A 230,686-nucleotide genomic window follows, 5' to 3' on the forward strand; every position below is an offset into this window, starting at 1 on the left:
CGCTCTGGAAAGTGCGGCCATAGTGGGTGATAGCCCTGTACGCGAAAATCTCTTAGTCATGAAATCGAGTAGGACGGAGCACGAGAAACTTTGTCTGAATATGGGGGGACCATCCTCCAAGGCTAAATACTACTGACTGACCGATAGTGAACTAGTACCGTGAGGGAAAGGCGAAAAGAACCCCGGAGAGGGGAGTGAAATAGATCCTGAAACCGTATGCGTACAAGCAGTGGGAGCAGACTTTGTTCTGTGACTGCGTACCTTTTGTATAATGGGTCAGCGACTTATTTTCAGTGGCGAGCTTAACCGAATAGGGGAGGCGTAGCGAAAGCGAGTCTTAATAGGGCGTCTAGTCGCTGGGAATAGACCCGAAACCGGGCGATCTATCCATGGGCAGGTTGAAGGTTGGGTAACACTAACTGGAGGACCGAACCGACTACCGTTGAAAAGTTAGCGGATGACCTGTGGATCGGAGTGAAAGGCTAATCAAGCTCGGAGATAGCTGGTTCTCCTCGAAAGCTATTTAGGTAGCGCCTCATGTATCACTGTAGGGGGTAGAGCACTGTTTCGGCTAGGGGGTCATCCCGACTTACCAAACCGATGCAAACTCCGAATACCTACAAGTGCCGAGCATGGGAGACACACGGCGGGTGCTAACGTCCGTCGTGAAAAGGGAAACAACCCAGACCGTCAGCTAAGGTCCCAAAGTTATGGTTAAGTGGGAAACGATGTGGGAAGGCTTAGACAGCTAGGAGGTTGGCTTAGAAGCAGCCACCCTTTAAAGAAAGCGTAATAGCTCACTAGTCGAGTCGGCCTGCGCGGAAGATGTAACGGGGCTCAAACCATACACCGAAGCTACGGGTATCACCTTCGGGTGATGCGGTAGAGGAGCGTTCTGTAAGCCTGTGAAGGTGAGTTGAGAAGCTTGCTGGAGGTATCAGAAGTGCGAATGCTGACATGAGTAACGACAATGGGTGTGAAAAACACCCACGCCGAAAGACCAAGGTTTCCTGCGCAACGTTAATCGACGCAGGGTTAGTCGGTCCCTAAGGCGAGGCTGAAAAGCGTAGTCGATGGAAAACAGGTTAATATTCCTGTACTTCTGGTTATTGCGATGGAGGGACGGAGAAGGCTAGGCCAGCTTGGCGTTGGTTGTCCAAGTTTAAGGTGGTAGGCTGAGATCTTAGGTAAATCCGGGATCTTAAGGCCGAGAGCTGATGACGAGTGTTCTTTTAGAACACGAAGTGGTTGATGCCATGCTTCCAAGAAAAGCTTCTAAGCTTCAGGTAACCAGGAACCGTACCCCAAACCGACACAGGTGGTTGGGTAGAGAATACCAAGGCGCTTGAGAGAACTCGGGTGAAGGAACTAGGCAAAATGGCACCGTAACTTCGGGAGAAGGTGCGCCGGTGAGGGTGAAGGACTTGCTCCGTAAGCTCATGCCGGTCGAAGATACCAGGCCGCTGCGACTGTTTATTAAAAACACAGCACTCTGCAAACACGAAAGTGGACGTATAGGGTGTGACGCCTGCCCGGTGCCGGAAGGTTAATTGATGGGGTTAGCTAACGCGAAGCTCTTGATCGAAGCCCCGGTAAACGGCGGCCGTAACTATAACGGTCCTAAGGTAGCGAAATTCCTTGTCGGGTAAGTTCCGACCTGCACGAATGGCGTAACGATGGCGGCGCTGTCTCCACCCGAGACTCAGTGAAATTGAAATCGCTGTGAAGATGCAGTGTATCCGCGGCTAGACGGAAAGACCCCGTGAACCTTTACTATAGCTTTGCACTGGACTTTGAATTTGCTTGTGTAGGATAGGTGGGAGGCTTTGAAGCGTGGACGCCAGTTCGCGTGGAGCCATCCTTGAAATACCACCCTGGCAACTTTGAGGTTCTAACTCAGGTCCGTTATCCGGATCGAGGACAGTGTATGGTGGGTAGTTTGACTGGGGCGGTCTCCTCCTAAAGAGTAACGGAGGAGTACGAAGGTGCGCTCAGACCGGTCGGAAATCGGTCGTAGAGTATAAAGGCAAAAGCGCGCTTGACTGCGAGACAGACACGTCGAGCAGGTACGAAAGTAGGTCTTAGTGATCCGGTGGTTCTGTATGGAAGGGCCATCGCTCAACGGATAAAAGGTACTCCGGGGATAACAGGCTGATACCGCCCAAGAGTTCATATCGACGGCGGTGTTTGGCACCTCGATGTCGGCTCATCACATCCTGGGGCTGAAGCCGGTCCCAAGGGTATGGCTGTTCGCCATTTAAAGTGGTACGCGAGCTGGGTTTAGAACGTCGTGAGACAGTTCGGTCCCTATCTGCCGTGGACGTTTGAGATTTGAGAGGGGCTGCTCCTAGTACGAGAGGACCGGAGTGGACGAACCTCTGGTGTTCCGGTTGTCACGCCAGTGGCATTGCCGGGTAGCTATGTTCGGGAAAGATAACCGCTGAAAGCATCTAAGCGGGAAACTTGCCTCAAGATGAGATCTCACTGGAACCTTGAGTTCCCTGAAGGGCCGTCGAAGACTACGACGTTGATAGGTTGGGTGTGTAAGCGCTGTGAGGCGTTGAGCTAACCAATACTAATTGCCCGTGAGGCTTGACCATATAACACCCAAGCAATTTGCGTCGAAGAGACCAGATTGCGGTGTGTGAAGACGAAACGAACCGAAAGTTCGATGTTCACAAACACCGAAAGCTGTCACATACCCAATTTGCTGAAGCGAGGCCACAAGGTCACGAGTCAGTACCCGAATTTCTTGACGACCATAGAGCGTTGGAACCACCTGATCCCATCCCGAACTCAGCAGTGAAACGATGCATCGCCGATGGTAGTGTGGGGTTTCCCCATGTGAGAGTAGGTCATCGTCAAGATTAAATTCCGAAACCCCAATTGCGAAAGCAGTTGGGGTTTTGTTTTAGTAGAAGTAACTGTTTTTGCTGGCTCGTTACCGTGTTGACGGGCCAGATACAGAATTTCTTGACGACCATAGAGCGTTGGAACCACCTGATCCCATCCCGAACTCAGAAGTGAAACGATGCATCGCCGATGGTAGTGTGGGGTTTCCCCATGTGAGAGTAGGTCATCGTCAAGATTGAATTCCGAAACCCCTGTCTGCTAACGCGGACGGGGGTTTTGTCATTTCAGGATCAGATAAAGAAACGACAAAGCCAGCCCCTGAGACATCAGGGGCTGGCTTTTTTATGCACAGGAAAAAGGGTTGCAGGATTTGAAACTGCCGCCGGAACGTTGCTCCGGAAACACCGTGACGAACGCTCTGGCACGCCGTTGGGCGGGAATCTGGCAGAAATACCATCCATTTCCTGTATGGCCCTAAGATTTCTCCGACACGTGCCGACAGACTGGTGAGACATGCGTGCACCAAAGTAGAGCGGCTAGTAGAACGCTGCCTGCACTGTACATGGAATGTTGCATCCGGAACGCATCCCCACTTTTGGCATAAGAAGTCCCATGAAATGAATCTCAAGTTCAGCCATAAAATCCTGTTGGCCGCCTCGGGCGTCGTGGTCCTGGCGTTCGCGCTGTTCACCCTCTACAACGACTATCTGCAGCGAAACACCATTCGCCAGAACCTCCAGTCTTCCGTGCAGCAGGCCGGTGATCTGACCGCCAGCAGCGTGCAGAACTGGATGAGCGGGCGGATCCTGGTGCTGGAAAACCTCGCGCAGAACGTTGCCCATCAGGGTAAGGACGCGGACTTCCCGGGCCTGGTCGATCAACCGGCCTTCACCTCGAACTTCCAGTTCACCTACGTCGGTCAGGCCAACGGTGTGTTCACCCAGCGTCCTGACGCGAAGATGCCGGACGGCTATGACCCGCGTCAGCGCCCTTGGTACAAGCAGGCCGTGGTAGCTGACAAAACCATGCTGACGCCGCCGTACATGGCTGCTGTCGGCGGGCTGGTGGTGACCATCGCCATGCCGGTGAAAAAGAACGGTGAACTGCTCGGCGTCGTCGGGGGTGACCTGAGCCTGGAAACCCTGGTGAAGATCATCAACTCGGTGGACTTCGGTGGCCTCGGCCATGCATTCCTGGTTAGCGCCGACGGTCAGGTGATCGTTAGCCCGGACAAGGATCAGGTCATGAAAAACCTGAAAGACATCTACCCAAACACCAGCGTACGCATCGAGAAGGGCAACCAGAACGTGGTGCTCAACGGTCAGGAACGTATTCTGTCGTTTACCCCGGTCAGCGATCTGCCGAATGCGCAGTGGTACATCGGTCTGTCGATCGACCGCGACAAGGCCTACGCAGCACTCAGCCAATTCCGCACCTCGGCACTGATTGCGATGTTCGTGGCCGTGGCGGCCATTGCCTTGCTGCTGAGCCTGTTGATCAATGTGTTGATGCGTCCGCTGACCACCATGGGCCGTGCGATGCAGGATATCGCTCAGGGCGAAGGCGACCTGACCCGCCGCCTGGTGGTCGAGAGCAAAGACGAGTTCGGTGAATTGGGCAGCGCGTTCAACCAGTTCGTTGAGCGTATTCACGCGTCGATTTCCGAAGTGTCTTCCGCCACCCGTCATGTGCATGACTTGTCGCAACGGGTGATGGCATCGTCCAACGCCTCGATCGTCGGTTCTGACGAGCAAAGCGCGCGCACCAACAGCGTCGCTGCGGCGATCAACGAACTGGGTGCCGCCACACAGGAAATTGCGCGCAACGCCGCCGATGCTTCGCAGCACGCCAGCGGCGCCAGCGAGCAGGCCGATGACGGGCGTCAGGTGGTCGAGCAGACGATTCAAGCGATGACCGAGTTGTCGCAGAAGATCAGCCTGTCGTGCACGCAGATCGAAACCCTGAACGCCAGCACCGACAACATCGGCCACATCCTCGATGTGATCAAAGGGATTTCGCAACAGACCAACCTGTTGGCACTTAACGCCGCGATCGAAGCGGCGCGTGCCGGTGAAGCCGGACGTGGTTTTGCCGTGGTGGCGGACGAGGTGCGAAACCTTGCCCATCGCACCCAGGAGTCGGCGGAAGAGATCCACAAAATGATCACGTCGTTGCAGATCGGTTCGCGGGAAGCGGTGACCACGATGAACGCCAGTCAGGTGTCCAGCGAGCAGAGCGTGGAAGTGGCCAATCAGGCCGGTTTGCGTCTGGTCAGCGTGACTCAACGCATCGGTGAAATCGACGGCATGAACCAATCGGTGGCAGCGGCCACTGAAGAGCAGACCGCGGTTGTGGAAACCCTCAACGTCGACGTTAACCAGATCAATCTGCTGAACCAGCAGAGCGTCGCCAACCTCAATGAAACGTTGAAGGATTGTGATGCGTTGTCGCAGCAGGCCAATCGTCTGAAGCAGTTGGTCGACAGCTTCAAGATCTGACCTGAAGTCAGACCGCGTTATCGTTCATCGCGAGCAGGCTCACTCCTACAAATTAACCGGGCTCCATCTGAAGGAACCCGATCAACTGTAGGAGTGAGCCTGCTCGCGATAGCGGTCTAGAACTCCCCGCCAAGCTCAAGCCTTAAACAAACAGCTTCAGCACATTCCCCATCGCATCATCCGCAAACCCCTGCACAAAATCCTTGAACCCTGGCAGTGCCTCTTCACCGCCCGCAGCCGGCTCGGCAATGATCGTCCACGTCGCCCGAGACTTACCCGCGCCCAGCGATTCGACATTCATCGCCGCCCACAGATTCGCCACCCCCAACGTGTTGTAAATCGTCGTCCAGGTCATGCTCCGCGCGTGCTCATCGCGGGAGTTGAGTTGCTCGACTACCACGTTGCCATCCTTGAAGCATTTCTTGCGCAGCGAGGACACGCCCTCGCCGATTGTTTCGATGTGCGACAGCGCCGGAATGAAACGGTCGAATCCGCCGAAATCGCCGACCACCGCCCAGACCTGCGCCGCGTCTGCCGGCACTTCTACCGAAGACACTACGTGGCAGCCATGCGGGTTTTTGATCAGGGTATCGGGTTGCAAAGTGCTCATGGTGTTGCTCCTTTTGTTGGATCAGATGAAGTTGATTTCTTTCAGGTAATCGCAGCCACGACGCAGCAGTGCCGGGGATTTCTGCGGGTAGTGCGCGCCCATCAGATGCACGCCGGCCTCAGCGTTGGCATGACCAATCAGGGAGATGTCGCCGATGTCTTCTTCGAAGCCGTTGAGGTAGAAACCGAGTACGCCGAACAGCGCGTTGTCGGCATCGACGCGGTTTAGTTGCTGCTGCCAGTCGGCGACGCTGACCAGCGCGAACTCGCTGCCGGTTTCGCGGAACGAAGTGACGTAGGCGTCCCAGCTCAAAGGCTCGGGGTTATGCAGGTTGAACACCGCGCGGTCGGACGAATAACGGCTGGCGTGGAAAGCAATGAAGCGGGCAAGAAAGTCCACTGGCATCAGGTCGAAATTCAGCGCGAAGGCCGGCACCTGGCCGAGCTGGATCGAGCCTTTGAGCATCAGCATCAAACGGTTTTTGTGCGGCTGACAAACGCCGCTCAAGCTGTTGAAACTAATGTTGCCAGGGCGATACAGATTGACCCGTACACCGCGTTCCCGCGCCCGTTCGAGGATGCGTTCGCCGACCCATTTCGACAGGTTGTAGCCGTTGCGAATATAGATCGGTGGGGTCGTGGCGGCTGGCAGTTCCAGCACCCGTCCAGCATCGTCCACCGTGCTGGAAGCCGACAGCGTCGAGACGAAGTTGAAAACCTTTTTGCTCTGCCCTTCGCACAAGCGCAGCAGGGCGAAAATCGGTTCGACGTTGTCCGCCGCCAGCGACTCGTAATCGAGTACGTGATTGACGTTAGCGGCGTTGTGCACCAGTGCGCCGAACTCGCGATCCAGGCGCTGATAGTCGTCGTCATTCAGGCCCAACTGCGGACGCGTAATATCCGCCGCGTAAACCCGCACGCGACTCAGGTCCAGATGCTCCAGGCGGTTTTCACGCAGTGACTCGGCAAAGCGTTGCGCCGCCGTTTTGCCGCCGCCGTCGCGCACCAGACACGCTACTTCGGTGGCACCCCAACCGAGCAGCGCCTCGACGATGTGCACGCCGACAAAGCTATTGGCGCCGGTGACGATGACTTTATGCACATCACCCATGCGGCTGATCGGCAGTGGCTCGATTTCCAGTGCACGCTCGGCGTCGGCCATGGCCTGGGCGCTGAGTACGGCGCTGTCATCGGTGCCGCGTACCAGCGTTGCCAGTTTGATGATGGTCGGCAGTTCGATGAAGCGATTGATCGAAATGCTACGCCCGAACTCCTCACGCAAACGCAGCAACATGCGCGAGAGCAGAATCGAGTGGCCACCGAGATTGAAGAAGCTTTCGTCGGTGGAAATGTCGCTGCTCGGCAGCTCCAGCAACTCCGCCCAGATCTCCAGCAACAGCGCTTCATCGGCATTCACCGGCAGGCATTTCGGCGCGTTGCCCTGCACGCTCACTGGCAGTTCCAGCAGTGCTTTGCGATCGACTTTGCCGTTGCTGGCGAACGGCATGCTCGCCAGCTCGGTCCACGCCACCGGTTGCATGTAGTCCGGCAAAAACTGTCTGGCGTGGGCTTTCAGCGCGTCGCGTGCGGTGTCCGATTGCGCTTGTGCGAGGAACGCGAGAATGCGCCGCTGACTGTCGATCACCACCGCCATTTGCCGGTACAACTGGCTCTCGCGCAGGCAGCGCTCGATCTCTTCCGGCTCGACCCGGAAGCCACGGATTTTTACCTGATTGTCGCGCCGCCCGCACAGTTCGATACCGTGCTCGCCCCACCTGGCCATGTCGCCGCTGCGGTAGGCGCGCAGCGTTTGGCCGTCCGGTAATTGCAGGGTCAGATAACGCTCGGCGGTCTGCTGCGGATTGTTCAGATAACCGAGGCAAACACCGGGGCCGACGATGAACAATTCGCCGACGGTGTGCTCCGCCACCGGTTGCAAATCGTCATCGAGAATCAGCACTTGGCTGTTGGCGATTGGTGCCCCGAGGGTACGGTTACTGTCGCCCGGTTTGAGCTGGCGCGCGGTGATCAGTACGGTGGCTTCGGTCGGGCCGTAAAGGTTGTGCAGTGTGCCTTGGCGGGTGAGTTGCTCAATGACAAACGGCTCGCACACGTCGCCGCCGGTCATCACTTGCACGCCTTCCAGTTGCTCCAGCGGCAGGATGCTCAACAGTGCCGGTGGCAGGAATGCGTGGGTCAGGTGTCGGCGGCGGATCAACGCGACCAGTTGCAATGGATCTCGTCGTTGCGTGTCGTCCGGCACCACCAGTTCGGCACCTTCCAGCAGGGTCGGGAAGATGTCGATCAGTGACGAATCGAAGCTCAGCGACGAGAACTGCAAGACCCGACTCTCGGCCTGCAATTGCACGTAATCGGCGTACCACGCGGTGAAGTGCGCGAGGTTGGCCTGACTGAGTAACACGCCTTTCGGATGCCCGGTGGTGCCCGAGGTGTAGAGCGCCATGCACGGTGCATCAAGTTCGGGGCGGCGGCGCATCAACGGTTGGCTGAGATCTGCCTCTGAGTTGTCGATGCGGCTGACGTTCAGCCCCGCCATGGATGCGCTGAGCGGATGCTCGCCATCATGCAGCAACAGCAGCGCGCCAGCGTTTTGCAGAATGTATTGCTGACGCTGCAGCGGGTGGCTCGGCTCCAGCGGCAGATACACCGCGCCGCTGCCGAGGATCGCCAGAATCGAGGCAAACAACGCCGGGCTTTTTGGCAGGCAGATGCCGACCACCCACGGTTTTGGCTGTTGCTCGAGCAACGGCAGCAAGCGCTGTTGAATCGCACGGCTGTGAGCGTGCAGTTGGCGATAGCTGATCGACTGTTCGGCGATGTGCAGAGCCGGGCGTTCAGCGTGGTGGATCAAGCTTCGTTGCAGGCGCTCGATCACCGGGATCTGCGCCTCTTCCAGCAATGCGGGATTGGCCGTGTCGTTGCGGTGATGGACGTAAGCCAGGCTGTCGAGGAACAGCAGGTTTTCCATTCTCTCGAAATCCGGCGCAGTCACTGACGCGGCCAGCTGCAGATAGTCAGCATCACGGGAGAAGCGGCTGACCAGCAACGCCACTTCATCGACCACCTGCGTCAGCACCCGTTGCCGCAGCGCCTGCCCATTGCCGGACGGCTCATCGCCAATCGGTACGCGGCTGATCAGTGACGAGCCAAGGAAACACAGCAAGTCGAGTGTCGGCAAACCGGCAGGGCTCTGCACGCCGACACCCAAACGCAGATGCAGGTGCGGGATCGAGCAGAAATCGCCGGCGCCGATAAAACCATCGTCGATGATCAGATCCACCGTCGATGCACCGGCAGCGCTGCGCTGCAAGGAGTGACCGTGTTGTTCCAGTTCCTGCGCCAGGTCGGTCATCGCCTGGCTGGTGCCAATCAGCAAAATGTCGAGACGTTTCATATCGGCCTCCTCATCAAACCAGATAGTCGCGCAGCGCGTGCTGCACGCAGGGCGCATCGAGCAGCGAGCTGTTGTGGAAGAACTTGACGATGTTGCCCACCAGCGGGTGATGGCGATTGATCGGGAATGCCAGCCCGGCCATCTCGTCCCTGAGCGAACGGCGCGTGGTCTCGCTGACCGGCAGTGCGTCGATCAGGCGCAGGTCGAAGGATTTCTGGATGTCGTTGGTCAGGTAATGGCCGATGAACACCGGCAGAATCTGCGCGATGGTTTCGCGATCCGCCGCGTTGGCGGTGTGCCAATAGATGCGCACCATCCGCGCCCAGAAACTCGAATGGCGACCTTCATCGAGCAAGTGATCGGCCATCAGGCCTTTGATCGACGGCTTGACCGTGTCGTCGCGTGCGAACGCCGCGACATCACCGGTCACGGTGTTTTCGGCGATGGCCACGCAGATCAATTCGACCGCGCTGCGCAGGTGCTCTGGCGCCAGCGCTACTGCCGCAGGAATCGCCCGGCTCAGTTCGATTTCATCGGGGAGCTGAATCGGTTCGATGCCGGTCATCGCCACCGTTTGCTGCATGAAATCCATCGCCACGAGGGCGTGGTAATCCTCGTCGACCACCACGGTCATCGCGTCGTAACGACAGGCAAACGGGAAGGCCACGGCGAAGCGATTCTTGGCGATGCTGCGCGCGGTCTTGTCGACGATCTCGGTCTCGAAAATCACCACGTCGTTGATGAATTTGTACAGCGTCTGCACCAAGACGAAATCACGCTGCTGCGGGCACTCGCGCAGGAAAGTTTCGCTGAGCACCAGCGGCTGGCGGCTGAGCGGATAGATCAGCCGTTCATCGTCTTCGAGTACGCGTCGCGGACGGGTGCGGACGGTCGCGCGGTTCTCCCAGGCGTCGGCAAAGGATTGATAGTCAGCAGCGTTCATTGGGTCACCTCTGCCAACGGCTCGCGCATGCTTACGCGCAGGCCGTCCCACAAGGCGATACGGCTTTCCACGGCGGCAATGGCGCTGGCGTAGACCTCGGCTTCACGTTGCGGGTCGCCGTTGACCAGGCGCTCGAGCAGGTGTTCGGCCGCCGGGCCGTGGTCTTCGGAGTCGACCTCGATGTGCCGTTCCAGGTAATAGCGAAAGGTCGGCGCCTGTTCGATACCGATGCCCCAGTCGTCAAGAATGCGCTGGAACATGGTCGGGATCACGCTCTCGCGACCATGCAGAAACGCCGCCGCCACGCTGTGTCCCGGTGCATGCAGGGCGGTGCGCAAGGTGTCGCGGACAAACTGCGCGGCGGCCGGATCAACCTCGACGCTTTGCAGCGCGACGTCATAGCTCACGCCTTCCTGTTGCAGGGCGACAAAGCGCTCCACGGCTTGGGTACTCGCGCCGATTTCGCGCATTGCGTCCAGGTACAGCTCAAAATGGCTGTAATGCCCTTCGGCCAGGCGATTATCCGACTCTTCGCCGAGAACGATCTCGTTGATCAGTCGGGCGGCGAGAGGATCGCGCGGCGGCAACCACGGTAGTCGGGTGCAGGTCAGCTCCTGCTGCAGGCGTTTGGTCAGCGACATGAAGTCCCACACGGCAAATACATGGGTTTCCATGAAGCGACGCAACACCGATAACGACGTGATCTCGGCAAAGATCGGGTGAATGCTAAGTTCGGCTTTCTTCAGGGCGAGTTGGTGCTTAGTGGGCATCATGATGTCCTTTATCGTTGATATTAAATGGACCTGCTCTGCAACTGCGCAATCAATGAAACTACGACTTACTTGTTTCCTGTCGACGGACGACAGCCTTCCTTCCTGATAGGTAAGTGCGGATCGATATACCTTTGACATGGCTTCATGTCTGCCCATCAAGCGCTGCTGCTGTACCGCAGGCATTGGGCTGCTGCCGAAGTGAAGGGTGAAGTTCAAACTTGGCGAAGAAAAGCTAATACACCGACAAAGTGTTTAACAAGTATATTTTTAATTATTTTAAGTTTGCTGTTTTTTGAAGTTGAGTTGTTCCAATAAAACTTTCAGGTAAAGTTTTATTTGGGCGTAGTTGCTCCTTTCGGCGAATAACGGCCAAAATTGCTCAAGAAGAGTGAATGCCTCACTCGAAGCAACTTTCCAGTAATAAGAATTGAATGATTTAAAAGGGGCGGAAGTTGGCCGTGACCCCGCGCCATGACTTCCTTTTTCCCGTGGCAAGGCTCCTTCCGTAGGTTCCTGGTGCGGGGACTGCGCCGGCAGGGCGGCGCGTCGCCCGTTCTTTATGGGGTGGCGGCTCAAGAGTGCGGGTAAATTTGCGCCACGGCTATGACCGATTCATCAGCGGCAACGTGCAAATATCGGACTGAACGGCGCAAGGAGGTTAGAGCGGACATGTGGATCCGCCCAGCAGAGGGCTGGCGGATCGCTTGGGGATTTGTAAGCGGGTGATTCGCGGGGCAGTGCGCGCTCAGCGCGCAGCTTGGCGGTTTTGCGCGGCAGGGGTAGCGAGATAACGGGTAATCACTTCGACACCGCGATTGAGGTGCTGCTCGAGGAGTTTGATCGACAGCTCAGTGTCGCGATCCTGCACGGCTTGCAACATCGCCCGGTGATCGTCCTGGGACAATTTGCCCAGGCCCATGGCCTCAAGGTTGAAGCGCAGAAAACGCTCTTCTTCGTTGAGCCCGTCTTCAACCAGTCGCAGTAAGCGTTGGTTGGGCGCCTTGCTGTACAGGGCCATGTGGAACAAACGGTTGAGCCGGCCGATTTCCGTGTAGTCGTGTTGCGCCTCAAGCTCTTCGATGTACCCGGCTGCGCGTGCGTGGTCGGCAGCGGTCAGCAGCGGAATCGATTGCCGCATGGCTTCGGATTCGAGCAGGATGCGCAACTCGTAGGTTTCGGTCGCGTCACCCTGAATCAATGGCGCAACCACTGCACCTTTATGCGTAGTAACGCTCAGCAGTTCTTGGGCTTCGAGCTGGCGCAACGCTTCGCGCACCGGCATGCGGCTGACACCGAAAAGGTCGGCCAGATCCTGCTGGCGCAGCGCCGTGCCACAGGGCAGACGACCGTCGAGGATTGCCGAGCGCAGGGTTTCTTCGATCACCGAACGGGCCAGATGAGCAGGAATCGGTCCATCGACTTTAATGCTGTGCAACGGTTTGGGCTTCTGTGTCACGACTACGCACCCTGTATGTCGGCCTGGTTTGGATCCAAATGACACTAGTGATTGCTCTACAGGTTGTCAAACCTTGTAAAACATCGCTGTGCCAACTGAAGTTTAGCGTGCCGAGTATGATCTCATGGTGCCATTGTTTTTTGTCGGGCTAAGCTTCACCATCAAACGCTTTCCTTCCTGCCCCCTGGAAACCTGCTGTGGCGGTACGTTTCGCGATCCCCCGGACTCTGCGCTGGCTAGGCTGCGCACTGCTGCTGGCCGGCGTCATGCTGGGCGGTCTGCATGCCGATTGGGATTTTTCCACGATCAGCCGCAAAGCCACGGCACTCTACGGGCCGCTGGGTGCCGGGCAGCAGCGCATTGATGCCTGGCAGAATCTGTTGGCCACGCAGAAACAAGTCAGCGAGATGGAAAAGCTCAAAGTGGTGAACCTGTTCTTCAACAAACAGGTGCGCTACGTCGAGGACATCGATCTGTGGCACGAGGTCGATTACTGGGAAACGCCGATCGAGGCGCTGTGGAAGGGCGCCGGCGACTGCGAAGACTATGCGATCGCCAAGTATTTCAGCTTGCGTCATCTTGGGGTTTCCAGTGACAAGCTGCGTATCACCTACGTCAAGGCGTTGCGTCAGAACCGCGCGCACATGGTCCTGACTTACTATGCCACCCCCGATGCCATGCCTCTGGTGCTCGACAGCCTGATCGATCCGATCCAGCCGGCGTCGCAGCGAACCGATTTGCTGCCGGTCTACTCTTTTAATGCTGAAGGGTTGTACCTGCCGGGCGCCAAGGGCAACAAGAAGGTCGGTGACACCAAACGCCTGTCACGCTGGCAGGATGTGTTGAAGAAAATGCAGGCCGAAGGTTTCCCGGTCGAAACGACTAACTAGGAGCATGCGCTCAGATGTCTTTGTTCAAACAGCTGTTGATCGCTATCTGTCTGTTCCTGGTGGTCGCCTTCACCGGCAGCTTCATGGTCAGTCTGGAAAGCTCGCGCACCCAGTACGTCAACCAGTTGCGTTCCCACGCCCAGGACGCCGCGACGGCGCTGGCGTTGTCGCTGACGCCGAATATCGACGATCCGGCCATGGTCGAGTTGCTGGTCAGCTCGATTTTCGACAGCGGTTATTACGCGAGCATCCGCGTGGTCGATCTGAAGACTGACCAGACGATTGTTGAGCGCAACGGCATTCCGGCCGTCACCAATGTGCCGGACTGGTTCGTCAAGCTGATCGGCCTGGAGCCGGCCGGTGGCGACGCGCTGGTCAGCCGTGGCTGGGAGCAGGCGGCGCGAGTCGAGGTGGTCAGCCATCCGATGTTTGCTGTGGCCAAATTGTGGCAGAGCGCGTTGGGCAGCCTTGGCTGGCTGCTGATCTGCGGGGCGATCAGTGCCGTGCTCGGCGCGCTGCTGCTGCGCCGGCAGTTGAAGCCGCTGGATTACATGGTCAAGCAGTCCCACGCCATCGCCCGTCGCGAATTCCTCAGCCTGCCGGAACTGCCGCGCACACCTGAGTTGCGCCGTGTGGTGCAGGCGATGAACCAGATGGTCGAGAAGCTCAAGGCGCTGTTCCAGGAGCAGGCCGAACGCAGTGAAAAGCTGCGCGCCGAGTCCTATCAGGACAATCTCACGGGGCTTGCCAACCGGCGCTATTTCGAAATGCAGTTGCACAACCGGGTGAGCAACCCGGAGCAGGCCAGTTCCGGTTATCTGCTGCTATTGCGGGTCAAGGATCTGGCCGGGCTCAACCAGCGTCTCGGTGGCCAGCGCACCGATGAATTGTTGAAAGCAGTTGGCGAGCAACTGTCCCGCGAATGCGCCAAATACCCGGAAACCCAAAACCTCGTCACCCGTATTCGTGGCGGAGAGTTTGCCGTGCTGGCGCCGGGGCTGGTTCGTGAGGAAGCGCTGCAACTGGCGCAGAACCTCGACAGCGCTTTGAGCAGTCTGCACGCCACCGGGGCGACCGATGTGGCTGCCGTGGCGTCGATCGGCCTGGCGCCGTTCACCCACGGTGATTCACCGCAACAAGTACTGACGCTCGGCGATCAGGCGCTGGCGCAAGCTGAAGGTCAGGGCGAGCAGAATTGGGCGTGCATCGATCAGAGCCTGACGGCGGATGTCGGCGACGATCACCATGCTTGGCATCGCTTGCTCGATCAGGCCTTGAATCAGCAGCGTTTCGAGCTGTATTTCCAGCCGGTGGTCGCCGCCGCAGACACGCAGCTGGTGCTGCATTACAAAGTGCTCTCGCGCCTGCTCGATGATCAGGGCCAGACCATCCCGGCCGGGCGCTTCCTGCCGTGGCTGGAACGCTTCGGCTGGACTGCACGGCTTGACCGCCTGATGCTCGAACGCGTGCTGGAGCAAATGAAAGAGCACGAAGATTCGCTGGCGCTGAATTTGTCCTCGGCGACTCTGGCTGACCCGCAGGCGTTGAACAAAGTCTTCGAGATTCTGCGCGCGCATTCCAACCTCGGCGAGCGCTTGACCCTGGAAATCGGCGAGGAGCAATTGCCCGAACAAGCGGTGCTGGAGCAGTTGACCCGGCGCCTGCGCGAACTCGGTTTCTCTCTGAGCCTGCAACGCTTTGGTGGGCGCTTCAGCATGATCGGCAACCTGGCGCGGCTGGGGCTGGCGTACTTGAAGATCGATGGCAGTTACATTCGTGCGATTGATCAGGAGAGTGACAAGCGTCTGTTTATCGAGGCGATTCAGCGTGCGGCGCACAGCATTGATCTGCCGCTGATTGCCGAGCGGGTCGAGACGGAAGGGGAGTTGTCGGTGATTCGCGAGATGGGCTTGTATGGGGTTCAGGGGCGGTTGTTTGGTGAGCCTCGGCCTTGGCGGTGAGATTGCAAAAGCCACCCTCACCCTAGCCCTCTCCCAGAGGGAGAGGGGACTGATCGTGGGATATTGATGTAATACGCCGACGTGAAAGAGCTCCGCTGAATCCATAAACGACTCGATTTCTCAGGTCGATGTATGGCGCCAGACACCTCGGTCAGCCCCTCTCCCTCACGGGGACTGATTGGGGGATATTCGGGAAGTACGCCGACGTGAAAGATGTCCGCTGAATCCATAATCGACTCGAATTCTCAGGTCGATGTATAGCGCCAGACACCTCGGTCGGCCCCTCTCCCTCACGGGGACTGATTGGGGGATATTCGGGAAGTACGCCGACGTGAAAGATGTCCGCTGAATCCATAAACGACTCGATTTCTCAGGTCGATGTATGGCGCCAGACACCTCGGTCGGCCCCTCTCCCTCGCGGGGACTGATTGGGGGATATTCGGGAAGTACGCCGACGTGAACGATTTGCGCTGAATCCATAAACGACTCGATTTCTCAGGTCGATGTATGGCGCCAGACACCTCGGTCGGCCCCTCTCCCTCACGGGGACTGATTGGGGGATATTCGGGAAGTACGCCGACGTGAACGATTTGCGCTGAATCCATAATCGACTCGATTTCTCAGGTCGATGTATGGCGCCAGACACCTCGGTCGGCCCCTCTCCCTCACGGGGACTGATTGGGGGATGTTCGGGAAGTACGCTGACGTGAACGATTTGCGCTGAATCCATAATCGACTCGATTTCTCAGGTCGATGTATGGCGCCAGACACCTCGGTCAGCTCCCTCTCCCACCGGGAGAGGGCTGGGGTGAGGGTAGGCTTTTGATACTGGGTGGATCAGATCAACCCGCCCTCATCCTCATCGATCAACTGGCTCAACCCGCCCAACGCCTCACGCGCCTGGGTCCGGTCCATCAGTTTGGCCTGGGCCGCCGGCGGCAGGTCGGTGACGCGGATCACGCCCTTCTGGGTCAGCACCTGAATCAGGTCGTCGAGTACCCGAATCATTTCGAAGTCGCTCTGCTTGAGCTGCTTCAGGCTGGTTTCCACCACTTCATTGGCGAACCAGGCCTGGATTTCATGGCTGTCGGCCGGCAGCGTTTCCGTGGCCTCGGCGTAGGCCGCGGCTTCCACGCGAATCAACAGACCTTGCGCATCGCGTTGCACGTAAAACATTGAGCATCCCTCAGAAATGAACCAGCGTCATGCTGTCAGCAGCATAGCCAACTGTGCGCGAGTATGCGGTGCGGCGACGCGATCGTCACCGGTCCGGTCAGCACAAACGTGACGGCCGCCCCATCGGGGCGGCCGTTTTGTTCACGATCAGCTGTTGTTGTGGTCGACCTTGATGGTCGGGTCGCTGCCGGCAATCAGGTTGTGAATGTTGGCGCTCGACCAGTTGTTGCCTTCCAGTTTGATCGTCACGTCCGGGGTTGCCGCCGCAGCGTCGCCGGAGTTGAACTTGCCCGCCGAGCTGACTTGCAGCGACGACGTGCCGTCGACCGTAGTGATCTTCAGGAAGTTGTCGATGGTGCTGCCGGTCTCGCCCTGCAACAGATCACGCAAGTCGATGCGGTCACCTTCGCTGGCGTTGAAATCCTTGATCACGTCGTTGCCGGTGTCGCCCGCCTTCCAGACGAAGGTGTCGGCACCCGAACCACCGATGAGAATGTCATTACCCTGACCGCCAATCAGCGTGTCGTTGCCGGTGCCGCCGAGCAGGATGTCATTGCCTTTGCCGCCATCGAGCAGGTCGTTGCCGCCCGAGCCGAACAGGATGTCATTGCCCGCGCCGCCCAGCAGTGTGTCGTTGCCGTCATGCGCACCGGAGACATCGAACGCCTGATAGTGCTCGGTGATGTACTGGTGCACGTTGCTGGTGGTGACTTTGCTGACATCGACCCCGGTTTCCTTGGCAACGAACGCCTGCATCGCCTGATAACCTTCGCCGGCAATGCCGTTGAAGCTGACCAGATCGCCGAACAGGATGTCGTTGCCGTCGCCACCGCTGACGGTGTCGTTGCCCGGCAGCGTCGCTTCTGTGTGGCCGATGATCGAGTTGGCCAGATCCTTCGGATCGATGTTGGTCTGCGGCGTTTTATCCGAATCGTACGGCTTCAGATCGTTGAGGCTGACGCCGCTGTTGAGGCCGATGGCTTCGACGTTCGACAGGCCGCTGAGCAAGGTGAAGCTGCTGTTGGAGTTGGTAGTGGTGTAGTAATCGGTGCTGCTACCGCTGCCCGCCAGGCCGGAGAACTCATAGGTGCCGTCGCCCTGGGCGTGCAGCGTACCGAAGTTCTGATACGACCAATTGCCGCCCGATTTGGTCCAGACCGTCACCGAGCCGTTCGCGCTGATATCAATCTGGTGCGAGCTGTCCGGGTACAGGCTGACCGCTGTCCCCAACTTATAGTTGGTGGTGGTTATCAGGCTATCGAGGGTTTTGTTGCCGTACAGGTACGGGTTGGTCGACTCGCCGGTCTGGTAGTAGGTCGGCTGGCCGTCGGTGATGAAGTACGTGAGGTTTTTCGCCCCGGTGTTGGCCACGGCTTCCGCGCTCTGGAAGAAGTTGGCCGTGGTCTTGAACACGTCTTCATAGTTGGTGCCGCCGCCGGACGCCATCGAGTCCAGTACCGCTTTGAGCTTGGTCAGCGCGTTCGGGTCATTGAGGTTCACCGACACCGACTTGTTGACCTGGGTATCGAAGTCCACCAGGAAGATGTTCACCGTACCTGAGTTGCTGCCGCCCAGGCTCTGCTTGAGGGTGTTGAACACCGATGTCAGCGAGTCTTTGGCCGCGTTGAGCGACGACGCGGTCATGCTGCCAGAGCTGTCGACCATGAACGCGATGTTGTAGTTGGTGCCCGGCACCACGGTCAGACCACCGATGTCGGCGACCATGATGTCGTTGCCATCGGTGCCGGTGACGGTGTCATCGGCTGAGGTGGCGACAATGGCGTTGTAGACCGCCGGCACCACGGTGACCGGAATGGTCGCGGTGCTGCTGGCCGAGCCGCCGACCATCTCGGTGGAGGTCGAGGTCACGGTCAGGTTGAACTGGCCGTTGTAGTACGGCGGCGGGGTCACGGTCAGGCTGCCGAGGTTCCAGCCGGTGACGTTGGCGTCGCCGCTGCTGGCGGTGACGGTGAAGGTATGGCCCGCGCCATCGCTGAGCACCGAGCCGACTGGCGCGCCGCTGATCTTCACGCTCAGGGTTTCCGAGCCGTCGGTATCAGTCAGTGCGGTGGTGATTGCCGACAGTTTCACCGTGGTGCCTTCGGCGCCGGTGTTGAGTTTATAGCCGTCGTAATAGCCTTCGCCGTTGCTGCCGTGCAGATCGGAGACGGTCACGCCCGAATTCACCAGATCCTGCACGCCGGTGTAGATCGGTACGCCAGCGCTGCTCAGGTCGATCGGCGTGCTGCCGTTGACCGACAGGTTGACGTCGTAGCTGCCCGGGCCGCTCTGATTGTGGTGGTAGATATCCAGTGTGTAGTAGCCGCTGGTGGTCGGGGTGAACGAACCGCTGATCGCACCGCCCGCGCCCCAGGTACCCGAAGCCACGCTCTTGCCGCCAATGGTGATCAGCAGGCTGTCGTCGGCCACACCACTGAAGGAATAGGTTTTGCCGGCTTCCAGGTAGATCAGGCCCGAAGTTTTCGAGGCGGTGCCGGCGGCCACGCTGCCGTCCGACTGCACGTTAGTCACGTTGCCGCTGCTGTTCGGGGTGCCGGCGCCGTCGACCACGTTTTTCAGGGTGGTCGAGTTCGCACCGCTACCGTCGGTACCCAGACCTGACAGACCGGTCCAGACTTCTTTGATCAAACCGGTCGACTTCACGCTGTTGTCGGCCACGCTCACGGTCGGCGCATCCGCTACCGGGGTGATGTCGATCTTCACGGTGCCGGTGTTGCCCAGCAGTTGGCCGTCGGTTGGCTGGAACTTGATCTGCGCGTAATCCGCCTGATTGTTGCCCAGGCCGCTGCCGCCGTAACCGTTGACGCCCGACTCGTTGGCATCCGGCAGGAAGCGCAGCTTGCCCGCGTCGATGTCAGCCTTGCTGAAGGTCTGGTTGTTGGCGACGTCCTTCCAGGTCGAGCCGTCCAGGTACTGCAGTTTGCCTTCGCCCGGCAGTTGGGTAATTTTGATGCCGAGGCTGTTGGCCGGGCTGTCGACGTCAGTTACGCCGAAAGTCGACCAGCCGAGTACCAGCGGCGTGTCTTCGGTGCCGGTGACATTGCTCGGTGCAGCAACCGGAGCGTCGTTGACCGCCACCACGTTGACCGTGGTGGTAGCGGTGTTGGAGTAATTGCCGCCATCGGTCACGGTCACCGTGATGATACGCGGCACGGTGCTCGGGTTTTCACTGTTATTGGTGAAGCTGATGTTCTTGATGGCCTGCATGTAATCAGCCAGCGTCGCGTTGCCCGACAAGGTCAGGGTCACGGTGCCGTTGGTGCTGTTGGCATTGATGGTGATGCCGTTGACGCTGTTGCCCAGGTTCAGCGCATCGCCGTCCTGACGGTTGGTCAGGACTACAGTGGCGCCGGTGAGCATGGTGCTGTCCGGGTCGGTGATGCTGATGTCAGTGTCGGCAATCGACACACCCGCGCCCGGGGTGTTTTCGGTGAAAGTCACCTTGTAGTCGGCACCGGTGGCGCCGCTGGAGTTGTTGGCATCCAGGTCGAGCACGGGCGGCGCATCGTTGTCGATGATCGACGTGCTGACGCTGCCATTGGTGCTGCTGACCGCGAGGTTCTCGAAGTTGCCGCCGGTGGCCGAATCGATCTTGACCACGAAGTTCTCGGTGCCTTCGGTGATCTTGTCATCGATGGTCGCGACGTTGAACTGCGCGCTGCTCGCACCTGCCGGGATCTTCACGGTGTAAACGCCAGTGAAGTCCGAACCGTCGGCGGCGGTGCCGCTGTAGACGATTTTCAGGGTCACTTCGGTTTGCGCCGGGTGGTTCAGGCTGACCGTGTAGCTGGCGGTCTGGCCTTCGGTCACCGAGCTGCTGCCAGTGATGCTGACCGTGGTGGTATCGACCGTGTCGGTGACGTTGGTCACGGCTGGCGTGTTGCTGGTCACCAGATTTTCGAAGCTGCCGCCGCTGGTGCCGGTGATGGTCGCCTGCACGGTGCCGGCGTCTTTGTAGACGTCATCGGCCGGAGCCGGAACGGTCACGGTGCCAGTGGTTTTGCCGGCGTCGATGGTGATCACCGAACCGTTGCTGAGGGTCACGGTGACTGGCGAGCCAGCGGCGTTGGTCAGGGTCGCGGTGTAGGTGATCTGGCCACCTTCGGCCACGGTGCCGGTCGCGGACAGCGTCAGGTTGGTGGTGTCGACGGTGTCGGTGACGGTAGTGCTGACCGGGGTTTTGTCGGCGACCAGATTTTCGTAGTTGCCGCCCGTGACGTTGCTGATCGAGTTGGTCAGCGGGGCGTGGCCGGTCAGCGCATCGTTCGGTGCGGTGGTGGTCACGGTGCCGGTGGTTTTGCCGATGTCGATGGTGATGGTCTGACCGTTGGCCAGGGTCACCACGACCGGCGAACCGGTCACGGCTGCACCGACAGTGGCGGTGTAGACGACGTTGCCACCTTCCGCCGCAGAGCCGGTCGCAGTCAGCTTCACGGTAGTCGTGTCGATGGTGTCGGTGACGCTGGTCACGGCCGGAGCCGTGCTGGTGACGAGGTTTTCGAAGCTGCCACCGGTGGCGGTTTTGATCGTGGCCTGGACGTTGCCGGCGTCTTTGTAGACGTCATCGGCTGGCGCTGGAACGGTCACGGTGCCAGTGGTTTTGCCAGCGTCGATGGTGATCACCGAACCGTTGCTCAGGGTCACGGTGACCGGCGAACCGGCAGCATTGGTCAGGGTCGCGGTGTAAGTGATCTGGCCACCTTCGGCCACGGTGCCGGTCGCGGACAGCGACAGGTTGGTGGTGTCGACGGTGTCAGTGACGGTAGTCGAAACCGGAGTCTTGTCGGCGACGAGGTTCTCGTAGTTGCCGCCCGTGACGTTGGTGATCGAGTTGGTCAGCGGTGCGTGACCAGTCAGTGCGTCGTTTGGCGCGGTAGTGGTCGCGGTGCCAGTGGTCTGGCCGACGCCGATGGTAATGGTCTGACCGTTGGCCAGCGTTACAACCACAGGCGAACCGGTCACCGGAGCACCGACGGTCGCGGTGTAGACGACGTTGCCGCCCTCTGCCGCTGTGCTGGTAGCTGTCAGTTTCACAGTGGTGGTGTCGATGGTGTCGGTGACGCTGGTGATTGCCGGCGTGGTACTTGGCACGAGGTTTTCGAAGTTGCCACCGGTGGCGGTGCTGATGGTCGCCTGCACGGTGCCGGCATCTTTGTAGACGTCGTCAGCCGGGGCTGGAACGGTCACGGTGCCGGTGGTTTTACCGGCGTCGATGGTGATCACGGCGCCGTTGCTCAGCGTCACGGTCACTGGCGAGCCAGCGGCGTTGGTCAGGGTCGCGGTGTAAACAATCGAACCGCCTTCAGCGACCGAATTGGTAGCACTGAGCGACAGATTGGTCGTGTCGACAGTGTCGGTCACGTTGGTGCTGACTGGCGTCTTGTCGGCCACGAGATTTTCGTAGTTTCCGCCGGTCACGTTGGTGATCGAGTTGGTCAGCGGCGCATGACCGGTCAATGCATCGTTTGGCGCTGCGGTGGTCGCGGTGCCGGTGGTCTGTCCCACGCCGATGGTAATGGTCTGACCGTTGGCCAGGGTCACCACAACTGGCGAACCAGTGACCGGAGCACCAACAGTGGCGGTGTACGTGACGTTGCCACCCTCAGCTGTCGACTCTATTGCTGTCAGTTTGACAGTGGTGGTGTCGATCGTGTCGGTAACGCTGGTCACGGCCGGCGTAGTGCTAGGCACCAGATTTTCGAAGTTGCCACCGGTGGCGGTGCTGATGGTCGCCTGCACGGTGCCGGCATCTTTGTAGACGTCGTCAGCCGGGGCTGGAACGGTCACGGTGCCAGTGGTTTTACCGGCGTCGATGGTGATCACGGCGCCGTTGCTCAGTGTCACGGTGACTGGCGAACCAGCCGCATTGGTCAAGGTCGCGGTGTAAACAATCGAACCGCCTTCAGCGACCGAATTGGTCGCGCTGAGCGACAGATTGGTGGTGTCGACGGTGTCGGTCACGTTGGTGCTGACTGGCGTCTTGTCGGCCACGAGATTTTCGTAGTTTCCGCCGGTCACGTTGGTGATCGAGTTGGTCAGTGGCGCATGACCGGTCAATGCATCGTTTGGCGCAGCGGTGGTTGCGGTGCCCGTAGTCTGGCCAACACCGATGGTGATGGTTTGACCATTGGCCAAAGTCACGACAACTGGCGAGCCGGTAACCGGTGCGCCGACAGTCGCGGTGTAGACAACATTGCCGCCTTCAGCCGCCGACTCGGTGGCCGTGAGTTTGACGGTGGTGGTGTCGATCGTGTCGGTAACGCTGGTCACGGCCGGCGTAGTGCTAGGCACCAGATTTTCGAAGTTGCCACCGGTGGCGGTGCTGATGGTCGCCTGCACGGTGCCCGCATCTTTGTAGACGTCGTCGGCCGGGGCTGGAACGGTCACGGTGCCGGTGGTTTTACCGGCGTCGATGGTGATCACGGCGCCGTTGCTCAGCGTCACGGTCACTGGCGAGCCAGCGGCGTTGGTCAGGGTTGCGGTGTAAACAATCGAACCACCCTCGGCCACGGTACCGGTCGCGCTCAGCGACAGGTTGGTGGTGTCGACGGTATCGGTCACGTTGGTGCTGACTGGCGTCTTGTCGGCCACGAGATTTTCGTAGTTTCCGCCGGTCACGTCAGTGATCGCGTTGGTCAGTGGAGCATGACCAGTCAATGCATCGTTTGGCGCAGCGGTGGTTGCGGTGCCCGTAGTCTGGCCAACACCGATGGTGATGGTTTGACCATTGGCCAACGTCACGACAACTGGCGAGCCGGTAACCGGTGCGCCGACAGTCGCGGTGTAGACAACATTGCCGCCTTCAGCCGCCGACTCGGTGGCCGTCAGTTTGACGGTGGTGGTGTCGATGGTGTCGGTGACGTTGGTCACGGCCGGCGTCGTGCTCGGCACCAGGTTTTCGAAGTTGCCACCGGTAGCGGTGGAGATCGTCGCTTCAACCTTGCCGGCGTCTTTGTAGACGTCGTCGGCCGGGGCTGGAACGGTCACGGTGCCAGTGGTTTTGCCGGCGTCGATGGTGATCACGGCGCCGTTGGACAGGGTCACGGTCACTGGCGAGCCAGCCGCGTTGGTCAGCGTTGCGGTGTAAACAATCGAACCACCCTCGGCCACTGTCCCTGTGGCGCTGAGCGACAGGTTAGTGGTGTCGACGGTGTCGGTCACGGTGGTGCTGACCGGAGTTTTGTCGGCAACAAGGTTTTCGTAGTTGCCGCCGGTCACGTTGGTGATCGAGTTGGTCAGTGGCGCATGGCCGGTCAACGCATCATTTGGTGCGGTGAAGGTCACGGTGCCGGTGGTTTTGCCAACTTCGATGGTGATGTTCTGGCCGTTGGCCAGGGTCACGGTGACCGGCGAACCGGTTACTGGAGCGCCCACAGTGGCGGTGTAAGTGACGGTGCCGCCTTCAGCCACGGACGTATCGGCGGTCAGTTTGACGGTCGAGGTGTCGATGGTGTCGGTGACTTCGGTCACGGCCGGCGTCGTGCTCGGCACCAGGTTTTCGAAGTTGCCACCGGTAGCGGTGGAGATCGTCGCTTCAACCTTGCCTGCGTCTTTGTAGACGTCGTCGGCTGGCGCTGGAACGGACACGGTGCCGCTGGTTTTGCCGGCGTCGATGGTAATCACCGCGCCGTTCGACAGGGTCACGGTCACTGGCGAGCCAGCAGCGTTGGTCAATGTCGCGGTATAGATGATCGAACCGCCTTCGGCCACAGAACCGGTCGCACTGAGCGACAGGTTGGTGGTGTCGACGGTGTCGGTGACCGTGGTCGAAACCGGGGTCTTGTCGGCAACCAGATTTTCGTAGTTGCCGCCAGTGACACCCGTGATCGCGTTGGTGATCGGCGCGTGGCCGGTCAGGGCATCGTTCGGTGCGGTGAAGGTTACGGTGCCGGTGGTTTTGCCGACTTCGATAGTGATGTTCTGACCGTTGGCCAGGGTCACCACAACCGGCGAGCCTGTCACAGGCGCCCCGACTGTCGCGGTGTAAGTGACGGTGCCCCCTTCAGCGGCGGTCTCGGTCGCCGTCAGTTTCACGGTCGAGGTGTCGATGGTATCAGTCACTTCGGTGACGGCTGGAACAGTGCTCGGCACCAGGTTTTCGAAGTTGCCACCGGTAGCGGTCGAAATCGTCGCTTCGACTTTGCCGGCATCTTTGTAGACGTCATCGGCCGGAGCTGGAACGGTCACGGTGCCAGTGGTTTTGCCGGCTTCGATGGTGATTACCGCGCCGTTCGACAGGGTCACCGTGACTGGCGAGCCTGCAGCGTTGGTCAGGGTTGCGGTGTAAACAATCGAACCACCCTCGGCCACAGAACCCGTGGCGCTGAGCGACAGGTTAGTGGTGTCGACAGTGTCGGTGACATTGGTCGAAACCGGTGTCTTGTCGGCAACCAGATTTTCGAAGTTACCACCGCTCACCTCAGTGATCGCATTGGTCAGCGGCGTGTGGCCGGTCAATGCATCGTTCGGTGCGGTGGTGGTCGCGGTGCCGGTGGTCTGGCCAACACCAATGGTGATGGTCTGACCGTTAGCCAGGGTCACGACCACAGGGGAACCGGTCACTGGCGCGCCGACGGTTGCGGTGTAAGTCACGCTGCCACCCTCAGCCGCCGACTCGGTCGCGGTGAGCTTGACGGTGGTGGTGTCGATGGTATCGGTGACGTTGGTCACGGCCGGCACAGTGCTCGGCACCAGATTTTCGAAGTTACCGCCCGTTGCATCCTTGATCGTCACTTCGACCTTGCCGGCGTCTTTGTAGACGTCATCGGCAGGCGCTGGAACGGTTACGGTGCCGGTGGTTTTGCCGGCTTCGATAGTGATCACCGAACCGTTCGACAGGGTCACGGTCACCGGGGTGCCGGCCGGGTTGGTCAGCGTCGCGGTGTAAACGATCGAACCGCCTTCAGCCACCGAATCGGTCGCGGTCAGGTTCAGGTTGGTGGTGTCGGTGGTGTCCGAAACCGCGGTGTCGGCGGACTTGCCGTCGACCGCGAGTTTTTCGTAGTTGCCACCGGTAGCGCCGTCGATGGTTACGCTCAGCGAGCTGCCACCAGCCAGTGGGCTGTTCGGTGCAACGAAGTTCACCGAACCGGTGGTTTCACCGACAGCGATGGTAATGGTCTGGCCGTTGGACAGGGTCAGGACAACCGGTGAACCAGTCACTGGCGCGGTCACGGTCGCGGTGTAGACCACGGTTTCGCCTTCAGCGACGTTCGCCGTGGCGGTCAGCGACACGGTGGAGGTGTCGATGGTGTCGTTGACGGTGGTGACGGCCGGAGTAGTGCTGGTGACGAGGTTTTCGAAGTCGCCACCGGTCGCTCCCTTGATGGTCGCTTCAACGGTGCCGGCATCTTTGTAGACGTCATCTTTCGGCGCGTCGACGGTGACGGTGCCGGTGGTTTTGCCGGCGTCGATGGTGATCACAGCACCGTTCGACAGAGTCACGGTGACCGGCGAACCAGCGGCGTTGGTCAGGGTCGCGGTGTAGGTGATCTGGCCGCCTTCGTTCACCGAACCGGTCGCGGTCAGCGATAGGTTGGTGGTGTCGACGGTGTCGGTGACGGTGGTGCTGACCGGGGTTTTGTCAGCCACGAGGTTTTCGTAATTGCCGCCGGAAACGTCGGTGATCGCGTTGGTCAGTGGAGCGTGGCCAGTCAACGCATCGTTTGGCGCGGTGGTGGTCACGGTGCCGATGGTTTTACCCACTTCGATGGTGATGTTCTGACCGTTGGCCAGGGTCACCACAACCGGCGAACCGGTCACCGGTGCACCGACCGTGGCGGTGTAGGTGACGGTGCCACCTTCAGCCGCCGACTCGGTGGCGGTCAGTTTGACCGTCGAAGTGTCGATGGTGTCAGAGACGTCGGTAACGGCTGGGTTGGTGCTCGGAACGAGGTTCTCGAAGTTGCCGCCAGTGGCGTCCTTGATCGTGACTTCAACTTTGCCGGCGTCTTTATAGACGTCATCGGCGGGCGCAGCGACGGTGACGGTGCCAGTGGTTTTACCCGCCTCAATGGTGATCACGGCGCCGTTGGACAGGGTAACGGTGACTGGCGTGCCGGCCGGATTGGTCAGTGTTGCGGTGTAAACGATCGAACCGCCTTCAGCCACGGTGTCGGTCGCAGTCAGCGACAGGTTGGTGGTGTCGACAGTGTCAGTAACAGTGGTCGAAACCGGAGTCTTGTCGGCAACCAGATTCTCGTAGTTACCGCCGCTTACGTCAGTGATCGCATTGGTCAGCGGGGTGTGGCCGTTCAACGCATCGTTCGGCGCAGTGGTGGTCACGGTGCCGGTGGTTTTGCCGATTTCGATGGTGATGTTCTGGCCGTTGGCCAAGGTCACGACGACCGGCGAACCGGTGACTGGAGCGCCTACGGTGGCGGTGTAAGTAACGGTGCCACCTTCAGCCGCTGACTCGGTGGCGGTCAGTTTGACGGTGGTAGTGTCGATGGTATCAGTCACTTCGGTAACGGCTGGCGTGGTGCTCGGGACCAGGTTCTCGAAATTACCGCCAGACACATCCTTGATGGTGACTTCGACTTTGCCGGCGTCTTTGTAGACGTCATCGGCTGGCGCAGCGACAGTCACGGTGCCGGTGGTTTTACCGGCCTCGATGGTAATGACCGAGCCGTTCGACAGGTTCACAGTCACCGGCGAGCCAGCCGGGTTGGTCAGCGTCGCGGTGTAGATGATCGAACCGCCCTCGGCGACCGAGTTGGTGGCGCTGAGCGAGAGGTCAGTGGTGTCGACGGTGTCAGTGACCGTGGTCGAAACCGGGGTCTTGTCGGCCACCAGGTTTTCGTAGTTACCGCCGCTTACACCCGTGATCGAATTACCCAGCGACGCCTGACCGGTCAGTGCATCGTTCGGCGCGGTGAAGGTCACGGTGCCGGTGGTCTTGCCGACTTCGATGGTGATGTTCTGGCCGTTGGCCAAGGTGACTACAACCGGAGAACCGGTCACTGGAGCACCGACAGTGGCGGTGTAGGTGACGGTGCCACCTTCAGCGGCAGTCTCGGTGGCGGTCAGTTTGACCGTCGAGGTGTCGATGGTATCGGTTACGTCAGTGACAGCCGGAACGGTGCTTGGCACCAGGTTCTCGAAGTTGCCGCCAGTGGCGTCCTTGATCGTGACTTCGACTTTGCCGGCGTCTTTGTAGACGTCATCGACGGGCGCTGCAACGGTCACGGTGCCAGTGGTTTTGCCGGCCTCGATGGTGATCACCGAGCCGTTCGACAGGGTCACGGTAACAGGCGAACCTGCGGCATTCGTCAGGGTCGCGGTGTAAGTGATCTGGCCGCCTTCAGCCACGGTGCCCGTCGCGCTCAGGGTCAGGTTGGTGGTGTCAGTGGTGTCGGTGACCGTGGTGCTGACCGGGGTTTTGTCAGCCACCAGATCTTCGTAGTTGCCGCCGCTCACGCCTGTGATCGCGTTGGTGATCGGCGCGTGGCCAGTCAGCGCATCGTTTGGTGCAGTGGTGGTCACGGTGCCGGTGGTTTTGCCGACTTCAATGATGATGTTCTGACCATTGGCCAGAGTCACGACCACAGGCGAACCGGTGACTGGCGCGCCGACAGTGGCGGTATAGGTGACGGTGCCACCTTCAGCGGCCGTCTCGGTGGCGGTCAGTTTCACCGTCGAGGTATCAACGGTATCGGTCACGTCGGTGACGGCAGGAACGGTGCTCGGCACCAGGTTTTCGAAGTTGCCGCCAGTGGCGTCCTTGATCGTGACTTCGACTTTGCCGGCGTCTTTGTAGACGTCATCGGCGGGCGCCGGAACGGTCACTGTGCCAGTGGTTTTCCCTGCCTCGATGATGATCACCGAACCGTTCGACAGGGTTACGGTAACAGGCGAACCTGCGGCATTGCTCAGGGTCGCGGTGTAAGTGATCTGGCCGCCTTCAGCCACGGTGCCCGTCGCGCTCAGCGTCAGGTCGGTGGTGTCAGTGGTGTCGGTGACGGTGGTGCTGACGGGGGTTTTGTCGGCCACGAGGTTTTCGTAATTGCCGCCGGAAACGTCGGTGATCGCGTTGGTCAGCGGAGCCTGGCCAGTCAGTGCATCGTTTGGCGCAGTGGTGGTCACGGTGCCGCTGGTTTTGCCGACTTCAATGGTGATGTTCTGGCCGTTGGCCAGGGTCACGACCACGGGCGAGCCGGTCACCGGCGCGCCGACAGTGGCGGTATAAGTGACGGTGCCGCCTTCAGCCACCGAGGTGTCAGCTGTCAGCTTTACGGTCGACGTGTCGATGGTATCAGTCACTTCGGTAACGGCTGGCGTGGTGCTCGGGACCAGGTTCTCGAAATTACCGCCAGACACACCCTTGATGGTGACTTCGACTTTGCCGGCGTCTTTGTAAACGTCATCAGCTGGCGCCGGAACAGTCACGGTGCCAGTGGTTTTACCCGCGTCGATGGTGATCACCGAGCCGTTGCTCAGGGTCACGGTAACGGGCGTGCCGGCCGGATTGGTCAGCGTCGCGGTGTAAACGATCGAACCACCCTCGGCCACGGAACCGGTGGCGCTCAGCGACAGGTTGGTGGTGTCGGCGACATCGGTAACAGTGGTCGATACCGGGGTCTTGTCGGCAACCAGATCTTCGTAATTACCACCGGAAACACCGGTGATCGAGTTGGTCAGCGGCGCATTGCCGGTCAACGCATCGTTAGGAGCGGTGGTGGTCACGGTGCCGCTGGTTTTGCCGACTTCGATGGTGATGTTCTGACCGTTGGCCAGGGTCACGATCACTGGCGAGCCAGTCACCGGCGCGCCAACGGTCGCGGTGTAAGTGACGGTGCCGCCTTCAGCCACCGAGGTGTCAGCCGTCAGTTTCACGGTCGACGTGTCGATGGTGTCGGTCACTTCGGTCACGGCTGGAGCGGTGCTTGGCACCAGATTCTCGAAGTTGCCGCCGGAAGCGTCCTTGATGGTCACTTCAACTTTGCCGGCGTCTTTATAGACGTCATCGGCTGGCGCCGGAACGGTCACGGTGCCAGTGGTTTTGCCTGCCTCGATGGTGATCACCGAGCCATTGCTCAGGGTCACGGTGACTGGGGTGCCGGCAGGATTGGTCAGGGTCGCGGTGTAAACAATCGAACCACCTTCGGCCACGGTCCCGGTTGCCGTCAGCGACAGGTTGGTGTCGTCGATCGAGTCGGTAATGGTGGTGGTCGCTGGCGTCGTGTTCGGCACCAGATTTTCGAAGTTGCCGCCGGTAGTACCGGTGATGGTGGTGCTGACGGTGCTGCCATTGTTGTAAACGTCGTTGGCCGCAGTCGGCACGTTGACGGTGCCGGTGGTCTGGCCGGCGTCAATGGTGATGGTCGAGCCGTTCGACAGGGTGATCGTCACCGGAGTCTGCGCAGCATTGGTCAGCGTCGCGGTGTAAGTGATCTGGCCACCTTCGACGACCGTACCGGTGGCGGTAAGGCTCACGCTTGTGGTGTCGATCGAATCGGTAACGGTGGTGGTCGCAGGCGTAGTGTTCGGCACCAGGTTTTCAAAATTGCCGCCAGTGGCGCCGGTAATGGTGGTGCTGACGGTGCCGCCATTGTTGTAGACGTCATTGGCCGCCGTCGGCACGTTGACGGTGCCGGTGGTCTGTCCAGCCTCAATGGTGATGGTCGAACCGTTCGACAGGGTGACCGTTACCGGGGTTTGCGCCGGGTTGGTCAGAGTCGCGGTGTAGGTGATCTGGCCGCCTTCGACCACTGTGCCGGTGGCGGTCAGGGTCAGATTAGTGGTGTCGATCGAATCGGTGATGGTGGTCACCGCTGGCGTCGGGTTCGGCACCAGGTTTTCGAAGTTGCCGCCAGTCGCACCGGTAATCGTCGTGGTGACAGTGCTGCCGTTGTTATAGACGTCGTTGGCCGGGGTCGGCACGTTGACGGTGCCGGTGGTCTGGCCGGCGCCGATGGTGATGGTCGAGCCGTTCGACAGGGTGACGGTCACCGGGGTTTGCGCCGGGTTGGTCAGGGTCGCGGTGTAAGTGATCTGCCCGCCTTCAGTGACACTCGGCCCAGCCGTCAGGGTGACGGTGGTGGTGTCGATGGTGTCAGTGACCTGGGTCGTGGCCGGAGTGGTCGGCGTGGTCACGGTGATGCCATTGCCGCCGGTGGTGCCGGTGACGGTCACGTCGATCTGTGTCGGGTCGTTGTAAACGGTGTCGTTCGGCGCCAGCGGCACATTGACGGTGCCAGTGGTTGCGCCTGCCGGAATCACAATCACCGCGCCGTTGGACAGGGTGATGGTCAGGTCGGTCAGCGGCGCCTGGGTCAGGGTCGCGGTGTACACCAGCACGCCGCCGGCTTCGGTGATGGATGGCGTGGCGCTGAGGCTCAGGGTCGAATCACGCAAGGCGTTGGTGGTGGTGTCGGTGGTCTGGCCGCCGGTGATGTTTTGCGCGGCTTGTCCGCCAGCGTTGATGCCTGCAGTCGGGAAACCAATGGTCGGGTCAACGCGGCCAGCGGTGGCGTCGAGCATGACGAAGCTGTGACCACCACCGGCGGCACCGCCCGTGCCTGCGGCACTCGGGCCGGCAGCAGTGGCGTCCAGCGCGGTGGTCGGGTCGACACCGGCGGCGATGGCTTGCTGCAGTTCGGCTACCGACGGCGCTGCCTGCGCAGTGGCCTCGGCCAGGTCAGTGCTGGAGTCAGGCGCGTTTGCGCTCCACTGAGTCTCACGGCCCAGATCGAGGGTGCGGCCATCAGCCAACTCAAGCGACACGGCGCCGGAGAGGCCGGTGTCGATCTGGTCACCCACGAACAGGCGATCGCCTTCAACGAGTACGCGACGTACACCCTCAGGGGAGACTACAAATACCTGACCGACAATGCTTTTGACGATGGCAACAACACTGCTCATTGAAGACTCTCCGGGGTGTCACGTTCAGTTGACTTCCATAGACCTGATGGCTTTTGGCGCCGACTCAGTCTGGACGTACTTTTAAAATTTGCGAATCAAGTTTGACGCATCTAATCGTCAATAATTTGGCTATATTCTTTCGCTATTAACTTTATGCCAAACTATTGACCTTCTGGGTGCCATCCTAAACAATCGCCCCACTAATGTCACATTGATATTTCCGCGGCGACCTGTCCTTTAGCGTGTGATCCAGTTCCTGTTTTGAACTTTCCGACATACGGTCAATCTGGTTGCCATCATCCGACGCAGCGCCACGTTTTGCTGTGATTCAAGACAAGAAGTTCTGGGAAATTCCTATCATGCGTTCGCCCCTGCTTTTCGCCGTACCCTTCGCCCTCGCCGCCTCTTTTGTACAAGCACAATCCTTACCAGAAGCCATGCAGCAGGCACTGGATGTCCATCCGGAAATCCAGGCAGGGGTCAACAGTCGTTTGGCTGCGGATTATCAATTAAGAGCGGCGAAAGGGGGATACCTGCCGAAGGTCGATCTGCTCGGCGGTTATGGCCGTGAAGGCACCGACAGCGTCACCACCCGCGCCAATGGCGGCGGCAACCACTGGGAAACCCTGAACCGCAGCGAGTCAAGTTTACGTCTCTCGCAAATGGTCTTTGACGGTTTTGCGACGTCCAGCGAAGTCGGGCGTCAACAAGCCACCGTCAACTCCCGCGCCTACTCGTTGCTCGGCACTTCCGAGCGCACCGCGCTGACCGTCGCCCAGGTCTACCTGGATGTGCTGACCCGCCGCGAATTCGTGCGCTTGGCCGAGGACAACCTCAAGAGCCATCAGCGCATCTACGACCAGATCCAGTTGCGCACCCAGCGCGGCGTCGGCAGCGGTGCCGACCTCGATCAAGCCGAAGCGCGGATGGCCCAGGCTCGCAACAACCTGATCACCGAGCAAACCAATCTGGCCGACTCGGAAACCAACTTCCTCAGCGCCGTCGGCCAGATGCCTGATCAACTGGAGCGGCCGGCACCGTTCATGGCGATGATGCCGGCCAACCTCAATGAAGCGCGCCAGCAGATGCTGGAAAATAGCCCGATCCTGCGTTCGGCCGAGTCCGATATCGCCGCTGCCGAGAAACAGTACGAAACCGCCAAGTCGACCTTCTACCCGCGTTTCGACGCCGAACTGGGCCGTACCGCCGACAACGATCTCGATGGTCAGAACGGTCACAACAACGAATGGCAAGCGATGCTGCGCATGCGCTTCAACCTGTATTCCGGTGGCAGCAACAAGGCTGATCTGGAATCCAAGTCGTACCTGTCGAACCAAGCGCTGGACATCCGCAACAACGCCCTGCGCCAGTTGAACGAAGAACTCGGTCTGGCCTGGAACGCCTTGAACAACGCCAACGCGCAGGTGCCGATCGCGCAGCAATATGTCGACCACAGCACCTCGGTGCGCACCGCCTACCAGCGTCAGTTCAGCCTCGGCGAACGCACCCTGCTCGATTTGCTCGACAGCGAAAACGAGTTGTTCACCGCTTCGCGGCGTCTGGCGGAAATCAAAAACATTCAGTTATTTACTCAGTACCGAATCAAGGCGACCATGGGCGAGTTGCTCAGAAGCCAGGGAGTGGTCGCACCGTTGGCATCCGTTGTGCAGAACGACGTGAAGCCCAAGGTCCAGCTGCCTGGGATGAATTGAGTTATCCCTTTTCAACTGTCAAAGAGTGTCGAGCGTGGAATCAGAAGTCAGTCGAGTTCAACTCAGTCATGATCCACGCGCGTTGCACGACGATCCTTTACTGGACGGTCTGCTCGCCCTTTGCATGCTGCACCAGAAGCCCGCCAGCGCGGCGATGCTGACCACCGGCCTGCCGCTGCCCAAACAACGCCTGAGTGTCGAGTTGCTGCCCCGCGCGGCGGCTCGCGCCGGCCTGCAAGGTCGGGTGCTGCAGCGCAAACTGGAAGAAATTCCGGCGATCGCCATGCCGGCCTTGCTGCTGCTCAAGGATGGCCGCAGCGCCGTCCTGCTCGGCTGGCAGGGTGACCACGAAGCGCGGGTGTTGCTCAGCGAAACCGACGGTGGCGAGTCCATCGTCAGTCGCGAATTGCTCGCTGACGATTACACCGGCAAAGTCTTCTTCGCCCAGCCGCAACACAAATTCGACGTCAACCACGGCACGCTGATTCCACGTGCCCGCTCGTGGTTCCGCGACACCCTCAAGCGCTCGCGCTGGCTGTACGCCGATGCCATCGCCGCGAGCTTCCTGATCAACATCATCGCCATGGCCGCGCCGCTGTTCGTGATGAACGTCTACGACCGCGTGGTGCCGAACCAGGCCGAAGCGACCCTGTGGGTGCTGGCGCTGGGTATCACCGGCGCCTATATCTTCGACCTGGTCCTCAAAAGCCTGCGCAGCCTGTGCCTGGACCTGGCCGGGAAGAAAACCGACCTGATCATCTCCGCGACGCTGTTCGAGCGCATTGTTGGCATGGCGATGAAATACCGCCCGGCGCGGGTCGGCAGTTTTGCGCAGAACATCCATGAGTTTCAGAGCCTGCGCGACTTCCTCGCCTCGCTGACCCTGACCAGCCTGATCGACCTGCCGTTCACCATCCTCATCTTTATTGTCATCGCCATTCTCGGCGGGCACCTGGTGTGGATTCCGGTGTTGGCCTTCCCGATTGCCTTGCTGATCGGCTACGCGTTGCAGAAACCGCTGGTGGCGACCATGGAGCGCACCATGGCCCTCGGTGCCGAGCGCCAGTCGAGCCTGATCGAAACCCTCGCCGGCCTCGACGCGGTGAAGGTCAACAACGCCGAGAGCGAGCGCCAGTACCAGTGGGAACAGACCATCGGCACCCTCAGCCGCCTCGAGTTGCGAGTGAAAATGCTCTCCGGTCTGGCGATGAACATCACCCTGCTGATCCAGCAACTGGCCGGGGTGATCATGATCGTTTTCGGCGTCTACCAGATCATCGCCGGCAACTTGAGCATGGGCGGTCTGATTGCCTGCTACATGCTTAGCGGCCGCGCCCTCAGCCCGTTGGCCTCGCTGTCGGGTCTGTTGACGCGTTACCAGCAGGCGCGAGTGACCATGACCTCGGTCGACCAGATGATGGAGCTGCCGCAAGAGCGCAATTTCGAGGAGCGCCCGCTGAGCCGCAAGGTCCTGCAAGGCGCGATCGAGTGCCGCCAGCTCAGCTTCACCTACCCGGAACAACAGAACCCGGCGCTGAAAAACATCAACCTGGTGATTCGCCCCGGCGAGAAAATTGGCATCATCGGCCGCAGCGGCTCGGGCAAAAGCTCTTTGGCGAAACTGCTGGTCGGCCTTTACCAACCGGATGACGGCGCCTTGTTGGTCGACGGTGTGGATATCCGCCAGATCGATGTCAGCGAACTGCGCTACAACATCGGTTACGTGCCGCAAGACATCCAACTGCTGGCCGGCACTCTGCGTGACAACCTCGTCTCCGGCGCGCGTTATGTCGAAGATGAGCTTGTCCTGCAGGCGGCCGAACTGGCCGGCGTCCACGAATTCGCGCGTTTGCATCCACAAGGTTACGAGCTGCAAGTCGGCGAGCGCGGGCAGAACCTCTCCGGCGGTCAACGGCAGAACGTTGCACTGGCCCGGGCGCTGTTGCTCAATCCACCGATCCTGTTAATGGACGAGCCGACCAGCGCCATGGACAACACTGGTGAAGAACGACTCAAGCAACGCCTCGCGGCAGTCATAGAAAACAAGACCGTGGTGCTGGTGACGCACCGGGCGTCGCTGCTGTCGCTGGTCGATCGCCTGCTGGTGGTTGACCGTGGACAGATTCTCGCCGATGGCCCGAAAGCCGCCGTGATGGAAGCGTTGAAGAAGGGGCAGATCAGTGTTGCTTAAGTCGGGTTTCAAGGATTCGATCCGTCGCTACTTCAAAGGCTCGGCATCACTGCAGGGCCAGCCCCTCCCAGAGGTCAACAAAGCGCTGATCGAAGACGCCCCGCGCGTCGTGCGTCTGACCATCTGGGCGATCATCGGCTTCTTTATCTTCCTGCTGCTGTGGGCCAACTTCGCCGTGATCGACGAAGTGACCAAGGGCGACGGCAAGGCGATTCCGTCGTCGAAGATCCAGAAAATCCAGAACCTCGAAGGCGGGATCATCTCCGAGCTGTTCGTCAAGGAAGGCCAGATCGTCGAAGCCGGTGCACCACTGATTCGCCTCGACGACACACGATTTGCTTCCAACGTCGGCGAAACCGAAGCCGATCGCCTGTCGATGCTGCTGCGCGTAGAACGCCTCAGCGCCGAAGTGGATGACCGTCCGCTGAATTTCCCCGAGGACGTGCTCAAGGCTGTGCCGGGACAGGCGAAAAGCGAAGAGTCGCTGTACATCAGCCGTCGTCAGCAACTGCACGACGAGATTGGCGGTTTGCAGGAGCAGTTGATTCAGCGTCAGCAAGAGCTGCGCGAATTCGCCTCCAAGCAAGCGCAGTATCGTCAGCAACTCGGCTTGCAGCGTCAGGAAATCAACATGTCCGAGCCGCTGGTGGCGCAGGGCGCGGTGTCCCCGGTGGAAGTGCTACGTCTGAAGCGTGCCGAGGTGGAAACCCGTGGTCAGCTGGATGCAACGACGCTGGCCATCCCGCGTGCCGAATCGGCGATCAAGGAAGTGCAGCGCAAGATCGACGAGACGCGCGGCAAATTCCGCAGCGAAGCGCTGACCCAACTCAATGAGGCGCGCACCGACCTGAACAAGGCCAGCGCGACCGGCAAGGCCCTGGAAGACCGCGTCAGCCGTACGCTGGTGACATCGCCAGTGCGCGGCATCGTCAACAAATTGCTGGTCAACACCATCGGCGGCGTGATCCAACCGGGCAGCGACATGGTCGAAATCGTCCCGCTGGACGATACCTTGCTGGTCGAAGCCAAGATTCGTCCGCAAGACATCGCGTTCCTGCACCCGGGGCAGGAAGCGATCGTGAAATTCACCGCGTACGACTACACCATTTACGGCGGGCTGAAAGCCAAGCTTGAGCAGATCGGCGCTGACACCATCACCGACGAAGACAAGAAAACCACTTACTACATCATCAAGGTGCGCACCGAGCGCAGCCACTTGGGTACCGATGAAAAGCCGTTGCTGATCATTCCGGGGATGGTGGCGTCGGTGGACATCATTACCGGCAAGAAGTCGGTGTTGAGTTATCTGCTCAAGCCGATCATTCGTGCGCGGGCAGAGGCGTTGCACGAGCGCTAGATCTTCAGCGCGGCTGCCGGCCTCTTCGTCGGATCGCCGCCCGGAGCAAGCTCGCTCCCACATTGGTTCTTTACCGAACACAAAATTTTCGGTCACTGGAGATCAACTGTGGGAGCGAGCTTGCTCGCGAAGGCGTCAGTCGGATCGCTGCATCTGTCAGGAAGTGACAAAAACCGTCACTCACCATCCAGTCCATTCCGCCATATCGTTATTCAATAACGGTATTTAATTTCCAATTCTTATAGCTATAAAGTCATCCACCTGCGTACCTGCCGACCAATCGGCGCGCCGCACGACCTGAACCAACACGCAATCCAGCGTGAGTGTCTGATCGACGAGCGCGCCCGTGAGCGTGCCGTGCGTGGGAGATGGAAAGATGTCCGCAGCTACTGCTTCCCCAAGCGCCGCGACCGCCGCGCCGCAATCCTTTGAAATCCGCCCTTTCAGCGGTGCCGTCGGCGCAGAGATCATTGGCCTCGACCTCACCCGGCCGATCAATGATCAGGACTTTGCGCGCATTCATCGCGCGCACCTGGATCACCACGTCGTGGTATTTCGCGACCAGCAAATCACCCCGCAACAACAGATCGACTTCAGCCGCCGTTTCGGTGTGTTGCAGATCCATGTGCTCAAGCAGTTCCTGCTGGCCAACCACCCGGAAATCCTCATCGTTTCCAACATCATCGAAAACGGCCAGAACATCGGCCTCGGTGATGCTGGCAAGTTCTGGCACTCCGACCTTTCCTATAAAGAGCTGCCAAGTCTCGGCTCGATGCTGCATGCGCAAGAGCTGCCTTCCGAGGGCGGCGATACGTTGTTCGCCGACATGCACAAAGCCTGGGACAGCTTGCCCGAGGCCTTGCGCAAAGCTGTTGAAGGTCGTTCGGCCGCGCATTCCTACACCGCCCGCTATAGCGAAACCAAATTCGAAGGCAACTGGCGCCCGACCCTGACCCCGGAGCAACTGGCTCAGGTCGCGGAAGTGGTGCACCCGGTGGTGCGCATGCATCCGGAGAACGGTCGCAAGGCGCTGTTCGTCAGCGAAGGGTTCACCACGCGCATCGTCGGCCTGCCCGAAGACGAGAGCCAGCAGCTGCTGACCGAGCTCTACGCCCACAGCGTGCTGCCGCAAAACATCTACCGCCATCAGTGGCAGCCCCACGATCTGGTGTTCTGGGACAACCGTTCGCTGATCCATCTCGCCGCCGGCTGCCCCGCGCACCTGCGCCGCAAGCTTTATCGCACGACCATTCAGGGCGACGCGCCTTTCTGATTCGCCGGAGATTGATCAAACCATGAACGCTCCCTTGCCAGGCCACGCGGCCAGCAACCTGATCGCCCGCAGCGACGCGTTGCTGGCGGTCGATCATGTCAGCCTCGAATACCGCACGCCGCAACGCGTGGTGCGCGCCACCCATCAGGTCAGTTTTGAAATCGACCCGGCCGATCGTTACGTGCTGCTCGGCCCGTCCGGTTGCGGCAAATCGACGTTGCTCAAAGCGGTAGCCGGGTTCATACAGCCGTGCGAAGGCGAGATCCGTCTGCAAGGCCAGCGCGTCGATGCGCCGGGGCCGGACCGGATCGTGGTGTTTCAGGAGTTCGACCAACTGCCACCGTGGAAAACTGTCAAACAGAACGTGATGTTTCCGCTGCTTGCCTCGCGCACCCTGAAGAAAAAAGAAGCCGAAGAACGTGCGCTGCACTATCTGGAAAAGGTCGGTCTGGCGGCGTTCGCCGATGCCTATCCGCACACGTTGTCCGGCGGCATGAAGGCGCGCGTGGCGATTGCCCGGGCGCTGGCGATGCAGCCGAAAATCCTGCTGATGGACGAACCATTCGCCGCACTCGATGCGCTGACTAGACGCAAGATGCAGGAAGAATTGCTGCTGCTCTGGGAAGAGGTGCGCTTCACCCTGCTGTTCGTCACCCACTCGATTGAAGAAGCATTGGTGGTCGGCAATCGCATCCTGCTGCTGTCGCCGCATCCGGGTCGAGTGCGCGCCGAAGTGCACAGCCATCAATACGATCTGCACAGCCTCGGCGGCGTGGCGTTTCAGGAATCGGCGCGGCGCATTCATCGGTTGTTGTTCGATGAAGGCCAGTCGCCGGAAACCGAGCGTGACCACGACTTCAACGACATTCGCATCGCTTATTGAGCGGCCAGGAGGACTACCCGATGAGCCATTCATCATCTGTGCGTGAAGAGTTCGAAATTGTGCTGGAACCGTTGACGCAGGTGCCGGTCGAGCGAGAGCTGTCTCTCGGCACGCGGCTGTGGCAACAGGGCTGGTTGCGTAAAAGCCTGATCCTGATTGTGCTGGCGGTGCTGTGGGAAGTGGTCGCGCGGATTCAGAACAACGACCTGATGCTGCCGAGTTTCCTGCAGACCAGCCATGCGTTGTTCGACGGGCTGCTCAGTGGTGAGTTATTGGCCAAAGTGTGGATATCGCTGGTGGTGCTGATCAAGGGTTATCTGATCGGCATCGTTCTGGCATTTGCCCTGACTACCCTTGCGGTGTCGACGCAATTGGGCCGTGATCTGCTGAGCACGATGACCTCGATGTTCAATCCGCTGCCGGCGATTGCCCTGTTGCCGTTGGCGCTGCTGTGGTTTGGTCTGGGGCAGAACAGCCTGATTTTCGTCCTGGTGCATTCGGTGTTGTGGGCGCTGGCGCTGAATACCTATGCCGGGTTTCTCGGTGTCTCGGAAACCTTGCGTATGGCCGGGCGCAATTATGGTTTGAAGGGCTTGCGACTGGTGCTGTTCATCCTGATTCCGGCAGCGCTGCCGTCGATTCTCGCCGGGCTGAAGATTGGCTGGGCGTTTGCCTGGCGCACGTTGATCGCGGCGGAACTGGTGTTTGGCGCGACCAGTGGCAAGGGCGGTCTGGGTTGGTACATTTTTCAGAATCGTAATGAGCTGTACACCGACAAGGTGTTTGCCGGGTTGGCGGTGGTGATCCTGATCGGGTTGCTGGTGGAGAACCTGGTGTTCGATACGCTGGAGCGGGTGACCGTTAAGCGGTGGGGGATGCAGCGGTAACTCTGTGGCGTTGCGTCTGGCCCCTTCGCGAGCAAGCTCGCTCCCACAGGAGAATGCATTCCAAATGTGGGAGCGAGCTTGCTCGCGAAGGCGTCAGTAAGATCAACGCCTACTCTGAAAGATGTTTGCTAGCATTGCGCCCAGATCAATCCTGATCGGCCAAGAGTGCTCAGCATGCAACTTCCGGACATGAACCTTCTGGTCGCCCTCGACGCCTTGCTCGACGAGGGCAGTGTGGTCGGCGCGGCGCGGCGGATGAATCTCAGCCCGGCCGCCATGAGCCGTACCCTGACGCGGATCCGCGAAGCCATCGGTGACCCGATCCTTGTGCGCGCCGGTCGTGGCCTAGTGCCAACCCCCAAGGCGCTGGAGTTGCGCGAACAGGTGCGCGATGTGGTCGAGCAGGCCGCGCTGTTGTTCCGTTCCGCCGACACCGTGGAACTGGGCACGTTACGCCGTCGTTTCAACATCCGCGCCAATGACTTTTTCATCGGTGTTTACGGCGGCAAGCTGTTCGACACCCTCGATCAATTGGCGCCGCACTGCGAATTGCGTTTCGTCCCGGAAGGCGATGGCGACGATGAGGCACTGCGCGAGGGCCGCATCGATCTGAGCGTCAGCAACACCCGACCCGTCACCCCGGAAGTCAAAGTGCAGAACCTGTTCTCGACGCATTTTGTCGGCTTGGTGCGAGAAGACCATCCACTGCTCGACGGTGAAATCACCGCCGAGCGCTACGCCGGGTTTTCCCATATCAGCATGTCGCGCCGTGGCATCGCGCGCGGCCCGATCGATACGGCGCTGAATGCGCTAGGCCTGGAGCGGCGCGTGGCGGTGATCGCGCCGAGTTTCCATGCGGCGATGTTTGCCTTGCCGGATTCCGATCTGATCTTGCCGGTGCCCAAAGAAGCGCTGCTCAGCGTACGCCGGCTGGGTTTGAAACTGCGCTCATTCGACCTGCCAATCCCGTTGCCGACGCTGATGCTGACCCAGGCCTGGCACCCGCGTTTCGACAAGGATCCGGCACATCGCTGGCTGCGTGAAACCCTCAAGACTTGCTGCGACGAAACCTGGCTGGCGGCCCAGCCTTAACCTGCGAACCCACACAAAACCCTTGTAGGAGTGAGCCTGCTCGCGATAGCGGTGTGTCAGTCAACACATACATTGGCTGACCCAACGCTATCGCGAGCAGGCTCACTCCTACAGAGGTTAATTGTTGCGTCTGGCGCACTTATAACCTGCCAATAAGTCAATTTTAGTCATTGCCAAGCCCGACTAAGATGCTCCGGTATTTTTCCCTCCGGAGTGTGTACTCATGACATCCCTGACGGCCGCGATGCCCATCGCTGCGGCCAGCCCGGCGAAGGCGGCGACGCCACCGGTGTTCGGGGCGCGGATCATCATTGGCCTGGTCGGCGTGCTGCTGGCGGTGCTGGTGTCGGGTCTCAACGAGATGGTCACCAAGGTGGCCCTGGCCGACATCCGTGGCGCGCTGAGCATCGGTTACGACGAAGGCACCTGGCTGGTGGCCAGTTACACCGCCACTTCGGTCGCGGCCATGGCCTTCGCGCCGTGGTGTTCGGTGACCTTCTCGTTGCGCCGCTTCACCCTTTGCGCGATCGGTCTGTTCACGTTGCTCGGCGTGCTGTGTCCATTCGCGCCGAACTACGAAAGTCTGCTGCTGATGCGCATCCTGCAAGGGCTGGCAGGCGGTGCGCTGCCACCGATGCTGATGACCGTCGCCCTGCGCTTTTTGCCGGCGAACATCAAGCTTTACGGTCTGGCCGGATACGCACTGACGGCGACATTCGGCCCCGGCCTCGGCACGCCGCTGGCCGGTTTGTGGACCGAATACGTCGGCTGGCAATGGACGTTCTGGCAAATCATCGTGCCTTGTCTGATCGCCATGGCGATGGTCGCGTGGGGTATTCCGCAGGACCCGCTGCGCCTGGAGCGCCTCAAATCGTTCAACTGGAAAGGCCTGCTGCTGGGCTTTCCGGCGATCTGCATGTTGGTGATCGGTTTGCTGCAGGGCAATCGGCTGGACTGGTTCGAGTCGAGCCTGATCTGTGGATTGCTCGGCGCCGGCTCGCTGCTGCTGGTGGCGTTCCTGATCAACGAGTGGTCGCAGCCGATCCCGTTTTTCAAATTGCAGATGCTCGGTATTCGTAACCTGTCGTTCGCCTTGATGACCCTGGCCGGTGTGCTGATAGTTCTGCAGGCGGTGGTGTTGATTCCGTCGAGTTATCTGGCGCAGGTGCAGGGTTATCGCCCGGCGCAGACCGCACCGATCATGCTGATCGCCGCATTGCCGCAACTGATTGCGCTGCCGTTGGTGGCAGCGTTGTGCAACCTGCGCTGGGTCGATTGCCGCTGGGTGCTTGGCATGGGTTTGAGCATGTTGACGCTGTCCTGCCTGGGCGGATCGCTGCTGACTTCAGAATGGATTCGCGACAACTTCTACGTTCTGCAATGGCTGCAGATCTTCGGCCAGCCGATGTCGGTGCTGCCGCTGTTGATGCTCTCGACCGGCAGCATCCAGCCAACGGACGGTCCGTTTGCCTCGGCGTGGTTCAACACCGTGAAAGGTCTGGCGGCGGTGGTCGCCACCGGGGTGCTTGAGGCGCTGACTACGGCGCGTCTGCATTTCCACTCGACCATGTTGGTCGACAGCCTCGGCAATTCGCCGCTTGCCGATCGCAGCGATCCGGGCCTTGCCCATCGCCTGCACGAACAAGCCGTGGTGCTGACTTCTTCCGATCTCTATGTGTGCATGGCCGGCGTCGCGGTGGCGTTGATCCTGCTGATTTTCTGGCTGCCGACGCGGATCTTTCCGCCCCGCGCGTCGACCTGATTGCTGCACTGAACAATGAAGGTTTTTATGACGACTCAAGCAAAGCAAAAACTCGCGGTGGCCATCGCGGCCGCGCTGGCCTTCGGCGTGCTGGTGTATCTGGCGCTGCCCGGCGTGTTTGGCAAACGCACCCAGCAAAACACCAACGACGCCTTTGTCTCTGCCGACTACACCTTGGTGGTGCCGCGTGTGGCCGGCTTCATCAAAGAAGTGCTGGTGGAAGACAACCAGCAAGTGAAGGCCGGGCAATTGCTGGCGCTGATCGATGATCGCGATTTGCGCGCGTCGGCCGAAGCGGCGGACGCGCAGACCCTGGTCGCGCGGGCGCAATTGCAGAACGCCAAAGCGACGCTGGAACGCCAGACTTCGGTGATCGCCCAGGCGCAGGCCTCGGTGGTGTCGGCCAAAGCTGAAATGGCTTTCGCCCAGCAGGAGTTGAATCGCTACAACCATTTGGCCGGCGTTGGTGCCGGTACGGTGCAGAACGCGCAACAGGCGCGTACTCGCATCGATCAAGCCACGGCGCATCTCGACACCGCCACGGCGAAACTGGCGGCAGAGCACAAGCAGGTCGACATTCTCACGGCTCAGCGGGATGCCGCCGAAGGCAGTTTGAAGCACGCACAAGCGGCGCTGGAAATCGCCAGTTTTGAACTCTCTTACACGCGTATCACTGCACCGCAGGACGGCATGATCGGTGAGCGCGCCGTGCGTGTTGGTGCCTATGTGACGCCGGGCAGCAAGCTGCTGGCGGTGGTTCCTTTGAAGCAGGCATATGTCGTGGCGAACTTTCAGGAGACGCAACTGACTGACGTGCAGCCAGGGCAAGAGGTGCAAGTACGCGTCGACAGCCTGGGTGGTGAAGCGCTGACCGGTCGTGTCGAGAGTATCGCTCCGGCGACGGGCGTGACCTTTGCGGCGGTGAAACCGGACAACGCCACCGGTAACTTCACCAAGGTGGTGCAGCGGATTCCGGTGAAGATCATGCTGGAACCGGGGCAGCCGTTGGCCGAACGGTTGCGGGTGGGCATGTCGGTGGAGGCGAGCATTGATACCAGAAGCTCGGCGACGTCGGTGCGTGAGGTGACTCAGCGATGAGCCGTGTTGATCGAACCGACGCCTTCGCGAGCAGGCTCGCTCCCACATTGGACCTCGGCAACACCGCAGCCCCCCTGTGGGAGCGAGCTTGCTCGCGAAGAGGCCAGTGGCAGCCACTCACTTTAAGTATCTTGCTTGCAGTAAGCCTCAGCGCCTGCACCGTAGGCCCTGATTTCCAGAAACCCGAAGCCACACAAATCGCCGACTGGGCCAAACCTGCCAAATCCGCCCCCAGCCAAGCCAACAGCGAACCCCTGAACGAACGTTGGTGGGAAGTCTTCCACGATCCGCAACTCTCCGCGCTCACTCAACGTGCGGTGCAGAGCAACCTCGACCTGCAACTGGCCAGCAGCCGTCTGCAACAAAGCCGCGCCGCTCGCCAGGTGATCACCGCTGATCGTTATCCGAACACCGCCGCCACTGGCAGTTACGCGCGCAAACGCAACAGCGGCGAGGGCCTGAACGATCCGTCCGGGCACAACGGTGATTCTGCCTTCAACCTGTGGGACGCCGGTTTCTCCGCCTCGTGGGAACTGGATTTCTGGGGTCGCGTGCGCCGCGAAACCGAAGCCGCCGACGCCAACCTCGAAGTCGCCGAAAACGACCGTCGTGGGGTGTTGCTGGCGGTGCTTGCCGACACCGCACAAAACTACATTCAACTGCGCGGCGTGCAAAACACCCGCGCCGTCACCGAGCAGAACCTCGACGTCGCCCGGCATAGCCTGAAACTTTCGCAACTGCGCCTGGCCGACGGCGTGGCGACTGACCTCGACGTCGCCGAAGCCGCCGCGCAAGTCGCGGCCATCGAATCGCGATTGCCGGCGCTGGAGCAACGTCAATCGCAACTGATCAATGCGATCAGCCTGTTGATGGGCGAACCGCCACAGGCATTGGCCAAGGAGTTATCCACTGACGCCGCCGTGCCGCAGTCGCCGCTGCAAGTCGCCATCGGTCTGCCGTCGCAACTGGCCGAACGCCGACCGGATATCCGCCAGGCCGAAGCGCGTCTGCATGCGGCCACCGCCAATATCGGCGTGGCCAAGGGTGATTTCTATCCGCGTATCACCTTGTCCGGCAACCTCGGCTCGCAAGCCATGCAACTCAGCGACTTTGGCTCGTGGGGCTCACGCGCGTTCGGCATCGGCCCGCAATTCAGCCTGCCGCTGTTCGACGGCGGACGCCTGCGCGGCATGCTGCAACTGCGCGAAGCCCAGCAGCAGGAAGCGGCCGTCGCCTACCAGCAAACCGTACTGCGCGCATGGCACGAAATCGATGATCAACTGACCGCCTACAACGCCAGTCAACGCCGCCGTGACAGCCTCGCCGAAGCCGTCCGCCAGAACCAGATCGCCCTGCGCACCGCGCAACAGCAATACGTCGAAGGCGTGGTCGATTTCGTCAACGTCCTCACCGTGCAAAGCGCGCTGCTGGCGACGCAGGAGCAGTGGGTTGAGAGTTCGACCGGTGTTTCGTTGGCGATGGTGGGTTTGTACAAGGCGTTGGGTGGGGGATGGGAGTCGGTGTATCCGGCAGAAGTACCTACCAATAATCCGGTTTGAACGCTGGTTTTTTGTGCGTGGCTACTCGGCCTGGAAACTGATTAATGAGCAATTCTTCCTCTGTGATCACGCGGCGCAGCCAGTGAGAGTGATCTTTCAGAGAGCCCGGGGTGGGCCGATTCAAACCTGCCCTGTGAGGAAGAATGACGCCGATGGTTAGGTGAGGAAAGTCCGCACGTATTGCTCTCAATGCGGGGGTGATATCAGTGTCACTCGAAACCAGTACGAGTTGTTCGACGCGATCTTGCGTTGCGAACATTGCCTGCTGGCAGGCAGTGCGATACATGCTGATCGCGATATGAACGTCGGTTTCCTTTTCTTCAAGCTTCCAGATGTCGACCTTGTCCTGACGTGAGGCCTTGGTGTTTTTGTCGATGAATCGAGGCGCTTTAGCCTGCTCAAGATGATGCCGACCAAAATGCACTCTGACATTGGTCGTGCGCAGTGCCCTTATGTAAGTGTCTTGGGCCTCTTTTGAAATTCGGCCCAGCGTCGCGAGTTCTGGTTTTATTGATGAGGTGAAATAGTCAATCGAGACAACGGCGTTCTGCGGGTTTTCGATGTGTGCGACATGAATCAGCAAACCTTCGAGATTGAGCCATTTATAGGGGGTGCCCGCGAGCAGCCCATAGAACAAGTTGTAGCCATCAACAAAGAAAGCAGTACGCACAAATTATTCCTCAGAAACGAAAAAACCGGCCTAGGCCGGTTTCTTCACCCCAACTGCCAGCGAACTGAATCGCTACGTACGGGGTTGAGTAAGGCAATCCTAGATTGAGCGCGTCATGCAGGTCAACCACCAAATAATTGCACGCTCACTTCGCTGGTTTAGCTCCAGCACCGGCTTGTCAGTTTTGGTTGCTGGTATCCGCCATGGTCAAGCCATTTAAGGGCTTGTGTATTAGAGGTTGTTGCAGAGAGAGGTAAATTCGCTCCGCGCCTATTTGCATAGGTAGCCTGTCTATCGCCATTTTCGCAGTGAGCAATCAGCAGTATCCCCAACTCGTGTAGGACGCCGGAATTTGCCTACATCTCTTAAACGGTCATTGAGCGGCTTTCTCTTTTGAAACATTACATTTCCGAAGAGTGATGGCCTTTCGCTTGACGCTAACCCCCGCTGTCGTAGACTCCGCACATCCGTCAGGGAGTAGCGGTTATGCAGCGTTTTCGCGGTTGGGTTATCGGATTGACCTTAGTTACGTGTGCAGTTCAGGCGCAAACGCCCGGGCCAGACGATCCGCTGCTGGATAATCCGGGGACGGCGGCGGCCACCGCGAGCAGTGAGGCGCGGGGGGTGTTGCGGGCGCGCGATCAGGCGACGCTGGCCAGTGAGCTTTCCGGGCGGATTGTCGAACTGCCGTTCAGTGAGGGCGAGTCGTTCAAGAAGGGCGATACGTTGGCCCGTTTCGATTGCTCGGCCTATCAAGCGCAGCTGAATGCCGCACAAGCGGCCAGCCGGGGTGCCGGTGAAGAGCTGGCGCACAACAAACAGTTGGCTGCACTCAACTCTGTCGGGCGTTTCGAAGTGGCGCGGGCCGAGGCCAAGGTCAGCGAAACTCAGGCGCAATCCCAGGTGTATCAAGTGCAGGTCAAGCGCTGCAGCGTCGTCGCGCCGTTCGACGGGCAAGTGGTCGAGCGCAAGGTGCAGCGCTATGAAAGCGTGCCGGCCGGTGCACCGCTGCTCGATGTCGTCGATAACCGTACCCTCGAGATTCATTTGCTGGTGCCGTCGCGCTGGATGGCCAGACTCAAGCCCGGCCAGACCTTCAGCTTCGTTCCCGATGAAACCGGCCAGGCCATCGACGCCACGGTCAAACGCCTCGGCGCGCGAATCGATGAGGGCAGTCAGACCCTGTTGCTGGTCGCAACACTTCCCGAAGCCAAAGGTTTGCTCGCCGGCATGAGCGGCACCGCGCGTTTCCCGGAGCTGAAGTGAACGCGCCGGTGAGCGGCGCCGCTGAACAGGTGTTCGCGCGGTTTCTCGACCTTGAACGGCAGACTCGCGCTGCCCGCGATGCCGCGCAACTGGTCTACAGCCTGGTCAATGACGGCCAGTCGTTGTTTGGCTTTCGTCATGCCGCGTTGTTGATCGCCGGCAAGGTGCAAGCCGTGACCGGCGTCAGTGCGGTCGAACCGAATGCGCCGTTCGTGGCGTTCGTTGAGCAGGCCGTGGCGCAGTTGTTCAAGCAGGGTGTGCTGAAGCAAGCGCGGGTGATCGCGCCGGAACTGCTCAGCGAATCGATCCAGGCCGACTGGCGCAGTCTGTCCGCTGCGCAGGTGTTCTGGTTACCGCTGGTGGATCGCGACGCGCAGGTGTTCGGCGGCTTGTGGCTGGCGCGCGATGTGCCGTGGAATCCTTCCGAACAAGTCTTGCTGTCGCAACTCGGTGACACCTACAGCCACGCCTGGCTGGCGCTGCAACCGCGCAAACCGTGGCGGCTGCGCTGGACCCGCAAGCGTCAGGTGGCGTTGCTCGCGGTGCTGTTGCTCGGGCTGTTGCTTCCGGTGCGTCAATCGGTGCTGGCCCCGGCCGAAGTGGTACCGCTGGGTGGCCGCGTGGTGGCGGCGCCGCTGGACGGAGTAATCGCCGAGTTTCTGGTCAAACCCAATCAAACTGTAAAAAACGGCGATGTGCTGGTGCGTTTCGAAAGCACCACGCTCAAGGCGCAGGCCGACGTCGCTGAGCGTGCGCTGGGTGTGGCCGAAGCTGAACTGAAATCCAATTCCCAGCGCTCGTTTGCCGATGCCGAGTCGAGCGCAAAAGTCGACTTGCTCGCCGCTCGGGTTGAGCAGAAGCGCGCCGAACGTGACTACGCCCGTGAGCTGCTCAAGCGCAGCGAAGTGCGTGCCGAACGTGATGGCATCGCGGTGTTCGCCGACGCCGAGCGCTTGACCGGCAAACCGGTGCAGACCGGCGAACGCCTGATGGAAATTGCCGACCCCAATCAGGCTGAACTACGTATCGAACTGGCGGTGGGCGACGCGATCTCGTTGGAGCCTGGTGCCGAAGTGGCGTTGTTTCTCGACAGCGATCCGCTGAAGCGCCATCTCGCCACACTGGAACGCTCGGCGTACGAGGCGCAGCCGACGGCGGGCGGGCAACTGGCCTATCGGCTCGACGCCAATTTTACCGAGGCACCGCCACGCATCGGCCTGCGCGGCACGGCGAAAATCTTCGGCGACCGCGCGCCGCTGGCGCTGTACTTGCTGCGCCGGCCACTGGCCGGTTTGCGCCAGAGTGTGGGTCTGTAGATGAATCTGCCGAGCCTGCGTGCCGACCTGCAACTGTCGCCCGCGGCGCCGGCCTTGGACGGTTCGCCGCGCTGGACCCTCGCCGATCCGGTGCGCGGGCGTTATTTCAAACTGGGCACGGCGGCGATGCGCTTGTTGCGCCATTGGTCGTTGGGCGACGCCGAGCAAGTCTTGCGCGCGGCCAATCGCGAGCCGGGTTTACCGTTGGCCGGCACCGAGCTTGAGCAGTTGCTGGAGTTCTTGCGCGGACACGATTTGATCAGTGCGCTCGACGATCAACAGCGCGCCAGCTACCGCCTCAAGGCCTTGGCGCAGAAGCAAAGCCTGTGGCAAATCCTCCTGCATCAATATCTGTTTTTCCGTATTCCGCTGTGGCGCCCGGACGCGTTTCTCAATCGCGCGTGGCCGTGGCTTGCGCGCTTCGGCCCGCGCCTGCTGCGTTACGGTTTACCGGCGACGCTGGCGTTGGGTGTGTTTCTGGTGGCGCGCGACTGGCAGCGTTTTATCGGCACGTTTCCACACCTGTTCAGCCTCGGCGGCGCATTGGCGTTTGGCGTGGCGTTGTTCTTTGCCAAGCTCTGTCACGAATTCGGCCATGCGTTCATGGCCAAGCGCGCCGGGTGTCGAGTGCAGAGCATGGGCGTGGCGTTCATGGTCTTGCTGCCGATGTTCTACACCGATGTCAGCGACGCCTGGCGGGTCAATGATCGCCGTGCGCGATTGCTGATCGGTGCCGGCGGTGTGCTCGCGGAATTGCTGTTGGCGTGTATTGCGCTACTCGCATGGTCGTTGCTGCCGGATGGACCGGGGCGCACAGCGGCGTTCATGCTCGCCAGCGCCACGTGGATCACCACGCTGGTGGTCAACCTCAATCCGTTCATGCGTTTTGATGGTTATTTTCTGATCAGTGATTTCTGGGAAGTCGACAACTTGCAGGGGCGCGCATTTGCCCTGTGCCGTTGGCGCCTGCGCGAGTTTTTGTTCGGTTATGGCGCCCCGGCGCCGGAGCCGTGGTCGCCGAAGATGCAACGGCGTTTGCTGATCTGGGGGTATGGCTCATGGTTGTGGCGTGCAGCGTTGTTTTTCGGGATCGCACTGGCGGTCTATCACCTGTTTTTCAAGGTGTTGGGGATCTTCCTGATGCTGGTGGAACTGGTGTGGTTCATTTTTCTGCCGATCATGCGTGAGTGGCGCCAGTGGTGGAGCCGCCGCGAAAAGGCGCACGGCCCGCGCGTGCTGCTCAGTGGGTTGGCGCTGCTCGGATTGTTGCTGGTGCTGATCGTGCCGTGGCGCAGTTCGGTGGAGTTGCCGACCATGCTCGAGGCCGGGCGCGCCAGTGCCCTGCACGCGCCGACGGCGGCGCGGGTCAAAGCGGTGAAGGTGACGGACGGGCAGAAAGTCGCGCAGGGCGATGTGCTGATCGAACTGGAGTCACCGGATCTAGAATCGCGGCTGGCGATCGTGCGCCGGGAAATCCAGATCCAGCAGCTGTTGATGCGTCGTCAGGCCAGTCGCAGCGAAACCGCCGCCGACGCTGGCATTGTCGAGCAGCGATTGGCCGAAGCGGTCGCCGAATACCGCGGGCTGACGGCGCAACGCGAACGCTTGCTGCTGCGCGCACCGCAGGCCGGCAACGTGCGTGATCTGCTGCCGAACATGACGGTCGGGCGCTGGCTGTCGAGCAAGGATGCACTGGCACGGGTCGTCGAAGACGGCGCGCGCCTGCGCGGTTATCTCGCCGAAGCCGAATTGTGGCGAGTCAAGCCCGGGGCCAGTGGCCGCTTCATCGCCGATGACCCGATGCACCCGGCGCTCGCCGTGCAATTGAATGAAATCGACACCAATGGCGTGGCCTACGTCGATCAGGAGGCGCTGACCTCCGATCACCACGGGCCGATTGCCGTGCGCCGCGATCAACAGCAGCGGGCCGAACCGGTGCAGGCGCAATACGGCGCACGGCTCAGCGTGCTCGATACCGCGCCGACACCGCCGCAACCGTTGCGCGGTGTTGTGATTTTGCAGGGTAGCGGTGAATCGTTGCTCGGCGTAGCCTGGCGGCGAATGGCGGCGCTGGGGGTCAGGGAAAGCGGTTTCTAACGGAGAGCACGATGGCGGACAACGCAGCAGTGGCGGCAGACGGATTGGTGGTGCGACCTTCGCGGGCAACCGACGCGCCATTTTTGCAGGGCCTGTATCAGACGGCGCGGCCGGACCTGCAATGGGTCGACGGCGAGCAGGAACAGGTGCAGCAACTGGTCGCGCAGCAGTTTCAGGTGCAGGAGCAGGGCATGGCCGACAACTACCCCAACGCCATGCACTACGTGGTAGAAAAACTCGGCACGGCGATTGGCGCGTTGAGTACTGATTTCGGCGCCAACGAGATTCGCGTGTTGTACCTGGCGTTCATTCCGCAGGCGCGTGGCCAGGGTTTTGGGCGGGCGGTGCTGCAAGGCGTGCAGAAAGCCGCGCAGCAGATTCGCTGCCCGGTGGCGACGGTGGTCTGGACCAGCAATCCCCATGCGCGACGGCATTACCTCGCGCTCGGGTTTGCGGTTGAAGAAAGCAACCCGGCGGCGGAGCGACTGGTCTGGTATCCCCAGTAATCTCCGTGCAGGAGCCGCCGAAGGCTGCTCCTTGGGTTCGGGTCAGTTGAAGGTGATGTGGAAGTAAGCCAGCTCTGGCGGCCGCCCCATCGGTGGTACGCGCGACACGAAGATGCCGTCCACTCGCCCCAGTTCAGGCAACTCCAGTGTACATAAACCATCGACGAATTCAGTCGCTTCCAGGCTGCTCAGTTCGACGCTGAATGGCATGCGCTCGCTGTAACGCATTTGCGCCAGCGGTTTCTCTGCGAGTTCGCCGATATGGATTTGCAATGCGCTGCCATCGGGCAGATACAGGGTGCCGATCCGCCCGAGAAGGGCCTGGAAATGTTGGCTTTTAACCGATTGCAGCATGGTCTCGCTCCGGCAAAGAGGGGAGCCGGGGGAGGGTGATCCCCCGGTGGTCGATCAGTTACGCGAAGGGAAAATACCGTTCAGCGCGATGCTGAAGTTCATCACCAGATACGGGTTCATGATGGGCAGCGGCAAGCCGTTGCCAGTTGGCGAGATTGTGCCGCTGATAGTGGTGGCCGCGCCTTTGAGCGGAACGGGTGATGCGCCCTGAGCATCGGAAAAGATATTCGCCAGACCTGGTCCGGTCCCCGAAGCACCAATGTAGGCGTTGGTCGCGGTCGGCGCGCCCGCCGGATTGCTGGCCGGGTTGGCCAGTTGCACGGTGGTGGTGGCGGTGAGGCCGGCGAGGGTGTGAGTGTGGTTCGGCAGGTTGTTGAGGGTGGCGGTGACTTGTTCGGCGCCGGAGATTTCGCCCATGACTCTCGGCGTCAGGCCCCCGCCATTGCCTTGGCAGATCGGCATGCGGCTCTGCAGGTTGGGCAGGCCGAAGTTGACGGTACCGTTGCCGCCGTAGGTGGTGCCGAGCAATGCAAACAACGCCTGGTTCTGGTTGATGCCGATGATCTGACCGTTGCACAAGGCCCAGCCGCTGGGCGCGTAGTTGAAGGCAAACGTCAGAACAGTGCCCATGTAAACGTCCATAAAGTCCTTATCCTTCTGATTGGTTGTCGGCGGGCCGCTAGTGGGATCAGGCTGGTGCTATTGCCTTGGCACTCCGTGGCCAGGTCACGCCACGCCAGAGCGTAGACGCGGATTGGCAAGGTTGCCGGGTGTCGTGAAGTCGCAAATCGGCATCGACGGTTCTCCTGCGCCTGACCTAGAGTGACTGGCAGGTTCGGGCTCATACAGGCGTGGTGTCGTGGCACGGCAAGAGGAAGCGATGGCGGTCAACAGAGTGACACCGGTGGGCGACACACAGGATCCGCATGCGACGCCGGGTTCGTGGTTTGTCCGCTTGCCCTTGATCCGTTGGGCGAGGGAGCACTGGCTGCTGCCGATCCTGCTCTTGGCCGCCGCTGTGCGTTTTTACGACCTGACTGCGGCGGCGATCTGGGGCGACGAAGGTTCCAGCCTGCTACTGGCGCGCTACTCGCTGGGCGATATCTGGCGCCACGCGGCGTTCGATGTGCATCCGCCGCTGTACTTCATGCTGCTGCATGGCTGGATCGAACTGTTCGGCGACGGGATTTTTGCCATTCGCTGTCTTAGCGCTCTGGCCGGCCTCGCCGTAGTCGGAATGGGTATCTGGCTGGTGGATCGCTTGGCCACGCGCCGCGCTGCGATCCTCGCCGGCCTGCTGCTGGCGCTGTTGCCGACGGCGGTGCGCTACAGCCAGGAAGTGCGCATGTATTCGCTGCTCGGCCTGTTGTTGATCGCCGCGACGCTGGCGTTGGTCTACTGGATCCGCCGGCCGCAGCGTCATCGCTATCTGGCGGTTTATGCGCTGTTGATGACGGCGGCGTTCTACACCCATTACTTCGCGGTGCTGGCGGCGCTGTGTCACTGGGTTTATCTGGGAGTAATCCGGTTCCAGCGCGGCTATCGCTTGCGGCAAATCCAGCGCCCGGGCTGGTGGCTGGCGAATCTGGCCATCGCGGCGTTGTACCTGCCGTGGCTGCCCAACCTGCTCGATCTGACGCAGCACATGGAACAACTCAAGGTCGGTGGCGATGTCGGCTGGGAAGACCCGGTGACGCTGGCGTCGTTGCCGTCGATGATCTGGACATGGCTGATCCAGGATGACGGCGAACATCTGCCGTTGCTGGTGTTCGGCGCGTTGCCGCTGGCATTGCTGCTGCTGACGGCGGTGGCGGTCATTCGTGATCGCAGCGTGTCGCGCGGCAGTGTCCTGCTGGCGTTGTACACCGGCTTACCGCTGTTGCTGGTGTTTGCGGTGTCGTTCATCACGCCGGTATTCATCGAGCGCTATCTGACCGCCTACGCCTTGGGTTTGCCGCTGCTGGCGGCGCTGGCCATCGACCGTTTGTACAGCCGCGTGCGGGTCCTCGCGTTGGCGGTGCTGGTGGTATTGCTCGGGGTGGAAATGGTTGGTCTGAACAACAACGCCGCGGTCGACAGCAGTGATCAGTTCGATCGCGTGGTGAACTACGTCAATCAGCATTTCCAGCCCGGAGATCGCATCATCACCAGCGACATGCTCTGGTACTTGAGTTACGTCTACTACGATCGCACCGACGCACAGGTGCGGCTGTACACGCCGCCGGCTGCAGACGGCCGCTCGACGCGGCCGAATCAATATGGTTTCGGTACGCTGGTCAGCGACGATGTCTACCTCGACAGCCTTGCCGAGGTTTCTGGCAACGCGCGGATATGGCTGGTCGGCACCCAGGATGACCCGACAGAGTTTGCAGCGCTGCCCGCCACTTGGCAGATCAGCGCGCAAGTCCATGCGGGCGGGGCACAAGTGCGCTTGATCACGCCGAAATCCGCAGCCGAATAGCGACTGTTCAGACTAAAACGTTTCACCTTTAAATCCGCGATAAAAAATTAACTGGTTAGTTTTTTTTGCTCTGAATTGATATCAAAACACTACTAGTCGCAGGGGGGTTGTTGGACTACGCTTTGTCGGACAAAGGGACTTTTGATCAGGGTGAAGGGATTGCAGCAGTTCCACTTTATCTCCGGCTTGCCGCGCTCAGGCTCCACCCTGCTTTCTGCGATTCTTTTGCAGAACCCGCGCTTTCACGCCGGCATGACCAGCCCGGTCGGATCGCTGTTCGCCAGTGTCCTCGAGCAATGCAGCGCCGGCAGTGAATACGGCGCGGTAATTGACACCGACATGCGCCGTCGTCTGTTGCGTGGTCTGTTCGACTCCTACTATGCCGACAAGGCCGACAAACCGGTGGTGTTCGACACCAATCGGCAGTGGAGCTCGCGCCTTCCGGCGCTCAACGATCTGTTTCCGCAAGCCAAAGTCATCGCCTGCGTACGCAACGTCGCTTGGGTCATGGACAGTCTTGAACGCTTATACCGCGCCAATCCCTTTGAAAACACCAAGCTGTTTGGCGATGCCGTCGAGCGCAACACGGTGTACAGCCGTTGCGAAACCCTGGCTCAGCGCAATCGCCTGGTAGGTTTTGCCTGGGCTGCGCTCAAGGAAGCCTATTACGGCGAACACGCTGACTCACTGCTGATCATCGATTACGACTTGTTGACCCAGGCGCCGGAGCGCGTGCTGCGGCTGGTCTATGAATTTATCGGTGAGCCCTGGTTCGAGCACGATTTCGAACATCTGGCCTATGACGCGCCGGCGTTCGACCAAGGCCTTGGCCTGGCTGGCCTGCACAAGGTCAAACCCAAGGTGGCCTTGCAGTCACGGCGCACCATTCTGCCGCCCGACCTGTTCAAGCAATACGCTGATTTGTCCTTTTGGCTCGATGGCTCAGCCAGCGCCGCCAATGTCATTCGTATGAAATCCGACGCCGCGATCAGTTGATCGCGGCGTTTTTCATTGATGCCTTACGTACCTTCGTTCGAGTTCGGGTGAGCAACATGTGGTGGAGCATTTTTGGCGGTGCAAAAGTCAGGTCTCGGGCAACCGCAGGTCAGCGTTCGCTGGCCTCGCCGATGATCATGTCGCTGGAGCCGCGCATGCTGTTCGACGGCGCGGTGGCCGCCACCGTGGCCGATACCGCTGCGCAAGCCGACAACCATGCACCCACCGCTGCCGATGCGGCCAAGGCGCCGGCAGCCGATCATCCCGTAGCGAGTAAAGACACCCACGGCCAGGCTGATGCCACGCCGGCGGCCAGCCCGGTCGCGGTGCCCGGTCAGAGTGTGGTGTTCGTCGATTCGCGGGTGAAGGATGCCGACAGCCTGCTGCAAGGCATTGCTCCCGGCACGCAAGTGGTGAAACTCGACGCCAGCAAGGATGGTTTGCAACAGATCGCCGACTTCCTTGATCAGCATCACGGCGTCAGCTCGGTGCAGATCATTGCCCACGGCAACGCCGGTGACTTGTGGCTGGGCAACAGTTATCTCTCGGCAGACAACGTCGCCCAGCGCAGCGCGGTTCTCGCGGAAATCGGCAAGGACATGAATGCTGGCGGCGACATCCTGATTTACGGCTGCTACACCGCCGAAGGTGATCGTGGCTTGAGTTTCGTCGATTCGCTGGCGCAGTTGACCGGACGTGATGTGGCCGCTTCGAACAATCGCACCGGTGTCGGCGGCGACTGGGATCTGGAGATCGCCACCGGCACCATCGAAAGCGCCAACGTGCTGTCGAGCAAAGCCATGAGCGAGTACCAGTGGGGCCTGGCCACCTGGACGGCGACCAACAACCTCAACTCGGGTGTCGGCTCCCTGCGCGCGGCGCTGGCTTCGGCGCAGAACGGCGACATTGTCACGTTCAGTTCCGGCATGACCGTTCAGCTCACGTCGGAATTGCTGATCAACAAGAACATCACCGTCGATGGCGACCTGAACAACGACGGCGTCGCCGACGTGACCCTCGATGGTCAGTACAAAACCCGCGTGGTGGAAGTCACCTCCGGCAGCACCGTGACTCTCGACGGCCTGGTGATCACCAAAGGTCTGGTGGCGGGCAACGGCGGTAATGGCGGCTCGGCGGCGGCGGGCGCCATGGGCGGCGGCATTTTCAACGCCGGCACTCTTACCCTGAACAACGTCACCGTGACCGCGAACGCCGCTTCCGGCGGTGGTGGCGGCGGGGGGGTGACCGGCGGTTATGTCGGCGGTGGCGGTGGCGGTGGCGCGGGTATCGGTGGCCAGACCGGTGGCCATGGTGGTTCGTCCGGCCCAGCCACCGGCACTTATGCCGGCGGCGCAGGCAGTGCCAATGCCGGCGGTTATGGCGGTGGTTACAGCCCGACCGACATGGGCGGCCGAGGCGGCACCAGCACCGGTGGCGTGGGCGGCAATGGCGGCAACGCCGGTGCCGGTTACAGTCATGGCGGCAATGGCGGTTCGGCGAGCAACGGCAGCCTGTCGATTGGCGGCGGCGGCGGTGGTTCCGGCTGGGACAAAGTCGGCGGCGTCGGCGGCAATGCGGCGGGCGGTATCTACAACGCTTCGAGCGGCACCCTGAAAGTCATCGGCACCTCGGTCATCAGCAACAACATTGCTGCCGGCGGCGGCGGTGGTGGTGGCGGTGGGGTCGGCAGCAACGGTGCCGATGGCGGTGCCGGCGGTCGCGGCGTCGGGGCGATCTGGAACAACGGCGGTGTGGTGCTGATCACCGCGAGTAACTTCGCGGCGATCAGCGGCAACGGCGCCGCCAGCGGTGGCGGGGGTCTTTCCAACGGCGGTTCGACCGGCACGACGCCGAGCGCACTGGTGGGAATCTACAACAACGGCGGTACGCTCAACACCGCTTACGTGGAACCACCCACCGCCACCGTCGTGGTCGCCGATACCGCGCTGAGAATCGGCGAAACGTCGCTGGTGACCATCACCTTCAGTCGTGCGGTCAGCGGTTTCACCAACGCCGACCTGACCATTGCCAACGGCACGCTGACCAGTGTTTCCAGCGCCGACGGCGGAATTACCTGGACAGCGACCTTCACGCCGACCAACAACATTACCGACACCACCAACCTCATCACCCTCGACAACACCGGGGTCACGGCCGTGTCCGACAGCGTGGCCGGTGTTGGTACCACCAACTCGAACAATTACGCGATCGATACTCAGCGCCCGACCGTGACCATCGTCATGGCCGACACCGCGCTGAAAATTGGCGATACATCTCTGGTGACCATTACCTTCAGCGAAGCGGTATCCGGTTTCACCAACGCCGACCTGACCATTGCCAACGGTACGCTGACCAACGTCAGCAGCGCCGACGGCGGCATCACCTGGACGGCGACGTTCACCCCGAACGCGAGCATTACCGATGCCACCAACCTGATTACCCTGGACAACACCGGGGTGGCGGATCTGGCCGGCAACGCCGGCAGCGGCACCACCGATTCAGCCAATTACGCGATCGACACCGTGCGTCCGACAGCGACCATTGTCGTTGCCGACACCAATCTCGCGGCAGGCGAAACCTCTGTGGTGACCATCACCTTCAGCGAAGCGGTGAGCGGCTTCACCGCCGCCGACCTGACGGTGGCCAACGGCACCTTGAGCGGACTGAGCAGCAGCGACGGCGGCATCACCTGGACCGCCACGCTGACGCCAACCACGAGCGTCACCGACACCACCAACCTGATCACTCTGGACAATACCGGTGTCAATGACCTGTCCGGCAACGCCGGTACCGGCACCACCGATTCCAACAACTATGCGATCGATACGCTACGACCGACGGCAACCATCGTGGTCGCCGACACTGCGCTGAAAATCGGCGAAACGTCGCTGGTGACCATCACCTTCAGTGAGGCGGTCAGCGGTTTCACCAACGCCGATCTGAGCATTGCCAACGGTACGTTGAGCGCAGTCAGCAGCGCTGATGGCGGCATCACCTGGACGGCCACTTTCACGCCGACCAGCAGCATCACTGACGCTACCAACCTGATCACCCTGAATAACAGCGGGGTCGCGGATCTGTCGGGCAACGCTGGCACTGGCACCACCGACTCGAACAATTACGCGATCGACACCGTGCGGCCGACCGCCACCGTGGTGTTCGCGCAAAACACTTTGAAAATCGGCGATACCTCGCTGGTGACTATCACCTTCAGTGAAGCGGTGAGCGGTTTCACCAACGCCGACCTGACCATCGCCAACGGCACCCTGACGGCGGTCAGCAGTGCGGACGGCGGGATTACCTGGACGGCGACGTTTACGCCGAGCGCGAACATCACCGATGCCACCAACCTGGTGACGCTGGACAACACCGGTGTCGCCGACCTGGCCGGTAACGCTGGCAGCGGCACCACCGATTCGAACAATTACAGCATCGACACCCAGCGGCCGACCGCGACCATCGTGATCGCCGATCCTGCCCTGAGCGCCGGCGAAACCTCACTGGTGACCATCACCTTCAGCGAAGCGATCAGCGGTTTCAGCAACGCCGACCTGACCGTGCCCAACGGCACGCTCACGGCGGTCAGTAGCGCGGATGGCGGCATCACCTGGACAGCGACGTTCACGCCGACCGTGGGGGTCAACGACACCAGCAATATCATCACCCTGGCCAACACCGGGATCGCTGACCTGGCCGGGAACGCCGGCACGGGCACGACTAACTCGGGCAACTTCACCATCAACACCGTGGCACCGACCGCGACCATCGTCGTCGCTGACAACAGCCTGACGATTGGTGAGACGACGACGGTGACCATCACCTTCAGCGAAGCCGTCAGCGGTTTCAACAATGCCGACCTGACGATTGCCAACGGTACGCTGACGGCGGTGAGCAGCAGCGATGGCGGCATCACCTGGACGGCGACGTTCACGCCAACCAGCAACATCACCGACGCCTCCAACCTGATCAGCCTCGACAACAGCGGCGTGCAAAACGCCTCCGGCAACGCGGGCAATGGCACCACCAACTCCAACAACTACGCCATCGACACCCAACGTCCAACGGCAACCATTGCACTCGCCGACTCGGCACTGGGCGTCGGCCAGACCACCACCGTGACCATCACTTTCAGCGAGGCGGTCAGCGGTTTGACTCTGGCCGATCTGACTGTGGCCAACGGCACGCTCTCCGGATTGAGTACGTCGGACAACATCACCTACACGGCGACGTTTACGCCGTCGGCGGGCATCACGGACACCAGCAACATCATCACCCTGGACAACACCGGCATCACTGACGTGGCGGGCAACACCGGCAGCGGCACCACCGACTCGGGCAACTATGTGATCGACAGCCAGCGCCCTACCGCCACCATCGTTATCAGTGATACCGACTTGCGCCCAGGCGAAACCGCGCTCGTCACAATTACCTTCAGCGAGGCGGTCACGGGCTTCGACAATTCCGACCTGAGCGTCGCCAACGGCACGCTGAGCAACGTCTCGTCGAGCGACGGCGGCATCACCTGGACCGCCACGTTTACCCCGACCATTGGCCTCAGCGATGCGACTAACCTGATCGTGCTGAATAACGCTGGCATCAGCGATCTGGCGGGCAATGCCGGCACCGGCACCACCAACTCGGCCAACTACGCGGTGCAAACCGAAGTGCCGACGGCGACCATCGTCGTTGCGGACACCTCGCTCAAGGCCGGCGAAAGCTCGACGGTGACCATCACCTTCAGTGAAGCGGTCAGCGGTTTCAGCAACGCTGACCTGACCATCGCCAACGGCACCTTGAGCAATGTGGCCTCCAGCGACGGCGGCATTACCTGGACCGCTACGCTGACGCCGACCGCCAACATCACCGACACCAGCAACCTGATCACCCTCGACAACAGTGGGGTGACCAACGCTTCTGGCAACAGTGGCGTCGGCACCACCGATTCGAACAATTTCGCCATCGACACGGCGTTGCCGACTGCAACCATCGTGGTCGCCGACAATCGCCTGGGCATCGGTGAAACCACCACAGTGACCATCACGTTCAGTGAAGCAGTCAGCGGTTTTGACCTGTCGGACATCAGTGTCGCCAACGGCACATTGGCGAACCTGACCAGCAGCGATGGCGGCGTCACCTGGACCGCCACGCTGACGCCAACCGCCAACGTCAACGATGCGACCAACCTGATCATCGTCGACACCGCCGGCGTGCAGGATCTGGCCGGCAACCTTGGCGCCAGCATCGCCATTTCCAACAATTACGCGCTGGATGCGACCCGGCCAACGGTGGACATCGTGGTCGCCAATTCGCACTTGGGCATCGGCCAGACCACCACGGTGACCTTCACTTTCAGCGAGGCGGTGAGCAATTTCGACTTATCCGACCTGAGCGTGACCAACGGTGATCTGAGCAACCTCAGCAGCAGTGATGGCGGCAAGACCTGGACCGCGACCTTCACGCCGACCGCCAACGTCAGCGATCCGAGCAACTTCATCGCGCTGGACACCAGCAACGTCACGGATCTGGCCGGTAACGTCGGCAGCACGGTGGCGGTGTCGAACAACTACGCACTCGACAGCGAACGGCCCACGGCGACGGTGGTGATTGCCAATCCGAATCTCGGTCTCGGCCAGACCTCCCAGGTAACCATCACCTTCAATGAGGCGGTCAGTGGTTTTGATCTGGCGGACATCAATGTTGGCAATGGCACCTTGTCCAACCTGAGCAGCAGCGACGGCGGCAAAACCTGGACCGCGACCCTGACGCCGAATGCCAACGTCAACAGCGCCAGCAATGCCATCAGCGTCAACAGCGCCGGGGTCAGTGATCTGTCCGGCAATAGCGGCAGCGGTGTCAGCAGCTCGAACAATTACGCGATCAACACCGTGCCGGCGGTCGTTCCTCCCACTACGCCAACCAGTGTGGTGATTCCCGATCCACTGATTCGCAGCAGCGATCCGGTGGCGCCGCCACCGCCGCCGAACGTGCGGTTACAACCGATCATTTTCACCGCGCCGACCGGCGATCTCGGCTCCCCGCTGACCTTCGCGCCGCTGTTCGAGCAACGGGTGATCGGCAATGGCATCCGTCCGCTGGGCGATATTTTCATGAATCACGGAGCCCTCAGCCCGAGCTTCATCGCGCAAGTGTTCAGCAGCAGCGACAGCGGCGCTGATGGATCCGGTCACGGCTTCCTTGGTTTTGGCGGGGGTGACGGCGGCGTGTTCGGCAGCAGCACACTGGCGAGCCTGTTCAATCAGGACAGTGCCGCCGAGCGCGATTCATTGAATGCGTTCGGCAGTCAGTCACTCAAGGCGGGTGATGTTTCTCAAGGCCTGCGCGGCGTGTTTGGCGCGCCGACGCTGGGCCAGCAACTGCAACAACTCAAGGACAACGAACAGCACCGGGTCGACAACCTGGCGGTAGCACTGCAACAGGTCGGCATCAGCGAAATATCGGCCTGAAAAAACCATAACTCAACACTGTGCGGGACCTAGGGGCGATCCAGGGATGAAGAGAAGTCAGAAGTTGTTCGGCGCCAGCCTGCTGGCGCTGGCGATCAGCGGATGTGCAGTGACCAGTGAACCGATTGAGCGCAGCGTCAGTGAACAGCGTGCCAAAAGCGATCTGCAAGGCATGTACAAGGATCAGGAACCGCTGCGCGGTCCGTTGACCCTGCACCAAGCCATGGCCCGCGCCGTGAAGTACAACCTCGAAGGCCGCTTGAAGATCATGGAGGAAGCGCTGGCCAAGCGGCAGCTCGACCTCGCCAGTTTCGACATGCTACCGCGCATGGCGCTGGATGCCGGCTACGTCGGGCGCAACAACGTCAACGCCTCCAGCAGCCAGAGCGTACGCACCGGCACCCAGTCTCTGGAACCGTCGACCTCGCAGGATCGTGACCGCGAAGTCGCCGACCTGACCATGGTCTGGAACGTCCTCGACTTCGGCGTCAGCTACATCAGCGCCAAGCAGCAGGGCGATCAGCGCCTGATCGTCCAGGAACGGCGCCGCAAGGTGATCAACACCATCGTTCAGGACGTGCGCTCGGCCTATTGGCGGGCGATGGCCGCTGAACGTCTGCTCAAGCAGATCGACAGCCTGATGGCACGAGTGCAGACCGCCCGCGACAACAGTCAGACCCTGAGCGATCAACGCATTGGTGATCCGGTGCAGTCGCTCGGTTACCAGCGCTCGCTGATCGAAGCGACCCGGCAACTGGAAGAACAACGCCGCGCCTTGTCGCTGGCGAAAACCGAACTGGCGACGCTGATCAACTTGCCGCTGGGCACCCCTTTAACTTTGGCCACCGATGACGGTTATCAGATTCCCGAACTCAAGGTCGATCTGGCCAAACTCGAACAGGAAGCCCTGACCAGCCGCCCGGAACTGCGCGAGCAGGATTACCAGACGCGCATCAGCGCCGCTGAAACCCGCAAGGCCATGCTGCGCTTGCTGCCGGGCCTGGAGTTTTCTGCTGGCGGGCATTACGACAGCAACTCCTTCCTTGTCGAGCAGGGCTGGGCCGACTATGGCGTGAAAGTCACCTGGAACCTGTTCAACGTGATCTCCGCTCCGGCGGCGATCAACGTCGCCAAGGCCGGCGAAGAAGTGGCCACTGCGCGGCGACAAGCAATGTCGATAGCGGTGCTCGCGCAACTGTATGTGGCGAATGCCAACTATCAAGAAGCCTTGCGCCAGTTCAAGACCAACCAACAGTTGTCGGACATCGACGGGCAAATCGTTGGCCAGTTACGCAACCGTCATCAGGCTGCCGGGATTGGTGAGCTGGAGTTGATTCAGGGCGAGTTGAACAACCTGCAAGCCGACTTGCGCCGTGATTTGTCGTACGCCGATTTGCGCAATGCCTACGGCCAGATCTTCGCCAGTGCCGGCCTCGATCCGCTGCCGGATCAGGTGCAGTCGACCGAAGTGCAGTCGATCGCTACCGCGCTGGCCAACCGCGAGTCGGCGTGGGCGTCGGGGGATATCTCGGTGCCGGTGGTGGCGCATGCCCCAGCGCAGTGATGTGCTGGCGCCCGTTGCCAGCGTCAGCCGCACGCAACGCGAGGTTCGTAATGGGCATCGCGGTGCAGCGATTCTGTTGACCGGTTTGCCGGCGGCGGGCAAGTCGACACTTGCCCAGGCGCTGCACGCCGAGTTGTTCGGGCGAGGTTTGCAAAGCGTGGTACTGGATGGCGACGGTTTGCGCACCGGGCTCAATCGGGATCTGCGATTCACCGACGCTGATCGCCAGGAAAATATTCGTCGCGCCAGCGAGCTCGCCGCGTTGCTGGTGGAAAACGGGCAAATCGTGATTTTGGCGATGATTGCGCCACTGGTTGAGCTACGTGAGGTGTTCGCGCAACGGTTAGGTGAGGACTATCGCGACGTTTGGTGCAGCGCCTCTCTGGCTGTTTGCGAACAGCGCGACCCGAAAGGACACTACGCACGGGCGCGACGCGGTGACCTCGCTGGATTTACCGGAGTGTCGGCACCGTATGAGCCGCCAACGCAGGCGTCGCTGGTGCTCGACACCGGTGCGCAAACGGTCGAAGCCTGCCTTGATCGATTGCTGACCTGGCTCGGCGAGTGCGCGGTGTTGCCCAGGACATGAGCCGGCCGGCGTTCTCGCGTTTGCCGGTGACGGTGGATTTGCCGCTGTTGCTGCAAGCGCTGGCGGCGATTGCCGACGACGCTTGGCGCAGTCACTTCAACGCCGAGTATTTCTCGGGTGACTGGAGTGGCGTCGCGCTGATTTCGGCAGCCGATGCGTTGACCGAACTGTCGCCCGGTCGCGGTGAGCCGTTGCTACGCGAACCGTGGTTGCGTGATGAGCGCTGGCGCCACGGCTTGCGCAATCTGTCGCTGGATATCGTCAGCGCTCGACTGCTGCGCCTGGGCCCTGGCGCGCGCATTCACGAACATCGCGATTACGATCTGAATGGCCCGGACGCCGATCGCCGTTTGCACATTCCGTTGCTCAGTCCGCCCAATGTCGACTTCTGGCTCGACGGCCAACGCGTGCCGATGGCTGCTGGGGAATGCTGGTTTCTCGATCTCGCCCGTCCGCACCGAGTGGATAACCGCGATACCTCAGCGCGTATTCATCTGGTCATCGATTGCAAACCCGATGCCTGGCTTGAACAGATGATCGTCGAAGGATTGCCCGACACACCTGCGCCGGGTTTGGCCGATACCGACTTGCAGCGCTTTCAGCGGCTGGTGACTGAGGATGGCTCGCTGTCACTGGTCTTGCGCACGCTGCATGACCCTGAGGTATTTATCGCCCGAACGCTGGAACTCGCGACGGAACGCGGCTTGGTATTTTCTCGCGAAGAACTGCGTACCGCGATGCGCAATGGTCGGCGGCAATGGAACGAACAATGGAGCTGTTGAGTTTCGACGGTTGGCTGCCCATTCGTGTCTGGCCGGTCGACGGGCAGTGGCGGGTCGATTGGTGCTGGTTCGGTGAGACACCGCTGCATCAGCCGTTTTTCCGTGAGGCGGTGGACGATGCACTGCGGCTGCCCTTCAATCAGGCGTTTCGACGGCAGACGCCGCTGTCGGCGCTGACCGAATGGCAAGCGCAAAGCCCCGGCCTCGCACCAAGCGCTTTTATTCTGCACGCCTCGCGCTGTGGCTCGACGTTGATCAGTCAGATGCTCGCGCAACTCGACGATCACATCGTTGTGTCCGAACCGCCACCGCTGGACGCACTGTTGCGCAACGAATTGCCTGCCATCGAACGCCGGGCGGTGATCACTGGATTGCTCTCGGCTTATGGTCAGCGCCGGCGCGGTATTGAACAGCGTTTAGTGATCAAACTCGACGCTTGGAACATCGGTGAATGGCCGCTGCTGCAGGACTGTTTCGCAGATACGCCGTGGCTGTTTCTCTATCGCGATCCTTTGGAAATTGCCGTTTCTCATCTGCGCCGGCCGGGGATGCACATGGTGCCGGGGATGCTCGGTGATTGCGTATTGGAGGATGGTTTGCCGTTTGAAGGACGTGAAGATTTTATCGCGCGGCGTTTGGGGCGCTTGCTTGAAGCCGGGTGGCTGCATTGCCGTGATTCCGGCGGTTTGGCGGTGAATTACAGTGAGTTGCCTGATGCGATGGCAGGGCGTTTGGCGCGGTTCTTTCGATTGAATGATGTGCAGCGTCAGCAGGTGTTTGCCGCTGCCGCGCAGCATGCGAAACAGCCTTCGCAAGTGTTTGTTGCCGATAGTGAAGACAAGCGCCGCGAGGCTTCGGCGCTGTTGCAGGAACGTGTGCGCACTTTTGCGCTAGCACCATTTGAAGCCCTGGAAGAATTGCGCGGCATTCAAAAGATCGCAGCCTTCGGCGGCTCCTACATTGAAATGTGATCCCCTGTAGATGCCGCAGGCTGCGATCTTTTGCTCTTCAGGACTTGCCGGACAAATCCGCCATGCCCTTGAGCAATTCGATCGGCAACGGAAAGACAATCGTCGAACTCTTGTCTCCGGCAATCGAACTCAAGGTCTGCATATAGCGCAACTGCATCGCCCCGGGCTGGCGTCCGAGCATTTCCGCCGCTTGCATGAGTTTTTCCGAGGCCTGCAATTCGCCTTCGGCGTGAATCACTTTCGCGCGCCGCTCGCGTTCGGCTTCTGCCTGTTTGGCGATGGCGCGGACCATCGATTCGTTGAGATCGACATGCTTGATCTCGACGTTGGCGACCTTGATCCCCCAGGCATCGGTCTGCGCATCGAGCACCTGCTGAATGTCGATGTTCAACTGCTCGCGCTCGGCCAGCAGCTCATCCAGTTCATGCTTGCCAAGCACCGCGCGCAGGGTGGTTTGCGCCAGTTGGCTGGTGGCAGAAAGATAATCCTCAACCTGAATAATCGCCTTCTGCGGATCGAGCACGCGGAAATACAGCACGGCGTTGACCTTGACCGAGACGTTGTCGCGGGTGATCACGTCCTGCGGCGGCACGTCGAGGACGACCGTGCGCAGGTCGACCCTGACCATTTGCTGGACCACCGGGATCAGCAGGATCAAACCGGGGCCTTTGACCTGCCAAAAACGGCCGAGCTGAAACACCACGCCGCGTTCGTATTCGCGCAGGATGCGAAACGTCGAGCCGGCCAGGGCAATGACCAGTAACAGCAGCGCAACAAAACCGATTTGCAGACCCATGATCACTCTCCGAGCGGTGCCGCGTCAGTCGCGGCCACTTGCAGCAACAATCCCTTGCGCGCCACCACGCGCACCGGTTGCCCGGTGTGCAGTGGTGTGGCGCTGAGCACTTGCCAGCGTTCACCTTGCAGTTGCACCCAGCCGTTGCGGGCATCGCCCGGTTGCACCGTGGTGATCTCGGTCACACTGCCGAGCAGGCCGGCGTCGCCACTGACGGCATGGCGCGGGCGGGTTTTCAGGGCGCGAATCAGCAGCGCGAGCAACAGCAGCGCGCTGATCAGACCGAGGCCGATCATCATCGGCGCCGGCAATTCGGCGTTGCTCAGAATCAGCGCGCCGATGACGAACATGATGATTCCGGCCAAGCCGATCACCCCGTAATTGGGCAGCGCCGCTTCGGCGATCAGAAACACGATGCCCAAGGTAATCAGCCACAAACCGGCCGGACTCATGGCCGGTAACGGGCTGTCGGCAGCCAGGGCTGATCCGCTGATCAGCAGGAGCAAGGCAAACGCACAACATCGGCTGTTCACGTGACCCTCCGCGAGCGTCATGTCTGGTTTTTACAGTCTAGTTGAGGGTTGTCCTGTATGAATTTTGATCAATGTGCAGACATGTCCGGTGAGCGGATTTCCCTGCGCCAGACACCCGCCGAACTAGACTCAAAGACACGGCAATCACCGTTCAGCGCAACACCGAGGTGCATCATGCGTATGGCAAGAAAGGTGCAGAGCAGCCTGAACCGGGCGCACTGCGAATACGACATCGTCGCCCATCGACACTCGTCCAGCAGCCTGGAAACCGCACGGGTCGCCGGGGTACCCGCCGAGCGCGTGGCCAAATCGATCATTCTCGACGACCACCACGGGCATTACCTGATGGCCGTATTGCCGGCCAGTCGTCACCTGGACCTGAGCAAGGTACGCACCAGCGGCGAATGGCAACTGACTCGCGAAAGCAATCTGGCGCACATCTTTGACGACTGTGAACGCGGCGCGGTGCCGCCGCTGGGTGATTCCTACGGGCTGGACATGGTTATCGACCCGTTGCTGACGCGGCAGAAGGATATTTATCTGGAGGCGGGCAACCACAACTACCTGCTGCACATGAGCATGCCCGAATTTCTGAAAATGGTGCCGCATGCCGAGGTGCGGGAGTTGAGTGATTAGGATTTGTGGCGCCGGCACTTACGCCTTCGCGAGCAGGCTCGCTCCCACAGGTTGATCGCATTCCCCTGTGGGAGCGAGCCTGCTCGCGAATAATCTTCCAAACACCCCATTCATCAAGGAATTGCTCAATGGAAAGCCCAACGCACAGCTTGCCATCCCTGTTCAAACAACTCGGCCTTCCCGACGATCCGATCAACATCGACAAATTCATCGCCACCCATTCCCCGCTCGAACCTGAGCTGCATTTGGCTGATGCGTTTTTCTGGACGAAGAGCCAAGCGGAGTTTTTACGGGACGAGATTCTGGATGACGCCGACTGGGCGGAGGTGGTGGATCAGTTGGATGTGTTGTTGAGAAAGGGCAGAAGTGTGTAAAAAAAATTGTAGGAAAAGGCTGAAATGTAAAAAAAACATGCGCGATGTAAAAAAAAATGGGCTTTAATCGTCGCAGTGAATTTTTATGTGGACGATGACGATGCCAACTGTTGGATATGCCCACCTGCGTGATGCGCTGAAGCTTAATGCATTTGCCCCCAAGCGCATTGCGATGATCAAACCGGTTACCCGGATTACCTTGATCGGTGAGTGTCTAGCGGTTCCAAACGGCGTCGCGCCGGCACAGGGTTCGACACTTGAGCACATCTTGTTTGCTCTGAAGCATGAGGGAATAAACCTGTGCATTCTTGCTCAGGCGCTTGAAACCGTTGAAGCGGACGAGTTGCTAGGTGAGTTGAGCCGATCACCTAACGGGGTATTTATCCGCAAGGCCTGTTTTCTTTGGGAAAGTTTCACGGGCAAACAGCTGGAATATTCCGTACCGGTTCGGGGCAACGTTGTCGCTTTGTTTGATCCCAAGCGTTATGTCACCGGGCCTGCAATTCGAAATAGTCGTTGGCGGGTAGATTTTAACGGGTTGGGGTCAATGCGTTACTGCGCCACAGTCGAGCGTACGACGGAGCTGCAGGCGCTGCTTGATCTGGACATCCTTGGTCGAGCCCAGGCTTTTATGGCGACGTTGCCGCCGGAAATGATGGATCGGGCAATCAATTGGGCCTATCTGCATGAGACCCGCGATTCTTTCGCCATTGAGAAAGAAGAGCCCAACGAAGAAAAGTCGCGCCGTTTTGTTCGGCTTCTGCGCCAAGCCCATGAGCGAACAGAGTTGAGCGAAGACTATTTGGTCGAGTTGCAGAACAGTACGGTTTCCAATCCTTTCGATAAAGCTGTGCTTTTCCGTCATGAACAGAACCATTTACACAACGGCTTGAGAGGCGCAGCTGGCGTCAGCTATGTCCCGCCTCCGCCGCAATTGTGCAGGGAGTTGATGGACGAGTTGATGAGTTTTGCCAATCACTCAGCCAAGCAGGTTGATCCGTTGATAGCTGCAGCGGTTGTGGCTTTCGGGTTTGTCTTTCTTCACCCGTTCATGGATGGCAATGGTCGACTTTCACGTTTCCTGATTCACCAGACGCTTTGCCACTCTGACGCTCTAAAAAATGGTTTGTTGTTACCGGTTTCCGTAGCGATGAAACACGAAGAGTCTGGCTATCTCGAAGCGTTAAAGGAGTTCTCGAAACCAGCAAGAGAGTTCTGGAATGTCACTTGGCTGGACGCTGATCAGATGGCTTTCGATTTTATTGGGCACGACTCAATCTATCGATTCTGGGACGGGACTCAATGTGCAGAATTTACCTTGCAGATGGCCTTGCGAGCATTGGAAGTGGAGCTGCGCGAGGAGACCGAGTTTCTTGAAAAATACGACTACGTCATCAAAGAGGTGAATGGGCGTTTTGACGTACGGGGGAGCGACCTCTCGAAACTGGTAATGATGTGTCTGGATAACGGTAACAAAGTTTCAAAGCATCGACGTAAGCAGTTCCAGTTCAGCGTGCCGGAGGAGGTTTTCGATTTCATTGAGCAGATAGCGGGTGATTTCGATTCGGTAGGCTAACCCTGAACAGGCAATTTGTTTCAAAACTTGACTGAAATTCCCCTCCAATGCGATATTGATAGTTAGCAAACTAACAGTGTGCATTTCCTCGTGCCGAACGAACTCGACGCTCTCCAGATGAACATCAGCAGTGCCATGGTGGTGGCCGCCAGGCATTGGCGGAAGATCTGCCAGACCACGCTGGTCAACTACGGAATCTCCGAAGCCTGCGCCGTGCCGCTGTTGATGATCGGCCGCTTGGGCGAGGGCGTGCGCCAGGTGCGGGTGGCGCAGGCCGCCGGGATGGAGAGTCCGTCGCTGGTGCGTCTGCTCGATCAGTTGTGCCATTCCGGCTACGTCTGCCGCACCGAAGATGCCCAGGATCGCCGGGCCAAATGCCTGAGCCTGACCGACACCGGTCGTGAACTGGTGCAAGCGGTGGAGATCGAACTGGTGCGCTTGCGTCACGAGGTGCTCGAAGGCATCGAGCAAAGCGATCTGGAAGCTACGCTTCGGGTACTCAGAGCTTTTGAGGCGGCCAGTCCGCCTTTGGTGGTCAATTCTTGAACGGTTTTTTCTCCGGCATTCCGCCGGCCCGTGACTGGTTCTACGGGGTCCGTACGTTTGCAGCGTCGATGATCGCGCTGTACATCGCCTTGCTCATGCAAATGCCGCGTCCGTATTGGGCGATGGCCACGGTGTATATCGTCTCCAGCCCGTTTCTCGGGCCGACCAGTTCCAAGGCCTTGTACCGTGCCATCGGGACTTTTCTCGGTGCCGCGGCGGCGGTTTTTTTCGTGCCGATGTTCGTGCAGAGTCCGTTTGTGCTGGTGGTGGTCATCGCGCTGTGGACGGGTATTTTGCTGTTCCTGTCCCTGCAACTGCGCACGGCCAACAACTATGCATTGATGCTCGCCGGTTACACCCTGCCGCTGATTGCCTTGCCGGTGGTGGATAACCCGCTGGCGGTGTGGGACGTAGCAGAGGCGCGCACCGAAGAGATTTTCCTCGGCATCGCCGTTGCCGCCGTGGTCGGCGCGATGTTCTGGCCGCGTCGTCTGGCGCCGGTGTTCAACGATGCCGTGAGCAAGTGGTTCGCCGACGCAACGACCTACAGCCTGAAATTCCTCAGCCGCGACGTGCAGCCCGAAGAAGTCACTGCGCTGCGCATGGCCATGGTTGCCAACTTCAACAGCCTCGAATTAATGATTGGCCAGTTGCCTCACGAAGGTGCGCGACCGCAAACCGTGCGCAACACCAAAGAATTGCGCGGGCGGATGATTCATCTATTACCGGTGATTGATGCGCTGGAAGATTCGCTCTACGCCCTCGAACGGCGCACGCCGGAACTGGTGGAAAAATTCGCACCGCTGCTTACCGCGACCCGTGAATGGCTCGGTCACCCGGACGCCGATCTCGACCGTTGGCAAACGCTGAAAGATCAGCTCGAAGCCCTGCAGCCGAGCGTCGAGGCGCTTGAGGATCGTAGGCAATTGCTGTTCTCAAATTCGATTTATCGTCTCGGCGAATTCATCGATCTGTGGCAAGACTGCCGCAGTCTGCAGGACGCGATTGTTTGCGAACGCCAGGACAGCTGGCGCGCGGTGTATCGCCACTGGCGACTGGGTCGACTGACACCGTTTATTGATCGTGGACTGATGCTCTACTCGGTGGCCTCGACCGTTCTGGCGATCATCACCGCCTCGGTGCTGTGGATTCTGCTCGGCTGGCCGGACGGCGGCAGCGCGGTGATTCTCGCCGCGGTGGCCTGTAGCTTTTTCGCCTCGATGGACGACCCGGCACCGCAGATTTACCGGTTCTTTTTCTGGACCGGGATGTCGGTGCTGTTCGCCAGCCTTTATCTGTTTCTGATTCTGCCCAACCTGCATGACTTCCCGATGCTGGTGCTGGCGTTTTCCATCCCGTTCATCTGCGTCGGCACGTTGACGGTACAGCCGCGGTTCTTCCTCGGCATGCTGCTGACGCTGGTTAACACCTCGTCGTTCATCAGCATTCAGGGCGCTTACGATGCGGATTTTTTCGCCTTCGTGAACTCCAACCTCGCTGGACCGATCGGCCTGCTTTTCGCTTTCATCTGGACGCTGGTCGCACGCCCATTCGGCGCCGAACTGGCAGCCAAACGCCTGACCCGTTTCAGCTGGAAAGACATCGTCCACATGACCGAGCCGGCCAACCTTGCCGAACACCGCAAATTGGGCGTGCAGTTGCTCGATCGACTGATGCAGCACCTGCCGCGTCTGGCCCTCACCGGCCAAGACACCGGCATCGCCATGCGCGAAGTCCGCGTCGGCCTGAACCTGCTCGATTTACTCGCCTATACGCCACGGGTGACGGGCGCGCCGAACGCGCTGTTGCAGCAAGTGGTCAGTGAAGTCGGCGAGTATTTCCGCGCCTGCCTCAAGGCCGGCGAACGCCTGCCGGCACCGGCGGCGTTGCTGATGACCATGGACCGCACGCGCCGCGCACTCAATGGCCACGGCGACGATGAAACCCGGCTAAACCTGTTGCACGCCTTGAGCGGTTTGCGTCTGGCGTTGTTGCCCGGCGTCGAATTCGTCGCCAGTGCCGACTCCGAAGAACCGCTGCCCGATGGAGCGCCCCTATGATCGGTGATCTGGACATCAGCGGCATTTTCCTGCCGACCCTGCTGGTGTTGATGGGCATTACTTATGTGCTGTTTTTGTTGGTGCATGGCGTACTTCAGCGCGTGCACTTTTACCGTCTGGTCTGGCACCGGGCATTGTTCAACGTGGCTCTCTACGCGGTACTGCTGTACGGCGTGGACTCACTCAGTCGATACCTGATGACATGAAAAAACCGTTTTTGACCATCGGTCGCGTGGTACTGACCCTGCTGATCGTGACTTTTGCCGTTGTCCTCGTCTGGCGCATGGTGATGTATTACATGTTCGCGCCGTGGACCCGTGACGGCCACATTCGCGCCGACATCATCCAGATCGCCCCGGACGTTTCCGGGTTGATCCAGCAGGTTGAAGTGAAAGACAACCAGTTGATCAAGCGTGGCCAGGTGCTGTTCAGCATCGACCAGGATCGCTTCAAACTGGCCCTGCGTCAGGCCAAGGCGGCCGTCGCTGATCGCGAAGAAACCCTCGCTCAAGCCCAGCGCGAGGCCAAGCGTAACCGTGGCCTCGGTAACCTGGTGCCGGCCGAGCAACTGGAAGAAAGCCAGTCGAAGGTCGCCCGCGCGCAATCGGCACTGGCCGAAGCCATGGTCACCGTGGACAGCGCTCAGCTCAACCTCGACCGCTCAGTGATCCGCAGCCCGGTGGACGGCTACGTCAACGACCGTGCGCCGCGTCCGCAGGAATTCGTTACCGCCGGGCGTCCGGTGTTGTCGGTGGTCGACAGCAATTCGTTTCACATCGACGGCTATTTCGAAGAGACCAAACTCGACGGCATTCATGTTGGCCAGTCGGTGGATATTCGTGTGATCGGCGACCGCGCCAAACTGCGCGGGCATGTTGAAAGCATCGTCGCCGGTATCGAAGACCGCGACCGTACCAGCGGCAGCAATCTGTTGCCGAACGTCAACCCGGCGTTCAGCTGGGTGCGGCTGGCGCAGCGGATTCCGGTGCGGATTGCCTTTGATGACGTGTCGGCAGATTTCCGCATGATCGCCGGACGCACTGCCACCGTTTCGATCATCGACGATCAGCCACGCGACGAGCGGAAACAGGAGCCTGCGCAATGAGCAGGGCGCTGATGATCGCCGGGTTGGGCGTGATGCTCTCGGCCTGTCAGATGGTCGGGCCGGACTATCAGGTGCCTGAGGATGCAGCGGTGCAGCGCAAGGATTTTCAGGGCGAACTGGCGGTGGCCGGCAAACCGGTAGTTTCGGCGCCGGTGCCGGCGGATTGGTGGCGTCTTTATAAGGATGCGCGACTGGATCAACTGGTGCAGCAGGCCATGGCCTCCAACACCGACCTGCGCGTTGCTGCTGCCAACTTGCAGCGGGCTCGCGCTCAGGTCGATGAGGCCGAAGCAGCGGGCGGCTGGAGCGCAGGTGTGAAGATGGGTGCGCAGCGTTTGCAAGAGTCTGGTCAGGCATTCTTGCTGCCGGAAAAAGTCCCGGTCGATAACGTCGGCGACATCGGCATCAGCGCTTCTTATCAGTTCGATCTGTGGGGCACTTTGCAACGCGGCATCGAAGGCGCAAAGGCCAATGCCGACGCGACCCAGGCAGCGGCAGACACGGCGCGGATCACCTTGGTGGCAGACGTCGTGCGTGCTTACACCCAAGTCTGCGCGGCCAACGAAGAACGGGAGATCGCCCAGCACTCTCTCGACCTGCAATCGCAAGGCACCACGCTGATTCAACGTCTGCGCGATGCCGGCCGTGGCGACGAAACTCAGGTGACTCGCTCGCAAACCCAATTCAAATCCCTGCGCGCCGAACTGCCGCGCTATGAAGCGGCCCGTCAAGCTGGGTTGTACCGTCTGTCGATGCTGCTGGCCAAACCGGTCGATCAATTGCCGGCCGGCACCGCCACCTGCGCCGAACTGCCGAAAATCGCCCAACTGGTGCCGGTCGGCGATGGCGCTGCGCTGCTCAAACGTCGCCCGGACATTCGTCAGGCCGAACGTCGTCTGGCCGCTTCGACCGCCGGCATCGGCGTCGCCACTGGCGAGTTGTATCCGGACATCAGTATCGGCGCGACCATCGGCACTGTTGGTCTCATCGATGACTTGGGTGATCCGTCGACCAACCGCTGGGGTTTCGGCCCATCGCTGAGCTGGAAAGTGCCGACCAACGGCGCTCGTGCGCGAATCCGCGAGGCAGAAGCGGCGACCCAAGGCGCACTGGCGCACTTTGACGGCGTGGTGCTCAACGCCATTCGCGAAACCCAGACCGGTCTGGCTCAGTACAGCGCCTTGCTGCAACGCCGCGATGCGCTGGCCGATGCCGAGCAGTCAGCGAAACTGGCCGCCGACCAGACCCACCGCTTCTTCCAGGCCGGCCGCGAGTCGTTCCTCGCCGACCTGCAAGCAACGCGCACCTACACCGATGTCACCGCGCAACTGGCCGCCGCCAACACCCAGGTTGCGATGAGTCAGATCGATTTGTTCCTCGCCTTGGGCGGCGGTTGGGAAAGCGGACGAACGCACGCTGCAAGCCCCAGCAAACCCTGAGGCCGTTGCTATGCTTTGAAGTGTTGGAAGGGTGACCCGAGCAAGGCGCCCTTTCAGCGCACATTGCTAGCGCTGGTCTAGGGGAAACCAATAATGAAAAACCCTTACGCTCTCGGCTTCTGGTGCGCCCTCGCAGCGCTGGTGCTGCTCTCGGCGACCTATTTCTACGGCATCATGCTGGCCCATCAGATCGACAAGGCCATGGTTTTCCTCGACAGCGCCGTCGCGCTGATTGCGGTCATGGCCATCGTCGTGGTCGCCTGGGCGTCGGTTCAGGTGCAGCGCGTGAAGAAGCGGCAGCTTGAACAGGGCAAGACCCTGGTGCTGATCTGGGACACCAAAGTCGCCCTGCGCCGGGTCGAAACCGTGTTCGACCGGTATTTCTGGGGCAGTTACTGGCAACCGGGGCGGACCTTCGCCGAAGTCATGGGCGAACTCACCGGTACGCCGCTGGAAAAAAGCCTTGAAGCGCTGAAAAAGCAGTGCCTGGAACTCGACAAGCAGATCGATGACGAGGGCTGGCATTGGTTGAACAACGCCCGCGAATTGTCCGATGTCGCCACGGCCATGGCCCGCGAGCGCTATCAGTTGGATTTCTGCGACCCGCGCGCCGAGGGGCCGGGCGGGGCGGTGATCGATCGGGACTTTGAAGTGCTGGTGTACACCTGGACCGCGCGGCTCAAAAGCTTTGATCATCAACTGGATGAGATTGAGGTTCAGTATTCCTGATTTTTGCCTGAATCATCTGGCCCCTTCGCGAGCAGGCTCGCTCCCACAGGTACAGTATTGTCCTTGTGGGAGCGAGCCTGCTCGCGAAGGCGGACTGAAAAACACCGAAACTCTTCCAACCTGTCGACTGTCCATTCCCCCCATAGACACTCTTTAACCTTTAAACATTGGGCCAGCTCACGCGCCCGGTGCTAATCTCCACCGCTGAATTCAGCGCAGTCGAGCCGCGACCCGGTCACGGGTTCAGGGAAGACGACCACACTCACAGCCACGGAAATCGATCAGGTCATTCATGAATAAATCAGCAGGCGTGCTTCTCGGAATTGTTGTTGCCATCGGCGCGATCAGCGCGGGCGGGGCCTGGTACACCGGGACCAAGATCGAAGGCGTGTTGAACAACGCCGTCAGCAATGCCAACAAAGAGCTGCAAACCGCCATGGCCGGCTCCAACGGCACCGCGTCGCTGGAACTGGTGTCGCTGGAACGCCACACTTTCACCAGTACCGCGCACTATCGCCTCAAGGGTGAAGGCGAGATGTTTGGCGACAAGCCGGTCGAACTGTTGTTTGTCGACCACATCGAACACGGTCCGCTGCCGTTCTCGCGTCTGGTTTCGCTGAAATGGCTGCCGGTCATGGCCACCAGCAACTACGAACTGGAAAAGAATCCGGCCACCGAGAAATGGTTCGCCGCCACCAAGGGCGCCGCGCCGCTCAAAGGCGTAACCAGCATCGGCTACGACGAGTCCACCACCAGCACTCTCGACCTGCTGCCGTTCGAAACTGCGCTGGATGAGCAATCGAGTCTGAAATTTTCCGGCCTGACCATGAACATCTCCGCTAACGCCAAAGCGCAGAAGGTCAAGGCAGACGGTTACATGGATAACCTGAAGCTGGTCACCGTGGCTGAAGATCAGGCGCCGGTGCAGGTCGAACTCAACGGTCTGACCCTGGCCAGCAACCTCGCCAAAAGCAGCTACGGCTACTACACCGGGGAAAACACCCTGGAGCTGACCAACAGCAAAACCACCTTCGGCACCAAGCAATCGGTGCTCGGTGTGAAGAACTTCGAAATGAAGAACCTCACCGAAGAAAACGGCAGCAATGCCTCGGGTCGTGCTGATTACAAGATTGGCGAAGTCAGCATCAACGACAAGAAAGTCGGTTCGGCGAACATGGCCATGAGCCTGAAAAACCTCGACATCCCGTCGACCCTGTCGCTGATGCAGATCTACCAGACCAAATTGCAGCCGTATGAAAAAGCCGCGGCCGAGGCTGCAGCCCAGGGCTTGCCAGCGCCGGAGCTGAACCTCACCGAAGCTGAAAACGCCCAGGTCAAAGCCGACCTGCAGAAATTGCTGGCCGCCGGCCCACAGATTGCGCTGGAAAACCTCTCGTTCAACACCGCCAACGGCGAGAGCAAGGCCAATCTGGTGATCGACCTGACCAAGCCGCAATCGATGGATTTGCCGCCGGATCAACTGGGCAAACAACTGATTGCGTTGCTTGATCTGAATATCCAGGTGTCCAAGCCGATGCTGGTCGATCTGCTTAGCGTACAGGCGCAACTGGATGGTCAGACCGATGCCAAAGCCATCGTCGATCAGTCCAAGGAAGCGGCTGACATGTTCGCCGGCATGGCGGTCGGTTCGCAGTTGGCCGTCGTCGACGGCACCAACGTCGTGACCAAGCTGCACTACGCCGCCAATCAGGTCGAATTCAACGGCCAGAAGATGACCGTTGAGCAGTTCGTCGGCTTCCTGATGAGCAAGTTCGCAGGCGTCACGCAAGTGCAGTAATTCTGCGTTCTTAATAGCAGCGCCCGGCCTCTGTATCGCACAGACGCCGGGCGTTTTGCTGTCTGGCGTTCGGGTTTCGGCTGAACCGCCAGCACGATTCTGAACAATTATTGTGTTCTGGATGTTGCTCTACGCTTGCGTGCAAAACTGCCTGACTAAGCTTGGCCGTTGCATGTGCATTGGCGGCCACCGTTACGAATGGGCAAGGAGGGCATTGCGACCCGGCTGGCCATGTAAGGATGCTGACGAATGCCGCGTATTGATGTTCCTGTATTACATCGTGGTTTACGCCCTTTGTTCCGAGTCGCGCTGTGCAGCCAGTTGCTCTGGCCGGCGCTGGCGTTTGCCGACACACCCTACGATCAGATGGTGCGCGACGCTCGCGCCGGGCAGTACACGCCGGCGCTGACGGTTTTGCGTCAGGTGCCACCCGGTCAGTCGACGACCGGGCAGATCAGCGATCACCTGCAAATCGCCAGTTGGGCCGGCCTCGATGCCGAAGTGGTGCAGGTTTATGAAACCCAGGGCCGCGACCGCGTCCTGCCGGTTCAGGCGCTGACCGCCACCGCCCGTGCCTATCGCAACCTCAAGCGCTGGGACCAGGCGACTCAGGTCTACAACAAGGCCCTGGCGCTGGAGCCGGATAACGCCGATCTGCAACTGGGCCTGGCCCTGACCCAGGCTGACGCCGGTAAACCCGACGAAGCGGTGACCCGCGCCAAAGCGCTGGTGGCGGCCAAGCCCGATGATCCGTCGCGCCGTCTCGCCTTGGGCTATGCCCTGACCCGTGACAACAAACCTTACGATGCCCTGTTCGAATACGATCAGGCCTTCAAGCGCGCCGGCAGCAAGCCGGAAGTCGCTCGCGAATACGTGGTTGCTCTGCAAAAGGCGCGTTTGCCGGAACCGGCGCTGCGTCTGGCCAATCAGCGTCCGGGGTTGATCGATCCGGTCACGTTGCGTCGCCTCGAAGGTGATCTGGCCGCCGAGCGCGTGCGTCTCGCCGAACTCGCCACCCGCAGCGAAAAAGAACGCTACGTCATCGCCGACCGTGCGCTGGTCGATTACGACAAACTGCTCGCCACCTGGACACCTGACGCCACAGCTCACGACGACGTCATTCGCTGGCGCATCGACCGCATGGGCGCACTCAAGGCCAGGGTACGCACGGCCGACGTCATCACTGAGTACCAGAAGCTGCAAGCCGAAGGTGTGAAGATTCCGACTTACGCCTTGCGCTGGGTAGCGGCGTCGTATCTGGATCAACGTGAACCGGAAATCGCCGCGGACTTGTATCGCCAGGTGCTGTCGGCGCCGGACGCTGATGTCGGTGATCGCCTCGAAGACACCACCGCGCTGTATTACGCATTGCTGGAAAGCGACCGTGCCGATGAAGCGCGCAAAGTCGCCGAGGACGCTGCCAAGTCCCAGCGTCCGCGTGTCGAACTCAAAGGTTTGCCCATCGGCAATCCCAACCATGAATGGATGGACGCCCAGCAGTTGGCCGCGCAGGCCGGGACCTATGGTTCCGACTTGCCCCACAGCGAAGAACGCTTGCAGACGCTGGTCGATCAGGCCCCCGGCAATGTCGGCCTGCGTCTGGCCCAGGCTGACCTGTATCTGGCGCGGCAATGGCCGCGCCGTGCGGAAATCCAGCTCAAGGAAACCGAGAGCATGGTGCCGCGCGGCATGGGCCTGGAAGTCGCGCAGGCGCGCACGGCGATGACGCTGCAGGAATGGCGGCAGATGGATGCGCTGACCGATGACGTGGTCGCGCGTTTCCCTGATAACCGTCAGGTCCAGCGTGCAGCGCGCGAGCGCGAAGTGCATGACATGTCCGAACTGCGCGTTGAAGCCTACGGCGGCAAGGCCAATGGCGGCGGCAGTGGCGATGCCGGAGCCGTCAGCGGCAGCCGCGATTTTGGTATCCAGACCACCCTGTACAGCCCGCCCATTGATGAAGACTGGCGCGTGTTCGCCGGGGCCGGGTATGCCACCGGCGACTTCGCCGAAGGCACCGGGCACCACCGCTTTCAGCGTGTCGGCCTGGAGCGCCGCACTCGTGACATGACCCTTGAAGCCGAGGTGTCCAATCACGATTACGGTTTCGGCGACAAACAGGGCGCACGGCTGGCGATTGCCCGCGACATCAATGACCACTGGCAGTACGGCGGCAGCCTCGAATACCTGTCGGCCGAGACGCCATTGCGCGCGCTCAACAGTGACATCAAGGCCAATGGCGGCAGCGGTTTCATTCGCTGGCGTGCCAACGAAAGCCGCGAGTGGCGCCTGTCGGTAAGCCCGTCGCACTTCAGCGACGGCAACAACCGCGTTGAAGCCTTGCTCACTGGCCGCGAGGGCGTCTACAGCGCGCCGAACGTGCAGGTCGACGCCGGTCTGGAAGTCGGTACCAGCCACAACTCCAAGTCCGATGACGTGCCGTACTTCAACCCCAAATCCGACTTCAGCGTGATGCCGCTGGTCAACGTCAATCACGTGCTCTACCACCGCTACGAAACCTCCTGGAGCCAACAATTCCAGGCCGGTGCAGGCACGTACAGCCAGCGTGAGCACGGCACAGGCGGCATGGCCCTGCTCGGTTACGGCCAGCGTTATGCCTGGAACGACGTGTTCGAGGTGGGCGGTTTGTTCAGTGTGATCAACCGGCCTTACGACGGTGATCGTGAGACCGATCTGCGTCTGCTCGTCGACCTCACTTTCCGCTTCTAGAAGAGTTTGAAGATGCCTTTGATTTCGCGTTTCATCCTTCTGCTGGGAGCGCTGCTGGTCAGCGCCTGCGCCCAGCAAGCTCCGGCCTTTGCGCCGCCGTCCGAGCGTCCGCTGGCGGCCAGCGAAAAACCGTGGCCGAAAAATCACGTGCTCGGCATCGCCTATCACGATGTTGAAGACCGCGATCCCGATCAGGCCGTGGTGGCGGTGCGCACCGAGCGCATGATCGAGCAGCTCGCGTGGCTGCGCGAGAACGGCTACAAACCGGTGACGGTCGACCAGATCATGGCCGCGCGCAAGGGCGGCCCGGAGCTGCCGGCGAAAGCGATCCTGCTCAGTTTCGACGACGGTTATGCGAGTTTCTACACCCGCGTGCTGCCGGTGCTGCGTGCCTACAACTGGCACGCCTTGCTGGCCCCGGTCGGCGTCTGGATCGACACGCCGCTCAATCAACCGGTGGATTTTGCCGGTGCGCCGCGTGCGCGTTCCGACTTCCTGACCTGGGAACAGGTGCGCGAAATCTCGCAATCCGGCCTGGTGGAAATTGCCGCGCACACCGACGCGAACCACAAAGGGATCCTGGCCAACCCGCAGGGCAACCTGCAGCCTGCTGCTGCGACCCGGCGTTATGATCCGCTGACCAAACGTTATGAGTCCGAGGCCGATTTCCAGGCGCGGATTCGCACCGACGTGAACAACATCTCGGAAAAAATCCGCAAGGTCACCGGCAAGAAACCACGCGTCTGGGTCTGGCCGTATGGTGCGGCGGATGGCACATCGCTGACCGTGGTCGGCGAGGAGGGCTACGAAATGGCCCTGACGCTGGACGACGGTCTCGACGCCCTCGACAACCTGATGAGCAGTCCGCGCTTCCTGGTTTCCTCCGATCCCGACGGCGAGGTTTTCTCCAATAGCATCGTCGACGTGCAGTCGGATTTCGTCATGCGTGTGGTGCACGTTGATCTGGACAACGTCTACGACCCGGATCCGGCACAACAGGACATCAACCTCGGCAAACTGGTGCAGCGCATGGCCGACATGGGCGCCAACACGGTGTTCCTGCAAGCCTTTGCCGATCCGCAGGGCGATGGTCTGGTGCACTCGCTGTACTTTCCCAACCGTCACTTGCCGGTACGTGCCGACATTTTCGACCGCGTGGCCTGGCAACTGCGTACTCGCGCCAACGTGAAGGTGTTTGCGTGGATGCCGGTGCTGAGTTTCGGCCTTGATGCGAAGCTGCCGCGTGTCACGCGCTGGGATCCGAAAACCGGCACCACCGCAATCGATCCGGATCAGTACCAACGCCTGTCACCGTTCGATCCGGAGGTGCGGCGGATCATCGGCGAAATCTACGAGGACGTGGCGCGGCTGACCTCGGTCGACGGCATCCTCTATCACGACGATGCGATTCTGTCGGACTTCGAGGACGCCGGCCCCGAAGCGTTGAAAGCCTACGTCGCCCACGGTTTGCCAGGTTCAATTGCCGCCCTGCGCGATGATCCGGCGGCCCTGCAGCGATGGACGCGGTTCAAGAGCCGCTACCTGATCGACTTCACCAACGAGCTGACCGCTAAAGTCCGCGCCATTCGGGGCCCGCAGGTGCTGACCGCACGCAATATTTTCGCCGAGCCGATGCTCAATCCCGGCAGCGAAGCCTGGTACGCACAGAACCTCGACGATTTCCTGCAGACCTATGACTGGACCGCGCCGATGGCCATGCCGCTCATGGAAAAACAGACCCAGGCCGAGTCCGGCCCGTGGCTGGAAACCCTGGTGAAAACCGTCAGCAAGCGCCCCGGAGCCCTGAACCGCACGGTGTTCGAATTGCAGGCCCGCGACTGGACGAAAAAGGATCAGGCCGACATCGACGGCGCACATCTGGCGGACTGGATGGGCCGTCTCAAGCGTCAGGGCGCGACCAGTTTCGGTTACTACCCGGACAACTTCCTCGACAACCTGCCGGACCTGAAAACCGTAAGGCCTGCACTCTCCAACAAATGGAATCCATAACATGCTGGATAGACTGTTAGCCCTGCTTGTTCTGGCGCTCGTCCTCGGCGTGCCGCTGGGGCTGATCTTCCTGGTCACCGGGCAGTTCCTGATGGACTTCGTGTTCTTCTACCCGTTGTTCATGTCCGGGTTGTGGATTGCCGGCGGCCTGTACTTCTGGCTGCACTGGGAACGCCACTGGCCGTGGCAGGACGACACCCTGCCACCGCCACTGGAAGGCGAGCCGCTGATCTCGATCCTGATCCCTTGCTACAACGAAGGCGACAATGCCGCCGATACGATCCACGCGGCGCTGGCCCAGCATTATCCGAACATCGAAGTTATCGCGATCAACGACGGCTCGAAGGACAACACCGCGCAAGTGCTGGATGCGCTGGCCAAGGAAGATCCGCGCCTGCGCGTGCTGCACCTGGCGGAAAACCAGGGCAAAGCCGTCGCCTTGCGCATGGGCGCTATCGCAGCGCGCAGTGAGTATCTGGTATGCATCGACGGTGATGCGCTGCTGGCGCCGAACACCGCAGCCTATCTGGTCGCACCGATGCTGGATAACGCACGCCTTGGCGCGGTGACCGGTAACCCGCGGATCCGAACGCGCTCGACGCTGGTCGGGCGGGTGCAGGTCGGTGAGTTCTCATCCATCATCGGCTTGATCAAGCGCACGCAACGGGTATTCGGGCGGATTTTTACCGTCTCCGGGGTGATCGTCGCGTTCCGCCGTACCGCGTTGAACCGCGTCGGTTACTGGAGCCCGGACATGATCACCGAAGACATCGATATCAGCTGGAAGCTGCAACTCGACCACTGGAGCATCTTCTACGAGCCGCGCGCGCTGTGCTGGATCCTCATGCCGGAAACCCTCGGCGGTCTGTGGAAGCAACGACTGCGCTGGGCGCAGGGCGGTGCCGAAGTGCTGTTCAAAAACATTCGTGGTATCTGGCAGTACCGTCACCGTTACCTGTGGCCGCTGCTGTTCGAATACTGCCTGTCGACCGGTTGGGCGTTCACCTTCTTGTTGTCGGTAATCTTCTGGGGCGTCGGCAAGTTTGTGGTCATGCCCGAGGCGATCGCAGTGGATCACCTGATGCCACCGGCATTTACCGGTTTGTTGCTGGCGTTCGTCTGTCTGGTGCAGTTCGCGGTAAGCATCGTCATCGATCGGCGCTATGAGCCGGGATTGGGCCGCACGATGTTCTGGGTGGTCTGGTATCCGTTGGTGTTCTGGCTTATCAGCCTGCTGACCACGTTGGTCAGCTTCCCCAAAGTGCTGTTCGGTCAACATCAGAAACGTGCGCGTTGGGTCAGTCCTGATCGGGGCATCAAACCGATCGGCGACGACGAAGAGGAGGTCATCAAATGAAAATCATCCGGACTCGCCAGCGGCCCTTTCTGGTAGTGATCGATGTGATCCTCACCGTTGTGGCCTGGGTTGGCCTGCTGTTTCTGCTGATCCGTGGCTTATGGCCGCTGATCGAAACTCACGCGGGCGGGCCGCTGCTCGATAAGTCGGCGTTCGACGCGCTGGGCACCCTGCAGATCTATCTGTGGGTGGCCTTGGTCAATGCGGTGATTCTGATCGGTTGGGCGCGTTATCAGCAGCGCAAAAGCCGCAGCTTCGCCCAGCGCCGCTTGCCATCGCCGGTGATTGACGATGAAGGGCTGAGCAAGAGTTTCAAACTCTGCGATGACCGCTTTCAGAAACTGCGCACGCCTGGGGTGATGACCATTCATAACGATCAGGAGGGTGACATCAGCCATGTGGTGACACATTTCTGGCCGGTTCATCCGCAGGAATTGCCACCGCCGCTGGCACCACTGGAGCATCCGCGGGTGATCTTTCTGCATGCTGAAGATGACGATAATCGCGAACCCCTTCCCCGTTAATTAATCGTTCCCACGCTCTGCGTGGAAATGCCTCTAGGGACGCTCTGCGTCCAGTGACGCGGAGCGTCACGGGCTGCATTCCCACGCAGAGCGTGGGAACGATCAAGCGTAATCGCGGATCAATGTCCAGGCCTCTTCCATTGCCAGCGGTTGCTTCATCCGTTCGGCCAACAGCGCCATTGCACGTTCCTTTTCGCAGGCGACTGCAGCGACCAGCACACCGTTTCTGCCGAACAGACCGATAAAGGGCGGATTTTCGGGTTCGCCGAGAAACTCCACCTCATCCCAGTGTTCGGCGTGGCCGAGGTAGTCGTAATTCTTGCCGAAGTGCCAGGTCCAGAAAAACGGCACGTCGAGGTAATGTTCTTCGCCACCGAGCATATTGGCCGCGGCGATGCGTGCGTGTTGCTGGGCCAGGCGCCAGTGTTCGATACGCTGCAACTGGCCGTTCAGCGGGAAGGTGGCGATGTCGCCGATCGCCCACAGGCCGTCCGTAACGCGCATGCCGTCATCGACGCGCAGTGACTGATCTTTTTCCCTCGGCAGTGACGCGAAGGCCTCGGTGGCCGGGTGCACGCCGACCCCGGCCAGCACCAGATCCGCCGAAAGACGCAGGCCATTGTCCAGCAATACGGCCTCGACTTTGCCTTCGCCGATGATCTCGGTGGTTGCGTGTTCGGTGATGAACTTCACCCCGTTCTGTTCGTGCAGCGCGCGAATCGCTTTGCCCACGGCTTCACCGAATTGCGCAGCGAAGGGAATCGCGTGGCGAGCCAGCACCGTGACATCGAGACCATACTGGCGCAGGGCCGACGCACATTCGAGGGCGATGAAGCTGTCGCCGATGATTACCGCACGTTGCTCCTCTCTGGCAGCGTGCATGATCCGTTCTGCCTGAGCTTTTGAGCGCAGCACGAATACCTGCGGAAGATCTGCGCCAGGTAAATCCAGCGGATTGGGCTCGCCGCCAGTGGCGAGCACCGCCGCGTCATAGCGCTGCGTCTGGCCATTGTTGAGGTGAAGGATTTTGTTCAGTGCGTCGATTGCGCTGATTTCGCCTTGTTGGCGTTCAATGCGCTGGTCTTTATAGAAGTCATCTTCACGCAGCGGCGGTATTTCTTGCGGGGGCATCTCCCCGGCAAGGACAAATTTGCTCAGCACCGTACGGTCGTAACCCGCCCCCGGCTCGTGATCGATCATCACGATCCGGCCACCGAAACCCTTTTCCCGCAACGCCGCCGCGCACGCTGTACCTGCCGCGCCGGCACCGACAATCACGAAAGTGCGCGAATCGTCCGCCGGCGGCGTATGCGGGTCGGGCAACGGCTGATCATCGACCCAAACCTCGTCGCCACGCAGCTCCAGCGGATAGCGCTTGAGGCTGTCGAGCGCCGGGGGCTCGCACAACGCACCATCCTCGGCGCGAAACGCAGCCTTGTGCCAAGGGCAAATCAGCCGTCCGTGACACAACGCACCGTCAGCCAGCGGTGCGCCGGCATGTGGGCATTCGCCCTGATAGGCACGTAATTGCCCACCGGCGCGCAGCAGCACGATCTTGCACGCGCCGATTTCAACTTGCAGGCCACGGTCTTCTGGGACATCGGCGATACGGGCGACACGGTGCACTGGCATGATCGGCTTCCTCACGGGCATTTCTCTTGTGAGTTTGCGCGGTAGTGCGAGGTTCAGCCATTTGCTACTGCCACGGCGCGAACGGTACAGCTATAGTTTGCAAGCCGACGACGGCCCAACTGCACAAGGTGCTCCCGGAATGACCCGATTGACCTCTCTCAACCCATGGCTGGCGGCTCTCGCCGTCACCCTTTGCGTGCAGTTTCCGGCGCAGGCCCAGGAGCGTTTCACCCTGAACATCCCGGGTGTTTCCGATAACCGCCTGTTTACCTCGGCCGCGGCCAGCGATGCACCCGGTTGCGGCGGCAAGAACCAGTCGCCGGCGCTGAGCTGGAACGCTGGACCCGTCGGCACCCAGAGCTACGCGATCGTCATGCACGACCCGGATGGCCAGAAAGGCCTGGGCGTCGATCACTGGATTCATTACGGCATCAAAGCCACTACGCACCAGATTGCAGCGGGCGTCGGTGCCAAATCCGCGCTCGAAGGTCTCGGCGGCACCAACAGCAAGGGCAACACCCATTACATGGGGCCGTGCCCGCCAGTGGGCGACAGTGCGCACCACTACATCATCCAGATCTACGCGCTGGATCTGGCCCCGGACGCCTTGCCCGCCGGTCTGACCCGCGCCGAGCTGATGGAAAAAATCAAAGGCCATGTGCTGCGCAACAGCAGTGCGGTGCGGCGTTATCACCGCTGAAAATATTTTTAGCGGCGTTTAACCCGAACTGAAAGGGCTGCCCGTCTCAGTGGATGAATGATCAATTTCATCCCGAGGTCAGCCCCCATGTCTCATTCTCTTTTGCGTCCTGTTGCGGTTGGTGTGCTGCTGGCGCTCGCCGGTTGCGGTGCTTCGTCCACACCCGATTCCGCTGCTGTGCCAGCGCCGGCGCAGCCTGAGGTGCTGGTTCAACAGGAAGCCGTGATGGCTGACAGCTCAATGGCCAAACGCGCGCTGTACAGGATGCCCAATGCGGGCAGCGCGCCGATGCCGTTGAGTGAAAGTTATCCACAGAGCTATCGCGACGAGCAGCGCGAGCAGTATCAGACGTTGGCCGATAACCCGATCCACAGCGTCGCCGAGACGCCGGTTTCGACTTTCAGTGCCGACGTCGATACGGGCGCTTATGCCAACGTCCGCCGCTTGCTCAATCAAGGTCGACTGCCACCGGAAGGTGCGGTGCGGCTGGAGGAACTGGTCAATTACTTCCCCTACGACTACGCGCTGCCCAGTGATGGCTCGCCCTTCGGCGTGACCACCGAGCTGGCCGCTTCACCGTGGAACCCGCACACGCGCTTGCTGCGTATCGGCATCAAGGCCTCCGACCGCGCCTTGGCGGAACTGGCCCCGGCCAATCTGGTATTTCTGGTCGACGTGTCCGGCTCGATGGATCGCCGCGAAGGCCTGCCGATGGTCAAAAGCACGCTGAAATTACTGGTCGATCAGTTGCGTGATCAGGATCGCGTTTCGTTGGTGGTGTATGCCGGCGAATCGAGAGTGGTACTGGAGCCGACCTCCGGACGCGAGAAAGCGAAAATTCGTACAGCCATCGAGCAATTGACCGCCGGTGGCTCGACCGCTGGCGCCTCGGGTATCGAACTGGCCTACCAAATGGCGCAGCAGGCCTTCATCCCCAAAGGCATCAACCGCATCCTCCTGGCCACTGATGGTGACTTCAATGTCGGCGTCAGCGACTTCGACAGCCTCAAACAAATGGCTGTGGATAAACGCAAAAGCGGGATTTCGCTGACGACCCTGGGTTTCGGTGTGGATAACTACAATGAGCACTTGATGGAACAACTGGCCGACGCAGGCGACGGTAACTACGCCTATATCGACAACCTGCGCGAGGCACGCAAAGTATTGGTGGATCAGTTGAGTTCGACCCTCGCCGTGGTGGCGCAAAACGTCAAACTGCAGGTGGAATTCAACCCGGCGCAGGTCAGCGAATATCGCCTGCTCGGCTACGAGAACCGTGCGTTGAAGCGTGAGGATTTCAGCAATGACAAAGTCGATGCCGGCGAAATCGGCGCAGGACACACGGTGACCGCGTTGTACGAAATTGTTCCGGCGGGCGAGCAGGGCTGGCTGGAGCCGTTGCGTTACGGCAAATCCGACGCTGTTGTTTCGGCAAAGAGCGGAGAATTAGCAATGCTGCGTGTGCGTTATCAACAGCCTGAAGGTGGGAAAAGTTTGCTGATCGAGCGGCCGATTGCCAATCGGGTCACGCCTGCCAGCGAAGACCTGCGCTTTGCCGCTGCAGTTGCCGCGTTTTCCCAGCAGCTCAAGGATGGTCGTTACACCGGCGACTTCAGCCTGAAAGATACGGAGACACTGGCCCGTGGCGCGCGTGGCGATGATCGCTTTGGCCTGCGTAACGAGTTCGTGCAACTGGTCGAGCTGGCGCAGAGCTTGCGCAACTCAACTGTAGCGAGCGCACAGCCCACTGAACGACGGATTGAATAAGTGAGTCGTCTGAAAAGCTTCATCAGTCAGCTGTTTGCCTCGGCAGACAGCTCAACTGCCAGCAGCGACGAATCGCTGCTGGCGCGTTATCGCGAGGGCGACGGCGCGGCGTTCGAGATCTTGTACGCGCGCCATCGTCAGGGTTTGTACCGGTTTCTGCTCGGTTTGAGCGGCAAACCGGAACTGGCCGATGAGGTGTTTCAGGAAACCTGGTTGAGCCTGATCCGCAGCATCAGTCAGCCACAAGGGCGGGCGACATTTCGTACGTGGTTGTTCCAGATTGCCCGTAATCGCCTGATCGACCACTGGCGCAAACACGGCGCCCGGCAACCGCTGCATGACAGCTATGACGAGCAAAATCACGCTGTCACCGATGAGGCGAACGATCCCGAACAACTGCTCAGCCTCAGTCGTGATAGCCAGCGTCTGGAAAGCGCCCTGCAAACCCTGCCCGCCGACCAGCGCGAGGTGTTCTTGCTGCGCGCCCACGGCGACCTCGACCTGGCACAAATCGCCAGCCTCACCGAAACACCGCTGGAAACCGTCAAAAGCCGCTTGCGCTATGCCCAGCAAAAACTGCGTCGGCTGCTGGCCGAGGAGGTACTGACATGACTGACGCCCGCCAGACACCCGAAGATTCGCTGATCAAGCATGTGCGCGAACAGCACAATGCCGAACCGCCAGCGCACCTTGATGCGTTCATCCTCAACGCTGCGCAGCGTCAAACCCCTGCGCCGAAACCAAGCCTGTGGCAACGCTGGGCGGATTTATGTCGCAAACCACGCTGGCAAGTTGCGTTCGCCAGTCTCTTCGGCGTGGCTTTGATGTTATCACTGGTACAGCGCGCCCCTGAACCGCTGCGCCAGTATGACTACGCGCCAGCCCCCGAGCTTGCCGTACCGATGACCGACACGGACTCAGCGCAGCTGCACCGATTGTCCGCTCCGGCCGGCGCCATGCCGGCACCTGCGCCGATGATGGAAATGGCGGCGCCGATGCAAGATCAAGCCATCAGCGCCGATGAAGCCAAATTCAGCAAACGCGCCACCGCCCCGGCCAACGGCCTCGACGCACAACTGCGCGAAGTCCTGCGCCTGCGCGAATCCGGCCAGTCGCAAGCCGCCGACAGCCTGTTCAACAACCTGCACAAACGCTACCCGAACACCGATCTCGACGCCCGACTCCAACAGTTGCAGAAAAAATGACCGCCTGACCCCTCAGCCATTTGGCATTGCCCCGCAAAAACGCGCACTATCGGGGCATTGCCGATGCGCTGGAGGACAACGTGGCAGCAAAAATTGACCGCATCGCCCAACTGCTCAACTGCCCGGAGAAGGGCGAAGAGATGCGGCGAGCGATTACCGAGACGCGTAAGGAATTTCTGCTGAATCAGCCGGAAGAGGATGTCGTTGATGAAGACGACGTTTTTGAGGAGGTTGAGGAGGAAGAGGATGACGATGATGATTACGACGAGTTCGACTGGACGACAGAGTAACGTCGTTCCTGTCCATTTGCGTCACCCACAAAAAAGCCCCGGACCATCACAGTCCGGGGCTTTCTCGTTTAAATCAATGGTGCACCAGGCGGGATTCGAACCCACGACCCCTGCCTTCGGAGGGCAGTACTCTATCCAGCTGAGCTACTGGTGCAGCGGGCGACATCATACCTAGGTCGACTCGGGGCGTCCATGCTGGGTTTCGGCGCGGATTGTCAGTATGCGTGTCGGCGCAAATCGCTGCATTCCATAAAGCTGTAACGTCCTGCAAAACCCTCGCTTGGCGCTTTGGCGTGGTTGATCTAAGGTTTTCCTGCGGCGGGGGCTTTTGGCTCGTTGATCTGAAAAATTCCACAAATACGCCGTTTTTGTTCTTTTTTTCGAACGACCTATTGTCCTTTAACCCCTTTGATCCTACGATCCGTTTGAGATTTCAAACGCTCGTTGACCGGGCGTTGAAGCGCCGGTGTTTCGAATCGTGCACTGTCGATGCGCCACGCCCGGTCACTGATTTCCCTGACGGCAGCCTTGCGAGGCGCCTTTCTACAATCATAATTTGCTCCGCGCAGGCCGCGGTGCTGTTAAGGAAAGCCGACATGCAGCTTAAAGACACCCTGTTGTTCCGCCAGCAAGCCTTCATTGATGGCGCTTGGGTCGATGCGGACAACGGTCAGACGATCAAGGTCAACAACCCGGCCACCGGCGAAATCCTCGGTACCGTGCCAAAAATGGGCGCTGCCGAAACCCGCCGTGCCATCGAAGCCGCCGACAAGGCGCTGCCAGCCTGGCGTGCCCTGACTGCCAAAGAACGTGCCGGCAAGCTGCGTCGCTGGTTCGAACTGATGATCGAGAACCAAGACGACCTCGCACGCCTGATGACCCTCGAACAGGGCAAGCCGCTGGCTGAAGCCAAGGGCGAAATCGTTTACGCCGCTTCGTTCATCGAGTGGTTCGCCGAAGAAGCCAAGCGCATCTACGGTGACGTGATTCCGGGCCACCAGCCAGACAAACGCCTGATCGTGATCAAGCAGCCAATCGGCGTGACCGCCGCGATCACCCCGTGGAACTTCCCGGCGGCGATGATCACCCGTAAGGCCGGTCCAGCACTGGCTGCCGGTTGCACCATGGTGCTCAAGCCAGCTTCGCAAACTCCGTTTTCCGCTTTCGCGTTGGCCGAACTGGCCCAGCGCGCGGGTATTCCTGCAGGCGTGTTCAGCGTGGTCTCCGGCAGCGCTGGCGACATCGGCAGCGAGCTGACCAGCAACCCGATCGTGCGCAAACTGTCCTTCACCGGTTCGACCGAAATCGGTCGTCAACTGATGTCGGAATGCGCCAAGGACATCAAGAAAGTCTCGCTGGAACTGGGCGGCAACGCACCGTTCATCGTGTTCGACGACGCGGACCTGGATAAGGCTGTCGAAGGCGCGATCATTTCCAAGTACCGCAACAACGGCCAGACCTGCGTCTGCGCCAACCGTCTGTACATTCAGGATTCGGTCTACGACGCGTTCGCCGAGAAGCTGAAAGTGGCGGTGGCGAAACTGAAGATCGGCAATGGTCTGGAAGACGGCACCACCACGGGTCCGCTGATTGACGAAAAAGCCGTGGCCAAGGTGCAAGAACACATCGCTGACGCCGTAGCCAAAGGCGCCACCGTGCTGGCTGGCGGCAAGCCAATGGAAGGTAACTTCTTCGAACCGACCATCCTCACCAACGTGCCGAAAAACGCCGCTGTGGCCAAGGAAGAAACCTTCGGTCCGCTGGCGCCGCTGTTCCGCTTCAAAGATGAAGCCGAAGTGATCGCGATGTCCAACGACACCGAGTTCGGTCTGGCCTCTTACTTCTACGCTCGCGATCTCGGTCGTGTGTTCCGCGTCGCGGAAGCGCTGGAATACGGCATGGTTGGCGTCAACACCGGGCTGATCTCCAACGAAGTCGCGCCGTTCGGCGGCATCAAGGCCTCGGGCCTGGGCCGTGAAGGCTCCAAGTACGGCATCGAAGATTACCTGGAAATCAAATACCTCTGCCTGGGCATCTAAGCCCTGTAAGAGACCGCTGCAAACGCAAAGGGCACGAGAGCGCTGTCCCTTTGCGTCGTTTCAAACCGGAATTTTCTCTGCGGCCAGGAACGCCGTGGCAGTCGATCATCGCATGCTGCCACCGTCGATTTCTCCCGCTAATCCTTGAACCACGCCGCCCGATGAGCGGCGAATGAGGACTGTAATGAGCAAGACTAACGCTGAACTGATGGCCCGTCGTACCGCAGCTGTTCCACGTGGTGTCGGCCAGATTCACCCGATCTTCGCTGAATCGGCGAAGAACGCCACCGTGACTGACGTTGAAGGTCGTGAATTCATCGACTTCGCCGGCGGTATTGCGGTACTGAACACCGGCCACGTGCACCCGAAAATCATCGCCGCCGTGACCGAACAGCTGAACAAGCTGACTCACACTTGCTTCCAGGTACTGGCTTACGAGCCGTACGTTGAGCTGTGCGAGAAAATCAACGCCAAGGTGCCAGGTGATTTCGCCAAGAAAACCCTGCTGGTCACCACCGGTTCCGAAGCCGTTGAAAACGCCGTGAAAATCGCCCGTGCCGCCACTGGCCGCGCTGGCGTGATCGCCTTCACCGGCGCTTACCACGGTCGCACCATGATGACCCTGGGCCTGACCGGTAAAGTCGTGCCGTACTCGGCCGGCATGGGCCTGATGCCAGGCGGCATCTTCCGCGCGCTGTACCCGAACGAACTGCACGGCGTGAGCATCGATGATTCGATCGCTTCCATCGAACGCATCTTCAAGAACGACGCTGAGCCGAAAGACATCGCCGCGATCATCATCGAACCTGTGCAGGGTGAAGGTGGTTTCTACGTTGCGCCGAAAGAGTTCATGAAGCGTCTGCGTGCCCTGTGCGACCAGCACGGCATCCTGCTGATCGCTGACGAAGTACAGACTGGCGCTGGCCGTACCGGCACCTTCTTCGCCATGGAGCAGATGGGCGTTGCTGCCGACCTGACCACCTTCGCCAAATCCATCGCAGGCGGCTTCCCGCTGGCCGGTGTGTGCGGCAAGGCCGAATACATGGACGCCATCGCCCCGGGTGGCCTGGGCGGCACTTACGCCGGTAGCCCGATCGCTTGCGCCGCTGCGCTGGCGGTGATGGAAGTGTTCGAAGAAGAACAACTGCTGGACCGCTGCAAGGCTGTCGGCGAGCGTCTGGTTACTGGCCTGAAAGCTATCCAGGCCAAGTATCCGGTGATCGGCGAAGTCCGTGCCTTGGGCGCGATGATCGCGGTCGAGCTGTTCGAAAACGGCGACAGCCACAAGCCGAACGCCGCCGCTGTAGCGTCCGTTGTGGCCAAGGCGCGCGACAAGGGCCTGATCCTGCTGTCCTGCGGCACCTACGGCAACGTTCTGCGCGTCCTCGTACCGCTGACCTCGCCGGACGAGCAACTGGACAAAGGTCTGGCGATCATCGAAGAGTGCTTCTCGGAGCTGTAAGCCGCGCACTGTGTGATCGGATAGACAAAAAAACCCGCTTCGGCGGGTTTTTTTTCGCCCCGTGAACCTATCAATTGCTTTAGCGCTGTATCGAATGGCCAGCATTGGCTAAGGTTCAGGCATTGCAAGGGAGAGCGCGCATGACTGCCGTTGATTTACCCGCCGTACCCCGAGTGCTGATTGCCGAGGCCGATCCGTGGTCCCGGGACCTGCTCAAACAAGTGCTCCTGAACGTGCGTTGCGATGCGCGGATAGACTTGTGCGCCGACGGGCAGCAAGCCCTGTCATTGCTCAGTGAAGTGCCGTATGACCTGGCGATCGTTGATTGGGAGTTGCCCGGCATCGATGGTTTGAGCGTGCTGCGCAGCGTGCGCCAGCGCAAACGCAATCCGCCGCTGCCGTTCATCCTGATGAGCAGCCGCAACGACAGCGCCAGCGTGCGCGAAGCGATTCCGTTGGCACCAACGGCCTATCTGACCAAACCACTGAACATGGAAAGCCTGACCGAGCGTTTGCAGGGCTTGCTGCTGAATGCCGGTGAAGAGGTTTTCTGTGAAGTACCGGCATTGGCGCCGGGCATGACCTTGTCGGTGTTTCTCGAGCGACGTCGTGAGCAGGCTGACGGTGCGCCGTTGATGACCGATGTGCAGGTGGCGGTGAAGCGCAGCCTCAACCCCAATGGCCTCGATCTGAAGCTGTTGGAAGATGAGATCAAGACCGACCCACAAATCACGGCGGTGCTGATCGCTGCGGCCAACAGCGCGGCGCAGCACCATGGCGCGCCGGTGCAGACACTGGCGCAGGCCCTGCATCGGCTGGGCACCGGGCAGAGCATGAACCTGATTCTGGGGCTGGCACTCAAGCGCAGCGCCAGGCTCAGCGATCCATGTCTGGCGGACTATGCCGAACGTTACTGGGGGTTGTCGCTGCACACCGCTGAATATGCGCGCACCCTCGCGCGGCTGCTCGATCTCGATCAGGAACGCTGTTACTGCGCGGGCATGCTGCATCGCCTGGGTGATCTGGCGTTGTTGCGTTGTCTGCAGGAGTGGAAACAAGCCGGTGGAGAGCTGGATGAGTGGGAGGAGGTGGGCGAGGCGCTGGCCGAGTTTGGTGCGGCTTATGGTTCGGCGTTGCGTACCCGATGGCGCCTGCCGCTGGAATTGCGGGAGCTGATTGCGTCGGTCTACCAGCTCGGCGGCGGGGTGTATTCCCGTGAGGCGTTGGTGATGAACATGGCAGCGCAGATGGCGCATCTGACCGAGCATGAAGGCGTTGAGGAACTGGCGAAGAGTCGCACGGCGCGGTTGCTGAAGATTGGCTTGCCGGAATTGATGCGGATGCGCAAATAACCTGACTTACGCAAACCCCTGTAGGAGTGAGCCTGCTCGCGATACTGAGTGTCAGACACCAACGATTCGTTTGACACTCCGCTATCGCGAGCAGGCTCACTCCTACAATGGATCTCTGTGTAGCTGAGATACGGGTCAGGCAGAAATGATGCGGTTCTTGCCCTGTCGCTTGGCCTCATACATCGCCGCATCCGCGCGGGCGAACAGGCTGTCGAGGCTGTCGTCGGTCTCGGTCAGACTGGTCAACCCCTGGCTGACGGTGATACCGAACGTCTGGCCATCATGGCTGAAACTCAACCGTTGAATCTCCTGCTGCAGCCGCTCCGCCACTTGCATGGCCATGTCCGGTGCACAACCGGGAAATACCGCTGCAAACTCTTCGCCGCCAATCCGCCCGAACAGATCCCCTCGACGTAATGACCCGCGCCCGCACTCGGCAATCCGCTGCAACACGTTGTCGCCTTCGGGATGACCGTAGGTGTCGTTGATCATTTTGAAATCATCGATATCCAGCAGCAGAAAGGCCATTTGCGCGCCCTGCACCCGCGCTACTTCGAACTCGCGATTGGCGCACTCGAAGAAGTGCCGGCGATTGCTGCTTTGTGTCAGCACGTCGGTAGTCGCCAAACGGTGCAGCTCGGTTTCCATCTGCTTCTTGTCAGTAATGTCTTCGGCGATGCCGACGATGATCACCGGCTGACCGGGTTCGTCCTGACGGTTGATGAAGCATTTGTCGCTGAGCCAGCGCACCTGGCCGTCGGCGGCGATGATCCGGTATTCGCGATCTTCCACCGCGCCTTTATGCAGCACTTCGGCGAGGCTGCGTTCGGCGTAGTCGAGATCGTCGGGGTAGATGCTGTCGCGCCACTGGTTGTAGTCGGCGAGCAGCAGGCCAGCAGAACGGCCGAAAATCCGTTCATAGGCGGGGCTGACGTACAGCACCTGCCGGGTTTCCCAGTTGAAGGCCCAGAGCACGGCGTTGACGCTGACCAGCAAGGAGCTGAACAGCTGCTCGCGTTCGCTCAGACGAGCGACTTCACCTTGGGCGTGCATCAACGCCATAAGGGTTTGCGCGGCTTCGGGCCACTGCGGGAAGGATGAGTCTTTTTGATTGTTGTTGACCATCGGCACAGATCTCAAAGGACGTGCCGCAATTCGACAACGGCCACAATACAGCCCGCCGGGATGGCGAAGTGTCTTTGAGATAGGCGATTTTTGGCGAAGTTCCGAAGGGTGCACCCGGGAGCCGGGTGCACCGATCAACGGTCTCAGACCGCTGCAGGACGCAACGAGTAGGTTTTCAACTGATCAGCAAATTCGCGCAGGGACTGGATGCCGCTGGCTTCCGCCTCGTGAATCCACTCTTTGATGGCCGCGAGCATGTCGTGGCCATTTGCACTGGTCTTGACCCAGATCTGCTGCAGGGCCAAGCGTTTTTCGTAGATTACCTTCAGCGCCTGGCTGTGCTCGAGCATGGTCTGGATGCGCAAGTGATGACGATCTTCCAGCAGGCTGGTTTCCCGCGACAGCAGACGTTTGGCGCGGTGGAACTGATGACGCACCGAATGATCGACCTTGGCCAGCTCTTGCTTGACCAGCGGGCCGATTACCAGCTTTCGGTACTGGGCCATGATCTGGAAGCGGTTGTTGAGGATGGCCATCGCGGTGTCCATGTCCAGATTGCCCTTGCCTTCGACACGGTGGGCAATTGGCGCGACACGCTGGACCTTGGCCAGACGCAGGAAGCAGAAGACTTTGATCCATGCCCAGCCGAGGTCGAACTCCCACTTTTTCACCGACAGCTTGGCCGAGTTAGGGTAGGTGTGGTGGTTGTTGTGCAGTTCTTCACCGCCGATCAGGATGCCCCAAGGCACCAGATTGGTCGCCGCGTCGCGGCATTCGAAGTTGCGATAGCCGACGGCATGGCCCAGGCCATTGATCACGCCAGCGGCCCACACCGGGATCCACATCATCTGGATCGCCCAGATGGTGATGCCGATGGTGCCGAACAGTAGCAGGTCGATAACGCCCATGATCGCCACGCCCAACAGCGGGTAGCGGCTGTAGACGTTGCGTTCGATCCAGTCTTCGGGGCAGTTCTTGCCGTAGATGCGCAGGGTTTCCGGGTTCTGCGCTTCGGCACGATACAGCTCGGCGCCGGTGCGCAGCACGGTGGAAAGGCCTTTGATGACCGGACTGTGCGGGTCATCTTCGGTTTCGCACTTGGCGTGATGCTTACGGTGGATGGCGGTCCACTCGCGGGTGTTCTGCGCCGTGGTCAGCCACAGCCAGAAACGGAAAAAGTGCTTCAGGCCGGCATTCAGCTCCAGCGAGCGATGGGCCGAGTAGCGGTGCAGATAGACCGTGACGGCGACAATCGTCACGTGGGTCATCAGCAGGGTGACCGCGACCAGAGACCAGGCCGACAAGCCAAGAAAACCTTCGTACCACATAGGCTATAGGGCCCTCGATAAAGATAAAAACAGCCGTTGCATTATCACCAAGCACACAGATAAAACCAGTCGCCCTTTCAGATAAGAGTCGCTGGATGTTTCTTGACCTATAATTCCAACCTTTTTGTAGGGACATGGACAGCCGAATGCGTGCCACTTACCGCGATGCTTTGCGTGCAGCGCTGCTCTATCTCGTACTTGCGGTTGTCTGGCTGCAGGGAACTGATCATTTATTAAACAATTTCTTCGATAACTCCGTCGATCTTGCCCGATGGCAACTGATCAACGGTTACGTGTTTGCGGCGCTCAGCGCCGGGCTGATCTTTCTGGCGCGGGCGCGCTTGTGCGAGTTTCTCGGCATCGGTGCGCGGTTGCGCGAGCGCCACGCTGATCGCGAACGCCTGCGTCAAGCGGCGGCCGTGTTCGATTGCACCCGCGAAGGGGTATTGGTCACCAATCACCAAGGGCTGATCGTGCACGTCAATCGGGCGTTTATCGAGATCACCGGTTATCAGCGTGAAGAAGTCCTCGGGCAGCAGCCGAGCCTGTTCAAGTCCGGTCACCATCCGCCGGGGTTCTACCAAGCGATGTTCGCCACCCTGGAGTCGCAGGGCGAGTGGAGTGGCGAGATCTGGAATCGGCGTAAGAGCGGCGAGATTTATCCACAGTGGCAAACCATCCGGGTCATTCACGATGATCAGGGCCGGCTCAGCCATTACGTTGCGGTGTTTTCCGATATCAGCGCCATCAAGGATTCCGAGCATGAACTCAAACACCTGGCGCACCACGATCCGCTGACCGATCTGCCCAATCGCCTGCTGTTCAGCGACCGCGCCGAGCAGGCGCTGGCTTCGGCGCAGATCCACAAGCGCGGCTGCGCGTTACTGATGCTCGATCTCGATCATTTCAAAATGATCAACGACAGCCTTGGCCATAACGTCGGCGATCGCTTGCTCAAGGCAGTCGCGGCGCGCCTGCAAGAACTGTTTGGCCCCGGTATCACCCTGGCGCGCCTGGGCGGCGACGAGTTCGCGGTGTTGGCAGAGAGTTGTCCACAGCCGGTGCAGGCAGCGGCGCTGGCACAACGGATTCTCGATGCGCTGAAGGAGCCGTTCAGCATTGATGGCAATCAGTTGTTCATCAACGCCAGCCTCGGCATCAGCCTGTTCCCCAGCGACGCGCTAAGCGCCGAGCAACTGTTGCGCAATGCCGATGCGGCGCTGTTCAAGGCCAAGAGCAGCGGCCGCAACGGTTATGCCTTGTATACCGAAGAACTCACCGCCCACGCCCAGCAACGTGTGGAGATCGCATTCGAGTTGCGCCGGGCGCTGGAGCAGCAGGAACTGCGGGTTTATTACCAACCGGTGCATGACTTGAAAACCAGTCGCTTGATTGGCGTTGAAGCGTTGGTGCGCTGGCAGCATCCGCAACGCGGTCTGGTCTCGCCTGCGGAGTTCATCCCGATTGCCGAACGCACCGGTTTGATCGCTGAAATCGACGCCTGGGTCATGCAGCAGGCGTGTCGGCAAATGTGCCAATGGCGGCAGGCCGGAGTGGTGTTGTCGTTTGTCGCAGTGAATGTCTCGTCGCGGCTGTTTGCCCGGCGCGAGTTGTACCAGCAGGTGGCGCAGGTGCTGCACGACACCGGACTGGATCCGGCATATCTGGAGCTGGAAGTCACTGAAAGTGCAGTGATGGATGATCCGGAAGTCGCGCTGGAGCAGATGCACCGTTTGCGCGAATTGGGTATTCGCCTGGCCATCGATGATTTCGGCACGGGTTACTCGTCACTGCTGCGACTCAAGCGCTTGCCGGTGCAGAAGCTGAAGATCGATCAGGGTTTTGTTGCCGGGTTGCCGTGGGATGAGGATGACGTGGCGATTGTCCGGGTGATCATCGCGCTGGCCCGAAGCATGGGCATGCAGGTGCATGCCGAGGGCATCGAGCAGGTTGAGCAGGCGGCGTTTCTGCTTGAGCAGGAATGTGATCTGGGGCAGGGCTATTGGTTTGGGCGGCCGAGTCCGGCAAAGGAGATTGATTGGGCAAGGGCGCCGTTGATTAGCTAAGACAGGGGCAAACTTGTTCCTGCGCTCAGCAAAGGGGCGCTCTGCGTCGGCCCAAAATCGCGGCGCAGAGCGCCGCTGGCTGCATTCCCACGCGGAGCGTGGGAACGATCAGTTTTTCAGTTATATAAAAATTCTTAAATAGTCTTTTTAAGAATATCTGCGCCTCTCTTATATTGCTCCCACGCCGAACGCAGTGCCGCCCACTGCCAGGCAAATCCCATTCAAAGGAGCAGCACCATGAGCGCATCCCTTCGCAGCGTTGACGGTCAGGACGAAACCACCATCTTGCGTGAAATCCAGAGCGCTCTGCGCGATCTGCGTTTCGGCGCGGTGGAGATCACTGTGCACAACGCCCAGGTCGTGCAGATCGAACGCAAAGAGAAATTCCGTTTGCAGCAACCGGGCAAACAACCGGGCTAAAAGATCGCAGCCTGCGGCAGCTCTTACAGGGGGCTGTGCGTAGGAGCTGTCGAAGGCTGCGATCTTTGAACCGACAACACGATTCCCGAAATACATAAGAAAAAGCCACCACCCAGAATTCCAGGAGCTTTCACCATGTCGTCGATTCGCCGTTACGCTTTGGCCGCGCTGGCCAGTGCCGTGTTTGCCGGTTCCGCGGTTGCCAAGGATTACGAACTGCTCAACGTGTCGTATGACCCGACGCGCGAGTTGTATCAGGACTACAACGCTGAATTCATCAAGTTCTGGCAGAAAGATCACGCCGGCGACACCGTGAAAATCCAGCAATCCCACGGCGGTTCGGGCAAGCAGGGCCGTGCGGTGATCGACGGTCTGCGTGCCGACGTAGTGACCCTGGCGCTGGCCGGCGACATCGACGAAATCGCCAAACTCGGCAAGACCCTGCCCGCCGACTGGCAGAAGCGTCTGCCGGAAGCGAGCACGCCGTACACCTCGACCATCGTCTTCCTGGTGCGCAAGGGCAACCCGAAAGGCATCAAGGACTGGGGCGATCTGGTCAAGAACGACGTCTCGGTGATCACCCCGAACCCGAAAACCTCCGGCGGTGCGCGCTGGAACTTCCTCGCCGCATGGGCCTACGGCCTGAAAGCCAACGGCGGTGACGAAGCCAAAGCCAAAGAATATGTGCAGACCCTGTTCAAGCACGTGCCGATTCTCGACACCGGTGCACGCGGTTCGACCATTACCTTCGTCAACAACGGTCAGGGTGACGTGTTGCTGGCGTGGGAAAACGAAGCGTTCCTGGCACTGAAAGAAGATGGCGGCGCCGACAAGTTCGACATCGTCGTGCCTTCGCTGTCGATCCTCGCCGAGCCGCCGGTTGCCGTGGTCGACAAGAACGCCGAGAAAAAAGGCAACGAGCAGATCGCCGAAGCCTACCTGAAGCACCTGTACAGCCCGGCCGGTCAGGAAATTGCCGCGAAGAACTTCTACCGTCCGCGTGATAAGGACGTGGCTGCCAAGTACGCTCAGCAGTTCCCGAAACTGGAACTGGTGACCATCGACAAAGACTTCGGCGGCTGGAAAACCGCACAGCCGAAATTCTTCAACGACGGTGGCGTGTTCGACCAGATTTATCAGGCGCAGTAATCTGACTTCAGCCACACATCAAGCCTGAAGCCAGGCGCAGAAAATGTGGGAGCGAGCTTGCTCGCGAAAGCGCAGTGTCAGACGACGTGGAGTTGGCTGATACTCCTTCTTCGCGAGCAAGCTCGCTCCCACATGGGTGCGTTCAGCGGATCGCTTTTTAACCAAGGACTTTTATGTCGCGTCGTATCTCCCCCGTCATACCCGGCTTCGGGCTGACGCTGGGCTACACCTTGGTGTACCTCAGTCTGATTGTGCTTATCCCGCTGGCGGCGATGTTCGTCCACGCCGCGCAACTCACCTGGGATCAGTTCTGGACGATCATCTCCGCACCGCGCGTGCTGGCCGCCCTGAAGCTGAGCTTCGGCACCGCGCTGTGTGCCGCGATCATCAACGGCATCATTGGCACGCTGCTCGCTTGGGTGCTGGTGCGCTACACCTTCCCGGGGCGCAAGGTGATCGACGCGATGATCGATCTGCCGTTCGCCCTGCCGACAGCGGTGGCCGGTATCGCGCTGACCGCGCTGTATGCGCCGGCCGGTCTGGTCGGGCAATTCGCCGCTGACCTCGGTTTCAAGATTGCCTATACCCCGCTGGGTATCACGTTGGCGCTGACCTTCGTCACTCTGCCGTTTGTGGTGCGTACCGTGCAGCCGGTGCTGGCCGACATTCCCCGTGAAGTCGAGGAAGCCGCCGCGTGCCTAGGTGCGAAGCCATGGCAGGTGTTCCGCCACATTCTTGTACCGGCATTGTTGCCCGCGTGGCTGACCGGTTTTGCCCTGGCCTTCGCCCGTGGCGTCGGTGAGTACGGTTCGGTGATTTTCATTGCCGGCAACATGCCGATGAAAACCGAAATCCTGCCGCTGCTGATCATGGTCAAACTCGACCAATACGATTACACCGGCGCTACCGCCATCGGCGTTTTGATGCTGGTGGTTTCCTTCGTCCTGTTGCTGCTGATCAACTTGCTGCAGCGGCGCATCGAAACCCCATAAGGAGGCGCGAACCATGTCCCAATCGTCTATTGCGGCCGCCTCTTCGGCCAATGCGGCACGCCGTGGCAGCGCCACTTCGCGCAGGGTCCTGATCGGCCTTGGCTGGCTGGTTTTTTTCCTGTTTCTGCTGCTGCCGTTGTTTATCGTCGTATCGCAGGGTTTGAAGAATGGCCTCGGTGCATTCTTCACCGCGATCTTTGAACCGGATGCTCTGTCGGCATTGAAACTCACCGTGTTCGCCGTGCTGATTTCGGTGCCGTTGAACCTGGTGTTCGGGGTCAGCGCCGCGTGGTGCGTGAGTAAATACTCGTTCCGCGGCAAGAGCATGCTGGTGACGCTGATCGACCTTCCGTTCTCGGTGTCGCCGGTGATCGCCGGTCTGGTCTACGTGTTGATGTTCGGCGCGCAGGGTCTGTTCGGCCCGTGGTTGCAGGATCACGACATTCAGATCGTCTTCGCCCTGCCGGGCATCGTCCTGGCGACGATTTTCGTCACCGTGCCGTTCGTCGCTCGTGAACTGATTCCGCTGATGCAGGAACAAGGCACGCAGGAAGAAGAAGCCGCGCGTCTGCTCGGCGCCAATGGCTGGCAGATGTTCTGGCATGTCACCGTGCCGAACATCAAGTGGGGCCTGATCTATGGCGTGGTGCTGTGTACCGCGCGGGCCATGGGTGAATTCGGTGCGGTGTCGGTGGTCTCCGGGCACATTCGCGGGGTGACCAACACCTTGCCGCTGCACGTCGAGATCCTCTACAACGAATACAACCACGTGGCCGCGTTCGCCGTGGCGAGCCTGTTGCTGATCCTGGCGCTCTTCATCCTGCTGGCCAAGCAGTGGAGCGAAAACCGTATCAACCGCCTGCGCGCCAGCGCCGCGGAGGAATAATTCATGTCGATCGAAGTGCGTAACGTCAGCAAGAATTTCAATGCGTTCAAGGCGCTGGACAACATCAGCCTGGATATCCACAGCGGCGAACTGGTCGCGCTGCTCGGCCCCTCGGGCTGCGGCAAGACCACCCTGCTGCGGATTATCGCCGGCCTGGAAACCCCGGATAACGGCAATATCGTTTTCCACGGTGAAGACGTCTCCGGCCACGACGTGCGTGATCGCAACGTCGGCTTCGTGTTCCAGCACTACGCTTTGTTCCGCCACATGACAGTGTTCGATAACGTCGCGTTCGGTTTGCGCATGAAACCGAAAAACCAGCGTCCGAACGAAAGCCAGATCGCGGTCAAGGTGCATGAGTTGCTGAACATGGTGCAGCTGGACTGGCTGTCGGATCGTTATCCGGAGCAGTTGTCCGGTGGTCAGCGCCAGCGTATCGCTCTGGCACGCGCCTTGGCGGTCGAGCCGAAAGTACTGCTGCTCGACGAACCGTTTGGGGCCCTGGATGCCAAGGTGCGTAAAGAACTGCGCCGCTGGCTGGCGCGTCTGCACGAAGATATCAACCTGACGTCGGTGTTCGTGACCCACGATCAGGAAGAAGCGATGGAAGTGGCCGACCGTATCGTGGTGATGAACAAAGGCGTGATCGAGCAGATCGGCTCACCGGGCGACGTCTACGAAAACCCGGCCAGCGATTTCGTTTATCACTTCCTCGGCGACTCGAACCGCTTGCTGTTGAGCGACGACAACCACGTGCTGTTCCGCCCGCATGAGGTGTCGCTGTCCAAACATGAGCTGGAAGATCACCACGCTGCTGAGGTGCGTGACATTCGGCCGTTGGGCGCGACTACGCGAGTGACGTTGAAGGTTGAGGGGCAGACGGATCTGATCGAGGCCGAAGTGGTGAAAGACCACGACAGCCTGATCGGCTTGGCCAAGGGTGAAACCCTGTTCTTCAAGCCGAAGGTCTGGCAGAAAGTCGCCAGCCTTTAAGATCAAAAGCTTCGCGAGCAAGCTCGCTCACACAGGGAATTCGGTCAGACATGAAGTTTGTGTTCAGCACCAGTCCACTGTGGGAGCGAGCCTGCTCGCGAAAGCGGTCTAAACAGCCGCACGATTCGGATTGACCCGCACCACGCCCGCCCGCACCTCGATCTGCTCTTTCAACTCACGCCGCATCCCGAGCATGAACGCCACCTCGGCCACGACAAACAACGGCCCGACAATCAGCCCCGAGACATCATCGACAAACGCCGGTTTGCGCCCTTCATAGTGATGCCCGACAAACTGGATCACCCAGCCGACCACAAACATCGCCAGACCACTGCTCAGCCAGACCAGGGTGCTCTGCTGCGCCAGCACATGCCCGGCCCAGACTGACAGCCCCATCAGCAGCGTCATCAGCACCCCGAACTTCACCTCCAGACGCAGATAAAACCACGCCGAGGCCAGCGCCACGACAACGGCTGGAGATATCCACAAGCCGCCCAGCGACCATTCTGGCCGCGACAACAAAACCGCCACCGCCACCACGATCAGCGGAATGCCGATAAAGTGGCTGGCGATGTTGCGCGGGTCACGGTGGTAGGCGGCGTATTGACTGAGATGGTCGACGAGGTTTTTCATTGTTGTACCTCCGGTAGGGTTGATCGCATCATCCCTCGGGATCAGGGTTCGCTCTGTCAGGCAGGCGACAGTCCAGGAGTGTTTATGCAAATACGTTCACGGTTGATGAGCGGCCAATGGTTCAGTCATCTGCCGGCGTCCTTTCAGGATAGTCTGTTGGCTACGGCCCGGGAGCGGCGGTTGACGGCAGGGCAGCGGCTGTTCCAGCGCGGTGATCCACCTTGCGGTTTATACGCGGTGCTCGATGGCGCCGTGCGTATAGGCGCGGTGAGCGAGCAGGGCAAAGAGGCGTTGTTGAGTCTGGTCGAGGCGCCGCACTGGTTCGGCGAAATCTGCCTGTTCGATGGCCAGCCGCGCACTCATGACGCCTATGCAGTCGGGCCGTGCACCTTGCTCAATATCCCTCAGGCGACGTTGCTCAAACTGCTCGACGAACACCCGGTGTACTGGCGGCACCTGGCGCTGCTGATGAGCCATAAACTGCGCCTGACCTTTATCAACCTCGAACAACTGAGCCTGCTGCCAGCGCCGGCGCGTCTGGCTCATCGCTTGCTGATGATCGCCGAAGGCTACGGCGAGCTCGATGCGCCACGCCGCGTTCTGCAACTGCCGCAGGAGCAGTTGGCATCGATGCTGTCGCTGTCGCGGCAGACCACCAACCAGATCCTCAAGGATTTGCAGGGGCAGGGGATTATCGGACTCGGGTATGGAGAGATCGAAATCCTTGATGCCATGCGATTGCGCGCTCTCGCCACGATCTAGGATCTAACACCGAACCATGTAGGAGTGAGCCTGCTCGCGATAGCGGTCTGTCAGTCACAGATTGATCAACTGACAGATTGCTATCGCGAGCAGGCTCACTCCTACAGGGGCATTTGTGTAGGGCTCAGGAACCGCGATAGGTCGAGAAACCGTACGGGCTGAGCAGCAGCGGGATGTGGTAATGCTGATCGGTCTGCTTCACTTCGAAGATCACCGGAATCTCCGGGAAGAACGTGTCGTGCTTGACCTTCTTGAAGTACTCGCCGGTCTTGAACACCACGCGGTATTCACCCGCTTCAAAAGGCTGTTTGGCCGGGAACAATTCGGCAATTCGCCCCTGTTCATTGGTCGTGCCTTGAGCCAGTGGCTGCCAGTTCTGGCCGACGTGTTTCTCCAGCGTCACGTTGATACCTGGCGAAGGCAGGCCGTTTTCCAGATTGAGCACGTGCACGCTCAGGGGATTGCCGGCAGCCAGAGCCAGACTGGAAAAAGCGCTCAGGCCGAGCGCGGCGAAGGTCATGCGCAAAGTGCTCATGGATGCATCTCCTTATTGGGAACGGGTAGTGGCCAGACCGGTTTTCCCGGCAGCCTTGATCGCACAGTTTTCGTCTTGCTCGCCGCCGCCGGAACCGGCTACACCCATCGCGCCGACCAACTCATTAGCAGCGAACAAAGGGATGCCGCCGCCGAGCAACAGCAACTCGTCGAGGGTGTTGAGGTTGGCGGTCTGCGGATTGCTGCGGGCGCGCTCGGCGAACAATTGTGTGGCGGTTTTGGTCGACAGCGCGGTGTACGCCTTGCGCTGGCTGGCGGCGGTGTTGTGCGGGCCGACACCGTCGCCGCGCAGGGTTACCAGTAGATTGCCGCCCCGATCGAGCACCGACACCGTGCCGGTGCAGTTGGCCATTGCCGTGTCGGCGAGCAGCCGTGCAGTTTTCAGGTCGAGATCAGCGTGACGCGGCAGCTCAGGACTGGCGACAGCGGCACAACTGAGGCCGATCATCAGGCTTGCAACGAAGTATTTGAAAGTCATGAACAGGCTCCAAAAGCGAAGGTGGTCACCTTAATCGCCGGTCTTCGTCAGAACCTCGTCAGTCTGATTACAAGTTTGTAATGGGCAACGCCACCGAAGGCGCCTAGCCTGTACGCCTGATCAATCGAGGTGTGCCATGCGTTTGCTGGTCGTAGAAGATGAAGCCAAAACCGCGAATTTCCTCGCCAAAGGCCTGGGCGAGTCGGGTTTTGCCGTAGACGTGGCGCTCAATGGCCTCGATGGGCGCTATTTTATCGAGCAGCAGGAGTACGACCTGATCATCCTCGACGTGATGCTGCCGGGCCTCAACGGTTGGCAATTGTTGCAACTGATCCGCCAGCGCGGCGCCACGCCGGTGCTGTTCCTGACCGCCAAGGACGCCATTGAAGATCGCGTGCGCGGCCTCGAGCTGGGCGCCGATGATTACCTGCTCAAGCCCTTCGCCTTCGCCGAACTGCTCGCGCGGGTGCGCACGTTGTTGCGGCGCGGGCCGATGCGCGAAGCCGAGTCGTACACCATCGCCGATCTGGAAATCGACGTCCTGCGCCGCCGCGTCAGCCGTGGTGGCCAGCGCATTGCCCTGACCAACAAGGAATTCGCCCTGCTGCAATTGCTCGCCAGTCGCCAGGGCGAAGTGCTGTCGCGCACGCTGATTGCCTCGCAGGTGTGGAACCTGAATTTTGATAGCGACACCAACATGGTCGAAGTGGCGGTGCGGCGTTTGCGCGCGAAAGTCGATGACCCGTACATGCCGAAACTGATCCACACCGTGCGCGGCGTCGGCTATCAACTGGAAGCTCCGGACGATGCGCTCTAGGTCGATCGCCTGGCGCCTGGCGCTGGCGTTCGCATTGGTTTGCGCCTTGGTGTTGAGTGCTATCGGTGTGTTTCTCTACCGTTCGCTGGCCTCGGAAATCGCCTACCGCGACGACCTCGCGTTGCTCGGTCGACTGGAGCAAGTGCGCGCGTTGCTCGCTGACAGCGACAGCCTCGATGCCTTGCAGGCGCGGCCACGGCTGTATCAGAACATGCTCGGTAATCTCGACAGCCTGTTGCTGGTGCGCCGCGCCGATGGCTCCAGTGTGATCGCTATCAACCCACGGCAACGCGAGTTGCCCGCGCTGAACGCGATCCCCCGCGAGCAAACGCCGCAGCGCCGTGATGTGTTGACGTGGCAAGCGCCGGACGGTGCCGAACTCGCGCTGTTGTCCGGCGAAGCGCAGGGGCCGAACGGCGAACCGCTGACCGTGATCGCCGGCAAAGTGCTTAGCGAGCGCGAACAGATGCTCGGCAGCTATCGCTTGCGCCTGTACTTATCGGTTGGACTGGGTGCTTTGCTGGCCTTTGCCTTGGGCTTGCTGTTGCTGCGCCGGGGTCTGCAACCGTTGCGGCAGTTGAGCGAAGCGGTACGCGGTATCGATCTGCGCAGCCTCGACCAACGCTTGCCCGCCACCGGCACGCCCGCAGAACTGCTTGAGCCGGTGCAGGCGCTCAACGGCATGCTGGCGCGGCTGGACGACAGCGTGCAGCGCCTCTCGCAGTTTTCCGCCGATCTCGCCCACGAGATACGTACGCCGCTGCACACCTTGTTGGCGAGCAACGGGCAGGCGCTGAATCATCCGCGCAACACCGAGGAGTATCAGGAAGTTCTCGCCTCGAACATGGAAGAGTTCGAACGGCTCAAGCGCATGGCGGAAAACCTGATGTTCCTTGCCCGCGCCGAGCAGGCCGAGCGCGCGCTCAATCTGCAAACCCTGGATTTGCACAGCGTTGGCAGTGAACTGTGTGATTACTTTGAAGCCTTGGCCGATGACCGCGACCTGCGGCTGGACAATCAACTGCATGGCGAATTGCTCGCCGATCAGCAGTTGCTGCAACGGGCGCTGGGCAACTTGCTGGCGAATGCCGTGCGCCACGCTGACTCCGGAACCGTGATCAGCCTGCGCCGCCGTGACGAGTCGGGCTGGTGCTGGTTACAAGTGCACAACCATGGCCCGGCCATTGCGGCGGAGCATCTGGGCAAACTGTTCGACCGTTTCTACCGCGTCGATCCTGCACGGGCAGAGCCGGGGGATTCCGGTGGGTTGGGGTTGGCGATTGTGCAGTCGATCATGCAGTTGCATGGTGGGCAGGTGCGGGTGAACAGTGATGTTGGCGGCACCATTTTTGAGCTGGGCTTTGCGTTGAATTAAAGGGCGCTATCGCGAGCAGGCTCACTCCTACAATTGGAATGCGTTCCCCCTGTAGGAGTGAGCCTGCTCGCGATGGCGCCAGATCAGACAAACTGATTCTGGATCAGCGCAACCCATCACGAAACTGCCCCGGCGTCATCCCCGTCCAGCGCTTGAACGCGCGGCTGAAGCTGCTGGTGTCGGCAAAACCCAGCAAATAACTCACCTCACTCAACGAGCACTGCGGATCGCGCAGGTGCAGCAGCGCCAGATTCTCGCGGCTCTCGTTGAGCAACGTATCAAAGCGACAACCTTCATCCGCCAGATGCCTTTGCAAACTGCGCAAACTCAGGTGCAACGCCTGAGCAATGCGTTCTGCACTTGGCTCACCTTCCGGCAATTGTTCTTCAATCGCATCGCGCACCTTGCGCTCCCAAGTCAGCGGTTGAAGCTGGGCCATCGTGCGTTTGAGCACCGCTTCATTGTGTTCAGCGAGTTCCGGATTGGCGTCGTCGAGGTGGCTGTCGAAGTCGGCGAGGGCGAATTCCAGACGATCCTCGACACAACCGAAATGCACCGGAGCGCGGAAGACTTTGTGCCACTGGTGCGCATCGCTCGGCTCCGGGCGGCGCAGATAAACCGCCAGCGGTGCGTAATCACGGCCGAGACGATTGCGGCAGGTGCGCACGTAGATCGCGGTGAACGCGTCGATGGCTTCGAAGGCTGGTGCGGGATTGCCTGACGGAATTTTCAGACGAAATTGATAGCGGTCGTCGCCACGACTCAGCTCCAGTTCCAGCGCATCGCTGACCACCGGGTGATAGCGCACGATGCGCTCGAACACCTCGCGCAAACTGCCGCTGGCGACCAGCGCATAACCGAGGGCATGGAACGTGGTCGGGCTGACGAAGCGCGACACGCGCAGACCAATCGCCGGGTCGCCACTGACCTGCACGGCAATTTCCCACAGACGCGTGGTGCCGGACAGTGGATAGCGCGCGTTGGGATCATCCATCAAGCTCGGATCGAGCCCGGCCTGTTGACACAGGGCAATGCTGTCCAGTCCCAGCGCATCGAGTTGCTTGCGCAAGGCACGGGTCCAGCTGGCGAGGGAGGTAGGTTCCTTCATGCTGATTGGCGCTTCCGGTCAACAGGTTGGCGTTCTCGGCTACCGCAATTGAAGCGTTGGCGAGGCACGATGCGAACATCATAAACCCGAGGATGGAAGCATGGACGGTACTTCTGCAAGTCCCCAGCGGCACAATGCGGCCCAGCGATCAGCGCATATTCGTGAAGTGGTGCTGGCCAAAGGCGTCGAATTGCGCGAGCGCTACCCGATTCTCCAGCATCAGGATGCGCTGGGCGCGGGGATTCTGGCCTTTGCCCTGATCGGGATGATCGGCTCGGCGACGCTGTACATCACCGGCCATATGGCGTGGTGGGTTTGTCTGTTGCTCAACGCGTTTTTTGCTTCGTTGACCCATGAGCTTGAGCACGACCTGATCCACAGCATGTATTTCCGCAAGCAGCGCGTGCCGCACAACCTGATGATGGGCCTGGTGTGGCTGGCGCGGCCGAGCACGATCAACCCGTGGATCCGTCGGCACCTGCACCTCAATCACCACAAGGTCTCCGGCACTGAAACCGATATGGAAGAGCGCGCGATCACCAACGGCGAGCCGTGGGGTTTTGCACGTTTGCTGATGGTTGGCGACAACGTCATGTCGGCGTTCATCCGCATGCTGCGAGCCAAGACCTGGGCGCACAAGTTCAGCATCATCAAGCGCACGCTGAAGGTGTACGCGCCGCTGGCGCTGGTGCATTGGGGTGCGTGGTATGTGTTTCTCGGCTTTCATGCGGCCAATGGCATTGCTTACCTGCTGGGCGCGCCGATCGACTGGTCAGCAACCACGTTGTCGGTGATGCAGGTGATCGATATCGCCGCCGTGGTGATCATCGGCCCGAACGTGTTGCGCACCTTTTGCCTGCACTTCATCAGCTCGAACATGCATTACTACGGCGATGTCGAGCTGGGCAATGTGCTGCAGCAATGCCAGGTGCTGAACCCTTGGTGGTTGTGGCCGTTGCAGGCGTTTTGCTTCAACTTTGGCAGCAGCCACGGGATTCATCATTTTGTCGTGAAGGAGCCGTTTTATATTCGCCAAATGACGGTGCCGGTGGCGCATAAGGTGATGCGTGAGATGGGGGTTCGGTTTAATGATTTTGGGACGTTTGGGCGGGCGAACCGGTTTGTTCGTCGGGATGAAGTTGCGGTGTCTGGTGAGGCGGTGGAGGCCTGACAAGCGGCCCTCACCCTAACCCTCTCCCGGAGGGAGAGGGGACCGACCCGGGGATATTGAGGAGTTACACCGAAGTGAAAGAGCTTTGTCGAATCCATAATCGACCCGATTTTTCAGGTCGATGTTTGACGAAAGACACCTCGGTCGGCCCCCTCTCCCTCCGGGAGAGGGCTGGGGTGAGGGTGTTTTTGATCTTGCCCTCAGTCCGGCTGAAACGGCGACTCACTGAGAATCACCCCGGTCTCCTCGACATACTGCTGCCAATGCCCGATCAACGCGCTGAGCTTCTCCGGCCGGCTCAATGCCAGATCATGAATCTCCCCCGGATCACTGCTCAAATCATACAGCTGCCAGGTCGCCGGCCCGACCGGCCCGGGGATCCACACCGCTTTCCACGACCCCTGGCGAATCGCCCGACGCCCGAACAATTCCCACCCTGTCACCGTGTGCTCGTCATGCACCTGCGCAGTCTCACCCGACAAGAACCCCAGCCACGATTTGCCACGTAACGGTGCGACCGGTTTTCCGTGCCACAACTTGCCCGGATGCCGCACACCCGCCAGATCGAGAATCGTCGGTGTGACGTCCATCACCGTGCCGAAACCATGGCTGATCTGCCCTTTGATCGCCAATTGCGGATAGTGCAACAGCGCCGGCACCCGGATCCCGCCTTCAGTGGTAAACGCCTTGAACAACCGTGATGGTGCGGTCGCCACCTGCGCCCAGTTCGGCCCGTACCAGACGTAGGAGTTGGCCCGGCCAATGTTGTCGAGGCTGTTGTCGTAATGCTGGCTGAGGTACGTCACCAGTTCCGGGCCGAATTTCGGAAATGCTTCAAGCAGCGCGCCTTCGGCACCGTTGTCGGACATGAACAGGATGAACGTGTTGTCGAGCTGCCCCTGCTGGCGCAGATAATCGACAACCCGACCGATGTTCCAGTCCATGCGCTCGACCATCGCCGCGTAAACCTCCATGGCCCGCGCGGAAATCTGCTTTTGCTCCTCGCTCAACGCGTCCCACTGCTGGGTCAACTGAATCAGTGGATGTGGCTCGACGTCCGGCTCGATCAGGCCGAGTTCTTTGAGCTTTTCCAGGCGTTCCAGGCGCAGCACTTCAGGGCCGGCGTCATAGCGGCCACGGTATTTCTCGACGATCTCGGCGGGCGCCTGCAACGGCCAGTGCGGTGCGGAGAATGGCAGGTAAGCGAAGAACGGCCGGGTCTGGTCACGTTCCTTGAGGTACTGCAGTAACTTGTCGCCGAAGGCATCGGAGGAATAGAAATCCTTCGGCAACTCATCGAGAAACGTATCGTCTTCAATGTACAGCGCCGGCGTGGATTTCAGCAGGCCTGGCGTTTGCTCATCGTAGGTCGGTTCGAAACCGTAATGGTTCGCCGCGCCGGGCAGCAGCGAAAACGAGCGCTCGAAACCTCGTGCATGGGGCGCCAGTTCAGCCTTCAAACCCAAGTGCCATTTGCCACTCATCAAGGTTTGATAACCGGCCTCGCGTAACAGTTCGGGCAGTGCGACGACGCGGTCATTGAGATAACCCTCGTAACCCGGTTTGCCGATCAGGTCCGGCGTCAGTGTCTCGGCCATGGTGCCGATCCCGGCGATGTGGTGGTCGGTGCCGGTCAGCAACATTGATCGGGTTGGCGAGCAGGTCGGCGCAGTATGAAAATCGGTCAGACGCAGACCATTGTTGGCCAAGGCATCAAGGTGCGGCGTGGCGATTTCGCCGCCGAACGCGCCGATATCGGAGAAGCCTAAATCGTCGGCCAGAATCACCAGAAAATTGGGACGTTGCGGCATCGCAAAACTCCTGTTCAGCAGGCAATGAACGTCAGCGGCAGATCGCGGATCTGCACCGGCACGCTCGGTTGGTAATGGTCGTCACTGGTCAGCTCGTGCAGCAGCTCTTCACGCAACTGATGGAAGTCGAAACTGCTGCGCTGGCGCGGATGGGGCAGGGCGATGTCGACCACCTGCTTGATGCGGCCCGGGCGCGGCTCCATCACCACCACGCGGTCGGCGAGGAAGATCGCTTCTTCGACGTCATGGGTGACGAGGATCGTGGTGATTTTTGCGCGCTCGCGGATCGCCAGCAGCTCGTCCTGCATCTGCTGGCGGGTGAGTGCATCAAGGGCACCGAAGGGTTCATCAAGCAGCAGAATGCGTGGGCTGGCGACCAGACCGCGAGCGATCGCCACACGCTGGGCCATGCCGCCGGACAGCTGATGCGGGTAGGCACGGGTGAAATCGCGCAGGCCGACCAGGTCGATGAAATCGTTGATTCGCTTTTGTTTCTGCGCAGCAGTCAGCGGTTCGTTGACCAAGCCCAGACCGATGTTGTCGGCAACGGTCAGCCACGGGAACAAACGGTGTTCCTGAAAGACAATGCCACGCTCGCCACCGATGCCGCTGACGGCTTTGCCATCCACGGTAATCTGCCCGCGAAACTGCGTATCAAGGCCCACCAATAACCGCAGCAATGTCGATTTGCCGCAGCCGCTAGAGCCGACAATGGCGACGAACTCGCCCTCGGCGATGTCCAGGTTGAATTCGCGAATCGCCTCCAGTTCGAAACCGTCGACGTCGAAGGATTTGCCTACGTGATTGAAGCTGACAATCGGTGCGTTCATGCGTGTCTCCAGCGGGTCGCGCGAATTTCCAGGCGTTGGCCAATGAGGTTGAGCAGGGCGCCGGTGATTCCGACGAAAAGCATGCCGGCCATGATCAGGTCCATGCGCAGCAGTTGTTGCGCGCCGATCATCTGGCTGCCGATGCCGCCGTTCGACGGCATGAAGTATTCGGCGCCGATGGTGCCGAGCCAGGCGTAGATCAGGCTCAGTCTGAGCCCGGCGAAAATCCCCGGCGCGGCGCCCGGCAGTACCAGTCGACGCAGACGCTGGCCGAGGCTCAGGCGCAGCACTTGTGCGGCTTCGTTGAGTTGCGGTGAGAGATTGGCGACGCTGCGTTGCGTGGCGATAAACAGCGGGAAGAAAGCGGCAAGGGCGACGAACACCCACTTGGCCAATTCGCCGAGACCGAACCATGCGGTGAGCAGCGGCACCCAGGCGAAAATGGCGATCTGGCGGATGGCCGCGAGGGTCGGGCCGAGCAGGCGTTCGCTGATGTTCGACAGGCCCAGCAGCAGGCCCAAGGCAAATCCGAGTCCGCCGCCGAGCAACAGGCCACCGAGTGTGCGACCAAGACTGAGGGCCATGCCGCTGATCAACGTGCCGTCGAGCACGCCAGCCCATGCCGTGCTCAAAACGGCCAACGGGCTGACCAGAACATTGGCGTCGACCCACTGTTGGTCACTTGCCAATTGCCACAGTGCCAACAAGCCCAGCGGTAGCAGCCACGGTTGCAGCCGCTGCCAGCCGTCATAACGCGGGCCGCGACGAATTTCGGCGGTGGCTGGATGCGGCCAGTGCACCAGTTTCTTGTCCAGCAGACCGATGCCGCGATCCATCGCCACGCCGATCAAACCGATGACGACGATGCAGACGAAAACGATGTCGAGCATGAACAGTTGCCGCGCCCAGACCATCAGGTAACCGATGCCTTCGCTCGAGGCGAGTAGTTCGACGGCCAGCAACGACGTCCATCCGGCGGCCAGCGCCAGACGCACGCCAGCCATGAACGCGGGGAGGGCGGCGGGCAATACCAAGCGCCGAATCAGCAGGCGCGGCGGCAGGCGCAGAACAGCGGCGGCTTCACGCAGTTTCGGCTGGGCATCTCTTACGCCGACCAAGGTGTGCAGGGTCACCGGCACCACGATGGCCTTGATCAGCACCACCAGTTTCAGCACTTCGCCGATGCCGAAAAACACCATGAACAATGGAATCCACGCCAGCGTCGGTATTTGCGACAGGCCGGCGAAGGTCGGGAAGATCAAACGTTCAAGACGCCGGCTGAAGCCCAGTGCTGCGCCGAGCAATGCACCGGCCGAAACCCCGGCAAGCAGGCCCCAGAACAAACGCTGCAGGCTGATCCACAAATGGCTCCATAACTCGCCTTGAGACAGCTCGACAGCGCTGTTCCACACCAGCGACGGCGCCGGCAAGATCTGCTCGCTCATCCATTCATTGCGTGCGGCCAGCCACCATAGGGCGAACAGGCTGAGGGGCAGCAGCCACGACAACAGGCGCTGGTTCAGGCTGGGCCAGGTACGGCGGCTTTTCAGCGGCGGCGCGGAGAGTGGAAGACTGAGCAAGGATTGGCGGGCCATGGGTGACCTCCGTTGTCGGGTTGGCTCAAGATCTTTAGCGGTATTAGCTAAAAACAAAAAGTTATAAAAACATCGATATAGATTCTTTTAAGGGATAAGCGAGGCCATTTAAGGCTTCCAACCCAAACGCATCCAATGCATTCGAAGAATATTTTCGATGCTGTTAATGCATACGCCGCTACGAGCCCCGGCGCTGCTCGCTTAGCGTTAAAAGCTATAAAAATGTGCATTTATAGTATTTAAGCGTAGGTAGTCATTCGGCCTACTTTCGGCTCCTCAACGCCCGTCGTGATCAAGGAGCAGCACCCATGAACCTCCCCTTCAAACGTGTTTTCAGCCTGTTTGCCGTTCCTGCTCTGGTGGGCTTGCTGGCGTTTACCGCGCATGCCGACGAACTCAAGGAAATCAGAATCGCCGTGCCCGACCTGAGCGCGGGGACTCAACACAGCGGCGGCGGTGTGGTCGACGTGCTGCGCGATCAGCAGATCTTCGAAAAGGCCTTTGCCGATCAGGGCATCAAGATTCAGTGGAGTTTCTTCAAGGGTGCGGGACCGGTGATCAATGAAGCGTTTGCCAACGGTCAGGTTGATCTGGCGTATCTCGGCGATCTGGCGGCAATCATCGGTAAGTCCAATGGCCTGGATACTCGCTTGCTCAGCGCCAGTGCGCGTGGGGTGAAGCAGTATCTGGGGGTGGTACCGGGTTCGGGGATCAAGACGTTGCAGGATCTCAAGGGCAAGCGCGTGGCGATCTTCCGTGGCACCGCGACGCAGTTGTCGTTTGATGCGGCGCTGGCAAGTCAGGGCCTGAGCGAGAAGGATCTGAAAGTGATCAATCTGGATTTCAATGCAGCGGTCGCGGCGTTGGCAGCCAAGCAGATCGATGCGTCATGGGGCAGCTCCGGGTTGAGCGCATTGCAGGCCAAGGGGCTGGCCGAGTTGCCGCTGAACACCAAAGATCTCGGTGGCGCAGGCAGCGTGCAGTCGGTATTGGTCGGCACGGGCAAGTTTGTCGACGCGCACCCGGAGGCGGTGGCCAAGTTGCTCAAGGCGCAACAACAGGCCGTGGAGTGGTTGACGCAGGACGGCAACAAGGCCGCATACGTGCAACTGGTCTCGGGTTTGGCCAGCTATCCGCCGGTGATCCTGACCCAGGATCTGCAGGATCAGAAGTTGAGCGAAGTGTTCCCGTCGACGCTGGATCCGGTGTTCCTTGGCAGCTTGCAGGACAAAGTTGATCTGGCGGCGCAGCAGAAGCTGATTCGCAAGCCGTTCAAGGTGAATGATTGGGTGGCGCCTGAGTTGGCAGCGGCCAAGCTCTGAATCTTTAGCGCCTGCTCTGGCCTCTTCGCGAGCAGGCTCGCTCCCAAAGGGTTCTTCGGTGAACACAGATTCTGCATTCACCACCGAACCACTGTGGGAGCGAGCCTGCTCGCGAAAGGGCCCTAAACAGCGACGCTGATCTCCTGCCGATCCACCGCCACCAACGTCTCGATCATCGCCCGTGCCGCCGGCGACAGGCGAAACCCGGTACGACTGACAATCCCGCAACGCGCATTCATGCTCTCCAGGTTCTGCGGCAGATTGCGCCAGTGCAGCAACACCAGCGAACCCTTGGCAATGTCCTCGACAAACGCCTCTTCCGTACCGACGCCAATCGCATTCGATTGCAGCACCACCTTCACCAGCGCCGGAAAATGCTCGGTCTCGATGGTCGGGGAAAAATCGATGCGGCCGCTGAGGTTCGCCAATAATTTGCGAATCCCCGGGGGGATCAGCGTCGTCGCCAGCGGATAGTCGAACATGTCGTTGGTCGACAGACTTTCCTTTGCCAGCAACGGGTGTCCCGGGCGGCAGAAAAATGCCCCGCGTTTGGGCGTCAGTGCCTGGGTCTGGAAGTTTGGATCGGACTCGAAATGGCGGATGTCGGCGATAAAGAATTCGATCTCTTCACGGCTCAACGCGCGGCTGAGTTTTTCCCAGTTATCCACCTGAAAACAGGTGCGCACTTTCGGGTGCGCGTTGATGAATTGCGCCACGGCGTCCGGCACCAGTTTCACTGCTGGCGCCGGGCCGCAACCGAAGTGCACTTCGCCGGCATCGAGCTTGGTCATCTGCGTCACTTCGGCACTGAGCAGCGCGGCACCCTGCACCAGGCTCAGGGCGTGTTGCAGCACCACTTGGCCTTCGGGCGTGGGGCGCAGATCCTTGTTGCCGCGATCCACCAGCACGCAGCCGAACTCCTGCTCGAGCCCTTGAATACTGCGGCTGAACGCCGGTTGAGTGATGCCCATCGCGTCCGCCGCGCGGACAAAACTGCGGTGTTCGTTGAGGGCGATGAAGTAACGCAACTGGCGAAGATCCATATGCTTTTCCGGCATCCTAAAAATAGCTCGAAGGCATTTGCGACGAGGGTTGCTAGAGGTTTTAAATGCAAGCTCTTATTCCGTCAACGAAGCACGTGAATATCTATTAGATGTAAATGGAATATAGATAGAGCGTTGTTTCGCTGCCGTCCAACCGTAAGCAGTCGATGAGGGTCTACCCATGAGCAATGCCGCACTCGCAGTAAAACCCGCTGTCCACGCGCTGGAGATTCATCCGGTCGCCGGTCGTATCGGCGCCGAGATCCGTGGCGTGCACCTGTCCGGTGAGCTGGACGCCGCCACCGTCGAAGCCATTCAACAGGCGCTGGTTCAGTACAAAGTCGTGTTCTTCCGTGAGCAGACCCAACTCGACGATCAGCGTCAGGAAGCCTTCGCCCATCTGCTCGGCGAGCCAGTGGCGCACCCGACCGTACCGTCCCGTGAGGGCACCCGTTATCTGCTCGAGCTGGACGGCGCTGAAGGCCAGCGCGCCAACTCCTGGCACACCGACGTGACCTTCGTCGACGCCTACCCGAAAGCGTCGATCCTGCGCTCGGTGGTAGCCCCGGCCTTCGGTGGCGACACGCTGTGGGCCAACACCGCAACGGCGTACAACGGCTTGCCGACCGAATTGCGTGAACTGGCCGACAAACTGGTCGCCGTGCACAGCAACGAATACGACTACGCCAGCGCCAAGCCGGACGTCTCGGCGGAGAAGCTTGAGCGTTATCGCAAGGTCTTCACCTCGACCGTTTACGAGACTGAGCATCCGGTGGTGCGCGTGCACCCGATCAGCGGCGAGAAGAGCTTGCTGCTGGGGCATTTCGTCAAACGCATCAAGGGTTACTCGCAAGCGGATTCAGCGCATCTGTTCGGGCTGTTGCAGAGTCATGTGATCCGTCAGGAAAATACCGTGCGCTGGCGCTGGAAGGCCGGTGATGTGGCGATCTGGGATAACCGTTCGACGCAGCATTATGCGATTGATGATTACGGTACGCAGGATCGGGGGGTGCGTCGGGTGACGCTCAAGGGGGAAGTGCCGGTTGGGGCTTCAGGGCAGCGCAGTCAGACAATTTAGGGGCGTGATTGAAGATCAAAAGCCCCTCATCGGAACGCCGCCCGCCCAGCCCTCTCCCCGAGGGAGAGGGAGCTGACCGAGTTGTCTTTCGGGATGCATCGACCTGAACCACCTTATTGATTATGGATTCGGTGAAGCTGGATCAGGTCGGTGTATCTCTGCAATATCCCCCATTCAGTCCCCTCTCCCTCCGGGAGAGGGTTAGGGTGAGGGGCTCTTCAAGCTACCAAACCCCAATCTGCACAACCTTCTCGATCTCCGGCTCTCCGTAGCGAAACCGCTGCCCCCGCAAATCAATTTCCTGATGACTGATCGTCGTCCGCCGCTTCAACCCCCGCACCCACTCAAACAAATACCCCGCATGCTCCTCGCGCACCGCCGCAAATTCAGGGTCATCACCCAAATCCCGCAACTCCTGCGGATCATTCAGCAGGTCAAACAACTGCGGTCGAAAGCCGTCGTACGCTAGGTACTTCCAGCGCTCGCTACGCACCATGGTCATCCGGCAGCGATCGATCGGCTGGCCCAGACGCTCACGCGCCGGCGCCTGGAAGGCGTAGTCGTATTCGCTGATTGCATAGTGGCGCCAGTGCGGATTTTCGCCGTGCAGAAGCGGGATCAACGAACGCCCTTCAAGCCGATGCTCTGCCCCCGGCAATCCCAGTGCTTCAAGAAAGGTCGGCAACGCATCGATGGTTTCCGCGAGTCGATCATCCACCGTGCCGCGCGTGACATCCGCCGCCGCTCGAGGATCACGCACGATCAACGGCACGCCCACCGCCTGCTCCAGCAAAAACTCCTTCTCACCGAGCCAGTGATCGCCCAAAAAGTCGCCGTGATCGCTGGTGAACACGATCAACGTGTCGTCCCAGCGGCCATTGCTCTGCAGAAAATCGAACAGCCGCCCGAGTTGATCATCCACCTGCTTGATCAGACCCATGTACGTATGGATTACAGTCAATCGTACTGAGTCACGGGAGAAGTTGAGGCTTTCCTCATGCTGGCGAAAGGCAGTGTATACGGGGTGTTTGCTGGCTTCGGAGGGCGTCGCGCGGATCGCTTCGAGAATCGATTTCGTACTGTACAAGGCGTGGTACGGCGCTGGTACGATGTAGGGCCAGTGCGGTTTGATATAGGAAAGGTGTAAACACCACGATTTCTCGCCTTGCTCGGTGATGAAGTCGATGGCTCGATTTGTAGTGTAGACAGTCTCTGAGTGTTGCTCGGGAATTCGTGCTGGCAAATTCGCATGACGCATTTGCCAGCCGCTGAGGATTTCACCGTGCTCGCCTTCGGCGGCGTTGGCCCAGTCGTGCCAGGGGTTTTTGCCGTCGAACCCCTGCTCGCGCAGATAATGGGTGTAGGGCGCGGATTCGCGTTTGTCGTCGAACAGCGGGTCGTCGGGGTAGATGCCGTCGTGGCGCATGTAAGGTTCGAAACCGACTTCGTTGAGGATTTCGGCCTGTTCGCTTTCGGGATTGATTGCCAGGCGTTGCAAGGCATCGACATTCGCCGTCGCGTGGGTCTTGCCGACCAGCGCAGTACGAATGCCGTGCGGGCGCAGGTAATCGCCGATGGTCAGTTCTTCCAGCGGCAACGGCACGGCGTTCCACGCCACTTGATGGCTGCTGACATAGCGTCCGGTGTAGGCCGACATCCGCGACGGGCCACAAATCGTGCCTTGGGTGTAGGCGCGGCTGAAACGCACGCCGGCTGCAGCCAGGCGATCGATATTCGGCGTGTGCAGATGCGGATGGCCGTAGCAGGACAGGTAATCGCGGCGCAGTTGATCGCACATGATGTACAGCACGTTGCGCACGGGGTTTGGCGAGTTGGACATGGTTTCACCGGTCAGAGAGACAGGTGGGGTTTTTCGCTTTCAGTGGGGGTGTTCGGCAAGTGCATTTGGGGAATGGGTTTTATGCAGGAAATGCATCGGTGCCTGTGCCGGCCTCTTCGCGAGCAGGCTCGCTCCCACAGGGTTGGTGGCGATCACACATTCTGTATTCACCACAATCCATTGTGGGAGCGAGCTTGCTCGCGAAGAGGCCCGATCAAACGGCGAGATTCTGTAGTGAGCAAACCTCTTCATCCTGCTGATCAATCGCCTTGATCTGCTCAATCATCGCCTCCGCCAACGGCGACAACCGATACCCTGCGCGGCTGACAATCCCGTAGCGGGTGTACAGCTCCTCAAGATCATCCGCCAGTCCTTCGATGCGCAAGCACACCAACTCACCTTTGGCCTGATGCAGCGCGTCGGAATACGCCCCGACAATCCCGATCGCATCCGAACGCAGCACCACGCTGAGCAGGCTCGAGCTGTTTTCACACTCCACATTGGGTGTGAAATCCGGCCGCCCACTGAGGTCGACTATGACTTTGCGCAGGTTCGGCGGACGAATACTTACCGCCAAGGGATAGCTCATCAATTGCTCGGCGGTGACCCGCTCAAACCCGGCCAAAGGGTGGCCGGCACGGCAGCAGAAATGCCATTTGCGCGGTCGCAACCGGTAGGTCAGGTAATCCGGATCTGCCTCGAAGTGCCGAGTGTCCGCGACGAAAAATTCAAACTCTTCGCTGAGTAACCGCTTGCTCAGACTCTGCCAGTCATCGACCTGAAACTGCACCCGCGCTTTCGGATAGCGGCCGATGAAGCTGCCAATCGCCCGAGGGATCAAACCCGCCGCCGGCGCCGGCCCACAACCGAAGCGTAATTCCCCCGCTTCCAGCCCATTGAACTGACTGATCTCGTTGGCCATCTGCTGCGCGCCACTGACCAGTCGCCGCGCGTGCTCAAGCAGGACCTGGCCCTGTTTGGTCGGCGGTAATTCCTTGCGCCCGCGATCGACCAACTGGCAGCCGACGCTGTGCTCCAGCGCCTGAATGCTGCGGCTGAACGCCGACTGCGACAGGTTCACCGCCTGCGCGCCGGCGACGAAGCTGCGTTGTTCAGCCAGGGCGATGAAGTGACGAAGTTGGCGCAAGTCGATATGCATTTTTCACATAAAAAATATCCGGGAAATGCATTGGATATGCATTAGGTCGACTCCTTATAAAGGCAATCTCTTATGCAGTAAATATTTGTAAATCCATAAATAAATAACTTAAAAGAATATACAGCGCTGATGATGTCTGTGTATTTTTTGACCAGGAGCCGCGCCATGAGTCCGTTGAACCTTGCGTCACCCCTAACGCCACGACGGCTCAAACGCCTGCCTCTGGCCCTGTTGCTGGCAGGGAGCGCGAGCTGGACTCACGGTTACGCCGCCGACTCCGAAACCCCGGCGCCGGTGCTGGCCGGCAAGCCTGCCGCCAACAGTTCGCAACTGGAAACCGTGACCGTCACCACCCGCCGCCGCGAAGAAAGTTCGCAAGATGTACCAACGCCAATGAGCGTGGTCAGCGGGCAGAATCTGGAGACGCAGAGGGTCTACCGGATTCAGGATTTGCAACAGCTGGTGCCCAGCGTCAACGTCGCCTACATGCACGCGCGGCAGTCCAGCGTATCGATCCGCGGCCTCGGTAATAACCCGGCCAGCGATGGCCTGGAAGGCAGCGTTGGCCTGTACATCGACAACGTCTATCTGGGCCGCCCGGGGATGGCGGTGTTTGACCTGATGGACATCGAACAGCTCGAAGTCTTGCGTGGGCCGCAGGGCACGTTGTTCGGCAAAAACACCACTGCCGGGGTGATCAACATCAGCACCCGCGCGCCAACCTTCACCCCTGAGCGCAGCATCGAAACCTCGGTGGGTGAGGACGGTTACTTCCAGACCAAGGGCACCATTTCCGGCCCGCTCAACGATCAACTGGCCGGACGCTTTTCGGCTTATCGAACCCGTAGCGACGGTGACATCAAAAACGAATACGACGGCCATGATCTCAACGGCGGCTCGCGCGAGGGCTTCCGCGCGCAACTGCTGTTCAAGCCCAATGAAGATTTCAACCTACGCTGGATTGGCGACTACAACGAAGAGGATTCCAGCGCCGGCACCCGCGTGTTGTACAACACCGGGCCGACCATCAATGGCGTCAATCTTTACCAGTCGCGCGCCAATGCCGCCGGCGCAACGCTGGTCAACGGCTCGCACCGCAAGGTCAATCTGGACAACGATCAGCATGTCACCGTGCATCAGGGCGGCACCTCGGTGGAGGCCAACTGGACGCTGCCAAGCGACTTCACGCTGACCTCGATCAGCTCCTATCGCTTCTGGAATTTTACCCCGCGCAACGACGACGGCCTCAACGTGCCGGCGAGCTACAACGCCGGGGTGTCGGTGGAAGACAAACAGTACTCGCAGGAATTTCGCCTGGCCTCGCCCAAGGGCGAGTTCTTCGATTACGTCGTAGGCGCGTACTACTTCGGCTCGGATCTGGACAATAAATCCTTCGCTTATTACGGCCCGCAAGCGGATATCTGGAATGGTACGGCGCCCGGTGCGCTGGCCAACGTCACCAGTGTCGGCAACGGTCATATCAAGACCGACAGTTTTGCATTGTTCGCCCAAGGCACCTGGCACCTCACCGAGCGACTGGACTTCACCGCCGGGGTGCGTGGCACGTATGAAGAGAAATCAGCCTGGGTCACTCGCGATGCGCCGCTCGGTGGTGCCGCCGTTACGGGCGCTGCGGCCACGGCGCGGCGCGGTCGTGCCGGCGCTTACGATTCCGGCGATCTGAATCAGTACAGCTCGAGTCCTTCCGGGCTGCTCAACCTCAGCTATCGCATCACTGATGATGTGCTCGGTTACGCCACGTTATCCCACGGCGAGAAGTCCGGCGGGGTCAACCTCGCCGTCGGTTCCGCACCGGTAGCGGGTTCCGATTCGCTGCTGATCGGCACCGAGCGCGCGAACAACGCCGAACTCGGCTTCAAGAGCACGCTGTGGGATCACCGTCTGCAACTCAACGCCAACGTCTTCTGGACTCAGGTCAACGCTTACCAGACCAACGCCTACGACGCGGAAAACCGTGTGCAGTACCTGACCAACGCCGGTTCCGTACGTTCACGCGGGGTCGAGTTCGAAAGCACGGTGATCCCGCTGCGCGGCCTGACCCTGAACATCAACGGCTCCTACAACGACGTCAGTTACCTCTCGTACAAAGATGCCCCGTGCCCGCCGGAAGTCAGTCAGGCGCCAGGTGCTCCAGCGTCCTGCGACCTCAGCGGCCATCAAGTGGTCGGCGCTTCGAAATGGATCGGCAACGCCAACGGTGAATACAAATGGAATCTGGATAACGGTTTCGAACCTTACGTCACTGCCAGCTACGCGTTTCGCTCGAAAGCCGTCGGTACCGTCGAGGATTCCGACTACGGGCAGATCCCGAGTTACGCCGTGGTCAACTTTTCCACCGGCCTGCGCGGCGATTTCAATCAGGGCCAGTGGGACGTGTCGCTGTGGCTGAAAAACGCTTTCGACAAAACCTACTACACGACCCTGTGGACGGGCGGCAACGGCGGCTATGAAGGCTTGCTCGGCACACCTCGCACCCTCGGCGTCACCGGTCGCTACGACTTCTGATTCGTCACTCAAGGAACTGCATCATGTTGCGTATCAAAACCGCTTTGCCGGTGTTGCTGTCCGGCGCAGTGCTCAGTGCCGGCGCATTCGCCGCACCGAGTGTTTACCCGACCGGCGTGACCCGTTATGACCCGAACCAGGCTTTCAATCAGTACGTGATTTTCAGCGGCGCCGACAAGCAGACGCACCTGATCGACATGAACGGCAACGAGGTGAAAACCTGGCCACAGGCAGGTTTCCCGTCAGCGATCATCGACCCGAAACTGGTCGGCGGCGAGCGCGGCCATGTGCTGTTGCAACTGAGTGAAAAGGATCCCGGTAAACTCGGTTCGGCCGGCAACGGGTTGGGCAATCAGAGCGTCGGCGAGCTGGACTGGAATGGCAAAGTCGTCTGGCAGTGGGGCGACAAGGCGCCCGGTGGCGCAGCGCAACAACACCATGATCAGCGCCGTTTGAGCAACGGCAACACCGTGGTGCTGGCGAACAAGGTGCACAAGGTCAAAGGCTTTAAAGTGCCCGAGGTGATTGACGATGCGATCTATGAAGTCAGCCCCGACGGCGCGCTGAAATGGCAGTGGCTGGCCTCGGAGCATCTGAATGAATTCGGCTTCACCGCCGAGCAGTTGAAGCTGGTGCGCGCCAGTGAAAATCCGGACTACCTGCACATCAACAACCTCAGTCTGGTGGGGCCGAACAAGTGGTTCGATGCCGGTGACAAGCGCTTCAATCCGGACAACCTGCTGATCGATTCACGCAACGCCAACTTCATCGCGATCATCGACAAGAACAGCGGCAAAGTGGTCTGGCGTCTCGGCCCGAACCTGCCGCTGATCAACCCGAAAACTGCGCAAAAATTGCCGCGCCCGGTGGATCAGTTCGTCGGTCAGCATGATGCACACATCATTCCGGCCGGATTGCCAGGTGCCGGCAATTTGCTGGTGTTCGATAACCAGGGATCGGCGGGTTATCCGAACGTTACCCTCGGGCTGATTTCCGGCTCGCGGGTACTGGAAATCGATCCGGTGAAAAGTGAGATCGTCTGGCAGTACAGCGCGGCCAATTCGAAGCAACCGGGGTGGGCGTTCTACAGCTCGTTTATCAGCAGCGCGCGGCGCTTGCCCAACGGCAACACGCTGATCGACGAAGGCATGAACGGACGGTTTTTGCAGGTGACGGCCAGTGGTGAAAATGTCTGGGAATACGTCAGCCCGTATCTCGGTAAGGCGCCGGGCAGCGACGCGATCAGCAATTGGGTCTATCGGGCGTTGCCTGTGAGTTATGACTGGGTGCCAACCGGTACGCCACGCTCCGAGACGGCGGTTAATGCCCCGGTTGTAGGCGCGCAACAAACCAATGCCAGTCGTTAGTTGAATTGGAATTAGTGTTCGAACGAACGGCGATAAGTTATGAGCGGGTTGAAGGGTGCTTATTGCAAATTCGTTAGTAAGTCGCGTGGACAATAATTGAATGTGCAACCATCCTGACTGTCGTGAGTTTCCAGGAGGAAACTTGCTCTCATCGGAAGATACTTATCCCAACGATAAAGGAAATCGAATCATGTCGAGCATTAATGGCACTTATGTGAACGCTAACGCTGGCGCCAAACTGACGATTACCGATGGCAACGATTCCAACGGTACATTCAGTGGCACGTTCAGCCAGGGCGGCGTTAACTATGACGTCAGCTACGGGCATTACCATTTCCAGAACAGCACCGGACAACCTACCACCATCACATTTGTCGGTCTGAATGGTAATAGCGGATTTCAAGCGTGGTCATTGTTTTCTCCTGATCACAATTACGCAAAAGTTCGTGCGGCCGGTTCCCGTACTAATTTTGACGGTGAAGTAGTGACCCTGGCAGGTGAATTCGTCAAACAATAATCCGCGCGCAATTGATAAAGGCCGACGCACGAAAGTGCGTCGGCCTTTTTATTGTTCCAGCAAAATAATAATCAACTATCTACTTGGTATTAGTTGTCCCGCAAAACCGGGTCAGGCGAATTTGATGCGTTGCGTGAATACTTTCAATGCCTGAAAAGCATGCGAATTTTCCCGTATCGCTACAGCCCACGTGGCACGTGGCTTTGGCGGAATTGATCAATTCATATATTCCATAAAGACCTATGCATAACGTTAAAGATTACTTTCGGAGATAAGCGACAAGCCCAATGATTCATCCATCGATTCGCCGTGGGGGATTCAACAAACGGTTGATCGGCAGTTTTTGTAGAGAACGCAAAAAGACCGCAGGGAGTGAATCAATGGGCAATGTCCAGACCGCCGCCAGCGCAGAGGAATTGCTGTGGCGTCAGACGCCGGGTGGCGAGTTGGTCGATCTCGGCCGGCCGCATCGTGTGCCGTTGGGACAGCTGCGTTTGCAGCGTGCGCCCAAAGGAATTTTGAGTCGGCGCGAAACCCTTCTGCTCGGCGTGCTCGCATTGGTGGTGCATGGCGCGGTGATCTACTGGATCAGCCAGAAGCCGACGCCGGTGCTGCCGATCGTGCCGCCGGAAATTCCGCCGATGACTATCGAATTCTCGCGCCCGGCACCACCAGCACCACCGGTTGTCGAGCCGCCACCACCTGCGCCTGTGGTTGAGCCACCGCCGCCGGTAGAAGACGAACTGGCAGTAAAACCACCGCCGCCAAAACCCGTTCCGAAACCCAAACCGGTGGTTAAACAGGCCCCCAAACCAGCGCCGAAAGCCGTCGAGCAACCACCCGCGCCGCCACAACCGGCAGTTCCGGTTGCAGCGCCAGCGCCACCTGCTCCCCCCGCGCCGGCACCGGTAACCCCAGCCTCAGCGAACGCCGCGTACCTGAAAAACCCGGCACCGGAATACCCGTCGCTGGCTCAGCGTCGCGGTTGGGAAGGCACGGTGTTGCTGCGCGTGCATGTGTTGGCCAGCGGCAAACCGGGTGAGATCCAGATAGCCAAAAGCAGCGGCCGGCAACAGCTCGACGACGCGGCGCTGAACGCCGTCAAACGTTGGAGTTTCGTCCCGGCCAAGCAGGGTGATGTCGCCCAGGACGGCTGGGTCAGCGTGCCCATCGATTTCAAGATTCATTAAACCGAAACCAAATTCGCGCGAAACGTTTACACGAGGGAATCATCATGACGTTACTGGCATCTCCACTGGAATCCATCGAAAGCGCGGTGATCTGGCTGCTGGTGGTTTTTTCCGTCGCCACCTGGGGCCTGGCACTGCTCAAGACTGTGCAGTTCGGGCGGCTGAAGGCGCAGGATCGGCGTTTTCATAAGCGTTTCTGGGCGGCGTCGAGTCTGGATTCAGCCGCTGAATTGAGCGAGACCCAACCCGGCGCCGCAGCGCGGGTGGCACAGGCCGGTTACGCGGCGATTCAGGTGGGTGAGACGCCACAGGCGAATGATTTGAGCCAGGCGATCAACCATCAGGATCGCCTCGAGCGCGCATTGCGTCAGCAGATCGTTCGCGAACGGCGTTCGCTGGAAACGGGCCTTGCAGTGGTCGCAAGTATTGGTAGCACCTCGCCGTTCATTGGATTGTTCGGCACGGTGTGGGGAATCATGGAGGCGTTGAAAGGCATCAGCGCCGCAGGTTCGGCGAGCCTGGAAACGGTCGCCGGGCCAATCGGGGCGGCACTGGTCGCCACAGGTGTGGGGATCGCCGTCGCGGTGCCGGCAGTGCTGGTTTACAACTACTTTTTGCGTCGGTTGAAACTGACGGCGGCGGATCTGGATGACTTCGCCCACGACTTCTACAGCCTGGCGCAGAAGAGTGCATTCCGCGTGTTGATCCACCCGACGGCGCACAAGGTCGCAACGCCGGGCAACGCAGCAAAAGTGAAGGAGGCGTCCTGATATGGCCTTCTCCACGCAAGACAGTGATGAGGTACTCAGCGAGATCAACGTGACCCCGCTGGTGGACGTGATGCTGGTGCTGCTGGTGGTGTTTATCGTCACCGCGCCGCTGCTAACCAACGCGATTCCGATCAACCTGCCGAAGACCGAAGCGGTGGCGCCGGTCGAGCAGAAGGACCCGCTGGTGGTGAGCATCGATGGCGCCGGCAAGCTGTTTATCAACAAGGACGAGATTCAGCCTGACTTGCTGGAATTCAACCTCAAGTCGGCCAAGGCTAAGGACCCGGAAGTGCGCGTGCAATTGCAGGCCGATGACGGGGTGAACTACGGCGAAGTGGCGCGGGCGATGGCTTCGATTGAACGGGCGGGGATTACCAAGTTATCGGTGATTACCGCGCGGTGACAGATTTTACGTTTTTCCGGGGCCGTCTCCTTGGCAGGGTGCGGCCCTTTTTTTATTTCTGGCATTAGAAGCAGAACCCTCACCCTAGCCCTCCCGAAACGTCGGACCGCCCATAGGGAGAGGGAACTGATCTCGGTTGTTCTCACGAGTTACACCGACCTGAAATACCCAGTCGAACTCAGGATTTGAACGGCATGAAGATCGGCTCCCTTTCCCCCTCGCCCCCATGGGGGAGAGGGCTGGGGTGAGGGGGAAAAGATTTCCAGCCAGGCACACATCTCATATTCAATTCAGGTCTTAATAAATAGCTTCTTATTCCTTAACGAATATAAATCCGCTCCCTATACTCGTCCAGGAACAGACACGACGCAGGAGAGCTCCCCATGCGCAACGAATCAATCCGCTACCTGATTGTGCCGGGCTGGCAAGGATCGCCAGATGATCATTGGCAAAGCCACTGGCAGAACAGCCTGCCAAACAGTGCGCGGGTCGAGCAGGCCGATTGGCTGACGCCGCGTCGTGAAGACTGGGTGGCGGCACTGGCCGAGGCGATTGCCGCCGATAGCACGCCTGTCATCCTTATCGCCCACAGCCTCGGCTGCATCACCGTTGCCCATTGGGCAGCCACTGCGCCGCTGCAATACCTGCGTCAGGTGCGTGGTGCCTTGTTGGTCGCGCCGGCAGATGTCGAGCGTCCGGCATGTGCCCCGGCGCTGCGCAATTTCGCGCCGATTCCGACTGATCTGCTGCCGTTTCCGAGCCAGGTCGTCAGCTCCGACAACGACGCCGCCGTGAGTGCGCCGCGCGCACTGGAGCTGGCGCGCAACTGGGGCGCCGAGGCGGGAATTCTCGCCGGTGCCGGACACATCAACGTCAAGTCCGGGCATCAGCGTTGGGAGCAGGGTTTTGCTTATCTCTATCGCCTGCAAAACCGTATGGAACACCACGCCCGCCGCCGCGCCTGATCTTTTTTCTTTCAACGCCCCCGTCTGCCGGCGGTTTTGGGCGGGAGCCTGCCATGAGTTTCGAAACCTTCGGTCAGCCGTTGCTGACCTTTCCCGATGCGGAAAAAAGCCCCCTGAGCATTCGCGCCAAGGCGCTGGTGTTCGTCGATCCGCGCTCGCGTCAACTGCGTGAGGAGCTCGAGCAACTGGCGCCGCGCTCGACTTCGGTATTGATCCGTGGCGAGACCGGTACGGGTAAAGAATTGCTCGCCCGGCACATCCATCGCGCCAGTGACCGCAGCGGTCTGTTTGTTTCGGTCAATTGCGGAGCGATCAGCCCGACCTACGCTGATGCCGAGCTGTTCGGCTACGCTGCCGGCAGTTACAGCGGCTCGGCCAGCAGCCGTGCAGGCTGGTTCGGTTCGGCCAACGGCGGCACCTTGTATCTGGATGAAATCGGCGACTTGCCGCTGCCGATCCAGATCAAATTGCTTGCCGCGTTGGAGAACCACGAAGTCACTCGTGTCGGTGCGCATCAGCCAAGTCCCGTGGATGTGCGCCTGGTCGCGGCCACCAGCATCGATCTGGCGCAAGCGGTGGACGCCGGGAAATTCCACGAGCGCCTTTATCACTACCTCAGCGAGGGCCACCTCGAATTGCCGGCGTTACGTGCGCGTACCGGCGATATCCTGTCGCTGGCCGAGTATTTCCTCGGCATCTACAGTCAGCGTCTCGACCTTCCTGTGCCGCTGATCAGCGAAGCGGCGCAGCACGTGCTCGAACAACACAGTTGGCCGGGCAACACCCGCGAGCTGGAAAATGTCATTCACTTTGCCTTGCTGGTGAGTACCGGTGACGAGATTCTGCCGGAGCACCTGAACCTGCCCGAGGCGTCTGGCCCGCAGCTTCAGATCGAACGGCTAGTGACACAAATCAACATCGGCGGCAGCGTCGCCGAGCGTAAGGCATTGAAAGATTTGCTGATTCGTTTGAGTGAGACGTTGTAACCGTTTCGTTCAACATGAACAAAATGGAATATGAAGCTGAATAAACGTTATTGTCCGGGAATAAAAAATCCCGGTATTGTCCGCCCCACGCCAGCGATATCACTTCACTGGCACACGTATTAATGCCGTCGTCGATGACGACCGTGATTTTCGATAAGGACACTGCATGAAAAAGGTTCTGTTGTTTACCGCATTGGCGGCTGCTCTGACTGCTTCCCTGACTGCTTCCCTGGCCAATGCTGGCGAAAAACTGGTGGTTGCCGCGACCCCGGTTCCGCACGCTGAAATCCTTGAGCTGATCAAACCGACCCTGGCCAAAGAAGGCGTGGATCTGGAAATCAAAGTGTTCACCGACTACGTTCAGCCGAACGTACAGGTGGGCGAGAAGCGTCTGGACGCCAACTACTTCCAGACCCTGCCGTACCTGAACAGCTTCAACCAGGGCAAATACAAGGACGACAAGTCCAAGTATCTGGTGACCGTGCAAGGCGTGCACGTTGAACCGTTCGGTGGTTACTCGAGCAAGTACAAGACCCTCGCTGAACTGCCGGACGGCGCCACCATCGCCATCCCGAACGAAGGTAGCAACAGCGGCCGCGCACTGATCCTGCTGCAGAAGGCTGGCCTGATCGAGCTGAAAGACCCGAAGAACGCGCTGGCAACGCCAAAAGACATCGCCAAGAACCCGCACAACTTCAAGTTCAAGGAACTGGAGTCGGCCCTGCTGCCACGCGTTCTGAAAGAAGTTGATCTGGACATGATCAACACCAACTACGCGCTGGAAGCCAAGTTGAACCCGCAGAAAGATGCGCTGGTGATTGAAGGTGCTGATTCGCCGTACGTGAACTTCCTGGTGGCCCGTGAGGACAACAAGAACAGCGACGCGATCCAGAAACTGGCCAAAGCCCTGACCAGCCCGGAAGTCAAAGCGTTCATCGAGAAGAAGTACAACGGCGCGGTACTGCCGGCGTTCTGATCTGACGCTTGAACCACCCCCTTCAAGGTGTGAAAACGCCGATGGCCAGTGATGGGCATCGGCGTTTTTGTGTGTGCGTTGAAAAGCCCCTCACCCTAGCCCTCCCGAAACGTCGGACCGCCCAGAGGGAGAGGGGACTGATTGGGGGATGCTGTAGAGGTACGCCGACGTGAAAGATCTCTGCTGAATCCATAATCGACTCGATGATTCAGGTCGACGTAATTCGCCAGACACCTCGGTCGGCTCCCTCTCCCCCTGGGAGAGGGCTGGGGTGAGGGTGCTTTTGATCTTGAGCTCAGGCCACTTGGGCCTTCAATGCCCGTCTCAACGCCACCAACAATTTCACAATCTCCTGCGGATCCAGTCGCTGCGGCACTTTTACGTCCATGTTCTCTTCCTTGTTATGAGGTTGGCCGGGGGAGTCTGGCCAAAAGCTGTTCGTCCTTGGAGGGCTTTCATGAAAAAAAGATCCTTCCTACAGCGCAAAGAAAAATAGCCTTCTTATTCCTTCCCGGCAAACCCACAAGATAGTTTTTTGGGTGATATCAATATGCTTTAACGGTATTTAAATTCTTGTTTTTATATCTATAAAGTCGGTGTCTGCCGGACAGCCATCCGCTGCCCATGGACTGCACCACCGTCGCTTACCGAGCGGCGTTCAGGACGTTTCATGACCTTCGATTACGCATTTATCCTCAGCACCCTGCCGGCGTTTCTCAAAGCCGTGGGCGTAACGCTGCAGGTCGGTTTTATCGCCATTGGCACCTCGCTGCTGGTGGCGCTGCTCAACGCGACGATTCTGGTGTTCCGCACGCCGTACCTGCAAAGACTGGTGGGCCTGTATGTGGAACTGGCACGCAACACGCCGTTGCTGATTCAGTTGTTCTTCGTCTACTTCGCCTTGCCGGCGTTGGGGATCAAAGTCTCTGGTTTCACTGCCGCGATCATCACCATGACCTTTCTCGGCGGCGCTTACCTCACCGAAGTGCTGCGCGCCGGCGTCGATGCGGTGCCGCAGGCACAACTGGAATCAGGGCGTTCGATTGGCCTGTCCCATGGCCAGTTGCTGCGTTACGTGATCCTGCCGCAAGCGGGGATTCTCAGCCTGCCGTCGTTGTTCGCCAATTTCATTTTCCTGCTCAAGGAAACCACCGTGGTTTCGGCGGTGGCCGTGCCGGAAATCCTCTACACCACCAAGAGCTACATCGCGCTCTACTACAAAACCTACGAAATGCTCGCCGTGCTGACGCTGATCTGCGTGCTGCTGTTCTTGCCGCTGTCGCTGCTGCTCAGCCGTCTGGAAAGGAGGCTCCAGCATGGCCAGTTCGGGTCTTGAACTGCTCTGGGTGTCGTTGCCGCAACTGGCCAAAGGCGCCGGGCAAACTTTGTCGATCTCGTTCCTGAGCATCGCCATCAGCACTGTCGGCGGCGTGCTCTACGGTGTGCTGCGAACGCTCAACGTGAGGTGGCTGAACGCGATCCTGCGGGGCTATCTGGAGTTGTTCCGGGCGATTCCGGTGCTGGTCTGGTTGTACCTGCTGTTCTTCGGCTTACCGATCTTTTTAGGCCTGAGCCTGCCGAGTTTCTGGTGCGCGGTGCTGGTGCTGTCGCTGTGGGGCGCCAGCGAGGTGGGCGAGGTGGCGCGCGGTGCGCTGCATTCGTTGCCGCGCGGGCAGCGTGAAGCGGGGCTGTCGATCGGCCTAAACGCCGCACAACTTTATGGCTACGTACTGCTGCCGCAAGCGTTGAAGCGCATGACGCCGCCGACCATCAACGTCTACACGCGGATCATCAAGACCAGCTCATTGGCGGTGCTGATCGGTGTGGTCGACGTGATCAAAGTCGGCCAGCAGATCATCGAGCGCACCTACGAGTCGGTGCTGATCTACGGCGCGCTGTTCCTGTTTTTCTTTTTTATCTGCTACCCGCTTTCGGCCGCTTCGCGCGTGCTGGAGCGGCGCTGGACGCAAGCATGAGCGCATTGATCGAGTTTCACGGTTTCAATAAATTCTACGGTGAGCAGCAGGTGCTCAACGGCATCGACCTGCAAGTGCAGAGTGGCGAAGTGATCGTCATCCTCGGCCCCAGCGGTTGCGGCAAAAGCACGTTGCTGCGTTGCCTCAATGGTCTGGAAGAAGCCCACAGCGGCAGCTTGAAATTTGTCGGCCGCGAACTGCTGGACAAGTCCACCGACTGGCGCGAGATCCGCCAGCAGATCGGCATGGTGTTCCAGAGTTATCACCTGTTCCCGCACATGAGCGTGCTCGACAATTTGCTACTTGGCCCGCTCAAGGTACAGAAGCGTCAGCGCCGCGAAGCGCAACAGCAAGCCGAAGCGCTGCTCGAACGCGTTGGCCTGGCGGACAAGCGCGATGCCTTCCCGCGTCAGCTCTCCGGCGGCCAGCAGCAACGCATCGCCATCGTCCGCTCGCTCTGCATGAACCCACGGGTGATGCTCTTCGACGAAGTCACCGCCGCCCTCGACCCGGAAATGGTCAAGGAAGTTTTGCAGGTCATTCAGGGCCTCGCCCGCGAAGGCATGACCCTGTTGATCGTCACCCATGAAATGGCCTTCGCTCGCGCGGTGGCCGATCGCATCGTGTTCATGGATGCCGGGCGCATCCTTGAACAGAACCCGCCCGAGATTTTCTTTACGAACCCGCAAACCGCACGCGCGCAGCAGTTTCTGGAGAAGTTCTCCTTCGTGGCAACACTGCCAAAAGCGAATCCGACAAAGGAACTGGAACTGTTATGAAAACTGCCGCTTTTTTACTGCCTCTGCTCAGCCTCGCCTTGCTTGCCGGTTGCAACAAAACCGAAGAACCGCCGAAGCCGAAAGTCGCCAGCGAAAGCACCGCGCCGGCCGGTTATCTGGACAAGATCAAGGCTCGCGACAAATTGATCGTCGGCGTCTTCACCGACAAGCCACCGTTCGGTTTTGTCGATGAGGCCGGGCGCTACGTCGGCTTCGATACTGATATCGGCCGGCGTTTCGCCAAGGATTTGCTCGGCGATGAAAACAAGGTCGAGTTCGTTGCCGTCGAGCCGGCAAGCCGTATTCCATTCCTGCAAAGCGACAAGGTCGACCTGATCCTCGCCAACATGACCGTCACGCCTGAGCGCAAGGAAGCGGTGGAGTTCACTAACCCGAACCTCAAGGTTGCGGTGCAGGCGTTGGTGCCGCAAAGCAGCTCGGTGAAAAACCTCGATGATCTGGCAACCCGCACCACCATCGTCACTACGGGCACGACCGCCGATATCTGGCTGACCAAGAATCATCCGGACTGGAAATTGCTCAAGTTCGAGAAAAACTCCGAATCGCTGCAAGCCCTGGCCAATGGTCGTGGCGATGCGTACGCACAGGACAATCTGGTGTTGTTCAGCTGGGCCAAGCAGAACCCGGGCTATCGCGTGCTGGATGAAAAACTGGGGGCTGAAGCGCCGATCGCGCCGGCGGTGAAGAAAGGCAATCTCGAGTTGCGTGACTGGGTGAATACCGAGCTGACCAAGCTGGGTGAAGAGAAGTATCTGCTCAAGCTGTACGACCAGTATGTGCGTAAAGAGCTGAGTGATGACACCAAGCCTGAGAGCGTGATTGTCGAGGGTGGCAAGTGGCAGGGGTGATTGCCTGTTGAGTCGGTGGTGAGGCTCAAGGGCAATCCCTCACCCCAGCCCTCTCCCGGAGGGAGAGGGGGCCGACCGAGGTGTCTTGCATCAGACATCGACCTGACAAACCGAGTCGATTATGGATTCACAGATGCATTTTCACGTCGGCGTCACTCTTGAGAATCCCCCAATCAGTCCCTCACCCCAGCCCACTCCCGGTGGGAGAGGGAGCCGATCTCTGGGCTTTTCAAAACCTGAGTTCAACTCGAGACTTTCATGTCGGCGTAACTCGAAAGAACAACTCGGTCAGTCCCCTCTCCCTCTGGGAGAGGGTTAGGGTGAGGGGCTTTTGGCTGGAACGCTCAATCCGGCCAGTTCCACGCCGGCTCATCCAGCACCCGCTGGCCGACAATCCCGCTCTGCCCCAGGGTTTTCTCCAACACAATGCAATTGCACTCCGGGTCTTCCTGCAACGCCGAAATCAACCGCCGCGCATGCGACACCACCCACACCTGACACTGCTCCGAGGCACGGATAATCAACCGCGCCAACGCTGGCAGCAGATCCGGGTGCAGGCTGGTTTCCGGTTCGTTCAGTACCATCAATGACGGTGGCCGTGGCGTCAGTAATGCCGCGACGAGCAGCAGATAGCGCAACGTCCCGTCCGACAATTCCGCCGCCGACAATGGCCGCAACAAACCTTCCTGATAAAACTCGATGGCAAAACGTCCACCGGCCTGCGCTTCGATATGCACCCGCGCGCCAGGAAACGCATCGGTAATCGCCGCACGCATCGCATCGCCATCACCAATCTCGATGATGGTCTGCAACGCCGCCGCCAGATCCCGGCCGTCGTGATGCAGCACTGGCGTGCGCGTACCCAATTGCGGTTGGCGCACCGGTGCATCGGCATCGCTGCGAAAGTGATCATAAAAGCGCCAGCGGCGAATAAACTCGCGCATTTGAAACACTTCCGGCGAGCTGCGCAGGCTGCCAACCTGATCAAACAAACTGTCGAAATTCGGCGTGTGTTGCGCCAGTACATCCCATTTGCGCTCGGCGCGTGCGCGGATCATCGGGCCGTCGCGATCCACCAGCAAGCTGGCGGGGCGGTAAAGCGGGCCGGCCCAGATGCATTCGCGCTTGATCTGCGGGTCGAGGCTGAATCGCGAAGGAATGGGGCGCGACTGCTCGGGCAGCATGAAGTGGCCGTTCGAGTCGGGAAGCCCCAGGCTGATCGAGTAGCTGAAATCTTCCCCGGCGAACCCCAGGCGCAGTCGCTTCACGCCTTGGCGTACCGTCGACTGGATCGGCACCTCACCATTGCGCATGCGCCGGCTGATGGTTTCCGGCCCGGCCCAGAAGGTCGACTCCAGTCCGCCTTCACGGGCCAGCGCATTGACTACGCCACCCTGAGCGGTTTCCGCCAACAGGCGCAAGGCTCGGTAGAGATTGGACTTGCCGCTGCCATTGGGGCCAGTGATCAGGTTCAGACGGCCGAGCGGAATCACCAATTTGTTGATCGAACGGTAATTGCCCACCGCGAGAGTATTGAGCATGGAATTCCTTCTCTTCAGACGCCTATTGTAGGAGCTGCCGAAGGTTGCGATCTTTTGATGTTGTTTTTAAAAGATCAAAAGATCGCAGCCTACGGCAGCTCCTTCAGGAAATATGGGGGACGAACGGGCGAACGTTGAACCCTGTTCTAAGCTCACAGTCGTATCGTCACTTGCACGTTCGTACACAGGAAGGAGTCTGCATGGCGAGTCCCGGTTTGAAAACAGCGGTCATGCTGAGTCTGCTCACTTTGCTGACCGCCTGCGGCGAGAAAAAAGCCCCTGAGGAATACCTGCCCAGGGTCTTTGTACAGGAAGTGAAACCCACGGATTACGCCGCTGCGGTGACATTGACCGGTGACGTGCAGGCGCGCGTGCAGACCGAGCTGTCGTTCCGCGTCGGCGGCAAGATCATCCAGCGTATGGTTGATGTCGGCGACCGGGTCACCGCCAAACAAGTGCTGGCCAAGCTCGACCCCAAGGATTTGCAGACCAACGTCGACTCGGCTCAAGCCCAGGTCGTCGCTGAACAAGCCCGGGTGAAACAGAGCGCGGCCGCTTTCGTGCGCCAGCAAAAACTCCTGCCCAAGGGTTACACCAGCCAGAGCGAATACGATTCCGCCCAAGCCGCGTTGCGCAGCAGCCAGAGCGCCTTGAGCGCGGCGCAGGCGCAATTGGCCAACGCTAAAGATCAGCTCAGCTACACCGCACTGATCGCCGACGCCCCGGGCGTGATCACTGAGCGTCAGGCCGAAGTCGGCCAGGTGGTACAGGCCACGGCACCGATTTTTTCGTTGGCCCGCGATGGCGACCGTGACGCGGTGTTCAATGTCTACGAATCACTGCTGGCCGAGCGTCCTGCGGATCCCTCGATCGTCGTCAGTCTGCTCGATAACCCTGCCATCAAAACCACCGGCACGGTGCGTGAAATCACCCCGGCGGTGTCGGCGCAGTCCGGCACGGTGCAAGTCAAAGTCAGCCTCGACAGCCTGCCACAAGGGATGCAGCTGGGCTCGGTGGTCAGCGCCACCGCCAAGGGCAGCGGCAAGTCGGCAGTCGAATTGCCATGGTCGGCGCTGACTAAAAACATCAGTGATCCGGCGGTGTGGATGGTCGACGATAAAGGTGAAGCGCAGTTGCACAACGTGACCGTCGGCCGCTACCTGATCGGCAAGGTCATCATCAGCGAAGGCCTCAAGGGCGGGGAGAAAGTCATTGTCGCCGGAGGACAGTTACTGCATCCCGGCATGAAAGTCGAAATCGCTGAAAACACCTACAAGGATCTGCAACCGGGAGCACAGCCATGAAGCGTCTGGGGCTGTTATCCGTGGGTGTGTTGCTGGCGGCCTGCTCGAAAAGCGAGCCACCTCCGGAGCCGGTACGTCCGGTGCTATCGGTCAAAGTTCAAGCGTTGAGCGAGGAAAGCCTCGGGCGTTTCGCCGGCAGCATCCAGGCGCGTTATGAAAGCAACACCGGTTTCCGCGTCGGTGGCCGCATCGCCAGCCGCAACGTCGATGTCGGAACCGAAGTGCAAAAGGGCACGCTGCTCGCCACCCTCGATCCGTCTGATCAGCAGAACCAATTGCGTTCGGCCCAGGGCGACCTGGCCAGAGTTCAGGCGCAACTGATCAATGCCCAGGCCAATGCCCGCCGTCAGCAGGCGCTGTTTGATCGTGGCGTAGGGGCGCAGGCACAACTGGACATCGCCACCACAGACTTGAAAACCACCCAGGCCTCGCTGGACCAGGCACGGGCGGCGGTCAATCAAAGCAAGGACCAGCTCGGCTATACCGAACTGCGTTCCGACCATAAAGCCGTGGTCACCGCGTGGAACGCCGAAGCCGGGCAAGTGGTGACGGCGGGCCAGCAGGTCGTGACTCTGGCGCAACCGGACATCAAGGAAGCGGTGATCGATCTGCCCGACACCCTGGTCGATCAGATTCCTTCCGACGTGGTGTTTCTGGTGGCCGGGCAACTCGACCCGAGCATCAACACCACGGCAACCCTTCGCGAGATCGAACCGCAGGCGCAAAGCGCCACGCGTACTCGTCGGGCACGCCTGACTCTGGCCGAGACACCGGACGGTTTCCGCCTCGGCACGGCGATCAGCGTGACCCTCAGTTCGGCGATCAAACCGCGCATCGAATTGCCGGCTACCGCTTTGCAGGAGGTCGACGGCAAACTACGGATCTGGGTCATCGACACTCAGAGCAAAACCGTCAGCCCCCGCGACGTCAGCGTGATCAGCCGCACCGACAGCAGCGTAGTGCTCGCGGGCGGCGTGAAGAACGGCGAGCGCGTGGTCAGCGCCGGCGTCAACAGCCTCAAACCCGGACAATCGGTAAAACTTGACGAGGACAGTCAATGAAAGGCTCTTTCAACCTCTCCGAATGGGCCCTCAAGCATCAGTCATTCGTCTGGTACCTGATGTTCGTCGCGTTGCTGATGGGCGTGTTCTCGTACTTCAATCTGGGCCGCGAAGAAGACCCTTCGTTCACCATCAAGACCATGGTGATCCAGACCAAATGGCCGGGCGCGACCCAGGAAGAAACCCTCGCGCAGGTCACCGACCGCATCGAGAAAAAACTCGAAGAACTCGACTCCCTCGACTACGTGAAAAGTTACACGCGCCCCGGCGAATCGACGGTGTACGTGTACCTGCGCGACACCACCAGCGCCAAGGACATCCCGGAAATCTGGTACCAGGTGCGCAAGAAGATCGACGACATTCGCGGGCAGTTCCCCAAAGGTATTCAAGGGCCCGGGTTCAACGACGAGTTCGGTGATGTGTTCGGCTCGGTCTACGCCTTCACCGCCGACGGCCTGACCATGCGCCAGTTGCGCGATTACGTAGAACAGGCGCGGGCCGAGATCCGCAATGTACCGGGGCTGGGCAAGATCGAAATGATCGGCCAGCAGGACGAAGTGATTTATCTGAACTTCTCTACTCGCAAACTGGCGGCGTTGGGTATCGATCAGCGTCAGGTTGTGCAGAGCCTGCAATCGCAGAACGCCGTGACCCCGGCCGGTGTGATCGAGGCCGGCCCTGAGCGGATTTCCGTGCGCACCTCGGGGCAGTTCGCCTCGGAGAAAGATCTGGCCGAGGTCAATCTCAAGCTCAACGACCGTTTCTATCGATTGGCTGACATCGCCGACATCACTCGCGGTTACACCGATCCGGCTACCCCGGAATTCCGCTTCGACGGCAAACCGGCCATCGGTCTGGCGATTGCCATGCAGAAGGGCGGCAACGTTCAGGAGTTCGGCAAGGCGTTGCACCAACGCATCGATGAACTGACCGCAGACTTGCCGGTTGGCGTGGGTGTGCACACCGTGTCCGATCAGGCGGTGGTGGTGGAAGAAGCGGTCGGTGGCTTTACCAGTGCCCTGTTCGAGGCGGTGATCATCGTGCTGGTGGTCAGCTTCATCAGCCTCGGCGTACGCGCCGGCCTGGTGGTGGCGTGCTCGATTCCGCTGGTGCTGGCGATGGTGTTTGTATTCATGGAATACAGTGGCATCACCATGCAGCGGATTTCTCTCGGTGCCTTGATCATCGCCCTCGGTCTGTTGGTGGACGACGCGATGATCACCGTGGAGATGATGGTCACGCGCCTGGAAATGGGCGAGAGCAAGGAGGAAGCAGCGACGTTCGCCTACACCTCGACGGCGTTCCCGATGCTCACCGGGACGCTGGTGACGGTCGCCGGTTTCGTGCCCATCGGCCTCAACGCCAGTTCCGCCGGTGAGTACACCTACACGCTGTTTGCGGTGATTGCTGTGGCGATGCTGGTTTCGTGGGTGGTGGCGGTGTTCTTCGCTCCGGTGATCGGCGTGCACATTCTCAGCGCCAACGTGAAACCCCATGAAGCCGAGCCGGGCCGCGTCGGGCGTGCGTTCAATGGCGGTCTATTGTGGGCGATGCGCAATCGCTGGTGGGCCATCGGCATTACCGTGCTGCTGTTCGTGCTGGCAGTGTTTTGCATGCGCTTTGTGCAGAACCAGTTCTTCCCTTCCTCGGACCGGCCGGAAATTCTCGTCGACCTGAACCTGCCGCAAAACGCCTCGATTGACGAAACCCGCAAAGCCGTCGACAAGTTGGAAGAAACCCTCAAAGGCGACGCGGACATTGTGCGTTGGAGCACCTACATCGGTCAGGGCGCGATCCGTTTCTACCTGCCGCTCGACCAGCAATTGCAAAACCCGTACTACGCACAACTGGTGATCGTCAGCAAAGACTTCGAAGCCCGCGAGGCCCTGAGTCAACGCCTGCGTGAGCGCTTGCACAAAGACTTCGTCGGCATCGGCAGTTACGTCCAGGCGCTGGAAATGGGCCCGCCGGTGGGGCGTCCGATCCAGTACCGGGTCAGTGGCAAGGACATCGATCAGGTGCGCAAGCACGCCATCGACCTGGCCACCGAACTGGACAAGAACCCGCACATCGGCGAGATCATTTACGACTGGAACGAGCCGGGCAAAGTTCTGCGCATCGACATCGCCCAGGACAAGGCGCGGCAACTCGGGTTGTCCTCCGAAGACGTGGCGAACCTGATGAACAGCATCGTCAGCGGCGCGCCTCTGACCCAGGTCAACGACGACATCTACCTGATCAATGTGGTCGGCAGGGCGGTGAATTCGGAGCGCGGTACGCCGGAAACCCTGCAGAATCTGCAGATCGTTACGCCCAACGGCACGTCGATCCCGCTGCTGGCGTTCGCCACCGTGCGTTATGAACTGGAGCAGCCGCTGGTGTGGCGTCGTGACCGCTTGCCGACCATCACCATCAAGGCCTCGGTGCGCGACGAGATCCAGCCGACCGATTTGGTGAAACTGCTCAAGCCGTCGATTGATGCCTTCGCTGACAAACTGCCAGTGGGCTACAAGGTCGCCACCGGCGGTACGGTCGAGGAAAGCGGCAAGGCCCAAGGGCCGATTGCCAAGGTTTTGCCGTTGATGCTGTTTTTGATGGCGACCTTCCTGATGATCCAGTTGCACAGCGTGCAGAAGATGTTCCTCGTCGCCAGTGTCGCGCCGCTGGGGCTGATCGGCGTAGTGCTGGCGCTGGTGCCGACCGGCACGCCGATGGGCTTCGTGGCGATCCTGGGGATTCTCGCGCTGATCGGCATCATCATCCGTAACTCGGTGATCCTCGTGACGCAGATCGATGAGTTCGAGCAGAAAGGCTATGCGCCGTGGGATGCGGTGGTGGAAGCGACCGAGCACCGGCGCCGGCCGATCCTGTTGACCGCGGCAGCGGCGAGCATGGGCATGATCCCGATTGCCCGGGAAGTGTTCTGGGGACCGATGGCTTACGCAATGATTGGCGGGATTGTGGTGGCGACGTTGCTGACGCTGCTGTTCCTGCCGGCGCTGTATGTGGCCTGGTACAAGATTCGCGAACCGAAGAAGGATTGAGTCAACAGCGCCCCTCACCCTAACCCTCCCGAAACGTCGGACGGCCCAAAGGGAGAGGGGACTGACCTAGGTGTCTGACGCTATCCATCGACCTGAAGGATCGGGTCGATTATGGGTTCAGCTAAGTTAGATCAGGTCGGCGTACTGCTTAAATATCCCCCAATCGGCTCCCTCTCCCTCCGGGAGAGGGCTGGGGGTGAGGGGCTTTTCTCTGACTCGACTCAAGCCTTACGCCAAACGCTGGCCAACCAAGGCTGCTGCTCACGCGGCAGCCCGGCCGGCCGATAGTAATGCTCAAGCTCGACAAACCCCGCCGCCGACAGCAATCCTTGCCACGCCTCAAGATCGTGATACGAGCCATAGCGCGGCCCGTTCCAGCCCTCACGGTTATCCCCGCGTGGATTCGAGCTGAACAGCACGCCACCGGGCTTCAGGGCGCCATGCAATTGCTTGAGCACCCGCGACAACTCCTGCAGCGGCACATGAAACAGCACCGCATTGGCGAAGATCCCGTCGAAGCGTTCGGCCGGCAGATCCAGCTTCAGAAAGTCCTGTTGCAGCACCTCGCAGCCACTGTCCTCACGGGCCATTCGCGCAAACTCTTGCGAACCGTCGAGACCCACAGCGACATGCCCCATGCGCGTAAACGTTTGCAGATCCCGCCCTGGGCCGCAGCCAAAATCCAGAATCGTGAATGGCGCCGTGCCCTGAATATGCCGCAGCAACGCATCGATGTTCTGGCTGACATCGTGATCGCGGGTGCCTTCGCGGAAGTCTTCGGCCACTGAGTTGTAATGGCCGAGGGTGGTGGCGGTGATCTGTTCGAGATCGGTGGGGGTCTGCTTCATGGTCGAGGGCTGCACGGGCAAAGGAGATTTGCCGAATATACGCCATCGGGTTCGGGGCTGCTGCGCAGCCATTCGCGAACAGGCTCGCTCCCACAGTGGAACGCATTCCAAATGTGGGAGCGAGCCTGCTCGCGATAACGGTTGTGAAGGCGCCGCATGAGCTCGGCCAGACTTAGCGCTTGTTCAACCCCCGCGCCAAGCGATCCCCACCCAACTGAATCACCGCGACCAACGCCACCAGCAACACAATCACCGTCAACATGATCTGGCTGTCAAAACGCTGATAGCCGTAGCGATAAGCGATATCCCCCAAGCCACCGGCACCAATCGCCCCGGCCATGGCCGAGGAGTTGATCATCGTCACCAGCGTAATCGTGAACCCGCCGACAATCCCCGGCAGCGCCTCGGGCAATAGCACATGCCAGACAATGTGCCAACGCCGGCAACCCATCGCTTGCGCCGCTTCGATCAAACCATGATCGACCTCACGCAGGCTCACTTCGGCAATCCGCGCAAAGAACGGCGTCGCCGCAATCGTCAGCGGCACTACGGCCGCCCAGACACCGTAGGTGGTGCCGACAATCAACCGGGTAAACGGAATCAGCGCGACCATCAGAATCAGAAACGGGATCGAGCGGAACAGGTTCACGAACGCGCCCAAGGCACGATTCAGCACCGGCGCCTCGTAGATGCCGCCCTTGTCGCTGGTGACCAGGATCACCGCCATGGGAATCCCCACCAGCAAGGCGATCAGCGACGACACGCCGACCATCAGAAACGTGTCGATAAAACCCTGCAACAAGCGATCAAACCACATAACCCAGTACCTCCACCCGTTGCGCCCAAGGCGTGGCGCGCTCGCGCAGTTGCTCGGCGCTGAACGAAGAGCCGCTCACCGCCAGCAATAGTTGTCCCAGCGCATGCCCCTGAATCCGTTCGACGCCGCCCTGAAGCAGCTTCACCCGGCCACCCAATGCAGCGAACAGTGCCGCCAGATCCGGCTCGTCACTGGCGCTGCCGGTGAACTGCAAACGCAGCACCACAGCGGCGTCGGAGGACGGCGCTTGAGCCTGCAAACGACTCTGCAGTTCTTCCGGCAACGCGTGTTGCAGCGGCGCGAGCAAGGTCTGGCTGACCTCGTGCTGCGGATTGCCGAACACTTCCCAGACCGGGCCTTGCTCGACCACCCGGCCATGCTCCAGCACGACGACGCGGTCGCAGATTTCGCGAATCACAGCCATTTCATGGGTAATCAATACGATGGTCAGGCCCAGGCGTTGGTTGATCTCACGCAGCAAGCCGAGGATCGACTGCGTGGTTTCCGGATCAAGAGCCGAAGTCGCTTCGTCGCAGAGCAAAATATCCGGGTCGTGCACCAGCGCACGGGCGATGCCGACGCGTTGTTTCTGCCCGCCAGAAAGCTGCGCCGGATAAGCCTTGTGCTTGCTTTGCAGACCGACCAGTTCGAGCAATTCACGGACTTTTTTGTCGCGCTGCTCTTTTGGCACGCCCGCGACTTTCAGCGGCAATTCGACGTTCTGCCAAACGGTCTTGGCCGACATCAGATTGAAGTGCTGAAAAATCATACCGATGCGCCGGCGAAGGGAGACCAGACGGTCTTCATCGAACTCGCCGATGTCGACCTGATCGATCAGCACGCGCCCGGACGTCGGCTGTTCCAGAAGGTTGATCGTACGAATCAGCGACGACTTACCAGCGCCGCTACGGCCGATGATGCCGAACACTTCCCCGCGCTGAATTGCCAGATCGATGCCCTGCAAAGCCGCGACCGGGCCTTGCCGGCCGTTGTAGGTTTTGCCCAGACCGATGAAGCGTACGTGGGCGCGATTCAGCTCAGGGTGCAGCTCGGTTTTTCCAGCATGGTGTGGCTCTGGAATCTCCAGTCGCCGTTGGATCGCGGCCGTCATGCTCAGCTTTCCCAACCGGCTTGATAGAGCTTGCCGTGGGCTTTATCCAGCGCCGCGCGAACAACCGGCGAATGCTGGTAAATGTCGACGAATTTGATCAGGCGCGGGTCGGTTTTGCTTTTCGGCTGGATGACGAACTGGATCACGTATTCCTTGTGGTCGAGACCGTCGAACAGCAGCGCCGAACCGGCATCGAAGGTCTTCGCCAGACGAATGTAGGCCGGGTAGCCCTGGACCAGATCGGCGTCGTCATAGGCGCGCACCAGTTGCACGGCTTCGACCTGGAGGATTTTGATTTTCTTCGGGTTGGCGACGATGTCGTCTTCGGTGGCTTTGTAGCCGACGCCCGGTTTCAGCGTGATCAAACCGGCCTTGGCCAGCAGTTGCAAACCACGGCCGCTGTTGATCGGGTCGTTGGCGATGGCGACGCTGGCGCCTTCGGGCAACTCATCGAAGCTTTTGTATTTTTTCGAGTAGAGACCGACGTTGTTGATGATCCCTGGGGCGAACGGCACCAGATCAAAACCCGAGGCGGCTTTGGCGTTTTCGAGGAACGGAATGTGCTGGAAGTAGTTCACGTCGATGTCGCCAGCGGCGAGGCTGACGTTGGGTGCGATCCAGTCGGTGAACTCCACCAGCTCGACTTTCAGGCCTTGTTTTGAGGCCTCTTCGACAGCGGCTTCCAGCGGAATGGCGAAGGCGGCGGTGGTGCCGATTTTCAACGGGGCGTCGGCGGCGAACAGCGCCGAGCTGAACAGGCCGAAGGCCAGGGCCAGTGCTTTGACTGGGTGGGACAGGATTTTCTGGGTCATGATGGTTTTTCCAGTCAGTGCATAAGATTTGTGGTGTCTGGTCGGGCCTCTTCGCGAGCAAGCTTTTAATGCCGGTACGAAGAGCCGGTGTGTTGCTCCGGTAGCTGCGCCGCGCCGTGAAACAGCTTTTCGCGCAAGCTGCCGTTGTCGTACGCGGTCTTGTACGACCCACGTCGTTGCAGTTCAGGGATCACCAGCTCAATGAAATCCACATAGCTCTCCGGCGTAACAATCCGGGTCAGGTTGAAGCCATCGAGGCCGGTCTCGGCGATCCACGATTCCAGCTCATCCGCCACTTGCTCAGCCGAACCGACCACGGTGATGTAGCGGCCACCGAGGGCGTGCTGGTCGAGTAATTTGCGCCGGGTCCAGTCGTTGTTTTGCAGGTTTTTGGTCGCCGACTGAATGGCGTTGCTCTTCACGTACTGGATCGGTTCGTCGATCTCGTACTGGGAAAAGTCGATGCCGGTCGATGCGGAAAAATGCGCCACGCCGGCTTCGGCGCTGGCGTAGCTCAGATACTCGGCATGCTTGGCCCACGCGGCTTCTTCGGTCGCGCCGACGATCACGTTAAGGCCCATGAACACCTTGATGTCTTCAGGATTACGCCCGGCTTCCACGGCGCTGGCGCGAACCTTGTCGACCTGAACCTTGGTCGATGGCTTGTTCTGACCGCTGATGAATACGCACTCGGCGTGACGCCCGGCGAACAGCAAACCGCGCTCAGAACTGCCGGCCTGAAACAGCACTGGTGTGCGTTGTGGCGAAGGTTCGCAGAGGTGATAACCCTCGACCTGATAGAACTCGCCCTTGTGCTCGACCTTGTGCACTTTTTCCGGGTTGGCGTAGATTCGCTGCTCACGGTTATTCAGTACCGCGCCGTTTTCCCAACTGCCTTCCCAGAGTTTGTAGAGCACTTCCAGGTACTCGTCGGCCTGATCATAACGACGGTCATGTTCGACCTGTTCGCTGAGGCCCATGGCTTTCGCAGCGCTGTCGAGGTAACCGGTAACGATGTTCCAGCCCACCCGACCACGGCTCAAATGATCGAGCGTCGACATGCGTCGGGCGAACAGATACGGCGGTTCGTAGGTGAGGTTGGCGGTCAGGCCGAAGCCGAGGTTCTTGGTCACAGCGACCATCGCGGAGACCAACAACAACGGATCGTTGACCGGTAACTGGATCGACTCTTTCAACGTCACGTCCACCGAGTTCTGATAGACGTCATACACGCCGACGATGTCAGCGATAAACAACCCGTCGAACAGTCCGCGCTCCAGCAGTTGCGCCAGTTCGGTCCAATATTCAATGGTGTTGTAGCGCGTCGAGGTGTCGCGCGGATGCGTCCACAGGCCATGGTTGATGTGGCCGATGCAGTTCATGTTGAACGCGTTGAGCAGGATCTTCTTTTTCACGGCGCTCATCAGATCGTCCCTCGCAATGGAGGGTTTTCATCGTTGAGGTAGTAGTTGCCCACCGCGTGGTATTTCCAGCGCACCGGGTCGTGCAAGGTGTGCACGCGGGCGTTGCGCCAGTGGCGGTCGAGGCCGTGTTCGATCAGGGTCGCCTGGCTGCCGGCCAGTTCGAATAGCGTGCTGCCGGCGGCCAAAGAGATTTCAGTGCTGATCGCCCGTGCTTCGGCGACGGCAATCGAAGCGGCAGCGACGGTTTCTGCACGGGTCTCGGCTTGCGCAGCGTCGAGGAATTCGCCGGCACGTTCGAGCAAGGCTTCGGTAGCGTGCAGGCGAATGCTCAAGTGGCCGAAGCTTTTCAGCGTCAATGGATCTTCAGTGGCTTTGTCGTTGCCGGAGTCGATCCACGGCCGGGTCTTGCTGCGCACAAAGTGCAGGGCGTCTTCGTAAGCGGCGCGGGCGATGCCGGTGTCGATGGCGGCGTGAAGGATCTGCGCCAGCGGGCCGACGGTGGTTGGACGTTCAAAGGCGCTTTGAAACGGCAGCACGTCTTCAGCCGCGACGTACACGTCTTCGAACACCACCGAACCGCTGCCGGTGGTGCGCTGGCCGAAGCCGCTCCAGTCGTCGATCACGGTCAGGCCTATGCTGTCGCGGGGGACGAAGGCCAGTTGCTGTACACCGTTTTCATCCACCACAGAAGTGGGAATGCGCTGTGCATAAATCGCGCCGGTCGCATAGAACTTGCGGCCGTTGATGCGATAGCCGTCACCGTCGCGCTTGAGGCTGGTGACGCGGTCGTGGGCGGTTTTTGTACCCAGTTCCGCCAAGGCGTTGCCGAAGCGTTGCCCGGCCAGCACTTCGGCATAAAGCCGTTGTTTCTGCTGGTGATTGCCGTTGACCCGCAGCACTTCCAGCGCGTAAAAATGATTTTGCGGAATCTGCCCAAGCGAGCCGTCAGCCTGAGCGATCAGGGCAATGACTTGGGCCAGAGTTACGTTGGACACGCCAGCGCCGCCGTACTCCTTGGGTACGCTGATGCCCCACAGGCCCGAGCGGGAAAACACGTCGAGTTCCGGCAGAGGCAGGCGGCGTTCACGGTCGCGCAGGGCGCTGTCGCGTTTGAAATCTTCGGCCAGGTCGCTGGCGACGATCAGGGCTTGCTCATCGCTGGTGATGACCGCGACGTGATGGGAAAGCGGCATGGGTTTCTCCAATGCTCTTGAGAAAGTGTGCGGTGGTCAGATCCAGGAATGGCGAGCAGGCAAAGTGCCGTTGAGGCGATAGGCGCCGACCGCGTGATATTTCCAGCGCACCGGGTCATGCAGGGTGTGCACGCGGGCGTTGCGCCAGTGGCGGTCGAGGTTGAATTCGGCGAGGGTGGCGCGGCTGCCGGCCAGTTCGAAAAGTTTTTCGCTGGCGAGCAAGGAAATCTCGGTGGTCAGCACTTTCGCTTCGGCCACGGCGATCGAAGCGCGGGCGGCAGATTCGGCAGTGAGCGGCGCAGCGTGTACTTGATCGAGAACCTGCCCGGCCTTGCGCAGCAGCGCTTCGGCGGCGTGCAGTTCGATTTTGAGTTTGCCGATATCGGCGATGACATAAAGATCATCGCTGGCGCGATCAACCTTGGCGTCGATCCACGGCCGTGCGCGGGTTTTGATGAACTCAATGGCGTCATCAATGGCGCCACGGGCGATGCCGGCGTCGATCGCGGCTTGAATCAGCTGTGACACCGCACCTTGGGTGTTCGGGGTTTCGTTGATCTTCCAGTTGTCGACCACCAGGCTCGATTCGACACGCACGTTGTTCAGCAGAATCGTACCGCTGGCGGTGGTGCGCTGACCGAAGCCCGACCAGTCATCAACGATGCGCAAACCCGGTGTGCCGCGACGAACGAAGGCCAGCACTTGCTTGCCGTCATCGTTGAGCGCTTTCACCGCAACCCAATGCGCAAACAGTGCACCAGTGGAGTAGAACTTCTGGCCGTTGATCACGTAATCATCGCCATCGGCGGTGATCCGCGCTTTCAGTTCCAGGGTGTTTTTGGTGCCGCGCTCAGGACCGGCGTTGCCGATGCGCCAGCCTTCCAGAACGCTCTGGAATAGCTGTTGTTTCTGCGCTTCGGTGGCGCTGCCGAGTACCAGATTGATGATGCCGAACTGGTTCTGCGGGATCTGCCCCAACGCCGGGTCGGCGGCGGAGATGATCGCGAACACTTCGGCCAGAGTGACGAATGAAACCTGCGGGCCACCGTATTCGCGCGGGATGGCGATGCTGCCTAATCCGCTGCGGGTGAACTGTTCGATTTCCGACCACGGCAGCTTGCGCTGACGGTCGCGTTTGGCCGCCTGCACGCGGGCGACTTGCGCCAGTTCATGGGCGGCCTCGATGGCCTGGGCGTCGTTGCGCAAGACCTGCGCAGGCAACAACAACGGGGCGATGTCCAGATCAGACTGGACGTTTGCATCTGCCAGACTGGACATCAGTGCCGCTCCTTGGCTGCACGCAATGCCCTGGCGATCTGCACTGGGGTGATTGTGTTCCGGACCATACTACCTACCTCACATCTCATGAAAAACGCCGCAAAAGTGCGGCGAACGAATGAATGTCCGGTGGTCCGGTTTATATACCCTAAGCGTGTATAAATATTAAATAAACTAACTTTTAGGAATATGCATAGAAGAGGTGATGGTCGGGTTGGTTAATAATTTTTTTGCGGCTGGAATGATCCGGTGGCGAGGGCGGTTGCTCTCTCGCCACAGGGGCATTGTGTTCAGGGCTTGCGGGATTCGGCGGCTTTGAGGTCGGGCCTGAGCGGGACCTTCAGATAAGGATTTGCGCAGCCGATTTTCAAGGTGCGGGGCGGTGCCCAGCGGGAGTTGTTGCCGACCCGATCGAGAATGCAATACGTCACGTCCAGGCGCAGATCCTCGCCTGCTTCGACGATCACCGACGGCGGTACCCAGACTCGAATCGGCAAGCCGATATCTGCGGCGGTGACCGGTGCCAGATCCATGCGCACGTCACCCCAGCGCAATGTGATGGCGTCATCCTCGGCCATGTTCAGGTACGGCTCGATGGTCAGCGGCACACCGCGTTTGATCTGGTTCGGATTGACGCCCTGACGGCGTATGGCGTCGGGGATGGTCACCGGGGCCAGTTGCTGATTTTCGTCTGCGCTCAGCGCCGTGGGTTGCCCGCCGGGGCAGTCCAGTTTGACCTGTACGCGCGTCGCCGCCGAAAACGCCGGCCCCTGACCGACCTGCATCACCCGGTAGTGGATGCGCGCGGTGCCGTTGGCGATGAAACTTTCCGGCACTCGCAGGCTGACGATTGTGCCGACGTCATCCGCTGTCAGCACTTTGGAAGCGACATAGCATTTGTTCCAGAACAGCTCGATGAGATCGCCGCTGTCCATATCAGGGTAGGGCGACACCTCGATCAAGAGGTGTGCGGCGGCAGCCAGATTGATGCCGGTTTTTTGCGCTGGCGCGAGGGTCGGCGCTGCCATTTCGGGGGTGTGCGAAGTGCGGGTCATCGATTTCTCTCCTTGAAGCCTTGCAGCGAAGTCCGTTTCTGAAAGAACAAAAAGCGTGAATAAACTGGCAATAAAGCTTTGGGCTTTTATTCAAGTTGAAGACGGGGTGGTTGAACTAGTTGATGCCGGTTGCCGACTAGATAAGAGTCTGCGGGATGGGGTGTCAATAGACGATATTAGTTAATCCGTGAATTACGAATTAATCAGAAGTTTCCTACGCCATTGCGGCCATATGCCTAGGTGGTCAGGCGAAATTAACCACGAGGCACAGGGCTTTCTCGGCGTTTTATGCGCGGATTTATTTGAGCACTATCATTTGATGTGGCATGGAAGGAGGCGGGTGTTATCTGTTGCAGAACATATATATGTACTGTTAGGGATATGTTTTGCTTGAGAGGGGGCTGAAGCAGGTAGATATTTTATAAAGGGGACTTCCATCCGTGGAAGTTGTCGGTGATGCAATAAAAGTTCTCAGGCGTGATTCAGAAACTTGCTGAGAAACTGTTTAGTACGTTCTTCTTTTGGGTTGGCAAACAATGCCTTCGCTTCACCTTGTTCGACGATCACACCTTTATCGAAAAACACCACACGGTTGGCCACGTCACGAGCAAAACCCATCTCGTGGGTGACGATCACCATGGTGCGTTTTTCTTCAGCCAGGCCACGAATCGTCGCCAGCACTTCGCCGACCAGTTCCGGGTCAAGCGCCGAAGTCGGCTCGTCGAACAGAATCACTTCCGGTTCCATCGCCAGCGCCCGGGCAATCGCTACGCGCTGTTGCTGACCACCCGAGAGACGACGCGGATAAGCGTCTTCCTTACCGGCGAGTCCGACCTTGGCCATCAGCTTTTTGCCCAACGCAATTGCCTCGTCGCGCGGCATCTTCTTGACCACGATCGGGCCTTCGATGACGTTTTCCAGTGCGGTGCGATGGGGGAACAGGTTGAAGTTCTGGAACACGAAGCCCACATGCTGGCGCAGGTTGCGCACCAGACTTTGCTGCTGGTTCAGCGGGCGGCTGGTATCGATTTCGATATCGCCGACCTTGATCCGGCCACTGGTGGGTTGTTCAAGGAAGTTCAGGCAGCGCAGGAACGTCGTTTTCCCCGACCCGCTGGGGCCGATGATCGCGACGACTTCGCCTTCCTTGACCTCGAGGTCGATGCCGTTGAGCACGACCTGACCCTTGAATTGCTTGGTCAGTTTTTCCACGACAATCATGGGGTCAGGACTCCTGGTCGTGCCGATTGACCCGCTCTTCCAGCTTGTTCTGGAAGTGCGAAAGCACCGTGGCCAGAATCCAGTAGATCAGCGCGGCGGCAAGATACATGGTGAAGACTTCGAAAGTCCGGGCGGTTATCAACTGTGCCTGACGGAACAGCTCCGGCACCTGAATGGTGGCGGCCAGTGCCGTGTCCTTGACCAGTGAAATGAAGCTGTTGCCCAGCGGTGGCAACGCCGTGCGCATCGCTTGCGGCAGGATGGCCCGGCGCAGGGTTTGCGCGCGGGTCATGCCGATGCTCGCAGCGGCTTCCCACTGGCCGCGCTCAATCGAACCGATCGCGGCACGGAGGATTTCACAGGCGTACGCGGCCATGTTCAGCGAAAAGCCGATCAGTGCCGCTGGCAGTGGATCAAGCTCTATTCCCAGTTGCGGGAAGCCGTAATAGATCACGAACAGCTGCACCAGTAACGGCGTGCCGCGGAAGAACGACACGTAGACGCGGGCCAGCCAACTGACCGATTTGAAGCGCGACAGGCGCATCAATGCCAGGCCGAAGCCCAGCAGCAGCCCGAAGAACATCCCGCCTAGGCTGAGGATGACCGTGAAATAAGCGCCCTTGAACAGGAAGGGCGCGGAGTCCACCAACAGCTGTGTGGTTTCGGCGATTTGCTGGCTCAACTGCGGGAAGTCCAGTCCGAACTGAAAACCTGCTTCCATTATTTAGTGACGTCTGCGTTGAAGTATTTTTTCGACAGCTTCTCAAGGGTGCCGTCGGCACGCAGTTCGTCGAGCGCCTTGTTCAACGCAGCCAGCAACTCAGGCTCGCCTTTACGCAGGGCAATACCGGATTCCTGACGGGAGAAAGCTTCACCGGCAGCGACGGTTTTTGGCGCTTTCTTGGCGTACTCAAGTGCAGCCAGACGATCGATCAGGATGGCGTCGGTGCGGCCGTTGTTCAGGTCGGCGAACTTGGTCGGATCATCGTCGTAAGTACGGACGTCGGCGCCCGGCACGTTGGCGCGGACCCATTGTTCGTAGTTGGTGCCCAGACCTACGCCGACTTTCTTGCCGGACAGGTCATTGGCGGTCTTGATGTTCAACGCGGCTTCCTTGCTCTTCAGCACCAGCGCCTGAATGCCGGAAACGGTGTACGGCTCGGAGAAGTCATACTTCTTCTTGCGCTCTTCGGAGATGGTCACCTGATTGACCACAACGTCCAGACGCTTGGATTCCAGCGCGGCGAGAATGCCGTCCCACTTGGTTGGCTGAATCTTGGCTTTGACGCCGAGTTTTTGCGCCAGCGCTTCGGAGAGTTCGACTTCGAAACCGGACAGCTTGCCGTCGGCATCAACGAAGCTGAACGGTGGGTAAGTGCCTTCCAGGCCGACGTTGATAACGCCTTTGTCCTTGATCTGTTGCAACTGTTCACCGGCCACTGCCTGGCCGATCAGGCCGGCGCTCAGCGCAAGGCCCAGCGAACCCACCAGCAGATTGCGACGTAGTGCGGAAAAATTCATGACAAGCCCCTGTGTTTTCTTATGGAAGACGCTTAAGGAAAGTTGGCGAATGGGTGATTCGGACGACAGCGCTATCCTGCCTTAAAGCAGCTTATGCGTCTCTCGCGAAATTCGCCTGCGGCGAGACTATAAGATGTCTGCGTTAGACTTGAAAATACTTAATAACTGAAATGTTATTCTTTATTGGAATATGTATTGTCTATGTAAAAAGATCGCAGCCTGCGGCAGCTCCTGCATGAGATCACTTGTAGAAGCTGCTGTTTTGATCTTCTGTTACAGGAAATCCTTGTAGGCAAACAACGCCGGCGCCCCACCGGTATGCAGGAAGATGATCGGGCCTTCATCAAAGCGCTGACGACCAATCCCGTCGAGTAAACCTGCCATGGCCTTGCCGGTGTACACCGGATCGAGCAACACCGCTTCCTGACTCGCCAGCAACTTTAGCGCCGCCAGCGTCCCGGCATTCGGCTCGCCATAACGCGGGCCGAAATATTCATCCCACAACTCGACCTTGAAACTGGCCGGCAGTTCGACGCCGAGCAGCGCCGCCGTGCGTTCGGCAAGTCCCTGAACCTTCGGCCGCTGATCTTCTTCACTGCGCGAAACCGTCACGCCAATCACCGGCAATTGCGGCAGCACTTCGCTCAACGCCAATGCCAGACCGCTGTGCGTCCCGGCACTGCCCGAGGCCAACACCACGGCGGCGAAATTCAGGCCGGTGTCGTTGATCTGCTCGGCCAGTTCCAGACCGGCGCGCACATAGCCCAACGCACCGAGCGCATTGGAGCCACCGATTGGCACCAGATACGGCTTCTTGCCGTTGCTGCGCAGGCGGGCGGCGAGGGCGGTCAGTTGTTCGTCGGCGTTGTCGAGGTTGTCGACCAGTTCGACCTTGGTATCGAACAGATCCAGCAGCAGGCGGTTGCCGTTGCCGGTGTAATTGCTGTCGTCAGTGCCCAGCGGATTTTCCAGCAGCGCCACACAGCCAAGACCGAGTTTGGCGGCGAGTGCGGCGGTTTGACGAACGTGGTTCGATTGCAGCGCACCGGCGGTAATTAGCGTATCGGCACCTTGCGCCAAGGCATCGGCAGCGAGGTATTCGAGTTTGCGCAATTTGTTGCCGCCCATGGCCAGCGGCGTCAGGTCATCGCGCTTGATGTACACCTCGCGGCCGAGCCAAGTGGACAGGCGTTCGAGTTTTTCCAGGGGCGTCGGATGGCCAAGCAGGTCGAGACGGTTAAAGCGGTCCAGCTGTTGTTTGATCATGGGTCCGTACTGGCGGAGGAAGATGAAAGGACTATAGGCACGCGCTTTTGCAGGGGCAACCGTGAATCGCTTATAGCCAAATGAACTGAGCCCAGCACTATCGGTTCTTAATTCGCCTTCGCGAGCATGCCGTAAAGTAGGCGCCGTTGACGCGGCCAGACAGTCCGGCCGCCCGTGAGGAGTCTTTACCGTGAGCGAGCGTTCCAGCCATTGGCAATTGCAGACCATCGTCAGTCAACTGCGCAGCGCGCGGGATCAGTGGCGGGCACAGAACGGCCGGGCGTCCGGCGAGCAGGGCGGTCGCGAGTTGCCGTCCCGCGCAGCGATGGCGGAGATTCTTGAAGCATTGTGTGGCGCGTTGTTCCCGATGCGCCTGGGCCCGGTGGATCTGCGCGAAGAGAGTGAAGATTTCTACGTCGGCCACACCCTCGATGTCGCGCTGAATGCGTTGCTGGCGCAGACCCGCCTGGAGCTGCGTTACGTCGCCCGCCACAGTGCCCAGGCCGACACCGAAGTCGAAGCCCGCGCGATTCAGATCGTACAAGATTTCGCCCTCGCACTGCCGGGCCTGCGCACGCTGCTCGACACCGATGTGCTGGCGGCCTATCACGGTGATCCGGCGGCACGCAGTGTCGACGAAGTGCTGCTGTGCTACCCGGGGATTCTCGCGGTGATTCACCATCGCCTCGCGCACCATTTGTATCGCGCCGGTTTGCCTTTGCTGGCGCGGATCAGCGCGGAAATCGCCCATTCGGCGACCGGTATCGATATCCATCCGGGCGCGCAGATCGGCCGTAGTTTCTTTATCGATCACGGCACGGGCGTGGTGATCGGCGAGACCGCGATCATTGGTGAGCGGGTGCGGATTTATCAGGCCGTGACCTTGGGTGCCAAGCGCTTCCCGGCGGATGAGGACGGGCAGTTGCAGAAGGGCCATCCGCGTCATCCGATCGTTGAAGATGACGTGGTGATTTATGCCGGGGCGACGATTCTCGGGCGGATCACCATTGGCAAGGGGTCGACCATTGGCGGCAATGTGTGGCTGACGCGGAGTGTGCCGGCGGGGTGCAATTTGACTCAGGCCAATTTGCAGCATGATGACGGGACGCAGAAGTAGGGCGTTAAAAACTTACCCTCACCCCAGCCCTCTCCCAGAGGGAGAGGGGGCCAACCGAGGTGTTTTGGGTTATCCATCGACCTGAAACACCGAGTCGATTCTGGATTCGGTAAAGCAGGACCACGTCGGCGTATCTCCCAAATATCCCCCATTCAGTCCCCTCTCCCTTTGGGAGAGGGTTAGGGTGAGGGGCTATTGAACGAATCCCCTCAAACCCACGTCATACCCATCCTTGAGCTAGCGTAGGAAAACTACCGCCTAGCCGTACGATTAGTCCTTGCCACCCTATCCATGTTTAACTTGAACGTTCATTCAAGTTAAACCGGTGGTTCGCTGCCCGCTCACAACAGGAGGCTTGCCTTTGCTGAGTCCGATCATTTCAGCCACGTTTCAACCCCTCGAGGTGCACGTTTCATGAGTGCATCGTCTACCCCCGCCAGCGGTCTGGTACGCATGAATCCGCCGGTGTTCTACTTCGCCGCGACGGTCATTCTGCTGTTTGGTCTCGTTGTCATCGCCATGCCGGAGCAGGCAGGCGCCTGGCTGCTGGAAGCGCAAAACTGGGCGGCCAATACGGTCGGCTGGTACTACATGCTCGCGATGACCCTGTATCTGGTCTTCGTGGTGGTCACCGCCTTATCCGGCTACGGCAAGATAAAACTCGGTGCCGACCACGACGAGCCCGAATTCAGTTATTTGTCCTGGGCCGGCATGCTGTTCGCCGCCGGGATCAGCATCACGCTGTTCTTCTTCTGCGTCTCTGAACCGCTGACCCATATGCTCCAGCCGCCGCAAGGCGAGGCGGGCACGGCGGATGCGGCGCGTCAGGCGATGCAGATTCTGTTCTTGCACTGGGGCCTGCATGGCTGGGGCGTGTTCGCCTTCGTCGGCATGGCGTTGGCGTATTTCGCTTACCGCCACAACCTGCCGCTGGCCCTGCGTTCGGCGCTGTATCCGCTGATCGGCAAACGCATCAACGGCCCGATCGGTTACGCAGTGGACGGCTTCGGCATCATCGCCACGGTGTTCGGTCTGGGCGCCGACATGGGTTTTGGGGTGCTGCACCTCAACTCCGGTCTCGACTACCTGTTCGGCATCGCTCACACCCAGTGGATTCAGGTCGGCCTGATCACGCTGATGATGGGCGCGGCGATCATCGTTGCCGTCTCCGGCGTCGATAAAGGCGTGCGGGTGATGTCCGACATCAACATGCTGCTGGCCTGTGCGCTGCTGCTGTTCGTGTTGTTCGCCGGGCCTACCCAGCACCTGCTCAACACCTTGATCCAGAACCTCGGCGACTACCTTGGCGCCTTGCCGATGAAGAGTTTCGACCTCTACGCCTACGACAAACCGAGCGACTGGCTTGGTGGCTGGACAGTGTTCTACTGGGCCTGGTGGATTGCATGGTCGCCGTTCGTGGGCCTGTTCATCGCACGGATTTCCCGTGGCCGGACCATCCGCGAATTCGTCTTCGGCGTGCTGTTGATTCCGCTCGGTTTCACCCTCGCGTGGATGTCGATCTTCGGCAACAGTGCGCTGGACCAAGTGCTCAACCACGGCATGAGCGCGCTGGGCATGTCGGCCATCGACAACCCGTCGATGAGCATTTACCTGCTGCTGGAAACCTACCCATGGAGCAAAACCGTCATCGCTGTGACGGTGTTTATCAGCTTCGTGTTCTTCGTGACGTCTGCCGACTCCGGCACCGTGGTGCTCTCGACCTTGTCGGCCAAGGGTGGCAACCCGGACGAAGACGGGCCGAAATGGCTGCGAGTGTTCTGGGGCGCCATGACCGCGCTGATCACCAGCGCACTGCTGTTCTCCGGCAGTATCGATGCGCTGAAATCAGCGGTAGTGCTGACCTCGTTGCCGTTCTCGTTGATCCTGCTGTTGATGATGTGGGGTCTGCACAAGGCGTTCTATCTGGAGTCGCAGAAGCAGATCGCGCAGTTGCACTCGCTGGCACCGGTCTCCGGTTCACGGCGCGGTACGGGCGGCTGGCGTCAGCGGCTGAGTCAGGCGGTGCACTTCCCGTCGCGTGACGAGGTGTACCGTTTCATGGACACCACGGTGCGCCCGGCGATTGAAGAAGTGACGGCGGTGTTCGTCGAGAAAGGCCTCAACGTGGTCACCCAGCCGGATCCGGCGAATGACAGCGTCAGCCTGGAAATCGGCCATGGTGATGCGCATCCGTTCATCTATCAGGTGCAGATGCGCGGCTACTTTACGCCGTCGTTCGCGCGTGGCGGGATGGGCTCGAAGCAGCTCAACAATCGTCGTTACTACCGCGCCGAAGTGCACTTGAGCGAGGGCAGTCAGGACTACGATCTGGTCGGCTACACCAAAGAACAGATCATCAACGACATCCTCGATCAGTACGAACGCCATATGCAGTTCCTGCACTTGGTACGTTGATCGGCGCCTGAGCGCCGGGTCCGCTCAGGATTCGGCGCTCAGCACCATGAACAACACCATCGCCGCCATCGGCACGCCGAATACCGCACTGCCAATCGCTATTTCCGAACCCACGGACTGGCCGGCATGCACCACGCCCACCGCTCCATTAATCACCGTCAACGCCAGCCACAGGGCGGCGAAGCCGTAGGCCATGGTCTGGCGGCTGAAGCCGATGCGCTCGCCGATGTAGAGCATCAGAGCGAGCAGGACCAGGCCGAAGAAAATGATGATGGCGGTGTGCATGGCGGGTTCTGCCTGGTGGAGGTGCATTGCCTGAAGGATCGCTTTCGCGAGCAGGCTCGCTCCCACAGGGATTTCATGTACACAGGAAATCCCTGTGGGAGCGAGCCTGCTCGCGAAGGGGCCACCTCGGTGTTCTTTAAAGCATAGCCAGTCCTGCCACATCTCTATTGGACATATTTTGCGACCCTTACAGAGAGTTTGGCCGGCGACGTGTTTTTCTTGCTGGCCCAAGCCTGCCGTTGATCTGCCCCATAACCGAGCGATTGTTCAGTGAGCTAATATTTATCCGAGTGTGTATCGTGTGTATCAAGGGCTACTGCGCGCTCTAGAGTAAATGGCTCTAGCTGTCGAACAGGGCAAAGGAAATGCGCAGTCGGGAAATGATCAGGATGATCGAAGACGATGGTTGGTATCTCGTGGCGGTGAAAGGCAGCCACCACCAATACAAGCATCCGCACAAGCCAGGAAGGGTGACGATCAAGCACCCTGATTCGTATCTGCCCAAGGGCACGATCAACAGCATTTTGAAACAGGCGGGCTTGAAATGAGGCCCGTTATTGGAAACGAAGGCCGTTTTATGGGCCTGTCAGAGGAAGGACTCACTCATATGAAATTCCCTGTCGTTCTGCACAAGGATGCCGCCTCAGACTACGGAGTGATCATCCCGGATGTCCCGGGTTGTTTCTCCGCAGGCACTACGGTCGCTGAGGCGTTTGAAAATACTCAGGAGGCATTGGCGCTTCACTATGAGGGGTTGGTCGCCGACAACGCGCCGTTACCGCAAGTGCGGGACATTGATGCTCATCTCGATAACCCGGATTACGCGGGAGGGATCTGGGGCGTGGTCGATTTTGATATCACCCCGTATTTCGGCAAGTCAGTGCGTTTTAACGCCACGCTGCCGGAGCAGTTGCTTGAGCGTATTGACCAGACAGTCCGCCGTGACCAGCGCTATCGCTCCCGCTCCGGTTTCCTCGCGGCGGCCGCCTTGCGCGAACTGTCGGTATAGCGAAGTCAGGTACTTTCGCGTTCGATGACTTGGCACTGCAGCAGGTTCAGACGTTGCACCTCGTCGCTCGGCAACACGCCAAGGCTTTCCAGTACGCGGGTTGCGGCGAGTACGCCGATTTCCAGCGCCGGCGGTTTGATCGTGCTCAGGCTCGGCAAAAGCATCTCGGCGAACGGGTAATCGCCGAAGCCAAGAACGGCACAGTCTTCGGGGATTTTGAAACCAGCGCGTTGCCCGGCGAGCAGGCCGCCGGCGGCGAGGTTGTCGTTGGCGAAAATGATTGCGTCGGGGCGCGGTGAGGCATTCATCAGCGCATCCATCGCCTGTTTGCCGGCCTCGAATGGCGCTCGATCGGCGTCAGGGGCGTAGATCCAAGGGTCCAGGCCGGATTCGCGCAAGGTCGCCGCGTAACCGTCGCGGCGTTCCTGGGCGCTGAAGTCACCCGGCGCACTGTTCTGCACGAAGGCGATACGTTGGTAGCCTTTTTCCAGCAGATATCTGGCGGCTGTCACGCCCACCTCGAAATGCGAAAAACCGATCTGCATCGGCTTACGCTCCGGCTGGTAATCCCACGTCTCGATCACCGGAACATCCGCCTCGGCGATCATCTTTTCCGTGCCCGCACTGTGAAAGTGACTGGTCAGCACCAGCGCCGCTGGCGACCAGCCGAGAAACGCACGCACGGCGTTTTCTTCTTGTTCAGTGCTGAAGTAACTCGACGCCAGCAACAGCTGATAGCCATGGCGGCTAAGCATATCGCTGAAGCCTTGAATGGTATTGGCGAAGATCGGCCCGGAGATGTTCGGGATCACCATCCCGACAATTTTCCCCCGCGCCGAGGCCAGCCCGCCGGCCACCAGATTCGGCACGTAACCCAACTCGGCCACCACCGCCGCAATCCGCTCGCGACGCTCGGGCGAAACCTGCTCAGGCTGGTTGAAATAGCGTGACACGGTGATCGCCGAAACCCCGGCCTCACGCGCCACGGCATTCAGCGTTACACGCCCGGCGCCACGGCGTTTGCGGGGTTTTTCTTCGCTCAAGGCTTGATCCTTCTTAAAAACCAAATCGCATATAAAAGTAATTTTTCAGTATTGGACGCTCTATGTGCGGCTTGCCAATACTGTCGATGGTAGCGCTAACAAAGCGCGCTGTCTGCTACTCGCTCGAGCGAATGCCCAAGACACCGATTCAGGCGCTGTCGTCGCAGAACGGCAGCGGTTAAGGGCCAATTTCGAGCGGGCAAACATGCACAACATTCCTGGGGCGACAAACAAACTGGCGCAATCGATTCGCGCCGCTGGTTGGTTATTTACGGGGTTGGCGGCGCTGCCGTTGCCCAACGCATTCGCTGCCGAGAGCAGTGATCAGGAGCCAACACTCAAATCGGTGACCGTCACTGCCACCCGCCGCGAGGAGTCGCTGCAAAAAGTGCCGGTCGCGGTGTCGGTGATCGACGGCGAACAACTTGAGCGCGACAACCGCAACGGCGTGGCGAGCATCGTTCAGCAGGTGCCGTCGCTTAACTTCCGCTCTGGCGCTTCGAACAAGGACACCTCGTTGTTCGTGCGCGGTGTCGGCACGATTTCCACCTCGCCGGGTGTCGAGCCGACCGTGGCGACGGTGATCGACGGCGTGGTCTACGCGCGTCCCGGGCAATCCACTCTCGACTTGCTGGATCTGGAGCGCGTCGAAGTGCTGCGCGGCCCGCAAGGTACGCTGTTCGGCAAGAACGCCTCGGCCGGTGTACTCAACATCACCAGCAAGGCACCCACCGCCGAGACCCATGGCTACATCGATCAGTCGTACTACAGCGGCAACGAAAGTCGCACCCGTTTCGGCATCGGCGGCAGCCTGATTCCGGACACGTTGAAAGGCTCGATCAGCACGCTGTTCGGCACCTACGACGGCAACGTCGACAACCAGCACAATGGCCAGGAGGTCAACGGCTACAACCATCGCGGCGTGCGCGGCAAACTCGAATTCACCCCGAATGACGACGTCACCTTCACCCTGATCGCCGACTACATGCAGTCCCATGACGACGGCCCCAACGGCGTGGTCAGCAAGTCGCTGACGCCGGCCTTCGCCAACGCGCTGAACCCGGTCAATGCGACTAGCCACAATCGCGATATCAACACCGACACCCGCAGCCATGTCGAGGACACCAACAAGGGCCTGTCCGGCCAGCTCGACTGGCAATTGGGCGATTACACTCTGACCTCGATCACCGCATGGCGCGGTTGGGACAACACCCAGTATCAGGACGGTGACCGTCTCGGTACGGTGACGGCGGCGTTCCCCGGCACGGCGGACAAAGGTGATCTGGCCTTCGATCAATATTCGCAAGAGCTGCGCCTGGCCTCGCCGAAGGGCGAGTTTCTTGAGTACGTCGGCGGCCTGTTCTACATGCACGGCAAGGATGACGAGACCTATCAGCGCACGCTGAACACCACCACGCGCACCGACCGAGGCGTCGCCGATTACAGCACCACCAGCGACAGCTATGCGGTGTTCGGTGAGAGCACGCTGAACTTCACCTCGGAATTTCGTGGCATCGCCGGCCTGCGCTACACCCACGATGATCTCGAATACGATCACCGCCGCGTCTCCACTTCAGCGACCACCGTCAGCGGCATTCAACCGGCGACCAGCAGTTCAGGTTCTGTCGACGAAGATGGCTGGTCCGGCCGCCTCGGTGTGCAGTACGACTTGAGCGATGCCGTCACTACCTATCTGACCTACTCGCGCGGCTACAAAGGCCCGGCCTACAACGTCTTCTTCAACATGCAGCCGCGCGATACCGAAGCGCTGAAACCGGAGACCTCCAACACCTGGGAAGCGGGCATCAAAGCCACGTCCTGGAACAATCGCCTGACCACCAACCTCGCGGTATTCCACAGCGACTACGACAACTATCAGGCGAACTTCTTCGACACCGTCGCCGGCCAGGTTGTGACGCGTTTGATCAATGCCGGCAGCGTCAGCAGCGAAGGCGTCGAACTCGATTACGCCTTGCAGGCGACCCAGCAATTGAAACTGTCCGGCGCACTCGCCTACACCCGTGCGCGCATCGACGAGTTCGCCTGCCCGGCAGGCGCAGCGGCGTCGTGCAACGTCAACGGCAAACCGCTGCCGTTCAGTCCGGACTGGAAAAGCTACGTGCGCGCTGACTACAGCATCCCGCTGGATAACGGCCTGGATATCGAACTCGGCACCGACTATAGCTGGCAGAGCGAAGTGCAGTACGACATCAGCCAGAACGTCGACACCAAGCAGGGCGCCTACGGTCTTTGGAACGCCAGTGTCGCGCTGGCTGATTACAGCAATGGCTGGCGCGTGGCACTGCTGGGCAAAAACCTCACCGACAAGTCGTACTCGCCATTGCTCGCCAGCGGCGGCAATTACATCTATCGCGCCGTGCCACGGGACGACGAGCGCTACTTTGGCGTGCAACTGCGCAAGGATTTCTGAGATGAGCAGACAGTTGAAACTCGGTGCATTCCTTATGGCCACCGGGCACCACGTGGCAGCGTGGCGTCATCCGGATGTGCCGGCGAATGCGGGTCTGGATTTCGCCCATTACAAGCGGCTGGCGCAAATTGCCGAGGCGGCGAAGTTCGATGCGTTGTTTGTCGCTGACAGCGTCGCCGCGCCAACTCAGGACATCGCCAGCCGCATGGCGCGTTCCGATCACTTTGAACCGCTGACCTTGCTCTCGGCCCTGAGTGCGGTGACCGCGCATATCGGCCTGATCGCCACGGCGACCACCAGTTACAACGAGCCGTATCACGTGGCGCGCAAATTTGCTTCGCTCGATCACCTGTCGGGTGGCCGCGCGGGGTGGAATCTGGTGACGTCGGACAATGCTGCCGAAGCGCTGAATTTCGGGCGTGACGAACACATTGGCCACGCCGAACGCTACAGCCGAGCCCGCGAGTTTCATCAGGTGGTGACCGGGCTTTGGGACAGTTGGGAGGACGATGCCTTCTTTCGCGACAAGGCCAGCGGAGCGTATTACGACCCTTCGAAATTGCATGTGCTGGATCACGTTGGTGAACACTTCAGGGTCAAAGGTCCGCTGAACGTTGCGCGTTCGCCGCAGGGGCAACCGGTGATTGTTCAGGCTGGATCTTCGGAAACCGGGCGCGAATTGGCGGCGCAAACCGCTGAAGTGGTGTTCACCGCACAGACTTCGCTGGCCAGTGCCCAAGCGTTTTACGCTGACCTCAAAGCACGTTTGCCCAAGTACGGGCGCAGCGCGGATTCGCTGAAAATCATGCCCGGGGTTTTCGTTGTGGTCGGCGGCACCGAAGCCGAAGCGCGGGAAAAATGTGAAACGTTTCAGCAATTAGTCGAACCCGAGGTTGGCGTCGCCTTGCTTGGGCGTATGCTGGGCAACTTCGATTTGTCGAAGTACCCGCTGGACGGGCCGTTGCCGGAGTTGCCGCTGACCGAAAGCGGTCAGCAGAGCCGGCAGAAATTGCTCACTGAACTGGCGGGCCGGGAGAACCTGAGCCTTGCCGAACTGGGGCGCAAGATTGCTGGCGGACGCGGGCATTACAGCCTGGTCGGTACGCCGGAGCAGATTGCCGATCGTTTGCAGGAATGGTTCGAACAAGGCGCAGCGGACGGTTTCAACGTGCTGGTGCCGCACTTGCCCGGCGGGCTCGAAGACTTCGCCAATGGCGTGGTCCCGGAACTGCAACGGCGCGGGCTGTTCAGAACCGAGTATGAAGGCCGGACCTTGCGCGAGAACCTGGGTCTGGCCCGACCCGGCAATCGATTTGTGTAACACCCTTCGCGAGCTTGCTCGCGAAGCAGTCGACACCCTATTCAAGACAGACAAGAGAGGATTCGATGACTTACACCGCTGCCGAAAACCGCTACGACTCCATCCCTTACCGCCGCGTCGGCCGCAGCGGTCTGGTGCTGCCGGCGTTGTCGCTGGGTCTGTGGCACAACTTCGGTGACAGCACGCCGATCGACACCCAGCGCGCCTTGTTACGCACCGCGTTCGACCTGGGCATCAACCACTTCGACCTGGCCAACAACTACGGCCCGCCCTACGGCAGCGCCGAGATCAATTTTGGTCGTCTGCTGCGCGAAGACTTCAAGCAGTACCGCGACGAGCTGATCATCTCCAGCAAGGCCGGTTGGGACATGTGGCCCGGCCCTTACGGCCACGGCGGCGGTTCGCGCAAATACGTGCTGGCCAGCCTCGACCAGAGCCTGCAACGCCTGGGTCTCGATTATGTTGATATCTTCTATTCGCACCGTTTCGACCCGGACACCCCGCTGGAAGAAACCGCCAGCGCCCTCGCCACTGCCGTGCAACAGGGCAAGGCGTTGTACATCGGTATCTCGTCGTATTCCGGGGTGAAAACCCGCGAGATCGCTGCGCTGTTGAAAGAGTGGAAAGTGCCGCTGCTGATTCATCAACCGGCGTACAACCTGCTCAATCGCTGGGTGGAAAAGGATCTGCTGGATACCACCGATGAACTCGGCACGGGCGTGATTGCTTTCACTCCGTTGGCGCAAGGTCTGCTCACCGACAAATACCTCAACGGCGTGCCGGCGGATGCGCGGGTCAATCGTCCGGGCGGCGGTTCGTTGCAGGCTTCGCACTTGTCCGATGCCAACATCGCTCATGTGCGGGCGTTGAATGAAATTGCCAAGCGTCGTGGTCAAAGTCTGGCGCAACTGGCGCTGGCGTGGACGTTGCGGGATCCTCGGGTGACCTCGGCACTGATTGGTGCGAGCCGGCCGGAGCAGATTATCGAGAACGTCGGGGCGTTGAAGAATTTGAGCTTCAGTGCTGAGGAATTGGCGGAGATTGACCGGTTTGCCCAAGAGGGTGGGATCAATCTTTGGGAGAAGCCTTCGACGGCGGAGTGATGACGATTGGGTTGGATCAGCAAGATCCAACCCCCTCACCCCAGCCCTCTCCCCCAGGGGGCGAGGGAGAAAGGGAGCCGATCTTCATGCCTTTCAAAGCTTGAGTTCAACCCGATATTTCAGGTCGATGTAGCTTGTACAAACACCTCGGTCAGTCCCCTCTCCCTTTGGGAGAGGGTTAGGGTGAGGGGCTTTTGCCTTTAAAAGGACTCAGCGAAAAAACGGCACATCCCCCAACACCGTCGCCCGCTGCATAACCCGCCGCGCCGGCCGATAATCATCCACCGCGTAATGCTGCGTCACGCGGTTATCCCAGAACGCAATGTCGTCCTGCTGCCAACGCCAGCGAATGGTGAATTCCGGTCGCGTTGCATGGGCGAACAGAAACTTCAGAATCGCCTCGCTCTCGGTTTCCGACAGCTCATTGATCTTCGACGTGAAGCCTTCATTGACGAACAACGAACGCCGCCCGCTGACCGGATGCGTACGAATCACCGGGTGCGACAGCGGTGGATTCTTGCGTCGGGCCTCTTCCCACTGCGCCAACGCTTCCGGCGTATTGCCGTAGCGCTCCAGCGGAAACGAGCGAGTGAAATCGTGAGTCGCGGTCAGCCCTTCGAGTAAGGCTTTCATTGGCGCCGACAGCGCTTCGTACGCAGCAATCCCGCTGGCCCACAGCGTGTCGCCACCGAACTCCGGCAGCAACTTGGCGCTGAGCACCGCGCCCATCGCCGGCGTCGGCAGGAAGGTCACGTCGGTGTGCCAGATCGCGTTGTCGCGCACGTCGGTGACGGCGGTGTCGAGGATCAACACTTCCGGTTGTTCCGGTACGTTCGGGTAGATCGGGTGAATGTGCAGGTCACCAAAGTACGCAGCGAAACGCGCCTGTTGCGGCGGTTCGATTGGCTGGTTGCGGAAGAACAACACTTGATATTTGAGCAGCGCCTGTTCAATGGCGTCGCGGTGTTCCAGGGTCAACGGCTGGCTGATGTCGACGCCGCTGATCTGTGCGCCGAGGGCTGAGCTTAATGGGGTGATGTTCAGGCTGCTCATGGTCTTTCTCTTCGAATTCGGGGTTCAAGCTTTTGTAGGAGTGAGCCTGCTCGCGATTGCAGACTGGCAGTCAATGCTGTGGTGAATGACACACCGCAATCGCGAGCAGGCTCGCTCCCACAGGGGAATTTTCACAAGGCGATTTAGTGGGCCTGGCCGTGCCACGGCACCAGTTTGCGCTGCAGGGCGCGCAGGCCCATTTCCATGGCGAAGGCGATCAGGGCGATGACCAGAATCCCCAGCACCACGACATCAGTGACCAGGAATTGCGCGGCCGACTGCACCATGAAGCCCAAACCGCTGGTGGCCGCGATCAGTTCAGCAGCAACCAAGGTCGACCAACCCACGCCCAGACCAATACGCACACCCGTGAGAATGTCCGGCAGAGCGCTGGGCAAAATCACATGACGAATAAGCTGCAAACGCGTCGCGCCCAACGACTGCGCCGCACGCAACTTCGCCGGATCAACCGTGCGCACACCGGTCGCCGTGGCAATGGCGATCGGCGCGAAAATCGCCAGATAAATCAGCAGCACTTTCGACAACTCACCGATGCCGCACCAGATCACGATCAGCGGCAGATAAGCCAACGGCGGGATAGGGCGGTAGAACTCGATCAGCGGATCGAGCACGCCACGGGCGATGCGGTGGGCGCCAATGGCAATGCCTACCGGCACGGCGGTCAGAATCGCAAAACCGAGGCCCAGACCGATGCGGCTCAGGCTTGCGCCGAGGTGCTGCCACAACGTTGAATCCATGTAACCGGTAGTCGCCAGCAACCAGCCCTTTTGCAGCACGGCGGACGGTGGCGGCAGGAACAGTGGTTCGATCAACCCGGTGGCAGTCACCGCCCACCAGATGGCCAACAACGCGAACAGCGTCAGCAGACTGATCCAGCGCGTGCTGAGGCTGCGACGTACAGGAATGACCGCCGAAGCGCTGACCGGTTTTACCGCAGCCGAGGAAACGTCGTAACTGCTCATGCGCGCTCCTGCCGTTGCCCGGCGCTGCGTTGCGAGAACACTTTGCTCAGCACGTGTTCGCGGGTTTCGATAAAACTCGGATCGGATTTGATCGCCCGGGCGGATTCACCGGCGGCATAACGCTGACCGAAATCCAGATGCAGGCGCTCAACGATCTGCCCCGGATTCGGTGCGAGCAGAATCAGGTCAGTGGCGAGGAAAACCGCTTCTTCAATATCGTGGGTAATCAGGAAAACCGGCTTGGCCGTGCGCTGCCAGACTTGCAGCAACAGCTCCTGCATCTGTTCGCGAGTGAATGCGTCGAGGGCACCGAAAGGCTCGTCCATCAGCAACACGCGCGGATCAGCGGCGAGGGCGCGGGCGAGGCCAACACGTTGTTTCTGGCCGCCGGAGAGTTGCCAGATGCGGCGACTTTCGAACCCTGAAAGATCAACCAGCGCGAGCATTTCACGGGCGATTTTTTCGCGCTTGTCCTTGGCGATACCGGCCAGCTCCAGACCGAACGCGACGTTCGCCAGCACGTCCTGCCATGGCAGCAACGCATCATCCTGGAACACCACGCCCCGTTCGGCGCTCGGGCCTTTGACCGGCACACCGTCGAGGGTGATGCGCCCGGCGCTCGGCTCGACGAAACCGGCAATCAGGTTCAACAGCGAAGTCTTGCCACTGCCGGACGGGCCGAGAGCCACCAGCAATTGCTGAGGCCCCAGGGTCAGAGAAATATCCGCCAGCACCGGTGTCGGGCTGCCCGGGTACTGTGCGCTGATGCGCTCCAGCTGTAGCAAGGCCATCGCGGTTAACTCCCGATCAGTTGGTGATGTATTTGGCGCTGACGTATGGCGCGTAGTCCGGCAGAACCGCTTCGACCTTGCCTTGCTCCTTGAGGAACGCGGCGGTGTCAGTGATGGCTTTGGTGGTCGGCGCGCCGAGGCTGACGACCTGGTCCGCCGCCAGCGGGTAGACGTTGCCTTGCAGCAACAGCGGAATGTCGCTGGCCTTGGCACCGGAGAGTTTCACCAGTTTGTCGACGTTGGACTGATCGGCGAGCCAGGCTTTCGGGTCTTTGCGGTAGTCGGCGTAGGCGTCGAGGGTGACCTTGGCGAACGCGGTGACGATTTCCGGGTGCTTCTCGGCGAAGTCTTTGCGCACGATCCACGCATCGAAGGTCGGCGCGCCAAACTTGGCCAGTTCGCCGGAGGTGATCAGCACTTTGCCGTTTTCCTTGGCCACGCCGAGTGCCGGATCCCACACGTAGGTGGCATCGATGTCACCGCGTTTCCACGCGGCAATGATCGCTGGCGGGGCGAGGTTGAGCACGGTGACCTTCGACGGGTCGATGTTCCAGTGCTTCAGCGCGGCGAGCAGGCTGTAGTGACCGGTGGACACGAAGGGCACGGCGATTTTCTTGCCGATCAGATCTTGCGGGGTCTTGATCCCGGAAGCGTCGCGAGCGACCAGTGCTTCGGCGGCGCCGATCTGGGTGGCGATTAGGAAGGTTTCGACCGGGACTTTGCGGGTGATCGCGGCGGTCAGCGGGCTCGAACCGAGATAGCCGATCTGCACGTCACCGGAGGCGATGGCGGCGATGATGTCGGCGCCGTTGTCGAACTTGCGCCAGGCGATGTCGGCTTTGGTGGCTTTTTCGTAGGCGCCGTCGGCCTGGGCGACTTTCGCCGGGTCAACGGTGGTTTGGTAGGCGACGGTAAGGTCGGCGGCCTGGGCCAGAAAACTCGCGGCAGCCAGGGAGGCTACGGCGAGCAGGCGAAGCGGGAAATTCAGTTTCATTGAACAGCTCCATATCAGGCGACCGAGCGTCGGCGTGAAAGGAGACTAAATGATCTAAGAATCGGTAAATAAATAACTTTTTAGAATGAGCTTATGAGCGGAAAAATCTAAGGCGCGGGGGGATTGTGAATATTTCGGATCTTGCGTTCGACGTTAGATCTTTGCCCCCTCACCCCAGCCCTCTCCCCCCAGGGGGAAAGGGAGCCGATCTCTGTGCTTTTCAAGGGCCGAATTCGGCTCGGTATTTCAGGTCGGCGTACTTCGCATCAACAACTCGGTCAGTTCCCTCTCCCTTTGGGAGAGGGCTAGGGTGAGGGGCTTTTAGTTGCTGATTGCGAGAATGCTTGCCTGATACGACCCGACGAATACGTCGAAATCACCGACTTCGTTCTGCTCCAGCTCAGCCTGCGCTGCCAGAGAAGTACGCGCCAACTCCTCAAACTTCGCCTGCTCATCCGCCGCCAGTGGCTCGCTGCGGAAAAACTCGGCATGTGCCTGACTCTGACGCAACGAGAACTGCGCAAAGCTTTCCTTGTGCTCTGCCATCGCCGCCAGCACTTGCGCCGAAGGTGTCAGGGACGGATCGCTGACCTTGGCCAGTTGCGCGTCCAGCGCCTTGCTATGGGCATCGCCGCCATGGCTCTGATCCAGCAACGCCGCCAGTGGAGCGATCTGCTCCAGCAGTTCGGCCGCCCAGGTCTTCATCTCCACCGGTTCACCGTCACGCTGCAATTGCAGGCCTGGCCGCCGACCTTCCTTGACCACGCTGAGGAAGTTCGATGTCGCATTGCCGCACGAGGTGTTGGTCAACAACGGACTGTCGTTCAGCGCGCAGAACAGCAGGAACGCATCGAGGAAGCGCGACTCGGTCAGGTCGATGCCCATCGGCAGGAACGGGTTGATGTCCAGGCAACGCACTTCAACGTACTGAATGCCACGGGCCACCAGCGCCTGAATCGGCCGCTCGCCGGTGTAGGTCACGCGTTTCGGGCGGATGTTGGAGTAGTACTCGTTTTCGATCTGCAGGATGTTGGTGTTGAGCTGAACCCACTCGCCATCCTGGTGCGTGCCTACTTCAACGTACGGTGCGTATGGCGTGGCCACGGCTTTGCGCAGACTGTCGGTGTAGCTTGCCAGATCGTTGTAGCACGGCGTCAGACCGGCCTGGGCGTTGCTCTGGTAACCAAGGTCGCTCATGCGCAGGCTGGTCGCGTAGGGCAGATACAGCGTGTCCGGATCAAGTTGTTCCAACTGATGCGACCGACCGCGCAGGAAGCCTGCATCCAGCGCCGGCGAGGCACCGAACAGGTACATCAGCAACCAGCTATAGCGGCGGAAATTACGGATCAGCGCGATATAGGACGTCGACTGGAAATCGCGATCCGTGCCGACAAAACCTTCGGTTTCGCGCAGCAGTGGCCAGAGCTTTTCCGGCAGGGAGAAATTGTAGTGAATCCCGGCGATGCACTGCATGGTCTTGCCGTACCGCAGGGCCAGGCCCTTGCGGTAGACGTACTTGAGCTGACCGATGTTGGAGGTGCCGTAGTAGGCGATCGGGATGTCTTCCTCGGCCGGCAACGGGCACGGCATCGATGGACTCCACAGGTACTCGTTGCCGAGTTTGCTGTAGGCAAAACGGTGAATCTTGTCCAGGCTCGCCAAGGTATCAGCCGGGTCGGGCAGGGCGGGCGTGATGAATTCCAGCAGCGACTCGGAGTAGTCGGTGGTGATTTGTTCGTTGGTCAGCGCGGAACCCAAGGCTTCGGGGTGCGGCGTTTGCGCCAGGCGACCTTCGCTGGTCACGCGCAGGCATTCACGTTCGATACCGTGCAGGCACTGCTCGAGCAGAGAGAGGTTAGCGCGCTCGCCGAGCAGAGCCAGGCGGCGGTTGAGAAGTTCGCTCAATTTGGATTCCTTCACGCGTCAGTCGCCCCAATATGGGGGTGGGCAAGACGGTCTACAAGGGTGAAGTTGAAACTGGCGTTTTCGCCTGGTTTTATAGCGGCAGGCCATTTGCCGGTCAGTCAAGAACTGCACAATCCCTGTGGGAGCGAGCTTGCTCGCGAAGAGGGTTTATCAGCCAACATTTCGGTTGCCTGACACACCGCCTTCGCGAGCAAGCTCGCTCCCACAAGGTTCGTTGCGCCGAAATTAACTCAAAATGATGACCGGTAGCTACAGGACAGCGAACGTGCCTTGCGCTTTTGCGACCAGTTTGTCGCCCTGCATCACGTCGGCTTCGACCACCAAAGTACGTCGGCCCGGGTGAATCACCCGCGCCGTGCACATGACCTCACCGTCGGAAACGGCGCGGATATAGTTGATCTTGCACTCGATGGTCGCGCTCTGCTGATCGAAGCCATGAGTGCTGGAACAGGCCAGCCCCATGGCGATATCGACCAGACTGAACAGCGCGCCACCGTGTAATTTGCCGCCGCGATTGCGCAGTTCCGGTTCCAGCACCAGGGCGACTTGCGCCACCCCGGTTTCCAGGCTGTGCAGGCGGCAGCCCAACAGCTTGAAAAACGCGCTCTCGACGAGCCCGGCCGGAATCTCCATCAGCGTTTCTTCAACTGCTTGGCATTGGCGAACAGCGAGGCCATCGCATTGTTCACTGGCGCTGCGGTCGCGGTTTCCTTGCGTGGTGCGTTGTTCGAAGGCTGGCGTTGCGCTGAGCCCGGACGCGAGCCACGGGCGCCGTCGATTTTCTCGCCCGGGGTGTCGCCCATGCGCATCGACAGGCCAACGCGTTTGCGCGGGATGTCGACTTCCATGACCTTCACTTTCACCACATCGCCGGCCTTCACCGCTTCACGCGGATCCTTGATGAACTTCTCCGACAGCGCCGAGATGTGCACCAGACCGTCCTGATGCACGCCGATGTCGACGAAGGCACCGAATGCGGTCACGTTGGTGACAACGCCTTCGAGGATCATCCCCGGTTGCAGGTCTTTGAGGTCTTCAACGCCTTCCTGGAACTCGGCAGTCTTGAACTCCGGACGCGGGTCGCGGCCGGGTTTTTCCAGCTCTTGCAGGATGTCGGTGACGGTTGGCAGACCGAAGGTCTCGTCGGTAAATTTCTTCGGATCCAGACGCTTGAGGAACCCGGCATCGCCGATCAGCGAGCGAATATCGCGGTCGGTTTCAGCGGCAATGCGCTGCACTAGCGGGTAGGCTTCCGGGTGAACGGCCGACGAATCCAGCGGGTTGTCGCCGTTCATCACGCGCAAGAAACCGGCCGCCTGTTCGAAGGTTTTTTCGCCCAGACGCGCGACTTTCTTCAGCGCTGCGCGGGTTTTGAACGCACCGTGTTCGTCGCGGTGCGTGACGATGTTTTGCGCCAGCGTCGCGTTGAGGCCGGAGATCCGCGCCAACAGCGCCACCGAAGCAGTGTTCACATCAACGCCAACGGCGTTCACGCAGTCCTCGACCACAGCGTCCAGACCACGCGCCAGTTTCAACTGCGAAACGTCGTGCTGGTACTGGCCGACACCGATGGATTTCGGATCGATTTTCACCAGCTCAGCCAGTGGATCCTGCAGACGACGGGCGATGGACACCGCGCCGCGGATCGACACATCCAGATCCGGGAATTCCTTGGCCGCCAGTTCCGATGCCGAGTACACCGATGCACCGGCCTCGGAAACCATGACCTTGGTCATTTTCATCGCTGGATATTTTTTGATCAGCTCGATTGCCAGTTTGTCGGTCTCGCGGCTGGCGGTGCCGTTGCCGATGGCGATCAGGTCAACCGAATGCTTGGCGCACAGGGCGGCCAGAATGGCGATGGTCTGATCCCATTTGTTGTGCGGCACGTGCGGGTAAACCGTGGCGTGATCAAGCAGTTTGCCGGTCGAGTCGACCACGGCGACCTTGCAGCCGGTACGCAAGCCCGGGTCGAGGCCCAGGGTTGCGCGCGGGCCGGCCGGCGCAGCCAGCAGCAAGTCGTGCAGGTTGTGGGCGAAGACGTTGATCGCTTCGGTTTCGGCGCCGTCACGCAGCTCGCCGAGCAGGTCGGTTTCCAGATGGGTGTAGAGCTTGACCTTCCAGGTCCAGCGCACCACTTCGCCGAGCCATTTGTCGGCCGGGCGGTTCTGATTCTGGATGTTGAATTGCTGGCCGATCATGCCCTCGCACGGGTGCATGGTGCCCGGCAGTTCGTCGCCGACTTTCAGCGCGGAGCTGAGGATGCCTTCGTTGCGGCCACGGAAAATCGCCAGCGCGCGGTGCGACGGCATGCTTTTCAGCGGTTCGTCGTGTTCGAAGTAATCGCGGAATTTGGCGCCTTCCTCTTCCTTGCCAGCGATGACGCGGGCACTGAGGGTGGCTTCCTGTTTCAGGTAGTTACGCAGTTTCTCCAGCAGGCTGGCGTCTTCGGCGAAGCGTTCCATGAGGATGTATTTGGCGCCTTCGAGCGCAGCCTTCACGTCGGCCACGCCTTTTTCGGCATCGACGAAGCGTGCGGCTTCGGTTTCCGGGGTCAGGTTGGGGTCGTTGAACAGGCCATCGGCCAAGTCGCCGAGGCCGGCTTCCAGGGCGATCTGGCCCTTGGTACGGCGCTTCTGCTTGTACGGCAGGTACAAGTCTTCGAGGCGAGTCTTGGTGTCGGCGAGTTTGATGTCGCGCTCGAGGGCAGGGGTGAGTTTGCCTTGCTCTTCGATGCTGGCGAGGATGCTGATGCGCCGTTCGTCGAGTTCTCGCAGGTAGCGCAGGCGCTCTTCCAGATGACGCAACTGGGTGTCATCGAGGCTGCCGGTGACTTCTTTCCGGTAACGGGCGATGAAGGGAACGGTAGAGCCTTCATCGAGTAGCGCGACGGCCGCTTCGACCTGTTGTGGGCGTACGCCGAGTTCCTCGGCAATGCGGCTGTTGATGCTGTCCATAAAACCACCTGACATATTGTGAAATCAGGCTCGCAGGCACGGAAATAAAGGCCCGGAGTCTGGTTGAGCGGCTAGAAAATTGCCGCTGCCTGGGTCAAAAGGCAGCCCATTGACCCGTGAAATCGAACAATTACTGCGCTAGGCAGGAAAAAAAGCCTGCCACCTGCGGTAACGATTCAGACGTTGCCTGGCACAAAACGCCGCGCATTATAACCAGCGTTCTGTCATTCGGGGGCGTCGCAGTCTGTAGGCATAAACCCCGGTTTTCTGGCAGTGAAGGAAAAATCTGCTAACAATGCACACGGTGCGTATAACGGCAGCTACGCCATAATGCGCGCCGAGCTAAAAGGAGCATCCAATGAGCAGCACTGCACAAACTGCTGAAGGCGAAAAAATTCTCATCGTTGACGACGATCCGGGCTTAAGCAGCCTGCTGGAACGTTTTTTCGTCAGCAAGGGCTATCGCGCCCGTACCGTACCGAACACCGAGCAGATGGATCGTCTGCTGTCGCGTGAAGTTTTCAATCTGGTCGTCCTCGACCTGATGCTGCCCGGTGAAGACGGTCTGACCGCGTGCCGGCGTCTGCGGGCCGCGAACAACCAGATCCCGATCATCATGCTCACCGCCAAGGGCGATGAGATGAGCCGTATCAAGGGTCTGGAACTGGGCGCCGACGATTATCTGGCCAAGCCGTTCAACCCGGACGAGCTGATGGCGCGGGTCAAAGCTGTTCTGCGTCGTCAGGCCGCACCAGTACCGGGCGCGCCGGGCAGCGAAGACGAAAACGTCACCTTCGGTGATTACGTGTTGTCGCTGGCCACCCGCGAATTGAAGCGCGGCGAAGAAGTGCACATGCTCACCACCGGTGAGTTTGCGGTACTCAAGGCCCTGGTGATGAACGCGCGTCAGCCGCTGACCCGCGACAAACTGATGAACCTGGCCCGTGGCCGCGAGTGGGATGCCCTCGAGCGTTCCATCGACGTGCAGATTTCCCGTCTGCGCCGCATGATCGAGCCTGATGCATCGAAGCCGCGCTATATCCAGACTGTCTGGGGTGTGGGCTACGTGTTCGTACCGGATGGCGCCGCCACCAAGTGATCGGCGATTTGTAGGAGCGGGTCTGCAGGTTTTGGTCGAACGGCCATGCCCGCAGACTCGCAATCCGCAATATGCGAGCATTGCTCGCTCCTGCAAGTGTGTAGCGGTTATAGATGAAAACCCCTGTCTGGTTCCCCCAAAGTTTTTTCTCCCGCACCCTTTGGCTGGTGCTCATCGTCGTGCTGTTTTCCAAGGCGCTGACCCTGGTTTATCTATTGATGAACGAGGACGTGCTGGTGGATCGCCAATACAGCCATGGCGTCGCCCTGACGCTGCGTGCCTATTGGGCTGCGGATGAAGAGAACCGCGCAAAGATTGCTGATGCGGCGACCCTGATCCGGGTGGTCGGCGCCGGTGTGCCGGAAGGCGAACAGCACTGGCCGTACAGCGAAATCTATCAGCGACAAATGCAGGCGGAGTTGGGCGCCGACACTGAAGTGCGTTTGCGCATGCACTCGCCGCCAGCGTTGTGGGTGCGCGCGCCGAGCCTCGGTGATGGCTGGTTGAAGGTGCCGTTGTATCCGCACCCGTTGCGTGGCCAGAAAATCTGGAACGTGCTCGGCTGGTTCCTCGCCATCGGCTTGCTCTCGACAGCCTCTGCATGGATTTTCGTCAGTCAGCTCAACCAGCCGTTGAAACGTCTGGTGTATGCCGCCCGGCAGCTTGGTCAGGGCCGTAGCGTGCGGCTGCCTATCAGCGATACACCGAGCGAGATGACCGAGGTCTATCGCGCTTTCAACCAGATGGCGGAAGACGTCGAACAGGCCGGTCGCGAGCGTGAATTGATGCTGGCCGGCGTGTCCCACGACTTGCGCACACCGTTGACCCGCTTGCGCCTGTCGCTGGAGTTGATGGGCGATCGCAATGACCTCACTGACGACATGGTGCGCGACATCGAAGACATGGACGCGATTCTCGACCAGTTCCTCGCGTTTATTCGCGATGGTCGTGACGAGTCGGTGGAGGAGGTGGATCTGACTGATCTGGTGCGCGAGGTGGCGGCGCCTTACAACCAGAATGAAGAGAAGGTGCGTTTGCGTCTGGAGCCGATTCAGCCGTTCCCGCTGCGTCGGGTCTCGATGAAGCGTTTGCTCAACAACCTGATCGGCAACGCCTTGAACCATGCCGGTGGCAGCGTTGAGGTCGCCGCTTATGTGTCCGGTGACGTCAGTGCGCCTTATGTGGTGCTGAGCGTGATGGACCGCGGCGCGGGGATTGATCCTTCGGAACTTGAAGCGATTTTCAACCCTTTCACCCGAGGCGATCGTGCCCGGGGCGGTAAGGGCACCGGCTTGGGGTTGGCGATTGTGAAGCGGATTGCTTCGATGCATGGCGGCAATGTTGAATTGCGCAATCGGTCCGGGGGTGGACTGGAAGCGCGGGTGCGGCTGCCGTTGGGGCTAATGTTGCCTAGGGACGCTGTGTAGATCAAAAGCCCCTCATCGGAACGCCGCCCGCCCAGCCCTCTCCCCGAGGGAGAGGGAGCTGACCGAGGTGTCTTGCGTTATACATCGACCTGAAAGTCCGAGTCGATTATGGATTCGGTAAAGATCGATCATGTCGGCGGAGTTTTCCAATATCCCCCAATCAGTCCCCTCTCCCTATGGGAGAGGGTTAGGGTGAGGGGCTCTAGCTCTTCGCTCTAGCCCTTGCCTTTGGTCCGGGTCATATTCGGCCCGCCATTCTTCTCAAGATGCTCAATGATGATCCCCGCCACATTCTTGCCGGTAGTGGTCTCGATCCCTTCCAGCCCCGGCGACGAGTTCACTTCCATCACCAGCGGCCCGTGATTGGAACGCAGGATATCCACACCCGCCACCGCCAGGCCCATGACCTTGGCCGCGCGCAATGCGGTCATGCGCTCTTCCGGGGTGATCTTGATCAGGCTGGCGCTGCCGCCACGATGCAGGTTGGAGCGGAACTCGCCCGGCTTGGCCTGACGCTTCATCGCTGCGATGACCTTGTCACCGACCACGAAGCAGCGAATATCCGCACCGCCCGCTTCCTTGATGTACTCCTGAACCATGATGTTCTGCTTCAGGCCCATGAACGCCTCGATCACCGATTCGGCGGCGGTCGCGGTTTCGCACAACACCACACCGATACCCTGCGTGCCTTCCAGCACCTTGATCACCAGTGGCGCGCCGTTGACCATGTCGATCAGGTCGGGAATGTCATCCGGCGAGTGAGCAAAACCGGTCACCGGCAGACCGATGCCGCGTCGCGACAGCAGTTGCAGCGAACGCAACTTGTCCCGTGAACGGGCGATGGCCACCGATTCGTTGAGCGGGAACACCCCCATCATTTCGAACTGACGCAACACCGCGCAGCCATAAAACGTCACCGACGCACCGATCCGCGGAATCACCGCGTCGAAACCCTCCAGCGGTTTGCCGCGATAGTGGATCTGCGGCTTGTGGCTGGCGATGTTCATGTAGGCGCGCAAGGTGTCGATCACTACCATTTCATGCCCGCGCTCGGTTCCGGCTTCGACCAGACGGCGGGTGGAATACAGACGCGGGTTCCGCGACAGCACAGCGATCTTCATGCAACACCTGTGGAAGAGGTAGATACCGGGAACACCGGCTTGTCTTGTACATACTTGATGCCCGGATTGACGACCAGATGGCCATCGATCAGGGCTTTGGAACCGAGCAACAGGCGATAGCGCATGGACTTGCGGCAGGCGAGGGTGAACTCGATCGGCCAGACCCGATCACCCAGGGCCAGAGTGGTGCTAATCACATAGCGCTCCTGGGCATGACCGTTGGAGCTTTTGATGGTTTTGCGCGTCACCAGTGGCGCTTCGCAGCGGCGGTGACGCAATTGCACCACCGTGCCCAGGTGTGCGGTGAAACGTACCCACTTCTGGCCGTCGCGTTCGAACGGCTCGATGTCGGTGGCATGCAGGCTGGAGGTGCTGGCGCCGGTGTCGATTTTCGCTCGCAGGCCTGCGACTCCCAAATCCGGGAGCGCCACCCACTCGCGCAGACCGACAACGGTCAAATGGTCAAATGTCTTCAATAGAAAAAACCAACGATTAACGCGTCCAGGCCTCAGGCGAAACCCGGGCCAACGCTTTGAATGCAGGTTTGGCGAACCAGTAGCCCTGCATCAGAAATATTCCACAGTCCGCCAGGAAATCCCGTTCACCGGCGCTCTCAATGCCTTCGGCAATGACTGTAACGTCCAACTCCGCACAGATTGTGACAATCCCCCGAACGATCACCTGACGAACACGGTCTTGATCGACATCGCGGATCAGCGCCATGTCGAGTTTGATCAGGTCCGGTTGAAAATCAGCCAGCAGATTGAGCCCCGAATGACCGGCACCGAAATCGTCGATAGCGGTCTTGAAGCCGAATTCGCGGTATTCACGCAGAATATTGGTCAAATGGCGATAGTTATCTACGTGCTCGCTTTCCAGGGTTTCAAAAATCAGTCGGTCGAGCGGGAAACAGTGCTTTTTTGCCGCTTCGAGCGTACTGCGAATGCACAGCTCTGGACGATAGACGGCGTTGGGCATGAAGTTGATCGACAAGTGTGTCTGCATATTAAGATCAGCCGCACCTTTGATGGCACGGGTCCGGCAGAGCTGGTCGAAGCGGTAGCGGTTTTCTTCTGTAACCTGATTCAACACAGTGAATGCGCCTTCACCGCTCACCCCACGGACCAACGCTTCATGGGCGAAAACCGACTGATCGCGCAGATCCACGATGGGTTGATAGGCAAAGTCAAAATCGAAGCCTAACGGTTCACTGTGCTGGCAGCCCTGGCAACCGGTGTGAGTCGAAGTCAATGAAGAGGGAAATTTAGTCATTCGAGCACCCCCATGCCGGTGCACCGGCCAAGATCACAGTCTATCTGGAGGGCCGAGTTGTTGCGCCCGACAGAAACGGTAGTACAGTTCCGACTACTGGCTGAACGAGGAATTCAAATGGCGCAAAAAAGCGAAGAGGACGACAAGGTTCGTCTCGACAAGTGGCTGTGGGCCGCGCGTTTTTACAAAACCCGTGCCTTGGCCAAAGCGGCGATCGAAAGCGGCAAGGTGCATTGTCGCGGTGAGCGCTGCAAGCCTGGCAAAGAGCCGCGCATCGGCGATGAGTTCGAGATTCGTACCGGGTTCGAGGTGCGTACGGTGAAGGTCGAGGCGTTGTCGATTGTGCGGCGCGGCGCACCGGAGGCGCAGACGTTGTACGCGGAGACCGAGGCGAGTATTGCCAAACGTGAAGCGGCTGCGGCAATGCGCAAGGCGGGGGCGTTGGGTGTGAGTACCGACGGCAAGCCGAGCAAGAAGCAGCGGCGGGATTTGTTCAAGTTTCGGGGTAGCAGCAACGACGAGTAAGCGCGACGTTTCCGGGCTGCTTGTGCTGGCCTCTTCGCGAGCAGGCTCGTTCCCACAGTAGATCCGGTTCCTCCAGTGGATACTTGATCAATTGTGGGAGCGAGCCTGCTCGCGAATCGAGGGCGCAGCCCTCGCCGAAGACAGCTCGGTATCAGGCGCTACGCACCACACTCATTCGCGAAACCAGCGGCAACTTGCTCAGCAGATTGAAAATCGGCGAAGTCACCTTCAGCCAGAAATTCGAGGCGTGATAAGCAAACGGTGTGTAGTAACCCCAGCCCAACGCCCACACCGCCAGCAGCATACCGCCGATGTAATCGTCCTGACCCCAATGCGCACCGGCCACCAGACGCGGCAGCATGAACAACAGCGCCAGACCCCAGATCGCCACAAACTGGCCAACCGTGCGGCTGAACACGCCCATGAACAGCGCCCAGATCAGTAGCACCGAAGCATGGTCACCGGGAAAGCTCTGGCTCGAGCGATCCTTCAGCTCCCAGGTCTTCTCCATGTGCGGGAAGTAATCGCTGATATGCACCGCGCCTTCCAGCACCATCGACGGGCTGCTGTGCTGCCAGTCCATGTGGTCGGCGAATTTGGAAAACAGTGCGCGAATCACCACCATCAATAGCAGGATCGAGAAAAAACCGAAGAACGCACGACGCACATCAATTGCCTTGAAGACCCAGTCGCCCTTGATCAGCAGCATCAGCAAGATCAGACCGACAACGATGTCGAACGGACGCAGACTTGCAATTGCCCAGATGTGGAGCCATATCGGGTTGCTGGCCAGCGGTGCATTGAGCAAGCGGAACAGCCACTCGTCGAAAATCACACACAGCGAGTTGCCCGTAGGCCATAACCAGAAAGCCAGTAGCGCCAGTGGCACTACGTTGCACAGAACCAGCCGGCCGAGGTTCCACCTAGATTGGAACAAACCCGGATTGTTCATAAAATGCCTCCCATGGCAGAGCAGTCGGCACCAAAAAGAGTGCCAAGAAGCGCAAATTTTCACGCCTTGTAACCATTTTGTCACCACATTCAGATACCCAAAATTATGACCGAGCTAGCGGATACCGATTTCACCCAACGTTTCATCTTCGATGACAGCGACACGCGCGGCGAACTGGTTGCGCTTGAACGCAGCTACGCCGAAGTCCTCGCCAAGCACCCGTACCCGGAGCCGGTGGCGCAATTGCTGGGCGAATTGATGGCGGCCGCCTCGTTGCTGGTGGGCACGCTGAAGTTCGATGGCTTGCTGATTCTGCAGGCGCGTTCCGAAGGGCCGATCCCGCTGCTGATGATCGAATGCTCCAGCGAGCGCGAAATTCGTGGTCTGGCGCGTTATGACGCTGAGCGGATCAAGCCGGACGCGACCCTTGCCGACCTGATGCCGGGCGGTGACCTGACCCTGACCGTCGACCCGACGATTGGCCAGCGTTACCAGGGCATCGTCGATCTTGATGGCGAAACCCTGTCTGAGTGCTTCACCAACTATTTCGTCATGTCGCAACAAGTCGGCACGCGCTTCAAGTTGTTCGCTGACGGCCGCCGCGCCCGCGGGATGCTGCTGCAACAACTGCCGGCCGATCGCCTGAAAGACGAAGAAGAGCGCGCCGCCAGCTGGCAGCACCTCACGGCACTGGCGAGCACGCTGACCGCCGATGAGTTGTTGAGCCTGGACAACGAAACCGTCCTGCATCGCCTCTACCATGAAGAGCAGTTGCGCCTGTTCGATGTGCAGAATCTGCGCTTCCGTTGCACCTGCTCACGCGAGCGTTCGGGCAACGCGCTGGTCAGTCTGGGTCTTGAGGATGCACAGCAATTGGTTCAAGAGAACGGCGGCACTGTCGAGATCGATTGCCAGTTCTGCAACCAGCAGTACCTGTTCGACGCAGCCGATATTGCTCAATTGTTTGCTGGCGCAGGCGTCGACACGCCGTCAGATACCCGGCACTAAAACGGTTCAGCGCAGGTAAATTCACTGCGTAACGACGGAATTTCGCCGTTACGACGGGAGGACCCTACTCTTTTTGGGCTTTTCTGGCATAATCCGGCCCACTTTTTTCGCGGTAGTAGTGCACGACTTTCTACTACAAAACGTTTGGAGCACACTCGGCCACTGGCCGACGGGGAACCTCATGACGCAAGCCAATAACGCCGTGTACACCGATCTGAGTGTTGATGATCTGGTTAAAGAAGCCCTGAACCGCGGTGAGGGCGAGCTTGCCGATACCGGCGCTCTGGTTGTTCGCACTGGTCACCGCACCGGTCGTTCGCCTGTTGACCGTTTCATCGTTGAAGAGCCTTCCACCCAGGCCGCTATCGCCTGGGGCCCGATCAACCGCAAGTTCCCGGCCGACAAGTTCGACGCGCTGTGGGCTCGCGTAGAAGCCTTCAACAACGCGCAAGAGCACTTTGTGTCCCACGTGCATGTAGGCGCGGCGGAAGATCACTACCTGGCCGTGAAAATGACCACCCAGACTGCCTGGCAGAATCTGTTCGGTCGTTGCCTGTTCATCAACCCGGCCCAGTACAACCCGGCCGGTCGTGAAGAGTGGCAAGTGCTCAACGTGGCCAACTTCGAGTGCGTGCCTGAGCGTGACGGCACCAACTCCGACGGTTGCGTGATCCTCAACTTCGCACAGAAGAAAGTCCTGATCGCTGGCATGCGTTACGCCGGTGAAATGAAGAAAGCCATGTTCTCCGTGCAGAACTTCCTGCTGCCGGCCGCTGACGTGCTGCCAATGCACTGCGCTGCCAACATCGGCGAAGAAGGCGACGTGACCCTGTTCTTCGGTCTGTCGGGCACCGGTAAAACCACCCTGTCGGCCGACGAAAGCCGTTACCTGATCGGTGACGACGAACACGGTTGGGGCGAAGGCGTGGTGTTCAACATCGAAGGCGGTTGCTATGCCAAGTGCATCGACCTCTCCGAGAAGAACGAGCCGGTGATCTGGAAAGCCATCAAGCACGGCGCAGTGCTGGAAAACGTTGTCATCGACGATGCCAAGCACGCCGACTACGCCGATGTCAGCCTGACCCAGAACAGCCGCGCCGCGTACCCGCTGGAGCACGTTGCCAAGCGTTCCGAGAAGAACCTGGGCGGCGAGCCAAACGCGGTGATCTTCCTGACCTGCGACCTGACCGGCGTGCTGCCGCCAGTGTCGATCCTCAACGAAGAACAAGCGGCCTACCACTTCCTGTCCGGCTACACCGCACTGGTGGGCTCGACTGAAATGGGTTCGGGCAGCGGCATCAAGTCGACCTTCTCCACCTGCTTTGGCGCACCGTTCTTCCCGCGCCCGGCTGGCGAATACGCAGAGCTACTGATCAAGCGCATCCGCGGCTTCGGCTCCAAGGTTTACCTGGTCAACACCGGCTGGACCGGCGGCGGCTACGGCGTCGGCAAACGCTTCAACATCCCGACCACCCGTGCGGTGATCGCAGCGATCCAGAGCGGCGCGCTGATCGGTGCAGCCACCGAGCACCTCGACACCATCAACCTCGACGTGCCACTGGCCGTACCGGGCGTTGAAACCAACCTGCTCAACCCACGCAACACCTGGGCTGACAAGGCTGCGTACGACGAGGCTGCCAAGGCATTGGCCGGTCTGTTCATCGAGAACTTCAAGAAGTTCGAAGTGAGCGACGCGATCAAGGCTGCTGGGCCGAAGTTGTAAGATTGGTTTGTTGTGAATGAAAAAGCCGCCTTTTGAGGCGGCTTTTTTGTGGGCGAAAACAAGACTAACTGGCAATATTCCCGCAGAAAATGGCCTTAACTACCAGAATACTGCCACTTAAAGAGCCAGCTTTTCGCCAATGCAGCGCTCAAAGATCGCCACTAGCCCCCGATAATCACATGACACAGCATCAATGTTTGCTGGGACCCAAGCGTCATCTTTAACCAGCCACCAATCGACTGGGAAGCCTGCGTTAATAATGATTTGTTCAAATAATAGGCGTTGCGCTCGGCCATTACCTTCGCGAAAAGGATGGATGACATTCAAATCGCCATAAGCCTCAGCGATGTTCACCACAAGTTCTGGTTTGCCCATTCCCGCGAACCACGCCGAGCGCTCCATCACGCTAAAGATTTTTTGCGCTTCTGGAAGAATTCGCTCTGCAGTGCAGAAAAATGTTGGTCCCTTTTTGATGTTAACGGTACGCAACTGCCCGGCCCAATCGTAAACATCGCAAAAAAGAGTTTTATGGGCGTGCTGCAGGACACTTAAATCATAAGGAGGGGGGAGAAGACGAAATCGACTGATCGCGATTTCCGAGAGCTCTCGCTCTGCTTTTTGCAGTTCTTCTTCAGAGTGGATATCGAGCAAGTTACGCAGAACATCACTATGAGGGTAGCAATAGGGGTCTTGTCCGACCCCATATTTGTCCGTCATTAACGTGCAGTCTGACGATATTTTTCAATGACCGATTCCCTTGATGGAAGCGGTTTCTCGGCATCGGCACGGCTGGTATCGAAACCTTCCAGACGTAAGCTCGCCAGATAGTTTGACCGGCGTACTTTGTCGTAATAAGCCTGCTTCTGCTGGAACGTCAATTCGCTCATTTCATAGGCCTCTTGGTGCAGGACTCCAGTGTAGCGCAATCGTGTGGAGTGATAGGTCGGGATTTTCGATCCTTAAAGCGAGGCTGTTCATCGAGAGTCTGTTGGTTTTTTTGAATCATTTTGCCAGCCTTGGATATACGCGATGGCGCACATTCACCACGCAGAATTTCGTCCATTTCTCGCACGCTTTCCATCAGCTCATCAAAGAATTTGCTCATGGTTGCTCCCATGGTTGATTACCGTTTTTTTGATCGCTCTTACAGAGTGCAAAGGAGCGATACGATCACTCGATTTCAGGCTGGAGCCTTCCAGTTGAGCATCTGCTGCTGTGCGACTTGCAGCAGGTCACAGCCATCCTGCGTCAGCAGATAGAGGGCGTGGGTGATGTGGGGGGATGTCTTCGACGTCGGCTTGTTTGAAGCTGAGGCAGTAGAGGGTGCGAAGCAGATCGGCGGAGGCGCGCAGGCGCTGGACGGCGCATTCGAGGATGTCTTGTGGATTGGCCGTTGTGTCGATGATCAGGGGCTTGGTGTCGGTGAGGTTTGATTCGAGTGGGCGGTAGCGATCGGTGGTGAATTGATTCCATGATTTCATAGTGTGTTCTCCAAATATCCTGAATGAACTCACCCCCATCGTGACCAAGCGATGGGAGGTGGACTGTGTTCGGGTTGGTCAACCGAAGGAACACACAAGTCCGGCACGCTTGAAGGCGTCCCAAACACAGCCACCATTAAGCGTGCAGACATTTGAAGTGCCGGCAGCATACAACGGACGTGTTTGTGTATCCCATCGGGTGACCAAGCCCGAGCCGCTGATTTGGCAGCGACAGTCACGACTATAGAGACGAGCTACACGACGGCGATAGAAGACAAGGAGTCTGTCCTTGTAGGAACAGGACGTAGATTCAATAGGTCATTGCTGACAATCCTTCAGACGTCTTAAACGAGCGCGTTTATCTGCCATCAGTTTCCTGCTTACTTCATCGGAAATGCTTGGCCGAGGATCATCAATGCTGGCTTGGACCTGCCTGATGACCCATGCCTCGTAGGTTTCCTCGTCGCTAGCCTGTTCCGATTCATCGCTCGTACTGTTCATCGTTCTATTTCCTTTTTGGTTAAAAACCTATCGGTCGCCGCTCCGCCTCAACCAATAACCCGATATGCCGCCGCATCCAGCACACTGGTCGTCAGCCCCGTCGCAGGCGCGTAGATCGGGCCTTTCACCGCCGAGAACGGCACGCCTTTGCTGCCCAGAGACACGTAGCGTTCGCCTTTATCCAGTTCGGTGAAGTAGGTGTAAGAAACGCTGTGCATCTGCTTGTAGCGCGCTTCGTCGGCGACGATGGCGCCCGTCAGGCGCAGCAGATCTGTTTCGCTCAGATTCAGGGTTTTGTTCAGTTGTACGCCCCAGCGTTTGAGGCAGGTTTCGGCGAGGTGGCGAACGATGCGGCCAGGTTCCACCAGGGTTTTCAGGTCGCTTGCGCTGGCAGGCACGCCACCGTCAGCTGTGGCGTTGCCGGCCATGGTCGCGTGGCGACCGGCCATCGGGTAGACGCAGGTTTTAGTGCCGGTGGCGGTTTGTGGAATGACGCAGCTGAACCCTTTGGAGCGTTCATCGCGGGCATAGAAGGCGACATATTCTTTGACGTTGGCGCCGAGTTTGACGCGCGCATCCTGGAAGTTGCCGATTCCTGGTACCGGATCAAGGGCAAATATATTCACCGGGATATTATTCAGCTCGCGATCATTGAGCATCGCATTGGCCAGCATATGGCAACTTACACCACCTCGGCTCCAGCCCACCAGATTGACCTGAGTGGGAATAACGCCATCCTTGCGAAATGTCTTGATGATCTGCTCCTGTAACTTTTGTTGGGTCACGCTGCGATCACCGTAGTTATATTTACGCCAGAACCACGAACCCTCGACTTTTACATCTTCAATGGGAATCCCAGCGGCTTTGAGGCGGTTGTATTCGGCCTCGGTAAGTTGCTCACGCTGCCAGTCGCACTTGCCCTTGATAACATTGACGGCATGCTGCACGTTTTCCTCCCAGCCTTTACCGAACAGTGTGCCGGTAAGGCCGTACTCCTTGGTTTTGGTGAACAGATCGTCAGCTTGCAGGTTGCCGCTGCCAGGTCCGTCGACGATGATCCATTCGGCGAACTCACGGCCGGTATGATTGGCGGCCAGTGTTGAAACCAGTTCGCCGTCCCAGAAATTTTCATGGGCGGTATCGAACTTGTTGGAGCCAGTGCCGCAAAAAAATATGGTTAAAACTGTCATGGTGTTGCTCTCGTTTAGTTGTAAGAGCGAACAAGTTAGTGCGGGTTTCATATATAAATAAAGAGTTCTGGTGTTTCCGAGTTTGTAGCAAATTTTAGTTATATGTTGTTTGTGGTGGTTTTTGTTTGGCAACTTCAAGCAAGTCGCAACTGTCCTGAACCAGCAGATAAAGCGCGTTAACGATGTTTGGAATATCTTTCACGTCAGCCTGTTTGAAACATAAGCAGTAGAGCGTTTCCAGCAAATCCCCGGCCGCGCGCAGGCGTTGATCGGCGGCATTGATCAGGTCAGTCTGGCTGGAGTGGCTGTCGATAAGCAGTACCGGGTTTTCGCTGTAGCAAGTCTTGAGGGGGCGATAGCGGTTGATCATGTGAGGCGTGTCCTGTTCGAAGGCGCTGGGGCGGGCTGGTGCAGTGTTTGCAGCCGCGCCGGCCACTATAGAAGGGCGTTTCTCTGTGGGACAAGACAGCCGCAATGGACAGTATTCGTAGGGGTTTTTCCGTGTTTTGAGGAAATACCCTACGTGTTTTCGCAGCTTTTTCAGGCCAAAACCCTTAGGCGTAATAATTCCTACGTGATTGTCAGGCGATTCGCGGTAAACCGCTGTATCGTGCGCGCCAGAATCTGTAGGGCGTTTCTAAACGTCTGACACGCGCTTAAAGGGAATTAGGTATGCACTGGCTACGAATGGCTGCGATTTTATTGCTCGGGCTGGGCACTTGCCGTTTGGCGATGGCCTCTGACATTGGCAATGCGTGGGTGCTGGATCGCCTCGATCGCCTCGATCGCACCGATTGGCCGGAGGCAATCATCAGCCAGGCGAGCATGGACACGGCGGCGCGCGGTGAAGTGTTGATGTTCGCCAAAGCTCTGTTGGCCAGCGAAGCACTGGATGAGGAAGGGCTTGAGCAGCGACTCGGTGTGCCCCACGTGCAATTGAAGTCGATTCGCCACGTGCGTGATGGCCTCTGGGAGGGGTTGTTGAGCACCTATCGCAACGCCAGTCAGAGCTGTGATGAACAACTGTTCTGCCCGCGTGTGCGCAGCGTCGCTGACCTGCGGCAGTTGGCGGCAGCGTTCACGGGGGACATCAGCCCGGCTCATGCGCTGTGGGCGAGCAAGAGCCAAGGTGTGCATGAGCAGATGCTGAATGAGCAGTTGCGGGTGGCGGTGTTGCGCCCCTGAACCTTCGGTGTGGTGTTGTTCTGACTGGCCTCTTCGCGAGCAGGCTCGCTCCCACAGGGACCGTGGCAATCAAGTAATCGCTGTATCATTCCGAATCGATTTGGCCCCGACCTTTTCTCGACTCGCTGCGATCGCCCGCTAGGCTGTTGGCATGGCAGCAGTCAATGGAGTGACAGCGAATGCACAACACCCTGGAACAGGTTTTTGGTTTCCCACAGTTTCGACCCGGGCAAGAGGCGGCGATCAGCGCGGTGCTGGCCGGGCGCTCGGCAGCGGCGATTTTTCCCACCGGTTCCGGCAAGTCGATTTGCTACCAATTGCCGGCGCTGATGCTGCCGCACCTGACGTTGGTAGTCTCGCCGTTGCTGGCGTTGATGCAGGATCAACTGGCCTTTTTGCAGCGACACGGTATTTCCGCTGGCAGCATCGATTCGGCGCAGAGTCGCGATGATGCCAATGACGTGATGGCCCGCGCCCGCTCGGGTGAATTGAAGATTTTGATGATCTCGGTGGAGCGCTTGAAAAACGAGCGCTTTCGCAACTTTTTGCAGCAGGTACCCATCTCGCTGCTGGTGGTGGACGAGGCGCATTGCATCTCGGAGTGGGGCCATAACTTCCGCCCCGATTATCTCAAGCTGCCGGACTATCAGCACCAGTTCAACATCCCGCAAACCTTGCTGCTGACCGCTACGGCAACGCCGAAAGTCATCGCCGACATGCAGGCCAAATTCGCTATCGCCGCTGACGATGTGGTGACCACGGGCTTCTACCGGCCCAACCTCAATCTGCTGGTGGAACCGGTACGTGGCCAGGACAAGCGCCGGCGGCTGGTCGAGTGGATGACCGAGCGTGCGGGGCAGCCGAGCATCGTCTACGTGACCTTGCAGAAAACTGCTGAGCACATCGCTGAACACCTTGAGCGCAACGGCATTCAGGCCGAGGCGTATCACGCCGGTTTAGCCCACGACAAACGCGAGGCGATCCAGAAGCGCTTTATGGCTGGGCAGTCCAATTGCATCGTCGCGACCATCGCATTCGGCATGGGCATCGACAAGAGTGACATCCGCAATGTCGTGCACTTCGACCTGCCCAAATCCATCGAAAACTACAGTCAGGAAATCGGCCGCGCCGGGCGTGACGGGCAGCCGTCGGATTGTCTGGTATTGGCTAATCGCGACAGCCTCAATGTGCTGGAAAACTTCGTCTACGGCGATACGCCGGAGCGCGACGGCATTCGCTATGTACTCGATGAGCTAAAGGCCTCGGTGCCGGAAGGGCAGTGGGAGTTTCTGCTCGGGCCATTGGCTGATCAAAGCAACATTCGTGCACTGCCGCTGAAGACCTTGCTGGTACAACTGGAACTGCGCGGCTTGATCGCGCCGCGCTACGCGTATTACGCCGAATACCGTTTCAAATACCTGTTGGAACCCGAAGCGCTGCTTGAGCGCTTCGACGGTGAGCGCAGGGATTTTGTCGGCGCAATCATTCAGACCTCGGCGCGCGCGCGCACCTGGGCCACGGTGAATTTCGAGGCGATGTATTCGCAGTATTCCGCCGAGCGCAATCGAGTGGTGAAGGCGCTGGATTACTTCCAGGAGAAAGGTTGGGTCGAGCTGGAAAGCAAGCAGATGACCGAGGTCTACAGCCTGCTGCACAGCGACTTCGACAGCGATGCCCTGAGTGCCGAGCTGCATGAGTATTTCACCCGGCATGAGCAGGCCGAAGTGGCGCGCATCCACGCCATGCTTGAGGTATTCGCCACCGAACGCTGCCTGGGTTATCGCCTGGCGGAGTATTTCGGTGATCACAATGCGCCTGAGCGGTGTGGGCATTGTTCGGTGTGTCATGGTCAAGTGGCGCAGTTGCCGGCACCACCGGAGTTGCCAGCACTTGTGGATAAAAACTTTGCGGCGCTGTGTGGTGATTTTATCCACAGGCATGAGCAGTACACCGGGGTGATTCCAACGGCTGAGCGGTTGACGCGATTTTTGTGTGGGATCAGCGTGCCGTTGTTCACCAAGCTCAAGGCGCGCGCTATTCCCGGGTTTGCTGCGTTGGAGGAATATCCCTACGCCGAAGTCCGCAGCTGGGCTGATGATCATTTGCTCGGTTGAGCAAGAGCCCTTGTGGGAGCGAGCCTGCTCGCGAAAGCGGTACATCAGGCAACTATTTTGAATGTGATGACCCTTTCGCGAGCAGGCTCGCTCCCACAAAAGCAGGGCTGTATCCATCCGCTGAATGTCGATCATCACGGTAATAAACTTCAAAAACCGTCGTTGGCTGACTATGGTTGAGGTCTGTCTTTGGATCGCCAACAAGAGAACAACATGGGCCAGACAACCTTCGATATTCAGCAAGCCGCGGTGATCGGCGCGGGCACCATGGGCCGGGGCATTGTCATGTGTCTGGCCAATGCCGGCGTGACGGTGCATTGGGTGGATAACAATCCACAGATGCTTGAACAGGCACTCGCCACTGTGGCCGAGACTTATGCACACAACGTGCGCCAGGGACGGATTGATCAGGCCGAAGCGGATGCGCGTTTGGCGCGGGTCAGTGCGGCAGCGGATTATGCGGCGATTCGCAATGTCGATCTGGTGATCGAGGCGGTGTACGAAAATCTTGAGCTGAAGCAGAAGATCTTTCGTGAGCTGGATGGTTTGCTCAAGCCTGAGGCACTGTTGGCAAGCAATACGTCGGCGCTGGACATCGATGCGATAGCCGCAGCGACAAAGCGTCCGAATCAGGTGCTGGGCCTGCATTTCTTCAGCCCGGCGCACATCATGAAACTGCTGGAAATCGTTCGCGGCGCACAGACCTCTGCGACGGTGCTGGAGGCGGCACTGGCACTGGGCAAACGCATGGGCAAGGTCAGTGTGGTGTCGGGTAACTGCCATGGTTTTATCGGCAATCGCATGCTGCATCCGTATGTCCTCGAGGCGCGCAAGATGTTGCTTGAGGGCGCTTATCCACAGCAGGTCGACGCAGCCTTGCAAGGTTTCGGTTTTGCCATGGGGCCGTTCCGCATGTACGACGTGGTCGGCATCGATCTGGAATGGCGTGCACGCGAGTTGGCCGGCAAGGGCCAGGATGCGCCAGAGGTGCAGGTGGATAACCGTTTGTGCGAGATGGGCCGGTTCGGGCAGAAGTCTGGCAACGGTTATTACCATTACGAACCGGGCAGTCGTCAGGCTGAGCACGATCCTGAGGTCGATGCGCTGGTATTGCAGGTCAGCGAAGAGTTGGGCTTCCAGCGCCGCGAGATCGGTCCTGAGGAGATCCTGGAGCGCAGTCTTCTGGCATTGGTCAACGAGGGTGCGAAGATTTTGCAGGAGGGCATTGCCGAGTCTGCACACGACATCGATCTGGTGTACCTGAACGGCTACGGCTTCCCGGCGGACAAGGGCGGGCCGATGGCCTGGGCGGATCAGCAAGGGCTGGCGAATATTCATTCGCGGCTGTTGGCGCTGGAGACGCGGCAGGGCGATCAGTGGAAACCGGCGCGGTTGATTGGTGAGTTGGTGGCGCAGGATAAGGGGTTTGCTCAAGTGTAATGTCGCGGCCAAAATCGTGCAGTGGTCTAATTTCCCCGGACACCCCGATAGGTGGAAAATACATCTATCGAGGAGTTATTCATGACTAAAAAACGCAGGGCATTCGACGACAGCTTCAAGCTGCAAGTCGTGAAGATGATCAAGGATCAGGGACTGACCGTTACGCAGGTTTGCCAGGATCTGAACATTGGTGAGACAGCCGTTCGACGCTGGGTTCAGCAATACGAGGCAGAGCAACTGGGACAGGCCGGAATCGGCAAGCCATTGACGGCGGAACAGCAGCGCATCCGGCAGTTGGAGCAGGAAAATCGGCAGCTCAAGATGGACAACGACATCTTAAAAAAGGCTACCGCCTTCTTTGCCCGCGAGCTGAAGTAACGTATCGACTGGTTCGGCAGCTGCAACAGAAGGCTTACTCAGTGGCACATGTCTGTCGGTTGCTGAGCATCAGTCGTTCGGGCTTCTATGAGTCTCAGAAGCGTGCTGATGCACCTGTTCGGCAGAGTTGTCCTGTTGTTGTGCAACTCAAGGCGTCTTTTACCGAGAGTGGAGGCTGCTACGGCAGCCGCCCTTTGCGCGACGCTTTGCGTGCCAAGGGCATGCTTGTCGGGCTGTATAAAATCCGTCGTTTGATGCGAGCTAATGGGCTGCGCTCGGCTTGGAAGCGCAAGTTTGTACACACGACCGATAGCAATCATGACCTGCCGATTGCAGAGAATGTACTGGGCAGAAAATTTGATCAAGTGGCGCCAAACAAGGCTTGGGTGGCTGACATCACCTATATCCGCACCCGCAGTGGCTGGCTGTATCTGGCCGTGGTATTGGACTTGTTTTCACGCAAGATAGTGGGCTGGTCGATGGCTCCGAATATGCCGGCAGAGCTGGTGTGCACCGCGATGCAACTGGCTATCGCGCAGCGTCAACCGCCGCCAGGCTTGATTGCCCACTCAGATCGGGGTAGCCAATATGCGAGTGCAACTTACAGAGAATTACTGGCAAGAAACGGCATGCAGCAGAGCATGAGCCGTAAAGGTAATTGCTGGGACAACGCAGTGATGGAGCGCTTCTTTTTGAGTTTGAAAATGGAGCGGGTATGGCGCCGTGACTACGCGAACCACGCTGAAGCAATCCGCGACATCACCGAGTACATCGTTGGGTTTTACAACAACGAACGGTTGCACTCGAAACTGGGATATCTGCCACCGACCGCTTACGAGCGGGCGATGGCGTCAAAACCACCTATCGAGGTGTCCGGAATTAGTTGACCACTGCAATCGTTCCCCCTCACCCCAGCCCTCTCCCCCAGGGGGAAGAGGGGGAAGGGAGCCGATCTGCGTGGGTTTCAGCATCTGAGTTCGACTCGAAGGATCAGGTCGGTGTATTTCGAGAGAACACCTCGGTCAGTCCCCTATACCTCTGGGAGAGGGCTAGGGTGAGGGCAAGCAGCCTCACTGAAAAAACAAGAGAACCAGCACAACCATGTCCACCCCTCAGCGCACCGACTACCCCCACTTCCAGCCCATCACCACACGCTGGCACGACAACGACGCCTACGGTCACGTCAACAACGTCACCTACTACAGCTTCTTCGACACGGCGGTGAACACCTACCTGATACAGGTCGGTGGTCTGGATATTCATGGCGGTGAGGTGGTGGGATTTGTAGTCAGTTCGGCGTGCGATTACTTCGCCTCGATCGCCTTCCCGGACCTGATCGAGATCGGTCTGCGAGTCGGCAAGTTGGGCAACAGTTCAGTGCAATACGAATTGGCGGTGTTCAAGGTGGGTGAAAGCGAGGCGTGTGCGGCCGGGCGCTTCGTTCACGTATTCGTCGATCGGGCGAGTAATCAGCCGGTGCCGATCCCTGCTGAACTGCGGCAGGCACTGGAATACCTGGTGGTGTAAACGGCAAAAAAAATCGCAGCCCTTGGGCTGCGATTTTGCTTTACCGGCCAGCGAGGTGTTTGAGGCCTCAGTCGCGATAGTACTTGTGATGCTTGCGGTGGCCGTAGGCATGGCCGCGACCACGGTGGTCGTCACGATAGTAGCGACGATCATCATGGCGGCGATCGTAACGACGATCGTCGTCATCGCTCTTGTTGCCCATGTAGTTGCCCAGCGCGCCACCGGCGCCGCCACCTGCTGCGGAGCCGATCAGGCTGCCGGTGGTGCCGCCCATGCTGCGGCCGACCACGTTACCGCCGGCTGCGCCCAGCGCACCACCGATGGCGGCTTCGCCACGGCTGCGTTTGTCGGCGCCAACCGCGCTACCACCCGCGCCGCCCAAGGCTGCGCCGATGGTGGAACCTGTATTGCCGCCTAAGGACTGACCGACGACCGAGCCAAGAACCCCGCCCAATGCGCCGCCCACACCTGCTTCGGTGGTGCCGCCTGCGGAAGCAAAACCACTGACCAGGCCAAGGGACAACAAGAGAATCGAGGAGAACTTCATAGATGAGCCTCAAAGGGATGACGGCGCCGATCCTGAGGCTGTGTAACGAGCGTGACAATCGAAATCCGACGAATAACACGACTTGTATACAATTTTGCAAGTTGCTGTTTTATCAGCGGAACTTAACCGATTTTCGCCGGTCTTTAGCTACTTCGGACAGGCCGCTTTTGTGAAAAAGCGGCCTTTTTTGTGGGCGTTGGAAAAGTGCTAGGGCTTGGAAGCGTATTGCTTGAACCTACGCCTTCGCGAGCAAGCTCGCTCCCACATTTGAAATGCATTCCAATGTGGGAGCGAGCTTGCTCGCGAAGAGGCCGGTTCTGACATCGCGTTACGCGGACTTGGCCATGATCAACCCAGTCTCACTCGCCGCTTCCAACCGAATCGCAATGAACTTCGACGTCGGTGTATGGCTGCCATCCCCGGTGCTTTCCAGCGGCACCAGCGGATTCACTTCCGGGTAATAAGCTGCGGCTTGCCCCGCCGGAATATCAAATGCCAGCAGTGTGAAGCCCTTTACCCGACGCTCGCGACCATCGTCCCATATCGAAACAATGTCAGCCTTCTGCCCCGGACGGAAGCCGAGGCGAATGATGTCCGCCTCATTGGCGAACAGCACATCACGCTGGCCTTTCACCCCGCGATAGCGGTCGTCGAGGCCATAAATCGTCGTGTTGTACTGATCGTGGGAGCGCATCGATTGCAGGATCAGGTCCGGTATTTGCCCGGTGGCGCGAGTGCGTTCGTGCACCAGATCTTTCGGCAACATGTTGGCGCGGAAGTTGGCCCGGCCCGACGGCGTGTTCCACTTGCGTGCGCCAGCGCTGTTGCCGAGGTAGAAACCGCCCGGGTTCTTGATCTTCTCGTTGAACGCTTTGAAGTTGGGAATGGTGTCGGCGATCAGTTCGCGGATGCGCCCGTAATCAGCCACCAGCCAGTTCCAGTCCACCGGTTTACTGCCCAATGTGGCGGCAGCGATACCGGCAATGATCGACGGCTCTGAACGCATCTGGTTCGACAGCGGCTGCAACTGACCGTTGGAAGCGTGAACCATGCTGAACGAGTCTTCCACGGTGACCGCTTGCGGGCCTTCGGTCTGGATATCGATGTCGGTACGACCGAGGCACGGCAGGATCAGCGCGTCTTTACCGTGAGCCAGGTGGCTGCGGTTGAGCTTGGTGCTGATCTGCACGGTCAGGTCGCAATTGCTCAGTGCGGCGAAGGTACGCGGGCTATCCGGCGTGGCTTGGGCGAAGTTACCGCCCAGACCGATGAAGACCTTGGCGCGACCCTCAGCCATTGCGTGGATCGCTTCAACCACGTTGTGGCCGTTGTGGCGCGGCACCTTGAACTGGAAGCGTCGCTCCAGCGAATCGAGGAACGCCACCGGCGGACGCTCGTTGATGCCCATTGTGCGGTCGCCTTGCACGTTACTGTGGCCGCGCACCGGGCACAGGCCGGCGCCCGGTTTGCCGATGTTGCCGCGCAGTAGCATCAGGTTGGCGATTTCCTGAATCGTCGGCACCGAGTGGCGATGCTGAGTGATGCCCATCGCCCAGCACATGATTACGTTCTTGCCCTTGGCGTACATACGCGCGGCTTGCTCGATTTCTACGAGGGTCAGGCCGGATTGCTCGACGATCTGTTCCCACGGCGTGTCATCGACTACGCCCAGGTACTCGAGCACGTTGGCGCTGTGGGCATTGAGGAAGTCATGATCGAACACGGCAGGTTCGCCAGCCTTCTGCGCATCGCGCTCCCACTGCAGGAGGAACTTGGCCATGCCGCGCAGCAGCGCCATGTCACCGCCGAGTGCCGGGCGGAAATAAGCGGTGTTGGTTGGCTTGTCGCCGTTGGTGAGCATTTCGATCGGGTGTTGCGGATGCTGGAAGCGTTCCAGACCACGCTCTTTCAATGGGTTGATGCACACCACTTGCGCGCCGCGTTTCACTGCCTCACGCAAGGGTTCGAGCATGCGCGGGTGGTTGGTGCCCGGGTTCTGGCCCCAGACGAAAATCGCATCGGCGTGTTCGAAGTCATCGAAGGTCACGGTGCCTTTGCCGACGCCGACGCTCTGCGCCAGGGCAACACCGCTGGCCTCGTGGCACATGTTCGAGCAGTCCGGGAAGTTGTTGGTACCGTAGGCGCGCACAAACAGTTGATACAGGTACGCCGCTTCGTTGCTGGCGCGACCCGAGGTGTAGAACTCGGCCAGATCGGGGCTCGGCAGACTTTGCAGGTGCTTGGCGATAAGCGTGTAGGCGTCGTCCCAACTGATCGGCTTGTAGCGATCGGTTTCGGCGTCATAAACCATCGGCTCGGTCAGACGGCCCTGATACTCAAGCCAGTAGTCGCTCTGCTCCAGCAAAGAAGTGACGCTGTGCTTGGCGAAAAACTTGGCGTCTACACGACGCTTGGTCGCTTCCCAGTTCACCGCTTTCGCGCCGTTCTCGCAAAACTTGACCATGCCGCTTTCCGGCGAATCGCCCCACGCGCAACCCGGGCAGTCGAAGCCGCCGTTCTGGTTGGTCTTGAGCATCATGCGCAGGTTTTTCAGGGCGTTGTCGCTGGTCAACCAGGCCTGAGCCACACTGATCAGGGCACCCCAGCCGCCGGCGGCACCTTTGTAAGGCTTGTAGCGCGGGACAGGTTTCTGGTCGGCTTGATGATGTTGGCTCACGCTTGATTCTCCATCGCGGGGCTATACACCCGCGGCGCACTTTTCTGCGGCAGGTGGATGAGATTGAGGTTATGTCGACGGGCCCACTGCACGGCAAGGCCGGTGGGTGCGGACAGGCTGACCAGGGTCTGGATGCCGGCGCGCAAAACTTTCTGGATCAATTCGAGACTGCAACGGCTGGTGACAATCGCCAGTCCGCCATCTGTGGATATCTTCTGGCGGATCAGTCCGCCGATCAGCTTGTCGAGGGCGTTGTGCCGGCCGATGTCTTCGCGCCCGAGCAACAATTCGCCGCTGGCGTTCATGAACACCGCCGCATGCACCGCGCCGCAGTGCTGACCGAGCGGTTGGAACGCACCGATGCGCTGGCGCAGACCGTCGAGCCATTCGCTCGGTGGCAGCGGCGCGCCGGGCAAGACCTTGAGATCAGGCAGTGCCTGCTCCACCGCTTCAACCCCGCACAATCCGCAACCGCTGGTGCCTGCCATTTGCCGGCGCTGTTGCTTGAGATTCCAGAACGCACGGTTGGCGATGGTCACTTGCGCATACTGCGCTGAGCCTGCGCCGGTCAGTTGCAGGTCATAGATGTCGGTGGCATCGATGATGATGCCGCTGCCGAGGCTGAAGCCGACGATGAAGTCTTCCAGGTCGGTCGGCGTCACCAGCATGACGGCCTGGCTGATACCGTTGTAGGCAATTGCCAACGCGACTTCCTCGGCGAGCGCAGTGCTGGCCGATTCCTCACGGGGTAAATCGCTGTAACTGTAGGTCTGGCTGGCGGCAGGCGCGGGCGTTTCAAGTGCAGGCGCCGCGCAGGCAGGGCGCTTGGCGTTCATGGCATCACCGACGGTTTGATCAACGTTAAGACTAGGCGCGGCAAGTTGTCGCGTCTAATCGCTAGTGTCGATCTATCGATAGAGGCCGTCGATCAAGGCGCAGTTGGCGATTTCTGATAGAGCGCGAAACAGGCCTCGGCGAGCGCCGAGCGTGGCGCCCCGCGACGCATGATCAAGCCCAGTGGCGCTAGGGTCTGGGCGTTTTCGATGGGCTGCAGACGCAGGTGGTCGGTGAGTTTTTCCAGCCCGCCGTCCAACGGCATGATCGCGCAGCAGAAACCGCCGTGTACGGCTTGTAACAATTGATGCACGGCGTCGGTTTGCAGCAACGGTTGCGGAGTCAGGCCACGGCTGTGGAAGTTGTGGTCGATGGACTGACGGAAATGCATGCCGCTGGTGAGCATGCCCAGCGGCAGTTCGATCAGCGATTCCCAGCTCAGCGGAGCTTCGCCGAAGGTAAAAGTGCGCTGGTCGTACAGCAGGCCCATGCGGGTTTCGTCGAATGCCAGTGATTCGAAACGTTCGTGATCCAGGCGGTCGAGATAAGAAACACCGATGTCGATTCGGTTGTTCGCCAGATGCTCGAGGATCTGCTCAGAACTCAGTGCCGACATTTCAAAGCGCAGATTCGGGTGGGCGCTGTGCAGGCGTTGCATCAACGGCAGTGGATCGAAACTCGACAGCGGCACCACGCCCAGCCTCAGCGTGCCGATCAGATTGCCGCGACACGCCGCCGCTTCCGCGTGCAAACCGTCATACGCCGCCATCACCGAACGTGCCCACGCCAGCACGCGCTCGCCCGGCGCGGTGAAACCTTCGAAACGCTGGCCACGGTTGACCAGCGGCAAGTCGAGTTCTTCTTCAAGACTGCGCAGGCGCATCGACAGGGTTGGCTGGGTGATGTGGCAACGCGCTGCGGCCTGGCCGAAGTGGCGGGTTTCGTCGAGGGCGATGAGGAATTTCAGCTGCTTGATGTCCATCTTCGCTCCGGGCGCTGGCAGGGTTGGGCGATTCTACCGCTTGCGCGGTGGCAGGGTCATTGGTCGGCTTGGAACCGGGTTTGTCTGTCGTGGTCTAGGCTTGGACGACTGAACCTTTATTCCATGGAGAGAACACGATGAGCCTATTCAGCTTTATCAAAGAAGCCGGTGAGAAAATCCTCGATGCACTGACGCCTGACAAGGCCGAAGCAAACGGTGAGGCGCTGACCAAGCACGTGCAGGACGCGCTGTCGGGGATTGATACCTCGAAAATTCAGGTGAAAGTCGAAGGCGAAAAAGTTATCGCCACCGGTGAAGCCGCCAGTCAGGAAGAGAAAGAAAAGATTCTCTTGGCGCTGGGCAACGTTGCAGGCGTCAGCGGTGTAGATGATCAGATCACCGTGACCGGTGCTGCGGCCACGGCGGCGAAATTTGTCACGGTCGAGAAGGGCGATACCCTCAGCGCGATTTCCAAGCGCGTTTACGGCGATGCGAACAAATACAACAAGATCTTCGAGGCCAACAAACCGCTGCTGTCTCATCCAGACAAGATCTATCCAGGGCAGACACTGCGTATTCCTGAGTAACACGTCGGAACTCCGCTCGAAGCAGGCTCGCCCCCACATGGGATCGCATTCCAAATGTGGGAGCGAGCCTGCTCGCGAACGGGGCAACTCGGTATCAAAGCCCTGCGATCAAACTGCGGTAATCCTCAACCGCCGCAAACTCAGCCGTGTCCTTCGGCCCCTTGCGACTGTCCGGCTCCTTCACCGCCAACAAATGCGCCACACCAAAATCCCGCGCACTGCGCAGAATAGGCAAGGTGTCGTCGATAAACAGACTGCGCGCCGGATCAAAGCCGATGTCCGCCTGCAAGGCATCCCAGAACTGCGGGTTCTCCTTGGGGAAACCGTAATCGTGGGAGCTGATCAACCGCTCGAAATATGGCGCCAGTTCGATTCGCTCCAGCTTCAGCGACAACGAATCGCGGTGCGCGTTGGTGATCATGATCACCCGTTTGCCCGCGCGTTTGATTGCCGCCAGAAACGTATCGGCATCCGGCCGCAGGGCAATCAGGTGCGCGGTTTCCTGTTTCAACTCACGCACCGACAACTTCAGCTCGGCACTCCAGAAATCCAGGCAGTACCACTGCAACTGGCCGGCATGGCGTTCGAACAACGGCTGCAACTCCATCTCGGCCATGGCCCGGCTGACCCCGTGCAGTTCGGCGTAACGCTGGGGCAGGTGTTCCAGCCAGAAGTGATTGTCGAAGTGCAGATCCAGCAGCGTGCCGTCCATGTCGAGCAGAACGGTATCGATGTCGGACCACGGTAATGAAGGCATGGCAACGTCTCGAACGGTAGAAAGATATCCGACATAAACAATCGGGAAAGCCGCGTTATAGTAGCGCGTTCACGCCAAGGAGCTTTGCATGCGCCAGAAACCCACCGTACTTGCCCGCGAGATCGTCGCCACCAGTCGCCTGTTTTGCGTCGAAGAACTCAAGCTGCGCTTTTCCAACGGCGTGGAACGCACTTACGAACGTCTGGTTGGTAAAGGTGCGGGCTACGGCGCGGTGATGATCGTGGCGATGCTGGATGCCGAGCACGCGGTATTGGTCGAAGAGTACTGCGGCGGCACTGATGAATATGAATTGTCCTTGCCCAAAGGTCTGATCGAACCGGGCGAGGATGTGTTGGCGGCAGCCGAACGTGAGCTCAAGGAAGAGGCTGGTTTTGGTGCGCGGCAACTGGAGCATCTGACCGAGCTGTCGCTGTCGCCCGGTTACATGAGCCAGAAGATACAGGTGGTTCTGGCGACTGATTTGTACGAGGAGCGTCTCGAAGGCGACGAGCCTGAGCCGATGCGTGTCGACAAAGTGAACCTGCGCGAACTGTCGTCGCTGGCGCTCAATCCTCAGTTTTCCGAAGGCCGTGCATTGGCTGCACTGTATCTGACCCGCGATCTGCTGACCGAGCGCGGGTTCTTTCCAACATGAGTGAGATATCGATGAATTTCCCCCACCCGTTGATGGCGCCGGTCGTAGAGCTGGCCTTGCAGGCCGGCGAGGCGATTTTGCCGTTCTGGCGCGCCGGGGTTGAGGTCACGGCCAAGTCCGATGACTCGCCCGTGACGGCGGCCGATCTGGCCGCGCATCACCTGATCCTCGCCGGGCTGACGGCGCTGGACCCGAGCATTCCAGTGTTGTCGGAAGAAGACGCCAACATCCCTCAGAGCGTGCGCGCCGGCTGGCAGCGCTGGTGGTTGGTCGACCCGTTGGACGGCACCAAGGAATTTATCAGCGGCAGCGAAGAGTTCACCGTGAACATCGCGCTGATCGAAAACGGTCGCGTGGTGTTTGGTGTGGTGTCGATGCCGACCAATGGTCGTTTCTACGTCGGCGGTGCCGGGCTTGGCGCTTGGCGTTGTGACAAGGGCGGCACGCCGGTTGCGATTCAGGTGCGCGATGTACCGGGGCCGGGCGAGGCGTTCACCGTGGTCGCCAGCCGTCGCCATTCGAGTCCCGAGCAGGAACGTTTGCTCGCCGGGTTGAGTGCGAGTCTGGGCGAGTTGCAACTGGCCAATATTGGCAGCTCGCTGAAATTCTGCCTGTTGGCTGAAGGCGCGGCGGATTGCTATCCGCGACTGGCGCCGACTTCGCAGTGGGACACGGCGGCGGCTCAAGGTGTGCTGGAAGGTGCGGGCGGTGAGGTGCTGGATCTGCGCGGGGAGGCGTTCTGTTATCCGGCGCGGGAATCGCTACTCAATGAGTTCTTTTTGGCATTGCCGGCCAAGGCGGCCTGGCGCTCCAGATTGTTGGAGTTGGCTCGCGGTTAAGTGGGCTGATCCGAAATCCCCCTCACCCCAGCCCTCTCCCCCAGGAGAGGGAGCCGACCGCGGGATATTTGAGAGTAGCGCCGACCTGGTCGAGTTTTGCTGAATCCATAATCGCTTCGATCTTTCAGGTCGATCTATATCGCAAGACGCCTCACCCTAACCCTCTCCCTTTGGGAGAGGGTTAGGGTGAGGGGCTTTTGATTGTCAGCGATGCAAAACGTACTGCCCGGTAAATGTCACGGCGTCTTCTTCGCTACCCTGATTGACGATCCGCGTATTCAACGTCAACCGCGCCCGCCCATAACGCCGATACATCGCCAGAAACCTCTTCCACTCCTTCGCATCAGGCGCCGGGCAAATCGCCGTAGCGTCCCCGGTCACCGGAAGCGGATAACTGATCTGCCCTTCCTGAATAACAATGTGCCCGTCGGTGATTCCTTCCTCTTTCAGGCGCAAATGCAACCAGCCCCACCCGGCCAGCACCGCGCCGCAGTAGAGGCTGCCACCGAACATCGTGCTCTTGTGGTTGACGTTCGGCTCGAGTGGCAGATGCAGGCTCAGTTGCTGTTCATGCCAGTCGAGCACCTTAAGGCCCATGTCTCGGGTCAGCGGGATGTCGTGATGCAAAACCGACTGAAGATAGGCGCTGTGGCTGATCATTCGTTCTCGTCCCCATGGCTGCTGTCGCCAAAGTTGAGGCCATGCTTGCGCAACTTGTCATGCAGGGTCTTGCGCGGAATGCCCAAGGCTTCGGCGAGGCTGCGCACCGAACTGTGGGAGCGCGCCAGTTCAGCAGCGATCAGCGATTTCTCGAAATTTTCCACCTGCTCGCTGAGGCCCCCATTGATGACTTCGACCGTGGTACTGCCACCGCCCTCGGCGTCAGCGTTATCCAGCGCCAATTCCAGGCCGAGGGCGAAACGTTCGGCGGCATTCTGCAGTTCGCGTACGTTGCCCGGCCAGGTGTGGCGCAGCAGTAAGGCGCGTTGCGCCGGTTGCAGTTCATGGGGCGGCAAACCGTGGCGGGCGCTGGCTTCATCGGCGTAATGCTGGAACAGCACCAGCGCATCTTCACCGCGCTCACGCAGTGGCGGAATGCGCAGTGGCGCGACGTTGAGGCGGTAATACAAGTCGGCGCGGAAGCGGCCCTGGTCAGCGGCCTGACGCAAGTCTTCCTTGGTCGCGGCGATGACGCGGATGTCCAGCGGGATCAGTTGATTGCCACCCAGACGCTCGACCACGCGCTCTTGCAGCATGCGCAGCAACTTCACCTGCACATCCATGCTCATGCTCTCGATTTCATCGAGAAACAAAGTGCCGCCATTGGCGAATTCGAATTTGCCGATCCGCCGTTTTTGCGCGCCGGTGAACGCGCCGGGTTCGTGGCCGAACAGTTCGCTTTCCACTACCGACTCGGCCAGTGCGCCAGCGTTGATCGCCACGAACGGGCCGTTTCGGCGGCTGGATAAATCGTGCAAGGCGCGGGCAACCACTTCTTTACCGGCGCCGGTTTCGCCGAGGATCAGCACGTCAGCCTTGGTCGCTGCCAGCGCGCCGATCTGCTCGCGCAGGCGCAGCATTGGGGGCGAATGGCCGACCAGCCGCGCGCTCAGCTCATTGCGATCGCTGAGGGCCAGGCGCAGGCTACGGTTGTCCAGCACCAGGCGGCGCAAGGCCAGGGCGCGGCGCACGCTGTCGAGCAGCGCATCGCTGGCGAAAGGTTTTTCGAGAAAGTCATAAGCGCCGGCACGCATGGCTTGCACCGCCAGCGGCACATCGCCGTGGCCGGTGATCAGCAATACCGGTAGTTCGGGATCCTGCGCGTGCAGTTCGCTGAGCAATTCGAGACCGTCCATGCCCGGCATGCGGATATCGCTGACCACCACACCCGGCCAGTCACGCTCAAGCTGTGCGGCCAGGCCTTTGGCTTCGGACAGCGGCAGAATTTTCAGGCCGGCCAGGTCCAGGGTCTGGCCGAGGGCCTGACGCAGGTGCGGATCGTCGTCGATCAACACCACCTGAATGCGATTGTCGATGGTCATGCACTTCGATCCTCGGACGGTTGCAGGCTGACCCCGGGCGCACCGGCGCGCAGCCGCAGGGTAATCAAGGCGCCACCTTGCTTGTGGTTGGCGAACGACAGTTCACCGCCGAAGGCGCGCATCAGCGTTTCACAAATGGCCAGCCCCAGGCCAAGGCCTTGAGTGCGGGTCTTGGTGGTGTAAAAGGGCTCGCTGGCGCGGCCGAGGGCTTCCATGCAAAAACCCGGGCCGTTGTCGCGAATGTACAGATTGACGCCTTCGGCGGTGGATTCGGCACTCAGCCAGAGTTTGCGCGGCGGGCCTTTCTCGGTGAGGGCGTCGAGGGCGTTGGCCAGCAGATTGCCGAGCACTTGGCGCAATCGGGTTTCCCCGGCCTCGACCCACAGAGTCGCGGCTGGCAGATCGCGGATCAGTTCGACTTCCATGCTGCGACGCCGTTTGGCCAGCAGCGCCAAGGCATCGTCGAGCGCCGGTTGCAGGGCAACGCTTTCCGGCGCGTGGCGATCGCGGCGGGCAAAGGCGCGCAGGTGGGCGATGATCGAGGCCATGCGCCCGGTCAGTTCGCTGATCAGTTTGAGGTTGCCGCGCGCATCGTCGGTGCGCTGATGATCGAGCAGCACTTCGGCGTTTTCCGCGTAGCTGCGGATCGCTGCCAACGGCTGATTGAGTTCGTGGCTGATGCTCGCGGACATCGTCCCCAGCGCCGACAGCTTGCCGGCCTGGACCAGATCGTCCTGGGCACGCACCAGTTCCTGTTGGGCTTGTTCACGCTCCAGCACTTCCTCCTTCAAGCGCCGGTTGAGGCCTTCGAGGTCGCTGGTACGTTCCGCCACGCGGCCTTCCAGTTCACGGCGTGCCTTGGCCTCGAACGCGATGCGCTCCAGATAATGGCGGCGGCGCTGCATCATCAGACCGAGCAACAACATCAGCACCAGCAGCGTGGCGCCGCCGATGGCGACCACGGTGCGCACCGGACGGTCGATCAGCGTGCGTGGGGCAAGGATGCTGACGCTCCAGCCGGTTTCGGCGATGTCGTGAGTCTGGATCAGCCACGCAGTCGGGCTGAGGTTCAGGGGGCGCGGCTCGCGGGTCGGGTAAGGCTGGATGGCGGTGATCGCCGAGCGTTCGCTGTCGCTCAAGTTACGGGTCGAACGGAAGCGCCATTCCGGGCGCGAGGTGAGGATGACCACGCCGTTGTGGTCGGTCACCAGCAGTTGTTCCGGGGTTTTGCCCCAGAGGCTTTCGGTGTGGTCGAGGTCAACCTTGATCACCAGCACGCCGATGATTTTTTCGCCGTTGCGCACGGCGGCAGCGAAGAAGTAGCCGCGTTTGGCCGAGGTCGTGCCGAGACCGAAAAAGCGTCCGAGGCGTCCGGCCATGGCTTCACTGAAGTACGGACGGAACGAGAAATTGCGGCCGACGAAACTGTCGTGTTTGTCCCAGTTCGACGCCGCCAGCGTCTGCCCGCTGGTGTCCATCAGGTACATGACTTCGGCACCGGTCTGTGCAGCGATGTTCTTCAGCAGGCGATTGGCGTTGCCTTGGGTGACGCCGTCGTCCGGTGCGCCGAGGACCGCACGCAGGGCAGGCAGGTCGCCGAGAATTTGCGGCAACACTTCATAGCGGTGCAGGGTGCCCAGCAGGTTGGCGACGTACAGGTCTAGGGTCTGCCGGTTCTGCCCGGCCAGTTCGCTGCGGTAATAGCGCTCGGCGAGATGTTCCAGCGGCCACAGCAGCGGCGCCAGACACAGGGCCAGCAGAGCGAGGCTGCGCCAGCGGGGTCTGCGGGGGAGGGTTGGTTTCATGAGCCGGATGCGCCTGAGATGTCAGGCGCATTATGCCTAGGCTCAGGCGAAGACGTCAGCGTCCTTGAGCAGGGCTGCAGCCTGATCCTTGGCGGACAGCTTCGGCGCTTCGTCCAGCTGCCAGTCGATGCCCAGCGCGGGATCATCCCAGCGAATGCTGCGCTCGGACGATGGATCGTAATAGTTGGTGGTCTTGTAGAGGAATTCAGCGAACTCGCTCAGCACCACGAAACCATGGGCAAAACCTTCCGGCACCCACAGTTGACGATGGTTTTCAGCCGACAGACGCACCGCCACCGATTTGCCGAAGTGCGGCGAGCTGCGCCGAATATCCACGGCCACATCCAGCACTTCACCGACGGTCACACGGACCAGTTTGCCCTGGGTGTTTTGCAACTGGTAATGCAGGCCACGCAACACGCCTTTTTGCGAGCGCGAGTGGTTGTCCTGAACGAATTGCGTGTCCAGACCGGTAGCGTCCTGGAACGCCTTGGCATTGAAACTCTCGTAGAAAAAGCCGCGCTCGTCACCGAACACCTTCGGTTCGATGATCAGGACACCGGGCAGGTCGGTGGTGATTACATTCATGGGGAGTTCCATAGGCAGGTGTGAATGGTCGACATTCTTGCGCAAAGTGCCTGAGGGTGCGAGTGCTGCAAGACAAATAGCCCGTATACCTTTGCGCGGTTGGGGGTTGCGGATCCCGTCCAGCAATGGCGATATAGGCGCCTAATAAAATTACAGGGGTCTTTTCATGCCGCTCGCCACGTTGATTCATCGCGCCAGTTTGCCCAGCCCGCAGGTTTCTGCCGAGCAGGCCCGGCAATGGCTGGCGGAGCATTACGGGCTCAGCGGCACGTTGCAGGCTCTTGGCAGTCAGCAGGATCTCAATTACCGCGTCGACAGCCCGCGTGGGCGGTTCGTGCTGAAAATCTGCCGTGGCGATTACGCCCTGGTGGAGCTGCAAGCCCAGCATGCCGGGCTCAAGTATCTGGCCGAGCACTCGGCGGTGACGGTGCCGCGGTTGATCGCGGCCAATAACGGCGAGGATCTGCTGTCGCTCGAGGTCGGCGGCGAAGCCGTCCATGTGCGGCTGCTGGATTACATTGAGGGCCAGCCGCTCACGCATCTCGAACACTTGGGGCGCGACGTGGTGGCGGGGTTTGGCCGGCTCTGCGGTGAGATGGATCTGGCGCTGGCCGGGTTCGATCACCCGGGCCTGGAGCGCACGTTGCAGTGGGATGCCCGTCACGCCAGTGCCCTGATCAGCCATCTGCTGCCGGTGATCAAGGATGAGCAGCAACGCATATTGATTGCCGATGCGGCCGAACAAGCCGAGCGCCGCTTGCAGCCGTTGCAGGGCAAGCTGCCGGTGCAGGCGATCCACATGGACATCACCGACGACAACGCCGTCTGGGCGCGCGATGCCTTGCGTCACTGGCAGTTGCAGGGCGTGATCGACTTTGGCGATCTGGTGCGCACCTGGCGCATCACCGATCTGTCGGTGACCTGTGCGGCGTTGCTGCATCACGCCGGTGGCGATCCGTTTGTCATCTTGCCGGCGGTGCAGGCCTACCACGCGGTCAACCCGCTGCAACATGAAGAGCTGCAGGCGCTGTGGCCATTGATCGTCGCGCGTGCGGCGGTGTTGGTACTCAGTGGCGAGCAACAGGTCAGCATCGACCCCGCGAATACCTACAGCCGTGACAACCTAAGCCATGAGTGGGAAATCTTCCGCGTAGCGACATCGGTGCCACAGGCACTGATGGAAGCGGCGATCCTCACTGCCGTCGGTCACGCATTGCCGGTGATCGATAGCGAAGGTTTTGCGCCCTTGCTGCCCGGTCTGGTCGGACGTGAATTTGCCCTGATCGATCTCGGTGTCCTCAGCCCGCATTTCGAGGCCGGCAACTGGGAGCAGGCCGGCATCGATCAGCACCTGTTGAACGAAGCGGCGGCGGCCCATGGTTTGGCGGCAAGCCGTTATGGTCAGTACCGTTTGTCGCGCACCCGTCCCGACAGCGCCGTTGAACCGGATACCTTCCCGCTGCACGTGGAATTGCGCGTGCCCGATGGTACCGCCGTGGAAGCGCCGTTCGCTGGCGTCGTGCATCAGCCAGCAGACGGTGTGCTGCAACTGGATGGCCCGCAACTCAGCGTGCGCTTGTGGGGCGTGACACCTTCGCTGCACAGCGGCGCGGCGCTGGTCAAAGGTCAGGTGCTGGGCGCAGTCAGCGGCCCATTACGGGTGCAGTTGTGCCGGGGCGCGCAGATCAATGCGCCGTTGTTTTGCACCCCGGCGCATGCAGCAGCGTGGCAGGCCCTGTGCCCGTCGCCAGCGGCGTTGTTAGGACTGGCCTGCGATGCCGAGCCGGAACTGGACGCAAAAACCCTGCTCGAACGCCGCGATGCCAGTTTCGCCCGCACGCAGAAACACTACTACGTTGATCCGCCGCGCATTGAACGCGGCTGGCGTAATCACCTGATCGACATGCAGGGCCGCTCCTACCTCGACATGCTCAACAACGTTGCCGTGCTCGGTCACGGCCACCCGCGCATGGCGGCAGTCGCGGCGCGGCAGTGGTCGCTGCTCAACACCAACTCGCGATTCAACTATGCGGCGGTGGCGGAGTTTTCCGAGCGCTTGCTGAAATTGGCGCCGGAAGGCATGGACCGGGTGTTTCTGGTCAACAGCGGCAGCGAGGCCAATGACCTGGCGATTCGTCTGGCGTGGGCCTACAGCGGCGGGCGCGACATGATCAGCGTGCTTGAGGCCTATCACGGCTGGACGGTCGGCGCCGATGCGGTATCGACGTCAATCGCTGACAACCCGAAAGCCCTGGAAAGCCGCCCGGACTGGGTGCATCCGGTGCCTGCGCCAAACACTTATCGCGGTGAATTCCGTGGTCTCGATTCTGCGCCGGATTACGTGCGCAGTGTTGAGCATCACCTGGCAAAACTTGCCGAACAGAAGCGCCAACTGGCCGGGTTTATCTGCGAGCCGGTGTATGGCAATGCCGGCGGTATCTCGCTGCCGCCGGGATATCTCCAGCAGGTATACGCGCTGGTACGCGCGCAGGGCGGCGTGTGCATCGCCGACGAAGTGCAGGTCGGTTACGGGCGCATGGGCCACTTCTTCTGGGGCTTTGAAGAGCAGGGTGTGGTGCCGGACATCATCTGCATGGCCAAGGGCATGGGCAACGGTCAACCGCTGGGCGCGGTGATCACGCGACGGGAAATTGCCGAGGCGCTGGAGGCCGAGGGCTATTTCTTCTCGTCGGCGGGCGGCAGTCCGGTCAGTTGTCAGATCGGCATGGCGGTGCTCGATGTCATGGCAGAAGAAAAGCTCTGGGAGAACGCGCAGGTGGTCGGTGGCCACTTCAAGGCGCGGCTCGAAGCGTTGATCGATAAACATCCGTTGGTGGGCGCGGTGCACGGTTCCGGGTTCTATCTCGGGCTTGAGCTGATCCGCAATCGCGAGACGCTGGAAGCGGCGACCGAGGAGACGGCGTTACTGTGCGATCGCTTGCGTGAACTGGGGATTTTCATGCAGCCGACCGGGGATGATCTGAACATTCTGAAGATCAAACCGCCGATGGTGACGTCGCGTCAGAGTGTGGATTTCTTTGTCGATATGCTTGATCAAGTCCTAACCGAGGGCCTGTAAAACGCAGCCAATCCCCTGTGGGAGCGAGCTTGCTCGCGAAAGCGGTGTGTCAGTCACCTTATTCAGTTCCTGACACACCGTATTCGCGAGCAAGCTCGCTCCCACATTTTCTTGGGTTGTTAGTTCGATTTGTATCGGCTTTTATCGGGATTATTTAGACGAAATGCATTTTTCAAGCTTCTAAAGCCGATATTTATCGGCTATAAAGTCGCCATTGCTCCGGCATGGCGATCTCATGTCCGGTGCGCGCGTTTTCTTTTCGGCCGAATTTCCGGCCGTCAAAGCAACTGCCCGGAGATGATTCATGAGCCGTATCGTTACCGTTGCCGCCACTCAGATGGCCTGTTCCTGGGATCTGGAAGCCAACCTCGAAATCGCTGAAAGGCTGGTGCGCGAAGCCGCCGCCAAAGGCGCGCAGATCATCCTGATTCAGGAGCTGTTCGAGGCGCCATACTTCTGCCAGAAGCCGAACCCGGACTATCTGCAACTGGCGACGACGGTGGAAGAAAACGTCGCGATCAAACATTTCCAGAAAATCGCCAAAGAGCTGCAAGTGGTGCTGCCGATCAGCTTCTATGAGCTGGCCGGCCGTGCGCGCTTCAACAGCATCGCGATCATCGATGCCGACGGCAGCAACCTCGGGATTTATCGAAAAAGCCACATCCCGGATGGCCCGGGCTACCACGAGAAGTATTACTTCAACCCGGGCGACACCGGTTTCAAGGTGTGGAACACCCGTTACGCGAAAATCGGCGTGGGCATTTGCTGGGACCAGTGGTTCCCGGAAGCTGCGCGCAGCATGGCGTTGCAAGGCGCTGAAATCCTCTTCTATCCAACCGCAATCGGCAGCGAGCCGCACGACAAGACCATTTCGTCGCGCGATCACTGGCAGCGCGTGCAACAGGGTCATGCCGGCGCCAACCTGATGCCGCTGATCGCCAGCAACCGCATCGGCAACGAAGAACAGGACGGCTACGACATCACGTTCTACGGCTCTTCGTTCATCGCCAACCAGTTCGGCGAAAAAGTGCAGGAGCTGAATAAAACCGAAGAAGGTATTCTTGTGCACACTTTCAACCTCGACGAGCTCGAACAGATTCGCAGCGCGTGGGGTTCATTCCGTGACCGCCGTCCGAACCTGTACGGCGCGTTGAAAACCCTCGACGGTTCCCTGGAGTCCTGATCCCGATGACAACTTTGAAAAGTACCCCGCGTGCCGACGGCTTTCACATGCCGGCCGAGTGGGCGCCGCAAACGCAGACCTGGATGATCTGGCCCGAGCGCCCGGACAACTGGCGTCTGGGCGGCAAACCGGCGCAAGCCGCACATGCTGCGGTGGCCAAGGCCATCGCGCGTTTTGAACCGGTCACCGTGGCCGTGTCCGCCGACCAGTATGAAAACGCCTGCGCGCGCCTCGACGTGCCGAATATCCGCGTGGTCGAGATGTCCAGCGATGACGCTTGGGTACGCGACAGCGGCCCGACTTTCGTCATCAACAACAGCGGCGAAGTGCGCGGTGTGAACTGGGACTTCAACGCCTGGGGAGGTTTCGACGGCGGTTTGTATTCGCCGTGGAATCGCGATTCGCAGGTCGGCGGCAAGATCCTCGAGATCGAGCGCAGCCCGCGTTACCGCACTGAAGGTTTCGTGCTTGAAGGCGGTTCGATTCATGTCGACGGCGAAGGCACGCTGATCACCACCGAAGAATGCCTGCTCAACCGCAATCGCAACCCGCACCTGAGCCGCGAAGAGATTGAAGCGGTACTCAGCGCCAATCTGTCGGTGGATAAAATCATCTGGCTGCCGGACGGTCTGTTCAACGACGAAACCGACGGCCATGTGGATAACTTCTGCTGCTACGTGCGTCCGGGCGAAGTGTTGCTGGCGTGGACCGACGATCCGCAGGATCCGAACTACCCGCGCTGCCAGGCTGCGATGAAAGTCCTGCAAAGCAGCACTGACGCCAAGGGTCGCCCGTTCACGGTGCACAAAATGCCGATTCCGGGACCGCTTTACGCGACAGAAGAAGAGTGCGCCGGTGTCGATCCGGTGGACGGCACGCAGGAACGCAATCCGTCTGTGCGCTTGGCGGGTTCCTACGTGAACTTCCTGATCGTCAACGGCGGCATCATCGCGCCGAGCTTCGACGATCCAATGGACGCGCCGGCCAAGGAAATCCTGCAGAAGCTATTCCCGCAGCACGAAGTGGTGATGGTGCCGGGTCGCGAACTGTTACTGGGTGGCGGCAATATCCATTGCCTTACCCAACAGCAACCCGCGCCGCACAAAGAGTGAGTTGAGTCGTAACACCTTGAGTTGATTAACAAATCAGCCGGGTAATGATTAGCTCGCTATGCATCAACTGAGGCCCGCAGCCCGACAGGACCGCGGGCTTCTTTGTATCCGCTTGTCGACAACTAAGAAACATTGGCATAGCTCTTGTATTCATCACCCGTGCACTAGGGAGGGGGAGAACTTCAACAGTTCTGTCATAAACCTTGGATAACGTAGCCGCTCACGAACGGGGAGAGAGCGCTGAAATGAACGCCGAAGTGAACGTAGTCAGCGAGCGGACGTTGCATCCCATGGCCGTAAACGGCGAATCGCTCCAGATTGTCGCGCACTGGTTAAAGTCCAATGGAACGCGTCAGATCAGGGAACCTGATCCGCGCCGGATGATGATCGAGCGTTACCCCGCTGGCCTGTTCAGCGAGGCCGAACTGGAAGCATTGTGGGCTGTGATGGAAGGATAAGAAGCACAACAGGGATTGGTGAAAGCGCTGCCGGGATGGCGGCGCTTTTTTTTGCACGGCTATCTTGTACACACCCAATCAATGTGGGAGCGAGCCTGCTCGCGAAAGCGGTGGATCAGTTAACGAAGATGCCGACTGATCCGACGCTTTCGCGAGCAGGCTCGCTCCCACAGGATTGGTGTGAAATCAGAAACTGTAGGTGCCGGTCATCACAACGCTACGTGGTGCACCCGGTTGGATTTGATACTGGCTGGTCGCGGACGCGTAGTACTCACGATCGGTGATGTTGTTCAGCGCCGCGCGTAAATCCCAATCCTTGAAGCGGTAACCGACCAGGGCATCCCAGCGGCCGTAACCCGGCAACACGGTGGTGTTGGCGTTATCGACATAGCGTTGGCCAACCAGGGTCAGGCCGGTTTCGCCGTACCAGCCCATCTCTGGTTTCCAGGTCAGGAACAGGCTGCCGTTATGCTTGGCAACGTTGTTGATGCGTTTGCCTTCCAGGCCGTTGTTGTCCTTCTCGATCTTCGCATCCTGCAGACCGACGCCACCGCGCATGTACCAGTTGCCGACGAGATTGCCGGTGGCCGTCAATTCGATCCCGCGCGAGCGTTGCAGACCGGACATCACCGTCAGGGTCGGATCGTTTGGATCAGTGGTGCGGCGGTTGTAGAGTTCCAGATCGTAGATCGCCAGCGTGGTGCTCAAGCGGTCATCGAGCCAGTCGCTTTTCACGCCGATTTCTTTCTGCTTGGTCAGCTCGGGACTGAGGTCGTTGGTGTTGCCGGCCGCACCCGGAGTGATGCCGATCAAGCCACCGCCCACCGGCGAAAACGTCTTCGACCACGAGGCGTAGAACGAATGGTTTTGTAGCGGCGTCCAGACCAGGCCGACGCGCGGGCTGGTGCTGTGGCTGTCGCGATCTTCGGAGATGTTGCGCAGCTTGTTGGTCGACTCGATATCGAAAGTGTCGTAACGCAGACCGGCGAGCACTTGCCATTGGTCGTTCAGGCGCAGTTGATCCTGCACGTACACCGCACGGCTTTCGACTTCGGTGTGGCTGCTGCTGGAGACCTGCATGCTGCCGGTGTGGCGCAGATCACGGTTCGGGTTGTACAGGTCGAGCGACGGTACGGGCTGCGCGCCCGGGGTTCTGCCAGTGGCCGCGTTGTACAGCGTCGGGTCGCGGCGCTGGCTGCCGATTTCGATTCCGGTCAACAGGCGATGCTCAAGGCCGAACGTATCGAAACCACCTTCCAGTTCAACGTTGTTGTAAACGTTGCGAGTGGTCAGATCCTGCTGCCAATGCTGGCGCGTGACCTTGTTGGTCGCCGGCGTGTAACCGGTGAGGTACGTGTTGTCGAAATCACTGTCGAGCTTGAACACGCCGAGGGTCTGGCGCAGTTGCCAGTTGTCATTGATTTCATAAGTGAGTTTCGAGCGCAGCGATTGCGACTTGTCGTCGATGAAATCGTGATCGTTGCCGTAGGTCGTATCGCGCCCGACATCGGCCGGGCGCCCGTTGATGCCGGGGATGCCGCGATCCGGGGTGCGGTTGTAGCGGCTGTATTCGTACTGCACCAGCCAGTTCAGGTCCGGCGTCAGTTGCCAGCTCATCGACGGCGCGAACAATTGGCGATTGCCACTGACACCGTCGCGGAAGCTGTTTTCATCCATGTTGCCCAAGTTCAGGCGCAGGCTGATGTTTTCGCTCGGGTCGCTGCTGAGGTCGGCGTAAAGACTGCGCAAATCTTCGCTGCCAGCCTGGGCTTCGATAGTCGAGCGCCGGCCGAACTCGGGTATTTTGCTCACGCGGTTGACGATCCCGCCCTGACTGCCACGCCCGTACAGCACGGCGGCCGGGCCTTTGAGCACTTCAACGCGTTCAATATTGTGCAAGTCGCGCTTGTATTGGCTGTCGTCGCGGATGCCATCCAGATAGAAATCGTTGCTCGCGTCGAAGCCGCGGATGCGCAGGCTGTCGAAACGGGTGTCGGCGCTGCTGCTGACGTTAGGCATGCCGCTCAACGCGTCGCCGATGTCATTGGTGCCGTAGCTAGCGACGTTCGAGGTCTTGATCGAATCGATCGCCTGCGGCACATAACGTACGGGCGTCGAGGTCCGAGTCGCGGTGCTGCTGAGCTTCACCCGAGGGTCATCGGCTTGCGCTTCGGCGCTGATTGCGGTGGCGGGTAACTCGGTCGCGGAGTAGGCAAAACCGCTGGACAGAAAAGCAGAAAGCCCAAGGGTGGCGGGCGTAAGACGGAACGGGGCAGGCATTGAACAGCGCATCCGAAAGGGTGGAAGAATTCGATCGTGCAAATGGTAATGCTTTGCATTTACTTCCGTTAATTATTCCTTATAAGTTCCCTTGACTGATTGTTTCAATTTGTGTCCTAACCGACACAATCTGACTGGACGAATCATTCGACCGATTCATGAAACAGACTGAAAGCCATTCCGGCGTTTTTCCGCAAGAGTGCGAGGACTAATCTGCCGCCATCGATTTTCCTGACTTTCTCCCGGAGTTTTTCCATGATTCTTCACTACATCTACGATCCGCTGTGTGGCTGGTGTTACGGCGCCAAGCCGCTGGTGGAAGCGGCACAGTCAGTGTTGCCGGTGAATGCCCATGCCGGCGGAATGATGAGTGGCGCCAATCGCCAGCGTGTTTCCCCGCAACTGCGCAATTACGTCATGCCCCATGACCGACGCATTGCCGAATACACCGGCCAGCCGTTTGGCGAGGCCTATTTCGAAGGTTTGCTGCGTGATCACTCAGCGGTGTTCGATTCGACGCCAGCGATTGCTGCGGTCATGGCGGCTGAAGCCATCGACGGCGGCGGTTTGCGCCTGCTGGGACGGTTGCAGTCGGCGCACTATGTGGAAGGGCGACGCATTGCCGATTCAGCCGTGCTGTTGGAATTGGCGATGCAGATGGGCTATGCGCAGGAAGATTTCCACCTTGCGTTTGAGTCCGTTGATAGCGAGGGGCATATAAAAGCCAGTCGCCAGTTTTTGGCTCAATTGGGGGGTCAGGGTTTTCCAACGATTGCTCTGGAGCAGAACGGCACGTTCCAGTTGATCGACATCAGCCCCTGGCTGGGCAAGCCGCAGGCATTTGCCGATTGGTTGCAACAGGCAATCGTCGTCGATGAAACCGGTAAAACTTCTGCATTTTGTTCTATCGATGGTTGCGCCTGATACGCGCTGGATTCACTGGCTGTTTGCATTTCCCAGCAAGGAGTCAGCGCAAAATTTACGTTTCTTAGACGATTTTTACCTATTTAAAGACGATTCTTGAAATTGACACATTGTTCAGGGCGCGGCTACGATTCGGCCCAACGCCTGTGGCCAACCGCCATGACTCAAAATAAGGAGCAGGCCCGCCATGACATCGTCGTGGGCGGGTCTTTTTGTTTCGGGGTGAATAAAAGAGTGCAAAAGCGCCGTTTCCGCCGTTCGACACAGCGCGTTTCAACCCGTAATAAGGAAAACAAAATGTTGAACAAGCGAATCAGTCTGATCGCACTGGGGATGTTGAGCGCCACTCAGGCCATGGCTAACGACCAGGCCGAGTCCAAGGGTTTTGTTGAAGACAGTAGCCTCAAAGTGCTGCTGCGCAATGCCTACATCAATCGTGATTACAAAGACGGCAACAAAGACAAAGCCGAGTGGGGCCAAGCGGCCATCGGTACGTTCTCGTCCGGTTTCACCCAAGGCACCGTGGGTGTCGGCGTCGACGCTTTCGGTCTGTATGCACTGCGTCTGGACGGCGGCAAGGGCCGTAGCGGCGCCGGTGGTATCGATTTCTTCAAGCAGGAAAATGACGGTCGCGCGAACCATGACATAGCGAAGGGCGGTGCAGCGGTGAAGTTCCGCTTCTCCAACACCGTGTTGACCTACGGCGACCAGATGCCGGCCCTGCCGGTGCTGAGCTACGACAATGTGCGTCTGCTGCCGGAAAGCTACACCGGTACCCTGATCACTTCCAAAGAGATCAAAGGCCTGGAACTGAACGCCGGTCGTTTCACCGCCGAATCGCGCAAGAGCGATGAAGGCCGTGACAGCGGTGGACTGAAGTCGATCAACGTATTGGGCGGTAGCTACCAGTTCACTGAGAACTTCAAAGGTGCGTTGTACGCTTCCGACGTCGAAGACGTATTGAAGAAACAATACGTGAACGCCAACTACGTGTTGCCGTTCAACAAGGATCAGTCGCTGACCCTGGACTTCAACGGCTATCGCACCAAGCTCGACAGCTCGTACGTTCGCGAAAACACCGTTCCGGGCGAAAGCATCGTGACCGGTCGCGACAACAAGATCTGGAGCCTGGCCGCGACATTCGCCACTGGCCCGCACTCGTTCACCGTGGCGCACCAGCGCTCCACCGGCGACAGCAACCTGGGCTACGCCTATGGCGGTTACCAGAAAGATCAACACCGCGTCGGTGACGGTGGTAACTCCATCTACCTGGCCAACTCCTACTGGTCCGACTTCAACGCTGAAGACGAGCGCAGCTGGCAACTGGGCTACGGCCTCGACTTCGGCGCATTCGGCGTACCGGGCCTGAGCTACAACTTCGCTTATGTGCGTGGCGACAACATCACCACGTCCACCAGCGAAGGCGGTACCGAGCGTGAGATCTTCAACCAGTTCAAATACGTCGTGCAGTCTGGCCCGGCCAAAGACCTGAGCGTGAAACTGCGCAGCTCGATCCTGCGTGTTTCGCAGAAATCCAGCGAGTACAACGTCAGCGGTAACGAACTGCGCGTTTTCGTGGATTACCCGATCAACATCTTCTGATGCCTGATCCAGTGTAAGAAACATGAGAAAAACCCCGACTGGTTCGGGGTTTTTTTCGACGGTTATTCGATGAAAACCGGAAAAAACCCGTGTTTTTGTCATGTAAAAGTTGTTTTTAAGCGCCTGCAAACGCCGTTTCAAACAGTGCTTTAAATGCCTGAAATTCTTTCTCATGGACGCAAATTCTCCACCTAATAGATTAGGCCGCTCAACGCAGCGGAGAATTTGGTAATGATCGTTTTGAACAGAGAAGTGGGCGAATCGCTACGGCGCGACAAATATGTCAACGTCCAGGGTGGTGACTTCAATCTCTACGGTCATTTTGCCGACTTCGTCAGACTGACCAAAAGTTGGGAAAACATGGAGCCTGACAGCTACTACGGTCAGGCCGAAGCCGGCATGCGTTACCGTCGTTACAGCGACTTTGAGTACAACCCGAAAACCCGCGAGCTCAAGCAACTCGAGCATCGCGCCTACGTGCAGTCGAAAGAGAACAACGCCTATGTTGGCGGCCTGGTACGACACTTTCAGGACTTCTCCGATGAAGTAATTACTTCACCGGTGATGCGCAGCCTTATCGACACCGATTTCGAAGTGTACAAAAGCGTACTGCCGGAAGAGCTGCACGATGAAATCTGGCAGTGCCAGATCCATCAGATCCGCATCGAAATCAAACCCGGCAAGCAACTGGAAATCACCCCCGAAGGCATTCACTGCGACGGCTATCCGTTCAGCGGTGTGCACTTCTGGGGTCGCAATAATGTCGAGGGCGCGGAGAGTCGTTTGTACGACATCCACGAGCATCAACTGGCGTCGACCACCTACCAGGAAATTCTCGATACCACCTACTTCCTCGATCGTGACATGCGCCACTACGTGACCCCGGCCCGCAACACGCACACCCATGCGATGGCGTACCGGCAGATTCTGGCGATCTCCTTCTCGCGGCCCGGGACCGCTTTCGACATTGTTCGCTAATCAGATCACCCCAATCGACGGCGTCGAGTGCTCGACGCCGGTGGTGCTGCGACGCGCCACGGCCAAGGATGCGCAGCGCATGGAGCGCTTCTTCCGCCAGTTCGACGAAGTGTCCTTCTGCGAGTGGCAGGACGCCAAGTGCCTGCGTGGCGTGCTGATCCAGAAAACCACCACGGCCTATCTCGCCTTTGACGTGGCGGGCGAGATCGTCGGCGCGGTACTCGGTGGCATGCTCGGCAGTCGCGGCACGATTAATCATCTGGCGGTCAGCCCGCGCTATCGCAGCCAGGGCGTCGGTCAACGACTGGTTGAAGCGGCGTCGTCCGATATGAAACGGGTCGGCGTGTTACGGATGTTTCTGTTCGTCGACGATGCTAACCTCGCGGGCAAGCGATTCTGGACTGCCCAGGGTTTTTGCGAACCCCACGGCGAGCGGACATTTGAGAGGGATCTATGAATGAAACGTCCGGCAGTGCGCCGCTGATGGCTACCCATCAGCCGTCGCGCACGTTTGCCGAAGCCAGCCCGGTAGTCGCTGGCTACTTCACGGTGTCATTCGTGTTCGGGTTGATGGCCGTCAACGCCGGGTTGCCGATGTGGCTGCCAGTGGCGATGTGTTTGTTCGTATATGCCGGCGCTTCGCAATTCGCCGCACTGGCGCTGATCTCCAGCGGCGCCTCGCTGACGACTATCGTACTGACCACTTTCCTGATCAACGCGCGGCACATGTTGATGTCGGTTTACATGGCCAAGGCTCTGCGCGCACTCGGCTTGAGCCGCATGGAGCGCTGGGCTTATGCCGGTGGCCTGACGGACGAATCCTTCGCTTTCCACAGCGTTAAACTCGGCACCGGTGCGCCGGTCAATGTGCGTTATCTGATTGGCTTCAACCTGTTCTGCCACACCTCGTGGGTGCTCGGCGGTTTGCTTGGCGCCGTTTGTGCGCAGTACGCGGCGCACCTGATCAAATATCAGCTCGACTACGCCCTGACCGCGATGATGCTCTACGTGCTGGTGTCGCTGTGCAACACGCGCAACAAACTCATCGCTGCTGCGGCTGCCGTGGCCTGCATGGGCGCGCTGAGCCTGGTCGGCAGTTCGCCGTTCAATGTGTTTATCGCCACGTTTGTGGGCTGCGGAGTGGGTGTATGCCTGACCAAACGTTCCTGATTCTGGTGGTCGCGCTGATGATGGCCGTGACTTTCCTGCCACGCGCGCTGCCACTGCAAGTCAACACCGAGCACTGGCCGCCGTTTATTGCGCGGGCGCTGGAATACTTGCCGGTGGCGATCGTCGCTGCGATCAGCCTGACACCCTTGTTGATCAAGGATCAGCACATACAGCTCGATCGCCCGGAATTCTATGCCGCAATTCCGACGTTGTTATGTGCGTATTTCAGCAAAAACCTCTTTCTCAGTGTGGCGGTTGGGACGGCTGCGTACATTGCGCTCGGCTCGTTCATGTAGCGGCAAGTCGACGACATCGTTGAGTGCCTGGTTCGACAACTCCGGATTGTTCACCGCCAGACGCACTTCGAGAAAATCCTCGAACCCGGGGAAAATCGTCAGGCCGTTCTTCTGCGCAGCTTCACGCGAGACCATGCCCACCGCGTCCATCTGCGTGATCAACGACAGCGTTAACGTTTCACTGCATGAATAGACCATGCGCTGGCCGTTCTCGTGATTGCCCAGCCCCGCGTCGAGAAAACGCAAAAAGCTGTGGGAATACGGACAATCTTCCGCAGGACGTACCTGAAACTTGTTGCCCAGCAAGGTCAGGGGATCATTCTCCTGACCACAATGGGCGCCAACGACCTGCACCTGTACATCCGGCAGGACGATACTCGGCAAGCCCGGCCGCTGCGGGCCGATCAGTACCGCAAGGTCGAAGTCTTCGTTCTTCAGCTTGCTGAGATTTTCCATCGACTCGGCGTAGCTGAATTCCATCTGATAATCGGGAAACACCTCGATCAGGCGTCCGATCATTCGGCGGTTGAAGTCAGCCGCCAAAGTGTTGTTCAACGCCACCTTCAACGTGCGCTGGCCGGGCACCTTCAGCGCCTCGACCTTCTCTTCCATCTGTCGCGTGGCAATCAGCACTTTGTCCATATAAGGCGTCAGCTCAGTGCCTTGCGGCGTCAGCGTCAGGCCTTTGTTGGAACGTCGAAACAAGCGGAAACCGAACTGCTCTTCGACCTTGTTCAACTGCGCGGCCAAGGCCTGCACAGTCAGGCACGAATGCTCGGCTGCGGCCGACAACGAGCCGGTCTGCACGATGCGCATGAGGTTGCGTAAGGTTCTGCTATCCATGGGTAATGCCCTCTAAAGTGGGCTGGGTATTGTTGTTTACGAGACTGCCGGTCAGGCGCCATATGCTGGCTATATTCCTGTACCTGAGCATAGTTGTCGCGGGTTTAGTAGCGAATTGATGTCCTCGCCGATGGCTGGAGGCTGACACAGGATCGGGTTTTTTGGTGACGTGGGGGTGATGGGGGTCAAAAAAAGTGCGTGGTTTTGGTGCGTGGGGCGATTTTTTTCGAAGAGAAACAGCTTACATCTTCCGAGGTTATTGCCTGCGTCATGCGCAGATACGTCTCAGGCAAAGTAACGATTTAGCTGATAGCGCCTACCTGTCAAAGGAGTTGAAATGGATGTCTGGCATGCAAGCCATGGCGGTAGATAACCACCTATCAACTTCGCGTTGACCGACGAAGATCCCTCCGACCACAATGTAGAGGTAGCGCTGATGTAGCTACAAAATCACGATGAGGTAATTGAGATGGCTGCACTACTGAAAACTACCGATGTGCGCTGCCGCATTGATGAGGATTTGAAAGCGCGTGCCACTGAAGTCTTAAACGCTTGCGGGCTGAGCATTAGCGACGCCATGCGACTTTTTCTGCGGCAGGTTGTTGCCACTCAGGGGCTTCCCTTCGAGGTGCGAGTTCCATCAGAGAAAACGGCCCGCGCAATGATGGAAGCACGAGAAATCCGTCAGCGTTTCGACTCGATAGACGACATGCTGAGGACTGCTGATGGCGAAACCGGAGAAAACGCAAAAACGCGCTGATCGGCCTAAACAGTGTGCACAGACTTCTGAATTCAAGAAGTCTTGGGATCGTTATAACCGTGCAGGAAGGCGAGACATGAACGACGTCCGGAATGTGATGGCGATGTTGTTCTTGGGGCAGCAATTACCGGCAGAATATCTGGATCATGCGCTGACTGGAGACTGGTCTGGATTCCGCGAATGTCATATCGGTGGCGATTTTCTGATGATTTACGAGAACACGCGCCCAGACCTGATCACGTTTGTGGATTTAGGGAGCCATTCAGAATTGTTTAAATAGCGCAGAAATACATAAGGCGGCTCAACTCCGGCTTCTGTGCGTTTGATCATTGCGATTGTTCGTTTGTGTATCAAAACTCTAAAAAATTACAGTTATGTACTAGTCTTCAGCTAAGACAAAAAAACAGGAGGCGTCTATGCCTACCTCATCTCCAGCCCTCACCCCACGCGAACAACTCGACGCCCCCGAAGGCGGTCGCGTCGCGCTGAAGTTCTTCTTTAACCTCATGGAGCGTTGGGGCTGCAGCGCTGAGCAGCAACGCACATTGCTGGGCGGTGTCGGTAACACCACGTTCTATAAATACAAACACCTGCCGAACATACGTCTGCCTAACGATACCCTTGAGCGCATCTCCTATCTGATGGGTATTCACAAGGCGCTGAGCATCATCTTCAGCAATAGCCGCGAGCGCGCCTATACGTGGGTCAGCAGTCCAAACACAGCGGCGCCGTTCAACGGGCAAACTGCATTGGATTACATGCTGGCGGGGAGAGTGATCGACATCGCCGATGTTCGCCGCTACCTCGATGGGGTGCGCGGTTGAAGGCGCCCGATTTGGTTGATGTGGCGTGGCCGAGAGCCTATCGGATCGTCAACAGCAGCTTCCCGCCGATTGCGCTGTTCGAAGACGTGCTCGATCCCGAAGACCTGGAAGTTGCCTACGCGATTGAAGCGCTAACCAACGATCGCCTGATCGAACAGGCCGGCGTACTCGCCCGCGTGCGACTCGAAGATCGACTCTCCGGCCCCGGCTCGACTCCGGTGATGGCTGCGTTTACCCACATCGGCAAACGCAGTCGTTTCTGCGACGGCACCTTCGGCGTTTACTACGCTGCGAGCAGTCAGGCTGCTGCCATCGCCGAGACCTGTTATCACCAGGAACGATTTCTTGCGGCGACCCAAGAAGCGGACCTTGAATTGACCATGCGGACTTACGTTAATCGGGTGGTTAAACCGCTGCACGATATCCGCCACAATCACCCCGAACTGCACAATCCGGATCCGGAGGCTTACGGGCCGTCTCAGCAATTCGCCCGGCAACTGCGCGAAACCGAGTCGTGGGGGCTGCTTTACAACAGCGTTCGCCTGCCGGGCCATGAATGCATCGCGGCGTTTCGACCACCGGCAGTGTCGATCCCGAAGCAGGGTAAGCATTTGCGCTATGTGTGGAGTGCGAGTCAGCAGAAGATTTCGTTTGTGTTTGAGATCAGTCAGGTCTGAAACGCAAAAGCCCTCGCATCAACGAGGGCCTTAAACCGGCGTTTACATCAACGGCTTGTCCGGCGGCGCATCCATCACTTTCACGACATCATCGATCAACGCCTTGCTTAACTCCTGCAGATACTGCGAGGCATAAGCGTGAAGGTCAGGGTCGCGAGAGACTGACGTGTCCGCAGTGAGCAGTCGTGAAATGTGAAGCAAGTGCGAGGCGTGGGAAAGGGCGGCGATTACCGGTACACCACGGTTGGTGCGGAACATCGCTTGATTGGAGTGGAAGGAAAAGTGGGTGAGGCCGAGGGTTTTCAGATCTTGAGAGTGGGTCATTTCACTCACCTGCCGTTCGAGAAGGGCGACGTGAAATGACTGGTGTTTCTTTGTTGTGCAACACTTATGTTGCATGTGCAGCAAATATGTTGCACATTCGCTTTACCGAAACGGCGAGCGATGCACATGAAGTACAGCGAGTTTCGGCGATGGTTGAAAGCCCAAGGCGTTGAGTTCCAAAACGGCAAGGGTAGCCACTTCAAGGTTTCCTTGAACGGCAAATCAACTGTGTTTCCCGACCACGGAGCCAAGGAAATGGGCGAAGGGTTGAGAAAATCGATAATCAAACAGCTGGGCCTCAAGGATTGAGGCCCAGCTGTACCCCATGAGAGGAATCGTGATGTTCGAATATGCGTTGGAAGTTCACGAAGAGCCGGACAGTGTCTGGTTGTCCTGCGCAGAAATTCCAGAGATGCACGCCGTTGGCGACACACTTGAACAGGCGCTCGACAGTGCTATCGATGCCATCGAGACCGCCCTGTCGATCTACGTTGATGATCGTCGATTGGCTCCGACGGGGCAGGCGGGAGAACAGAAAAGTGACGTCGTGTTGCGTCTGCCTGCGCTGACCGCAGCGAAGGTTGCGCTTTGGAATACGCTCTTGGAGTCCGGTGTGAGCAAAGCCGAACTGGCGCGTCGTCTCGGCGTGCAACGGCCTCAGGTAGATCGGTTAGTCGATTTCCTGCATCACTCCAAGATCGAGAATGTCGAGCGTGCTTTGCAGCAGCTTGGGCGTCGGATTTTGCTTTCGGTTGAGGCTGCGTAGGATTGTAGAAAGCCCCCGACAGCGATTGCTGTCGGGGGCTTTTCATTTGGGATGGAAAAAACCCCAGAAACAACAAAGCCCCTGCATTTCTGCAGGGGCTTCGTTTTGTATGGTGCGGCACCAGGAGTCGAAAAAGTGCGGTAACCATATGATGTTAATAGATTAATTATTATAATAATCGCCAGGCTATCCCTAAAAATATCCTTTTCTTCTTTCTGGACATCCCGGATGTGATCAACTTAAGCAGCCGAGGGGAATATTTACATTGTCCGCCCAACAGATTAATTACTATCGAATTCCGCAATTCTATTGCATCTTTATGTAGCGGTGCGTATTTCTATATGCCTAGAGAAGGATGGCGGAGTTGTAGTTGTTAAGTGTTGGTGTGGCCAAGACTTTAAGGTGGTGCTATATTTGCACGCACATAACGTCGTTGCTATGTTGTCTATGTTAGTGAGAGTGTAAGGCGGGGATAATGGCCAAAGTTGAAGTCAAAGCAAAAGGGATTAAAAATAGGCTTAAGGCTATCAAGCCTTATAGGGCTGTAGCTGAATATATATGGAATGGCTTTGATGCCGGTGCGACTTCTGTTGATGTTAGATACGAAGTTGATGATTTGGGGGGTGTCAAATATCTCGCTGTACAGGACAATGGATCGGGAATTCCACACCTTCAGGTTGAGAATAAGTTTAAACCTATTCTCTCTTCTGAAAAAAGAGATCTTGAGGTGCAGCACTCACTTGTACATGGTAAAAATGGCCTTGGACGCTTGACCTTTTTCCATTTTGCACAAAGAGCAATATGGAGGACTCGATATGCCAGCGCTGATGAAGTATATGAGTATGAAATAAAAGTAAGCGATGATGATATTGACAACTACAGCTTCTCCTCTGAGGAAAAAGTTTCCGGTAGAGAGGTAGGCACGTGTGTTAGTTTTGAAAATATTATCGGCCTGTCTGAGTCTTACATTAAGGATGAGTTGACTTCATACCTGATTAAGGATTTCGCATGGTTGTTGGAGCTGAAAAGAGATCAAGGTTTCGCGATTCGTATTAATGGCACTGATATACCCTGTGAGTCGCTCGTTAGAGATTCAGAGGAATTTGCTCTAAATATTGCTGACTGCCTCTTTGATGTTAAGTTTGTAAGGTGGTCTAAGAAATTGAATCGCCACTTCTCCCGATTCTATTGTTCAGATCTTGTGGGTAGCTTTAAGTATTCACGCCCGACGACCCTGAATAATAAAGGTGATGAGTTTTATCACAGTGTTTTTGTGGTTAGTGATTACTTCAAAGATTTTAGTGTTGGCAAGGAAGGCGGGCAAATTGATCTGTTATCACCTCGGACGGATCAATCTGAAGAATTCAAGGAGCTGATAAAGAGCGTTAATTCATTCTTGAGAGCTAAGCGTAAACCTTTCATTGTCGATCATGCCAAGAAGCTAGTAGAAGAGTTCGAGGCTAAAGGCTACTTTCCTGAATTTAATTCGAAGAATAATTGGGAGCTAGCGCGGCATGAAGATCTGAAAGAGACCATTACTCAACTCTATCAGGTAGAGCCAAAAATATTTTCCAACTTGAACCCTACTCAAAAGGTGACCTTCATAAGGTTTATATCGTTAATTGTTGACAGTGGTGAGGTTGAGGATTTATTCAAAATACTTGACGGTGTAATAGATTTGTCCTCAGGGGAGAGGGAGCGCTTTGCGCGTCAACTGCAAACAACCAAAATGTCATCGATAGTAAATACCATTGAGTTGATAAGCGATCGATATAAGTCTGTTGCGGAATTTAAAAAACTGGTATTTGATCCGAATATGTATGCCGGAGAAGTCCCGCATCTGCAGAAGATGATGGAGAAAAATTACTGGCTTATAGGTGAGGAGTACCAACTTCTAACCGCCGCTGAGCCCAAATTTGAAGAAGCTTTACGCCGATATACATATTTGCTGCATGGTATAGGTAGTAAGGATACAGTTGATCACGAGAGCAAAAACAGAGAAATGGATTTGTTTCTTGTTAGGCAAGGGAAGAAACAAAGCATAGTAGAAAATATAGTTCTTGAGCTAAAGCATCCTACGAATATACGACTGGGCAAGAAAGAGTTTGATCAAGTTTATGATTATTATCAGGTAATTAGATCAATTGATCAGTTTAACGGTTCAAATATGGATTGGAAATTTTATTTGATAGGAAATCAATTTGATTCAACTGGTTATATTGAAAGCCAGATAAAGAGTCATAAAAATCATGGTGAGCCTGGATTGATGTTTATTGGTGAGTATCGAGTGTACGCATTTAGATGGAGTGAGATTTTTACTGAATTTGAGTTGAAGCACGATTTTTTAAATAAAAATCTCCAACTCGAATTGGAGCGGCTTGCTGATGGCAGGCATGATTCTGCAGACGACATAGTGGCTGCGGTGAGAACCTCTGATGCTCCGAAAGAAATGGTCGCTTAGCCGCATACTTAGGCTTCTTAAAGTCAGACATCGGCTACCGGTGTGGTAGCCCGCTCTCAGAAACAACACTGTTTTCTGCGCCGATTGTCACGAGTGGGGTCGCCGTTCCCTGCCGTCGGGTTCGGTGAAGAGATCGGTAACCACAGTCCAGACCTCATCCAAGTTCATAACGCTTTGCCATCACGGATTTCCTTTCCGTAGATGGCGGCAGGCCCCACAAAATCTCAGCTTTCGAGGGGGGCGATTGGGTTTCTCGGTATTTCGTACAAAGCCTAAACCACCTGAGCTTTGAACGGTTTCGGATAAGAGCTTCATTGGCGCAAAAAAAACCTGGCAATAAGGGCGATCGCGTCTGCTTAAAAATACGCGAACACCATCGTCCTCAATGCTTGGAGCTCGGAGGGTGAGTTGGCCGGACGAGTACCACGCAGCTTTCCGGGCAGGAGGTGCGGCCTAGGTACATCCTAATACATGCGATCCCTATTTGCGCATCCTTAACTACTACATAATTATAGACCTTAAACATTCCATTGTAGGCTCGCGATGCACTGCCAGTGCTTTAATGGCTTGCCATTGATTTCAAGCAATTTAAACCCCATCCTAATATAGGTGGGGTTAGGGGCGCATATTTAGTTAACATACAGAAATCTGCGCGCCCTCAGCTAACTTTGGAATCGTAGAAATTTCTCAATAAGGTCAAGTCAACTGTAAAAATCTCGCTTTATTAGCTCCGTTCTGATTTTTTCATAAATCTCATTTTCGCCAAGTAATAAACCGTTCTCAAAGCAGTCAATTATAATCCAATCGGGCGTTTCACAGGCAAGCTTTTTAAAGACATGATAGACTTTCTCAAGGTAGCTTTCGTCTTCTTCGTGAAGGTCTTTCTTTTTATCGGTGTAATCCCTTAGCTCTTTTTTAAGGATCAAGTTTCCTGAAACTTCCGGGGGGACGTCGAGAAAGATTGTCAGGTCTGGCTTGGGTAACTTGTAGATCTTGAATTCTAACTCTTCAATCCATTGCGAAATTTCATCGCGGGCTTCAGTTGAAAGTTTTGCGCTTTGATGGGCGACGTTAGAATAAACATAACGGTCACAAATAAGAATTCCGTTGCCGGCAATCTTGCTTAGAATATCATCTCTAGACTCGTGTCTATCGCCAGCATACAGCATTGCCGAAAGCTTAGGGCTAATGGACTCGAGACTGCCAAATTCCCCATTTAGGTAGCGCCCAACTTCACGGCCGAAAAACGTCTCTCCATATCGTGGGAAAGACATTTTCTCGCACTTAAAGCCGTTATCTAAAAAGCCTTGAAGGATTTTGTTTGACTGAGTGTTTTTACCACTACCATCAATACCTTCGATCGCAATTATCTTTCCCATACGTCACCGCTTAACAATCGAATGAAGTCTAACGCCATTTGATAAAAGAAGATTCTTCCCATTTTTCCCTTGTGGTTCAAAGGCCACAAGGCAGTCGCCAATTACGCAGCCGAAGTGACGCAGATCGCTCACCAGTGAGCAGACTTTCCTTCCGCCAGTAGTGCTATCGTCTACGACCAAGCCAACCATGCCTGGCCTTAGATCGAATCCATAATCAATTTTCGATAGGGCACTTAGTGTCGGGTCGTCCACTCGGTACTTTTCCTCGTGACAATCGTGCAATACCAATGGTTTTTGCAAGATTTTAGCAAACTCATAAGCGATAAATGGCGAGCCACTCTTCGGGCATGCTACGAAGTCGAAAGAGTCAGCACTAAACTCAGAGATATTATTTTTCAAATATGTGCTTAGGCACCTAGCAATCAATACTGCCTCTTTCGGGTCACACGAGGCGGACATCAAATCGGCGAAGTCCTTAATTTTAAAGTCAGAAGTGCGGCCAACTTTAAAGTCTCCTTTCCTCAAGTGTTTGGCTATAATTTTTTTTACTTCGGAAGCAATGTCGGCATTTCCATCAAAATATGAAGCAAGCTTCGATCGAAATCGTAATTTTTTTTGTTCGGAAAAGTCTACTCCCATATCTTTTAGAATGTCTTTAAGCTCCCTGACTCTATTTCGTAGCAAAAACCTCGACAAAGCCTGAGGTAAAAAACCACTCCACTCTAGGAGAGTCAGAATTCCCCCTAGCGCAAGTATCGCAAGTACGGCTGCAGAAAAGAACTCGCCTGAAAATGTATTTAGTCCTGAAAGCACGTCACTCATAGTGTTCACTTATATGTTTTCCAGCCCGCCAAGACTTTCTTAAAGAAATCTTCATCAACACCTGCATCACTTATTACGGAATCAACCGCTTTCTTTCTCAGGTCCGGAGGAAAATACATTGCGTCACTAAGAGAGCCCTCAATAGCCTTCACTATAGAAAAAGCCGCTTCTAAGTCAGATACGGCATGCCCACTCAAGCTCCGCGACCTGGTATCAAATACAACCAAATCAACTCTCTGAGATTGAATTATTGAGTAATAATGGTATTCAGTATTTTTCTGGTCGTAAGAAACGGAGTCAAACCCTAAAGAGCCGAGCAGGGCTACAATTAAGTTCTGGGGGTCAGAGAATGAGGAAATTGCTGTAGGGAAGTCTTTCCCTTCAATCTCATTGATTCTGTCTTTTACATATATAATTTCGTTGTTTGCGTTCATTCGGACCTCCAGAAATTAATGGCGTCGACACTGTTATTATAACAGATATACTTTTTCGTACGAAAGAAGTTTAAAATGTATTCCATATCATTGCTAGCGCACACATAGAGTCCAGTTGAAGGAATTGGCGCCTTAATCAAATCTGGTCTACTGTTGGATGATGTAAAATTAAATATGTCGCCGACAACTACAGAGCAGCCAGTGCGATCTATCACGTCGGCGAATAAATCCAAATCATTTATTGTAACGCCATCTAGTACAGGCTTAATGTAAATGCAAACCTTTAAGCCGTTCGACAGCAGTTCGGTTATTTCTCTGAATCTATCTTGGGGTTTTGATGTTCCTTTTTCATAGGTGCGCCACTGAGATATTGTTGAGCATGATATAAATAGAGATAGCTGCCCGCTCCACTGTATTAATGGAAAAATATCTGCTAGCTGAGTAGTGCTCACCGAGCGTTTGGTCGCGAACTGTATCGGATTTAAAAAATCAAGTGCTGCTTTTATAAAATCTTTTGTGACGGCAATATTAGCGGAACTCCAGCACTCTGAGTAGCATCCAATAGAGATGACTGTCCCTTCCTTACCTTTTCTAAAACCCGGGAAAGCAAGCAGACCTTCAATCAGAAACTCAGCACTTTTGGGGCTTATGGTTTTTTTTCCAATATCTAGACCTTGTGTTCCTAAATAACAATAGGAGCAGTTAGAGTCACATCCTAAAGTGGGGTTTATGAAGATGCGGTCCTTAGTGCCTGAGATGTAACTAGCCATTCACTCCCCCTATGCCACTATCTTTAATGGGGGGGCAACCCGCCTTCTCCAAGTTTATATTCATCCCTAAAGCGGAAAGAACGACTAAAACCAATCCCATCCTGACTGTTTCTTTACCAGCTTCTAGGTCAACAATAAACCGCACTCCCACACCCGCAGTGTCTGCCAGCTGACGCTGCGTCATATGCAAAGCTTTTCGCGACGTTGCCACAGTGCTACCAATTAAGGCACAAGAACCGACGAAAGCCATGATGAATGTCCAAAAACAATTTGGTTAGCTATTTCTACCTATTGTACATTTTTTTCCCGATCGGGAAATTAACATTAGCTTACGGCTCAGCTTTTCTGGTGAAGAATGGCAGTCAGGGGAGGTGCCTGAGCCATAAATTCAGTGTAGTGAACCAGACCTGTACCAGATCCTTTGAAATGCCGATTCCGGCAGAATCCGTCGCCATTAGCGCCAGCAGGCCAAAACGGGATGAGCTCCCCGACGCAGACCAGGAGCGGGGTACCGATGTCTCCGCTCTGTCCTGTCGCAGCGGACGACCGCGAGCCGATGATCACTTGACGCTCAATGGCATCTCCGTCTTTCGGGGCCTCTGCTTAGGCACGGCAGGGCGGGACACGCCAGTGGGCTTCGGTCCATGGTTAGGGCAAGGGGGATATCTGCTGTTGGAGCAAGGGACGTGATGGTCCTTGGTCTTCGCGCAGTTGCATAGCCATCCTCCAAAAATTGCCAATCTCTTCCCCACGTCATCCCGCCACGAATGTTGAGTGTTATCAGGGATCAAGGCCCCTGCGACCTGTGAGGGTTGTCCACTAACGCGGGACTAGCGGCTCCTTACGACCGGGAGCCTGGGCATCTCATGATCTGGCCTTCTGAGCACCTCCGAGGAAGTGGGCGGGTGGAGGCTGCGCTGGCTGACGAGACCGGCGCCGCAAGATCCTGAGTAGGGTGAAGGCAGCTATGTGATGACCGGGGCATGCCTGACTGTCAGTCAGGTGCAGTCCATTCCTTGGGCTGCGGCACCATCATCTGCATCGCTGTTGCTGGTGACTTCGGTGTTTGTCACTCCGATTGTCACGAGGGGGAATGCCGCAAAGCCTTGTACGAGGTGGCCTGCAGCAGTGGTAGGAGCGCCCGTCTCTTTCCGGGAGAAAGAGACGGGCGCAGGTTGGCGCACGGGAATGGCCAAGTGGATAGGTTGCTGCAGGGCAGCTATGAAAGGGGATGAGTTGCCGCAGTGGGCACACTGGTAAAAGTAGGCATCCATCACATTGCTGTGACCGCGCGAGCCGCCGGACGCTAATCGCACTTTGGGAGAACCACCACCGTGTGGCGTAGCCTTAAAGGTTCTGGCTACCTGGGTTGCTGTCGACGACAGCGCTTTGCCCGATCTTTTCTACGCCTGTGGATAATTCGGGTCAAGACTCCAATTTTCGGGAGTTCTGCGGCTGTGGATGAAATTATCCACCGGTGGAAATCAGTGGTTTTCCACAGACAGTTGTGTGGGCTTTAGATTTTTTAAGTGAGGTCCATCCAAGCAGGGCGGCTTTGCAGCCCTGTTTGGATGGACCCGCGTGGACAAGCGGATCGCTGAGATATGAAGACCGAGCGCTTACTCGGTTGCGCCACGTTTTGCTTTTAGGCGAGTGACGTTCGCTCCTGTCTGGTTCGCGAATTCGTGTGGAGTGACATGCTCCTGCCGGTTGGCCTCCAGGTACCGGCTCCACCAGTTCATGATCAGCCTGCGCTCCTCGATGAACTCGGCCTTGTGGATGTAAGCGGCGCGGACGTTGTTGCGCTCCTTGTGGCTCATCTGCCGTTCAATGGCTGTCTCCGACCACAATCCTGACTCGATCAGTGCGCTGCAGGCCATCGAACGAAACCCATGCCCGCAGATATCGATTTTGGTGTCGTATCCCATCGTCCGAAGCGCGTTGTTCACGGTATTTTCGGACATGGGCTTCCAGGGTTTGGCATCCCCTGCGAAGACCAATGCGAATTTGCCTGTGAGTGCATGGATTTTTTCGAGTAGTGCCACTGCTTGCGGCGATAAGGGTACTAAATGGATATCCCCTGCCATCTTCGTACCCCTTGTGGAAAAGGGTACTCCCTCCAACGCGGGTCGAGTGTCCGGTATCTCCCAGGTGCCGCGCTTGAGGTCGAACTCGCTCCAGCGTGCGAAACGCAACTCGCTGGATCGTACAAACACATGCAGCGACAGCATCACCGTCAGACGGGTAAGTACCCGGCCTTTATAGGTGTCGATCCGCTCCTGCAGTTCCGGCAGCCGCGATAAGGGTAGAGCGGGGCGATGTACCACCCGCGGGGCTTTGATCGAGCCTTCGAGGTCGTAAGCAGGGTTTATGGTGACAAGCCGGAGGCGCTTTGCCTCGCGCATGATGCTCTGCAGGTAGTTTTGTACCCTTAAAGCAACGTCTATCGTTCCGCGCTTCTTTATCGCTTCCAAGGGCTGCATAAGGTCATGGGTGTCGAGATCAACAATGGCGCGTGCGCCGATCAGCGGGAATACGTGGGTTTTGAGGCGGCTCATCACTGTCTTGGAATGGCCTGGTGCCCACTTGGCCGACATTTCCGTATGCCAGTCGAGCGCAACGCTTTCAAAGGTTCTGCCTTTGATTACGGCTTCCGCCTTGGCTTGGTGCTTGGTCTCTATAGGATCAACGCCATCCGCCAGCATTCGCTTGACTTCCAAGCGCTTGCGGCGCGCATCGGCGAGGCCAATGACGGGGTAGTTGCCGAACGAGGTCAGTCCTTCGCGTCCGTCAGGTTTGACGTAACGGAGCCGCCAGCCTTTGCGGCCATTGGGTTGGACTAGGAGGTAGAGGCCATCGCCGTCGAAAAGCTTGTAGGCGCGGTCTGTAGGTTTTGCCAAGCGGCAAGCTGCGTCGGACAGCGGAGCTGTGGTGCGCGACATAAGGGTACTCCCTTTTATCGAAGTGACCTGTATCCCAAACTCTACCCTTAAAACGGTTGGAATCCACCAGTTTCTGACGGAAACCGATGGAACCCCAAAACGAAAAAACCCGCCAGAAGGCGGGTTTTTCGGGGGTTCCAGAGATTTTGAAAGCCTTCTCTGGAACCTTGGATGGTGCCGGCACCAGGAGTCGAACCCGGGACCTACTGATTACAAGTCAGTTGCTCTACCAACTGAGCTATACCGGCGTTGTGGGCGACGATTATAGCGATTGGGAAGATCCTGTAAACCCCTGAATTCAGACTATTTTTGCATCGCGGCAAATTAAGCCCTGCGCAATGCGCAACGTAGGATTTGCGCCTTACGTACGATAGGGCTGTTTTGCAGGGCGCACAGTTGAATTTCGGCTTTCTCGAGCTTCCCAATTATTCGTTCGGCGGGATAATTATTCGGCGGTTATGTCGTTTTGATTGGCAGCTTATGCACAACTGAGAGGCACGAAGTCATACTCAGGCGAGGTTTTGTTAACCTATTCTCATTTTGTTCGCAAATCCCTGTTTTACAGGTTTTTTATTTATGTGAACAAAAAATGACC

Annotated in this window: 187 protein-coding genes, 2 tRNA genes, 3 rRNA genes and 1 pseudogene (1 of these 193 running past the window's edge); 115 read left to right on the plus strand and 78 right to left on the minus strand. The window is 59.1% G+C overall.

From position 1 onward, the window contains the following. From AB4N74_RS24530 to AB4N74_RS24545, 4 genes are all read left to right on the plus strand, one after another. Window positions 1-2,600, plus strand: a 23S ribosomal RNA gene (locus tag AB4N74_RS24530); it begins 294 nt to the left of the window's first position. Window positions 2,601-2,751: 151 nt separating this feature from the next. Further along, window positions 2,752-2,867 (plus strand): 5S ribosomal RNA (gene rrf, locus AB4N74_RS24535). A 105-nt stretch (window positions 2,868-2,972) separates the two neighbouring features. Next, window positions 2,973-3,088, plus strand: a 5S ribosomal RNA gene (rrf, locus tag AB4N74_RS24540). Between the two features lie 382 nt (window positions 3,089-3,470). Next, window positions 3,471-5,351: a methyl-accepting chemotaxis protein gene (locus AB4N74_RS24545; protein WP_093442675.1), complete on the plus strand. Its 1,881-nt coding sequence runs from the start codon at window positions 3,471-3,473 to the stop codon at window positions 5,349-5,351. A gap of 142 nt (window positions 5,352-5,493) precedes the next feature. On the opposite strand, the gene AB4N74_RS24550 is transcribed toward AB4N74_RS24545, so the two are convergent. From AB4N74_RS24550 to AB4N74_RS24565, 4 genes are read right to left on the minus strand one after another with little or no spacing between them, the layout of a single operon-like run. Further along, complete coding sequence (locus AB4N74_RS24550) at window positions 5,494-5,961, minus strand: SRPBCC family protein (RefSeq protein WP_099757652.1); 468 nt, start codon at window positions 5,959-5,961, stop codon at window positions 5,494-5,496. Between the two features lie 21 nt (window positions 5,962-5,982). Then, the gene (locus tag AB4N74_RS24555; protein WP_460097461.1) at window positions 5,983-9,375 is read right to left on the minus strand and encodes an amino acid adenylation domain-containing protein; all 3,393 of its coding nucleotides are present in this window, start codon (window positions 9,373-9,375) and stop codon (window positions 5,983-5,985) included. Window positions 9,376-9,388: 13 nt separating this feature from the next. Continuing rightward, window positions 9,389-10,318 (minus strand): diiron oxygenase, encoded by a 930-nt coding sequence (locus tag AB4N74_RS24560; protein WP_460097463.1) that lies wholly within the window; start codon window positions 10,316-10,318, stop codon window positions 9,389-9,391. After that, on the minus strand, window positions 10,315-11,091 hold the full coding sequence (locus tag AB4N74_RS24565; protein WP_093442663.1) for a DUF3050 domain-containing protein: 777 nt from the start codon (window positions 11,089-11,091) through the stop codon (window positions 10,315-10,317). Before AB4N74_RS24565 ends, AB4N74_RS24560 begins: the two co-directional genes overlap by 4 nt. A 144-nt stretch (window positions 11,092-11,235) precedes the next feature. Here AB4N74_RS24565 and AB4N74_RS24570 point away from each other — a divergent pair, with 144 nt between their 5' ends. Further along, the gene (locus AB4N74_RS24570) at window positions 11,236-11,406 is read left to right on the plus strand and encodes a hypothetical protein (RefSeq protein ID WP_158561687.1); all 171 of its coding nucleotides are present in this window, start codon (window positions 11,236-11,238) and stop codon (window positions 11,404-11,406) included. 430 nt (window positions 11,407-11,836) lie between these two features. On the opposite strand, the gene AB4N74_RS24575 is transcribed toward AB4N74_RS24570, so the two are convergent. Beyond that, window positions 11,837-12,547 (minus strand): GntR family transcriptional regulator, encoded by a 711-nt coding sequence (locus tag AB4N74_RS24575; protein ID WP_093442659.1) that lies wholly within the window; start codon window positions 12,545-12,547, stop codon window positions 11,837-11,839. Between the two features lie 197 nt (window positions 12,548-12,744). On the opposite strand from AB4N74_RS24575, the gene lapG reads away from it, so the two are divergent. Both lapG and lapD read left to right on the plus strand, forming a co-directional pair. Continuing rightward, window positions 12,745-13,437, plus strand: a complete 693-nt coding sequence (lapG, locus tag AB4N74_RS24580) for a cysteine protease LapG (protein ID WP_095113878.1) — start codon at window positions 12,745-12,747, stop codon at window positions 13,435-13,437. Between the two features lie 14 nt (window positions 13,438-13,451). Then, window positions 13,452-15,398: a cyclic di-GMP receptor LapD gene (lapD, locus tag AB4N74_RS24585; protein WP_460097464.1), complete on the plus strand. Its 1,947-nt coding sequence runs from the start codon at window positions 13,452-13,454 to the stop codon at window positions 15,396-15,398. 837 nt (window positions 15,399-16,235) lie between these two features. Here lapD and AB4N74_RS24590 read toward each other — a convergent pair. Both AB4N74_RS24590 and AB4N74_RS24595 read right to left on the minus strand, forming a co-directional pair. After that, window positions 16,236-16,574: a hypothetical protein gene (locus tag AB4N74_RS24590; RefSeq protein WP_007918987.1), complete on the minus strand. Its 339-nt coding sequence runs from the start codon at window positions 16,572-16,574 to the stop codon at window positions 16,236-16,238. A 147-nt stretch (window positions 16,575-16,721) separates the two neighbouring features. Next, window positions 16,722-31,457, minus strand: a complete 14,736-nt coding sequence (locus AB4N74_RS24595; RefSeq protein ID WP_460097466.1) for a LapA family giant adhesin — start codon at window positions 31,455-31,457, stop codon at window positions 16,722-16,724. A gap of 359 nt (window positions 31,458-31,816) precedes the next feature. On the opposite strand from AB4N74_RS24595, the gene AB4N74_RS24600 reads away from it, so the two are divergent. The 10 genes from AB4N74_RS24600 (at window position 31,817) to AB4N74_RS24645 (ending at window position 45,271) form a co-directional block, all read left to right on the plus strand. Beyond that, window positions 31,817-33,169 (plus strand): TolC family outer membrane protein, encoded by a 1,353-nt coding sequence (locus tag AB4N74_RS24600; protein ID WP_093440182.1) that lies wholly within the window; start codon window positions 31,817-31,819, stop codon window positions 33,167-33,169. A 34-nt stretch (window positions 33,170-33,203) separates the two neighbouring features. Next, window positions 33,204-35,360 carry a type I secretion system permease/ATPase gene (locus tag AB4N74_RS24605; RefSeq protein ID WP_093440187.1) on the plus strand — a complete coding sequence of 719 codons (2,157 nt, stop codon included), beginning with the start codon at window positions 33,204-33,206 and terminating at the stop codon, window positions 35,358-35,360. Further along, window positions 35,350-36,717, plus strand: a complete 1,368-nt coding sequence (locus AB4N74_RS24610; RefSeq protein ID WP_007918311.1) for an HlyD family type I secretion periplasmic adaptor subunit — start codon at window positions 35,350-35,352, stop codon at window positions 36,715-36,717. Before AB4N74_RS24605 ends, AB4N74_RS24610 begins: the two co-directional genes overlap by 11 nt. 376 nt (window positions 36,718-37,093) lie before the next feature. Beyond that, on the plus strand, window positions 37,094-37,990 hold the full coding sequence (locus AB4N74_RS24615; RefSeq protein ID WP_460097468.1) for a TauD/TfdA dioxygenase family protein: 897 nt from the start codon (window positions 37,094-37,096) through the stop codon (window positions 37,988-37,990). Window positions 37,991-38,012: 22 nt separating this feature from the next. Continuing rightward, window positions 38,013-38,873, plus strand: coding sequence for an ABC transporter ATP-binding protein (locus AB4N74_RS24620; protein WP_460097469.1), 861 nt, complete (start codon window positions 38,013-38,015; stop codon window positions 38,871-38,873). Between the two features lie 20 nt (window positions 38,874-38,893). After that, window positions 38,894-39,760: an ABC transporter permease gene (locus AB4N74_RS24625; protein ID WP_099757659.1), complete on the plus strand. Its 867-nt coding sequence runs from the start codon at window positions 38,894-38,896 to the stop codon at window positions 39,758-39,760. Between the two features lie 174 nt (window positions 39,761-39,934). Next, window positions 39,935-40,852, plus strand: coding sequence for a LysR family transcriptional regulator (locus AB4N74_RS24630; RefSeq protein WP_093440208.1), 918 nt, complete (start codon window positions 39,935-39,937; stop codon window positions 40,850-40,852). A 223-nt stretch (window positions 40,853-41,075) separates the two neighbouring features. Continuing rightward, window positions 41,076-42,614 carry an MFS transporter gene (locus AB4N74_RS24635; RefSeq protein ID WP_460089421.1) on the plus strand — a complete coding sequence of 513 codons (1,539 nt, stop codon included), beginning with the start codon at window positions 41,076-41,078 and terminating at the stop codon, window positions 42,612-42,614. Window positions 42,615-42,641: 27 nt separating this feature from the next. Continuing rightward, the gene (locus AB4N74_RS24640) at window positions 42,642-43,712 is read left to right on the plus strand and encodes an HlyD family secretion protein (protein WP_460097472.1); all 1,071 of its coding nucleotides are present in this window, start codon (window positions 42,642-42,644) and stop codon (window positions 43,710-43,712) included. Further along, the gene (locus AB4N74_RS24645; RefSeq protein ID WP_460097474.1) at window positions 43,709-45,271 is read left to right on the plus strand and encodes an efflux transporter outer membrane subunit; all 1,563 of its coding nucleotides are present in this window, start codon (window positions 43,709-43,711) and stop codon (window positions 45,269-45,271) included. Before AB4N74_RS24640 ends, AB4N74_RS24645 begins: the two co-directional genes overlap by 4 nt. On the opposite strand, the gene AB4N74_RS24650 is transcribed toward AB4N74_RS24645, so the two are convergent. Next, window positions 45,252-45,941, minus strand: coding sequence for an NYN domain-containing protein (locus AB4N74_RS24650; RefSeq protein ID WP_016985563.1), 690 nt, complete (start codon window positions 45,939-45,941; stop codon window positions 45,252-45,254). The genes AB4N74_RS24645 and AB4N74_RS24650 overlap by 20 nt on opposite strands. Before the next feature lie 486 nt (window positions 45,942-46,427). Between AB4N74_RS24650 and AB4N74_RS24655 the strand changes: the two genes are divergently transcribed. Genes AB4N74_RS24655 through AB4N74_RS24670 form a run of 4 tightly spaced genes read left to right on the plus strand, consistent with a single transcriptional unit; the run spans window position 46,428 to window position 51,126 of the window. Further along, window positions 46,428-47,207, plus strand: a complete 780-nt coding sequence (locus tag AB4N74_RS24655; RefSeq protein WP_427120402.1) for an efflux RND transporter periplasmic adaptor subunit — start codon at window positions 46,428-46,430, stop codon at window positions 47,205-47,207. Then, complete coding sequence (locus tag AB4N74_RS24660; RefSeq protein ID WP_460097476.1) at window positions 47,204-48,523, plus strand: efflux RND transporter periplasmic adaptor subunit; 1,320 nt, start codon at window positions 47,204-47,206, stop codon at window positions 48,521-48,523. Before AB4N74_RS24655 ends, AB4N74_RS24660 begins: the two co-directional genes overlap by 4 nt. Beyond that, on the plus strand, window positions 48,524-50,620 hold the full coding sequence (locus tag AB4N74_RS24665; protein WP_460097478.1) for an efflux RND transporter periplasmic adaptor subunit: 2,097 nt from the start codon (window positions 48,524-48,526) through the stop codon (window positions 50,618-50,620). Window positions 50,621-50,631: 11 nt separating this feature from the next. After that, a complete protein-coding gene (locus tag AB4N74_RS24670; protein ID WP_186620848.1) occupies window positions 50,632-51,126 on the plus strand; it encodes a GNAT family N-acetyltransferase in 495 nt (164 codons plus the stop codon). 42 nt (window positions 51,127-51,168) lie between these two features. Here the strand turns inward: AB4N74_RS24670 and AB4N74_RS24675 are convergent, their stop codons facing one another. Together AB4N74_RS24675 and AB4N74_RS24680 are read right to left on the minus strand one after the other, a co-directional pair. Continuing rightward, a complete protein-coding gene (locus AB4N74_RS24675) occupies window positions 51,169-51,480 on the minus strand; it encodes a DUF6916 family protein (protein WP_093440242.1) in 312 nt (103 codons plus the stop codon). Between the two features lie 54 nt (window positions 51,481-51,534). Further along, entirely contained in the window at window positions 51,535-52,122 is a 588-nt protein-coding gene (locus AB4N74_RS24680) for a phage tail protein (RefSeq protein ID WP_099757665.1), read from the minus strand. Between the two features lie 238 nt (window positions 52,123-52,360). Between AB4N74_RS24680 and AB4N74_RS24685 the strand changes: the two genes are divergently transcribed. The 7 genes from AB4N74_RS24685 to AB4N74_RS24715 all read left to right on the plus strand — a co-directional run bounded on the left by AB4N74_RS24685 (window position 52,361) and on the right by AB4N74_RS24715 (window position 65,307). Beyond that, the gene (locus tag AB4N74_RS24685; RefSeq protein ID WP_460097481.1) at window positions 52,361-53,941 is read left to right on the plus strand and encodes a glycosyltransferase family 39 protein; all 1,581 of its coding nucleotides are present in this window, start codon (window positions 52,361-52,363) and stop codon (window positions 53,939-53,941) included. Between the two features lie 150 nt (window positions 53,942-54,091). Beyond that, entirely contained in the window at window positions 54,092-54,937 is an 846-nt protein-coding gene (locus AB4N74_RS24690) for a sulfotransferase family protein (protein ID WP_093440257.1), read from the plus strand. A 56-nt stretch (window positions 54,938-54,993) separates the two neighbouring features. After that, entirely contained in the window at window positions 54,994-61,401 is a 6,408-nt protein-coding gene (locus AB4N74_RS24695) for an Ig-like domain-containing protein (protein ID WP_460097483.1), read from the plus strand. A gap of 46 nt (window positions 61,402-61,447) precedes the next feature. Next, window positions 61,448-62,965, plus strand: a complete 1,518-nt coding sequence (locus AB4N74_RS24700; protein WP_093440267.1) for a TolC family protein — start codon at window positions 61,448-61,450, stop codon at window positions 62,963-62,965. Then, window positions 62,949-63,554, plus strand: coding sequence for an adenylyl-sulfate kinase (cysC, locus tag AB4N74_RS24705; RefSeq protein ID WP_460097485.1), 606 nt, complete (start codon window positions 62,949-62,951; stop codon window positions 63,552-63,554). Before AB4N74_RS24700 ends, cysC begins: the two co-directional genes overlap by 17 nt. Further along, window positions 63,551-64,336 (plus strand): aspartyl/asparaginyl beta-hydroxylase domain-containing protein, encoded by a 786-nt coding sequence (locus AB4N74_RS24710; protein WP_320336551.1) that lies wholly within the window; start codon window positions 63,551-63,553, stop codon window positions 64,334-64,336. Before cysC ends, AB4N74_RS24710 begins: the two co-directional genes overlap by 4 nt. Then, a complete protein-coding gene (locus AB4N74_RS24715; RefSeq protein WP_460097486.1) occupies window positions 64,324-65,307 on the plus strand; it encodes a sulfotransferase family protein in 984 nt (327 codons plus the stop codon). The genes AB4N74_RS24710 and AB4N74_RS24715 overlap by 13 nt, the downstream gene beginning before the upstream one ends. Before the next feature lie 37 nt (window positions 65,308-65,344). Here the strand turns inward: AB4N74_RS24715 and AB4N74_RS24720 are convergent, their stop codons facing one another. Together AB4N74_RS24720 and AB4N74_RS24725 are read right to left on the minus strand one after the other, a co-directional pair. Next, the gene (locus tag AB4N74_RS24720; protein WP_007917711.1) at window positions 65,345-66,103 is read right to left on the minus strand and encodes a slipin family protein; all 759 of its coding nucleotides are present in this window, start codon (window positions 66,101-66,103) and stop codon (window positions 65,345-65,347) included. Between the two features lie 2 nt (window positions 66,104-66,105). Beyond that, the gene (locus AB4N74_RS24725) at window positions 66,106-66,636 is read right to left on the minus strand and encodes an NfeD family protein (RefSeq protein WP_460097489.1); all 531 of its coding nucleotides are present in this window, start codon (window positions 66,634-66,636) and stop codon (window positions 66,106-66,108) included. 174 nt (window positions 66,637-66,810) lie between these two features. Here AB4N74_RS24725 and AB4N74_RS24730 point away from each other — a divergent pair, with 174 nt between their 5' ends. The 14 genes from AB4N74_RS24730 (at window position 66,811) to pgaD (ending at window position 83,520) form a co-directional block, all read left to right on the plus strand. Continuing rightward, window positions 66,811-67,272: an aminoacyl-tRNA deacylase gene (locus tag AB4N74_RS24730; protein ID WP_093440296.1), complete on the plus strand. Its 462-nt coding sequence runs from the start codon at window positions 66,811-66,813 to the stop codon at window positions 67,270-67,272. A 128-nt stretch (window positions 67,273-67,400) separates the two neighbouring features. Further along, window positions 67,401-67,646, plus strand: a complete 246-nt coding sequence (locus AB4N74_RS24735) for a DUF2789 domain-containing protein (protein WP_093440300.1) — start codon at window positions 67,401-67,403, stop codon at window positions 67,644-67,646. 100 nt (window positions 67,647-67,746) lie between these two features. Next, complete coding sequence (locus tag AB4N74_RS24740) at window positions 67,747-69,222, plus strand: Fic family protein (RefSeq protein ID WP_175559669.1); 1,476 nt, start codon at window positions 67,747-67,749, stop codon at window positions 69,220-69,222. Between the two features lie 117 nt (window positions 69,223-69,339). After that, window positions 69,340-69,768 (plus strand): MarR family winged helix-turn-helix transcriptional regulator, encoded by a 429-nt coding sequence (locus tag AB4N74_RS24745; protein ID WP_093440308.1) that lies wholly within the window; start codon window positions 69,340-69,342, stop codon window positions 69,766-69,768. Then, on the plus strand, window positions 69,765-71,828 hold the full coding sequence (locus AB4N74_RS24750) for an FUSC family protein (protein ID WP_460097492.1): 2,064 nt from the start codon (window positions 69,765-69,767) through the stop codon (window positions 71,826-71,828). Before AB4N74_RS24745 ends, AB4N74_RS24750 begins: the two co-directional genes overlap by 4 nt. Next, on the plus strand, window positions 71,825-72,034 hold the full coding sequence (locus AB4N74_RS24755) for a DUF1656 domain-containing protein (protein WP_034151805.1): 210 nt from the start codon (window positions 71,825-71,827) through the stop codon (window positions 72,032-72,034). The genes AB4N74_RS24750 and AB4N74_RS24755 overlap by 4 nt, the downstream gene beginning before the upstream one ends. Continuing rightward, the gene (locus AB4N74_RS24760; protein ID WP_460097494.1) at window positions 72,031-72,933 is read left to right on the plus strand and encodes an efflux RND transporter periplasmic adaptor subunit; all 903 of its coding nucleotides are present in this window, start codon (window positions 72,031-72,033) and stop codon (window positions 72,931-72,933) included. Before AB4N74_RS24755 ends, AB4N74_RS24760 begins: the two co-directional genes overlap by 4 nt. Further along, window positions 72,930-74,372, plus strand: coding sequence for an efflux transporter outer membrane subunit (locus tag AB4N74_RS24765; protein ID WP_099757675.1), 1,443 nt, complete (start codon window positions 72,930-72,932; stop codon window positions 74,370-74,372). The genes AB4N74_RS24760 and AB4N74_RS24765 overlap by 4 nt, the downstream gene beginning before the upstream one ends. A 93-nt stretch (window positions 74,373-74,465) precedes the next feature. Next, window positions 74,466-75,101, plus strand: coding sequence for an NADH:ubiquinone oxidoreductase subunit N (locus AB4N74_RS24770; RefSeq protein ID WP_093440326.1), 636 nt, complete (start codon window positions 74,466-74,468; stop codon window positions 75,099-75,101). Window positions 75,102-75,393: 292 nt separating this feature from the next. Then, window positions 75,394-76,899, plus strand: coding sequence for a YdgA family protein (locus AB4N74_RS24775; RefSeq protein WP_460097497.1), 1,506 nt, complete (start codon window positions 75,394-75,396; stop codon window positions 76,897-76,899). A 249-nt stretch (window positions 76,900-77,148) separates the two neighbouring features. Beyond that, the gene (pgaA, locus tag AB4N74_RS24780) at window positions 77,149-79,629 is read left to right on the plus strand and encodes a poly-beta-1,6 N-acetyl-D-glucosamine export porin PgaA (protein ID WP_099757677.1); all 2,481 of its coding nucleotides are present in this window, start codon (window positions 77,149-77,151) and stop codon (window positions 79,627-79,629) included. 12 nt (window positions 79,630-79,641) lie between these two features. Further along, entirely contained in the window at window positions 79,642-81,639 is a 1,998-nt protein-coding gene (pgaB, locus tag AB4N74_RS24785) for a poly-beta-1,6-N-acetyl-D-glucosamine N-deacetylase PgaB (RefSeq protein WP_460097499.1), read from the plus strand. 1 nt (window position 81,640) lies between these two features. Further along, window positions 81,641-82,996 (plus strand): poly-beta-1,6-N-acetyl-D-glucosamine synthase, encoded by a 1,356-nt coding sequence (pgaC, locus tag AB4N74_RS24790; protein WP_093440350.1) that lies wholly within the window; start codon window positions 81,641-81,643, stop codon window positions 82,994-82,996. After that, the gene (gene pgaD, locus AB4N74_RS24795; protein WP_460089443.1) at window positions 82,993-83,520 is read left to right on the plus strand and encodes a poly-beta-1,6-N-acetyl-D-glucosamine biosynthesis protein PgaD; all 528 of its coding nucleotides are present in this window, start codon (window positions 82,993-82,995) and stop codon (window positions 83,518-83,520) included. Before pgaC ends, pgaD begins: the two co-directional genes overlap by 4 nt. Window positions 83,521-83,622: 102 nt before the next feature. On the opposite strand, the gene AB4N74_RS24800 is transcribed toward pgaD, so the two are convergent. Continuing rightward, window positions 83,623-85,152, minus strand: coding sequence for an FAD-dependent oxidoreductase (locus tag AB4N74_RS24800; protein ID WP_460097502.1), 1,530 nt, complete (start codon window positions 85,150-85,152; stop codon window positions 83,623-83,625). 139 nt (window positions 85,153-85,291) lie between these two features. On the opposite strand from AB4N74_RS24800, the gene AB4N74_RS24805 reads away from it, so the two are divergent. The 5 genes from AB4N74_RS24805 to AB4N74_RS24825 all read left to right on the plus strand — a co-directional run bounded on the left by AB4N74_RS24805 (window position 85,292) and on the right by AB4N74_RS24825 (window position 89,114). Next, on the plus strand, window positions 85,292-85,852 hold the full coding sequence (locus tag AB4N74_RS24805; protein WP_093440364.1) for a YbhB/YbcL family Raf kinase inhibitor-like protein: 561 nt from the start codon (window positions 85,292-85,294) through the stop codon (window positions 85,850-85,852). 87 nt (window positions 85,853-85,939) lie between these two features. After that, complete coding sequence (locus AB4N74_RS24810; RefSeq protein ID WP_460097504.1) at window positions 85,940-87,619, plus strand: vWA domain-containing protein; 1,680 nt, start codon at window positions 85,940-85,942, stop codon at window positions 87,617-87,619. Between the two features lie 30 nt (window positions 87,620-87,649). Continuing rightward, on the plus strand, window positions 87,650-88,231 hold the full coding sequence (locus AB4N74_RS24815; RefSeq protein WP_460101225.1) for an RNA polymerase sigma factor: 582 nt from the start codon (window positions 87,650-87,652) through the stop codon (window positions 88,229-88,231). Continuing rightward, on the plus strand, window positions 88,228-88,824 hold the full coding sequence (locus AB4N74_RS24820) for a hypothetical protein (protein WP_460097505.1): 597 nt from the start codon (window positions 88,228-88,230) through the stop codon (window positions 88,822-88,824). The genes AB4N74_RS24815 and AB4N74_RS24820 overlap by 4 nt, the downstream gene beginning before the upstream one ends. Before the next feature lie 20 nt (window positions 88,825-88,844). Beyond that, the gene (locus AB4N74_RS24825) at window positions 88,845-89,114 is read left to right on the plus strand and encodes a hypothetical protein (protein ID WP_460097507.1); all 270 of its coding nucleotides are present in this window, start codon (window positions 88,845-88,847) and stop codon (window positions 89,112-89,114) included. A 77-nt stretch (window positions 89,115-89,191) separates the two neighbouring features. Here the strand turns inward: AB4N74_RS24825 and AB4N74_RS24830 are convergent. Beyond that, window positions 89,192-89,268 (minus strand) — tRNA-Arg (locus AB4N74_RS24830). A gap of 442 nt (window positions 89,269-89,710) precedes the next feature. Here AB4N74_RS24830 and gabD point away from each other — a divergent pair. The 3 genes from gabD (at window position 89,711) to AB4N74_RS24845 (ending at window position 93,967) form a co-directional block, all read left to right on the plus strand. Next, window positions 89,711-91,153 (plus strand): NADP-dependent succinate-semialdehyde dehydrogenase, encoded by a 1,443-nt coding sequence (gabD, locus tag AB4N74_RS24835; protein WP_093440380.1) that lies wholly within the window; start codon window positions 89,711-89,713, stop codon window positions 91,151-91,153. A 184-nt stretch (window positions 91,154-91,337) separates the two neighbouring features. Continuing rightward, window positions 91,338-92,615: a 4-aminobutyrate--2-oxoglutarate transaminase gene (gene gabT / locus AB4N74_RS24840; protein ID WP_007917687.1), complete on the plus strand. Its 1,278-nt coding sequence runs from the start codon at window positions 91,338-91,340 to the stop codon at window positions 92,613-92,615. Between the two features lie 140 nt (window positions 92,616-92,755). Further along, window positions 92,756-93,967 carry an HDOD domain-containing protein gene (locus AB4N74_RS24845; RefSeq protein WP_460097509.1) on the plus strand — a complete coding sequence of 404 codons (1,212 nt, stop codon included), beginning with the start codon at window positions 92,756-92,758 and terminating at the stop codon, window positions 93,965-93,967. 135 nt (window positions 93,968-94,102) lie between these two features. Here the strand turns inward: AB4N74_RS24845 and AB4N74_RS24850 are convergent, their stop codons facing one another. Together AB4N74_RS24850 and desA are read right to left on the minus strand one after the other, a co-directional pair. Next, window positions 94,103-95,092 (minus strand): GGDEF domain-containing protein, encoded by a 990-nt coding sequence (locus AB4N74_RS24850; protein WP_093440388.1) that lies wholly within the window; start codon window positions 95,090-95,092, stop codon window positions 94,103-94,105. A gap of 143 nt (window positions 95,093-95,235) precedes the next feature. Beyond that, a complete protein-coding gene (gene desA, locus AB4N74_RS24855) occupies window positions 95,236-96,420 on the minus strand; it encodes a delta-9 fatty acid desaturase DesA (protein WP_034151820.1) in 1,185 nt (394 codons plus the stop codon). Between the two features lie 146 nt (window positions 96,421-96,566). Between desA and dibA the strand changes: the two genes are divergently transcribed. The 6 genes from dibA to AB4N74_RS24885 all read left to right on the plus strand — a co-directional run bounded on the left by dibA (window position 96,567) and on the right by AB4N74_RS24885 (window position 102,926). Further along, window positions 96,567-98,486, plus strand: a complete 1,920-nt coding sequence (gene dibA / locus AB4N74_RS24860; RefSeq protein ID WP_320336028.1) for a phosphodiesterase DibA — start codon at window positions 96,567-96,569, stop codon at window positions 98,484-98,486. A gap of 237 nt (window positions 98,487-98,723) precedes the next feature. Next, window positions 98,724-98,906 carry a sulfur starvation response protein OscA gene (gene oscA, locus AB4N74_RS24865; protein ID WP_034151822.1) on the plus strand — a complete coding sequence of 61 codons (183 nt, stop codon included), beginning with the start codon at window positions 98,724-98,726 and terminating at the stop codon, window positions 98,904-98,906. A gap of 135 nt (window positions 98,907-99,041) precedes the next feature. Further along, a complete protein-coding gene (locus tag AB4N74_RS24870; RefSeq protein WP_034151823.1) occupies window positions 99,042-100,055 on the plus strand; it encodes a sulfate ABC transporter substrate-binding protein in 1,014 nt (337 codons plus the stop codon). Between the two features lie 173 nt (window positions 100,056-100,228). Further along, window positions 100,229-101,047: a sulfate ABC transporter permease subunit CysT gene (cysT, locus tag AB4N74_RS24875; RefSeq protein WP_007917680.1), complete on the plus strand. Its 819-nt coding sequence runs from the start codon at window positions 100,229-100,231 to the stop codon at window positions 101,045-101,047. Between the two features lie 13 nt (window positions 101,048-101,060). Further along, window positions 101,061-101,933, plus strand: a complete 873-nt coding sequence (gene cysW / locus AB4N74_RS24880) for a sulfate ABC transporter permease subunit CysW (RefSeq protein ID WP_034151824.1) — start codon at window positions 101,061-101,063, stop codon at window positions 101,931-101,933. Window positions 101,934-101,936: 3 nt separating this feature from the next. After that, window positions 101,937-102,926, plus strand: coding sequence for a sulfate/molybdate ABC transporter ATP-binding protein (locus AB4N74_RS24885; protein ID WP_034151825.1), 990 nt, complete (start codon window positions 101,937-101,939; stop codon window positions 102,924-102,926). 108 nt (window positions 102,927-103,034) lie between these two features. Here the strand turns inward: AB4N74_RS24885 and AB4N74_RS24890 are convergent, their stop codons facing one another. Further along, window positions 103,035-103,559, minus strand: coding sequence for an Mpo1 family 2-hydroxy fatty acid dioxygenase (locus AB4N74_RS24890; RefSeq protein ID WP_460097514.1), 525 nt, complete (start codon window positions 103,557-103,559; stop codon window positions 103,035-103,037). A gap of 84 nt (window positions 103,560-103,643) precedes the next feature. Here AB4N74_RS24890 and AB4N74_RS24895 point away from each other — a divergent pair, with 84 nt between their 5' ends. Further along, the gene (locus AB4N74_RS24895; RefSeq protein ID WP_093440412.1) at window positions 103,644-104,321 is read left to right on the plus strand and encodes a Crp/Fnr family transcriptional regulator; all 678 of its coding nucleotides are present in this window, start codon (window positions 103,644-103,646) and stop codon (window positions 104,319-104,321) included. A 124-nt stretch (window positions 104,322-104,445) separates the two neighbouring features. Here the strand turns inward: AB4N74_RS24895 and uraH are convergent, their stop codons facing one another. Together uraH and AB4N74_RS24905 are read right to left on the minus strand one after the other, a co-directional pair. Beyond that, window positions 104,446-104,856 (minus strand): hydroxyisourate hydrolase, encoded by a 411-nt coding sequence (gene uraH / locus AB4N74_RS24900; RefSeq protein ID WP_093440416.1) that lies wholly within the window; start codon window positions 104,854-104,856, stop codon window positions 104,446-104,448. A 12-nt stretch (window positions 104,857-104,868) separates the two neighbouring features. After that, window positions 104,869-105,354 carry a GlcG/HbpS family heme-binding protein gene (locus AB4N74_RS24905; RefSeq protein ID WP_460097516.1) on the minus strand — a complete coding sequence of 162 codons (486 nt, stop codon included), beginning with the start codon at window positions 105,352-105,354 and terminating at the stop codon, window positions 104,869-104,871. 136 nt (window positions 105,355-105,490) lie between these two features. On the opposite strand from AB4N74_RS24905, the gene AB4N74_RS24910 reads away from it, so the two are divergent. Both AB4N74_RS24910 and AB4N74_RS24915 read left to right on the plus strand, forming a co-directional pair. Beyond that, complete coding sequence (locus AB4N74_RS24910) at window positions 105,491-106,171, plus strand: heavy metal response regulator transcription factor (protein WP_016987597.1); 681 nt, start codon at window positions 105,491-105,493, stop codon at window positions 106,169-106,171. After that, complete coding sequence (locus AB4N74_RS24915; protein WP_460097517.1) at window positions 106,161-107,546, plus strand: heavy metal sensor histidine kinase; 1,386 nt, start codon at window positions 106,161-106,163, stop codon at window positions 107,544-107,546. The genes AB4N74_RS24910 and AB4N74_RS24915 overlap by 11 nt, the downstream gene beginning before the upstream one ends. A 103-nt stretch (window positions 107,547-107,649) precedes the next feature. On the opposite strand, the gene AB4N74_RS24920 is transcribed toward AB4N74_RS24915, so the two are convergent. Next, the gene (locus tag AB4N74_RS24920; RefSeq protein WP_099757689.1) at window positions 107,650-108,654 is read right to left on the minus strand and encodes an AraC family transcriptional regulator; all 1,005 of its coding nucleotides are present in this window, start codon (window positions 108,652-108,654) and stop codon (window positions 107,650-107,652) included. Window positions 108,655-108,754: 100 nt separating this feature from the next. On the opposite strand from AB4N74_RS24920, the gene AB4N74_RS24925 reads away from it, so the two are divergent. Beyond that, complete coding sequence (locus AB4N74_RS24925) at window positions 108,755-109,825, plus strand: fatty acid desaturase (RefSeq protein WP_099757690.1); 1,071 nt, start codon at window positions 108,755-108,757, stop codon at window positions 109,823-109,825. A gap of 200 nt (window positions 109,826-110,025) precedes the next feature. On the opposite strand, the gene AB4N74_RS24930 is transcribed toward AB4N74_RS24925, so the two are convergent. The 3 genes from AB4N74_RS24930 to AB4N74_RS24940 are packed head-to-tail and all read right to left on the minus strand — an operon-like array spanning window position 110,026 to window position 114,061. Then, window positions 110,026-111,636 (minus strand): arylsulfatase, encoded by a 1,611-nt coding sequence (locus tag AB4N74_RS24930; protein ID WP_460097519.1) that lies wholly within the window; start codon window positions 111,634-111,636, stop codon window positions 110,026-110,028. A gap of 14 nt (window positions 111,637-111,650) precedes the next feature. Beyond that, window positions 111,651-112,466 (minus strand): ABC transporter ATP-binding protein, encoded by an 816-nt coding sequence (locus AB4N74_RS24935; protein WP_093440440.1) that lies wholly within the window; start codon window positions 112,464-112,466, stop codon window positions 111,651-111,653. Continuing rightward, complete coding sequence (locus AB4N74_RS24940; protein ID WP_093440446.1) at window positions 112,463-114,061, minus strand: ABC transporter permease; 1,599 nt, start codon at window positions 114,059-114,061, stop codon at window positions 112,463-112,465. The genes AB4N74_RS24935 and AB4N74_RS24940 overlap by 4 nt, the downstream gene beginning before the upstream one ends. A 308-nt stretch (window positions 114,062-114,369) precedes the next feature. Here AB4N74_RS24940 and AB4N74_RS24945 point away from each other — a divergent pair, with 308 nt between their 5' ends. After that, on the plus strand, window positions 114,370-115,383 hold the full coding sequence (locus tag AB4N74_RS24945) for an ABC transporter substrate-binding protein (RefSeq protein ID WP_093440450.1): 1,014 nt from the start codon (window positions 114,370-114,372) through the stop codon (window positions 115,381-115,383). 122 nt (window positions 115,384-115,505) lie between these two features. Here the strand turns inward: AB4N74_RS24945 and AB4N74_RS24950 are convergent, their stop codons facing one another. Next, entirely contained in the window at window positions 115,506-116,426 is a 921-nt protein-coding gene (locus AB4N74_RS24950) for a LysR family transcriptional regulator (RefSeq protein WP_460097522.1), read from the minus strand. 181 nt (window positions 116,427-116,607) lie between these two features. Here AB4N74_RS24950 and AB4N74_RS24955 point away from each other — a divergent pair, with 181 nt between their 5' ends. Continuing rightward, entirely contained in the window at window positions 116,608-117,504 is an 897-nt protein-coding gene (locus tag AB4N74_RS24955; protein ID WP_460097524.1) for a TauD/TfdA dioxygenase family protein, read from the plus strand. Between the two features lie 223 nt (window positions 117,505-117,727). Here the strand turns inward: AB4N74_RS24955 and AB4N74_RS24960 are convergent, their stop codons facing one another. Beyond that, window positions 117,728-119,344 carry an alkaline phosphatase family protein gene (locus tag AB4N74_RS24960; RefSeq protein WP_460097526.1) on the minus strand — a complete coding sequence of 539 codons (1,617 nt, stop codon included), beginning with the start codon at window positions 119,342-119,344 and terminating at the stop codon, window positions 117,728-117,730. 214 nt (window positions 119,345-119,558) lie between these two features. After that, on the minus strand, window positions 119,559-120,503 hold the full coding sequence (locus tag AB4N74_RS24965; RefSeq protein ID WP_093440466.1) for a LysR family transcriptional regulator: 945 nt from the start codon (window positions 120,501-120,503) through the stop codon (window positions 119,559-119,561). 165 nt (window positions 120,504-120,668) lie between these two features. Between AB4N74_RS24965 and AB4N74_RS24970 the strand changes: the two genes are divergently transcribed. From AB4N74_RS24970 to AB4N74_RS25030, 13 genes are all read left to right on the plus strand, one after another. Beyond that, complete coding sequence (locus AB4N74_RS24970) at window positions 120,669-123,029, plus strand: TonB-dependent receptor (protein WP_460097528.1); 2,361 nt, start codon at window positions 120,669-120,671, stop codon at window positions 123,027-123,029. A gap of 23 nt (window positions 123,030-123,052) precedes the next feature. Continuing rightward, on the plus strand, window positions 123,053-124,396 hold the full coding sequence (locus tag AB4N74_RS24975) for an aryl-sulfate sulfotransferase (RefSeq protein WP_460097530.1): 1,344 nt from the start codon (window positions 123,053-123,055) through the stop codon (window positions 124,394-124,396). A 190-nt stretch (window positions 124,397-124,586) separates the two neighbouring features. Then, window positions 124,587-124,913: a hypothetical protein gene (locus AB4N74_RS24980; RefSeq protein ID WP_038359731.1), complete on the plus strand. Its 327-nt coding sequence runs from the start codon at window positions 124,587-124,589 to the stop codon at window positions 124,911-124,913. Window positions 124,914-125,293: 380 nt separating this feature from the next. After that, complete coding sequence (locus AB4N74_RS24985; RefSeq protein ID WP_460089468.1) at window positions 125,294-126,103, plus strand: energy transducer TonB; 810 nt, start codon at window positions 125,294-125,296, stop codon at window positions 126,101-126,103. A gap of 44 nt (window positions 126,104-126,147) precedes the next feature. Continuing rightward, a complete protein-coding gene (locus tag AB4N74_RS24990) occupies window positions 126,148-126,873 on the plus strand; it encodes a MotA/TolQ/ExbB proton channel family protein (protein WP_460097532.1) in 726 nt (241 codons plus the stop codon). 1 nt (window position 126,874) lies between these two features. Further along, window positions 126,875-127,276, plus strand: a complete 402-nt coding sequence (locus AB4N74_RS24995) for an ExbD/TolR family protein (protein WP_003220570.1) — start codon at window positions 126,875-126,877, stop codon at window positions 127,274-127,276. Window positions 127,277-127,659: 383 nt separating this feature from the next. Then, a complete protein-coding gene (locus AB4N74_RS25000; RefSeq protein ID WP_093440491.1) occupies window positions 127,660-128,241 on the plus strand; it encodes an alpha/beta hydrolase in 582 nt (193 codons plus the stop codon). A 53-nt stretch (window positions 128,242-128,294) separates the two neighbouring features. Further along, the gene (locus tag AB4N74_RS25005; protein WP_093440496.1) at window positions 128,295-129,227 is read left to right on the plus strand and encodes a sigma 54-interacting transcriptional regulator; all 933 of its coding nucleotides are present in this window, start codon (window positions 128,295-128,297) and stop codon (window positions 129,225-129,227) included. Between the two features lie 166 nt (window positions 129,228-129,393). Further along, on the plus strand, window positions 129,394-130,203 hold the full coding sequence (locus tag AB4N74_RS25010) for a MetQ/NlpA family ABC transporter substrate-binding protein (protein WP_093440501.1): 810 nt from the start codon (window positions 129,394-129,396) through the stop codon (window positions 130,201-130,203). A 670-nt stretch (window positions 130,204-130,873) separates the two neighbouring features. Continuing rightward, on the plus strand, window positions 130,874-131,539 hold the full coding sequence (locus tag AB4N74_RS25015; RefSeq protein WP_038359751.1) for an amino acid ABC transporter permease: 666 nt from the start codon (window positions 130,874-130,876) through the stop codon (window positions 131,537-131,539). Next, window positions 131,520-132,179, plus strand: a complete 660-nt coding sequence (locus AB4N74_RS25020) for an amino acid ABC transporter permease (RefSeq protein ID WP_116256391.1) — start codon at window positions 131,520-131,522, stop codon at window positions 132,177-132,179. The genes AB4N74_RS25015 and AB4N74_RS25020 overlap by 20 nt, the downstream gene beginning before the upstream one ends. Then, window positions 132,176-132,958 carry an amino acid ABC transporter ATP-binding protein gene (locus AB4N74_RS25025; protein ID WP_427120384.1) on the plus strand — a complete coding sequence of 261 codons (783 nt, stop codon included), beginning with the start codon at window positions 132,176-132,178 and terminating at the stop codon, window positions 132,956-132,958. Before AB4N74_RS25020 ends, AB4N74_RS25025 begins: the two co-directional genes overlap by 4 nt. Continuing rightward, complete coding sequence (locus tag AB4N74_RS25030; RefSeq protein ID WP_093440515.1) at window positions 132,955-133,827, plus strand: transporter substrate-binding domain-containing protein; 873 nt, start codon at window positions 132,955-132,957, stop codon at window positions 133,825-133,827. The genes AB4N74_RS25025 and AB4N74_RS25030 overlap by 4 nt, the downstream gene beginning before the upstream one ends. Window positions 133,828-134,171: 344 nt before the next feature. Here AB4N74_RS25030 and AB4N74_RS25035 read toward each other — a convergent pair whose 3' ends face one another. Continuing rightward, complete coding sequence (locus tag AB4N74_RS25035) at window positions 134,172-135,368, minus strand: AAA family ATPase (protein ID WP_460097535.1); 1,197 nt, start codon at window positions 135,366-135,368, stop codon at window positions 134,172-134,174. Window positions 135,369-135,568: 200 nt separating this feature from the next. On the opposite strand from AB4N74_RS25035, the gene AB4N74_RS25040 reads away from it, so the two are divergent. From AB4N74_RS25040 to AB4N74_RS25050, 3 genes are read left to right on the plus strand one after another with little or no spacing between them, the layout of a single operon-like run. Next, window positions 135,569-136,672, plus strand: a complete 1,104-nt coding sequence (locus AB4N74_RS25040) for an efflux RND transporter periplasmic adaptor subunit (RefSeq protein ID WP_220557296.1) — start codon at window positions 135,569-135,571, stop codon at window positions 136,670-136,672. Further along, entirely contained in the window at window positions 136,669-137,733 is a 1,065-nt protein-coding gene (locus AB4N74_RS25045) for an efflux RND transporter periplasmic adaptor subunit (RefSeq protein ID WP_095047077.1), read from the plus strand. The genes AB4N74_RS25040 and AB4N74_RS25045 overlap by 4 nt, the downstream gene beginning before the upstream one ends. Beyond that, window positions 137,730-140,777, plus strand: a complete 3,048-nt coding sequence (locus AB4N74_RS25050) for an efflux RND transporter permease subunit (RefSeq protein ID WP_095125259.1) — start codon at window positions 137,730-137,732, stop codon at window positions 140,775-140,777. The genes AB4N74_RS25045 and AB4N74_RS25050 overlap by 4 nt, the downstream gene beginning before the upstream one ends. Window positions 140,778-140,998: 221 nt before the next feature. Here AB4N74_RS25050 and AB4N74_RS25055 read toward each other — a convergent pair whose 3' ends face one another. The 12 genes from AB4N74_RS25055 to AB4N74_RS25110 form a co-directional block, all read right to left on the minus strand. Then, on the minus strand, window positions 140,999-141,625 hold the full coding sequence (locus AB4N74_RS25055; protein WP_258709078.1) for a class I SAM-dependent methyltransferase: 627 nt from the start codon (window positions 141,623-141,625) through the stop codon (window positions 140,999-141,001). Between the two features lie 172 nt (window positions 141,626-141,797). Further along, on the minus strand, window positions 141,798-142,442 hold the full coding sequence (locus AB4N74_RS25060) for a methionine ABC transporter permease (protein WP_034151854.1): 645 nt from the start codon (window positions 142,440-142,442) through the stop codon (window positions 141,798-141,800). Beyond that, window positions 142,432-143,553, minus strand: a complete 1,122-nt coding sequence (locus AB4N74_RS25065) for a methionine ABC transporter ATP-binding protein (RefSeq protein ID WP_460097539.1) — start codon at window positions 143,551-143,553, stop codon at window positions 142,432-142,434. The genes AB4N74_RS25060 and AB4N74_RS25065 overlap by 11 nt, the downstream gene beginning before the upstream one ends. Window positions 143,554-143,555: 2 nt before the next feature. Beyond that, window positions 143,556-144,365: a MetQ/NlpA family ABC transporter substrate-binding protein gene (locus tag AB4N74_RS25070; protein WP_320336011.1), complete on the minus strand. Its 810-nt coding sequence runs from the start codon at window positions 144,363-144,365 to the stop codon at window positions 143,556-143,558. A gap of 65 nt (window positions 144,366-144,430) precedes the next feature. Beyond that, a complete protein-coding gene (locus AB4N74_RS25075) occupies window positions 144,431-145,789 on the minus strand; it encodes an LLM class flavin-dependent oxidoreductase (protein ID WP_320336010.1) in 1,359 nt (452 codons plus the stop codon). Further along, complete coding sequence (locus AB4N74_RS25080) at window positions 145,789-146,982, minus strand: SfnB family sulfur acquisition oxidoreductase (protein WP_460097542.1); 1,194 nt, start codon at window positions 146,980-146,982, stop codon at window positions 145,789-145,791. The genes AB4N74_RS25075 and AB4N74_RS25080 overlap by 1 nt, the downstream gene beginning before the upstream one ends. 36 nt (window positions 146,983-147,018) lie before the next feature. Beyond that, on the minus strand, window positions 147,019-148,260 hold the full coding sequence (locus tag AB4N74_RS25085) for an SfnB family sulfur acquisition oxidoreductase (RefSeq protein ID WP_460097544.1): 1,242 nt from the start codon (window positions 148,258-148,260) through the stop codon (window positions 147,019-147,021). Between the two features lie 290 nt (window positions 148,261-148,550). Continuing rightward, the gene (locus tag AB4N74_RS25090; RefSeq protein ID WP_460097546.1) at window positions 148,551-149,315 is read right to left on the minus strand and encodes a hypothetical protein; all 765 of its coding nucleotides are present in this window, start codon (window positions 149,313-149,315) and stop codon (window positions 148,551-148,553) included. A 471-nt stretch (window positions 149,316-149,786) separates the two neighbouring features. Next, window positions 149,787-150,536, minus strand: a complete 750-nt coding sequence (gene tcyN / locus AB4N74_RS25095; protein ID WP_093440573.1) for an L-cystine ABC transporter ATP-binding protein TcyN — start codon at window positions 150,534-150,536, stop codon at window positions 149,787-149,789. A gap of 4 nt (window positions 150,537-150,540) precedes the next feature. Continuing rightward, complete coding sequence (gene tcyL, locus AB4N74_RS25100; RefSeq protein ID WP_175559671.1) at window positions 150,541-151,206, minus strand: cystine ABC transporter permease; 666 nt, start codon at window positions 151,204-151,206, stop codon at window positions 150,541-150,543. Between the two features lie 50 nt (window positions 151,207-151,256). Beyond that, entirely contained in the window at window positions 151,257-152,057 is an 801-nt protein-coding gene (tcyJ, locus tag AB4N74_RS25105; protein WP_093440581.1) for a cystine ABC transporter substrate-binding protein, read from the minus strand. A gap of 273 nt (window positions 152,058-152,330) precedes the next feature. Beyond that, complete coding sequence (locus AB4N74_RS25110) at window positions 152,331-153,323, minus strand: D-cysteine desulfhydrase (RefSeq protein ID WP_320336006.1); 993 nt, start codon at window positions 153,321-153,323, stop codon at window positions 152,331-152,333. Window positions 153,324-153,513: 190 nt separating this feature from the next. Here AB4N74_RS25110 and epsC point away from each other — a divergent pair, with 190 nt between their 5' ends. Continuing rightward, complete coding sequence (gene epsC, locus AB4N74_RS25115) at window positions 153,514-154,440, plus strand: serine O-acetyltransferase EpsC (RefSeq protein ID WP_016983653.1); 927 nt, start codon at window positions 153,514-153,516, stop codon at window positions 154,438-154,440. Between the two features lie 453 nt (window positions 154,441-154,893). Continuing rightward, window positions 154,894-156,855: a choline transporter BetT gene (betT, locus tag AB4N74_RS25120; RefSeq protein ID WP_163030199.1), complete on the plus strand. Its 1,962-nt coding sequence runs from the start codon at window positions 154,894-154,896 to the stop codon at window positions 156,853-156,855. 24 nt (window positions 156,856-156,879) lie between these two features. On the opposite strand, the gene AB4N74_RS25125 is transcribed toward betT, so the two are convergent. After that, on the minus strand, window positions 156,880-157,140 hold the full coding sequence (locus AB4N74_RS25125; RefSeq protein ID WP_007949845.1) for a hypothetical protein: 261 nt from the start codon (window positions 157,138-157,140) through the stop codon (window positions 156,880-156,882). 365 nt (window positions 157,141-157,505) lie between these two features. On the opposite strand from AB4N74_RS25125, the gene AB4N74_RS25130 reads away from it, so the two are divergent. Next, entirely contained in the window at window positions 157,506-157,688 is a 183-nt protein-coding gene (locus AB4N74_RS25130; protein WP_093440593.1) for a type II toxin-antitoxin system HicA family toxin, read from the plus strand. After that, entirely contained in the window at window positions 157,685-158,149 is a 465-nt protein-coding gene (locus tag AB4N74_RS25135) for a type II toxin-antitoxin system HicB family antitoxin (RefSeq protein WP_460097549.1), read from the plus strand. Before AB4N74_RS25130 ends, AB4N74_RS25135 begins: the two co-directional genes overlap by 4 nt. A 5-nt stretch (window positions 158,150-158,154) precedes the next feature. On the opposite strand, the gene AB4N74_RS25140 is transcribed toward AB4N74_RS25135, so the two are convergent. After that, window positions 158,155-159,192 (minus strand): LacI family DNA-binding transcriptional regulator, encoded by a 1,038-nt coding sequence (locus AB4N74_RS25140; RefSeq protein ID WP_460097550.1) that lies wholly within the window; start codon window positions 159,190-159,192, stop codon window positions 158,155-158,157. A gap of 205 nt (window positions 159,193-159,397) precedes the next feature. Between AB4N74_RS25140 and AB4N74_RS25145 the strand changes: the two genes are divergently transcribed. The 3 genes from AB4N74_RS25145 (at window position 159,398) to mgrA (ending at window position 164,047) form a co-directional block, all read left to right on the plus strand. Continuing rightward, entirely contained in the window at window positions 159,398-161,623 is a 2,226-nt protein-coding gene (locus AB4N74_RS25145) for a TonB-dependent receptor (RefSeq protein WP_460097551.1), read from the plus strand. A 1-nt stretch (window position 161,624) separates the two neighbouring features. After that, a complete protein-coding gene (locus AB4N74_RS25150; RefSeq protein ID WP_460097552.1) occupies window positions 161,625-162,944 on the plus strand; it encodes an LLM class flavin-dependent oxidoreductase in 1,320 nt (439 codons plus the stop codon). 65 nt (window positions 162,945-163,009) lie between these two features. Next, window positions 163,010-164,047, plus strand: a complete 1,038-nt coding sequence (gene mgrA, locus AB4N74_RS25155; RefSeq protein WP_460097554.1) for an L-glyceraldehyde 3-phosphate reductase — start codon at window positions 163,010-163,012, stop codon at window positions 164,045-164,047. Window positions 164,048-164,257: 210 nt separating this feature from the next. Here the strand turns inward: mgrA and tauD are convergent, their stop codons facing one another. From tauD to AB4N74_RS25190, 7 genes are all read right to left on the minus strand, one after another. After that, window positions 164,258-165,100 (minus strand): taurine dioxygenase, encoded by an 843-nt coding sequence (gene tauD, locus AB4N74_RS25160; protein WP_099757712.1) that lies wholly within the window; start codon window positions 165,098-165,100, stop codon window positions 164,258-164,260. Between the two features lie 143 nt (window positions 165,101-165,243). Further along, entirely contained in the window at window positions 165,244-166,083 is an 840-nt protein-coding gene (gene tauC / locus AB4N74_RS25165) for a taurine ABC transporter permease TauC (RefSeq protein ID WP_460097556.1), read from the minus strand. Next, window positions 166,080-166,874, minus strand: coding sequence for a taurine ABC transporter ATP-binding subunit (gene tauB, locus AB4N74_RS25170; protein ID WP_093440624.1), 795 nt, complete (start codon window positions 166,872-166,874; stop codon window positions 166,080-166,082). The genes tauC and tauB overlap by 4 nt, the downstream gene beginning before the upstream one ends. 16 nt (window positions 166,875-166,890) lie before the next feature. Then, a complete protein-coding gene (gene tauA, locus AB4N74_RS25175; RefSeq protein ID WP_093440627.1) occupies window positions 166,891-167,868 on the minus strand; it encodes a taurine ABC transporter substrate-binding protein in 978 nt (325 codons plus the stop codon). A gap of 321 nt (window positions 167,869-168,189) precedes the next feature. Further along, window positions 168,190-169,773: a glutamate--cysteine ligase gene (gene gshA / locus AB4N74_RS25180; RefSeq protein WP_093440632.1), complete on the minus strand. Its 1,584-nt coding sequence runs from the start codon at window positions 169,771-169,773 to the stop codon at window positions 168,190-168,192. 270 nt (window positions 169,774-170,043) lie between these two features. After that, window positions 170,044-170,427 carry a PaaI family thioesterase gene (locus tag AB4N74_RS25185; RefSeq protein ID WP_053116527.1) on the minus strand — a complete coding sequence of 128 codons (384 nt, stop codon included), beginning with the start codon at window positions 170,425-170,427 and terminating at the stop codon, window positions 170,044-170,046. Next, complete coding sequence (locus AB4N74_RS25190; protein WP_460097559.1) at window positions 170,427-172,751, minus strand: Tex family protein; 2,325 nt, start codon at window positions 172,749-172,751, stop codon at window positions 170,427-170,429. The genes AB4N74_RS25185 and AB4N74_RS25190 overlap by 1 nt, the downstream gene beginning before the upstream one ends. 358 nt (window positions 172,752-173,109) lie before the next feature. Between AB4N74_RS25190 and ompR the strand changes: the two genes are divergently transcribed. Then, window positions 173,110-173,850 carry an osmolarity response regulator transcription factor OmpR gene (ompR, locus tag AB4N74_RS25195; RefSeq protein WP_093440641.1) on the plus strand — a complete coding sequence of 247 codons (741 nt, stop codon included), beginning with the start codon at window positions 173,110-173,112 and terminating at the stop codon, window positions 173,848-173,850. A 113-nt stretch (window positions 173,851-173,963) separates the two neighbouring features. Beyond that, a complete protein-coding gene (locus tag AB4N74_RS25200; RefSeq protein WP_016986270.1) occupies window positions 173,964-175,277 on the plus strand; it encodes an ATP-binding protein in 1,314 nt (437 codons plus the stop codon). Between the two features lie 215 nt (window positions 175,278-175,492). Here the strand turns inward: AB4N74_RS25200 and rimK are convergent, their stop codons facing one another. The 3 genes from rimK to rimA are packed head-to-tail and all read right to left on the minus strand — an operon-like array spanning window position 175,493 to window position 177,670. Further along, on the minus strand, window positions 175,493-176,398 hold the full coding sequence (rimK, locus tag AB4N74_RS25205; RefSeq protein ID WP_007949201.1) for a 30S ribosomal protein S6--L-glutamate ligase: 906 nt from the start codon (window positions 176,396-176,398) through the stop codon (window positions 175,493-175,495). Next, on the minus strand, window positions 176,395-176,874 hold the full coding sequence (gene rimB, locus AB4N74_RS25210) for a retropepsin-like aspartic endopeptidase RimB (protein ID WP_093429981.1): 480 nt from the start codon (window positions 176,872-176,874) through the stop codon (window positions 176,395-176,397). The genes rimK and rimB overlap by 4 nt, the downstream gene beginning before the upstream one ends. Before the next feature lie 16 nt (window positions 176,875-176,890). After that, a complete protein-coding gene (gene rimA, locus AB4N74_RS25215) occupies window positions 176,891-177,670 on the minus strand; it encodes a S6 modification regulatory phosphodiesterase RimA (RefSeq protein WP_093429982.1) in 780 nt (259 codons plus the stop codon). A gap of 117 nt (window positions 177,671-177,787) precedes the next feature. Between rimA and AB4N74_RS25220 the strand changes: the two genes are divergently transcribed. Continuing rightward, the gene (locus tag AB4N74_RS25220) at window positions 177,788-178,195 is read left to right on the plus strand and encodes an RNA-binding S4 domain-containing protein (protein ID WP_007917939.1); all 408 of its coding nucleotides are present in this window, start codon (window positions 177,788-177,790) and stop codon (window positions 178,193-178,195) included. A gap of 151 nt (window positions 178,196-178,346) precedes the next feature. Here the strand turns inward: AB4N74_RS25220 and AB4N74_RS25225 are convergent, their stop codons facing one another. Further along, window positions 178,347-179,147 (minus strand): phosphatase PAP2 family protein, encoded by an 801-nt coding sequence (locus AB4N74_RS25225; RefSeq protein ID WP_460097562.1) that lies wholly within the window; start codon window positions 179,145-179,147, stop codon window positions 178,347-178,349. A gap of 105 nt (window positions 179,148-179,252) precedes the next feature. Between AB4N74_RS25225 and hslO the strand changes: the two genes are divergently transcribed. Then, entirely contained in the window at window positions 179,253-180,155 is a 903-nt protein-coding gene (gene hslO / locus AB4N74_RS25230) for an Hsp33 family molecular chaperone HslO (RefSeq protein ID WP_460097564.1), read from the plus strand. Window positions 180,156-180,336: 181 nt separating this feature from the next. Further along, a complete protein-coding gene (locus tag AB4N74_RS25235) occupies window positions 180,337-181,878 on the plus strand; it encodes a phosphoenolpyruvate carboxykinase (RefSeq protein ID WP_025110978.1) in 1,542 nt (513 codons plus the stop codon). Window positions 181,879-181,995: 117 nt separating this feature from the next. Here the strand turns inward: AB4N74_RS25235 and AB4N74_RS25240 are convergent, their stop codons facing one another. The 7 genes and pseudogenes from AB4N74_RS25240 to AB4N74_RS25270 form a co-directional block, all read right to left on the minus strand. Beyond that, a complete protein-coding gene (locus AB4N74_RS25240; protein WP_257356787.1) occupies window positions 181,996-182,595 on the minus strand; it encodes a Fic/DOC family protein in 600 nt (199 codons plus the stop codon). Next, window positions 182,595-182,765: a YhfG family protein gene (locus AB4N74_RS25245; protein WP_007917944.1), complete on the minus strand. Its 171-nt coding sequence runs from the start codon at window positions 182,763-182,765 to the stop codon at window positions 182,595-182,597. The genes AB4N74_RS25240 and AB4N74_RS25245 overlap by 1 nt, the downstream gene beginning before the upstream one ends. Further along, a complete protein-coding gene (locus AB4N74_RS25250) occupies window positions 182,762-182,983 on the minus strand; it encodes a hypothetical protein (RefSeq protein ID WP_249122189.1) in 222 nt (73 codons plus the stop codon). The genes AB4N74_RS25245 and AB4N74_RS25250 overlap by 4 nt, the downstream gene beginning before the upstream one ends. 75 nt (window positions 182,984-183,058) lie before the next feature. Next, window positions 183,059-183,359, minus strand: a pseudogene (locus AB4N74_RS25255) (hypothetical protein). A gap of 318 nt (window positions 183,360-183,677) precedes the next feature. Next, the gene (locus AB4N74_RS25260) at window positions 183,678-183,860 is read right to left on the minus strand and encodes an antitoxin PaaA2 family protein (protein WP_257356791.1); all 183 of its coding nucleotides are present in this window, start codon (window positions 183,858-183,860) and stop codon (window positions 183,678-183,680) included. A 47-nt stretch (window positions 183,861-183,907) separates the two neighbouring features. Next, complete coding sequence (locus tag AB4N74_RS25265) at window positions 183,908-185,050, minus strand: hypothetical protein (protein ID WP_257356792.1); 1,143 nt, start codon at window positions 185,048-185,050, stop codon at window positions 183,908-183,910. 94 nt (window positions 185,051-185,144) lie between these two features. Next, on the minus strand, window positions 185,145-185,420 hold the full coding sequence (locus tag AB4N74_RS25270; RefSeq protein WP_122599488.1) for a hypothetical protein: 276 nt from the start codon (window positions 185,418-185,420) through the stop codon (window positions 185,145-185,147). A 302-nt stretch (window positions 185,421-185,722) separates the two neighbouring features. Between AB4N74_RS25270 and AB4N74_RS25275 the strand changes: the two genes are divergently transcribed. From AB4N74_RS25275 to AB4N74_RS25295, 5 genes are all read left to right on the plus strand, one after another. Continuing rightward, window positions 185,723-186,235 (plus strand): polysaccharide deacetylase, encoded by a 513-nt coding sequence (locus AB4N74_RS25275; protein ID WP_460097568.1) that lies wholly within the window; start codon window positions 185,723-185,725, stop codon window positions 186,233-186,235. Window positions 186,236-186,414: 179 nt separating this feature from the next. Continuing rightward, a complete protein-coding gene (locus AB4N74_RS25280) occupies window positions 186,415-188,349 on the plus strand; it encodes a RecQ family ATP-dependent DNA helicase (RefSeq protein ID WP_460097569.1) in 1,935 nt (644 codons plus the stop codon). 213 nt (window positions 188,350-188,562) lie between these two features. Then, window positions 188,563-189,789, plus strand: a complete 1,227-nt coding sequence (locus AB4N74_RS25285; protein WP_460097571.1) for a 3-hydroxyacyl-CoA dehydrogenase — start codon at window positions 188,563-188,565, stop codon at window positions 189,787-189,789. Window positions 189,790-189,870: 81 nt separating this feature from the next. Continuing rightward, window positions 189,871-191,054, plus strand: a protein-coding gene (locus AB4N74_RS25290) for an IS3 family transposase (RefSeq protein ID WP_286079780.1) whose coding sequence is annotated in 2 segments (ribosomal slippage) — window positions 189,871-190,135 and window positions 190,135-191,054 — 1,185 coding nt in all. Because the reading frame shifts where the segments join, the coding sequence is not laid out codon by codon here. Window positions 191,055-191,268: 214 nt separating this feature from the next. Continuing rightward, on the plus strand, window positions 191,269-191,694 hold the full coding sequence (locus AB4N74_RS25295) for an acyl-CoA thioesterase (RefSeq protein WP_099757724.1): 426 nt from the start codon (window positions 191,269-191,271) through the stop codon (window positions 191,692-191,694). 67 nt (window positions 191,695-191,761) lie between these two features. Here the strand turns inward: AB4N74_RS25295 and AB4N74_RS25300 are convergent, their stop codons facing one another. The 4 genes from AB4N74_RS25300 to AB4N74_RS25315 all read right to left on the minus strand — a co-directional run bounded on the left by AB4N74_RS25300 (window position 191,762) and on the right by AB4N74_RS25315 (window position 196,734). Beyond that, window positions 191,762-192,241 (minus strand): glycine zipper domain-containing protein, encoded by a 480-nt coding sequence (locus tag AB4N74_RS25300; protein ID WP_093429994.1) that lies wholly within the window; start codon window positions 192,239-192,241, stop codon window positions 191,762-191,764. Between the two features lie 328 nt (window positions 192,242-192,569). Continuing rightward, window positions 192,570-194,918 (minus strand): FdhF/YdeP family oxidoreductase, encoded by a 2,349-nt coding sequence (locus AB4N74_RS25305; RefSeq protein ID WP_099757725.1) that lies wholly within the window; start codon window positions 194,916-194,918, stop codon window positions 192,570-192,572. Beyond that, window positions 194,915-195,754 (minus strand): formate dehydrogenase accessory sulfurtransferase FdhD, encoded by an 840-nt coding sequence (gene fdhD / locus AB4N74_RS25310; RefSeq protein WP_093429996.1) that lies wholly within the window; start codon window positions 195,752-195,754, stop codon window positions 194,915-194,917. Before fdhD ends, AB4N74_RS25305 begins: the two co-directional genes overlap by 4 nt. Before the next feature lie 92 nt (window positions 195,755-195,846). Continuing rightward, complete coding sequence (locus AB4N74_RS25315; protein ID WP_093429997.1) at window positions 195,847-196,734, minus strand: LysR family transcriptional regulator; 888 nt, start codon at window positions 196,732-196,734, stop codon at window positions 195,847-195,849. A gap of 137 nt (window positions 196,735-196,871) precedes the next feature. Here AB4N74_RS25315 and lysM point away from each other — a divergent pair, with 137 nt between their 5' ends. Continuing rightward, complete coding sequence (gene lysM, locus AB4N74_RS25320) at window positions 196,872-197,321, plus strand: peptidoglycan-binding protein LysM (protein WP_099757726.1); 450 nt, start codon at window positions 196,872-196,874, stop codon at window positions 197,319-197,321. 94 nt (window positions 197,322-197,415) lie between these two features. Here the strand turns inward: lysM and yrfG are convergent, their stop codons facing one another. Beyond that, a complete protein-coding gene (yrfG, locus tag AB4N74_RS25325; protein WP_460097574.1) occupies window positions 197,416-198,078 on the minus strand; it encodes a GMP/IMP nucleotidase in 663 nt (220 codons plus the stop codon). Between the two features lie 88 nt (window positions 198,079-198,166). On the opposite strand from yrfG, the gene nudE reads away from it, so the two are divergent. Beyond that, entirely contained in the window at window positions 198,167-198,733 is a 567-nt protein-coding gene (gene nudE / locus AB4N74_RS25330) for an ADP compounds hydrolase NudE (RefSeq protein ID WP_320335996.1), read from the plus strand. Between the two features lie 11 nt (window positions 198,734-198,744). Next, entirely contained in the window at window positions 198,745-199,572 is an 828-nt protein-coding gene (cysQ, locus tag AB4N74_RS25335; protein WP_116256366.1) for a 3'(2'),5'-bisphosphate nucleotidase CysQ, read from the plus strand. Window positions 199,573-199,776: 204 nt separating this feature from the next. Here the strand turns inward: cysQ and AB4N74_RS25340 are convergent, their stop codons facing one another. Genes AB4N74_RS25340 through rfbC form a run of 4 tightly spaced genes read right to left on the minus strand, consistent with a single transcriptional unit; the run spans window position 199,777 to window position 204,007 of the window. Continuing rightward, window positions 199,777-200,232 carry a YiiD C-terminal domain-containing protein gene (locus AB4N74_RS25340; protein WP_093430000.1) on the minus strand — a complete coding sequence of 152 codons (456 nt, stop codon included), beginning with the start codon at window positions 200,230-200,232 and terminating at the stop codon, window positions 199,777-199,779. After that, window positions 200,229-201,614 carry a sigma-54-dependent transcriptional regulator gene (locus tag AB4N74_RS25345; RefSeq protein WP_093430001.1) on the minus strand — a complete coding sequence of 462 codons (1,386 nt, stop codon included), beginning with the start codon at window positions 201,612-201,614 and terminating at the stop codon, window positions 200,229-200,231. The genes AB4N74_RS25340 and AB4N74_RS25345 overlap by 4 nt, the downstream gene beginning before the upstream one ends. Then, complete coding sequence (locus AB4N74_RS25350; protein ID WP_007909099.1) at window positions 201,611-203,419, minus strand: sensor histidine kinase; 1,809 nt, start codon at window positions 203,417-203,419, stop codon at window positions 201,611-201,613. Before AB4N74_RS25350 ends, AB4N74_RS25345 begins: the two co-directional genes overlap by 4 nt. Window positions 203,420-203,461: 42 nt before the next feature. Continuing rightward, a complete protein-coding gene (gene rfbC, locus AB4N74_RS25355; protein WP_034151902.1) occupies window positions 203,462-204,007 on the minus strand; it encodes a dTDP-4-dehydrorhamnose 3,5-epimerase in 546 nt (181 codons plus the stop codon). A 166-nt stretch (window positions 204,008-204,173) separates the two neighbouring features. On the opposite strand from rfbC, the gene AB4N74_RS25360 reads away from it, so the two are divergent. From AB4N74_RS25360 to AB4N74_RS25375, 4 genes are all read left to right on the plus strand, one after another. After that, the gene (locus tag AB4N74_RS25360; RefSeq protein WP_460097577.1) at window positions 204,174-207,086 is read left to right on the plus strand and encodes an aminotransferase; all 2,913 of its coding nucleotides are present in this window, start codon (window positions 204,174-204,176) and stop codon (window positions 207,084-207,086) included. A 304-nt stretch (window positions 207,087-207,390) separates the two neighbouring features. Then, complete coding sequence (gene aguB, locus AB4N74_RS25365; RefSeq protein WP_460089517.1) at window positions 207,391-208,269, plus strand: N-carbamoylputrescine amidase; 879 nt, start codon at window positions 207,391-207,393, stop codon at window positions 208,267-208,269. Between the two features lie 5 nt (window positions 208,270-208,274). Continuing rightward, window positions 208,275-209,381, plus strand: a complete 1,107-nt coding sequence (gene aguA, locus AB4N74_RS25370; RefSeq protein ID WP_460097579.1) for an agmatine deiminase — start codon at window positions 208,275-208,277, stop codon at window positions 209,379-209,381. A gap of 245 nt (window positions 209,382-209,626) precedes the next feature. Beyond that, the gene (locus AB4N74_RS25375; protein WP_008080512.1) at window positions 209,627-209,839 is read left to right on the plus strand and encodes a hypothetical protein; all 213 of its coding nucleotides are present in this window, start codon (window positions 209,627-209,629) and stop codon (window positions 209,837-209,839) included. A gap of 186 nt (window positions 209,840-210,025) precedes the next feature. Here AB4N74_RS25375 and AB4N74_RS25380 read toward each other — a convergent pair whose 3' ends face one another. Further along, window positions 210,026-212,119 (minus strand): TonB-dependent receptor, encoded by a 2,094-nt coding sequence (locus tag AB4N74_RS25380; RefSeq protein WP_460097581.1) that lies wholly within the window; start codon window positions 212,117-212,119, stop codon window positions 210,026-210,028. Window positions 212,120-212,374: 255 nt separating this feature from the next. On the opposite strand from AB4N74_RS25380, the gene AB4N74_RS25385 reads away from it, so the two are divergent. The 6 genes from AB4N74_RS25385 (at window position 212,375) to AB4N74_RS25410 (ending at window position 217,089) form a co-directional block, all read left to right on the plus strand. Beyond that, window positions 212,375-213,043, plus strand: coding sequence for a DsbA family protein (locus tag AB4N74_RS25385; RefSeq protein WP_460097582.1), 669 nt, complete (start codon window positions 212,375-212,377; stop codon window positions 213,041-213,043). Window positions 213,044-213,340: 297 nt separating this feature from the next. Then, complete coding sequence (locus AB4N74_RS25390) at window positions 213,341-214,645, plus strand: OprD family porin (protein ID WP_093430007.1); 1,305 nt, start codon at window positions 213,341-213,343, stop codon at window positions 214,643-214,645. Window positions 214,646-214,876: 231 nt separating this feature from the next. Next, window positions 214,877-215,623: a 2OG-Fe dioxygenase family protein gene (locus tag AB4N74_RS25395; RefSeq protein ID WP_034151909.1), complete on the plus strand. Its 747-nt coding sequence runs from the start codon at window positions 214,877-214,879 to the stop codon at window positions 215,621-215,623. Between the two features lie 79 nt (window positions 215,624-215,702). Then, on the plus strand, window positions 215,703-216,080 hold the full coding sequence (locus AB4N74_RS25400) for a GNAT family N-acetyltransferase (RefSeq protein ID WP_008080517.1): 378 nt from the start codon (window positions 215,703-215,705) through the stop codon (window positions 216,078-216,080). After that, window positions 216,077-216,793 carry an AzlC family ABC transporter permease gene (locus AB4N74_RS25405; RefSeq protein ID WP_099757732.1) on the plus strand — a complete coding sequence of 239 codons (717 nt, stop codon included), beginning with the start codon at window positions 216,077-216,079 and terminating at the stop codon, window positions 216,791-216,793. Before AB4N74_RS25400 ends, AB4N74_RS25405 begins: the two co-directional genes overlap by 4 nt. Then, window positions 216,772-217,089: an AzlD domain-containing protein gene (locus tag AB4N74_RS25410; protein ID WP_007909127.1), complete on the plus strand. Its 318-nt coding sequence runs from the start codon at window positions 216,772-216,774 to the stop codon at window positions 217,087-217,089. The genes AB4N74_RS25405 and AB4N74_RS25410 overlap by 22 nt, the downstream gene beginning before the upstream one ends. Here the strand turns inward: AB4N74_RS25410 and AB4N74_RS25415 are convergent. Continuing rightward, window positions 217,006-217,932 carry a LysR family transcriptional regulator gene (locus AB4N74_RS25415; RefSeq protein ID WP_093430009.1) on the minus strand — a complete coding sequence of 309 codons (927 nt, stop codon included), beginning with the start codon at window positions 217,930-217,932 and terminating at the stop codon, window positions 217,006-217,008. The genes AB4N74_RS25410 and AB4N74_RS25415 overlap by 84 nt on opposite strands. A gap of 469 nt (window positions 217,933-218,401) precedes the next feature. Between AB4N74_RS25415 and AB4N74_RS25420 the strand changes: the two genes are divergently transcribed. The 4 genes from AB4N74_RS25420 to AB4N74_RS25435 all read left to right on the plus strand — a co-directional run bounded on the left by AB4N74_RS25420 (window position 218,402) and on the right by AB4N74_RS25435 (window position 220,193). Next, window positions 218,402-218,692, plus strand: a complete 291-nt coding sequence (locus AB4N74_RS25420; protein WP_034151912.1) for a type II toxin-antitoxin system RelB/DinJ family antitoxin — start codon at window positions 218,402-218,404, stop codon at window positions 218,690-218,692. Continuing rightward, window positions 218,658-218,972, plus strand: a complete 315-nt coding sequence (locus AB4N74_RS25425) for a type II toxin-antitoxin system YafQ family toxin (RefSeq protein ID WP_131670893.1) — start codon at window positions 218,658-218,660, stop codon at window positions 218,970-218,972. The genes AB4N74_RS25420 and AB4N74_RS25425 overlap by 35 nt, the downstream gene beginning before the upstream one ends. Before the next feature lie 136 nt (window positions 218,973-219,108). Further along, on the plus strand, window positions 219,109-219,516 hold the full coding sequence (locus tag AB4N74_RS25430; protein WP_460097586.1) for an MbcA/ParS/Xre antitoxin family protein: 408 nt from the start codon (window positions 219,109-219,111) through the stop codon (window positions 219,514-219,516). An 11-nt stretch (window positions 219,517-219,527) separates the two neighbouring features. Next, window positions 219,528-220,193 (plus strand): RES family NAD+ phosphorylase, encoded by a 666-nt coding sequence (locus tag AB4N74_RS25435; RefSeq protein WP_257356805.1) that lies wholly within the window; start codon window positions 219,528-219,530, stop codon window positions 220,191-220,193. Window positions 220,194-220,235: 42 nt separating this feature from the next. Here the strand turns inward: AB4N74_RS25435 and AB4N74_RS25440 are convergent, their stop codons facing one another. Then, entirely contained in the window at window positions 220,236-220,517 is a 282-nt protein-coding gene (locus AB4N74_RS25440) for a DUF3077 domain-containing protein (RefSeq protein ID WP_064388945.1), read from the minus strand. Between the two features lie 126 nt (window positions 220,518-220,643). Here AB4N74_RS25440 and AB4N74_RS25445 point away from each other — a divergent pair, with 126 nt between their 5' ends. The 3 genes from AB4N74_RS25445 to AB4N74_RS25455 all read left to right on the plus strand — a co-directional run bounded on the left by AB4N74_RS25445 (window position 220,644) and on the right by AB4N74_RS25455 (window position 223,744). Further along, window positions 220,644-220,826, plus strand: a complete 183-nt coding sequence (locus AB4N74_RS25445; RefSeq protein WP_095190108.1) for a type II toxin-antitoxin system HicA family toxin — start codon at window positions 220,644-220,646, stop codon at window positions 220,824-220,826. 31 nt (window positions 220,827-220,857) lie between these two features. Continuing rightward, window positions 220,858-221,283, plus strand: a complete 426-nt coding sequence (locus tag AB4N74_RS25450; RefSeq protein WP_257356808.1) for a type II toxin-antitoxin system HicB family antitoxin — start codon at window positions 220,858-220,860, stop codon at window positions 221,281-221,283. 475 nt (window positions 221,284-221,758) lie between these two features. Further along, the gene (locus AB4N74_RS25455) at window positions 221,759-223,744 is read left to right on the plus strand and encodes an ATP-binding protein (protein ID WP_460097589.1); all 1,986 of its coding nucleotides are present in this window, start codon (window positions 221,759-221,761) and stop codon (window positions 223,742-223,744) included. Between the two features lie 701 nt (window positions 223,745-224,445). Here the strand turns inward: AB4N74_RS25455 and tmk are convergent. From tmk to AB4N74_RS25490, 7 genes are all read right to left on the minus strand, one after another. After that, window positions 224,446-225,123: a dTMP kinase gene (tmk, locus tag AB4N74_RS25460; RefSeq protein ID WP_460097591.1), complete on the minus strand. Its 678-nt coding sequence runs from the start codon at window positions 225,121-225,123 to the stop codon at window positions 224,446-224,448. Between the two features lie 3 nt (window positions 225,124-225,126). After that, window positions 225,127-225,954, minus strand: coding sequence for a hypothetical protein (locus AB4N74_RS25465; protein ID WP_460097593.1), 828 nt, complete (start codon window positions 225,952-225,954; stop codon window positions 225,127-225,129). Further along, window positions 225,951-226,379: a hypothetical protein gene (locus tag AB4N74_RS25470; protein WP_460097595.1), complete on the minus strand. Its 429-nt coding sequence runs from the start codon at window positions 226,377-226,379 to the stop codon at window positions 225,951-225,953. Before AB4N74_RS25470 ends, AB4N74_RS25465 begins: the two co-directional genes overlap by 4 nt. After that, entirely contained in the window at window positions 226,376-227,149 is a 774-nt protein-coding gene (locus AB4N74_RS25475) for a radical SAM family protein (RefSeq protein ID WP_460097597.1), read from the minus strand. The genes AB4N74_RS25470 and AB4N74_RS25475 overlap by 4 nt, the downstream gene beginning before the upstream one ends. Further along, window positions 227,142-227,399 carry a helix-turn-helix domain-containing protein gene (locus tag AB4N74_RS25480; protein ID WP_092169119.1) on the minus strand — a complete coding sequence of 86 codons (258 nt, stop codon included), beginning with the start codon at window positions 227,397-227,399 and terminating at the stop codon, window positions 227,142-227,144. The genes AB4N74_RS25475 and AB4N74_RS25480 overlap by 8 nt, the downstream gene beginning before the upstream one ends. A gap of 1,369 nt (window positions 227,400-228,768) precedes the next feature. After that, the gene (locus tag AB4N74_RS25485; protein ID WP_460097599.1) at window positions 228,769-230,091 is read right to left on the minus strand and encodes a tyrosine-type recombinase/integrase; all 1,323 of its coding nucleotides are present in this window, start codon (window positions 230,089-230,091) and stop codon (window positions 228,769-228,771) included. A gap of 172 nt (window positions 230,092-230,263) precedes the next feature. Further along, window positions 230,264-230,339 (minus strand) — tRNA-Thr (locus AB4N74_RS25490). Window positions 230,340-230,686: the final 347 nt, after the last annotated feature.

It is taken from the genome of Pseudomonas sp. H3_C08, from assembly GCF_054669455.1.

Excerpts from the sequence above, each read along its gene's own strand:
- AB4N74_RS24545 (WP_093442675.1), top strand. The coding sequence starts at position 3,471 with ATGAATCTCAAGTTCAGCCATAAAATCCTGTTGGCCGCCTCGGGCGTC.
- AB4N74_RS24550 (WP_099757652.1), bottom strand. The coding sequence starts at position 5,961 with ATGAGCACTTTGCAACCCGATACCCTGATCAAAAACCCGCATGGCTGC.
- AB4N74_RS24555 (WP_460097461.1), bottom strand. The coding sequence starts at position 9,375 with ATGAAACGTCTCGACATTTTGCTGATTGGCACCAGCCAGGCGATGACC.
- AB4N74_RS24560 (WP_460097463.1), bottom strand. The coding sequence starts at position 10,318 with ATGAACGCTGCTGACTATCAATCCTTTGCCGACGCCTGGGAGAACCGC.
- AB4N74_RS24565 (WP_093442663.1), bottom strand. The coding sequence starts at position 11,091 with ATGATGCCCACTAAGCACCAACTCGCCCTGAAGAAAGCCGAACTTAGC.
- AB4N74_RS24570 (WP_158561687.1), top strand. The coding sequence starts at position 11,236 with ATGTCTGCCCATCAAGCGCTGCTGCTGTACCGCAGGCATTGGGCTGCT.
- lapD (WP_460097464.1), top strand. The coding sequence starts at position 13,452 with ATGTCTTTGTTCAAACAGCTGTTGATCGCTATCTGTCTGTTCCTGGTG.
- AB4N74_RS24590 (WP_007918987.1), bottom strand. The coding sequence starts at position 16,574 with ATGTTTTACGTGCAACGCGATGCGCAAGGTCTGTTGATTCGCGTGGAA.
- AB4N74_RS24595 (WP_460097466.1), bottom strand. The coding sequence starts at position 31,457 with ATGAGCAGTGTTGTTGCCATCGTCAAAAGCATTGTCGGTCAGGTATTT.
- AB4N74_RS24600 (WP_093440182.1), top strand. The coding sequence starts at position 31,817 with ATGCGTTCGCCCCTGCTTTTCGCCGTACCCTTCGCCCTCGCCGCCTCT.
- AB4N74_RS24615 (WP_460097468.1), top strand. The coding sequence starts at position 37,094 with ATGTCCGCAGCTACTGCTTCCCCAAGCGCCGCGACCGCCGCGCCGCAA.
- AB4N74_RS24620 (WP_460097469.1), top strand. The coding sequence starts at position 38,013 with ATGAACGCTCCCTTGCCAGGCCACGCGGCCAGCAACCTGATCGCCCGC.
- AB4N74_RS24625 (WP_099757659.1), top strand. The coding sequence starts at position 38,894 with ATGAGCCATTCATCATCTGTGCGTGAAGAGTTCGAAATTGTGCTGGAA.
- AB4N74_RS24630 (WP_093440208.1), top strand. The coding sequence starts at position 39,935 with ATGCAACTTCCGGACATGAACCTTCTGGTCGCCCTCGACGCCTTGCTC.
- AB4N74_RS24635 (WP_460089421.1), top strand. The coding sequence starts at position 41,076 with ATGACATCCCTGACGGCCGCGATGCCCATCGCTGCGGCCAGCCCGGCG.
- AB4N74_RS24640 (WP_460097472.1), top strand. The coding sequence starts at position 42,642 with ATGACGACTCAAGCAAAGCAAAAACTCGCGGTGGCCATCGCGGCCGCG.
- AB4N74_RS24645 (WP_460097474.1), top strand. The coding sequence starts at position 43,709 with ATGAGCCGTGTTGATCGAACCGACGCCTTCGCGAGCAGGCTCGCTCCC.
- AB4N74_RS24655 (WP_427120402.1), top strand. The coding sequence starts at position 46,428 with ATGCAGCGTTTTCGCGGTTGGGTTATCGGATTGACCTTAGTTACGTGT.
- AB4N74_RS24665 (WP_460097478.1), top strand. The coding sequence starts at position 48,524 with ATGAATCTGCCGAGCCTGCGTGCCGACCTGCAACTGTCGCCCGCGGCG.
- AB4N74_RS24670 (WP_186620848.1), top strand. The coding sequence starts at position 50,632 with ATGGCGGACAACGCAGCAGTGGCGGCAGACGGATTGGTGGTGCGACCT.
- AB4N74_RS24675 (WP_093440242.1), bottom strand. The coding sequence starts at position 51,480 with ATGCTGCAATCGGTTAAAAGCCAACATTTCCAGGCCCTTCTCGGGCGG.
- AB4N74_RS24680 (WP_099757665.1), bottom strand. The coding sequence starts at position 52,122 with ATGGACGTTTACATGGGCACTGTTCTGACGTTTGCCTTCAACTACGCG.
- AB4N74_RS24685 (WP_460097481.1), top strand. The coding sequence starts at position 52,361 with ATGGCGGTCAACAGAGTGACACCGGTGGGCGACACACAGGATCCGCAT.
- AB4N74_RS24695 (WP_460097483.1), top strand. The coding sequence starts at position 54,994 with ATGTGGTGGAGCATTTTTGGCGGTGCAAAAGTCAGGTCTCGGGCAACC.
- AB4N74_RS24700 (WP_093440267.1), top strand. The coding sequence starts at position 61,448 with ATGAAGAGAAGTCAGAAGTTGTTCGGCGCCAGCCTGCTGGCGCTGGCG.
- cysC (WP_460097485.1), top strand. The coding sequence starts at position 62,949 with ATGCCCCAGCGCAGTGATGTGCTGGCGCCCGTTGCCAGCGTCAGCCGC.
- AB4N74_RS24710 (WP_320336551.1), top strand. The coding sequence starts at position 63,551 with ATGAGCCGGCCGGCGTTCTCGCGTTTGCCGGTGACGGTGGATTTGCCG.
- AB4N74_RS24715 (WP_460097486.1), top strand. The coding sequence starts at position 64,324 with ATGGAGCTGTTGAGTTTCGACGGTTGGCTGCCCATTCGTGTCTGGCCG.
- AB4N74_RS24720 (WP_007917711.1), bottom strand. The coding sequence starts at position 66,103 with ATGGGTCTGCAAATCGGTTTTGTTGCGCTGCTGTTACTGGTCATTGCC.
- AB4N74_RS24730 (WP_093440296.1), top strand. The coding sequence starts at position 66,811 with ATGCGTATGGCAAGAAAGGTGCAGAGCAGCCTGAACCGGGCGCACTGC.
- AB4N74_RS24735 (WP_093440300.1), top strand. The coding sequence starts at position 67,401 with ATGGAAAGCCCAACGCACAGCTTGCCATCCCTGTTCAAACAACTCGGC.
- AB4N74_RS24740 (WP_175559669.1), top strand. The coding sequence starts at position 67,747 with ATGCCAACTGTTGGATATGCCCACCTGCGTGATGCGCTGAAGCTTAAT.
- AB4N74_RS24745 (WP_093440308.1), top strand. The coding sequence starts at position 69,340 with ATGAACATCAGCAGTGCCATGGTGGTGGCCGCCAGGCATTGGCGGAAG.
- AB4N74_RS24755 (WP_034151805.1), top strand. The coding sequence starts at position 71,825 with ATGATCGGTGATCTGGACATCAGCGGCATTTTCCTGCCGACCCTGCTG.
- AB4N74_RS24760 (WP_460097494.1), top strand. The coding sequence starts at position 72,031 with ATGAAAAAACCGTTTTTGACCATCGGTCGCGTGGTACTGACCCTGCTG.
- AB4N74_RS24765 (WP_099757675.1), top strand. The coding sequence starts at position 72,930 with ATGAGCAGGGCGCTGATGATCGCCGGGTTGGGCGTGATGCTCTCGGCC.
- AB4N74_RS24770 (WP_093440326.1), top strand. The coding sequence starts at position 74,466 with ATGAAAAACCCTTACGCTCTCGGCTTCTGGTGCGCCCTCGCAGCGCTG.
- AB4N74_RS24775 (WP_460097497.1), top strand. The coding sequence starts at position 75,394 with ATGAATAAATCAGCAGGCGTGCTTCTCGGAATTGTTGTTGCCATCGGC.
- pgaA (WP_099757677.1), top strand. The coding sequence starts at position 77,149 with ATGCCGCGTATTGATGTTCCTGTATTACATCGTGGTTTACGCCCTTTG.
- pgaB (WP_460097499.1), top strand. The coding sequence starts at position 79,642 with ATGCCTTTGATTTCGCGTTTCATCCTTCTGCTGGGAGCGCTGCTGGTC.
- pgaC (WP_093440350.1), top strand. The coding sequence starts at position 81,641 with ATGCTGGATAGACTGTTAGCCCTGCTTGTTCTGGCGCTCGTCCTCGGC.
- pgaD (WP_460089443.1), top strand. The coding sequence starts at position 82,993 with ATGAAAATCATCCGGACTCGCCAGCGGCCCTTTCTGGTAGTGATCGAT.
- AB4N74_RS24800 (WP_460097502.1), bottom strand. The coding sequence starts at position 85,152 with ATGCCAGTGCACCGTGTCGCCCGTATCGCCGATGTCCCAGAAGACCGT.
- AB4N74_RS24805 (WP_093440364.1), top strand. The coding sequence starts at position 85,292 with ATGACCCGATTGACCTCTCTCAACCCATGGCTGGCGGCTCTCGCCGTC.
- AB4N74_RS24810 (WP_460097504.1), top strand. The coding sequence starts at position 85,940 with ATGTCTCATTCTCTTTTGCGTCCTGTTGCGGTTGGTGTGCTGCTGGCG.
- AB4N74_RS24820 (WP_460097505.1), top strand. The coding sequence starts at position 88,228 with ATGACTGACGCCCGCCAGACACCCGAAGATTCGCTGATCAAGCATGTG.
- gabD (WP_093440380.1), top strand. The coding sequence starts at position 89,711 with ATGCAGCTTAAAGACACCCTGTTGTTCCGCCAGCAAGCCTTCATTGAT.
- gabT (WP_007917687.1), top strand. The coding sequence starts at position 91,338 with ATGAGCAAGACTAACGCTGAACTGATGGCCCGTCGTACCGCAGCTGTT.
- AB4N74_RS24845 (WP_460097509.1), top strand. The coding sequence starts at position 92,756 with ATGACTGCCGTTGATTTACCCGCCGTACCCCGAGTGCTGATTGCCGAG.
- AB4N74_RS24850 (WP_093440388.1), bottom strand. The coding sequence starts at position 95,092 with ATGGTCAACAACAATCAAAAAGACTCATCCTTCCCGCAGTGGCCCGAA.
- desA (WP_034151820.1), bottom strand. The coding sequence starts at position 96,420 with ATGTGGTACGAAGGTTTTCTTGGCTTGTCGGCCTGGTCTCTGGTCGCG.
- dibA (WP_320336028.1), top strand. The coding sequence starts at position 96,567 with ATGCGTGCCACTTACCGCGATGCTTTGCGTGCAGCGCTGCTCTATCTC.
- oscA (WP_034151822.1), top strand. The coding sequence starts at position 98,724 with ATGAGCGCATCCCTTCGCAGCGTTGACGGTCAGGACGAAACCACCATC.
- AB4N74_RS24870 (WP_034151823.1), top strand. The coding sequence starts at position 99,042 with ATGTCGTCGATTCGCCGTTACGCTTTGGCCGCGCTGGCCAGTGCCGTG.
- cysT (WP_007917680.1), top strand. The coding sequence starts at position 100,229 with ATGTCGCGTCGTATCTCCCCCGTCATACCCGGCTTCGGGCTGACGCTG.
- cysW (WP_034151824.1), top strand. The coding sequence starts at position 101,061 with ATGTCCCAATCGTCTATTGCGGCCGCCTCTTCGGCCAATGCGGCACGC.
- AB4N74_RS24885 (WP_034151825.1), top strand. The coding sequence starts at position 101,937 with ATGTCGATCGAAGTGCGTAACGTCAGCAAGAATTTCAATGCGTTCAAG.
- AB4N74_RS24890 (WP_460097514.1), bottom strand. The coding sequence starts at position 103,559 with ATGAAAAACCTCGTCGACCATCTCAGTCAATACGCCGCCTACCACCGT.
- AB4N74_RS24895 (WP_093440412.1), top strand. The coding sequence starts at position 103,644 with ATGCAAATACGTTCACGGTTGATGAGCGGCCAATGGTTCAGTCATCTG.
- uraH (WP_093440416.1), bottom strand. The coding sequence starts at position 104,856 with ATGAGCACTTTGCGCATGACCTTCGCCGCGCTCGGCCTGAGCGCTTTT.
- AB4N74_RS24905 (WP_460097516.1), bottom strand. The coding sequence starts at position 105,354 with ATGACTTTCAAATACTTCGTTGCAAGCCTGATGATCGGCCTCAGTTGT.
- AB4N74_RS24910 (WP_016987597.1), top strand. The coding sequence starts at position 105,491 with ATGCGTTTGCTGGTCGTAGAAGATGAAGCCAAAACCGCGAATTTCCTC.
- AB4N74_RS24915 (WP_460097517.1), top strand. The coding sequence starts at position 106,161 with ATGCGCTCTAGGTCGATCGCCTGGCGCCTGGCGCTGGCGTTCGCATTG.
- AB4N74_RS24920 (WP_099757689.1), bottom strand. The coding sequence starts at position 108,654 with ATGAAGGAACCTACCTCCCTCGCCAGCTGGACCCGTGCCTTGCGCAAG.
- AB4N74_RS24925 (WP_099757690.1), top strand. The coding sequence starts at position 108,755 with ATGGACGGTACTTCTGCAAGTCCCCAGCGGCACAATGCGGCCCAGCGA.
- AB4N74_RS24930 (WP_460097519.1), bottom strand. The coding sequence starts at position 111,636 with ATGCCGCAACGTCCCAATTTTCTGGTGATTCTGGCCGACGATTTAGGC.
- AB4N74_RS24935 (WP_093440440.1), bottom strand. The coding sequence starts at position 112,466 with ATGAACGCACCGATTGTCAGCTTCAATCACGTAGGCAAATCCTTCGAC.
- AB4N74_RS24940 (WP_093440446.1), bottom strand. The coding sequence starts at position 114,061 with ATGGCCCGCCAATCCTTGCTCAGTCTTCCACTCTCCGCGCCGCCGCTG.
- AB4N74_RS24945 (WP_093440450.1), top strand. The coding sequence starts at position 114,370 with ATGAACCTCCCCTTCAAACGTGTTTTCAGCCTGTTTGCCGTTCCTGCT.
- AB4N74_RS24950 (WP_460097522.1), bottom strand. The coding sequence starts at position 116,426 with ATGGATCTTCGCCAGTTGCGTTACTTCATCGCCCTCAACGAACACCGC.
- AB4N74_RS24955 (WP_460097524.1), top strand. The coding sequence starts at position 116,608 with ATGAGCAATGCCGCACTCGCAGTAAAACCCGCTGTCCACGCGCTGGAG.
- AB4N74_RS24960 (WP_460097526.1), bottom strand. The coding sequence starts at position 119,344 with ATGTCCAACTCGCCAAACCCCGTGCGCAACGTGCTGTACATCATGTGC.
- AB4N74_RS24965 (WP_093440466.1), bottom strand. The coding sequence starts at position 120,503 with ATGCATATCGACTTGCGCCAACTTCGTCACTTCATCGCCCTGGCTGAA.
- AB4N74_RS24970 (WP_460097528.1), top strand. The coding sequence starts at position 120,669 with ATGAGTCCGTTGAACCTTGCGTCACCCCTAACGCCACGACGGCTCAAA.
- AB4N74_RS24975 (WP_460097530.1), top strand. The coding sequence starts at position 123,053 with ATGTTGCGTATCAAAACCGCTTTGCCGGTGTTGCTGTCCGGCGCAGTG.
- AB4N74_RS24980 (WP_038359731.1), top strand. The coding sequence starts at position 124,587 with ATGTCGAGCATTAATGGCACTTATGTGAACGCTAACGCTGGCGCCAAA.
- AB4N74_RS24985 (WP_460089468.1), top strand. The coding sequence starts at position 125,294 with ATGGGCAATGTCCAGACCGCCGCCAGCGCAGAGGAATTGCTGTGGCGT.
- AB4N74_RS24990 (WP_460097532.1), top strand. The coding sequence starts at position 126,148 with ATGACGTTACTGGCATCTCCACTGGAATCCATCGAAAGCGCGGTGATC.
- AB4N74_RS24995 (WP_003220570.1), top strand. The coding sequence starts at position 126,875 with ATGGCCTTCTCCACGCAAGACAGTGATGAGGTACTCAGCGAGATCAAC.
- AB4N74_RS25000 (WP_093440491.1), top strand. The coding sequence starts at position 127,660 with ATGCGCAACGAATCAATCCGCTACCTGATTGTGCCGGGCTGGCAAGGA.
- AB4N74_RS25005 (WP_093440496.1), top strand. The coding sequence starts at position 128,295 with ATGAGTTTCGAAACCTTCGGTCAGCCGTTGCTGACCTTTCCCGATGCG.
- AB4N74_RS25010 (WP_093440501.1), top strand. The coding sequence starts at position 129,394 with ATGAAAAAGGTTCTGTTGTTTACCGCATTGGCGGCTGCTCTGACTGCT.
- AB4N74_RS25015 (WP_038359751.1), top strand. The coding sequence starts at position 130,874 with ATGACCTTCGATTACGCATTTATCCTCAGCACCCTGCCGGCGTTTCTC.
- AB4N74_RS25020 (WP_116256391.1), top strand. The coding sequence starts at position 131,520 with ATGGCCAGTTCGGGTCTTGAACTGCTCTGGGTGTCGTTGCCGCAACTG.
- AB4N74_RS25025 (WP_427120384.1), top strand. The coding sequence starts at position 132,176 with ATGAGCGCATTGATCGAGTTTCACGGTTTCAATAAATTCTACGGTGAG.
- AB4N74_RS25030 (WP_093440515.1), top strand. The coding sequence starts at position 132,955 with ATGAAAACTGCCGCTTTTTTACTGCCTCTGCTCAGCCTCGCCTTGCTT.
- AB4N74_RS25035 (WP_460097535.1), bottom strand. The coding sequence starts at position 135,368 with ATGCTCAATACTCTCGCGGTGGGCAATTACCGTTCGATCAACAAATTG.
- AB4N74_RS25040 (WP_220557296.1), top strand. The coding sequence starts at position 135,569 with ATGGCGAGTCCCGGTTTGAAAACAGCGGTCATGCTGAGTCTGCTCACT.
- AB4N74_RS25045 (WP_095047077.1), top strand. The coding sequence starts at position 136,669 with ATGAAGCGTCTGGGGCTGTTATCCGTGGGTGTGTTGCTGGCGGCCTGC.
- AB4N74_RS25050 (WP_095125259.1), top strand. The coding sequence starts at position 137,730 with ATGAAAGGCTCTTTCAACCTCTCCGAATGGGCCCTCAAGCATCAGTCA.
- AB4N74_RS25055 (WP_258709078.1), bottom strand. The coding sequence starts at position 141,625 with ATGAAGCAGACCCCCACCGATCTCGAACAGATCACCGCCACCACCCTC.
- AB4N74_RS25060 (WP_034151854.1), bottom strand. The coding sequence starts at position 142,442 with ATGTGGTTTGATCGCTTGTTGCAGGGTTTTATCGACACGTTTCTGATG.
- AB4N74_RS25065 (WP_460097539.1), bottom strand. The coding sequence starts at position 143,553 with ATGACGGCCGCGATCCAACGGCGACTGGAGATTCCAGAGCCACACCAT.
- AB4N74_RS25070 (WP_320336011.1), bottom strand. The coding sequence starts at position 144,365 with ATGACCCAGAAAATCCTGTCCCACCCAGTCAAAGCACTGGCCCTGGCC.
- AB4N74_RS25075 (WP_320336010.1), bottom strand. The coding sequence starts at position 145,789 with ATGAGCGCCGTGAAAAAGAAGATCCTGCTCAACGCGTTCAACATGAAC.
- AB4N74_RS25080 (WP_460097542.1), bottom strand. The coding sequence starts at position 146,982 with ATGCCGCTTTCCCATCACGTCGCGGTCATCACCAGCGATGAGCAAGCC.
- AB4N74_RS25085 (WP_460097544.1), bottom strand. The coding sequence starts at position 148,260 with ATGTCCAGTCTGGCAGATGCAAACGTCCAGTCTGATCTGGACATCGCC.
- AB4N74_RS25090 (WP_460097546.1), bottom strand. The coding sequence starts at position 149,315 with ATGACCCGCACTTCGCACACCCCCGAAATGGCAGCGCCGACCCTCGCG.
- tcyN (WP_093440573.1), bottom strand. The coding sequence starts at position 150,536 with ATGATTGTCGTGGAAAAACTGACCAAGCAATTCAAGGGTCAGGTCGTG.
- tcyJ (WP_093440581.1), bottom strand. The coding sequence starts at position 152,057 with ATGAATTTTTCCGCACTACGTCGCAATCTGCTGGTGGGTTCGCTGGGC.
- AB4N74_RS25110 (WP_320336006.1), bottom strand. The coding sequence starts at position 153,323 with ATGATCAAACAACAGCTGGACCGCTTTAACCGTCTCGACCTGCTTGGC.
- betT (WP_163030199.1), top strand. The coding sequence starts at position 154,894 with ATGAATCCGCCGGTGTTCTACTTCGCCGCGACGGTCATTCTGCTGTTT.
- AB4N74_RS25125 (WP_007949845.1), bottom strand. The coding sequence starts at position 157,140 with ATGCACACCGCCATCATCATTTTCTTCGGCCTGGTCCTGCTCGCTCTG.
- AB4N74_RS25130 (WP_093440593.1), top strand. The coding sequence starts at position 157,506 with ATGCGCAGTCGGGAAATGATCAGGATGATCGAAGACGATGGTTGGTAT.
- AB4N74_RS25135 (WP_460097549.1), top strand. The coding sequence starts at position 157,685 with ATGAGGCCCGTTATTGGAAACGAAGGCCGTTTTATGGGCCTGTCAGAG.
- AB4N74_RS25145 (WP_460097551.1), top strand. The coding sequence starts at position 159,398 with ATGCACAACATTCCTGGGGCGACAAACAAACTGGCGCAATCGATTCGC.
- AB4N74_RS25150 (WP_460097552.1), top strand. The coding sequence starts at position 161,625 with ATGAGCAGACAGTTGAAACTCGGTGCATTCCTTATGGCCACCGGGCAC.
- mgrA (WP_460097554.1), top strand. The coding sequence starts at position 163,010 with ATGACTTACACCGCTGCCGAAAACCGCTACGACTCCATCCCTTACCGC.
- tauD (WP_099757712.1), bottom strand. The coding sequence starts at position 165,100 with ATGAGCAGCCTGAACATCACCCCATTAAGCTCAGCCCTCGGCGCACAG.
- tauC (WP_460097556.1), bottom strand. The coding sequence starts at position 166,083 with ATGAGCAGTTACGACGTTTCCTCGGCTGCGGTAAAACCGGTCAGCGCT.
- tauB (WP_093440624.1), bottom strand. The coding sequence starts at position 166,874 with ATGGCCTTGCTACAGCTGGAGCGCATCAGCGCACAGTACCCGGGCAGC.
- tauA (WP_093440627.1), bottom strand. The coding sequence starts at position 167,868 with ATGAAACTGAATTTCCCGCTTCGCCTGCTCGCCGTAGCCTCCCTGGCT.
- AB4N74_RS25185 (WP_053116527.1), bottom strand. The coding sequence starts at position 170,427 with ATGGAGATTCCGGCCGGGCTCGTCGAGAGCGCGTTTTTCAAGCTGTTG.
- AB4N74_RS25190 (WP_460097559.1), bottom strand. The coding sequence starts at position 172,751 with ATGGACAGCATCAACAGCCGCATTGCCGAGGAACTCGGCGTACGCCCA.
- ompR (WP_093440641.1), top strand. The coding sequence starts at position 173,110 with ATGAGCAGCACTGCACAAACTGCTGAAGGCGAAAAAATTCTCATCGTT.
- AB4N74_RS25200 (WP_016986270.1), top strand. The coding sequence starts at position 173,964 with ATGAAAACCCCTGTCTGGTTCCCCCAAAGTTTTTTCTCCCGCACCCTT.
- rimK (WP_007949201.1), bottom strand. The coding sequence starts at position 176,398 with ATGAAGATCGCTGTGCTGTCGCGGAACCCGCGTCTGTATTCCACCCGC.
- rimA (WP_093429982.1), bottom strand. The coding sequence starts at position 177,670 with ATGACTAAATTTCCCTCTTCATTGACTTCGACTCACACCGGTTGCCAG.
- AB4N74_RS25220 (WP_007917939.1), top strand. The coding sequence starts at position 177,788 with ATGGCGCAAAAAAGCGAAGAGGACGACAAGGTTCGTCTCGACAAGTGG.
- AB4N74_RS25225 (WP_460097562.1), bottom strand. The coding sequence starts at position 179,147 with ATGAACAATCCGGGTTTGTTCCAATCTAGGTGGAACCTCGGCCGGCTG.
- hslO (WP_460097564.1), top strand. The coding sequence starts at position 179,253 with ATGACCGAGCTAGCGGATACCGATTTCACCCAACGTTTCATCTTCGAT.
- AB4N74_RS25235 (WP_025110978.1), top strand. The coding sequence starts at position 180,337 with ATGACGCAAGCCAATAACGCCGTGTACACCGATCTGAGTGTTGATGAT.
- AB4N74_RS25240 (WP_257356787.1), bottom strand. The coding sequence starts at position 182,595 with ATGACGGACAAATATGGGGTCGGACAAGACCCCTATTGCTACCCTCAT.
- AB4N74_RS25245 (WP_007917944.1), bottom strand. The coding sequence starts at position 182,765 with ATGAGCGAATTGACGTTCCAGCAGAAGCAGGCTTATTACGACAAAGTA.
- AB4N74_RS25250 (WP_249122189.1), bottom strand. The coding sequence starts at position 182,983 with ATGAGCAAATTCTTTGATGAGCTGATGGAAAGCGTGCGAGAAATGGAC.
- AB4N74_RS25260 (WP_257356791.1), bottom strand. The coding sequence starts at position 183,860 with ATGAACAGTACGAGCGATGAATCGGAACAGGCTAGCGACGAGGAAACC.
- AB4N74_RS25265 (WP_257356792.1), bottom strand. The coding sequence starts at position 185,050 with ATGACAGTTTTAACCATATTTTTTTGCGGCACTGGCTCCAACAAGTTC.
- AB4N74_RS25270 (WP_122599488.1), bottom strand. The coding sequence starts at position 185,420 with ATGATCAACCGCTATCGCCCCCTCAAGACTTGCTACAGCGAAAACCCG.
- AB4N74_RS25275 (WP_460097568.1), top strand. The coding sequence starts at position 185,723 with ATGCACTGGCTACGAATGGCTGCGATTTTATTGCTCGGGCTGGGCACT.
- AB4N74_RS25280 (WP_460097569.1), top strand. The coding sequence starts at position 186,415 with ATGCACAACACCCTGGAACAGGTTTTTGGTTTCCCACAGTTTCGACCC.
- AB4N74_RS25285 (WP_460097571.1), top strand. The coding sequence starts at position 188,563 with ATGGGCCAGACAACCTTCGATATTCAGCAAGCCGCGGTGATCGGCGCG.
- AB4N74_RS25295 (WP_099757724.1), top strand. The coding sequence starts at position 191,269 with ATGTCCACCCCTCAGCGCACCGACTACCCCCACTTCCAGCCCATCACC.
- AB4N74_RS25300 (WP_093429994.1), bottom strand. The coding sequence starts at position 192,241 with ATGAAGTTCTCCTCGATTCTCTTGTTGTCCCTTGGCCTGGTCAGTGGT.
- fdhD (WP_093429996.1), bottom strand. The coding sequence starts at position 195,754 with ATGAACGCCAAGCGCCCTGCCTGCGCGGCGCCTGCACTTGAAACGCCC.
- AB4N74_RS25315 (WP_093429997.1), bottom strand. The coding sequence starts at position 196,734 with ATGGACATCAAGCAGCTGAAATTCCTCATCGCCCTCGACGAAACCCGC.
- lysM (WP_099757726.1), top strand. The coding sequence starts at position 196,872 with ATGAGCCTATTCAGCTTTATCAAAGAAGCCGGTGAGAAAATCCTCGAT.
- yrfG (WP_460097574.1), bottom strand. The coding sequence starts at position 198,078 with ATGCCTTCATTACCGTGGTCCGACATCGATACCGTTCTGCTCGACATG.
- nudE (WP_320335996.1), top strand. The coding sequence starts at position 198,167 with ATGCGCCAGAAACCCACCGTACTTGCCCGCGAGATCGTCGCCACCAGT.
- cysQ (WP_116256366.1), top strand. The coding sequence starts at position 198,745 with ATGAATTTCCCCCACCCGTTGATGGCGCCGGTCGTAGAGCTGGCCTTG.
- AB4N74_RS25340 (WP_093430000.1), bottom strand. The coding sequence starts at position 200,232 with ATGATCAGCCACAGCGCCTATCTTCAGTCGGTTTTGCATCACGACATC.
- AB4N74_RS25345 (WP_093430001.1), bottom strand. The coding sequence starts at position 201,614 with ATGACCATCGACAATCGCATTCAGGTGGTGTTGATCGACGACGATCCG.
- AB4N74_RS25350 (WP_007909099.1), bottom strand. The coding sequence starts at position 203,419 with ATGAAACCAACCCTCCCCCGCAGACCCCGCTGGCGCAGCCTCGCTCTG.
- rfbC (WP_034151902.1), bottom strand. The coding sequence starts at position 204,007 with ATGAATGTAATCACCACCGACCTGCCCGGTGTCCTGATCATCGAACCG.
- AB4N74_RS25360 (WP_460097577.1), top strand. The coding sequence starts at position 204,174 with ATGCCGCTCGCCACGTTGATTCATCGCGCCAGTTTGCCCAGCCCGCAG.
- aguB (WP_460089517.1), top strand. The coding sequence starts at position 207,391 with ATGAGCCGTATCGTTACCGTTGCCGCCACTCAGATGGCCTGTTCCTGG.
- aguA (WP_460097579.1), top strand. The coding sequence starts at position 208,275 with ATGACAACTTTGAAAAGTACCCCGCGTGCCGACGGCTTTCACATGCCG.
- AB4N74_RS25375 (WP_008080512.1), top strand. The coding sequence starts at position 209,627 with ATGAACGCCGAAGTGAACGTAGTCAGCGAGCGGACGTTGCATCCCATG.
- AB4N74_RS25380 (WP_460097581.1), bottom strand. The coding sequence starts at position 212,119 with ATGCCTGCCCCGTTCCGTCTTACGCCCGCCACCCTTGGGCTTTCTGCT.
- AB4N74_RS25385 (WP_460097582.1), top strand. The coding sequence starts at position 212,375 with ATGATTCTTCACTACATCTACGATCCGCTGTGTGGCTGGTGTTACGGC.
- AB4N74_RS25390 (WP_093430007.1), top strand. The coding sequence starts at position 213,341 with ATGTTGAACAAGCGAATCAGTCTGATCGCACTGGGGATGTTGAGCGCC.
- AB4N74_RS25395 (WP_034151909.1), top strand. The coding sequence starts at position 214,877 with ATGATCGTTTTGAACAGAGAAGTGGGCGAATCGCTACGGCGCGACAAA.
- AB4N74_RS25400 (WP_008080517.1), top strand. The coding sequence starts at position 215,703 with ATGGAGCGCTTCTTCCGCCAGTTCGACGAAGTGTCCTTCTGCGAGTGG.
- AB4N74_RS25405 (WP_099757732.1), top strand. The coding sequence starts at position 216,077 with ATGAATGAAACGTCCGGCAGTGCGCCGCTGATGGCTACCCATCAGCCG.
- AB4N74_RS25410 (WP_007909127.1), top strand. The coding sequence starts at position 216,772 with ATGCCTGACCAAACGTTCCTGATTCTGGTGGTCGCGCTGATGATGGCC.
- AB4N74_RS25415 (WP_093430009.1), bottom strand. The coding sequence starts at position 217,932 with ATGGATAGCAGAACCTTACGCAACCTCATGCGCATCGTGCAGACCGGC.
- AB4N74_RS25420 (WP_034151912.1), top strand. The coding sequence starts at position 218,402 with ATGGCTGCACTACTGAAAACTACCGATGTGCGCTGCCGCATTGATGAG.
- AB4N74_RS25425 (WP_131670893.1), top strand. The coding sequence starts at position 218,658 with ATGGCGAAACCGGAGAAAACGCAAAAACGCGCTGATCGGCCTAAACAG.
- AB4N74_RS25430 (WP_460097586.1), top strand. The coding sequence starts at position 219,109 with ATGCCTACCTCATCTCCAGCCCTCACCCCACGCGAACAACTCGACGCC.
- AB4N74_RS25440 (WP_064388945.1), bottom strand. The coding sequence starts at position 220,517 with ATGACCCACTCTCAAGATCTGAAAACCCTCGGCCTCACCCACTTTTCC.
- AB4N74_RS25445 (WP_095190108.1), top strand. The coding sequence starts at position 220,644 with ATGAAGTACAGCGAGTTTCGGCGATGGTTGAAAGCCCAAGGCGTTGAG.
- AB4N74_RS25450 (WP_257356808.1), top strand. The coding sequence starts at position 220,858 with ATGTTCGAATATGCGTTGGAAGTTCACGAAGAGCCGGACAGTGTCTGG.
- AB4N74_RS25455 (WP_460097589.1), top strand. The coding sequence starts at position 221,759 with ATGGCCAAAGTTGAAGTCAAAGCAAAAGGGATTAAAAATAGGCTTAAG.
- tmk (WP_460097591.1), bottom strand. The coding sequence starts at position 225,123 with ATGGGAAAGATAATTGCGATCGAAGGTATTGATGGTAGTGGTAAAAAC.
- AB4N74_RS25470 (WP_460097595.1), bottom strand. The coding sequence starts at position 226,379 with ATGAACGCAAACAACGAAATTATATATGTAAAAGACAGAATCAATGAG.
- AB4N74_RS25475 (WP_460097597.1), bottom strand. The coding sequence starts at position 227,149 with ATGGCTAGTTACATCTCAGGCACTAAGGACCGCATCTTCATAAACCCC.
- AB4N74_RS25480 (WP_092169119.1), bottom strand. The coding sequence starts at position 227,399 with ATGGCTTTCGTCGGTTCTTGTGCCTTAATTGGTAGCACTGTGGCAACG.
- AB4N74_RS25485 (WP_460097599.1), bottom strand. The coding sequence starts at position 230,091 with ATGTCGCGCACCACAGCTCCGCTGTCCGACGCAGCTTGCCGCTTGGCA.